Origin of the sequence: Ruania rhizosphaerae, from assembly GCF_009805705.1 — a bacterium.
GTDB classification, from domain to species: domain Bacteria; phylum Actinomycetota; class Actinomycetes; order Actinomycetales; family Beutenbergiaceae; genus Ruania; species Ruania rhizosphaerae.
Genome location: NZ_VSMB01000002.1, coordinates 57,672 through 288,357, shown reverse-complemented (window position 1 = coordinate 288,357; position 230,686 = coordinate 57,672). Strand labels below are relative to the sequence as shown.

Sequence of the window (230,686 nt, the reverse complement as noted above, 5' to 3'; positions counted from 1 at the left end):
TTCATCATGCAGAAGCTCGAGGGCGACGGCTGGGTGTTCGTCCACGGCGGCGGCACGATGGTCGAGCGGGAACTGGGTGCGGGCGAGCGCATCGATGTCGACACCGGCTGCGTCATGGCCTACCACGACACTGTGGACATGGACGTGCGTCCGGTCGGTGGCGTGAAGTCGATGTTCTTCGGCGGCGAGGGCGTGTTCCTGGCGACGCTGACCGGTCCGGGCAAGGTGTGGCTGCAGTCGCTGCCGTTCTCGCGCATGGCGGGCCGGATGCTCGCCGCCGCACCGCAGACCGGCGGCCGGGACCGCGGTGAGGGCTCCGTGCTCGGCGGCTTCGGCAACCTGCTGGGCGGGGACAACCGCTTCTAGCGCCTCGCCTGCTCGCCCCGTCCCAGAAATTGCTCGTCGATCTGGTCGACCAGATCGACGAGCAATTTCGTGGGGGGAGCCAGATCGACGAGCGATTCCTGCCGGGGGAGCCAGATCGACGAAGGAGCCAGATCGACGAGCAATTTCAGGTGGGGTCAGGTGAGGCCGAGACGCGGGCCCTCGATCGCGGGGCAGGTGTCCATGACCACGTCCAGCCCGGCCTCGCGCGCCCGGGCGGCGGCCTCCTCGTCGATGACGCCGAGTTGCATCCAGACCGCCTTCGCTCCGCGGGCGATCGCCTCGTCCACCACGGCACCGGCCAGGTCGGAGTTGACGAAGATGTCGACGACGTCGATCTCGCCCGGCACGTCGGCCAGCGTGGCGTAGCCGGTAGCCCCGTGCACGGTCTCCGCCTTCGGGTGCACGGGAACGATCTCGTGGCCCAGGCCCTGCACGTAGGAGGCGATGCTGTACGCCGTGCGCGTGCGGTTGGCGGACAGCCCGACGACGGCCCACCGGCCGGGCGTACGTAGGAGCCGTTCGATCGTGGCCGGCTCGTTGGCGTGCTGGGTGTGGATGCTCATAGGAGGGGAACGCTGACGTGCCTGGGTCTCATTCCGGCTACCGCGACGGGATTCAAACGCGAGGGTCGGCGCAGGGGATCGCCGGAGGGGATCGAGTGCGCCCGGGCTCAGTATTCCTGCAGATCGCCCTCGGTGACCGTGCCATCGGCGACCGCCTCGAAGAACGCCGGCGCGAGGTCCGGATCGAGCAGCACCGTGGACCCCACCCCACCGGGCCGGTAGTCGAGGTTCGCCACCGGCGGAGTGCCGCGAACGCCGTCGGGGCCGGTGGCATTGCGGAACGCGAGGGCCATCTGCCCCAGGTCGATGATGCCGGTTCCCTCCGAGACCTGCAGCGCCCCGAGCCCGGCGCCGATGAGCCGCACCTGCTCGCCGGGACGGAACACCAGGGAGGGATCGACTACGGCGTCGGAGACGGCGCTGATCACCTGCTGCTGGCGCTGCGTGCGGCCGATGTCGCCGAGCGGGTCGGCCTTGCGCATCCGCGCGAACGCCAGCGCGGTGTCACCGTCGGCCATGTGGCAGCCGGCCTCCCACACCAGGTCGGAATCGGGATCGTCGACGTCGTAGTCCAGGCAGAGCTCGACACCACCGACCGCGTCGACCACGTCGGCCACCCCGCCCATGCCGATCTCGACGTAGTGGTCCACCTCGATACCGGTCAGCGTCTGCACCGAGTCCACGAGCAGCCCGGGGCCGCCGTAGGCGTAGGCGGCGTTGATCTTGTTCGGCCCGTATCCGGGGATGTCCACGAAGGTGTCGCGGGGGATGGAGATCAGGGACGCCGTGCCGCTGGGTGGCGCGGTGAGCAGGATGATCGTGTCGGTGCGCTCACCCCCGGTGGTGTCACCGGTCAGACCGGAATCCTCTCGTGAGTCCGAGCCGGCGAGCAGGTAGGTCGTCCCGTCGGTGCTGAGGTCGTCGTTCGTGGCTGCCACGTGGTTGATCTGGGAGTTCGCCCACACGAGCAGCCCGATCGGCCATGCGAGTGCCAGCACCAGCAGTAGCGCTACGACGGTGAGGATGCGACGGCGGCGCACGCGACGCCGTCGGGAAGGTCCGGTCGGCCCACCGGAACCACCTGAGCCGCCAGGACCACCAGGCCCGCTGGGCGGGGGCGCGTGCCGTTCCGGCGTGACGGCCGGGGCATGACGCACCGGACGGGCAGGCGGCGCCTCACTCACGGGCATGGCCCGGGTGCGGTCGACGGGCGGCTGGGCTGCGCCGTCGGCGGGCTTGCCACCGGGCGAGAAGCTGGGCGGACGCGCGGAGGTGCGGCGCACCTGCCGCTGCGCTGGGGCTCCGGCGGGAGACGCAGGCTTGCGTGGCGGGGCCTGGCGGGGTTCGGACGACGTGCCCTGATCCCCGGAGATCGGGCGCGCCGAACCACCTTCCCGAGCCCGGCTCTTCCCGCCGCTGCGGGGGCGACGCCCGGGCGCGCGCCGCGGTTCGTCGGCGAACGGGTCGTCCGTCATGCTCGCTCAGCTCCTCGATCGTTCCCGTCCCGCGGCAGCACGAGGGTAGCGGGCTGGTCTGGGTATGGCGCCCAGGGCGCGCGGGTGGTCCCCATCCTGCCCACGACGGCGCCCCCTCGCTGTGTGGGAGAGTCACCCGTCCGTGGGGTTCGGTGCGGTGTGCACGGGCGGTGGTCGCCCTGCCGGCTCACGTGCCTGCGCCTGGCGTGGTCTCGGGCGGACTTCCGCTCTGCTCCGGCTCGGGTGGCAGGGCCATGGGTTCGTCGGCGCGGATTGAGTCCCAGAGGTCCTCTGAGAGGTCGTTGGGGTGGACGCGGGCGCCGGCCCAGTCGTAGGGCATGGTCACGAAGGTCACGTCGCCCTGGTCGATCTCGCGTAGCGAGTACGCGAGGCCGGCCATCGTGGTGAGATCGCCGATCCTGTCGCCGGTGATCAACGAGGATGTGGCGGCTCGCAGGAACTGGAACAGTTCACCGAAGTCGGTCATGACGTTGCGCTCGAGCACCTGCTCGACCATATTCGTCAGCAACTCCTGCTGGCGGTCGATGCGGCCGATGTCCGAACCATCCCCGAGGCCGGGGCCCTTCCTGGCCCGCGCGACGGCCAGGGCGGCTTCACCGTCGAGGGTGTGGCAGCCGGCGGTGACGTCGAGGTTGGCCTGCACGGAGGACATGTCGTTCTCGAAGCACATGTCCACCCCGCCGATGGTCGACCGTGTCCTTGAAGCCCATCATCGGTGATGACGATGTCGTAAATCGAGGTACCAGTCATAGTTTCGAAGGTTCGTACTGTGCAGGCGGTTGCTTATTCGAGATCGCCAGTCACCTCAAAAACTCGGATCAGGCTGGCTACCGTCTTCCGCCCGTGCGGTACTATCATCCTTCGAGTCGAATTCGGCTTCGGTCATCAACGTACGATTTGATCCCACGTCATATGTCGTCCACGAACCGGAGTCGTTGGTATTCGAATGGGCTGCATCACCTTTTGGAGAGGTCCTAGGGTCCGATCCCCCAGAAGTGCCGTAGCGCCAGCTGTATCGTGAAAGAATGGCAGTGTTGTGGAACGGACTCAATGTCGGCCCCTGTAGCGCATTCAGGCTTGATGAGAACGCACGCGCGTGTGTGCTCGTGCGTCTCAGTCATCCACAAGTGACAGTCGGTCAGTCTGACCCTGATAGCAGCAGTTGTGGTGCTCGCGAGAGCTGGCTGCGGAAGCGCGAGGTAGTGAGCCGCAACAGGCGCCAACATCCAGCCAACGGGCCGACGAGACCTGCGCACTACCGTCAGTCGAACGGTCTTCGAAAGGGTGGGTGGCGAGGCGGCATCCGGAGCTATGTACGTACCAGCCCATCATTTGCCGCCTCGCCGCCAGTCGCCTTCGATCAGCTGAGATCGAAGGCGGTCCCATAGTAGCAACTACCGTTGGTTGCGCGGTGTTTCGACCACTGCTGACTTTGTGGGCCATAGTATCCGTCTGCGATCAATCCCTCAGTCTGCTGCATCCGAATAACGGCTGCCCGAGTGAGCGACCCGAAATCGCCGTCAACCACGAGGTTCTCGCCGTAGCACTGGTTGAGTGTTCGTTGAATGTTCATTATTGCGCTGGCGTACGGAACGTAGGGCTGACCATAGTAGTTGTAACATTGCCACGTCTCGTCGTCAGCGAACACGGCAGTCTCCCAGCCGAAGTATCCTTTGATTGAACTGTTGGATAGCAAGGGTAAGCCGACCACTGTGTCACACCCGGGCAACGCGGCAGTAGTCGCCGCCTGCTCTTCCGCATCACTGGTTGCAGAGCCGGCCATTGCTCCCGTGGAGCTAATGCCAACCATCAAAACGCCCAGGAAGAATGCCCCCATCGCTCGGGCAAGAATAGCTCGTGAATTTGTCTTGCTGCTGGTCATTGGAGAACCTCAATTCGTCGCATCGCATCTCATGCAGAATAGTCGTCGTTCATGACAAAAGTGCGCACCAAATCTAGTGTAACTAGGTTCGATTCCTCACCCCCACCCCAGCAATTGGCTACGATGACGACGTTAGCACGGTGGGTGGCGATAACACCACAGTCTGAGTTGACTCATCTAAAGTGCGCGCGTAGAGGGGCTCGTTGACTCATCTGGGAGTGCGCGTAGAGCCCGCCTGCCGGGCCGGCACTTCGGTTACCGGTAGGCCCTGAGGATGGGACTGACGATGGGCCAGCGGCAGGCTGCGGGCGAAGACGATCGTGACGCGGTATGCGCGGGCGACTCGATCGGGTAAGGGCGTGATGCTGGATGAATTGTGCCTGGTCAAGGGCTGGCACCGTAGCCACGCCCGTAAGGCGCTCATGGGTGCGTTGCGGCCGCGGGTGGTGCGTGCGCGCGCGCCGCGGGCACCGCGTATGACGATGCGACGATCACCGCGCTGGTCGCAATGTCACCGGCGACGATGGACCGCCGCCTGGCCGCCGACCGCGCGAAACTGACGCTGCGGGGCCGTTCGCACTCCAAGCCCGGTCGCTGCTCAAGGACCAGATCGGCGAACCGTACCTGGGCGCAGTGGGACGACGCCGTGCCGGGATTCGTCGAGACCGACCTGGTCGGCCACGAGGGCGGCAACGTGGTCGGGGAGCACGCCTACACCGTCACCGTCACCGACATCGCCAGCGGGTGGACGCCAGAACCGATCAGTGCGCAACAAGGCCCGCAAATGGGTCATCACTGCACTGGAGGAGATCACGCTCGTCATGCCCTTCCCGGTCCTCGGGATCGACAGCGACAACGGCAGCGAGTTCATCAACCACCACCTGCTCGACTGGTGCCAGCGACGCGAGATCATCTTGACCCGGTCCCGGCCCGGCAACTCGGGAGTCGGGCCCTCACCACCCAACTGCTGGCCCGGACCACCAGCAATGCCGGTGCCGTCATCAAGCCTGTCCCACGCGCGCATCCGCTGATGAGTCAACGCCCCCAACTATGCGCGCATCTTGACATGAGTCACCAGATAGTCTTCGTCGACATGGGGAGGTGCGCCGCAAGGTACAGGCGCCCGCGACCCCCAGCCATACACGTCGGTGACGTACCGGTGCTTTCGCACGTGCTGGCTCGTTGGCCGAATCAGGGGCCGATGGTCATCCTACGTCCTCGCTGCCTTCAGCAACCTCAGTAGATGCACCAGTCGCCTCGTCGGTGGCGTCAGGGTCGGGCGGCAGCGCCATGGGCTCATCGGCCCGGATAGAGGCCCACAGCTCCTCGGAGAGGTAGTTGGGGCGCACGCGGTCGCCAGCCCAGTCGAAGGGCATGGTGGCGAAATTGACCTCGTCGCGCTGGATCCCGCGCAATGAGTACGCCAGTCCTGCCATGGTGGTGAGGTCGCCAATCTGATCGCTCGTGGTCAGTGAGGAGGTGGCTGCCCGGAGGAACTGGAACAGTTCCCCGGCGTCTGTCATCATGTTGCGATCGAGGACCTGCTCGACCATGTTGGTGAGCAGTTCTTGCTGGCGGTCGATGCGGCCGATGTCGGAGCCGTCCCCGAGGCCGACGCCTTTGCGCGCCCGGGCCACGGCCAGGGCCGTTTCGCCGTCGAGGGTATGGCAGCCGGCGGTGATGTCGAGGTTGGCCTGCTCGGAGTACATGTCCTGCTCGAAGCACATGTCTACCCCGCCGATTGCGTCGACCATGTCCCTGAATCCTGCCATGTCCACCACCACGAAGTCGTCGATTGCAATATCCGACATCGCCTCGACCGTGCGCCAAGTGCAGGCGGCTCGGTACTCCACGCCGACAGTCCTCCCGCCCATGGCGAAAGCAGCGTTAAACATCGCGTCGTACTGCTCGTAGGTGGAGCCGCCGTCCGGAAGGGGGCAACTCGGAATTGTCACTAGTAGATCGCGGGGGATGGAGACAACATCCACGCGGGAACGGTCCGCTGACACGTGAATCAGAAGCGTTGTGTCCGAGCGCATCCCTTGAACGTTCCCGCCGCCGACGGCTTGATTGTCCTCGCCTTCTCGCGAGTCGGTCCCCATCACCAAGATGTTGATGGCCTGTCCGTCGAGCGCGTCGTCGGGGTTCTGCGTCTCGGAGTCGCCGTCGCCGGAATCGGTCGAGGGCCGGTCGGTGCCCAGGATGTCGTCGATGTCGTGCCGCTCGACCCCTCCCTGCAGCGACTGGTAGGCGAGTGCGGCACCGGTGCCGGTGAACGTCACCATGAATAGAGCCGCCACCAGCACGACGCGCAGCGCCCGGTGCGTGCCGGGCGCCCGTCTGCTGTGCCGCGGCCCCCGGGCGGCTCGGGTCTCAGTAGTCGACATCCCCTCGATCGTAAGCACTCCCGGCTCCAGAAGGGCGAACGTGGAGCGAGCGAACTGGGGAGATTGTGTGCAGACGTGTGAACGTCAGCGGCTCCAGGCCGAATCCGGCGGGTGGTGCATCGGGTCTGAGCGGCGCGCGATCACTGGCGAACTCACGACGTCAGGTGACCTAGCGCGACCACATTGACGCCGTCGTCGCGTCTATGGCTGATCTGGCCCGCGGTGACCACGTTGAGCGAGGTGAGTTCGTGGCGCCGCTGGTCGGAGACCTTCGCGGCGAGCTGGAGGAGGTTCTTCGCTGCGGCGTCGATGTGCCGGCTACCTCCGAGCTTGACCTCGAACGCTGCCCAGGTGCCGTCCTGCCGCTCGGCAATCGCGTCGACCTCAAGCCCCGTCTCGTCTCGATAGTGGTAGACGGAAGCCCGGATCTGATCGGCGTAGACGCGCAGATCCCGGATAGCCATCGACTCGAACAACAGTCCCAGTGTGTTCGGATCGTTCAAGAGCCGGGCCGGACTCGCATTGAGCGCCGTCGCTGCCAGGGAAGGGTCGACGAAATGCCACTTCGGGTGGGTGCGGAGCCGGACTTTGGATCGTAGATGCGTGGCCCACGCGCGCTGTTCCTCGAGAACGAACACACGCGCAAGGGCATCCAGGTATCGGCGCGCCGTCGCATGGGACAGTCCAGCGGTCTCCTCACCGATCCCGGCCTCCCGAGCGAGTTTGGCGACGCTGGTCTCGGTGGCAACATTGCGTGCGATGGACCGGATCAGTGCGCTCATCCGTACGGGATCGGCGCGAACGTCCATCTGTGGAAGATCGACAAGCGCGATGTCCTCCAGGTAGGACGTGAGGTAGTCGTTCGCATCGGTAGCGGGTGGCCGCACAACGCGGGCCATCCGCCACGGACAATGAGTTCGGCGTACTCGGGCACGCTTGGTCCGTTGATCCCTGTCGGTGCCTCACCCTCCAGGAGTGCCGCCAGCGAGGCCGACTTGGTGCTCTCACCTGACTCGCTGAGCGTCATCGGTCGCATGGTGACCCGGCGAAAGCGTCCCGCTCCGCTATGGCGCGTGACGTCGTCTGGCGGCACAGCCGAGCCGGTGAGGATGAACTGCCCTGCAAACAACAACTCGATGACAACTTTGCGATTGACCCATTGACAACTTTGCGATCGCTCGAATGAGAAGTCTGCGATCGGCCCGCCCGCGATACCTCTCCACGGGCCCGACTTTTCGACCTATGAACCCAATCAAGGGTCGGCGACTCGTCCCCTGGAGAGGCTCAGCACCCCGGCAACTCCACGATCCGCGCCGTCCCGCCCTCGGCGATCACCTGCGAACCAGGCACCTCCACCTCGTCGAGCACCTCGTAGCGGTGAGCGACCTGGTACGGCTCGCTGTCTTGGTACAGGTACTCCACCCCGAGCCCGTCCAGCGCGTCGCACAGGCCTGAGTCCGCGGCGTCGCCCCACGCCCCGCCCTCGGCGATCTCGGCGAACCCGGCCAGCACGGCCTCCTGCTCGTCGGTCAGTACTTGCCCTGCCACCGGGAACACCACCTCCACCCCGTACATCGAGTACAGCAGCGGCGCCCCCGAGAATGGGTTCCCCAGCACCGCGCCGCCCCCGAGCCGGGCTCCTGCCTCCTCCTGCATCGTGAGTTCCTCGGCGGTCACGAACCGCGGATGGTCACCCGGCGTGAGGCCATACACATCGGCGGTGCGCCCGGCCGTGTGCACCGAGGAGGTCACCACCATCGTTCCCACCAACCCGACCGCTACCGTCGCAGCCGCGAGCCGCAACGCAAGGTGCCCGGGCCGGTCCACCAGCCGCCGCACCAACCCCGCCCCGGCGAGCAGCGCCACCACCCCGAGCGGCACGGTCACCATCGCCGCCACCACGCTCAGCCGCGCCGTGCTCGTGTACCAGAGCCCGGAGATCCCCACCGGCCCGCCGAGCGCCGCGTCCAGGTACAGCGCCCACACCACCAGCAGCATCCCGGCCACCCACGGCCGCCGCCGTAGCAGCCACGCACCCACGGGCGCCCCGATCATCAACGCCGCCGTGACCGGGTGCGCCCACAGGTCGTACCACCCCGTGACCACCTCGGCCAGCGCCACACCCGCCGGATCCGCCCCGAGCCCCTCATAGCCGGTCACCATCGCCGCCAGCGGGGAGTGACGCAGCCCCGCCACCAGCCCGGTGGTCACCACGGCGACACCCGCAGGAACCCCGACGGCGACCCCTCGCCGTCCCTGACCCCACCAGTGCCGTACGCCTCGCCCGAGCACCCACACCCCGGCGGGCAGCAGCAGCGCCGCCAGCGCGAGCGTCGCGTTCGGATGGGTCAGGCCCAGTCCGGCGGCCGCGATGAGCAGCACCACCACGGCGCCCGCGATCGCGTTCGTGGAGCGCGGACGGTCCCGCACCAGCCAGCGCAGCGCTAGAGCCAGTACGCCGGGCACCATCGCGAGGGCGGCTGCGTTCGGCACATGCCCCCACCCCACCCAGAGTGTCGTGGGGGAGGCCGTCACCAGCCCGGCGGCGACGGCGACCCCCGCCATCGCTGGCCGGCTCCCCGGGGCGAGTTCGCGCACCAGGGCGACCACGCCGACCACCCACGGCAGGGCGGAGGTGAGGGAGGCGCAGAGGGTGAGTACCGCCGTCGGGGCGGATGCGGGGATGAGCGCGGCGAAGGCGTGCCAGGCGGCCGGGTAGACGGCGGCCTCGCCGGACCCGTAGGAGAGGGCGCCGAGGGTCAGGGAGGAGGCAGACCCGGATTCCTCGATCAGGCGCAGTGCCCCCAGGTGAAAGACCGCGTCCCAACGTTGCAGCACGTGCTGCGGCGCCCCGGCGCCTACCCACACGGGGATCAGCGTGAGCAGCACCCCGGCCAGCATCGCCGCCCACACCTTCACCCCGATCCCGCCGGGTTGTGGCGTATCGGTGCGGGGTTGAATCGCGTTCAGCGCTCGCATGCCGAGCGCGGCCCCGATCGCGGCGATCGTGCCTCCGGCGGCGGCGAGTAACCCCCACCGCAGCCCGAGAGCGCTGGCCGCGATCGCCGCGACCCCGTAGATCGCGAATGTCACGGCGGGTGCGGCTGCGAACAGTGACAGTCCTCGTACCCCCACCAGCCGCAGCGTCAGCGTTCCGGGCACGTACAGCAGCAGCGCGCCGAAGGTGAATGCTGCCAGTGACCACAGCACGGTCAGCACGGTGATCACGGGCGGTCAGGTTCCTGATCGGGGCCTGGGGGCTGCGCCGGGTCGGGACGCTCGATCCCGCCGCCTACTTCGCCGTGGTCAGCCGCGCCCCTGGTCTGGCGGCCGCCCGTCGTGGCATCGTCAGCCGCACCGGCGTCGTCGGTGCCGGTGGAATGCCCTCCTTGGGAGGCCGACGTCGGCAGCCCAGCCTGCTCCTGACGCACCTGCGTCAGCGCGATGGTGCGGGTGAGCTCAGTGATGCGCCGGTCCTGCTGCTTCATCCGCCGATAGCTGGTGGCGATGAAGGAGAGGAACGCGATCACCAGGCCGTACAGCAGCAGGTCTGTGCCACGGCCGACTCCGACGAGCGCCGCCAGCTGCGACAACCACGTCGGGTACAGGATCGCGCTCGCGGTGACCACCACGAATGCCGCGAGCAGCACTCGGCGGATCGCCTGGTGCCGGGCGTCGGCGGTGGAGCGCGTGAGCAGCACCGTCACCACTGCCACGCCGATCAGCAGCAGCAGCTGGATCCAGATCTGGTCCGTCACTTGAACATCAGCTCCACCAGGATGTTCACCGAGTTCCACAAGGACTGGCCTTTGCCCTTGGAGTAGTCGGTGTAGAGCACGTGCACCGGGTGCTCGGCCCACGGTAGCCGGGTGCGGCCCAGCTGCAGCACGATCTCGGAGGCGTGTGCCATCCGATCCTGGCGCAGCTGCACGCCCTCGGCGGCGTCCCGGCGGATCACCCGCAGGCCGTTGTGCGCATCGGTCAGCCGCAGCCCGGTCGACTGATTGGTCACCCACACGGCCGTCTTGAGCACGATCCGCTTCAGCAGCCCGGCCTTGGTCCGGTTGTCGAGGAACCGGGAGCCGAACACCACTGCGAGGTCCTCCTCGCGGGCACGGCGCACCATGTCGGCGGCGTCGCTGACCTGATGCTGCCCGTCCGCGTCGAAGGTCACCAGGTACCGCGCGCCTGTCTGGGTGAGGACGAAGTCGATCCCCGTCTGCAGCGCCGCACCCTGCCCCAGGTTCGTGGCGTGCCGGATCACGGTGGCACCGGCGGCCTCGGCCACCGCGGCGGAGGAATCGGTCGAGCCGTCGTCGACGCAGACGATGTGACCGAACGTGGGCAGTGCCCCGGCGATCACCTCACCCACCACGCGGGCCTCGTTGTACAGCGGCACCACGAGCCAGGTGTCGTCGTGGGTGGGCATGGCGACATTCTGGCAGGTGCCGCCATCGGCATCGTGCACCCGTGTTCGCAGCCGCCACCTGGATCTGAGGCACGTTTCGTACTACATTTGTGTGGTACGAAACAAGTCGATGGGAGTGCTGGTGCGCGTACGAGTGCATCCGACGGTCACCACTCGACATCCCGAGGTGACGACCAAGGACGTGATCGCGGCGTTCGAGGGAACTCTGCGATCACGAGCGCGTGAGACGTATCCGGTGCAGTGGGTCGGTGTGGGGACTGATCCCAGCGGGCGGCTGTTGGAGCACATCGCAGTGGAACGTGAACCTGACGGCTGGCTGGTCTTTCACGCCATGCCCGCGACCAGGAAGGTTCTGATCGAGGTCGGATTGAGGAGGTAGAGCGATGAGTAAGTACACCGATGTGAACGGCGTCCCATTCACGGATGAGGACCTCGAGCGGTGGGCCGCGGAGGCTGAGTCGGAGCAGGGCTACACCGGCAAGCATCTGGGTCGTTCGGTGCCTGGACGGCCCATCAGCGTGGGTGCGCAGGCTCGCCCGTTCACTCTCCGCCTCGATGCCGCTCGTCGAGCGAAGTTGGACGAGGTAGCACAGAAGCGGCACACCACTCCCTCACAATTGATGCGCGACCTCATCGACGCACTGTGACAAGGGGCGACGCCTGCCCGCCCGTTGTGGAGTGGATCCGGTTCGCCCCCTTGCATCGGATCCACACCACAATCGTCCCGCCTCGTCGGTGCCGGCGCTGGATGAAGCTGCCCGCCCTCGTGATGTTGCCCGCGCATGCTGCCCTCAGGCTGGAAGGCACAGGTCGTGGGCGAGGAGCCCTCCACCAAGTAGTGTGCGAGGCATGATCGTCGACACCGCCGAGGTGGATCCCAGCGCCGAGGTCGGCGAGGGCACGAGCATCTGGCAGCTTGCGCAGGTGCGCGAGAACGCGGTGCTCGGACCGGGCTGCATCATCGGCCGCGGCGCCTACATCGGCACCGGTGTGCGCCTCGGCGCGAACTGCAAGGTGCAGAACCATGCGCTCGTGTACGAACCAGCGCACCTGGAGAACGGCGTCTTCATCGGCCCCGCAGCCGTGCTCACCAACGACGAATACCCCCGCGCCATCAACCCCGACGGCACCCGCAAGTCCGGTGCCGACTGGGAGCCCGTGGGCGTCACGCTCCGTGAGGGCTGCTCGATCGGCGCTCGCGCCGTGTGCATCGCCCCGGTCACCGTGGGCCGCTGGGCCACCGTCGCCGCCGGTGCCGTGGTGACCACCGACGTCCCCGACTTCGCCCTCGTGGCCGGGGTGCCGGCCCGCCGGATCCGCTGGGTCGGCCGCGCCGGGGTCCCGCTCATGGAGTCCGCTCCGGGCGTCTGGACGTGCCCGCGCACCGGCGCAGAGTATGAGGAGTACACCCACGACGGCGCAGCTCGCCTTCGTGAACGACGCTCACCAGCAAGCCACGACCATGCCGCCAGCCGAGGAGATTCTCAGTGACGGAGCCCATCCCCGCCGCCAAGCCGATCATCGGTGAGGCCGAACGCGCCGCCGTCGACCGGGTGCTCCGGTCGGGCATGCTCGCCCAGGGCCCGGAGGTGGCCACCTTCGAGCAGGAGTTCTCCGACGCCCTGCTCGGCGGCCGCGCCTGCGTGGCCGTGAACTCCGGCACCTCCGGTCTGCACCTGGGGCTCCTCGCCGCCGGCATCGGTCCGGGCGATGAGGTGATCGTGCCGTCCTTCACCTTCGCCGCCACCGGGAACTCCGTGGCCCTGGCCGGCGCCACGCCCGTCTTCGCCGACATCGATCTCGACACCTTCTGCCTCGACCCCGCCTCGGTCGCCGCCGCCGTCACCGAACGCACGACGGCGATCATGCCGGTGCACCTGTACGGTCACCCGGCCGATATGGCCGGCTTGCAGGCGGTCGCGGACTCCCACGGGCTGCGTGTGTTCGAGGACGCTGCCCAGGCGCACGGCGCGACGCTGCACGGGGACCCGGTGGGTACCTTCGGCGATTTCGCGATGTTCTCGCTCTACCCGACCAAGAACATGACCTCCGGTGAGGGCGGCATGGTCTCGGTGGCCACCGAGGAGATCGCCCGCACGCTGCGGCTGTTGCGCACCCAGGGGATGGATCGCCCGTACGAGAACGAGCTGGTCGGCTTCAACGCCCGGATGACCGATGTGCACGCCGCCATCGGGCGGGTCCAGCTGGCCCAGCTCGCCGACTGGACCGCCACCCGGCAGGCGAACGCCGCTGCCCTGACCGAGGGACTCGCCAGTATCCCCGGGGTGGTGACGCCCACCGTCAAGCCCGGCGCCACGCACGTCTACCACCAGTACACGATCCGGCTGGACGGTGCCTCCGCCGAGGCGAGGGACGGCGTCGTGAATCGCCTACGTGAGCAGGGCGTGGGGTGCGGGGTCTACTACCCGATCCCGAACCACCGGCTGCCGTCGCTGGCGCCGTACGAGCCGGATCTGGACCTGCCGGTCACCGAACGCGCGGCCCGCGAGGTGATCTCGCTGCCGGTGCATCCCAGCCTGACCGATGCGGATCTGGAGCGGATCGTCGCCGGCGTCACCAGCGCCGTCGGGGGTGGGGCATGACGAACCTGCGAGCGGGCCTGATCGGCCTGGGCATGATGGGGCGCCACCACGCGCGGGTGCTGCGTCAGTTGGACGGCGTGGACCTGGTGGCCGTGGCCGACCCGGGCGGCGACCCGCATGGGGTGGCCGGTGACCTGCCCGTCCTGCCGGATGTGCATGCCCTGATCGAGGCGGGTATCGATTACGCGATGGTGGCCGTGCCCACCCGCTTCCACACCGAGACCGGGCTGGCCCTGGCCGAGGCCGGTGTGCATGCGCTGATCGAGAAGCCGCTCGCTACCGACACCGCCGGGGCGCGCCGGCTGGCGGAGGCCTTCGAGTCCGCGGGGCTGGTGGGCGCGGTCGGGCACATCGAGCGGTACAACCCGGCGCTACAGTCACTGCGCGCGCGACTGGAGACTGGCGAGCTGGGGGACGTCTACCAGATCGCCACCCGCCGTCAGGGGCCGTTCCCCGCGCGGATCGCCGACGTCGGTGTGGTCAAGGATCTGGGCACGCACGATATCGACCTCACTGCCTGGGTCGCGCAGCAGGAGTACCGGTCCGTCTCCGCGCGCACGGCGTTCAAGTCCGGGCGTGAGCACGAGGATCTGGTGGCGGTGACCGGGATGCTCAGCGGCGGCCTGGTGACAAACCATCTGGTGAACTGGCTCTCGCCGATGAAGGAACGCGTCACCGTGGTGACGGGGGAGAAGGGTGCGTTCGTGGCGGACACGCTGCTCGCCGATCTCACCTTCCACGCGAACGGGCTGGTGGCGACCACCTGGGCCGATGTGGCGCAGTTCCGCGGCGTCTCCGAGGGGGACGTGATCCGGTACGCGATCGACAAGCCGGAACCGTTGCGCACCGAGCACGAGGCGTTCCGGGATGCGGTGCTCGGCAAGCCGGCCGATGTGGTGACGATGGCGCAGGGGCTGAACACGGTGGCCGTGGCCGAGGCGGTGCTCACCTCCGCCCGGACGGGGGAGACGGTGCAGCTGTGAGGGCGGTCCCTGGCGCTGGTGGTGCCGGCTGTGCTCGTGTGAGCCTGCGGTGACGGGCGTGGAGCGCCGGACGGGGCGTCGTCCGGGCAGGCCTCGCGTCACCCTGGTCTCGCGGATCTTCGCCCCCGAACCCTCCGCGGCCACGTTCCGCCTCGGTGCCCTGGTGCGCGCCCTCGCCGGTGCGGGTGCGCGGGTGGAGGTGGTCACCGCCGAGGCCCCCGACGGCGCAGGCTCGCTCGGTTTGGTACGTCCGGCGGAGGGTGGTGGTGCGCCGGGTGGGCGTGGTGGCACCGGAGCCGCCCCGGCGATCCCGGCCCGGGTGCGGCGGGCGCCGGTACTGCGCGATCCTTCGGGCTACGTGCGCGGGTATCTGCCGTACCTGAGCTTCGATGTGCCGCTGCTGTGGCGGCTGCTGCGCGGATCGCGGCCGGATGTGTACGTGGTGGAGCCGCCGCCGACCACCGGGGCGATGGTGCGGGTGATCGCGGGGCTGCAGGGGCGTTCGTATGTGTACTACGCGGCGGATGTGTGGTCCGATGCGTCCGCCTCGACCGGTGCGCCGGATGTGGTGGTGCGCCTGGTAAGGGCGCTGGAGTCGTGGGTGCTGCGCGGGGCGGCGGTGGTGCTGTCGGTGAACGAGGGGGTCACCGAACGGGTGCGCGAGCTGGGTGCCCGGCAGGTGGTGACGGTGGGCAATGGCGTGGATACGGACGTGTTCACGCCGGGGGAGGCGTCGCCTGCCGATGCCGGTCCGCCCGCCGACGCCACCCTCCCCACCGATGCCACCCTGCCCACCGACGCCAGTCCGCCCGCCGGTGCCACCCTGCCCACCGACGCCAGTCCGCCCGCCGGTGCCACCCCCTCCGCCGACGCAACCCTGTCCGCCCACCCCACGCATTCGAATCCCGTTGCGTCATCCGAATCCACTTCCGGCTACCCGGAGCGGGATTCCCATGGCGAAAGGGGATTCCAACGGGCATCCGAGATCCCCGGCAGCCCGTTCCTGCTCTACGCGGGGACGGCATCGGAGTGGCAGGGGGCGGACGTGTTCGCCGAAGCGATGCCCCGCGTGCTGGAGGAGTTCCCGGATGCGCAGGTGGTGTTCCTCGGGCAGGGCAGCTCGTGGGATCGGCTGAGCATGCTGGCCGCCGGGCTCCCCGACGGGGCCGTGACGCTGCACGACCCGGTCAGTGCCGCCGAGTCAGCGGAGTGGCAGCGGCGGGCGAATGCGGCGCTGGTGAGCCTGCGCCCGGGGATCGGGTACGACTTCGCGATGCCGACGAAGATGTTCGCGGCGCTCGCGTGCGGGACTCCGGTGGTCTTCGCCGGACCGGTCGAGAGCCCCGCGGCGCGGCTGGTGGAGGGTGAGCGCCTGGGGTGGGTCACCGATCACGATGCTCGCGAGGTGGCCGAGGCGATGATCGCTGCCCTGCGCGCCGCCGACGGTGCGGTCGCGGATGCCGCTCGAGACCCCGAACGTGCCCGCCTGGTGGCGTGGGTGCGGGAGCACAGATCGCTGGCAGCGGTGGGGGAGCGGGCGGCCGATGCCGTGTTGAGCACCGTGACCTCGAAGGGCTGACCGAGCCGACACGGATGCGTGGACTGCGGCAGCATCGTGCCGCAGTCCACGCATCCGTGTCGCCCCGGTCAGCGCGCCGCGCGGAACAGTGTGACCGGGAACGACTCAGCCCAGCTCAGTGATCCCCACCGAGGTGTCCGGCGAGTAACTCGTGCCGGCGCGCGCTGTCCTCGTTCATCCCGACGATCCGCACGTTCTTCCCGCGGGATTCGTACTTGGTGGTGATCGCATCGAGCGCAGCCACCGAGGAGGCGTCCCAGATGTGCGCATTGGACATGTCGATCACGATGTTCGTCGGATCGCCGGTGTAGTCGAACTGGTAGTACAGGTCGTTCGAGGAGGCGAAGAAGAGTTCACCGGTCACGGCGTAGACACGGGTGTCGTCCTCGTCGCTGGCGTCCAGGCGGGTCACGGTGGTGAAGTGTGCCACCCGGTGGGCCACGAGGATCACCGCGATCACCACACCGGCGAGCACGCCGTAGGCGAGGTTGTGGGTCCAGACCGTCACGATCACGGTGGCGACCATCACGGTGATCTCGGTCTTGGGCAGCCGCTTGAGGGTGTTCGGCTTGATGGAGTGCCAGTCGAAGGTGCCCACCGAGACGATGATCATCACGGCCACCAGCGCCGCCATCGGGATGATCGCCACGATGTCGCCGAGTGCCACCACCAGGATCAGCAGGAACACACCGGCGAGGAAGGTGGAGATGCGGGTGCGGGCCCCGGAGGCCTTCACGTTGATCATCGTCTGGCCGATCATGGCGCAACCACCCATCCCGCCGAAGAAGCCGGTGACGATGTTCGCCACACCCTGACCCCAGGTTTCACGGGTCTTGTTGGAGTGGGTGTCGGTGATGTCATCGACCAGCTTGGCCGTCATCAGCGACTCCAGGATGCCCACCAGCGCCATGGCGACGGCGTACGGGGCGATGATCTGCAGGGTCTCCAGGGTGAGCGGCACGTCAGGGAAGAACAGCTCGGGTAGGGACTCCGGCAGATCGCCCTGGTCGCCGACGGTCGGCACGTTGATCGCTGCGAGCACCACGGCCGCCGTAATCAGCACGATCGCGACCAGCGGCGCGGGCACCACCTTCGTCCAGCGCGGCAGCAGCACGATGATCGCCACCCCGACGGCGACCAGTGGGTAGACCGCCCACGGCACCCCGATTAGGTGCTCCAGCTGGGCCATGAAGATCAGGATCGCAAGGGCGTTGACGAAGCCGACCATCACCATCCGCGGGATGAACCGCATCAGCTTGGCTACGCCGAGCACCCCGAAGATCACCTGCAGGATGCCGGCGAGGATGACGGTGGCGATGAAGTAGTCGAGGCCGTAATCACGGGCGACGGGTGCGATCACCAGGGCGATGGCGCCGGTGGCGGCGCTGATCATCGCCGGGCGTCCGCCGACGAAGGCGATCGTGACGGCCATCGTGAAGGAGGCGAACAGGCCCACCCGCGGGTCGACCCCGGCGAGGATGGAAAAGGAGATGGCCTCGGGGATCAGCGCGAGTGCCACGACGATGCCGGCGAGCACCTCGGTGCGCAGGCGCCGCGGGGACTTCAGGGTGGCGAGGATCGAGTAGGACTCATCTGCCTCCGGTGGACCCGCGACGGGCCGCGGTTCCGGTGCGGGATCAGGGATGTGGGCTGGGGCTTCGTTCGACACGCAGCATTCCTTCAGGGGGTCGCGGGGCATGGCCCCGTGGCACCGGCGTGCGCCAGTACCTCGGACAGGTACGGTGCACGCGACGCTGCGTACGAAACTAGGTCTGGGCGGGGACTGGCGGGCAGAGGGCATCCGCTCGCGCCGCACCGCAGCATACCCTCACGTTGGGGGAGAGTTGCATCTCTGTCTCGGGTTCCGGACGGATTCGTGGCCCGACGGTGCTCGGGCCCGCTGCCATCAGGCCGGTCCGGTTGCGTCCAGCTCGGCCTGCAGCGTCTGCGCGAACGCCTCGGCATTGGTCAGCCGGCGGCGCATCGTCGCGCACCGCTGTTCCGCATCGGCCTGGAAGGAGGCGAGCCGTTCGCGGGCCGCCGCACGCTCGCCGTCGGCCAGGCTCTGATCCCCGACGGCGTCCCTGGCCTCCATCAGTTCGCGCATCTCCTCGAGGCTGAACCCGAGCGGCTTCATCCCCATCGCCACCCGGAGCCGGGCCACGTCGGCCTCGGTGTAGAGCCGGAAGCCGCCGCTGGTCCGGGCCGATGGAGTGACCAGTCCTACTTCTTCGTAGTACCGGATAGTGCGCAGGGACAATCCGGTGCGCTCAGCCACCGCGCCGATCTGCATGTGCTGCTTGTCCTGCTCGTGTCCCATGCCACCCTCCGTCCGGCCGTCAGCACATCGTAGACAGGCTGTGGCGCCGCGACGTACGGGGAACCGGAACGTGCCGGGATGTGCTCGCCGCCGGTTAGCGGAAGACGTCCTCAAGGGTGGCGGCGGTGAGGATGCGGTCGGTCCAGGTGTCAAGGTCGTCGGTGGTGGCGTGCTGGATGCGGTCCTGGTGGTGTTCGGGGAGGGGGCCGAACTTCTGGGTGAGCAGGCGGGTGAGCATTGCTCGGGTCCGTTCCTGAACTTCGGCCCGGCCTTGTTGGAGGCCTTCGCCCCGGCCTCGTTGGATGTACTGCTCGGCGGTGCTGGTCATGTAGGCCTCCCGTGCGGTGGGTCCGAGGCGGGTGAACAACGCTTCGTAGTCTTCTGGTGGTGCGTCCCCGACCAGGAGGACGTATCTCATGATAAGTCCGAACAGGCTCTCCTCGCCGGAATCATGGGGATCGCTGCGGTTGATGACGGCTGCCAGGTCGTCAGTGAACGCGGCCAGGTCCACGTCCGGGTGAAGGCTGCTGGTGATGGTCTTGAGTACCACCAGAGTCAGCCGGGCCTCCGCAGTCAACGGTTGCGCCCGCAGCTCGTTGATCGGCTGTGCCCGCAACTCGTTGATGTCGAGGCCGCCGTGCTCCAGGGGCCCGAAACTCCGGGTCAAACCCGAGAAGGGGTCGAAAGATCGGCCCGGGAACGGGCCGTCACCAGCACTGGGCACCGGAGATCGCCGTCCGGTGCTCGCCCGGCGGTGGATGCGGTACCTGCACGCCCCGAACCCGCCAACCCGATTAGGCTCGACCCCAGTCCGGCGAGAGGGAGGTGATCAGCGATGGGTGTGCTGTGGCGTACCGTGCGCGAGCTGCTCGCTGTGCTTCCCGCGGGCAGCACCCGCTTCATCATCGCCTTCGCGATCGCCTCCTCGGCCCTGGCGATCCTGGACGTCGCCGCGCTCGGTCTGCTCGCCCTCACCCTCACCCCGCTGCTCTCCGGTACCGATATCACCATCCCGGTGGTCGGCCTCACCCTCGCCAACGACCAGCTGCCGTGGCTGATCGGCGCGGTTGGGGTGCTGATCGTGACCAAGAGCGTGCTGGCGATCACTCTGCAGTGGCTGGCCACCCGCCGCTTCGCCCGGTTCGAGCAGGAGCTCGGTGCCCAGCTGCTCGACTCCTTCTTCGACGCCCCCTGGACCGACCGCCTCGGCCGCAACTCCACCGACCTCGTGCGCGCCACCGACGTCGGCGTGGCCACCACCGTGACCGGGGTGCTCATCCCGGCCGCGATGCTCTCCGGCGAGTTGGTCACCTTCGTCGCAGTGCTCGGCGTGCTCTTGGTCGCCCAGCCGGTGATGGCGCTGGTGGCGATCGCCTACTTCGGCCTCATCGGCGCGGTGCTGTACCTGTGGGTGTTGCGCAAGGCCGTCGCTGCGGGACGCCGCAACCGGGAGCACTCCACCCGCTCGGTGCGCCTGGTCAGTGAGATGGTGCACTCGCTGAAGGAGATCACCTTGCGTGGCAAGGGCCCGGAGGTGGCGGAGGTGGTGCGCGCCGAGCGCCTCATCTCCTCCCGCGCCCGCGCGAACATGTCCTTCCTCGGCGTCGTCCCCCGCTATGTCCTCGAGGCTGGCCTCATCGGTGGCCTCGCCCTGGGTGCCGGCGTGGGCTACCTGCAGAACGCCGACGGCGGAACTGACGCGGCCGTGCAAGGCGCCCTCAGTGCGGTGGCGCTGTTCGCCGTCGCCGGCTTCCGGATCGTGCCCTCCCTCACGAGGTTCCAGTCGATCATGGCCCAGACGGGCGCCTCGATGCCGTTCGCCCAGCAGGTGCTCACCGAGATCCGGGCGGCTGCCACTCGGCGCGAGGGCGCACCCCCGGCCGATGGCCGGAGGATTCCCGACGGCGCCCGCTCGCTCGCCGTCCGGGACGTCTCCTTCCGCTATCCCGGCAGTGACGTCGACGCCGTGCACGAGGTGTCCTTCGACCTGCCGTTCGGGCGTTCGCTCGCGCTGGTGGGCGCCTCCGGTTCGGGCAAGTCGACCCTGGTGGACCTGCTGCTGGGACTGCTGCAGCCGACGTCTGGCCGCCTGCTGGTGGGGGACGTGCCGATGACTGAGGTGCTCGCCGACTGGCGTTCCCGGGTGGGCTACGTGCCACAAGAGGTGTCCTTGTTCGACTCCACGGTGGCGCAGAACGTGGCGCTGACGTGGGATGCCGGCCAGGTGGATGAGGCCCGGGTGCGTCGTGCGCTGGAGCGGGCGCAGCTGCTGGACGTGATCGAGGCTCGTGAGGGCGGCATTCACGCCCGGGTGGGGGAGCGGGGCCTGGCCCTCTCGGGTGGGCAGCGCCAGCGGCTGGGGATCGCCCGGGCGCTGTACACCGACCCGCTGGTGCTGGTGATGGATGAGGCCACCTCCGCGCTGGACACCTCCACCGAGGCGGCCGTGACCACCGCGATCAACGACCTGGCCGGCGAGGTGACGATCGTGGTGGTGGCGCACCGCTTGGCCACGATCCGTCACAGCGACACGGTGTGCTTCATGCGTGATGGCGAGCTGGTGGCGCACGGCACCTTCCAGCAGGTCGTGGCCGCCGAACCCGACTTCGCCCAGCAGGCGGCCCTGGCCGGGCTCGTGGACGGGCCCAGTGACGAGCCCGGTGTTGACGAGCCGAGCGTCGATGAGCCCGGTGTCGATGAACCCAGTGATGATCAGCTCAGTGCCGACGAGTCCAGCAACGAGAACGGACCAGCGTGACCGATCCCGAGACCGTCCCGCCCGAGCAGATCCCCGACGGCGACTCCGACCCCGGCCAGATCGAAGGCGCTATCGATGAGGCCTTGCGAGAGGCACAGTTGCGGACCAAGGACGGGCACACCCCACGGGTGGCGATCCTCGTCTACAACGACGCCCATGCCGACACCCGGGTGCTGAAGACCGCCGCCACGCTGCGCGCAGCCGGCTGCGAGGTGCGGATCCTCGCCGTCGCGCGGGAGCGGGCCGGCTACTCCGAGGGCAGTGAGACGCTCCCGAACGGGGTGCAGATCGTGCGGCTGCCGGAGTTCCAGCTGGCGCGCTCGGCACCGTGGCTGGCTGACGCCTACCGGTGGGTGCTGGCCCGGCTGCGGCGGGTCGCGGGGGCCGAGGAACTGGCCACCTCCACATCAACGCACCCCACATCCCCTCCCACTGAACCGACCGGGACTCCGGCACCGGCCGTCGCCGCGAAGCCCGTCGGCGTGCTGTTGGATCTGTGGCTGCGCACCTACCGCACCGTCAGCCTGGCGATCTACTGGCGGGCCGCGATCTCGGACGGCGTCGCCTTCCACCCGGATGTCATCCACGCCAACGACGGCAACACCCTCGCCCCGGCCATGCGCATCGCCCGGCACACCGGCGCCGCGATCGTCTACGACGCCCACGAGCTGTGGCGCAGGCGCAACGTCCGCCCCCGGCCGGTGGCCCCGCACGTGGAACACCTGCTCGAACGCCTCGGCATCCGCCGGGCCGCTGCGGTGCTCACTGTCTCCCCGAGCATCGCCGGCTGGCTGCACCGCACCTACCGTCTACCCCGCCGCCCCCAGCTGGTCCGCAACATCCCGCCCGCGGCCCCCGTGCCCGACCCGGCGACCGGGGTGCTGCGCGAACGCGCCGGCCTGGCCGCCACCGACCAGGTGATCGCCTACGGCGGGCGTATCACGACCAGCCGCGGCATCGAGGAGACGATCGACGCCCTGGCGCACCTACCGGCCCACGTGCACCTGGTGCTGCTGGGCTATGGCGAGGAGGACTACCTGGCCGTGGTGCGCCGTCGGGCAGCGGATGCGGGCGTGAGCGACCGAGTGCACCTGGTGGGAGCGGTGGCCTCGCACGAGGTGGCCACAGCGCTCGCGGATGCGGACGTGTCGGTGGTGTACGTGCGCCCCACCTGCCTGAGCTATGAGTTCTCGCTGCCGAACAAGCTGTTCGAGTCCATCCACGCGGGGCTGCCGATCGTGGCCGCTGACCTGCCCGACACCAAGACTGTGGTGACGGAGTACGGGGTGGGGGCGGTGTTCAGCGTGACCGGGGGTGCCGAGGATCTGGCCGCGGCGATCGAGCGGGTGCTGGCCGATCCGGAGCCGTTCCGCGAGGCCGCGCAGGCGGCGGCGCGCGAGCTCACCTGGGAGGGTGAAGCACGCGTGCTGCTGGGCGAGTACGAGCGGGTGCTCGCTGGAGTCCGGACGTGAAGGTCTGGGTGCTCTCGTTCTCGACTATCACCGAGGATGCGCGCGTGCTCAAGCAGGTGCGGGTGCTGGCGGCCGAGCATGAGGTGACCACGGTCGGTTACGGGCCGGCCCCGGCCGAGGCGGTGGCTCACTATGAGATCCCCGCGGAGCTGGTGGCCTGGCACAAGGACCGCCTGAGCCTCATCCTGCGCCGGTACTCCCGCGTGCAGGCGAGGAACGCCGTCATCGCGCATCTGCGTGCGACGCTCCCGGTGGGTGAGGCGGACGTGGTGGTGGCCAACGACGCCGACACCGTGCCGCTGGCGTTCGGGCTCCAGCCGCGGCGCGGGGTGCACGCGGATCTGCACGAGTACGCTCCGCGGGAGAACGAGGAGTCGTGGCGGTGGCGGCTGTTCGTGGCGCCGTACTACCGGTGGATCGTACGCAGGTTCGTGGCGCGGGCGGCGTCGGTGACCACGGTGGGGCAGGGGCTGGCGGCGGAGTATCGGCGCGAGTTCGGTATCGAGGTGGATGTGGTGGAGAACGCCACGGCCTTCCATGACGCCGAGCCCGGTCCGGTGGGAGCGCCAATCCGGCTGGTGCACTCGGGCAACGCGCGGCGCAATCGCACGCTGGAGCTGATGATCGACGCGGTCGCGGCGACCAGCACGGACGTGACGCTGGATCTGTATCTGATGCCGAACGACCCGGCGTATCTGGCGGAATTGAAGGAGAGGGCGGATGGGGTGCGTGTACGGGTGCTGAATCCGGTGCTCTATGCCGAGCTGGTGCCGGCCCTGACGGCCTACGACATCGGCGTGTTCGTGCTGCCGCCGCTGACGTTCAACTACCGGTGGACGCTGCCGAACAAGTTCTTCGACTTCGTGCAGGCACGGCTCGGCATCATCGTGGGCCCCTCGCCGGAGATGGCCGCCCTGGTGCGCGAGCACGGCCTGGGGGAGGTCACCGAGGATTTCACGACGGCGTCCCTCGCCCGGGTGCTGGACGGTCTCGATCCGCAGCGGGTGGCCGAGTGGAAGGCGGCCTCGCACGCGCTGGCGCCGCAGGTGGCCGCGGAGCGCCGGTCGGGCGGATGGGTGGACGCGGTGCGGGCGCTGGAGCGGGGGACTGGCCCAGTCTGACCGCGCGGACGGACTGGCCCGTCCCTGCGCATTCCCGCCGGGCACCGAACCCGCCTCCAGGGGCCGATCTTTCGACCCGGGCTCGGGTTAGGCGGTTGCGGGTGGTCAAGTGGTGACCGTGGCCAACCGCGTAGACCCGCGCGGATGCCCGTATCAGCAGCCCGGCCCGGCTCTCGCGCACGTACGCGTCGCGCGGGGATATGTCGATGCACCCCCCCAGTACTCGTTCAGCGGCTGAAGGGTGCTGGTTCCTCCGGCGTGTGGATGCCCAATGATCACGCTGACCACCCTGAGCGGCCACTCGCGGAAGACCCTCGCGCCGACGGGCCCCTGATCGCACACCAGTCGAGCCCCGACCCGCTCATGGCGTTCCGGTTGATGGAGTACACGGTCCGGATCTGGCGTCGTCACCTTGACCAGCACCCCGATGCGACCCGGCTACCGGCAGTTCTCCCGGTGGTGGTTCATCACAACCCGGCCCACCCTGACCGGCCGTGGTCGGCGCCGACCAGCCTGACCGACATCCTCGACCTCGAACCAGGCACTGCCGCAGCGATGGCCCCGTATCTGCCCCGGTTGGAGTTCCTCCTCGAAGACCTCGCCGCGATTGACATCAACGAGTTGCGGGCGCAGCCGTTGACTGCGGAGGCCCGGCTGACGCTGGTGGTGCTCAAGACCATCACCAGCAGCCTTCACCCGGACGTGGACCTGGCCGTGTTCGCGGACGACCTGGCAGCCGTCATCAACCGCAGCGATCCCCATGATTCCGGCGAGGAGAGCCTGTTCGGACTTATCATGAGATACGTCCTCCTGGTCGGGGACGCACCACCAGAAGACTACGAAGCGTTGTTCACCCGCCTCGGACCCACCGCACGGGAGGCCTACATGACCAGCACCGCCGAGCAGTACATCCAACGAGGCCGGGGCGAAGGCCTCCAACAAGGCGTGCAACAAGGCCGACGCCAATCGCAAGCCGAGACACTCGCGCGCCTGCTCACCCAGAAGTTCGGCCCCCTACCCGAACACCACCAGGACCGCATCCAGCACGCCCCCACCGACGAGCTCGACACCTGGACCGACCGCATCCTCACCGCTACCACCCTCGAGGACATCTTCCATTGAAGCCCTAATCCCGGGGCCGACGACCGTTCCTGGCGCTGACTCAACGTGGACCGTAGGGTCGATACTTGGAGGTCATGTCGGCGTGAGCCGATCGGGCGGAACTACCTCGCGCTGTGCTTCAGGTCGTCATTGAGGATCGGTACCAGTGCGACACGTAAGCCGCCCTCCGTGGTCCGGAATCGGTGTGGTGTTCGGCCTCTGGCGCCGAGTTTCGAGGCGAGGTCGCGTCGCCAGGGATGAGTGACGTCACCTCCGGCGCAGGGAAGCGCGAGTTGCCGCGGCCGCGGCCGGTCGACGCCGACATCGTGCGGAGGGCAGTTGCTGAGGTGTACGCAGGGAGCCCCGAATCCGACTCACGCAGCGCCCTGACCAGCGCGAACTCCCATAGCCATCGCTACCCGTGGAAGTCAGGCGAGGTTATCACTTCGTTGCCAGCGCCTCCACTACCCGCTGAGCTGCACGCCCATCCCCATACGGCGCCGCGTTGGATTCCTCCGGCGGCGCCCGCGTCGCGGCCGCCGCGATCTCCCCGGGACCGACCAGCACATTCCACCCCGGCTCCACTGTCTTCACCCATTCGGTCTCCGTCCGCACCGTGGTGCACGGCACCCGCAGCTCGAAGACCTCTCTCTGTGGCCCCATCTCAGAGATGGCCGCCCTGGTGCGGCGAGCGCAGTCTTGAGAGGGGATCGAGGGTCTCAGGACGGCGTCCCTCACTGGGTGCCGGACGGCGTGTCCTACACGGCGTGACCCCGGAAGGCTGCCCCGCAAGCACTGGCGCGAAGGGTGCTTGGTGCCGGGGTTTGCGCTAGTCGTGGTCGTGGTCGTGGCGCTCTGGCCTCAGGAGATCATGCCGCGGCATGCGTCGCGGATGGTGGTGATGGGGATGACGTTGTCGTAGAGGCGGACTTCGTCGATGGTGCCGTTCCAGTGGTTGGAGTGGTTGCTTGCTGCCATGCCGCGGCCGAGTTGGGTTGGGCCGCCGGCGGTCCAGGTGAGGGGGGTGGTGATGGTCTCGGTGGCGGCGAGGATGGGTTCTGCTGTGCCGGTGGGGTCGCAGGTGTAGAGGCTGACGGTGTCGTTGGTGGTGTCAACGATGCCGGTCAGGTGTATCCAGTTGCCTTCCGCGGTTGAGGGTATGGGGGTTGTTGGGCGGGTGAGGTACGTGCTGCCGCCGTCGTCGATCGTGCGGATTTGCATGTGCCAGCACCCGTCGTTGACGCCGTCGCAGTGTGCGGGTGGGATGTAGCCGAGTTGGAATGCGCTGACGTCTTGCCCGTCTTGGCTAACTGCTGTTTGCGGGCTGCTTCCAAGGGAGTTCGGATTGACGTAGGCCATGACGGTGTAGCTCTGGCTGGTGTCGAGGACTGGCCCCGCGGTGTGCGCGGTGTCGCTGGTGGCGTCGAATCCGAGGGCGGTGTCGTTGGGGTCTCCGGCGAGGTCGGCGAAGGGGCCGGTTGTCCAGGTGGTGGAGGTGGAGATGGTGAGGTCGTTGGGGCCGATCTCGTCAGTGCCGGTGGTGCCGGTGGCGTCGTCAAGTTTCCAGTGGGCGGCGGTTCCGGGGAATTGGACGCTGAATCGGTAGGTGGTCACGGGGCCGGTGTTGCCGGCGTGGTCGACGGCTTGGACGAGGAGTCTGTGGGAGCCGGGTGTGGTGGGCGTGTAGTAGATGCTGGCTGCGGTGTCGGACCAGGCGTCAACGGTTTGGTTAAGTGCGTCGGAGTCGAAGGAATAGCGGAAGTAGTCGATGTCGTTGCCGGCGTTGTTGACGAGGAAACGGCCTTCGAGTCCAACTGCTCCGGACACGGTGTCTTCGGGGTAGGTGGCGGGCATGGTGGCCGTGTGTGGTGCCACCTCTGGTGCGGCGGGGTTGGTGGTGTCGATGGTGAATCGGCATCGGGTGGTGGGGCCGTAGCGTCCGGTGGTGACGTCGATGCCTCCGGCTCGCCATTCGTAGGTGTGGCCGTTGGCGAGGTTGCGGTGGGAGGGGACAGTGACGGTGAACTGGCTGCCGCTGGATTGGGTGGGCAGGCTCGGGTTCCAAACCCGCGTGTTGTCGCTGATGCGGTAGAGGTCCATGTTGCCGCGTACGTTGCCGCCGTCGGGGTCGGCCACTCGCCAGCGCAACGTGGGGGTGGTGTCGCGGATTGGTGCCGGGTTGGTCGTGGAGCAGGTGGTGGCAGGGCTGGTGGACATGGCGGTAGCGGCGGTGGGTGGGCGTGAGTACTCGACCGAGAACTTGGCGTCGTAGCGGTAGCGGTGCCAGGAGCTGGGCATGGAGGTCTCGTTGGAGGCGCGCAGGCCGAAGTTGACCGTGCTGTAGTTGTTCGCGGCGGTGTACTCGGCTGCTTCCGTGGCGTCCCATTCGATCCAGCGTTGGTTTCCGCAGGAGGATTTGTGAGCGAGGGCCATGGTCTGTTGACGTTCCCACCATCCGGGTTGATTGCTCCAACTCGTCGAGGAAGACAGTGGGCCTGTTCGCCACAGTTCGACATTGGTGGCGGTGCAGGACCAGGAATGCGTGCCATAGACACGGAATTCGGCGTCGATAATGTCCTCGGCGTCGAGGCTGCCGACGGTACTCATGCCGCGAAAGCGGTAGAGGATGCGGTGCTTGCTGCTGGAGGTGCATGAGGCCGCGTAGGCGGTGGAGCAGTAGCCGACGCCGGCGTCGCCGGTGAAGCCGTATTCGCCGGTGTGGGTGGGCCAGGCGGACATGACGACGGTTCGTTGTGGGCCGGTGGCGGAGATCGAGGGGTCGATGTGGATCGGCCAGATGGTGTCAGGATTGTTGACCATGTCCTGGTCCGGGGTGATCGTCACCGCCTCCGGTGTGAGCTCGCTGGCCATGGGAGCGACCGCATCACCTTCGCCGGGGGTGGTGGGGTCCTGCACGGCGGTGGCCCGGGCTGGCTCGTCGCCAGATCTCTCGCCGGTGTCGCTGGTGGCGGGCACGAGCGTGGTGGTGGATCCGGAGTCCCACATGATCGGGGCGGGGGAGGTGAAGATCTCCTCCCCTGCATCGTTGGTGGCGGTGAACCCGGCACCGATCGGGGCGCTGTCTTCGCCGTCGCTGCCGTCCTCGCTGGTGGGGGTGGTGGTCAGGCCTGGGGTGGTGGTGAGGGGAAAGTCGAGGGTCCGCAGTTGCGGGCTGCGCGCTGCTTCGGGCGTGTGCACGCGTAGAACTTCGGCGAATCCAGTGCCGTCGGGATGGACTGAGAGGATCAGGTCGACATCATCGAGGACGTCGGGGTAGGTGATGGTTCGTCCATCGATGCGGGGCCGGGTCAGGGGAAGTGGTGCGTCCATTTCGAGCGTGTGACCGGCTGAGGCGATCGATGCCAGGGGCTGGCCTGGTGTTCCGTCGGAGAAGACCATTTCGACCAGCGGCGCTTGAACGGTGATGCCGTCAGCGGTGTCGATGAGGGTGGGGTCGATCGGTTCCCAGTCGCCGCGCAGATTCGTGCGTACGGGCGAGTTGGAGTGTTCGGTGCGGAAGGTTCCTTGCGGGGTGGCGTAGGTGGTCGCGTACGCGGTGCGTTCGGTGAGGACCTCGATCTCCTCGCCACACGATGATGCCCGTGCCGTCGCGTCGCTGACGTTGTTGGTGGCTTCACAGGTGGGGTCCTGTGCGTCGTCAGCGCTGGCTGGTGCGGCGAGCGTCAGGCTGGTCAGGACCAGGGCCGTGGCAGCGGTGAGTGCAGTGGCTGAGCGTGCTGAGCGGTGCACGTGGTTCCCCCTTGTGGATTGTGGCGAGCCCCCTGTGACGGCCCTGTGGTGGGGTCGCCGTGCCGGGATGGTAGAGCCTGGCGTAGCTCGTCTCCGGTTGTGTCGTGGTGGAGATTCTGTTGGCAATTGGGGGTTCCGCGCAAGGGGTTCTTTGCGATAACTTGTGGCGCACTTGATGCCGAGCGGCCCGCCGCTGATGCAGGTGCCAAGGGGGTGGCGGGTGTATCTCGCCCTTCTGAGGGACTGGGGTGGTCGGTGTGAAGGGGGTAGCACACGACTAGGTAGGGGGCAGGGATGTCTATTCCGCGTTCAGGTCGGATTCTGGGTGTTGGCGTGCTGGTGGGGGCGCTGCTGGTCGTCGGGAATGTCACGCCCGCTGGAGCCCAGCCGGATGTTCCCTCGGATGAGGAGCGGGCGTCGTGGAGTGCGCAGGAACGCCGGGAGCACGGGCAGAGTCTGTGGCCCGATCGCGAGCGTGAGGACCTGATCGCGGCCGAACCTGTTGCAGTTGAGCAGCCGGTACCAGACTGGCCCCCGGCTGAACGCGCACGCCGTGTGGAGTTGCCTGAGCAGGCCCACGAACGCGCCAGGCTCGGTGCTGGGCGGGTCGAGGCGGGTCCAGTGACGGTGCAGGTTGACTCGGCTGCCGGTTCGCGTGGACCGGGTGCGCCGCAAGTGCAGGTCACCGTCGCAGACGCGAGTGCCGCTGCCGCGGCGGGTGTCGACGGGGTGCTGTTTGAGGTTGAGTCAGCCGCCGAGCTCGACGTGCCGGTCCAGGTAAGTGTCGACTACTCCGCGTACGCGGACGCCTTCGGTGGAGACTGGGCTAGCCGTTTGCAGTTGGTGCCGGTGCCCGGCTGTGATCTGGACGCCGACGGCGAGTGCGCCTCCCGAGGACCGGGACCGGCAACCGGGGCCAGGGATACAGGCACAGCGCCAGTGTCTTCGGTCAACGATCAGGAGCAGCAGGTCGTCTCGGCCACCTTCGATTCGGCCGAGGCGGGCACGTTCGCTCTGATGGCCGCTGAGAGCGGGCCGGGTGGTGACTGGTCAGCATCTCCGTTGGCTCCGTCGGCGACGTGGGACGTGTCAGCCAGGACGGGCAACTTCACTTGGTCCTACCCCTTCCGGACTCCGCCGGCCGGGTCCTATCCGGCACCGCAGCTGGGGCTGGGGTATTCGTCGGGTTCGGTCGACGGGCGGGTCGCTGATACCAACAACCAGGCCTCGTGGATCGGTGAGGGCTGGGGGATGTCCTCGGGGTTCATCGAACGCAGCTACGTGCCGTGCGTGGACGATACCGATGGGTCGGCGAACAACGCTTCCCTCACCACGGGTGATTTGTGCTGGGGGACGCAGAACGCCACCTTGCAGCTGGACGGTCAAGCCTATGAGCTGATCCTGGACGAGACCTCCGGTCAATGGCAGCCCCGGCATGACAACGGTATGCGAATCGAGCGCTTGACTGGTGCTTGGAACGATGGGCAGGACGGGGAGTACTGGCGAGTCACGGCGACCGATGGCACACAGTACTTCTTCGGGCGCGACCAACGTTCAGCCACCGATACCACGCCGTTGCGTTCTGCGTGGACGGTGCCGGTGTTCGGCAACCACCCGGGAGAGCCGTGCTACGACTCGGTGTTCGCTGACTCTTGGTGTGAGCAGGTGTGGCGGTGGAACCTCGACTACGTGGTCGATACCACCGGCAACTCGATGACGTATTTTTATCAGCGCGAGACCAACAGGTATGGGCTCAACTTGGATAGCGAAAGCGTCGCCTATGACCGTGGCGGCTACTTGTCCAGGATTGACTACGCGCAGCGTGAAGGGCAGGAGACCTCCACCGCTCCAGCGCGGGTCAGTTTCGATGTTGCAGAGCGGTGCCTCCCGTCGGGGTCGATCACCTGCGCGCCCTCGCAATTGACGTCAGCGAACGCTGAGCACTGGCCCGATGTGCCGTATGACTTGATCTGCACCTCGACCACCTCCTGCCCAGATGTGCTCTCGCCGGTGTTCTTCACACGCAAGCGCCTCGTCGAGGTCACGACGAGCGTGCTCGAGGGCGGTTCCTACCGCAGCGTTGACCAGTGGGAGCTGACGCACTCTTTCCCTGACCCGGGCGATGCCACCTCGAGGCATCTGTGGTTGGAACAGGTCCAGCACACCGGTCGCGCGGACTCACCGCAGGTGCAGATGCCGCCAGTCACCTTCGCCGGGGTGCAGATGCCCAACCGAGTTGACGAGTTGGGTGATAACGGCCCGCCGATGAACCGGTACCGGATCTCCTCGATCACCACCGAGACCGGAGCGACCACATCGGTCAACTACACGCCGATCGACTGCACCGCCGGTGACCTGCCCTCCAATGCGCACACGAACACACGCCGCTGCTTCCCGGTGACCTGGGACCCGGAAGGTTCGATCGGCCCGATCGAGGAGTACTTCCACAAGTACCTGGTCTCCAGCACGGTCGATCACCCGGGCGATGGCACTTCGCACGCGATCGTGACCAACTACGACTATCAAGGTGGTGCCGCGTGGCACTACACCGACAACGACCTGGTCGATCCGGAGTACCGCACGTGGCGGGACTTCCGCGGATACGCCGAGGTTGAGGTCTCCGTCGGTGACCCGTCACAAACCACCCCGATACGTACCGTGTATGAGTTCTTCCGCGGCATGCACGGCGACCGGTCCTCCCCATCCGGGGGAACCCGAACCGTCAGCGTAGACGGAGTCACCGATCACCCGCACTACGCCGGGATCGTGCGCACCGAGACCAGCTATGACGGGGCGGCGGCGATCACGGCCACCACCAACACGCCCTGGCAGTCCGCCCCCACCGCGACCGGGGCCGATGGTCGCACCGCCCGGTACGCCGCTATCGGGACTGTCGATGCCTGGGTGGATGCGCCCGCACTGCCCGGTGGTGAACGCACCAGCCGCACCATCACTACCTACGATGCCTACGGCATGCCCATCAAGGTCGATGACCGCGGCGATCTCGCTATCAGCGGCGACGAGCGGTGCACCCGCACCGAGTACGTGCGCAACACCAGCGCCCACATCGTGGCCACCCACAAGCGGCAGGAGACCGTCTCGGTGGCCTGCGCGCAGACCCCGTCCCGACCAGCGGATGTCCTCAGTGACACCCGCACCCTGTATGACGGCGGCAGCTACGGCACCGCGCCTACGCAGGGGCTGGTCACAGTCGAGGAGCGCCTGACTGGGTACTCCAGCGGGACCCCGACCTATGAGACGGTCACAGAGGCTGCCCATGACGCGACGGGGCGCCTGACCGCGGTCACCGACGCGCTCGGGAGGACCACCACCACCAGCTACACCCCCACCTCCGGTGGTCTGGCGACGCAGATGACGGTCACCAGCCCCGATCCCGACGGCGCCGGGCCGTTGACCGCGCACACCACCACCACCGCGCTCGACCCCGCTTGGGGCTCCCAGACGCAGGTCGTGGACCCGAATGGGAAGGTCACCACCGGCACCTACGACGCGATCGGTCGCCTGACCGACGTCTGGCGACCCGGCCGGGTCCAAGGCACCGATACCCCCCACGTGGAGTACGAGTACTCGGTCTCGGCCACGGGAACGAACACGGTCACCACGTCCCGGCTCATCCACGACGGCACCTACCTCGATACCATCACCCTCTACGACGGGTTGCTGCGTGAGCGGCAGACGCAGTCGCCCACAGCCGACCGGGACACCCCTGGGCGCATCGTGGCAGGGACCGTATATGACTCCCGCGGTCTGGTCTCCTACGCCAACGCCCCCTGGTATACGTCCGGTAGCCCGGCTACCACTGTGATCGAGCCTGTCGCAGCGGTGCCGCTGCGGACCAGCTACGCCTACGACGGCGCCGGCCGTCAGACCGCGGCGATTACCGAGATCGGTGAAGACGAACAATGGCGCACCAGCATCGCCTACGGCGGGGACCGGGCCACCACCACACCCCCAGACGGCGGTGTTCCCACCACCGAGATCTCCGATGTCTTCGGTCAGCTCATCGAGCTGCGCACCTACGAAGGCGCCACCCCGACCGGCTCCTATGACGCGGTCACCTACGACTACGACCCGGCCGGGCAACGCACCGCCATGACCGACGCCGACGGCAACACCTGGACCTGGGACTACGACCTACGTGGACGCCTGACCAGCCAGACAGACCCTGACACTGGTACCAGCACCCATACCTACGACGCTGCCGACCAACGCCTCACGACCACAGACGCCCGCGGGGAAACCCTGCACACCACGTACGACCACCTCGGACGGCGGACCGAGCTACGCGAGAACAACGCCACCGGAACGCTGCGCTCGACCTGGGACTGGGACACCCTCGACGCCGGACAACTCACCTCATCCACTCGCCATCACGATGGCGCCGACTACACCACCACCATCACCGGTTACGACGACGGCTACCGTCCCCTCGGCCACACCCTCACCCTCCCCACCGCCGAAGGTGCCCTCGCCGGGGACTACACCACCAGCTACACCTACACCCTCGACGGGCAACCCAAGACCACGACCTATCCCGCCGCCGGTGGGTTGCGCTCAGAGACGGTCACGACCTACTACGACAACCGCGGCATGCCCGAGTGGACTGCAGGCGGATTCGGATGGGGCGTCTACGTCTCCGGCACCGACTACTCCGTCTACGGCGAACCGCTGATCATGGACGTCGGAGCTTCCCACGCCAACCTCATCAACTACTCCTACCAGTACGGCACCCGCCGGCCCGACCAGAGCTGGTTGCAACGCGAGGGCGCCACCTCCTACGACCTGGACATCACCTACACCTACGACGACGCAGGAAACCTCCTCGGCATCGACGACGACGCCGCCGGCGATACCCAGTGCTTCACCTATAACCAGGCCCGCCTCCACCACGCCTGGACTCCCGATAACGGCGACTGTTCCGCCACGCGCACTGCCACCGGGCTCGGCGGACCGGCCCCCTACTGGCACACCTACACCCACGACGACGCCGGCAACCGCACCAGCCTCACCGACCACCGCGCCAGCGGCGACATCACCACCACATACGACCGCCCCACTGCGGGCACCAACCAAGCCCACACCCTCACCGAAACCACCACCACCGGCCCAAACACGACCACGACCAGTGAGTTCACCTACGACGACGCCGGAAACACTCTCACCCGTGATCTCCCCAGCCAGGCCCAGCAAACCCTGACCTGGGACCCGGAGGGGCGCCTGGAAACCCTGACCCAGGGCACCAGCACCGACGACTACATCTACACCCCCGAAGGGCAACGCCTGGTCCGTCACCAGGACGGCGAGACCACCGTCTACCTGCCCGGTGGGCAAGAACTTGCACTCGACGCCGGCACGATCACCGCGACCCGGTACTACTCCTTCAACGGTCAACAGGTAGCCGCGCGCACCAGTTCTTCAGCATTCAACGGTGACCTCGACACCACCATCGCCGATCACCACCACACCGCGACCATCACGATCGCCAATACCACCAACGACCTCACCCGCCGCTACTTCGACCCCTACGGCAACCCTCGTGGACCACAACCGGTCTGGGTCGACGACCACGGCTTCCTCAACAAGCCCACCGACACCACTGGCCTGACCCACATCGGAGCCCGCTACTACGACCCCACCATCGGTCAGTTCATCAGCCCCGACCCCATCATCGACACCACCAACCCCCACCAGTGGAACCCTTACACCTACGCCAACGCAAACCCCACAACACTCTCCGACCCCACAGGGCTCATTGCGACCGGTGGGAGGATGATTCCGGACTGGACAAACAATTCCTCGCGAATCAACAGTTCCGACGGTTTCCTTGAGGCCGGACCGAAGGCAGGAAAGGGAGCAAACCACAAGATCAAGCCGGGTGCCGACAAGAAGTATCCGGCCAAGCCCGGGGGGACAAGCTCGGGCGGTGGATCAACTCCTAGTACGACTCCAACTACATCCGGGGAGTCAAGCGGCGCTGGCTCCAGCAACCGGGCAGGCTCTGCCTCCACGGGTGGTAGCAGCAGCTCGCCTGCCATCGCCAGCGCCTTCACCCACGCAGGCGGGTGCCCGGGAATGACATGCCAGATCGGAGGTCCTGAAATATCTACCTGGGATATCGTCTCCGGCGTGCCGCAACTTTGGTGGGACCTTATGCAAGACACTGCGTACATGAGTCGACTATCTGGTATTGCGAACCACTACAATGGAACGACTCGGATGGGCTTGGAGTGGGCAGAGATTGGCGGCGCAGACTGCGAATTTGATTCCCGCTTTGGGCAGCATTATTGCTACAATGCCCCCATCCCAACAAACAATCCTGCGATGACTATAGGAAACGTCGTGTGGATTCGGAACAATGAACCCCTGACTGATCAGGTTGCGCGCCACGAGGCGCGACACAGTACCCAGTGGGCCGTCCATGGGCCAGGATTCGCGATCCTTTATGGTGTAGATTCTCTTATCGCGGCTGCTACCCGTGGAAATCCGGGTTGCGGCATCTATGAAGGGTTGGCCGACTATGCGGAGGGCGGATACCATGATTGCTATTGACTGCGCTCAGATCTTTAAGGCGACCGCGTCCATCTCCTTGGTCGCGATCGCAATTTCCGGATGTGAGCGAATTCCCTTCGGGTCTGACTTTCCCAACACTGGCAACATTGGAATCTATGTCGATGTCGACGGCTCCCCTTGGATCATGCACGAAAGTTGCTCCGATACTCGACCGGAAGAGATAACCTTCTATTCGGAGGGGGACGACAACTTTCAAACCGACCGGATAGTGCGGTACTCAATGGATGCCACCGAGGTTTCGGGGTGGTGGGAGGTGCCTCTATTTGACCTCGAGGAAGCGGGGTACGAACGCCGCGCCGGAGCGCATGAAATAACTGAAGGTGATCTTCCGTTTCGTGTGTTCGTAGCCGAGGAAGGTTGGGGTCCTGCATGGGGTTCTCTAGTCGTTGAAGAGCTTCCAGATCCGGGGTGGACTCTGTATGTAGATGAGAATTGGGAGACTGATGAGGTCGAGGGATATCGCCCTCCAGAACTGGAATGTCGAAGGCGTTGACGGCTCGCTGTCTGACAGCAAGTTCGAGGCATGGGATCTGCGCCGCGAACGGTTGACTTGAACCAGGGGATTGTGTGATTCGCACATGCAGTCGAGGTTCACCCACCGAGGTCAGCACCGTCGCCGACGCGGTCCAGAGTGCAGTTGCTGACGTGTACGCAGTTAGCCCCGAAACCGACTCACGTAAACCCCTGACCAGCACAAACCCTCCCACCGCCATCACTGCCCGTGGAAGTCAAGCCAGATTGGCATCGGCGTTGCCAGCACCCCCACCACCCTCTGAGCCGCATGCCCATCCCCATACGGCGCTGCATCGGTCTCCTCCGGCCGCGCCCGCGTCGCGGCCGTCGCAATCTCCCCGGGACCGACGAGCACATTCCACCCCAGCTCCACCGTTTCCACCCACTCGGTCTCCGTCCGCACCGTCGTGCACGGCACCCGCAACTCGAAGGCCTCCTTCTGCAGCCCACCGGAGTCGGTGATCACCCCGCGCGCCTGCGAGACGAGTGCCACCAGATCCGGGTAGCCGAGCGGGTCGAGCACCCGGACACCACCAGATCTCAGCGCCACCCCGTGCTCGTCAGCTTTCGCCCGCAACCGCGGATGCGCCAGCAGCAGCACGGGATGATCCACGGCAGCCAGCCCCTCCACGATCGCCGCCAACCGCCCAGCGTCGTCGGTGTTCTCAGCCCGGTGTAGCGTCGCCACGCTGAACTCGCCCGCGCTCACCCCGAGACGATCCAGCACATCCGAACCAGAGACCGCCCCGGCCACCTGATGCACCACATCCGTCATCACGTCCCCGACCACCACGGTCCGCTCGGCCAACCCCTCGCGCGCCAGATGTGAGGCGGCCACCTGTGTCGGCGCCAGCAGCAGATCGGCGGCATGGTCGGTCAGCACCCGGTTGTGCTCCTCGGGCATGCGGCGGTTGAACGAGCGCAGCCCAGCCTCTAGGTGCGCCACCGGCAGGTGCAGCTTCACCGCCGCCAGCGCCGCGGCGAGCGTCGAGTTCGTGTCCCCGTACACCAGCACCCAGTCCGGATCCTGCGCCCGCAGCACCGGCTCCAGGGCCGCGAGCATCGCCCCGGTCTGCCCCCCGTGGCTACCTGAGCCGATGCCCAGCTGCACGTCCGGTTCCGGGATGTGCAGCGCACTGAAGAACACGTCCGAGAGCAGCGCGTCGTAGTGCTGCCCCGTGTGCACGATCACGTGCTCCACCCCGGCCGCCCGGCACGCGGAAGCCACGGGGGCGAGCTTGACGAACTGGGGCCTGGCCCCGACCACACTCACGATGCGCACATGGCGAGTCTGGCACGCGAAGCCGTGTGGTCGCCGTCACCCCGGCCAGGTCGAACCGCAACGACGGGCTACGCCATACTCGACAGGTGCGCAGACAACAGGTGGCGATCGGCAGGGGAGAGCAGGCATGAAGGTTCTCGCCGTCACCCCCTGGTTCCCCACCGACGGCGCCCCCACCATGGGCACGTTCGTCGCCCGGGACGTGGCCGCCCTGGCCGCGCGTCCGGAGGTCGCCCGGGTCGAGGTGGTGCACCTCATCCCCGAGGCCCAGCACGACGGCGCAACTTCCGTCGAGCATGAGGGTATCCGTGTGCGTCGCATCCCCATGAACCCCCGCTCGCCGTTGTCGGTCCTGCAGGCGGGGCGGGCGCTGCGCTCCGCCGTCGCGGGTGCTGACGTCGTGCACACCATGGCTTTCCCGGCCCTGCTGCCGTTGGCGTGGTGGCGCCCGAAGGCACCGTGGGTGCACACCGAGCACTGGTCGGGCCTGACCACCCCGGGCACGCTGCCGCTGCTGTGGCGGGCTGCGTTGCCGCTGCTGTGGCCGCTGATCCGGCGCCCCGACGTCGTCACGGCCGTCTGCGACTACCTCGCCACCCCGATCCGGGCTCGCCGGGGCACCAAGTCCACCACGGTGGTGCCGTGCATCGTGCCCTCACCTGCCCACCTTGAGTCAAGGCCAATGCGACCGCGCACGCCCACCCGACTGGTCGCCGTCGGGGGCCTGGTGGAGCGCAAAGACCCGCTGCTCGCGGTGGACACCGTGGCCGAACTGCAGCGGCGCGGCCACCCGGCCCGCCTGACCTGGGTCGGCGACGGCCCGCTGCGCGAGAAGGTGGCCCGCCGGGCGAGCAAGCGCGGCGTCGAGCACCTGGTCCGGTTGCCTGGGTCTCAGGATTCCGACGGCGTCCGTTCAGCCCTCGCCGACGCCGACCTGTTCTTCCTGCCCACCCGGGCGGACAACTTCTGCGTCTCCGCGGCCGAGGCGCTGGTCGAGGGCCGGCCCGTCGTGGTCGGGGCCACCGGTGGGCAGGGGGAGTACATCGACGCGCGGGTCGGGTCGCTCGTGCACGAGCAGGACGCCGGCGCGTACGCTGACGCCGTGATCGACGTCGAGCACCGGACACTGCACCTGAACGCCAGCGACGTGGCTGCCACCGTGGCCGATCGGTTCTCCGCCGACCAGGTCACCGACGGTTACCTCGAGGCCTACCAGCGTGCCCTCCGCTGAGGAACCTCCGCCGCAACACGAACCGCCGGATCCGATCAAACCCGGCGTGGACGTCGTCATCGCGGTCCACTCCACGCAGCGCCCCATCGCCCGCGCCGTGCGCTCGGTACTCGACCACAACGGGGAGGGGACCCGGCTGACGGTCGTCTGCCACAACATCTCCGCCGGCGAGATCCGCCCGCTGCTGGACCAAGCGCATCGGGAGCAGGTGGTCTTCCTCGAGCACAAGGATGCTCACCGGAGCGCGTCCGGGCCGTTCAACGCGGGTATCGCCGCCGCGACCGGTGAGTTCGTCTCGATCATGGGCTCCGACGACGTCCTCTCCCCAGGAGCGGTCTCCTCCTGGTACTGGCTAGCCAAACGCACGGGTGCCGATGCCGTGATCACCCGGCTGGAGCGCGGCGACGACCGGCTGATCGTGCCGACACCGCCCACGAGACCGTTGCGGCGCAAGAACCTCGACGGCGTGGCGGACCGGCTCTGCTACCGCAGCGCGCCACTGGGGATCGTCTCGAAGGAGGCGATCGAACGCCTCGGGTTGCGGCTCGAGGAGGGAGCCCCGGTCGGGGGAGACGTGGGGTTCGTGACCCGGCTGTGGTTCCAGGGCACGATCGCCTACGACCGCTCCGGTCCGGCCTACGTGATCGGCGAGGACGCCCAAGACCGGGTGACGTACGCGCCGCGACCGATCGCCGTCGAGCTGCGGTTCCTGCGCACGATCGTCAAGGCGAGCTGGTTCGAGCGGCTGACCCTCGAGCAGCGCCGCTCCGCGGTGGTGAAATACCTGCGCATCCACCTCTTCGGAGCAGTGTGGAACCGGCAGGATCCCGACTTCTGGACCGCGAAGGAGCGGGCCTCGCTCGCGAAGGCCGCGACCAGGTTGCTGCGCGCAGCACCGGGCGCGGAGTCAGTGCTCTCGCTCGCCGATCGCGACCTGCTCGATGCCATCCTGGACGCAGACTCGGCAACCAACCGGATGCTGGCGCTGGCTGTTGCCAGGCGTAAGCACGGACGGCTCCGGACGGTGCTCACCCGTGACTTGGCGCAGGTGCTGGCGCGGGAGGCGCCGGTGCGGGTGATGGGGGCATCGCTGCTGGCGCGCTGACTCGTCGGCGAGCTACTGGCTACTATCGTGATCAACTCGGCGGGCCGACCCACTCGCCAGACAGCGCGTGCAAGGAGAGCTATGCAGATCACCGTCGTCGGCCTCGGAAAGATTGGCCTCCCGCTTGCTGTCCAGTTCGCAGCTGCTGGGCACGATGTGGTGGGTGTCGACATCTCCGAACGCGTGGTCGACCTTGTCAACGCGGGTACTGAACCGTTCCCAGGTGAGGCTGAGCTCGCTGAGCGGCTGGCCGAACTGGTCCCGGCGGGCAGGCTTCGTGCCACGAGCGATTACGGCGACGCGGTTCCCGGTAGCGATGCCGTGGTGGTGGTGGTTCCGTTGTTCGTCGATGACGCCACCTGGGAGCCGGACTTCGGTTGGATGGACTCGGCGACTCGGTCGCTGGCCGAGCACCTCACTCCGGGCACGCTGGTCTCCTACGAGACCACGCTGCCCGTGGGGACCACCCGCAGTCGCTGGAAGCCGATGATTGAGGAGATCTCCGGACTTCGAGAGGGGGAGGGTTTCCATCTGGTGTTCTCCCCGGAACGGGTGCTGACCGGTCGCGTGTTCGCTGACCTGCGCAAGTACCCCAAGCTCATCGGCGGGCTCTCCGAGGCGGGTGCGGCACGTGCCCGGGAGTTCTACGAGGCGGTACTCACCTTCGACGACCGCCCCGACCTCGAGCGCGCCAACGGCGTCTGGGACCTCGGTAGCGCCGAGGCGGCCGAGATGGCCAAGCTCGCCGAGACCACGTACCGCGATGTCAACATCGCCTTGGCGAACGAGTTCGGCCGTTTCGCTGCCGCGAACGGGATCGATGTGCACCAGGTGATCGATGCCTCGAACTCCCAGCCGTACTCCCACATCCACCGGCCGGGCATCGCGGTGGGCGGCCACTGCATCCCGGTCTACCCGCGCCTGTACCTGTGGACCGATCCCGAGGCCACGGTGGTGCGCACCGCACGGCAGGCGAATATGCAGATGCCCTCCTACACGGTCGGTCTCGCCGCCGGTGCCCTGGGTGGTCTCGAGGGGAAGCGGGTCGTCGTGCTCGGTGCGTCTTACCGGGGTGGGGTGAAGGAGACCGCGTTTTCCGGGGTGTTCCCCACAGTCGAAGCGCTGCGTGAGGCGGGTGCCGAGGTGCTCGTGCACGATCCGATGTACGCCGACGAAGAGCTGGCCGGGTACGGGTTCACGCCCTACCACCTGGGCGAGTCCGTTGATGCGGCGATCGTGCAGGCCGACCACCGCGACTACGCCAACCTGAGCCCGCAAGACCTTCCTGGTCTGCAGGTGATCGTGGACGGACGCCGCATCACCAGCAGTCACACCTGGTCTGGTGTCCAGCACCTCACCGTCGGAGTCGGCGCACCGAACTGACCTCCACTATCCAGAGCCGGACGTAGCCTGGGTTGATGACGAGCAACGCACCCTCTGTCCTCGCCATCACCGGCGGCCACGTCGTCCCGGTGACCGGCCCCGCCATCGACAACGGCACCGTGGTCGTCACCGACGGGGTGATCTCCGCCGTCGGTGGGTCCGAGACGCCGGTACCTGCCGGTGCGCGCGTGATCGACGCCACCGGCTCGTGGGTGCTGCCCGGATTCGTCGAGGCACACGCCCACCTCGGCGTGCACGAAGACGGCGAGGGGTGGTCGGGCAACGACACCAACGAGATGACTGACCCCAACGGCGGGCGGTTCCGCGCCATCGACGGCATCGACATCGAAGAGATCGGGTTCCGGGATGCCCTGCACGGAGGAGTGACCACGGCGGTGGTCAAGCCCGGCTCCGGCAATCCCATCGGCGGGCGTACGGTCGCCATCAAGACATGGGGCGGCCGCACGGTCGACGAGCAGGTGCTCGCCGCGGACGTGTCCGTAAAGTCAGCCCTCGGGGAGAACCCCAAGCGGGTCTACGGAGAGAAGAAGACCACACCCTCCACCCGGCTCGGCGTCGCCGCAGTGCTGCGGGAGGCGTTCGTGGCTGCCCGCAACTACGCCGCCGATCGAGACGCAGCAGCCGCGGATGGAAAGCCGTTCTCCCGGGACCTGACGAAGGAGACCCTCGCCGATGTGCTCGAGGGCACGCTCGCCTGGGACCAGCACTGCCACCGGCACGATGACATCACCACCGCCATTCGCATCGCGGAGGAGTTCGGCTACCGGCTCGTGATCAACCACGGCACCGAGGGGCACAAGATTGCCGACGTGCTCGCGGAGAAGCAGATCCCGGTGATCTACGGGCCGATGTTCACCTCCCGGGTCAAGGTGGAGGTGCGCGAGCGTGACATCGCCAACCTTGTGGCCCTCGACCGGGCCGGGGTGCAGGTGGCGATCACCACCGACCACCCCGTGGTCCCGATCAACTTCCTCGTGCACCAGGCCACCTTCGCTGTGAAGGAGGGCCTCCCACGGGAGACCGCACTGGCCGCGCTCACCCGCAACCCGGCCACCATCCTCGGCCTCGACGATCGAGTCGGAGCGCTCGAGGCCGGCCGCGACGGCGACGTCGTGCTCTGGTCAGGCGACCCGCTCGACCTCGACTCGCGCGTGGAGCAGGTCATCATCGGCGGCACCCCGGTGCTCGTGCCCGGAGAGGACGGGCCCCGAGTGGTGGAGCGGGCCGAGCGCTTCCGGGGCTAGCCCCGTCCGGACGCCGTCTCCGCAACTCCCGCGCTCACACGCGACGCTTCAGCGTCGACCGCACCGTCACCTGCCCCAGGGCCCACACCGACCGAGGCACCGACAGGCCCTCCACCTCGCGATAGAGCTGCCAGTTGTAGCGCACCAGCCGCAGGCGGCTCCCACCCGAGAGTGAGCCTGGGTGTGCCTCGCGGTAGAGCGCGAGCGGCTCGTCCAACCCGCGGGCGTGGTCACCATCGCGCAGGATCGACAGCCACAGGCCGTAGTCCTGGCGCTTGCGCAGATCCGGCATCCGCCGCAGACCCAGCTGCTGCACGTCGTACATCGCCGTCAGGCACCCGATGTGGTTCTGCTGCAGCATCGCCCGGTAGTCCACCTGCGCCGGTGCGTGCACCACCCGGTCGGTGGGGTCGAAGTCCCGGGCGGCACCGTCGAAGTCCGCCGCCACCTTGTAGTAGGCGGTGAACGTGAGCGGCGCATCGCTGCCGGCTGCGAAGGCGAGCTGCCGGTCCAGCTTGCCCGGTAGCCACTGGTCGTCGGCATCGAGGAAGGCCACGTAGGAGCCCTGCGCCCGGTCGATCGCCGCGTTCCGCGCCCGTGCGGCGCCACCGGAGACCTCCGCCCGCGCCGGCTTGATCCGCGCGTCCTCGGCCGCGAGCTGCTGCACCAACTCCCAGCTGCCATCGGTGGAGGCATCGTCGGTGATCAGCAACTCCCAGTCGGTGTGAGACTGGTCTTGTACGGACCGGATCGATGCCTCGACGGTTTCGATCGCGTCGTAGACCGGCATGATCACCGAGACCAGTGGCATCGGACCTCGTTCCTCGATCGACAGGGACTCGGCCCGCCCTCACCGGCGCGGGCCTGGTGCCACGGTAGCGTGACGACGATCGCCGGCGGGCACCAGCGGCGAACCAAGCAACACAGGCAGGCAGAAGGAGATACGGGTGGGGAACACGATCGGGCCGGGGTCACGGATCCTGGTCATCGGGAGTTCTGGCTTCGTCGGCTCCCACCTGGAGGACGCCTTCACCGGTCTCGGTGCCGAGCTCGTGCGATTCGACCTGCACCCAGATCCCGCCGGCCGGTACGAGACCATCTGCGGGGACGTGCGCGATGTGGACGCCCTCACCCGGGCGATGACCGGCTGCACCGCCGTCCTCAATCTCGCAGCCGCCCATCACGACTTCGGCATCGCCACCGCCACCTTCGAGTCCGTCAACGTCGGCGGCGCCAGGGCGGTGCGGGCGGCGATGGAGCACCACGGCATCACCAACCTGTGCTTCTACTCCTCGGTCGCCGTCTACGGTGAGCACCCGCAGCCGCCCGACGAAGCCACCCGCCCCACCCCGGTGAACGACTACGGCCGCACCAAGCTCGCCGCGGAGGCGGTCTACCGCGAGTGGGAGGCCAACGCACCCGCAGGCCAGGAGCGCCGCGCTCTGATCGTGCGTCCGGCCGTGGTGTTCGGCCCGCGCAACTTCGCCAACCTCTACAAGCTCATCCGGCAGATCGACACCCGCCGATTCCTGCCCGTCGGCCCCGGCACCAACCGCAAGAGCATGTGCTTCGTCGCCAACCTGGTGCAGGCGATCGCCTACCTGTGGAGCGCACCCTCCCGGCTCCCGGCCGGTAGCGACGAGGTCTACAACTACGCCGACAAACCCGATATGACCTCCCGGGAGACCGTCTCCGCGGTCTACCGGGCCCTCGACCGCACTGAACCGCGGCTGCGGCTCCCGCTGGCTCCCGTGCTTCTGGCTGCTCGTCCGTTCGACGTGGTAGGCCGGGTGACGGGCAAGGACCTGCCCATCACCTCCGCCCGGGTGCGCAAGCTCTCCGACGCCGAGACGTCCTTCTCCGCCGACCGCATCCGAGAGGTGGGGTTCGTGCCGTCGGTGAGCCTTCCAGAAGGTATCGAAGCGATGGTCGACTGGTACCGGCGGGAGGGCCACGACGCCACGCCGGTGGTGCACCTTCCCCCGGCTGAGGTGTCACGCTGACCGTGCATCCCCTCACCCCGGCATCCCGGGCCTACCCGTGGGGCTCGACCCGCGTGATCCCCGACTTCCTCGACAGTGCGCCCACCGGCGAACCGGTCGCCGAGCTCTGGTTCGGTGCCCACCCGAGCGCTCCCACCCCCCTTCCCGACGGCGGAGACCTGGCCACACTTCTGGCTTCCGACCCCGAACATCACCTCGGTGCCGATGTCATCGCCCGCTTCGGGCTGCGCCTGCCGTATCTGCTCAAGCTCATCGCCCCGCAGCGACCGCTCTCCCTTCAGGTGCACCCCAACCTGGAGCAGGCAAAGGCCGGTTACCAGCGTGAGCAGGACCTTGAGGTTCCGGCCGAACGTCGCAACTACCCCGACGCCAACCACAAGCCGGAGCTGGTCTACGCGCTGACGACGTTCGACGCCGTCTGCGGGTTCCGTGCGCCTCGGCGGGTGGCCGAGCTGTTGGACGGCCTCGACGCGCCGCTGGCACGCGAGCTGGCCACGCTGTTGCGTTCCACTCCGGGAGCACCGGGCGTGCACGCCGTCTTCGCGCGGGTTCTCAGCGGCACCTGCGGCAGTGAGGTCAGCGCCCTGGCTCGCGAGTGCCGGGTTCGTCTGGAGTCCGGCCGGTCGCCGTCACCGCGTGCCGATCGCCTCGTGGGGCTGCTCGACGAGCAGCACCCTGGCGATCCCGGCGCGGTGGCGGCGCTGCTCCTCAACCCGGTCACCCTGCAGCCAGGAGAGGCGATGTTCGTCCCCGCCGACTGCGTGCACTCCTATCTCCATGGTTTCGGTGTGGAGTTGATGGCGAACTCGGACAACGTGCTGCGCGCGGGTCTGACCGCCAAGCGTGTGGACGTGGACGAACTCCTCGCGACGGTCGACTGCGTGGCTGCCCCGCCCATCCGTATCGCCGCCGAGACGGACGGAGACGGCACGGGGGTGTTCTACGCCCCGGTCGACGATTTCGAGCTCTCGGTCGCCACCGTGGACCGGGAGAGCGGTCGCACGCTGCGTGGTCGCGGTCCCCGCATTCTGCTGGGCCTGGAGGGCTCGCTCACGGTGGAGACGCAGGCGGGTGCGCACACACTCACCCAAGGAGAGGCACTGTTCCTCAGTGCGGGCGAGACGCCGGTGCGCTTGACCGGCACAGGGCGGCTCGTGCAGGCGGGGGTGCCGTAGGCCTCGCGGCCGGCGCTCACGTGGTCGGTGCCGGACCGTCGGTCCCTTCCTGCTGAGCGATCCGCTCGAGGTCGCCGTCCGGATCGCCGACGAGCACCACCGAGCCACCCCCACTCCAGGCGTGCATCGCCCCGATGAGCATCTGCTCGACGGCGGCTCCGCGAGCATCGAGCATCACGCGCCCGCCGCCGGTGGGTACCAGGAGATCCCGCGTCCCCTCGCTGGTCAGGAGGGCCGCAGCCGGCCCGTCGGTGTGAGGAACAGGCTGGATGAGCACGTCCGGCTGGCTCATCAGCTCGGCAGCGCCGTCCAGTGCGCCGGGTGGGACGTCCTCGACGGACATCGCCAATGCCGGCAGGGCGATCACGATCGTGACGTCGGCTGTGCGATCACTCGATGTTTCCGTGGTCACCAGCACGTCCGCGCCACCGGCCTCAGTGCTGAGCGAGCCGGCAGGTGTGACGGAGGCGCCGCAGGCCCAAGCAGCCAGCGCCCAGACGGCGGTCCGCCAGTGGGCGGGCAGGTCGAGGGTGACACTTCCGCCAACCTCGAGGTCAGCCTCGTCGGTGAGCAGGTTGGCGGCCTTCGCCACCCAGTTCGCGAGCACCCTCCCGGTCAGCTCCACGCGTTCCCCGCCGGGTCCGTACCACGTCAGCCGAGGCCGGCCCGGTTCGCTGGTCCATCGGTCGAGAAGTGTTGCGATTCCTGGCACCGGGGCAGGATACGCGCCTGGGACGGATCTTGCTCGATATCACTTCTGGGCTTGACTTTCCACGGATGACACGCGTGTAATTTAGGGCAAGCAGTCAGTGCGGGATCAGCAGCCCCGCACACTGTAGGTCGGACGATTGGGGCAGCTGTGTGGAACATCCTAGGCGAGGGGCCGCTCACCTCCGGTGTGCCGCAGCCCGCGCCACGGCCTGAGCGTCCCTTCACACTCGGCGAGGTCTTCGAAGACGAAGGCGCGCTCTCGTGGCAGGAGCGTGCCTTGTGCGCGCAGACCGACCCGGAGGCGTTCTTCCCGGAGAAGGGTGGATCGACGCGTGAGGCGAAGCGTGTGTGCGTGTCCTGCGAGGTGCGCGCCGAGTGCTTGGAGTACGCCCTGGCCCATGACGAACGGTTCGGCATCTGGGGTGGACTCTCCGAGCGGGAGCGGCGCAAGCTGAAGCGCCGCGCCATCTGAACACACCAGAGCCCAGCGATGCCTTCATGACCACGAGCGAGACCCGCCTGCGCGCGGTCGTCGTCGCATCTGTGGCCTCTCGTCATCTTCCACACACCTTGGCGGCGCTCGCCGCCCAGACCCGGCCCGCCGACGACATCCTGATCGCCGCACTCGGTTCTGGGGCGGGCACATCCGCCGGCGATTGGGAAGACGTTGTCTCCGAGGCGGGCCTCGACCGGCGGAAGGTACGGGTCGTCCCCGTCCCGGGCGCTCTCACCTTCGGCGCAGCGGTGCGCCGTGCATTGAGCGCCGCCGAGCAGGCGACCGCTCAGGAGAATCGGGGACAGGACGGCCCGGCCGAGGAAGCTGAGCGGCATTCTTGGCTGTGGCTGCTGCACGACGACTCCGCCCCCGCTCCCGATGCGACCGCACAGCTCCTGCGCACCATCGAAGCGTCGAACGCGATCTCGGTGGTCGGCTGCAAGCAGGTCGACTGGGACCAGCCCGACCGGCTCATCTCGGTGGGCGTGCGAGCCACTCCTGGCGGGCTGAGGTTCACCGGTATCGAGGACCGCGAGATCGACCAGGGCCAGCACGATGGCAGGGAAGACGTGCTCGCCGTCGGCACGGCCGGCATGCTCATCCGCACGGAGGTGTGGCACCTCCTCGGCGGCCCGGACCCGGCGCTCGGACCGTTCGAGGACGGACGAGATCTCTGTCAGCGAGCCCGGCTCGCCGGGCATCGGGTGGTCGTCGCCCCGGCCGCAGTCGTCCGGCACGCCCGCTTGTCCTATCGGGGCCTGCGTGAGGATGGTCATCGACGGCCCGACCCACGCCGGTCCTTTCGTGCCCGCCGGGTGGCAGCCCTGCACCTCCGGCTGAGCAGCGCTCCGCCGATCCTCGTCCCACTGCTCGCGATCGTCGCCGTGCTCGCGGGGCTGGTGCGGGCGCTGTGGCGTGTCAGCACCAAGGAGCTGACGCTCACCGTCCACGAGCTCGTGGCGCCGCTGGTCGTGCTCGCGCGGCCCGCCGCGATCGCCCGGGCGCGTCGCCGTGCCCGGCGCAGCCGGCGACTGCCGCGGCGACGCCTGCGTCCGTTGCAAGCAAGCTGGCGGGACGTCTGGCGGCTGCGACGAGATCGCCGGCTCCTGCGTTCAGCCGCACGCCGTGCAGCCCGGACACCCAGCGAGCTGGAGATGGCCGAACGGGCCGCCGTCGCGCGACGGCGGCGTCTCACGCTGGGATTCGTGCTGCTGGTCAGCGGCGCCCTCGCGGCTGTGACCGTCGTTCCCGCGACCTTGGCCGGGCCCCTCGTCGGCGGGGCCCTGCTACCCGCCGATGCCGATCTGGCGGGCACCTGGCAGGCCGCCACCTCGGCCTGGATCGCCTCCGGTGACGGGCAGAGCGGACCACCGGACCCGTTGCTGATGGTGCTGACGGTCGTCTCCCTGCTGACCGGTGGTGCCTGGGGAGTCCCGCTGCACACAGGCGTCTCGATCGTGCTCGCGCTCGCGATCCCGCTGGCTGCTCTCGCCGCCTGGTTCGCGGCCGGTGCTGCGAGCCGCTCGGTGCTGATCAGGGCGTGGGTCGCGCTGACCTGGGCACTCGGACCGGCGCTGCTGCTCGGCATCGGTGCCGGCCGGGTCGGTGCCGTGCTGGCACACGTGATGCTCCCGCTGGTGCTGCTGGCCGTGGTCCGCTCGCTCGGACTCGACCGACGCGACGTCATCATCTCCGGCATGGTGGGAGCGCAGCGGCTGCCGCGCGCGCGGGCGGCCCGAGGGGTCAGTGCCCGGGAGGCGAAGCGGGCACGCCTGGCGGCACTGGCCGAGGTCGGCGATGACGAGACCGATGCCGATGAGGTGCGCCGGCCTGAGAAACGCCCGCGCACGGAGCCCTCGGAGGAGGTACCCAGCGCCACTGTCGTCTCCCGGGTCTCCCGGGCGGGTTCCCTGGGTGCCGCGGCCGCGGCCGGGCTCGGTTTCGCCGTGGTGGTCGCCGGTGCCCCCGTCCTGCTGGGTGCCGGTGTACTGGCAGTGATCGTGCTCGCGGTGGTGCTCGGGCGGCGCCGGCGGCTCCCTGTGGGCCGGGGACGGCTCGTCCTCGTTCTCCTCCCGGCCGTGACGTTGATGCTGCCGCTCGGCGTGCATGCCCTCGGGAACGAGCAGTCGTGGCGCGTGTTGCTCGCCGACCCCGGTGCGGGCCTGGCCAGCGACGCCGGTCCAGCATGGCTCCGGCTGCTTGCGTGGCCCCAGGAGCCGGCGTCGGCTCCGTTCCTGGCCAATGATGTAGCTGCCTACGTGCCGATGGCGACGACGGGCGTCCTGGCCGTCGTCGCCCTTCTGGCCCTGCTGCGCGGTGCGGGCCGGTCCCGCCCGGTGCGCCTGGGATGGCTGCTGGTGAGCGTGGGTGTGGTGACGGCGGAGGTCTCCGTACGAGTCGCCGTCGCGCTCGGCCGCAACACCTCGGGTGAGATTGCCGAGGTTCACGGTTGGGCGGGACCAGGAACCTCCCTGACCTTGGCGGGCCTGCTGATCGCCGCGGTGTGCGGTGTGGACGGTCTGCGTGGCGCTCTCTCGGGAGCCAGCTTCGGATGGCGGCAGGTGAGTGCCGCCGTCGGCACCGTCGTGATCACGCTCGCTCTGGTGACCACGGGCGTGACCCACAGCGCACGCGTTCTCGCCGAACGGGACGGCCAGATCGAGAACGAGACCATGCTCGTGCACGGCAGGGGAGCCGCACCGGTGCCGGCACTCGCTCAGGAACTGCAGGGCTCGACACAGCAGGCCCGCGTCCTCGCGCTGACCCCCACCGCCGACGGGGTCGATGCCCAGATCTGGCGCAGTAGCGGCCCCCAGCTCACCGAGAGCTCGACTGTGACGGACCTGCGACGGTGGCAGGCCGCACTCGAAGGCGAGAGCGACGCGGCCACGCACGAGGTAGCGACCGTAGTGGCTGAGTTGACGCAGGGCACCGCCACGGAAGCGGCCAGCACGCTGGCCGAGCATGCGATCGCCGTGATCGTGGTGCCGGCGACGTCGGACGTCACCCGCGCGCCACTCGACACGGCTGCCCGGGGCCGGCTCATTCCCCTGCTGGACTCCGTGGCCGGGCTGGACCGGGTGACCGAGAACACCTCCGGCGTGATCTGGCGGGTGCGTGCCTCGCAAGAGGCCACTGACGCCGACATCGCCCGTGCGCAAATCCTCGACGGGGACGGCACCCTGGTGGCCAACGTTCCCTCCATAGGTGGTTCGATCGGTGGGCCGATCAGCGCCGACGGCACCGACCGGGCAGTGGTCCTCGCCGAACGCGCCGATCCCTCCTGGCGCGCCTGGCTCGGCGGAACCCCGTTGCGATCCATCGAGTCCGACTGGCGGCAGGCCTTCGCGATACCGGATGGGGCTCGTGGAGAGCTGGTGGTCGCCTACCAGCCCACCTGGCACCTACCGTGGCAGATCCTGGCGCTCGCCGTCTTCGGACTCACGGCCCTGCTCGCCCTGCCGACCCGTCGCCGTCGAGGGGAGGACGGATGACCGGCTCACCAGTGTCCCGCCTGCGTCGCGTCCTCTCCGGGATCGGCCGGCTGATCACCGCCGTCTTCGTGCTGGCACTCGCCGCCGGCCTCGTCCTGGCTGCGAGTTGGCGCCCTCCGGCATCGCCGGGTGCCATCGAACCCATGCAGATCGATGTGGGTGCAGCACCCCTGACACTCGTCTGCCCGCCTGCCCCCGTGCTCCCCACCGGCGACGGCGGCGACCTCGACTACGACGACCAGTTCGACACCGCCGGTGAGACCACGCTCGCCGACCTTGGGGTGGTACTCGGCCGTGACGGCGCCGAACCCGAACCAGCGACGGGCGGGAGCATCGGCACCGGCGGCAGCGCCATCCCGGCGGTGGGTTCGCTTCGCCTCCTGACCACCGAGGACCCGGAGCCGCTACAGCTGCAGGCCGAGCCATCTGCCCAGGAGACAGCGTTTGCCGCTGGTGCATCCCTCTCCCGGACTGACACCGGTGACCTACGCGGGCTGACTGCGGCGCCATGCATCGTGCCGACATCCTCGGCCTGGCTGGTGGGAGGGCAGACCGAGCTCGGTTCCAGTGCGCGGCTGACGCTGACCAACCCGGGCGAGACCGCCGCGACCGTGACCGTGCAGGCGTGGGGGAGTGTCGGTCCGGTCGAGCCGGTGACGCTGGCCCTCGAACCCGGAGGTGTCAGCAGCGTGCTGCTGGAGGCCGTGACGCTGGAACCGCGCCTCGGAGTGCACGTCAGCAGCGAGGGCGGGCGATTCACCGCCTCGATCCAGGAGACCGTCCTCGACGGCCTGGTCTCGCAGGGAAGTGACGTGATCACGGCGGCTGCGGACCCGAGTACGGAGTTGCATGTGGGTCCGATCCCGGTGCTGGCGGACGCCGGGACGGCGGTGCTCCGGCTGTTGAACCCGGGGGAGGAACCGGCCGAGGTCTCGATCGACGTACTCGCCGAGGGGGTGAGCACTCTCTCCGGAACTGACGCTCTGGTGATCGAGCCCGGCACTGTGGCCGACATTGCACTCGACGGTATCGACGAGGGAACGGCCGCGCTGCGGATCACCAGCGACCAGCCGGTCACCGGTGGTGCGTTGATCGTGAGGCAAGGCGGTCCGAGCGAACTGGACCCTGATCAGAGCCTGGCCGAGCGAGCCTGGCTACCCGCCACCGACCCCGCCGGTCACGGGCTCCTTGCGCTCCCCGCCAACGGCGCGCTCGTCGATGAGGTGGCTCTCGCGCTGACCAACCCGGGCACGGAGGATCAGACGGTCGCCGTGCACACGGTCGACGCAGACGGGCAACGGTCAGGCCCCGTCGAGATCAGAATCCCCGCCGGCAGCACCACGGGTCTGGGCGATCTGGACGTGAACGGGGCGGTCGCCGTCGATATCTCCGGTACTCAGGTGCTCGCGACGGCCACCCTGAGCGCTACCACGGACCAGGGCACGATGGTGGGCTTGCTGCCGATGACGCCCGATGCGCATTCCGACCAGAGCGTCACGGTCCACGTCGGTACGAACTGAGGCCTCACGCCCGGTAGTCCGGGTCGATGTCCTCCGGACTGCGGCTGAGCATGTGGGCGATCTGCTCGACCAGCACATCCCGCACCAGGGAGGCGAGCTCGACCTCGTCTTCCACCCGGGCGACCACGGGACGCCGGTAGACGACGATCCGGTGCGGGAGGCCCGCGGCAGAGTCGGCCGGGAAGTACCGGCCGAGCGGAACTGCACCGACTTCCCACGGGGCCGGTGCACTCGGTGGGACCTCCTCGACCCCGACCTCCAGCCCGTCCAGCTCGTTGCCCAGATTGCGTTCGACATGCTCGAGCGTCATGAGCACGGACTCGTCGAAGCGCTGCGAACGGGTGCGCCAGCCGGGGAGTGCGGGCGGGATCAGCGGGCCCCGCATACCGCGCCCGTGCCGGTCCCGCCGCCGGGGAGGGCTCGCGTAGGCAGACCCGTGCGGAACCAGTGGGCGGAAGATGGAGGACACGACCCCAGCCTGCCAGATCCCGCTCGGCGTGGCCCGCTGCAGGCAGGCACCTACGGGAAGGTAACGTGGCACCCGTGAGACCGACCCGAGGGTGCAGCCGTTCTGCGTGCGCGGAGCCAGCCGTGGCCACGCTCACCTACGTGTACTCGGACTCCACCGCGGTGCTCGGCCCGCTGGCCACCCACGCCGAACCGCACACCTACGACCTGTGTGCCCACCACGCCGAACGGCTCACCGTGCCCCGCGGATGGGACGTGGTGCGCCTGGCCACCGAGTTCGAGCCCGCCCCGCCCAGCTCGGACGATCTGCTCGCGCTCGCCGATGCGGTGCGGGAGGCCTCCCGTACCCCTCCGCCGAGCAGTGTTCCGGCGGCGCGGGGGCCGGTGGTGCCGGCTCCGGTGACGCAGTCACGGCAGGCTCCCGATGCCGGGCGGCGAGGACATCTGCGGGTGATCCGGGGCGAGGAAGACTGACGGGCGCGCGATTCGGCCCCAGACAGTGCAGGCGATAGGCTCCTGGAGTGTCTGACCTGAGTGCGATCGTCAAAGCCTACGACGTGCGTGGCGTCGTCCCCGACGAGCTGGACGAGGAGTGCGCCCAAGCGCTGGGTGCCGCGTTCGCCGATGTGGCCGCAGCGCCCGACGGCGGCACCTTGGTAGCTGTCGGTTATGACATGCGTGATTCCTCACCCGGGTTGGCTGCGGCATTTGCCGAAGGTGCTGCGTGGCGCGGCGTGGACGTGGTGATGATCGGCTTGTGCTCGACCGACGGGCTCTACTACGTCTCCGGGTCGCGTGGCATCGCCGGGGCGATGTTCACCGCCAGCCACAACCCCGCCCAGTACAACGGCATCAAGATGTGTCACCCGGGTGCGCGGCCCGTCGGTCGTGGGGCGGGCCTGGAGCAGGTGCAGCATCTCGCCGAGCAGTACCTGGACGAGGGAATCCCCGCTGCCGAGCGGCAAGGTGAGATCCGCACCGAGGACACTCTCGCCGATTACGCCCAGCATCTGCGATCTCTCGTCGGGTTGGACGGGCAGCGTCCGTTGAAGGTGGTCATCGATGCAGGCAATGGGATGGCGGGCCTGACAGCCGGCGCAGTGCTCGGCACCGAGGCCGGGCTGCCCGATCTGGGTCTCGAGATCGTGCCGATGTACTTCGAGCTCGATGGGACCTTCCCGAACCACGAAGCGAACCCGCTCGATCCGGACAACCTCATCGACCTGCAGACGGCCGTGATCGGCGAACAGGCCGACATCGGTCTCGCCTTCGACGGGGATGCCGACCGGTGCTTCGTGATCGACGAGCGCGGTGTGGCCGTGAACCCGTCGGCCGTGACAGCTTTGGTCGGCCTGCGGGAGCTGGAGAAGGAGAAGGCGGCGGGACGTGAGGCCACCGTGATCCACAACCTCATCACCTCGCGAGCGGTACCTGAGCTGATCGAGGCGGCCGGTGGGAGAGCCGTCCGTACCAGGGTGGGGCACTCCTTCATCAAGGCGCAGATGGCCGAGGAACAGGCCGTGTTCGGTGGCGAGCACAGCGCCCACTACTACTTCCGCGACTTCTGGTTCGCCGACACCGGGATGCTGGCGGCGATGCATGTGCTGCAGGCGCTCGGCTCCAGCTCTGCGACACTCTCGGAGCTGTCGGAGATCTACACCCCGTACTACTCATCGGGCGAGATCAACTCCCGCGTGAGCGATCCAGAGGCCGCGCTCCAGCGTGTCCGGGACGCCTTCGCGGATGACATCGCCTCGGGGGTGGTGGCCGTGGAGGAGTTCGACGGCGTCACGTTCAGCCACTGGGATGCCGCGCCGCGCTGGTGGTTCAACCTGCGTTCCTCCAACACCGAACCGTTGCTGCGGTTGAATGTCGAGGCGCATGACGAGGACATTCTGGCGAAGATCACTGACGGGGTGCTCGCCGTGGTGCGGGAGGGGCAGGAGGATGACGATGAGTGACGAGGTACGCGAGGTTCTTCCGACCGAGCTGGTGGCGATTCTGCGGTGCCCGGTGACCGGGTCGGCGATTCGAGAGAGCACCGGTTCGGACGGTGCTCCGCTGCTCGTCAATGAGGACGCGAAGCGGCCACTTGCGTACCCGATCCGTGCGGGTGTGCCGCTGCTGTTGGCGCACGAGGCGACGCCAGTGTCTCCAGCGAACTGATGGTGGCTCTCGGGGTGACGGCTGGGTGGAACCTGGTCAGTGCGGGCGGGTGAACGCTAGGTTCCTGATTGTCTCCACGAACTCTGCGGCGTCGTGGTGCCAATTCACGTTGGCCTCAACGTAGCGGTAGCCGGACTCGGCGAGCGCGCGCCGCTGCTCCTCATCACGGGCCAGATCACGCAGGGCTGCCACCGTGGCCTCGACATCTCCGAAGCCAACGACGAACCCGCCACCTGAGGCTTGCACGAGTTCAGCCGAACTGTGGTTCGGTGTGGTGATCACCGGGACTCCGTGGGCCAGGTACTCGGCGATCTTCGTCGGCAGTGAGTGAGCGTAGTTTGGCTGGTCGTGCAGCAGCGCCAGGCCCGCAAGAGCGCCGTCGAGCATCTGTGTCGCCTCGTCGTTCGGCACGAATCCGAGCCAGGTGAGCACGCCCGATGCGTGCGCGGCCTCGAGTTCGGGTTCCATAGTCGCATCGGCGGGGCCAATAAGCGTGACCTGCAACTCGGGGGCAGCCCGGGCCACCTCGATCATCTCTCGGCCACCCCGCGGAGTGGTGATGCTACCCAGGTAGACCACACGTGTGTCGCCAGGCGGCTCGGGTGGGCTCTCAGGCACCCAGTTCGAGTTCGGGATCACCGGATGAGGGCGGCGAAACCGTTCAGCGTAGCTGTGCTCGGCGAGCAGGAGCGAGAAGCGCTTCTCCGCGAGATGCTCCGCCATCTGGATCAGCCAGCGGAGAGGACGGCGTAGTACGGGTGGTACCCACTCCCGCATGCCGATCGCGGCAGCCGTATCCTCGTGGACGTCCCAGACGATTCGACCGTCCTTGTTGCCGAGTCCAGCGGCGGCCACGAGCAGGTCGGGATCGTGCAGGATGATGATGTCGGCGCTCTTGCCGACGCGCCGGATCATGGACCGTGCGCGCAGGACGGCGCGGAGGCGGCGGCGTCCACGAGCCCGGGGAAGATCGATCCCGCGCACACCAGGTGGGGGAGTCCGACCGAACGCGCGGAACGGTGCCGCGTACGTGACGTACATTCCTGCGGCCGTCAGCGCGGGAATCTGCCGATGCCGGATGCGGGCGTCTTCCGGATCGTGCACCGTCGTGACGACGAGGATGCGGATAGGGCGTGATGGAGGAAGCAGCGTGGCTCACCTACGTTGCTTCAGCTCGTGGGCGTAGCGGTCCATGACCTCGTCGGTCGGGCCGTCGTCGATCACCTGGCCCTGGTCCATCCAGATCGCGCGGTCGCAGGTGTTGCGGATGGCGCGCATGGAGTGGCTGACCAGGAACACGGTGCCGGCGCGATCGCGGATCTGCTCGATGCGCTCCTGGCTGCGTGCGCGGAACGCCGCATCACCGGTGGCGAGGGCTTCGTCGATCATCAGCACGTCGGGGATCGCCGCCGTGGAGATCGCGAACCGCAGGCGCGCGGCCATGCCCGAGGAGTAGGCTTTCATCGGTAGGTGCACGAAGTCCTTGATGCCGGCGAACTCGACGATTTCGTCGAACTTCTCCTCGACCTGCGCCTTCGTGAGTCCGAGGGCGAGGCCACCGATCATGATGTTGCGCTCACCCGTGAGGGAACGGACCAGTGCGGCGTTCACACCGAGTAGGGCAGAGGTACCGGCGACGTAGACATCCCCGGAACTGACGGGCATGAGTCCTGCCACAGCGCGCAGCAGTGTGCTCTTGCCGGCGCCGTTCAAGCCGACGATCCCGATCGACTCACCGTGGTGCGCCGTGAACGAGACCCCGCGAACAGCATGGACCTCCGTGACGGCGCCGACGTGGCGCCGGCTCCGGTTGAACATCGCGCGGAAGCGCCCGTGTTCGGCGGTCGACTGGCGGCGGCCACCGAACACCCGGTACTTGACGTGGACGTCGTCCACGACGACCGAGGGTGTACCGATGAGGTGCGGGGCGGAGTGCTCGCCGGACTCGTCGAGCCCTTCATCCAGGTCGTGGTCGACCTCGTCGAAGTCGCGCTCATCGAAGTTCTGCGGGTCAGTCGCGGCCATACTCGTCCTCCGCGCTCCAGAACACGAGAATTCCGATGACGGCGAACAGGACTGCCCAGCCGACCGCGGCCCCCCACAACGGCACGGTCATCGGAATCTCCTCCATGAGACAGGACCGGACCAGAGTGAGGTACACCGCGAAGGGCTGGTACTCCAGGATCGTGCCGACGGTGCCGGAGACGTAGGCCTGGATCGAGAAGAACACTCCGGAGACGTAGCGCAGCAGCCGCGTGCCGACCGGGATCAGATTGCGCAGGTCGCGGGCTGCGACGACGATGCGGGCCACCATGAGGCAACCACCGGCTGTGAACACCAGGATCACGGCCAACGCCACGGGTAGCAGCAGCCATCGCCAGGTGAGCGGCTCACCACTGATCAGCACGATGGCCAGCATCACCCCGACTGCGGGAAGCAGCGTCAGCATTTCCGAGACGGCGACTGATATCGGCAGCACGGCCCGAGGGAAACTGATGGCCCGCACGAGATCGATGTTGTTGATGATCGACGTCGCACCAGAGTTGATCGCTGCTGACAGCGAAAGGAAGATGAAGATCCCGATGATGAGGAAGGCCGGGAAGTTGTCGAGTTCGCGTGTGGTGTCGAGGACGACGCCAAAGACCAGGTAGTAGACCGCAGCCAGTGTGAGTGGGCTCAGGATCACCCAGAGTTGGCCGAGGTAGTTGTTCTGGTTACGCGAGTAGGACCTCGCGTGCGACATCGTCCAGAGGAACGCCCGGCGTGACCAGAGCTGCCGCAGGTACTGGCCGAAGCCCGGGCGCTCGCCTACCTTGGTCAGCCCGTGCTCTCGTGCGAGGGCCGCCAGCTCGGAGACGTCGTCCCCGGATGCCTGGCGCGCCATTACGCCGCGGCTCCGGTTGATTCGGAACTGCACACCACTCGGAATCTCCTCAGGGCCGACAACTCAGCACAGCATACGACGCCTCGCTTCGACGGGGACGCAGCTGTTGTGACCTAGATGACCGCGAGTTCCCGAGTAGGTCCTTGCAGTACCCGGCGGGCGATCGCGGGGTACGGGTCGTACCCAGGCCCGTGCAGGGGCGAGTGGAAGAGGGCCAGCGGGGGCTCGCTGTGGTAGCGCCATAGCGCCCAGGTGGCGTTGGTTGCGTCACGCCGCCGTGGCACGAAGGCCACAGTGGCGACGCCGTCGCTGCCGATCGCCCCGACGAAGCGAGCGGCCAACTCGGCCAGGCCTGGCCAGGGCAGCGCGTTCAGGCCGACTGTTGCTGCGCCGTCGGAGAGCATCGGGGACCGCCCGATCTGCACCTGCTCACCCTCAGCGGGCACGGTACCGGGGTCCAGGTGCCGCGACGTGAGCAGTTCTGGCGTGTTCAGGCGGGTAGTGAGAGACGCCAGGGGAGCGTGGGCGCGGCGGGCGGCTACGTGGTGCTCCACCAGTTCGCCCAGCCCGGTGCGGCCATCTCCCACGATCGTCAGCGGCACCCGCAGCTGTGCGGCGAGGAGCGTGGTTGCGTCCATCAAGAGCACGCACGCCGGGTCGAACGGGGTCTCTACCATCGTGGCACGCGATTTCTCTACGGCGGCCCAGTGCTCTTCCAGCTGGTCGCCGGACTCGATCCGCACGGTTCGCGTGCTGCCGTCGGCGCGAGGGGTGTGCAGCAGCCAGTGCCGCCACGGTTTGCCCGCCAGTTCGAGAGCCCGCTCCTGCTGTCCGGAACGCAACCGGTGCCGCGCCATGACCCGGATCCCGGAGGCTCTCGCGTATCGGTGCATCACTGACGGGTTGCGCCCGACCTCGCCCGCGAGCACGGTGCGGTCGTAGCGCTCGGCGGCCTGCTCGTTCCCACCGTCGCGCCTGTGGATCAGCCCACCTTCGGGGATCGCGAACTCGGCATCGGTGTCGATCGAGCGAAAGGTCGCCAGCAGGTACTCGTTGTCCAGCGAGCGCAGCGTTGCCCCTAGGGCGTGGCCATCCGATGGCGACGGGGCTGGTGGTCGGTAGGAAGGCCGAGCCAGTTCGGTGACCTCGTCCATGTGGACAGTGACGGCGCCCGGTGCACTCTCCTCGCGCAAGGTGTGGGCGGGGATGGTCGATTCGACGCGCCAATGTGCGGCCAGTTCCAGCTCGTCCAATGGCACGGGCGTGCCGTACATCGGGTAGACGTGCATCGGCATCTCGTTGTTCAGGTTGACTTCGCACACGACGGCGCGCTGCTCATCGAGGGGTGCGTCCAGGCGCTCCAGCAGGATGTCGACCCCGGCGTGCAACGAGCTGGAGAAGAAGGAAGCTGCCCGTTCGGCCAGGGCCGTGATCTCCGGGTGCAGGAACGGGTGCACCTCGTAGCTGTCGCCACCGGCGGAGAGATTGGCGACGTGGTGGAGCAGCACCCGTTGACCCGCCGGGAGGATGCTGGCGGGCGTCAAGCCCTGGTGGGCGAGGAACCGATCCTTTTCTTCACTGAGAATGATGGGCTGGTGACGCAAGTAGTCGCTCTGGGACCTCAACTCGTTCTTGGCTGCCACGAGTTCAGCGATCGTCGAGCGACCGTCACCGACGACGTTGGCGGGCACCCGCAGCGTGGCCGCCACCGAACGTCCCTCCAGCACGCTGATCCGTAGGTCCACGCCGTGAACCATCTCCTCGACGAGTACGCCACGCCCCGCAGCGAGGACCGGCGCTGCCGCCGCGTGTGCCTGGTCGAGGGACGTGATGTCGGTGACCACACCGGTGCCTCCGCTCCCGGTCACGGGCTTGACGACGACCGGCGGGCCGATCGCTCGAAAGGCCTCGACGAGGCCATCGGCATCGCGGGCCTCGAGACCGCGTGCCAGGGGGATGTCGTGACGGGCGAGGATCCGGCGAGTCAGGTGCTTGCGGTTGGTGGTGGCGCGATCCAGGTACAGGACGCGGGAGGACATGTTCTTGAAGAAGCCCAGCGCACGGGACTCGTCCTGGAGAACCCGCACCAACGGATCCATCCGGATACTCTCGAGCCCTTGCCGCCGAGCCGCCTCTTCCAGGCGGACGACGTCGAGTTCGCGCTTGAGCACCTCGTGGTGAGGTTCGTAGACCTGGGGGCGCAATGATGCAAGCAGGCCGAGATTGGCCAGGACATGCGCTTCCACCGAGCCACGGACAGGGTTGCCCGTTCTCGCCGATGAATCGTCGGCACCATGGGTCACGGCGCACCTCCTGGCCGATAGCGTCGGTCCCAGACCCACCGCGGACCGCGGCGTAGACTGCGCGGACGTACCGCCGTAGTCAACCACAAGGAGCACGCCCTGGACTCCACGCGAGCCCTCGAGGGTGATCCCCAAAGCCCGGACGCCCCGCTGCTCATCGGTTCGATCGGGGGCGATCGGGGCCGCGTCCGTGCCATGGCGCGCACGTGGGGTGAGGTGCCGGTGGTGCTGGAATCGGCGACCACGGTGGTGCTGGCCAGGGGGGCAGTGCGCCGGCCCGGCGGTATCGAGTGGAGCCACGGGCCAGTTCTCAGCGGTCAGGCGGCAGGTCGAGCTGGTCGCGATGCCATCACGATCGAGGAGGGTGAGGAAGCGTCCGAGCTGCGGGCAGGCGCCTCCGGCGCCATCCCGCTGTACGTCGAGGACGATGGGGAGAGCATCGTCTTCTCCTCCCATCTCGACGCGCTGATTCGCACGCGCCCCACCGCGGCGAGCCCGGACTGGGACGCGGTGGCCCAGATGCTCGCGGCGAGCGGCCCGATCGGTGGTCGCACGATGGTGCGCGAGGTGAGGCGACTGCAACCGGGTGAGCGAGTGCGGCGCAGCGCCGCCGGTGAGGTGGTCAGTAGCCGGCACTGGTCATGGCCCGCCCTCGAGATGAGTGGAGCGACGGTCGATGATCTGCTGGCCGTGTTCCGATCCACTGTCGCGGACCTGGCCCGGTCCGGACCGCTCGTCTCGATGCTCAGCGGTGGGTGGGACTCACGGCTGCTGCTCGCCGCAGCCGTGCACGCCGGCGTGCGCCACGGCGTCCACGCCTACACCACGTCTTCGGACACCGGGACGGTCATGGAGGAACTGGTCGCGGCCCGGGTGGCCGAGCACCTCGGCGTCCCGCACGAGATCGTGATGCCACGGCGAGATGCGTTCGCGGCCGACCTGGCCCACTTCGGTTCGGCCGTGGACTACCAGACCGCCTTCCACGTCTGGCTCGTCCCGCTGGTGCGCCGGCTCGCGGCAGCGCGAACCGGAGCGCCAGACGCAGTTGCGCCAACGGTGCTCGACGGGCTGGGCGGCGGACTGTTCGTGGGCGGTGCTTTCGCCGATCCGGCTCCCGGCGAGCCCGTCGCCGCCCAGCGAATCGCGGGGGGGACGCGCTATCTGGCGGCCGCTTCCCACGTGCTCGCGCCCGGAGTCGTCGAGCGGTTGCGTGACCGGATCCAGGCCGATACCGAGCCGATCGTGCGCCGCTACCTCGACCACCCGTTCGGCCACACGTTCACCGCCTACCTCACCCGGACCCTTCCCGGTATCAGCCTCGCGCCGCACGGGCTGGTGGCAGCCGCAGGCCCAGTGGCGACGCCGTTCCTCACCGATGACCTGGTGTCCACCGCCTTGGCCATGTCGCCCGACGAGCACCGCGACGGTCGCCTGTACCCGCTCCTGACCAGCACCTTCGACCAGGAGCTCGGCGCGATGTCCACTGCCCAGGACCTGGTCCCGTGGCCACGCCCCCACCCGCGCCGGGCCACATCCCGCGAGGCGATCACGCATCTGCGAGATCTGCTGCGTGCCGAACCGGTACGGCCGCTGGTCTCCCGGCGCCTGGCGGAAGGGACGCCGTCGGACTGGCAGGCGGTGCTCTCCACCACCGGCGGCCAGCATCTGGTCCGGGGACTGGCCATGCTGAGCCTGTGGACCCGCCGGTACGAAGGAACCCTGACGAACATCGATCCGACGGAGCTGATGCGGTGATGATTGTGTCCTCCTGCCGCGTGCTGGTGCTCGATCCCGCCGCCAGCCTACCGGCGCCGACGCGGACCGTGCTGGTGCCTGGAGTCTCTGCGGAGGGCCCGCGACACCTTGCCGGGCCGTTGCTGGGTCTGCTCATCGACATCGAACGGCGCGGGCTGCATACGATGCTCGTGGCCGAGCAGCCGGCCGATCTGCACACCCCGGTGGCGGCGATCTGCCGCTTTGTGGTGGCCGCAGATGCCGAGACCTGCGCTGAAGCTCGGAGGATCTGGGGCGCCCACCACGTGCGCATGGTCTCCTCGACCTCGCGTGAGAACGTGCTGCGCGCCGCACGAGCGCTGCCCGTGCCCGCCGCCCGGACGGTCCCGCGGCGGGCGCAGGCGGCTGTGCAGCGGCTACGGAAGGCTGTGATGAACAGAGCGAGCCGGTTCCGCCATCCGCAGGAGGGGATGACAGGATTGCCCGATGACTGAGTCGCACGCCTTCGACGTGCTGATGGCGACCGACCTCCGGTTCCCCGGTGGCACCACCGCGAGCGTGGTGGAGGAGACGCTCGCACAGAACCGGGCCGGTTACCGCACGGGACTGCTCCATCTGCCCTCGCCGATCCAGCGGCCTGGGGATCCGTTCGCGCCCAGGATCCGGGCGCTGGTGGAGTCAGGGGCAGCCGAGCTCGTACTCGATGGGCCGGTCTCGGCGAAGGTACTGGTGATCCGGCATCCGAGCGTCCTGGCGTCGACGCCGCCGTGGTTGCCCCAGGTGAGGGCTGAACACGTGCTGATCGTGGCTAACCAGGTTCCGGTGGACCCGCGCGCGCACTCGCCCTACTACGACGTGTGGGCGACGCAGAGGGCAGCCCGGCCCTTCGGTGAGCGGGAGCCGGTGTGGGCTCCGATCGGTCCCACGGTGCGGGAGGCGCTGGCGCACCACGCCGGGGAGGTGCCGATGCTGGCGACGGATTGGACGAACATCGTCGACGTCGACTCCTGGCACGTCCCGCGTGAGGGCGTGGTGGACCGCCGACCGGTGATCGGCAGGCACAGCCGCGGGCATTGGAGCAAGTGGCCCGCCACCAAGGAGGAGATCTTGGCCGCCTACCCGGACGATCCGCGCTACTCGGTGCAGGTGCTGGGCGGCACCGAGGCGCCGCGTGACGTGCTGGGCCGGCTACCCGGGAACTGGGTCGACCTGCCGTTCAACTCGGTGACACCGGCCCAGTACCTCGCATCGATCGACTTTCTCGTGTACTACCACCACCCGGCGCTGGTCGAGGCATTCGGCCGGACCGTCCTCGAAGGTCTGGCCTCCGGGGCTGTGGCCGTGGTGGATGCCTCGTTCGAGCCGACCTTTGGAACCGCCTGCGTGTATGCCACTGCGGGTGAGGCACGCACCGCCGTCGACGAGTTGTCGGCGGACCCTGATGCCTATCAGCGTCAATCCGCACACGGGGTGGCCCTGGTACGCGAGCGCTTCAGCTACGAGGCACACGCACGGAGGCTGGCCGAACTCATCGGGCCCGCCGAATCCTCGGGGGAGACGTCCCAAACCAGCGAGCGATCAGCGGAGGTGGCGCCCGAGCCGCGAACCCTGGTGGTGCTGCCCCACCGCGGTGACTCGCCCGACTCCGTGCTCGCGGCGCTCGCGCTCCCCGAGGACGAGGTGCCGGTGGTGCTGCTGACCGCTGACGATGCTCCGACAGCTCTCGTGCGCCGAGCGCAGGTGGAGACTATCCCGGAGGTCGCTGCAGGCCTGGAGCCCGGTGACCGGCAGCGATACCTCGCTGCACGTGTCTCGGGCATCGTGGACACCTGCGCGATCGGGCGCGTGGTGCTAGCCGGCGATCCCGACCAGTTGCAGGCCGATCTCGACCCCACAGTCGAACTGGCGATGGCTAGGCGCGCTTCTGCCGTTGGGTCGCGACCCGAACGTGAGAGCTCGAGCGGGTGGGAGATTTCCGCCGTAAGGCGAGGGAACACGCCCGCTCAAGCCGGCCGCTCCCTGCACACCGTGGCCCGTCGTGGCGCCAACCTCCTCCGGCAGCGCGCCCCGCGCCCGGTGGTACGAATGGGCGTTCAGGCCAAACGCGCGCTGCGGTCCGCGAACGCCCGCGCACTGCATCACCTGGCACCGGCCGGTGCACTACGCATGCATCCTGCCCGGCTGCCCAGGCTGACCCCACCACCCTCTCCGATCACCGACGGTCGTCCCGCCGTCGTCTTCGTGGTCCTGGACCAGTCACTGGCTGCTGCCGAGACCACTCGCGCGATCATGCAGCGCGCCGTTCTGAGCAACGCCTTCCTTCCGGTGCTGCTCGCGCCCCCGTCATGGATCGGTGCGGCGCGAAAGGCCGGCGTGGCGATCGAGACGCTGGTGCCACAGGAGGAGTTCGCCGCGCCGTATACTTCTCGCTGGCCGGGATACTTCCGTCGCCGCCTCGCCGAAGTCGTGCAAGCGTTCCAGCCGGCTGCGGCCCTCACCCTCGCGACCGCACCACCCGGTGCGCGTTCGCCGGTGGACGAGGCGCTCGACGTGGCTGAGAGTCTGAGCGGGCAACGGAGTATCTGATGGAAGGGGATCGCGATCGTGGTTGTGGGTAGTGCAGTACGGGATGCCGTCAGACCGGTGCGCACGGTCCTGGGACGTGGGCGACGCAAGGTTCGCGCCGGACGTGTCCTGTTGCGGGAACTGCGCAAGCTCGCCCGCAAGGAACGCCAGTGGCGCGTACCGCTGCGCATGCGCCACCCGCGATTCTGGCTCAAGGGGTTCCTCTCCCGCAGCGCCGTGCTCTATGACCTGCAGAACACCGGCCATGGGAAGTACGTCTCCGACCTGCAGCGGCTGTTCCGCACCAAGTACATGGTCCATGCCCGCCTGCAGGACGTCATCAACAACAAGTTGACCACGCACCTGCTCCTGCGGGCCATGGACGTGCGCTCGCCCGAGTTGCTTGGGGTCTACTCCCGCGGCGCCGTGCACCCCTTCCCGCAGGAGGGCCGCATCCCCATCGTGGTGTACTTGGATCGGATGGCGCCCGGCGAGAAGGTGTTCTTCAAGGTGCTCGCCGGTGCCGAAGGCAAGAACATTGTCGCGGTCGAGAAGGTCGATGCCGCCACCGTCCTGGCGAACGGCGAAGCGATGGCCCCGGAGCAGATGAAGCAGTTGCTGGGAACGCACGACCGGCCGTTCATCGTCGAGCGTGGCCTGGCCCAGCACGACGTCGTCGGCGGGCTCTACCCGAACACGGTCAATACCGTGCGGGTGCTGACGATGCTAGACGTGACGAACGGGAACGAGCCGTTCATCGCCCTCGCCGTGCAGCGGATTGGCTGCAGGCGTGCGGAGCCGTCGGACAACTGGAGCCGGGGCGGGCTCAGTTCGCGGATTGATCTGGACACGGGCGAGCTGGGGTCGGCCACGCGACTGCCGGACAGCAACGTCAAGGAGTGGTTCGACGCGCACCCGGACACCGGTGCGCCGATCAACGGTGTGGTGCTGCCGTACTGGCAGGAGACCCGTGACCTGGTGATGCACGCCGCTCGCGTGCTGTCGTTCATGGAGTACGTCGGCTGGGACATCGTGATCGGTCCGGACGGCCCTCTGGTGCTGGAGGCCAACATCAACACTGGTGTCAACGTGCTCCAGTCGCACCAACCGTTGTTCGCCGACCCGCGTGTGCGTGCCTACTACGCTGAACGTGGAGTCCGCGCTGCGATGGACGCTGAGCCGCCTGCTGTCGTCGTTGACGAGCCGGTGTGAGCGGCATGCCTAGCCACGGCAGCGTGATGCCGGAGTCAGCGGGACCACTGCTCGGCGTTCTCGGAGGAATGGGCCCCGCTGCTACGGCGGATTTTCTGGCCAAGCTCGCTGTACGCACTTCTGCTCGGCGAGATCAGGATCACATCGCGACGCTGGTCTATTCCGACCCCACCACGCCGGATCGTTCTGACGCGATCCTCGGCACGGGCGCGGACCCGGCTCCAGCGCTGCGTCATGGAGTCCGGTTCCTCAGCGACGCCGGCGCCCGCGCGATTGCGGTGCCATGCAACTCCGCGCACTACTGGTTCGACGAGATGCAGGCCGAGTCCGACGTGCCGATCTTCCACATCGTCGATGCCGTGGCACAGCAGATTCAGCGCGATACCTCGGCTGTCACCCGGCTGGGGTTGATGTCGACCGACGGGACAGCCAGGTCCGGCGTCTACAACCGACTCGCCGACCATGGCTACGATCTGCTGGATCTGACGGATCTGGGTTCCGCCAGCGCGGTGATGCGGGGTATCCGGCTCGTCAAGGCCGGTGACCTTGAGGGTGCACGGGATGTACTGGTCGAGGCCGCCGCTCTCCTGGCCCAGCGCGGAGCTCAGGGCATCGTGTACGGCTGTACCGATATCTCCGCGGTGCTCGGGCCCTCCCCGTCGGGGGTGACGGTTCCCGTCTGGGATTCGGCGGATGCGCTGGCGCAGGCCTGCGTCGCGTACATTCAGGATTAGTGGCGTGAGTGCAGAACGGGCCGCATGGCGGCGAGATCAGGAGAGGTTGCCCATGGTGCAGTCTGAAACGACGTCGGCATCCACGACCGTGGTGACGATCGACCGCCTGCAAGCCTTGCGGTACCGGTCCGAAGCGGAGCGCCGTGGCAACACGCGCCAGCGCCACACCAACGTCATGCTGCTGATCGACGCGTCGGGGGCTGGTGGACAGGTCCTAGGCGTCGGCGAGGCGCAGTTCCGGGGCCGGGAGACCGGCGACCGAGACAGCCGTTCGTGGGACTTCCTGGAGCGCGCGCTCACTGTTCTCCACCAGCGCACGATCGCGTGTGACAGTCGGCAGGCGGCCCTGGGCTCCATTACCGAACTGATGACTGTCTTGACCGTGCTTGCCCGCGATCACGAGCGCCAGTTCGTTCCGGCGTGGGGGCTCAACCGTCAATCAGCTACACGGCTCGCGAAGGTGGCAGCCGAACGCGTGGGCTTGCTCGAGGGCACGACTCCCTATGCGGGCACGCTGTTCGGCGTCGAGACGGCATTGCTGGATGTGGCGGCGCGGGCTCTCGGGATCTCGGTGGCACAGCTCCTGTCCGAGGAGTCGGGCGCAGTCACGGTAGTGGCGCCGGTCGTCGCCGGGCGATCCGTGAGCACGACTGACCTGCTGGACCAGTTGCGCGAGGCCCGTGCGGATTCCGCGCCAGATCGTCCGGTGTGGTTGGACTTCGAGCGTTCGCTGAACTTCGAGGACTCACGGGAGCGCGTGCGCGCCTTGGTGCAGGCCGCAGCCCGCGAGGAGATTGACCCCAGGGTCGTCATCCGCCGCGCGCTCCGGCTCCGGGACTTCGCCCGTCGCGGCGCGTTCGTCCGTGAGGTGGAACGGATCGTCGCGGGAACCTCCGGTGCGGTTGAGTTCACGGTCGCCGCCGATCTCCTCGGAGCCGAGAAGCGGGTCTCCCGGCGATTCCGGTCTCGCCCGCAGGTGGTCGCCGGATTGCGCCCAGCCGTTGCCGGTGGGCTCCTACGCGCCAGGGAGGTCGCGTTGCGAAACGCCGAGCGCGGGCAGGGGCGCCTCTATCTGCTGGACATGGATGCTGGTGGGCCGGTCGCGCTGGCCGCCCTCAGGCAACTGGCCGCGACCCTGCCCGGCGTACACGGCGTGATCGCCAAGCCGCGGGACGGGCATGGCACGGACCTTGACCCCGCCGGTCTCGGGGTGCACACGCCGTGGGAAGAGATCGTGGAGGCGGTGACCGACCGCCTCACGGTCCCGGCTGAAGACGAGATCACCGCTGGACCACAGCCGAACATCTACCCAGAGGTTCCCTATCTACAACCTCTCGGTCCGAACGGGACCAAGGGGCACATGATGGAGCGGCAGGCGCTGGCGCTAGGGATGTCGACCGTGCGCTTCTCCAAGGGCGCCTTCTACGCCAATGATGGTGTGCACCCCCCGCTGCTGTTCAAGTGGAGCCGCTCACCGCTCTCGAGCGCATCGTCGCTGGCGCTGTGCACACACAAGGAGGCGACCCGCCTGCGACTGGGCCGCGCTGGTGTACCCGTGCCGAAGGGCCGGACGTTCCGCAACGGCGACTTCGACACCGCTCGTCAGTTCGCCGACCTCCTAGGTTACCCGGTGGTGGTGAAGCCGGCTATGGGCGTTCGCGGGATCGGCGTGGTGGCAGGGATCTCGGACCGCGTCGAGTTGGACGTAGCCTTCGACCAGTTGCGCGAGAGCAAGCTGGGCAGTCAGGACTTCATCGTCGAGAAGCACATTCCGGGCAAGGACTACCGCATCGTGGTGATCGGCGATCAGGTGATCGCGGCGATTCTCCGTGACCCGGCTTCGGTGGTGGGCGACGGCGTCCACAACGTCGCCGAACTCATGATCCGGAAGAACGCCACCCGTCGTCTCAATCCTCACCTGTGGGGGCGCCCGATCCTGTACGGCGCGGCCGCGAAATATCAGCTCTCCCGCGCCGGCCTGACGTTGGAGAGCGTGCCCGAGGCTGGTCAACGGGTGATCCTGTCCAATACATGCAGCCTCTCCCAAGGAGGCGACTCCGTTGACGTCCTGGATGAGCTGCATCCGAGCATCAAGGAAGCGTGCGTCGCCGCCGTCAAGGCCGTCCCGGGCCTGGCATTCTGCGGGGTTGACTTCCTGCTGGAGGATCATCACAAGCCCCTCAGCGAGCAGGAAGCGGGCATCTGTGAGCTCAATGCGCATGCCGCCATCGGCAACTGCGAGTACCCGACGTACGGCACGCCCCGTCAGGTGGCACGCACCTTCATGAACGAGGCTGTCAAACGCTTCGATCTGAACGTCGCACCCGAGTACGCAGAGCACCTGTCGTTGAGGCTGGTCGTCCGGGGGCGTGTCAACGGCGTCGGATACCGGCGGTGGATGCGGCGTCAGGCCGTCGAGTTCGGCCTGACCGGCTGGGTCCGCAACATCAGCCGAAGACGTGTCGAAGTAGTACTCGTCGGCGAGACCGTCGCCGTCAGCGCACTCGCCGCCGCTGCAGTCCTCGGACCGGCGCGGTCGCGCCCCACCTCGGTCACCACAGAACATGTTCAGCCGCCCGACGTCGACGACTTCAGGTCGCTACGACGCGCCCCACAGGAGCTGATGCCCAGTGTCCGCTGATACTCACGAACTGGCACCGATCGCCGCATCCGAACTCGACGGAGTACTCGCGCTTCGCGCCCTGCTGCGCGCGAACCTGCCGATTGAGGTCTACCCGCGGCAGGTCTGCTACGTGCGAAGTGATGACGGCGTGGAACTTTCCTTTGTTCACGGCGTGCCTGGCACCAGCGCGCTAGGCCCCATTACCTACGCCCAAGACAAGCGGATGCAGCGTGGGCTGCTTGAGCGCAATGGTGTGCCGGTTCCGCCGGGTGCGACCTTCACCATGGGTCGCGGAATCGAGGCAGCCAAGCGGACAGCGTCGAAGCTTGGGTACCCGGTCGTGGTGAAGCCCGCGGTAGGTGACAACGGCATCGAGACCTTTCGCGACATCCACGACGAAGCCGACCTCGATGCGGCGATCGACTATCTTCGGAATCCGACCAGCGAGCGTGAAGGGTTCAGCCGCTCTGCCTACGGGTTGACCGAACTAAGAGAGCCCGGTGAAGAGAACGGCCGCCTCGTCGTGCCGCCGGGCTACATGTTCGTGGTCGAGAAGCAGTTATCAGGTGAGTACTTGCGGGTCCTGGTCAGTGACGGTGAGGTCCGGTCCGTCATTCGATGCGAAGGTGTTCCCAGCGACGGAAGCATCGTCGGCGGTGAGGACGTTACCGAGATCGCACATTCGGACGTACGTGACCTCGCGCTTCGTGCCAGTGCGGCGCTGCCCGGACTAGGGCTCTGTTCGCTCGACCTGGTGGTTCCCGATGCAACCGCTGCGATCGATGACCGGCCCGTGGGAGTGGTGGAGTTCTCCGAGCGTGCGGGGCTGGCAGTGCAAGCAAAGGTTGCGCCGACGGATGCTGAGCGGCTGAGTGAGGGCATCATGCGCCGATACGCGAGATCCCTAGGGCTGCGGATCTCGGACCCGAATGAGGTGGTCACCTACGACTTCGAAGCACACTCCCTACCCGACCCCGAGCGGGGCAGCGGCGACATCGTGGCAGCAGCAAGCAGCGTGGGCATCAGAGGCGAAATTCGGGCTGTTGACACGGTCGGTGGACGGGTCGACGGAACATTCAGCGGCGACGCTGGTCGCATGGCTCACCTCGTAAATGAACTGATCGACGGCGCTGTGAAGGGTCACAGCATCATGCTTGTGGTGCTGCAAGTCGCGCCTCGTGCGGACCGAGGAGTTGCCGGTGAGTAGCGACACCATCCCGGACCCGGAAGAACAGGAGCTCACGGTCGGCTCGCACCTGTTTCTCGACGGAGTCCGCGCCATTCGCTACAGGATGCCGTTGAAAAAGGCATATGGAACAGCACGCGGGAAGACGACTGCGAGCACCAATTTCATCGTGATCGTAGAGGGTCGAGACGGCGAAAAGGCGTACGTTGGAATGGGTGAGAGCCAGCCGAGGCACGTGTTGACCGGAGACGGAGAGAAAGATCGTAGTTCCGCGTGGCGATTCCTCGTAGAGAGCGTGGAAACGCTACAAGGAATGAAGATCGATGTTAGGAATTCAGCCGACGCCATCCGGTCAGTGAAGTTCCTCATGCGAACCCTGAGAGATCGCGCAGGCATCGCCTCGACGGAAATTCATGGACCGAAACCGTTTCGTGGGACCCTGCTGGGAGTAGAGGTCGCACTCCTCGACCTTGTATCACGATACTTTGACGTCCGGTTATCAGAATTGCTTGGAGAGCAGAGACTGGATGTTCCAATTTCGATCTCCACGATCTCAACATCTGTCGCGGCGTCAGATGTCGTCGAGAAAGTGTCAAGACAAACGCGATTTCCGATCACTAGACTCAAAGGTAGAGCCGGGGTCAAATCAAACTTGGACCTACTCTCGGCTGCGGTACAGGGAAATCAGAGAATCGGAGAGCGAAAGCCGCTCTGGATTGATCTTAATGAAGCCATGACATTCGAGACAGCGTCTGATTTCGTTGCTGAGGTGGCTGGCCTGATGAAGTCTGGCGAATTGCCATCGACGACGATCATTGAGGGGCCCTTGCCCAAGCAGGACGGACTCAAGCACGCAGACTTGCAGCTGGTCGCCGATGACGCATTGCGGACACGCGGGCTACCGGCCGAGTACCGAATCGAAATCATGCCTGATGAGAGCATGTGGGATGCAGATGATCTGAGAGAGCTCGTGCAGGCGGGCGGATGCAAGGCGATAAACATCAAGGCCCCCAAGGCTGGAGGTCTACTTGAATCGCTGGAACTCGCTGAAGCGGCTGTAGCCGCGAACCCTGAAACCCGAATATGTATCGGTGGCATGCTCGGCACCAGCGAACTGACAGCCTGGGCTCTGCACAACCTTGCCCGCGCAATGCCGCGCTTGGACTATGTGACCACGGTCCCTCCGAGGAACGTCGAGACAATCGCCTTCCCTAGGTCCAACTATGCTGGCCCCGGCAGCAACGTCATTCGCCGGCAGGAAGGTCCTGGCTTGGGGACTGAGGTCGACCTGGAGCGCTTGGCCCCATATGTGGAGGAACAGTACGCCAAGGGGGTGAGGCGTCCGATACGTGACGAGACCGCAGCGGCGCGAACGACCGAAGCGCGCTCCGCAGCCGACGCTTCAGAGCGACCGAAGGCAAGGTCCTGGCGGATCACGATCAAGGGAGACGGCCTCGCAGCCCACGGTTACGTCGACTGGCTGTATGCCGCGGCTCTAGAACACGACATTCATGGATGGGTTTGTACTCGTGAAGACGGCGCTGTCGATGTCCTCATGCGGGGCACGGGTAAGCGAACGACGAAGATGATCAGTCGGCTCTGCGAAGGCCCGTCGGGGGTGAGTGTTTCAGACCTTGAAATTCGCACAAGTGAGACGGTGCCCAGAGCGGGCTTCCGCGTGCGAGAGGGGAGGGTGCGCGACCCGCGAGCGAAGAGCCTCCGGCATCGGCTGAAGTCACGGGTGATCCGCCTCGTGCGCCCAAGACCCAATGAAGTGATGGATGAGCACGGTCAGCGCGCGGAGGCCGAGAGACCCAAAGATGATCGTCCTACACGAGAAGTAGCGGTGACAGGCGATCCCGCACGGGCAAATGACGTAGAGTCGGCGCCATCAGAAGGATCGGTTCCGTCACTCGAGGTGCTCGGGCGATCCCTCAGCGGATCGTGGGCAAATCTGACCGAACCTGATGCTGTGCCGTCACGAATTACCTTTCTCCTGGACCAGGTAGTGCCGGGATCGGTGTTGGTGTTGATGGACGCTGCGACGTGGACGCAACGGTTGCGTCGATCGTCCCGTCAGTCTCGATACGGTCGTGACGAACTCTGCAAGCGCGCGGTTGCCGCGGGTGCGGTTGCGATCATGGGATCGCAGGAGCCGCCCGACCTGGAAGTGCCGTACTTGAAGGTTCGAGATAGTCGAGAAGCAACATGGAACGTTGCTCACCTCATGCGAAGGTGCTACTCAGGAAATGTGGTCGGAATTACCGGGACTGTCGGAAAGAGTACGACGGCGGCGATTCTCGCGCATATCCTCCAACGTTCAATGTCCGTCTCTTCCAGTTATGGAAACTGGAACACAGTTGATGGTGTTTCGAATACGCTTTCCGGATTAGACCATACCAGCGATGTCGCAGTTGTGGAAGCCGCGATTTCTGGATTCGTTCGGATTCCAGGTCACTCAACTGCGGATATGATCAATCCCGATGTTGCTATCATCACGGCGATCGGCCTCGCACATAGAGATATCGCACCTACCGTTGCCGATACTGCGAGAATAAAGGGCAGCTTGATCGACCGCATGGCGCCCGGTGGCGTGGCTATAATAAACGCTGACACGCCGCACTCCGAAGAGCTGAGGCAGCGGGCGGAGGTAGCTGGGGCGAGTTCGGTAAGGACATTCGGTCGATCAGTCGCCGCAGACTGCCGGTTGCTGAATTGGGACGTCGACATCAACGGTTCCAAGATCGAGGTCGAGCTATCCGGGACACGCCTCGAGTACCGGATGCAAACCGTTGGCGAAGGGGCCGTGCTGAACGGTCTCGGTGCGCTGCTTTGCGCACAGGCATTGGGAATGCGCGTGGACGACATTCGTGTCGGACTCGAAACGTACGCTCCTAAGGACAACGTCACGGCCTTGCATGAGATACCGGTACGTGGTGGGACCGCGCTGCTGATTGACGATTCGACGAATGCGACGGTTGACTCGATGAACTCATCATTTAAGCTTCTCTGGAAGTTTGGCGCGAATCGATCTGGGCGTCGTATTGCGGTGCTCGGACAGATCAACTTTCTAGGCGACGAGGCAGAGCGCATTCATGCGAGCCTGGCTGAGGGCCTGATTGAGAATGACGTTGATCTCGTATTCACCACAGGGAACGACATGGACCGTCTGCGATCTGCGCTGGGCGAGCGTTGCGGGCCACACGCGCATGAAGTGGACGAGTTGCCAGCGCTGGTGAGAGATCGACTGCAATCCGGTGACACTGTGCTGGTCAAGGGGTCGAGTGCGAACACGAGATTCGGGAGTGTAGCGAAGGGGCTGCGGTCAAAGGGTGATCACGATCTATGACTGAAATGCAGGCTTGGCGGATACGTGTCGAGGGGCGCGTCCAGGGCGTTGGCTATCGTCGCTGGTTAGCGCGCCAAGCCAGCAAGCGGTCAGTGTCGGGCTGGGTGAGGAACTGTGATGACGGTGCGGTGGAGGCGCTGTTATGCGGTGAACCTGGTGACGTCGGCTATGTGTTGGCACGTAGCAGGCAGGGGCCAGCGACGGGCCATGTCTCAGTCGTAACTGCCAGTCGATCTGCGGTTGAGCCGCGCGATGGGTTCGACGTCGTAGATGGCATCACCGGGTGAAGATTGTCGCCGAATTGGAGATCCATTGGATGTGGCAATGTTAAGCATTGAACGGGCACATGCCCTCGAGTACACGATGCCTCTTCGACGGCCCTATGGCACCGCTAGGGGAGTGACGCGAGCATCGACGAGCTTCCTCATCCGGCTCCACGGCACTCACGCGGGTCAGGAAGTGGTCGGAGTGGGGGAGTCCCATCCACGGCGGAAGTTGACCGGTGATCTGAACGCCGACGCTGCGTGGAGTTTCGCCACTGAGGCCGCCAAGGCGCTGGTCGGACAGACCGTAGACGTCGAGACTCGTGAAAGTGCAGTGGCGTCGGTCCGTGAAATAATGTCTGGCGTGCGGGAAGTTGCAGAAAAGCATAGTGAGGAAGCGAACGCACAAAGGCCGTTTCACGGCACTACTCTAGGCTTGGAAGTGGCACTGCTGGACCTCATCGCCCGCTGTCTCAACTGTACAATATCGGAACTCCTGGGCGAACAGCGTCGCAGTGTCCAGGTCTCGGTGCGAACGCTGTCGAACCAGAACAGTGAAGACGAGATCCGATCTAAAGTTTTGGAGCAAGCGCATAGATTTCCGATGATTCGGGTCAAGGGCTCCGGTGATATAGACGGTGACCTGAATATCCTCCGCGTAGTTCACGAGACAAATGTGCGTGCGGCGGCTGAAAAGCCGATTTGGATGGATCTCAACGAAGGTCTCGATTCCTCGGGAGCCGGCGTCTTTGTAGAGAGAGTGGCGCGCGATATTGGTGAGGGCAGATTGCCGCGAGAGGTGACTCTCGAACAACCTGTCCCGCATAGTTCTAGAGAACGTCTTCCCGCTCTTCAGCGTCAGGCAGACAAACTCTGCGAGGGTTATGGCAGCGGCACGATTCTCATCATGGCTGACGAGAGTTTGTGGGACACCACTGATCTGGAGTGGTTGCACAGGCACGGCGGCTGTCGTGCCATCAACATCAAGACAGCCAAAGCAGGCGGGCTTCTCGCGAGCCTTGATCTTGCCCGTCGTGCTGTCGAGCTCGACCCGGACATGCGGATCTGTGTCGGCGGGATGGTAGGGACTAGCGACATCACGACGTGGTCCCTCGTCAATCTAGCCAAGGCGATGCCGCGCCTCGACTACATCACGGCGGCCCCGCCAGGGGGCCCTGTGGCTCGGATCTCCGAGCCGCTAGTCGAGTTCGAGGCTGGCTCGAGCGTCCATACGAACAGCCCGCATCCCGGGTTGGGTGCGACGCTCGCGTACGACGCAATAATTCCGTTTACAAGACGTCATTTTTGGTTCCCGACGCTTCCCGACGTCAGCAGCGGACCTATCCCAATTAATAAGTATGAGTCGGCACATCTGCGCGAGTTCGGAAAGATACAGCTCGATAGCCACCTTTTGGAGCGAGAGTGCCTTGCGCTCGGCCTAGGTACGTTTAGGACGAGCCAGGTCGGCTTTGTCGCCAACGATGGCCCGGATCGCTCGATCGGATTCTGGTGGACAAAGTCGACCGCTTCGTCGCGAACAGCGACGGCCATCACGAGCGACAAGCATTCGACGCGTTTACTGCTTCAGCGTGCTGGTATACCGGTGCCTAACGGAGATCGGTTTGGCCCGAATGAAATCGAGCCAGCAATTGAATATGCGAAGCATATCGGATTTCCTGTAGTTCTCAAGCCGCTGCGCGGTACTGGTGGGCGAGGTGTGGTAACGGATATTCACGACGCAGCGGAAATGCGGTATGCGTTCGATTCGCTGAAGGGTACGGGGTACGAGAACAGAGATGTTATCGTAGAAGAGCAAATTGAAGGAACAAGCGGCAGAGTCTTTGTCGTAGGAGACGACGCTCTGTCGATGATCCAATGGCCCCATGGAGCAGTGATTGGCGACGGTCAACGGACCGTGGGGGAACTGCTACTTCTTAAGCATGAGATGCGAATGCGCAATCCGCACCTGATGAACAGGCCCATCAAGCTTGACGCCGGAACTCGCCATCAACTTGAGCGCCAGGGGGTCACGTATGACACAGTTCTCACGGATGGTCGCGAGGTGATATTTAGCTCCAATCCAAATCCGCAGCAGGGTGGAGAAACGCGGGATGCCATTGATGTTCTTCACCCGTCGTTCGTGGAGGCGTCTGTGCGGGCAGTCAAAGCGATCCCAGGTCTGTCATTCTCGGGGGTTGACTGGATTATTCCGGACCTTTCTAAGCCATTGTCGGAGCAGCGAGCAGCTATCTGCGAACTCAATGCTCACCCGTCGCAAAGCGGCAATGAGTTCCCGCTATATGGTCGCCCGAGCAAGGTCTCGCGAGCAATCGTCCGGCTGGTGGCGGGTAGGCGTGGTCTGACGATTACGGACGATGCGGCTCAAGAGCTGACGCTACGCATGACGACCCGAGGTAGACGTGCCGGCGAAGAGTATCGAGAGTGGTTTGCATCCCGTGCCCGAGCATTTGGCGTGTCCGGCTGGATCCAAGCTGAAGGTAGGGAAGCGTCCCGTGCACTCGTAGCTGGCCCGAGTGCTCCGGTTGCGGCGCTCGCCTCTCTTGCGTTCGCTGGGCCGCGGGGCTCTGGAATCGAGAGTGTGGAAACGGTTCACGCGGCCGTACCGGTGCCTGAGGAGTTCGAGGTTCGTTCATGAGGTTCTTTCGACGCCCGGCCAGCCCGCCCACAGGTCTAGTCCGATGGTCAGACGGTCTACCAGAGCGCCTGCGAGACAGTTGGCTTCTGCAAGCTGAGATGCTCGCGCATGGTGTGCCTTCGATACGACTTCCCAAGGATGCTCTACTTTCAGGCGACGACAACACGTCTGCACGCCTAGCGTTCATCGGTGGTGAGTCGACAGGCACGACGTTCGCAGGAGAGAGCTTCTGTGAGAACGCACCGTCGTGGCGAGCGCTCCTTGCGCGCGGTGGGCTCCCTGTCTCGGAGCATGTCCTACTGCGGTCGACGCACCGTAGGTCGGCGTCCAGGTTCGCGGACCGGGTTGGCTACCCAGTGGTCATCCGGGAGGCGCGTGGCGCACGAAGTCACCGTGTTTCCCCTGGCTTGAGTAGCGCAGCAGACTTAGACGCTCGAATGTCTGCGTTGGAGGCAGCCGACCGGCGAGGGACCTTCATCTTGGAGGCGATCCGCGGCGGCGTGACTTTGGACTGCCTCGTCGCTGGCGACGAGGTGCTCTCAGCTGTCTCCTCCTCGACAGAAGGTTCCGGGACGGCGACGCAGGGAGCCGTGCGTGAGGCACGAGGAAGCACCCATCCCGAGTTGCGCTCAATCGCTGTTGCTAGCCTGCAAGCCGTTCCGGGTATAGATCACGGGAGCGTGACGCTCCGTGTCGACAACGTGACGAGACCGGCCGGCAGGCAGACGGTCCAAGTTGCGGATCTTGACGCTTCGCCGCATCTCGGTCGAAGAGTGAACGCCGGTGGTTCGCCCGACATCGTCACCACGTTCCTGAAGCATGAATGTGAACTGGCCGGCATCATTCCGGGCCGGCGTCGGTCCATGATCTCGGCGACCGTTGAACCTGTCGGTTGGTCGGCCAGCGTCGCGATGACAGAACTGAGCATGTTTAAGGACCTGTCACTGCGAGTTGAAAGTGAGCACTCGCAGTCGGGTGGGAGGCCTCCCTGGTTTCGCGTCAGCGGATCGCCGGAAGCAGTGGCGTTGCTCACCGTGCGCATGATCCTTGGGGACGAGCAGACGGCGCCCGCACATATGGTGTCCACGGCGGCGAAGGAATAGACGCCATGGTGGAGAGCGATCCAGAGTGAGCACCTGTGCTCTTCGTAGGATTAAGCGATCATCTGATTCAAGATCGCGCCGCCAATTCGTTCCCGGTACGCCCTGAACTCGACTGTGGCACGCAGTTCAGCGCCCTCCAGGAGTTTTCCGTGCTGCTGCGAGATGTCGATCGTCTCGTCCAGCACAACGCGTCCAGGGCGTGGTGACATCACGAGTACCCGGTCGCCCAGGAAGATGGCCTCGTCAACGCTGTGCGTGATGAAGAAGATCGTCTTGCCGCCTTCGCGCGCTATACGGAGCAGGTCGTTCTGTAGCTGCTCGCGAGTGATTGCATCGAGCGCGCCGAACGGTTCGTCCATGAGGACGATATCGGGGTCGCTGGCCAGCACTCGTGCGATCTGAGCCCGCTGCTGCATGCCGCCGGACAGTTCGTAGGGACGCTGCTCGGCGAACTGCTCCAGGCCGACGAGTCCGAGTTGCGCGATGGCGCGGCTTCTCCGCGCTTCCGCGCGTACCCTTTGAAACTTCAGCCCGAGCTCGACGTTCTTGCGGACCGACAGCCACGGGTACAGGTTTGGCTGCTGGAAGACCACGCCACGTTCATGTGCGGGTGCGTTGATGGGCACCTCATCAAGCGTCGCCTGGCCACCCGTCGGCTGTACGAATCCTGCCAGGATCTTCAAGAGCGTGGTCTTGCCGCATCCTGACGGTCCCACGACACAAATGAACTGGCCCTTCGGGATGGTCAGGTTGGTCTCGGCGACGGCGTGGACAACCTCACCGCCGTCAGTCACGTAGCGATGTGAGACCCGATCGAGGGCGAGAGTCATTCGCCAACGCCGGCGATCGCGTCGGTGTAGACAGCGGAGGCGTAGTGTTCGGACGAGGCGATGTCGTCGATCTCCTGCTGACTGAGGAGGAACTCGGCTGTGAGATCGAGGGTCTCCGCCATCGCTCCGCCGAAGTAGTCTTCCCCAGCCTGCTCACTCGCCGGAAGGTAGACGTAGCCTTCCATGAGTTCTGTGGCTTCCTCCGGGCTCACGCCCAGCTGTGCACCGATAGCTTCGGCAGCGGCGTCGGGATCGTCCTGGATCGTCTGGACAGCGTGGTTCTGAAGAGCGGTCCAAGTCTCCATGAACTCCGGGTTGGCATCAATGAACTCAGTTGTGCCGGCGGCGAGATCGAAGGTAGCGGTGCCGGAGGCGGCGGTGTCCTCGCTGGACATCACCAGCGTCCCGTTCTCCAGCAGCTCCTCCAATGTCGGGTTCCACACCCAGGCTGCGTCGATCTCTTCGCGTTCCCAGGCGGCGAGCATTGCGTCGGGGGAGAGGTTGATGAGGTCGACGTCGTCAGTTCCGAGACTGGCTTCGTCCAAGGCATTGAGCAGGGAGAAGTGGGCGGTCGAGCCGTACGGGACCGCAATGGTGGCGCCTGCCAGTTCATCGATGCTCTCGACGGCATCGAGGGCCACCAGGGACTCGGCATCGCCGATCACGTCGTGGATCCAGATCACCTGCGCGTCGATGTTGAGCGGTGGAGAGATCAACTTCACGGCCGGGCTCGATCCCACCAGGCCGATATCGATCGTGCCCGATCCGAACGCTTGCACGACCTCCGCCCCGGACGCGAACTGGCTCCATTCGATAGTGGCGTTGGGTAGGCAGGTTTCGAGCCAGCCGTTGTCTCGGACCACCAGATCACCGTTCGGGATGAGTTGGTAGGCGATCTGGATCGAAGCCGTGACGTCTTCGTTCACGGCTACTGGGCATTCATCCGCACCCGCTGTCCCATCGGACTGGTCTTGTGCCTCCTCAGCGGTGGAGCACGCAGCCAGGGTCAGCGCAGCCGCCGCGACGAGCGCGGCACCGGAACTGCGAGACGCGCGGGCATGTCGGAGTGTGAACATCAGGAGGCCTTTCCGTGCCAGGGAACCAGTAGTTGTGCAAGGTACTTCAGCGCCGTGTCGAGTGCGACGGCGCACAGTCCGATCACCATGATGCAGGCGATCGTCAGTGCTGTCTGCAGCTGCGTACCGGAGACGTAAGCCAATCCGCCGATACCGGGGATGCCATTGTTGAGCTCGGCCGCTACCACGGTCGTCCACGCGAAGCCTGTGGCGATACGGATGCCGGACAGGATGTCGGGCAGTGTTGAGGGCAGGATGACGTGCGTGGTGATCTGCCAAGAGTTCGCGCCCATGGACTCCGCCGCCTGAATCCGGTCCGCGCGAATTCCGCGCATCCCGTTGATCGTGGAGATCGCGATGGGTGGGAACGCGGCGAGGAAGAGCAACCAGTACTTGGACAGGTCACCGATGCCGAACCAGACGATGAGGAGCCCGATGTATCCCAGCGGGGGCAGAGCCCGCAGGAAGTTCAGGTAGGGCTCGGTCAATGAGTTCACCCACCGGCTACGCCCCATCAAGAAGCCGACGAGTGGACCGAGCACGATCGCGCAGCCGACGCCGACACCGATGCGACGGAACGAGGCGAGCAGGTGTTCCCACATGAAGTAGCCCTGTTCGCCGCACAGGATTCGAGAGCTACTTTCACTCGCCGGGTAGCACGAGTTGGATCGCACGAGCGCGTCCAGGACCGATCCTGGCGAGGGTAGGTACAGTGGGTCTACCCAGTTCAGAGCGGTCACAGCCCACCACAGCGCTACTGCGGCCACGAGCGAGGCGAGCTGCAGTCCTAATCTGCGCCAGCGCCCGAGCCGTATCGACCGCCGGTGGCGTAGGCCAACCTGGCTGGTCTCCTCTTGCTCATGGTGGGTGGAGTTCACGGGTGGATGCTACCTGTCATGTCGCTTCGCGATGCGTTTCGATGCGTGTCCAGCGTCTGTCCGATCATCTCCGGCTGGACTAGAGGCGATTCACACCGGAGGACGTCGTGACCCCACGCGTATCGAAGAATGACTGTGCGCGTCCAGCCAGCGCTTCGACGTCATAGGCATCGTGGTTCTGCACCAGGATCACCAGGTCGGCGGATTTCACGGCATGGTCTAGGTTCGCGACTCGTTCCAGCGGCCCGTCGGGCAGGTTCCAGGTGGGTACGTTCGGGTCGTGATAGCTCACCTCAGCGCCCCACTCGCGCAGATACTCCGCCAGTGGTACGGCGGGGGACTCCCGCTGATCGGCGATGTTGCGCTTGTATGTCACGCCAAGCAGCAGGATGTGTGAGCCGCGCAGTGCCTTCGCGTCTTCGTTCAGAATGTCCTGGGCTCGGCGTGCCACGTATGCTGGCATGCTGGAGTTGACCTCCTGAGCCAGTTCGACGAACCGGAATGGATAGCCGAGCCGTGTGCGGACGGTGTAGCTCAGGTAATTCGGGTCGATCGGGATGCAATGACCACCCACGCCGGGGCCCGGGTAGAAGGCCTGGAAGCCGAAGGGCTTCGTTGCTGCCAGGTCGATTACGTTCCACAGATCGATCCCGAGTTCGTGGCAGAACCGGGCCATCTCGTTGACGAGAGCAATGTTGATGTGCCGGTACGTGTTCTCCAGCAGCTTGGCCGTCTCAGCTTCCCTGCTGCCCTTCGCCGGCACCACCGTGTCGATGAACCGCTGGTAGAACGCTGTGGCACGCTCGGTACACGCCGGCGTGACACCGCCGACCACCTTGGGTGTGTTCCGGACTCCGTAGGTCGCATTGCCTGGATCGATGCGCTCGGGTGAGAACGCGAGGAATACGTCAGTGCCGACGATCATCCCGCCTTCTTCGAGTACTGGCCGGACGATCTCCTCGGTGGTGCCCGGCCATGTGGTCGACTCCAGCACAACCAACATTCCTGACCGAAGATGCCGCGCGATCGTGCTCACGGCTCCGGTCACCGCGCCTAGGTCCGGCGCACCGTCACGGGCGAGTGGCGTGGGCACACAGACGATGGCCGTACTCGCTTCGGCGAGGACGGAATCGTCCGCGCTCGCTCGGAATCCAGCGCTGAGCATCGCCTGGATGTCGTCGTCGCTGAGATCGTCGATGTGGGAATGTCCCGCGTTCAGCCCTTCCACCACGCTCGGGTTGATGTCGAAGCCAACCACAGACAGCCCCTGCAGCGCGGCCTCCTGCGCCAGCGGCAGGCCGACGTAGCCCATTCCAACGATGACGACATCTGCGCTCACGTGTGCTCCTTCTCGCCTAGCGGGCGCCATCGGCGCGATGCCAGCATACGTCCGGTCGGTCCCACGAGTGATCTACTACCCGTGCTGCAGTCAGTCGCGACCGAACAGATCTCTCGTGTACACCTTGTGCGGAACATCATCGAGATCCTGGTGCAGTCGGTTGGACAGGATCAGGTCTGCCCGCGCCTTGAACTCGTCCAGGCTCCGCACCACCGGAGAGCGGAAGAAGTGCTCCTCCTCGAGGTTCGGCTCGTACACGATCATCTCGACCCCCTTGGCTTTGATCCGCTTCATGATCCCTTGGATCGCGGAGGTGCGGAAGTTGTCCGAGCCCGCCTTCATCACGAGCCGGTAGACGCCCACCACTTCGGGATCGCGGCGGAGTACATCGGCGGCGATGAAGTCCTTGCGGGTGGTGTTGGCGTCGACTACCGCGCGAATGAGGTTCTGCGGCACGTCCTGGTAGTTCGCCAGTAGCTGCCTGGTGTCCTTGGGTAGGCAGTAGCCGCCGTAACCGAAGGAGGGGTTGTTGTAGTGGGTGCCGATCCGGGGGTCCAGGCCGACTCCCTGGATGATCTGCTCCGGGTTCAGGCCGTGAGTGGAGGCGAAGGTGTCGAGCTCGTTGAAGTACGCCACCCGCAACGCGAGGAAGGTGTTGGCGAACAGCTTGATCGCCTCCGCCTCGGTCGGGTCCGTGAGTAGCACCGGGACGTCCTTGTCCAACGACCCCTCCAGCAGCAGGTCCGCGAATCTCCGGCCGGCCTCGCTCCGGTCGCCCACCACGATCCGGGTCGGGTGCAGGTTGTCAGCCAGTGCCCGCCCCTCCCGAAGGAACTCGGGAGAGAACAGGACATGTAGTCCCGCGTGGTCCTCCCGCAGCCGCTCGATGTAGCCCACTGGAATCGTCGACTTCACCACCACGACGGCCGCCGGGTTCACCCGCTCGACGCCCGCGATCACCGACTCCACCGTCGAGGTGTCGAAGGAGTTGGTCTCCTCGTCGTAGTTGGTCGGTGTGGCCACCACCACGAACTCTGCACCCTCATAGGCCTCGGCCTGATCGAGCGTCGCCCGAAGGGTCAAGCGGCCCGAGCCCAGGTACTCTTCCAACTCGGCATCCACGATGGGGGAACTACCCGCATTGACGAGGTCGACCCGAGCAGAGTCGATGTCGAGCGCCACCACCTCGTGATGCTGCGCCAGCAGCGCGCCGATGGACAGTCCCACATACCCAGTTCCGACAACGGCGATCTTCACTTCATGGCTCCTCGAGGCCGAAGGTCTGACAGCAGCAGCCTACGATGCCTCGCACCGTCGCGGCGCCATGCTAGGCGCCAGGCAGCGCCCGCCCCATCGCCGCGATCGTCTCCTCCATGATCGGCCGCGGCGTGGCGAAGTTGTAGCGCACGAATCCCTGGCCAGCGTCCCCGCACATGGCGCCATCGGTGGTGGCGACGTCGGCTCGGGAGGCGAGGAACGCCGTCGGGCTCGCGGCGCTCTCGGGCAACTCGACCTCCCGGAAGTCCAGCCAGGCCAGGTAGGTTCCCTCAGGTGGGGTGTACCGCACCCCAGGCAGGTGCTCGGCCACGAGCTCGGCCAGGCGCCGGCGATTGCCGTCAAGGTAGGTGAGCACCTCCTCCAGCCACTGCCCACCGGCCGAGTACGCCGCCGTGTTCGCGATCACGCCCAGGTTGGCTGCGCCGTGCTCGAGCATCATGCCCTTCGAGCGCCAGATCTCTCGATCGGCGTCACCGGAGAGCACCACCTGGGCACACTTCATTCCCGGCAGATTCCAGGCCTTCGATGCCGAGGTTGCGGTCAGCGTGTGGTTCGCGGCCGCCTCGTTCACCGAGGCGTAGGGCACATGGCGGTGCCCGGGGAAGACGAGTGGTGCGTGGATCTCGTCGGAGAACACCCGCCCACCGTGGCGCTCCACCACCTCGCTGATGGCCGCCATCTCCTCGGTCTCGAGCACCCGGCCGATCGGGTTGTGAGGATTGCACAGCACCAGCAACCCACCGCCGTCGGCGAACGCCGCATCGAGGGCGTCCAGGTCGTACACATACCGCTCACCCTCATGTGCCAGCGGCACCTGGATGATGCGCCGTCCGTGGGCCAGAGGCACGGACAGGAAGGGCATGTAGGCGGGTGTGGGGAGCACCACGGCCGAGCCGGGGGCGCTGAAGTGGTCGATCGCCGCTTCGAGCCCGGCGATCACATCGGCCACGGGGTGGACGTCTGCAGGGTCGACGGACCACTGGTAGCGGGTCTGCGCCCACTCGGCATACGCCTGGGACATTGCCGCCGCGGTCGCCGCCGGCAGGTACCCGAACGAACCGACGTCGACTGCGGCGTGCAGCGCCTGCGTGATCGGGGGAGCGATCCCGAAGTCCATCTCGGCCACGAAGGCCCCGATCTTGCCCTCGAAAGCGGTCCATTTCACCCCGCCCACCGCACGTAGCTGCTCCATGGTGACGTCGTCGAAGGTCTGAGTCATCGTTCGGATCCCTTCCGCCGCGACCCGTTGCTGCCGGGTTCGTCGGCGATCTCGTTGAGGTAGTTGTAGATCGTGAAGCGCGTCACCCCGAGGGAGGCGGCGATCATCTCGACGGCGTCCCGCAACAGGAACATCCCGCGCGCCTGGAGTGAGCGCACCACCGCCAGTTTGTGCTCCTTGCGCATGAGGTCCACCGGCACCTGCTGCTCGAGGATCGCCTGATGGATCAGGTGCGCGGCAAGCTCGTCCACGTCGCGGGCGAAGACCTCGGTTGGCCCATCTGCCGTCGCGTCCGGTGACTGGTCCGGTGGCTCGGTCTCGGCCCCCGGATCCAGCCCGATCATCTGTGCCGTGATGCGGTGCAGGGACTGCCAGACCGACAGATCCGAGTTCAGGCACAGGGCCGCCACCGGGGTGCCGGCGGAATCCTTGATGATCATCGTGGTCGAGCGCATGGAGCGCCCGTCCGGCAGTGTGGTCTGATACCCGACGGCGTGGTCCAGCTCTCCCGCCGTCATCCGTTGCAGGAGCAGATCGGTTGCAGGATCCCCGATACGCCGACCGGTGACATTGCCGTGCACCGCAACGATCGAGTCCGGCAACTGGGCCAGATCGTGCAGCACCACCTCGGTCGACTCGGGCAGCGCTTGCCCCAGCGGCTCCACCAGTGCCGTGAAGACGGCGAGCAACCGCTCGCGCTCGCTCGCCCTCACGGCAGTCCTCGTGGCGCCGGGAGCGACCTCGTCGACCACTGCGCTCTCGTCTCGATCAGCCATCTTGCGCCTTCCCTCGCGACAGGGGGCCACTGCCCCCGACTCTCACCCTGACTCCGGAATGTTTCGTCCATGTCAACATCCCGTTGCATTCTTCAACAAATCCTTGTGGGCATCAACTGGCATTTGTAGCGTCCCACACAAGGTCGAAGTGTCCGCCCGGGACGCGACCGGCCAGCCCCACTCCCAAGGAGACCCCATGACCAGTACAGCGATTCGTTCCCCGCACGCCGCGGCCGCGATCGGTGCGGGCCTCACGGCCCTGACGCTTGCCGCGTGCGGGGGAGGGGCGGACGCCGAGACGGACGCAGCCGTCGAGGCCAGCCCGACGTCGGGAGGTGCGGCCACCTTCGCCGTCGACTCCCCCTTCTATGGTTTCGATCCGAACGTCACCCCGGCCGCGCAGGATGCGCGCGTGCTGCGGCAGATGTTCGACTCCCTGCTCTATCTCGATGCCGACGGCGAGCTCCAGCCCTGGTTGGCCACCGAGTGGTCGGTCAGCGAGGACGGACTCACCTACGACTTCACGCTCCGGGAGGACGTCACCTTCTGGGACGACACCCCCTTCGACGCTGAGGCGCTGTGCTTCAACCTCGACCGCATCGTCGATCCTGACGTGGGCTCCATCTACGCGATCGGCCTGGTCGGGCCCTACGACTCGTGCTCCGTGGTCGAGGAGTTCACCGCCCAGGTACAGATGTCGGCACCCTTCGCACCGTTCCTGAACAACCTCACCTCGCCGTTCCTCGGGATGAACTCACCGACCGCCGCAGCCGAGGCAGACCCGGCCGACTACCTCATCGAGCCCACCGGGTCGGGACCGTTCGAGTTCGTCTCCTACACCCCGCAGGACCGGATCGAACTCGTCCGCAACGAGGACTATGCCTGGGCTCCCGGTAACGCCGACCATGAAGGACCTGCCCACCTCGAGGAACTCACGTTCCAGATCATCAGCGACGCGACCGTGCGGATGGGGTCGCTGCGCAGCGGGGACGTCCAGGGCATCGGCAACGTGCCGGAGACTGAAATCGCCGCCGTCGAGGCAGACACCAGCCTCGTCGTCACCGCGCAACAGCAGTCCGGTGCGCCCTACCAACTGCACCTCAACGCCGACGGCATCTTCGCCGACGTGGCCGTACGGCAGGCGGCACGTGCCGCACTCGACATCGACTCCGCCGTCGAGGCCCTCTACTTCGGTGCCTACGAGCGCGCCTGGGGGCCCCTGGCCCCCACCACCATCGGCTACGACCCCGCGGTCGAGAACGCGTTCAGTTTCGACGCCGACGAAGCCGCCAGTCTGCTCGAAAGCGCCGGCTGGGTCGAAGGGCCCGACGGGGTCCGTACCCGCGACGGTGAGGAGCTCACCATCCGCTACATCGAGGGCAGCCCGAACCGGGAGAAGCGCCAAGACCTGGCCACCTTCTTCGAGGCGAACCTCGAAGCCGTCGGCTTCGATGTCGAGGTGACCTTCGCGGCCACCGCCGAACTGCAGACGGTGCTGCAGGAAGGCGAGTACGACATCGCCGGCCTGTCACTGGTGGCTGTCGACCCGAACGTCCTCTACCAGATGTACGACCCCCGGTTCATCCCCGTGCCGGGTCAGACCGGCTTCAACATGAGCCACACCGACGAGCAGAGCGTCACCGACCTGGCCGCGCAGAGTCAGCAACTCACCTACGGGCCCGAACGTGACGCCGTCGTGGCCGAGCTTCAGGCGGACGTGGTCGAGAACGCCCGCTCGATCGCCATCTACGTGCCCACCTACACCCTGGCCACCAACGGACTGACCGGTCTGCGGTTCGACGCCGAGGGCTACCCGATCTTCTACGACGCCTACCTGACCGGGAACTGAGCCATGGTGCACGTCGTCCTCACCCGCCTGCTGGCAGCCGTCCCGACGCTGCTCGGTGTGATGGTGATCCTGTTCATCACCTTGCGCCTGCTGCCCGGCGACCCGACCGCGGCCATGCTCGGGGGAGCCGAGGCCACACCGGAGACCATCGCGGCGCTCGAGGCGCAGTTCGGCCTCGACCGCCCGGTGGGCGAGCAGTTCCTGATGTTCATGGGTGACGTCCTCACCCTCGACCTGGGAACCTCCTACGCCACCCGCCAGCCGGTGGGGGTGATGATCAGTCAGCAGATCGGTCACACCCTCCAACTGGCCGGTGCGGCCGCGGTGATCTCGGCCGTCGCCGGCATCGTGCTCGGCTCGCTCGCAGCGATCCGCCGGGACGGGTGGCTCGATGCCGGCATCCGGGTGCTGAGCCTGGTCAACACGGCGATGCCCTCGTTCTGGCTCGGCCTGCTGCTGATCATGGCCTTCGCCTTCGGCCTCGGCTGGTTCCCGGCCACCGGCACCGGCAGCCTCGCCCACCTGATCCTGCCGGCCGTGACGCTCGGCCTCTCCGCCGCCGGCACGGTCACCAGGATCGTGCGCAACAGCGTGCTCGAAGTGCTCGGCGAGAACTACGTCACGGCTCTGCACGCGAAAGGGCTGCGGGCTCGCACGGTCGTCGCCGTGCACGTCCTGCGCAACGCCGTCATCCCGACGGTGACGGTCGTCGGCATCCAGCTCGGCGCGCTCGTGGCCGGATCGGTGATCGTCGAGACCGTCTTCACCCGTCAGGGCATCGGCCAGACGCTCGTCCAGGCGATCAACGGTCAGGACTACCCCGTCATCCAGGGGGTCGTGCTCGTCATCGCCGTCATCTACGTCGCGATCAACATCGTCGTCGACATCTCCTACTCGGCCATCGACCCACGTGTGCGCGCCACCGTGGCTCGCTGAAGAGACTCGCTGAAGGGACACTGCCATGCCGCTGCTTACTGCCGGCCGGGTACTCGCCGGCCCCGCACTCGAACCCCTCGACGATGCCGCCCTGGTGATCGAGGGCACCATGATCGCCTGGGTCGGGCCCCGTACCCAGATCCCGCCCGAGTACCGCGAGCAGGAGACGGTCGATCTGGGCGCATCCACCGTGCTTCCCGGCCTCATCGACGCCCACGTCCATCTCGCCTTCGACGGCGGACCCCACCCCGTGGAGCGCATGCGCGCCGAGAACGACGCCGCGCAGGTGGCGCTGATGCTCCGCAGCGCCCGCGAGCTCCTCAGCGTCGGGGTGACCACCGCCCGCGATCTCGGCGCCCGGGACCTGCTCGCCGTCACCGTCCGCGATGCCATCGCCGACGGCACCGCCCGCGGCCCGCGCATGCTCGTGGCGGGACCGGCGCTGACCGTGACCGGCGGCCACTGCTGGTTCATGGGCGGCGAGGCCGACAGCGAGCAGGAGCTGCGGATGGCCGTGCGGCGCCTGCACAAAGCCGGCGTGGACTGCATCAAGATCATGTCCACCGGCGGCAACATGACGCCGGGGTCGGCGCCGTGGCATGCCCAGTTCACCGCCGAGGAACTCGCCGCCGTGGTCTCCGAGGCCCACCGGCTCGGGAAGAAGGTGGCCGCCCACGCACACGGAGTCGAGGGCATCCGGCGTGCGCTCGCGGCCGGCGTCGACACGCTCGAGCACTGCTCCTTCCAGACCGCCGACGGCACCGACGGCTTCGACCCGGCCCTCGCCGACGCGATCGCCGTCGCGCCGGTGGCGGTCTCACCCACCTGCTCGGCCCGGGTGCTCGAGTTCCAGCGGCTGCTGCCCCCGCGCACCTCTGCGCTCGCCGAGCTGTACCAGCGCGGCGCCACCATCGTGGCCTCCACCGACGCCGGGATCGACCACAACCCGCACTACGGCTTCGTTCACGCCCTGGAGGCGATGCACGAGCTGGGCATGTCCCGCCTGGACGTGCTCCGCGCAGCGACCGTCACCGCGGCAGACGTGCTCGGAGTGGGATCGAGCACCGGGTCGCTGGCCCCCGGGCTCGAAGCGGACCTCATCGCGGTCCCAGCCGACCCGACTGCCGACCTCGGCGCCCTGCACGAACTGGAGTACGTGATGACGCGGGGTGTGCCCTTCACCCCGGACCCGGTACCGGAGATCCTCCCGCTGGACGTCGACGACCTGCCGGACATGCTGCGGCGCATCATCGAGGCCCACGAATCCGCCACGGCTGGTGTGTGATGGCCACCGCGCTGGCCGCACCGGCCCGCTCACCGCTGCGGCTGCGGATGCCGCGGCTGTCCACCTCACGGGTGACGTTCGCCGTCGCCGTGGTCTGGTTGGCCATCGTGGCCGCTGCCGCCCTCATCCCTGGCCTGCTCGGCCCCGGAGATCCTGCGGCGCTGGACCCCTCCCAGGTGCTGACCGCGCCCGGTGAGCAGGCACTGCTCGGAACCGACCACTACGGCCGGTCGGTCCTGACGTTGCTGGTGCACGGGGCCCGCACAGCGCTGGTCATCGGGCTCGCGGCCACAGCGCTCGGGCTCGTGCTCGGCGGATGGTTCGGCCTGCTCGCCGGATACCTCGGCGGGTGGGTGGACATGCTCGTGGGCCGCGTCGTCGACATGCTCATGTGCTTCCCCGGCGTGCTCCTCGCCCTCGTGATCGCCAGCGGGCTCGGCGCCTCCACCACCAACCTGATCATCGCCGTCGGCATCTCGGCAGCACCCGGCTTCGCCCGCGTGATGCGCGGGCAGGTGCTCAGCGTCCGCTCGCGGCTCTACGTCGAAGCAGCCCGTTCGATGGGATTCGGCTCGGGGCGCATCATCGTGTGTCACGTCCTGCCCAATGCACTGGCGCCGAGCGCCGTCCTGGCCACCGTCACCGTCGGCACCTCCATCGTGGCCGCCGCCTCGCTCAGCTTCCTCGGGCTGGGCGTGCGTTCCGACGTGCCCGACTGGGGCCAGCTGCTCTCGATGGGCCAGCCCTACCTCGCCAGCGCGTGGTGGATCTCCACCTTCCCCGGCGTGGTCCTGACCCTCACCGTGATCGCCGTCAGCCTCGTCGGGGACTGGCTGCGCGATCGTATGGACTCGGACTGAAGGAGATGACGATGACCGACACCCTGCTGCGCCTGAACGGCGTCCGGGTCGAGCTCGATCGCGGCAGCACCACGATCCCGCTGGTGCGCGAGGCGACGCTGGAGGTGGGGCGCGGGGAGATCGTGTGCCTGGTCGGCGAATCCGGATCCGGCAAGTCCGTCACGGCCCGCACCATCATGGGACTGACCCAGCTCGATGCGGCAATGCGAGTCAGCGGCACCGCCTCCTTCGACGGCACGGACCTGTTCGCACTCCCGCCGGTGCAGATGCGGCGCCTGCGCGGGCGCGAGCTGGCGATGGTCTTCCAGGAACCGTTGAGCAGCCTCGATCCCGTCTTCGGGGTGGAGTTCCAACTGCGGGAGGCGCTGCGCCGGCGGGAACGCCTCTCCCGGACCGCTGAGCGCGCCCGGCTGCGCGAGTGCCTGGCCGAGGTGGGCATCCACGACGGCGATCGCGTGCTCCGCAGTCACCCGCACGAGCTCTCCGGCGGGATGTGCCAGCGGGTGATGATCGCCATGGCGCTGCTCGCCCGCCCCCGGTTGCTGATCGCCGACGAACCGACCACGGCGCTGGACGTCACGATCCAGGCACAGATCCTCGAGCTCATCGACCGGCTGCGCACTGAGGAGGGCATGGCGGTGCTGCTCGTCACCCACGACATGGGTGTCGCCGCCGAACTGGCCGACCGGATCGTGGTGATGTACTCCGGCCGCGTGGTCGAGACCGCACCGCCGCAGGAGGTGCTCGCCCACCCGGCCCACCCCTACACCGCCGGTCTGCTGGGGTCCATCCCCCCGATGCGCGGCCCGAGGCCGCAGATGCTGCCCACCATCGGTGGCTCGGTGCCCGACCCGAGCCGGGTTCCGGACGGGTGCGCATTCCACCCCCGCTGCCCTCGCGCGGCAGCGGAGTGCAGCGAGCAGAGCCCCGCGTTCGTTCCCTTGACCGGCGGTGCCGTGGCCTGTTGGCACCCACTCGTGGAGGAGTCCGTATGACGACGCCCATGGTGCCCGCTGGGCACGCGAAGTCCGCTGGACGCAAGGCGCCCAGCCGCCCGATGACCACGGCCGAGGACCCCATCGTGACCCTGCACGGGGTCACCAAGGAGTTCCGGGTGGCGCAGGCCCCCGGCCCGTTCGCGCCACGCAGCACCCTGCGGGCCGTCGACGACGTCGCCGTGAGCATGGCCCGTGGAGAGACTTTCGGCCTCGTTGGGGAGTCCGGCTCGGGGAAGTCGACGCTGGGACGGCTGGCGGTCGGCCTCACCGAACCCACCAGCGGCGAGGTGGAATTCGACGGGCGGATCCTCTCGCAGCTGCGCAGACCGGAGTTGCGGCGGGCTCGGCGGGACATGCAGGTCGTGTTCCAGGACCCGCTCGGTTCGCTGAACCCACGCATGCGCATCGGCGAGATCATCGCCGAGCCGCTGCGAGTGTTCGAGAATCTGAGTGGATCGTCGCTGCAGGATCGCGTCGACGAGCTCCTGCGGGCGGTCGGTCTCGACCCGTCACGGGCCCACGCCCGCCCACGCACTCTCTCGGGCGGGCAGCGCCAGCGAGTCGGCATCGCCCGCGCCATCGCCCTCAACCCCTCCTTGGTGCTGGCTGATGAGGCGGTCTCCGCCCTGGACGTCTCCGTGCAGGCACAGATCACCAACCTGCTCATGGACCTGCGGGAACGGCTCGGCCTGTCCTACCTGTTCATCGCCCACGGCCTGCCGATCGTGCGGCACGTGGCGCACCGCGTCGGCGTCATGTACCTGGGCAGGCTGGTCGAGGTGGCCCCCACCGAGACCCTGTTCGCCAACCCGCAGCACCCCTACACGCGTGCACTGCTGGCCGCCTCACCCGATCCTGACCCGGCCGCGCGCCGGGAACGGATCGTGCTGCAGGGCGAGCCGCCCTCACCGATGAACCTTCCCTCGGGATGCCGCTTCCGCACCCGATGCCCGATCGCACGCGAGGTGTGCGCCGCCGAGGCGCCGCCGCTGGTGCCGCTCGGTGGTGGGCACGAGGTGGAGTGCCATTTCCCCGGCGAGCGCGAGAAGATGGCCGCATGAGTGCACCACCGGCCCCCGCCAGCACCTCCCGCCGCGCGGTCGGCGTGCTCATCGCCAGCAACCTGCTCGGCGGCGTCGGCGTGGCCTCTGGGGTAGCCGTCGGCGGGCTGCTCGCCGAACGCCTCGGCGGGACGTCGGTGGCCGGCCTCGGCCAGGCCGCGAGCGTCCTCGGTGCGGCGATCGCGGCAGTTCCGCTGGCGCGCCTGGCAGCCCGGGCCGGCAGGCGGCGGTCCCTCGCCCTCGGGTACGCCCTCGCCACGGCGGGGGCCCTGACCATCCTGACGGCCGCCGTCGTGAATCAGTTGATCGTGCTCCTGGCAGGCCTGGGCCTGTTCGGGGTGGCGCAGGCGGTCAACCTGCAGTCCCGCTACGCCGCTGGCGAGAACGCCACCGCCGCCACCCGCGGGCGCACCATGGCGATCGTCATCTGGGCCACCACCATCGGCTCGGTCGCCGGACCGAACCTCACCGACCCGGGCAACGCCGCCGGGATCGCCGCCGGCCTGCCCTCCCTCGCGGGCCCGTACCTGTTCTCCCTGGTCGCCTTCGCGCTCGCCGGCACCGTGATCGCCCTGTTCTACCCGCGATTGCCGACGGCGCAGCCCGCCCCGGCTGCAGACCTCACCAGCGAGCCGGAACCCGCGAGCGAACCGGTCGGCACCCTGGCCTCCCTGCGCTGGGCAGGCCGGCATGCCGTGGCGCGCTACGCCGTCGTGCTCACGGCCTGCGCCCACTCGGTAATGGTGATGGTCATGGTGATGACCCCGGTGCACCTGGCTCACCACGGCATGTCCCTGACGGTGGTGGGCGTGGTGATCAGCCTGCACATCCTCGGCATGTTCGGGCTCAGCCCCGTGTTCGGATGGTGCGCCGACCGGTTCGGCGGGGTGCGCACCGGCGCCGGGGGCATGGCGGGCCTGGTGGTGGCGCTCGTGCTTGGGCTCGTGGCCGCGCAGGAATCAGCCGGGGGAGTGCTCACCGCCGTGGCCCTGACAGTGCTCGGGGTGGGGTGGTCGGCGTGCGTGATCGGAGCCTCGGCGCTGCTCGCCGCGACAGAAGGGCACGTGCGGTTGCCGCTGCAGGGCGCCACCGACGCCGGCATGAACGCCGCCGGGGCGCTCGCGGCCGCGCTCGCCGGGCCGATCCTCGCCTGGGGCGGGTTCACGGCGGTGAATGTCGCCGGTGCGGTGCTGCTGGTGCCGGCGGTGGTGGTGCTCGTGGCCGCGTTGCGGGCGGGGCGGGTGAAGGCGCTGGCTGTGGCCTAACGGGGTCGAGTGCGGCGTGGCCCCCGGCGGACGCAGTTTCCCGCTGTCGACCCGAGTTCCCGGCGCCGACCGAGAGTGGAAGGTGAGTCCACGCCTGGAAACCCGGTCCGAACAATCGGCGCACGGAGCCGAGTCGCGCATCCGAAATGTCACAATACCTGCACATCGGCGGCAATGTTACCGCTCTTGCACATAGCCGCAAAGTGAAGGTACGGTGACATTGTGGCTGGGATCCCGTTCAGTACGCCCACTCAGGTCGGGGCAGCGATACGCGGCGCCCGGATCCGGGCCGGCATCACCCAGGCTGAACTTGCTGAACGTGCCGGTGTCAGCCGACGGTGGCTGATAGCCGTCGAGGCCGGGGACGGGCAGCGGGCTGAGCTCGGGAAAGTCCTCGACACTCTGGATTCCCTGGATCTGGCGATCGTCGCCGAGCAGCGCGGCGATCACGATGGGCTTCTCGACCTGTTGGACGGGACATGATGGGCCAGCGGCTGGCCGTGATCCTCTACGGTGAGCACGTCGCCGATCGCGATCAGAACGCCGACGGTCAGCATGTCTTGCGCTATCGCGACACTTCCGAGACCACACCCTTGTCGCTGACCATGCCGCCTGTGACCTTGCTGCTACTCGTGGACGAACTCTGGCCGGGCGGATGGTGGTGGCATGCTCGGCTGCCGCCTGCGGGAGGCTTAGGTCCGATCCTCCACGGCGTTGTGTTCCGGCGACGGATCGATCTCGCGTGCCCAGCGTGAGAACCGGTCGATGAGCGCGGCACGGGCCCGCGCGTCGATGCCGTACAGGGCGAACTGGCGCGGGCCGTACTTCCCCCGCTCACTGGCATCGTGAGGCATTCGGAAGCGCTGGGCCAGCATACGGCGGTCCATCGGGGTGGCTTCCTGTTGGTCTCCCAGTGCAAGCACCTCCTCACGGGTGAACGTCCCAGACTCCAGTACCGAGTAAATGTCGATGAAGTCGCGAACTTCGCCGCGCGACCACAGCGCGCTCATCTTGCCCGCGACAGCGTCCCGCACGTCGAGCACCGGACCGATCTGGATCTGCGCTGGCGGGAACTCCCGGTAGTTCACGCCGAGTTGGATCGAGACTGTCTCGCCTGTCGCGGCGTCCCTGACATGCACGTCCGCGAAGGTTGGCCCGCGCAGATCGTCAGTGACGTCGAACCCGGCCCCGGTGAGCGCGTCGCATACTCGTGCGAGGGCTGAGCGGAAGGTCTCCGGGTCGAACCGGTTCGTGAATAGGTCAACGTCCTCGGAAGGTCGGTCCCCGATTCCATTGGCGGACAGCGCGTAACCACCTGCGAGCACGAACCCGAACTCTGCGGCAGCTGTAAGCGCGGGTCGCGCGATCCGCTCGTGGAACTCCTGCACCGCTCTACACGACCAGGGCGCGGACCGGCAGTACCCGCAACTCCGGGAAGGCAGAGGTCCACGCCTCGCGGCATCGTCGCGGCAGATTCAGGTCTGGCCACAGCCGCAGCAGGACCTCGCGGTTCAGGAAGGCGATGTGGTCCTCAGGGTGACCATCTCGCACGATCGCGCTGTAGGCGGCCCACAGGTCAGCGGCGTCGTCGAGGTCATAGGTGGCCTGGGGAGCCGTATTGATGTGGTGCGGTACGCGGATCACGCCCGATGTTGGACCGCGCAGAGACGTCAATGAGGGTGGCGTCGAGTACGGGACATGGTCGGAATAGCGCCAACCGCGCTGTACCAGATCCTCAGACATGAGCCGCCTCCTTCACACTCCAGCCTACCTGGCGGCCACGCACGGAACAGAGGTCCGCCCGCTGTGCGTGCTGAACATGCCGGCCCAGCCGACGGTGGTTCATCGCCGTCGGATGGGCCGGCATGGCCTGGGCGCCCGATTGACTCACTCAGCCGGTCAGCCGGTCAGCCGGTCAGCAGGCCAGCCGGCTGGACTCAGCCCGCGTTGGCCCGGCCCCTGACGACCCTGCTCACCACCAGGAACAGCGCGCCGGCGGCGAGCAGTCCCGCGATCGCGGTCAGCGGCAGGCTGGCGCCGGTCTGAGGCAGTTCCCCATCCGAACCTCCGGCAGCGCCGTCGGCGGCAGTATCGGTTGCGTCGGCGTCACCGGCCGCGTCATCCGCCCCGGCCGAGTCTCCCGCTCCGGGGTCCGTACCATCGCCGCTGCCGTCGCCACCGCTTCCTGCACCGGCGTCTGCATCAGCATCTGCACCATCAGCACCGGCATCGCTCGATCCGGAGTCCGGCGCCTCGACCAGCCCCTCGATCGCCGCGGCCAGTTCAGCGGCAGCATCGTCCACGCTGCCCTGCCCCGGCTGCGGTGCGCCGAGCACGAACGCCGCCCGCGCCAGCGCGGAATCCAGCGTGGCCACCGACTCCTCGGTGTAGTCGCCGCGGTCGATCCCCTCACCATCGGCCACGAGAGCCTCCAGTGCACCGGTGTCCACCTCGGCCTGTTCGGTCACCGCCATGAGCGAGAACGCATCGAGCGTCCCCCACGCACCGGCGGTGAGGGTCAGATCCGCGCGGACTGTCACCACGCCGTCGGCACCCACGTTCAGCACCTCGGTGCGGGGTTCCTGCCAGTTCTGATAGCCGTTGAGCGTGAAGTCGGCCGAGACGGTCGAGATCCCCGAGCTCGCGGCGATCTGCAGCGTGTCCTGCCCACCCGCGTCCCCGCCCTGGGCTCGGGCCGAGAGCACGTACTGCCCAGGTGGCACATCGGTCACCACCTGCTCGATCGCGAAGGCATAGTCCGAACCGGACCAGAAGTGCGTGGAGCGTTCACCTTCGTACGGGTCGTCGCCAGAGCTGATCGTGTAGCCGGAGCCCGTCCCGGTCCAGGGATCCACCCCGTCCTCGAAACCGGGGTTGATGAGCAGGTTCTGCCCCTGCCCCGGATCCGCCAGCACAGTGACGGTCGCCCCCGCCTCGTGCCCAGCCTCGGTGGTGCCCGCGAACGTGTACGTGCCCGGGTCGCTGATCCAGTCGGTGGACCCGGCCCAGGTCACCTCCTGCTGCTCACTGCTGCCGTCGGTGTAGGAGACCTGCACGGTGCCCGGCAGCTCGATCGGCTCACCGGCCAGCACGCTCAGCTGCGGGTTGGTCACGGCGTCCAGCTCGCGCGGCGCCACCGAACCGGTCACCGCGTACTCATACACCCGCAGCGACTCCAGTGGTGTGCCGTCGAAGGCGAACAGTGCCTGGTTGTCCCAGGAGGAGCCGCCGTACTCATCGGCCCACTCCTCACCCAGCGAACCGTCCGGGTCGTAGAACTCCTGCGAGTAGGTGGTGGCCCAGCCCGACCCGTGCTCCTGCCACAGGTCCCAGTTCGCGCCGCCGGCATCCTCCGGCGGACCCACCGGCAGCCACGCCGGCTCCCAGTAGAACGTGCCTAGCCCGCGGCCCTCGGAGACGTCCGCCACGGCTTGCATCACGTCCCGCACCGCCAGCGCCTGGCCCTGGACGGACGCCGAATACTGACTCGGCTCACTGTCGATGCTGTTCGGGTACCCGTCACCGTCCTCCAGGGTGTACGCCCAGGAGACCTCACCGACGGCGACCTCCTTGTCGTAGGTGGTGGCCACATGATCGAGCACCGAGGTGAGGTTCTCCAGCGACCCGTGCCAGAACGGGTAGTAGGAGGAGAGGAACACGTCGTAGTCCACACCGCGCGCGTCCAGCTCGGCCGCCACGGACGCGTACTGTCCCGAGCGCTCGGGATTGGTGAAGTGCACCGCCACCTTCACGTCCTCACCGAGCGTGGCCCGCACCGCCTCGGACCCGGCCTGGAACAGTTGCGCCGTATTGCCCCACCCGGATTCGCCGGCGATCTCGCCTCGGGAGGTCTCGTTCCCGATCTGCACCATCCCGACGGCGACCCCCGCCTCGCGCATCATCGTCAGCGTGTCCGCGGTGTAGTCGTGCAACGCCTGCGTGCGTGCGTCCAGGTCCAGATCGCGCCAGGCGCGGGGTGAGTACTGCTGGCCCGGGTGTGCCCAGAAGTCGGAGTAGTGGAAGTTCACCAGCACCTGCATCCCGGCATCGGTGGCCCGGCTGGCGATCTCGGTGGCCCGCTGGGCATCGACGTTCCCGGCGCCGTAGCCGAGTGAGGGGTCCTCGGAGGTGAAGGGCTCGTTCCACACGCGTACCCGCACCCAGTTCACGCCGGCCTCGGCGAGCACCTCGAACAGGTCCGCCTCGTTGCCCTCGAAGTCGCGGAAGGTGACCCCGCTCTCCTCCAGGGAAAGCACGGTGGAGACGTCCACCCCGTTGATCCAGTCTTCGCCCATGCCCTCGACCTGAGGCACGGTGATGCCGGCCGGCACCGGCTCGCTTTCGTCCGCCACCGCCGGGGTGACCATCATGCTCCCGAGCAGGGCCGCGGCGGCTCCGATCGCCACCGTAAGTGCACCTGCGCGCCGGCGCCTGCGCCGGTGTCGTTGTCCGTTCAGGGTCTGTCTCGACATGCTGATCCTCTCTGATTCTTGTTGTCGTTGATGCCGTTCCGGCTTCGATGCCAGATCCGCAGGCCGGGGCTGGCGACGTAGCGCAGACCGGCCGCAGGCAAACGGGCAGGGTGACCTCCGCCGTCGGGAACCTCAGCCCTTGACGGAACCGGAGGACAAGCCGCCCACGATGTAGCGCTGCAGCGACAGGAAGAGCGCCAGCACCGGTAGCGAGGCGATCATCGCCCCGGCCGCGAACAGGCCCCAGCGGGAGGTGAGCTGGTTGGAGACCCACTGGTACATCCCCACCGCCAGCGTCCAGTTCCCTTCTCCGGTGAGCACGATCTTGGCGAGGATGAAATCCCCGAAGGCGGCAATGAATGCCAGCAGCCCCACCACCGCCAGGATCGGCACCACCAGCGGCATGATGAGCTGCCAGTACGTCTGCGCGTGCGAGGCACCGTCGATCCTGGCCGCCTCGTCGATCTCGATCGGGATCGTGTTGAAGAAGCCGTACATCAGGAACGTGTTCGCCCCCAGGGCTCCGCCGAGGTAGACGCAGATCAGGGCGACCTTGGAGTTGATCCCGAGTAGGGGGACCGCCTCGCCGAGGGTGATCAGCAGCAGGAACACGGCCACGAAGGCCACCGTCTGCGGGAACATCTGGACGATCAGCAGCGTGGTCAAGGACGCACGCCGCCCCCGGAACCGGAACCGCGAGAACGCATAGGCGGCGGCCGCTCCCATCATCACCGCCCCGAACGCCGCGCTGCCGCCGACGAGCAAGGTGTTGCCCACCCACGTCCAGAACAGGGTGTCGCCGAGCGCGGCGTAGTTGTCGAGGCTGACGTTCCGGAACAGCGTGGTCGACCCCGAAAGGGACCCACTGCGATCCAGTGATGCCGAGAGGGCGTACACCAGCGGGAAGGCGGCGTAGAACACCACGATCAGTGCGACCGGGTACTTCCAGCCGACCTCGGAGAGCCAGCGCCGGCGGCGGCTCGCGGCCTGGGACTTCGTGAGAGTGGGGGTGGCGGTCATGGCTAGATCTCCTCGAGCTTGCGGGTCTGGCGGAACGCCAGTGCCGAGATGATTCCGATGACGATGAACACGATGATCGACAGGGCGCTGGCCAGGCCGTAGTCGGCTCGCCCGCCGGCGACGCCGGAGATCTGATAGATCGCCGAGATCAGGATGTCGGTGGCGCCCAGCGGCACCGAGGCGCCGGGGAATGCCGGGCCACCGCCGGTGAGCATGAAGATGATCGTGAAGTTGTTGAAGTTGAAGGCGAACGAGGCGATCGCCAGCGGTGCGGTGGAGACCATCAGCAGCGGCAGAGTGATCGAGGAGAACTGCCGCCACCGCCCGGCGCCATCAATGCGTGCGGCCTCGGTGACATCCGTGGGCAACGCCTGCAACGCCCCGGTGGTCACCAGGAACCAGTACGGGTAACTCAGCCACAGGTTGACCCACAGGATCGAGAACTTCGCCAGCCACGGATCACTGAGCCAGTCGAGACCGGCGCCGAAGAAGAACCACTCGTTGATCACGCCGAACTCGGAGTTCAGCATCCCGCGCCACAGCAGCGCCGACATGAACGCCGGGAATGCGTACGGCAGGATCAGCACGGTGCGCAGCACCTTCTGCCCGCGTACCCGCGAATCGTTGTAGATCATCGCCAGCAGCAGACCCACGCCGAAACTGGTGAGCACGGTGAGGATCCCGAACGCGAACGTCCACAGTGTCACCTGCAGCAGTGGCCCGGCGTAGGCGGTGTCGGTGAACGCCCGCACGAAGTTGTCGAAGCCCACCGGCACATACCAGCCGGCCGCCAGCCGGTCCCCGGAAGGGCTGACGAAACTGCCGCGGTCGTCGGGGGAGTAGACCGCACCGGTCTCGGTGTCGGTGAGGGTCTGCGCGGCCGGGTCCCACGTGAGGCTCGAGGTGTAGATCGCGCCGCTGGATCCCTCACGGGTGCGGATGGAACCGTCCGCGGCGTCGTCGGAGACCGGCACCCGCAGGTCGACCACCCGCTCCTGCAGGGCTGTGTCGGTGAACAACTCCGCCCGGGGCACCACCTCCCACCCGGGCACCTGCACGGGCGTGCCGGCATCATCGATCGCGGCGCCGGAGACCGGTTCGAGCGGGTCCTCGGCCGTGCCGACGCTCACCACGCCGTCATTGGTGATCGCGAAACCGAGCTCGCCATCCTCACGGACCACGGCGAGCGGGTAGGTGGGGGAGTCCTCCACCCGGCGCTCGGCCTGGATGAGGGCGGCATCGGCCGCCTGCTCCATCGACCCCAGGTGCCCGGTGCCGTAGTTGGTGAAGGCCACGTACCCGGTGTAGAGCAGGGTGAACATCTGGAACACGGCCAGGAACACCAGGCCCGGGTACAGGTACTTCAGCGGGAGTGCCCGGCGGGAGAAGTAGATCCAGTCCGCGGCCGCCAGCAGCACCACCAGCACCGCGAGGACAACCCAGGATCCGGCGTTGTAGGCGGAGAAGATGGCGAGCACGCCGATGGCGTTGATCACCATCATGATCACGAGTTTGGCGATGAACCCCCAGCCGGGGCCGCTCCAGGTACGGGCGTGGGACTCCGGCCGCGTACCGGCTTCATGCGTGACGGACATCTGGGACTCCTGTTGTCTCGATCCGTTCGACGGGCCTCATGAAGGCCCCGCCCTCGCCGGTGGGGTGGGCGCCCACCGGCGAGGGGCGTGGAGCTACTCGGCGATCGCGCCCTCGATGTTGCTGACCATCTCCGGCCAGACGGTGTCGGGGTCCTCACCATTGATCAGTGCGATCTGCACCGGGTTCCAGAACTCCCACACCGCGCCCATCTCCGGGATGTTCGGCATCGGCACGCCGTTCTGCGCCGAGGCGAGGAAGCCCGCCATGATCGGATCGTCAGCTGCGGACTCGGCCACCGCCGTCAGCGCCGGGATCCGCGGATCGGCCTCGTAGAGTGCCTGCTGCGCGTCGTCGGATGCCATGTAGCCGGTGAGGAACTCCGTGGCCAGCAGTGCGTTGGCGGACTGGGCCGAGAGGTAGAAGCCCTGCACACCCACGAACGGCGACGCGGTCTCGCCCCCGGCGGCGGGGATCGGGCCCACGGCCACGTCGATCCCGGCGTCGGTGTAGGTCGGGATCACCCACGGCCCCTGCACGATGAAGGGCGACTCGCCGGTGGCGAACAACTCGTTGCCGATGTCGTAGTCGATCGTGTCGGTGAAGTAGCCGGTGCCGGCCGATCCGTTGTCGTAGAGCCACTGGGCGTAGGCGAGGCCGTTCTCTCCGCCGAGGCCGATCTCGCTGGTGTAGGAGCCGGCATCATCCTGGGTGAAGACCGGCGCCCCGAATGAGGTCTGGAAGGCGTACGAGGTGTACATGTCACCCTCGGGCCCGTTGGTGTAGAGGATGAACGGGCGCTCCTCGAAACCGGCGTCCGTGGCCATCTGGATCATCTCGTCCCAGGTGGCCGGTGCCTCCTCGCCAACCAGCTCGGTGTTCTGGATGAGCGCGACCGACTCCTGCGCGTACGGCATCGCGTACAGCTGGCCCTCGTAGGTGAAGGCGTCCAGGGTCACCTGCTCGAACGCCCCGGCCCGGTCGCCGAGATCGACCGTGTCGACCACCCCGGACTCGACGAACTCGCCCAGCCAGTCGTGCGCGCCGACCGTGATGTCCGGTCCCTCACCCGTGGGCACCTGGGCGAGGAAGTCGGCCCGCAGGTCCTCGAAGTTCTTCTGCACCACCGTCACCGTGGCGCCGGTGTCCTCCTCGAACTGACCGGCGGCGCTCTCGATCGCCTCGGCCCGCTCGGCGTCGGACCACACGACCAACTCGGCGCCATCAGCGCCTCCGCCGGTGGTCTCGGCTGTGGTGGCCGTCTCGGCCGGATCGCTACCGCCGCCGCAGGCCGCGAGCAGTGCGACCGATGCGGCCAGGCTCACTCCGAGCCCGAATTGCTTGCGCATGAACTGTCCTTCCTGACATGGCACATCTGGTGCCGGGTGATCACTGCGTTGAGATCAGCTGAGGGTGGTCTGGGGTTGGTACGCGGAGGCTGGCCACGGTGCGCACGACGGCGACCCTTCCGGCGGAGAGTCTCAGCTCGCCTCCGAGGCGGTCACCGGTGAGGATGTTCGTGCCGTCCATGGCCACGGTGACCTCCTCGTCGCGGTGGTTCACAGCGATGACGTAGTCGTGGTTCTGCCCGTGGCGGGTCATCAGCTCCACACCCTCCGGGTGGTCGGCCGGCACGATCCCGGCGTCGGCGTAGACCGCCTCCAGCACCGGGGCGAGGGCGTCGAGGCCGAGCCGGGTGCTCACGTACCAGCCCGTGCCTTCGCCGGCCCGATGGCGGGTGATGGCGGGGGCACCTGCGGTGGCTCCGCCCTTGGCCGGGCTGCCATAGCGGCCGAGTACCTCGGCACCATCGAGCACGAGGTCCTCGGTCCACACATCGGCCTCGAGCGTGTGCTCGCCGAAAGCGACGGTGCAGGTGGACCCGGCGCGCAGCGGCCGGTACTCCTCCACCCGCACGCCGAGCGCGTCGGCGAGCGGGGCACCGAACCCACCGGCGTGCACCGCGTCGTGGGAGTCCACGGCCGCGGCGAAGCAGGAGACCAGCAGGGTGCCGCCGGTGCGGACGTAGGAGGTCAGGTTCGCGGCGTCCGCGGTGGTGAGCAGGTAGGAGGCGGGGGCGACCACGAGCCGGTAGCCGGAGAGGTCATCGCCCGGGTGGGCGAAGTCCACCGGCACACCGTCACGCCACAGCCGCTCGTAGAAGGTGCGCATCCGCTCCCGGAACTGCAGGTCGTCCGAGGGGCGCCACTGCAGGTCTTGCGCCCACAGCGACTCCCAGTCGTAGAGCACCGCCACCTCAGCCCGTACGCGTGAGTCCTGCAGCTCGCCCAGCTGCTTGAGTTGGGATCCGAGTTCGGTCACCTCCCGGAACACCCGGCTGGAGGGCCCGGCGTGGGGGAGCATCGCGGAGTGGAACTTCTCCGCACCCGACCGGGAGGCGCGCCACTGGAAGAACATGATCGCGTCCGCGCCGCGGCCCACATGGGTCAGCGCATTGCGCTGCATCTCGCCGGGCTCCTTGGCGATGTTGCGTCCCTGCCAGTTGACGGCGGAGGTCGAGTGCTCCATCAGGATCCATGGGCGGCCACCGGCCACCGAGCGGGTCAGATCCGCGGAGAGGGCGAGGGCCACGTGCGCCTCCGGGTCCGGTGACCACAGGTAGTGATCGTCGGAGACGATGTCGACCTCCTGGGCCCACTTCCACAGATCGGTGTTCCACGACTGATGCGCCATGAAGTTCGTGGTGATCGGCTGCGGTGCGTGGGCGCGGATCGCATCGCGCTCCAGCCGGAAGCACTCCCGGAGCTGGTCGTCGGTGAACCGGGCCCAGTCGAGCTTCATGGCGGGGTTGATCGTGGTGGGTGTGGTGGCCGGTGCCACCACGTGCTCCCAGTGGTGGTACCACTGCCCCCAGAAGGCGGTGCCCCAGGCCTCGTTCAGGGCCGCGAGTGTGCCGTAACGCTGCTGCAGCCACTGGCGCCAGGATCGGACCGACTGTTCGGAGAAGTCCTCACCGACCGGGACGCCGTACTCGTTGTGCACGTGCCAGAGCACCACGGCGGGGTGCTGCCCGTAGCGGCGGGCCAGCGCATCGGCCACCCGGACAATCGCCGCCCGATACTCCGGTGAGGCGTGCGAGGCCATACCGCGGGAGCCGAAACCCATCGTGACGCCGTCGGCGTTGCGCACCTGCGCCTGCGGGTAGGCGGCGAAGAACCAGGCGGGCGGGGAGACGCTCGGGGTGGCCAGATCGACGGCGATGCCGTTCGCGTGCAGCAGGTCCAGCAACTCGTCGAGCCACCCGAAGTCGAAGACCCCCTCCTCGGGTTCGAGGAGTGCCCAGGAGAAGATGCCGACGCTGACGAGGTTGACGCCCGCCTGACGCATCAGGGCGACATCGTCGTCCCACACCTCGCGTGGCCACTGCTCGGGGTTGTAATCGCCCCCGTAGGCAATGGCGTGAGGCAGGGGCCATGAGTCGTTCAACATCGCACTCCGTCGAGCAGCTGGGACAAGACCTCGGCCCCCATCGGTGGTGAGCCGGCACCCAAACTGTGAACGTGCACAGTCCTGTTTGTCAACCTTTCGCTGAGTTGGTGTTCCCCTGCCGTTCTGGCACGCTGTGATCGTGCACATCGATGGAGGCGACGAGCGAGGTGGCAGCGGCGGGGCTGAAGCCACGCGTCGTCGCCCCACGATCAAGGACGTCGCCGCCACCGCGGGGGTGTCCCGCGGGACGGTCTCGCGCTATCTCAACGGTGGGAAGTGGGTCTCACCCGATGCTCGCGACTCGGTGGAGCGGGCGATCCGGCGCACCGGGTACCGCACGAACCAGCACGCCCGCTCGTTGGTCACCGGACGTGCGAATGCGCTGGCGTTCCTGCTCGCCGAACCGCAGGACCGGTTGTTCGTCGACCCGACCTACGCACCGCTGCTGCGTGGCGCCGCCGAAGCGCTGGCCGGTCATCAGATGACGTTGAACCTGCTGGTGGCCGGATCACCCGAGGAGCGTCTGAACGCGGTGACCTACATGTCCGGCGGTCACGTGGACGGCGCGATGCTGATCTCCTCCCACGAGAACGATCCGTTGGTGGACCTGCTGCTCGAGCACGAGATCCCGGTCGTCTCGTGCGGGTTGCCGCTGGGACGCACCGACCGGGTCGCCTCCGTCTCGGTGGACGAAGTCGGTGGGGCGCGCGAGATGGTCGCGCACCTGCGCAGCCGGGGTTGCCGCCGGATCGCCATGATCACCGGCCCCGAGGATCAGCCCGGTGGCCGATACCGGCTGCAGGGCTACCGCGACGAGCTCGGCGCGGACTTCGACCAGGTCCTGGTGGCCAGCGGCGACTGGAGCTACGAATCCGGGACGGTGGCGATGACCGAGTTGCTGGGGCGCGTCGGCGACATCGACGCAGTCTTCGCCGCCTCCGACGCGATGGCGGCCGGGGCGATCGCCGCGCTACGCCGGGCCGGGCGCCGCATTCCCGAGGACGTCGCCGTCGGGGGCTTCGACGACTCGGCCCTGGCCACGAGTCTCGATCCGACGCTGACCACCATGCACCAGCCCTTCGACCAGATCAGCGCGCAGATGGTCGCCCTGCTGCTGGACATCATCGCCGGTGGGGCGATCAGGTCGGTGACCATGCCCGCGACCCTGGTGGTGCGGGGCAGTTCCTGAGGTGAGCGCTGCCTCGGCGTGGTGGTGGTGCCGGCGGGCGGGCACTCGGTCCGCGAGCATGGGTGACTCCGCCGCGGCCGGATCGCAGCGCGGACGAGGGGCCCGGACGGGCCGATACCCTGGCTCCATGACGTTCTCCGAGCTCCCCGGTCGCTACAAGGTGCGCGACCTCTCCCTCGCCGCCGCCGGCCGCCACCAGATCCGTCTCGCCGAGCACGAGATGCCCGGTCTGATGGCACTGCGGGAGGAGTACGGCGAGTCCCAGCCGCTGCGGGGAGCCCGGATCGCCGGCTCGCTGCACATGACCGTGCAGACCGCCGTCCTGATCGAAACCCTCACCGCTCTCGGCGCCCAGGTGCGCTGGGCCAGCTGCAATATCTTCTCCACCCAGGACGAGGCCGCCGCTGCCGTGGTGGTCGGCCCGCATGGGAGCCCGGAGGATCCGCAGGGCGTGCCCGTCTTCGCATGGAAGGGCGAGAGCCTGGCCGAGTACTGGGACTGCACCGAGCAGATCCTGCTGTGGCCCGAGGAGGGCCCCAACCTCATCCTCGACGACGGCGGCGACGCCACCATGCTCGTGCACGAGGGGCGCCGGTTCGAGCAGACCGGGGCAATCCCCGCCGACCCCGAACCCGGCGAGCAGGGGTACTCCGACGAACTGCTCGTCTTCCGAGGTGTCCTGCGCCGCTCCCTCGCCGCCGACCCCCAGCGGTGGACCCGCATCGCCGCCGGGATCCGCGGCGTCAGCGAGGAGACCACCACCGGCGTGCACCGGCTCTACCAGCTCGCCGCTGCCGGGGAGCTGCTGTTCCCGGCGATCAACGTCAACGACTCGGTCACCAAGTCCAAGTTCGACAACCGCTACGGCATCCGCCACTCCCTGCCTGACGGCATCAACCGTGCCACCGACATCCTCATCGGCGGCAAGGTTGCCGTGGTGTGTGGGTACGGCGACGTCGGCAAGGGAGCGGCTGAGGCGCTGCGCGGGCAGGGTGCCCGGGTGGTCGTCACCGAAGTCGACCCGATCTGCGCGCTGCAGGCCGCGATGGACGGTTACCAGGTGGCACGGCTGGAGTCCGTCCTCGACTCCGGTGACTTCTTCATCACCACCACCGGCAACGTCAACGTCATCACGCACCGTCACCTGGTCGGGATGAAGGACAAGGCCGTGGTCGGCAATATCGGCCACTTCGACAACGAGATCGACATCGCGGGCCTGGCCCGGGTGCCCGGGGTGCGGCGTGAGGAGATCAAGCCGCAGGTGCACGAGTGGGTCATTCCGGCCGATGAGGGCCAGGAGGAGAAGTCGATCATCGTGCTCTCCGAGGGCCGGTTGCTGAACCTCGGCAACGCCACCGGCCACCCGTCCTTCGTGATGAGCAACTCCTTCGCCAACCAGGTGATCGCCCAGATCGAGCTGCACGATCCGAATGCCGAGTACGACCTGGACGTGCACCGCCTGCCGAAGGTGCTCGATGAGAAGGTCGCCCGCCTCCACCTGGACGCCCTCGGTGTGGAGCTGACCGAGCTGACCAAGGAGCAGGCCGAGTACATCGACGTCGACGTCGCCGGCCCCTACAAGTCCGAGCACTACCGGTACTGACAGCGACGACGGCCAGCGGGCGAGCCGGGGAGACGGATGTGAACGACAAGCACGACTCACCCCTGGTTGAACCGCTCTTCGGCCGGCTCTCCGCCGGCGGCCTGCGGAACATGGCCGACACCCTCCGCGGTGAGTCGATGGGAGGGGTGCTCCTCGTCGTCGGGGCCGTGCTCGCCCTGATCTGGGCCAACTCACCCTGGCAGGACTCCTACACCACCATCCGCGACACCCCGCTCGCGATCGAGGCACTGCACCTGGATCTCACCGTGGGGGAGTGGGCGGCGGACGGCCTGCTGGCCGTGTTCTTCTTCGTGGTCGGGGTGGAGCTCAAGCGGGAGATCGTCACCGGTGAGTTGCGCAGATTCTCGACGGCGATCGTCCCCGTGGCAGCAGCCGTGGGCGGGATGGCCGTGCCCGCCCTGATCTACCTGGCGATCAACCTCCCGGCCGCCGACGGCGCCCCGCACGGCTGGGCGATTCCCACGGCCACCGACATCGCCTTCGCCGTGGCCGTGCTGGCGCTGGTGGGCAAGTGGTTGCCCGCCTCACTGCGTGCGTTCCTGCTCACTCTGGCCGTGGTGGACGACCTGCTGGCGATCATCGTGATCGCCATCGCCTACAGCGACGGCCTCACCCTCGCCTGGTTGCTCGCCGCCGCGGCCTGCGTGACCGCGTTCGCGCTGCTGGTGCGGCGAGGAATCACCGCCTGGTACCTGCTCATCCCGCTCGCGATCCTCGCCTGGCTGACGATGCACGCCTCCGGCATCCACGCCACGATCGCAGGCGTCGCGCTCGGGATGGTCGCCCCGGCTGTGCCGCTGCGGGGGAAGGTCGCGGACCGGCTGCCGCGTCAGCTCTCCCGGGACGCCTCCGTGGCCGAGTACTTCGAACACCTGTGGCGCCCGATCTCCTCCGGCGTGGTGGTGCCAGTCTTCGCGCTCTTCACTGCCGGGGTGTCGGTGGACCCGAGCGTCCTGAGCGAAGCGATCGCCGATCCGGTCGCTGCCGGGGTGGCGCTCGGGCTCGTGCTCGGCAAACCGGTCGGGATTGTCGCGGCCACCTGGCTGATCTCGCGCACCCGGCACGCCAACCTTGCCCCCGGGTTGGGATGGACCGACGTACTCGGCGTCGGGGCCCTGGCCGGGATCGGGTTCACCGTCTCCCTGCTGGTGGCCGAGCTCGCGTTCGGCGTCGGGCATCCGCGGGACGAGCACGCCAAGCTCGCGGTGCTCTCGGCCTCGATCCTCGCGGCGCTCGTGGGCTGCGCCATTCTCGCGTGGCGGGGCCGGGTTCACCGGCTGCGGGGGAGTCATGGTTTCGTCGACGAGGACGAGAACTCCGAGTAAGAGGTTCCGCCCCAGGGCAGGGTACGGCTGGCGAGGGTGCGCACGCTCGAATCGACCGTGACATGGCGCGTGGACACCATGAAGCGGCCCGCCAGATCGACGAGGGATTTCTGGGTGGGCTAGCGGCCGAAGCCGGTCGGCGGATCGGCGCGTTCGTGATCTCAATCACTCTCGGCCGCGAATGAGGTAAGGCTTCCCTTTGCTAGGTTAGGCTCGGCTAACAACGAGGTGGGATCGGCCCTCATGGGCCCTGGGGCGCGTCGCTGCGGCAGATGCTCGGCCCACACCTCGAGCGCTCGGATACGAGTGCGTCCGAACCCCAGCTGAGGAGAATCACCATGTCTGTGAAGCGCCCTGTGGCCCTCGTCTCGATCGCGGCGGCAACCTCGCTCGCCGTGGCCGCGTGCGGCGGTCCCGATACCGCCTCCGGATCCGAGGGCGAGGAATCGACCGAGACCGTCACCTTCACCTGGGACCGGAACACTGCCGGCGAGGACGAGGATCCGCAGTACGAGGAGACCAGCGTCGAGGCGCCAGTGAACCCGGAGACGATCGTCGCCTTCGACATCGCGAGCCTCGACACCGTGGGTGCACTCGGCGGCGAGATCGCCGGCGCGCCGCTGGACAACGTGCCCGACTACCTCAGCGGCTACCTGGCCGAGGACGCCTTCAACGCCGGCACCCTGTTCGAGGCGGACCTGGTGGAGATCGAGGCCCAGCAGCCCGACCTCATCCTCGTCTCCGGCCGCTCCTCCGCCCTGTGGGAGGACCTCAACGAGATCGCCCCGACAGTGGACCTGAGCCCGGCCGGCACCTACCTCGAGACCCTGGAGCGCAACACCGAGTTCCTCGGCCAGGTGCTCGGTGCTGAGGACCAGGCTGACGAGGCTGTCGAGAGCCTCAACTCCCAGATCGAGGACGTGCGCGCTCAGACTGCCGAGCTCGGCACCGGCCTGGGGCTGATGGTCTCCGGGGGCAGCCTCAGCGCGCTCGCCGCCAGTGGTGGCACCGAAGGTGGCTTCACCTACCGCAGTGGAATCATGTATGACGTCTTCGGCGTGCAGCCCGTGATCGAGGACATCCAGGGTGCTACCCACGGTGAGCCTGTCTCCTTCGAGTTCGTGCTCGAGCAGAACCCCGACCACCTGTTCGTGATCGATCGCGACCAGGCCATCGGTACCGAGGACGCGCAGGCCGCTGCGGAGGTGCTCGACAACGACATCATCAACGAGACCGTGGCTGCGCAGAACGAGCAGATCCACTACCTCAACCCCGTCGCCTGGTACATCGTCTACGGCGGCCTGGACACCACGCAGGTGATGATCGACGACATCTCCGCCGCTCTGTAGTTCCCCGATGACACCGGACCAGTTTCGGCAGGGCCAGCGATGACCGCCGTGACCAACCACGCGCCCACCCCGGCCCGCACCTCGCGGACCGGGGTGGGCGTCGTCGTCGGGATAGCGCTGCTGGTGCTCACGGTGACGAGCGTGTTCATCGGCGTCTCCGATGTCACACCCGCTTCCCTGGTGCGTGCGGACGCTGACTCCCATGCGGCATTCCTACTGCTGGTCAGCCGCATCCCGCGCACGGTGGCGGTGCTGCTGGTCGGTGCCTCGCTCGGGATCGCCGGCCTGATCATGCAGATGATGGTGCGCAACAGGTTCGTCGAACCCAGCACCACCGGGGTCACCGAGTTCGCGACGCTCGGCATGCTCGGCTGCATCGTGCTCGCCCCCGCGTTGCCGGTGGTGGGCAAGGCAGCCGTGGCCGCGGTGTTCGGGCTGGCCGGCACCTGGGTGTTCCTGCAGGTGATCAAGGCCGTCCCTGTGCGACAGCTGGTGTTGGTGCCGCTCGTGGGCATCATGCTCGGGGGAGTGGTGGGCGCCTTCACCACCTTCATCGCGTACCGGATGGACCTGCTGCAGTCCCTGGGCCAGTGGTCCCAGGGCAGTTTCGCCTCGGTGATGGCCGGGCGCTACGAGCTGCTCTGGCTCGCCGGAGCCATGGTCATCGTGGCCTGGGTGGCGGCCGACCGGTTCTCCGTGATCGGGCTCGGTGAGGACTTCGCCACCAACCTCGGGCTGAACTGCCGGCGCGTCATGGCCATCGGAATGGTCATCATCGCGGTCATCACCGCCACAGTGCTGGCCACCGCCGGGATTGTGCCGTTCCTGGGCCTGGTCGTACCGAATGTCGTCAGCCTCATCATCGGCGACAACGTGCGCCGGGCGATCCCGTGGGTGGCCGGCCTGGGTGCGGTCTTCATCCTCGCCTGCGACATCCTGGCCCGGGTGGTGCGATTCCCGTACGAGATCCCGCTCTCGGTGATCGTCGGCATCGTCGGCGCCGGGATCTTCCTCTGGCTGCTGCTACGGAAGGGGTCTCGTGCTCACTGATCCGACGACGGCTCGCAGCACTGGTCCTGGCAGCGGTGCCAGGAGCACCGAGGCTATGAGAGCCCGCGATCGTACCCAGCCTCTGGTGTCTGTGCCCCCCGATGCTGCTCACTCCACGCAGAACGGGACCGAGCTCGCCCCGGAACCACATGGACTCCGGCGGCTGTGGCACAGCCCTGGTGCCCGGCTGACGGTCCTGGGCTGCGCCGTCGTGATCCTGGTGGCCTGCTACCTGCTGACCGACGTGCCCGGATCGCTCGCCTTCGCCGTCACGATCCGTGGGATGACCGTGCTGGCCATGCTCGTGGTGTCGACCGCGGTGGGAATCTCGACGGTCGTGTTCCACACGATCACAGCCAACCGCATCCTCACGCCCTCCATCATGGGATTCGACGCGTTCTACGGGCTCGTGGCCACCGCGATGGTGTTCTTCGGTGGCTCCGCGGCCTTCCTCAACGCCGACACGCTCACGCTGTGGTTCGTGCAACTGGTGGTGATGGTGGCCTTCAGCGTGCTGCTGTTCACGTGGCTGTTCGGCGGGAAACGGCGCTCGCTGCACCTGATGCTCCTGGTGGGCATCGTGCTCGGCACCTTCCTGCGGGCGCTCGCGGAGTGGATGCAACGGATGCTCGACCCGCTCGACTTCCAGGTGGTCACCGATGCGATGTTCGCCTCACTGAGCCGCCCCGACGAGACGCTGCTGATGCTCACCGGCGGGCTGGTGGTGGCCGGGGTGGTCGCGCTGATTCCGCTGCTGCGGATCCTGGACGTACTCACGCTCGGTGAGTCGATGGCAGTGGGATTGGGCGTGGACCATCGGCGCGTGGTGATGGGGCTGTTCGCCATCGTCTCGGTGATGGTGGCTGCCTCCACGTCCATGGTCGGCCCGATCCTGTTCTTCGGGCTGATCGTGTCCAACCTCGCCTACTCCTATGTGGGCTCGTTCCGGCACCGCTTCACGCTGCCGGCCGCCGTCGGGCTCGGCATGGTGTGCCTCGTGGGCGGGCAGCTGGTGCTGGAGCGGGTGTTCGGCTTCGGGGGTGCGCTGGCGATGATCATCGAGTTCACCGGCGGCCTGTTCTTCCTCTACCTCGTGCTGCGAAAGGGGGCACGATGATCGTGCTCGACGGCGCCACCAAGCGCTATGGCTCCACGACCGTGCTCGATCAGGTCTCGTTGAGCTTCGGTGAGGAGGGCGTGACGGCGCTCATCGGCCCCAACGGTGCCGGCAAGTCCACGCTGTTCTCGGTGATCGGGCGGCTACTCCAGCCCGAGGAGGGGCGCGTGCTCGTCGACGACCTCGACGTCGCCACGGCACCCTCGCGCACGCTGGCCACCCGGCTGGCGGTGCTGCGCCAGGACAACCACATCGCCGCCCGGCTCACCGTGGCGGACCTGGTGGAGTTCGGCCGCTTCCCCCACTCGCGCGGGCGAATGACCACCGAAGACCGTGAGCACGTGGAGCAGGCCCTGGACTACCTGGACCTGCAGCCCTACCGTGCCCGCTACCTCGACCAGCTCTCCGGTGGCCAGCGGCAGCGCGCGTTCGTGGCCATGGTGCTCGCCCAGGACACCCGCTACGTGCTGCTGGACGAGCCGCTGAACAACCTCGACCTTCGCCATGCGGTGGAGATCATGCGGCTGCTGCGGCGCATGGCCGACGAGCTCGGCAAGCGGATCGTGGTGGTGCTGCACGACATCAATGTCGCTGCCCGGTACTGCGACCGGATCGTGGCGATGCGCGACGGGCGCGTGGTCTGTGACGGGCCGGCCGCTGAGGTGATGGATCCGGAGGTGCTGGAGTCCGTCTACGACCTGCCGGTGGATGTCCGCGAGATCGACGGTCGGCTGGTGGCGCTCACGGCGGGGTAGGGCGTGTGCTGACCGGATCGACACAGATGCGTGGGGCGGGGCACACCAGTGCGCCGCCCCACGCATCAGTGTCGACCCCGCGGACGGTGACGCAGGGCCCGTGGCAGCCGTAGGTGCCTGCGCGAGGCGAGGATGTCTGCCAGGTCATCCTGCGTCTGCGCCCACCATTGCCAGACCTGGTCATAGCTGAGGCGCGTCACCTCGTATCCCAGGAGGCGGGCCCTCATGTCCCGGCGCCGGTCGTTCTCGTAGTCCTTGGGTGAGGTGTGGTGCGCCTGGCTGTCGACCTCGATGATCCAGCGGCCACCCACCAGGATGTCCACGGTGCCGATGCCCCGGATTGACACCTGTTGCCGGATGCGTACTCCCCGGCCCCGCAACCACCGCGCCACCCTCGTCTCCGAGCCGGACTGGCTCAGCGGCGTGACGGTGCCGATCGCGGACGAGATCCGCAGGGGCAGTGCTGCGAGGGCCAGGCTCGACTCGGTGGTGGTGAGCTTTGCCCGAGTGAGTGCCGACTCGAACAGGATCGCGGCGCTTTCCGGGCTCAGGCATCGCGCGGCATGGTCCAGACACAACGGCAGACTGGCGACCGGATTGGGCTCGGGCCAGGCATCCAGTCGCGGCCCGTGCGGTACCCAACCAGCCGGGACGTCCCCACGCCGGGCGTAGACGTGCTCGCCAGACCGTTCCGGCAGCCATAGGCCGTGGAGCCTGGCCGCCGCGAGGCACGTCAGGCGGGTACCCGAGCGGAGCGCAGCGACTGCTGCTGTGTCGGCGTCCGGCCGGGCGTACCAGCCCCGGGCGATGTGCAGCAGCCGCCCGTGATCGAGGAGGTGCCTGAGCCGTCGCCGGTCGATGCCGCGCTCGCGCAACTGTTCCCGGGAGTAGATGCCGACATCCACTGAGTGTGAGGTGGTCATGCGGGTCAGCCTGGCGAGCAGGAGGATCGAGCGTCGGTGGGTCAGGAGGGGGCTGTGGATAGTCGGACCGACACAGGCGCGTGGCGTGCGGAATGATTCTGCCGCAGACCGACGCAGCCGTGTCGATCCGGTCAGCGGCTCTCTCAGGTGCGGTCCGGTGCACGGTCGCCAGGCAGGGCGAAGAGCCACCGAGCGCCGAGCTTCTGACTGAGGTCGTACAGGGCCGTCGAGGCCACCACCAGCATCGCGGTGACCACCGGGAACAGTAGGGCATCGACCGCCGGGCTGGCCAGTGGGAGCACGGTCGTGCCGTCGTCCCGGCGGAGCAGCAGGATCAGACCACTGAGCAGGACCGGGTGGAGTACATAGATCGCCAGAGTGCGGCCCGCGAGGTAGCGGCTCACTCGCTGGACGGCTCCCGACTTGGCGGTGAGGAAAGCCAGCTGACACGCGGTGACCAGGCCGAGCACGTTCATCGCCAGGATCAGCAGCGGCGTGATGCTGTCCGCGATACCGCCGACGTCGATCGCCCAGGCGAAGCCGACGTAGATCCCGCCGGCCGCGGCGGCGGTCAGCCAGGTGGCGCCGGTCGCGATCCGCTCGACCGCCGGCCGACCGAAGCACCCGACGAAGTACCACACCGCGAAGTAGCACACGCGTGAGATGTTCGACGCCAGTGCTTGGGGAGTGTCCAAGGCGTTGACCAGGAACGACGAGACCAGCGGCGCGATCGCCACCAGAGCCACACCGACCAGCAGCAGGACGTAACGGAACCGCCGCAGCAGCCGGGCCGTGAGGAAGAAGACCACCAGCACCGAGAGGAACCAGTAGGCAGTACCACCGAAACCGATCGCCTCCAGGTTCGAGCGCATGTACCGCCCCGGATCCTCGGGGTCGTATCGCGGGGCGCAGAGGACGGCGAACAGCACGCTCCACAACAGGAACGGCCAGAGCAGATTCCCGACCCGGGGTCGCCACAGCCGCCGCCACGGGCGCTCGATCGCGTTGCTCGCCAGGAGTCCCGAGGCAAGGAAGAACAGCGGCATCCGTACGGGGATGAGGGCCCTGCTGACATCGCTCCACCACGAGACCAGGCTGCTGGAAGACCCGGGGAGCAACTGACCGGCACCGGCCACGCTCACGTGGTAGTGCACGACGAGGATGATCGCGACTGCCTTGGCGACATCGACCCAGGTGAGCCGGGGCGGCGAGGCAGCTGTGGCGATCGGGCTCATCGGTCCTGTCTCCTGCGATCTCCTGCGTGGAGGACTCAGTCTTCCCGACGAGCCCTGCGACGTCCCGCAGCCTCACTTTCACCGGGCCGTGCTGGGAATGCGAGGGCCCATCGCCACGGGAATGTGTTGCAGATCACATCCCAGTGTGCGTGATGCGTTTCCGGCGGCGCGGCTCATACAGGTGACAAACGCCACATTGGCTGCATGTGTGAGGACATGAACGAGGAGGGAGGGACATGTCGGCTGGTCGCACCGAGAGTGATAATACATTCGCCCGCGCCTTCGGTGCCGCGGTTGACAACAGTGGTCTCACCCTCACGTCCTTGGTCACCAGCATGACCGAACGAGGGATCCCGATGGCGCTCGCGACACTGAGCTCGTGGCGATCGGGAGCGCGCAGGCCCTCTGGTCCGCGGTCCGTCGAGGCCGTCACCGAGATTGAGGATCTGCTCGGTCTCCGGGCGGGGCAACTCACCTCGTTGGTGAGGCCGCCCACCCGTCTCGGCGCCGTGTCGCCCGCCCGGGTCCCCGTGTGGGAGCAGGACGGGCGTGTGCAGATCGAGGAGACGTTGGCGGCATTGGGAGGCGGGTTCGGGGATGCGAGGCAGCTTTCCGCGAACGTGGTCAACGATGTCGGAACTGATGGATGCGTCGTCCGTCGTTCATCCCGGTGGCTGTACCAGGCAGTCGCGCCAGCCGTGAGCAGACTCCCGGGGCTGCTGCTCTCGGTCGAACCGGCGACGCAGGCACCAGCGGTTGACATCGTCGCCGGCGGATCCCTCGGGCGGCAGTGCCTCCATCCCAGCGGAATGGTCTACGGCGTGGTGATCGAGCTTGAGCGCCCGCTCAACGCGGGGGAGACCACCATGGTCGAACTCGACGTTGACGTTCCCGCTGGCTTCCCGACGGGGCAGACAGTCGACTACCACCTCACCAGGTCCGTGCGGGACCTGGTGATCTGGACCCGGTTCAGCCCGGAGTCTCTTCCCGTATGGATCGGTGAGTACGAGGAACACGAGGGCCGGAGCTCGGTGGCCGACAAGCAATTGCCTCTTGGTACAACCTCGGTGCATCAGGCACGCCGCGACTTCGGTCCGGGCGTACTGGGACTGCGCTGGGAGATGGGAGACGAGGACGACCTGTGCATTCCGCACTAGCGGGCCGCCAGGGCACATCTTCACGCTCGATCTGACGGTGTGAAGGCGAGCAACCGTAATCTCGCCGTCGCTCGACGGGATGACTGTGGCGCACGGCCCCGGCGAGGCTGCCGGGCAAGCAGAGGCGCACCCGAAGACCACCACACAGCACGACCACCAGGGCAGTTCGAAGGAGAGGCAAACATGAGTAGGCAAACCAGGCGCGAGGAGTGGAGCCCGCCGTGGCGGTCTCTGAGAAGGTTGGCAGCAGCGATCGTGGCATCGGGTGTCGTTCTGGTGCTGGGCGTGGTCGGCGTGCCGGCCGCATATGCCGCCCCCGGTGACTACACCGTCTCGATCGACGGCCCCACCGATGTCGCGGTCACGGATCCGTACGAGTACGCCGTGACGATGAATCTGCCGGAGGCGAGCCCCGGTACACCTGCCACCGATATCACGATGGAGATCCAGCTGCCCGAGGGCATCGGTGTCGACGTCATTCCCACGGGTGCTGGTTCGCCGGTGGAGTCGTACAGTTTCGACCCCGCCACCGGCATCGTCTCCCTGGTGATGAAGGACATCGAGGATTCCGTGACGTCCTTTACAGTTGCGGTCACCCAGGACGACATCTCCACCTACACACCCGACACCGTCCTCGAAGCGACGGTCACGGGTAGTTCGACGCCTTCTGGCGACACGCCGACCGACTCTGTGCGGACGTCGGTGACGGGAACATTCGACTTTTACCCCACGAAGAGTGCGGACACCACGCCTGCGACGAATGGTCGTCAGGTGACGTACAGCTTCCAGGTGAGGGGTGCCGACTCGAACTTCGTCGGATCGGACCCGGTGTTGACCGATGAGCTCCCGGTCGGTGCGGAGATCGTCGCTTCCGACGGGGGCGTTGGAACGTGGACGTTCGCGGGCGACGCGGCCACCGGCATCACCGCCACCTGGACCGATGAACGCAACATCCGACGCGGCGGCACCAACGCCGGCTACCTGGTCGTGTCCTACCCCGAAGCCGCATTCCCGGCGCAGGATCCGCCGGAGACGCCGCCGACCAATACGGTCGAGCTCGCCGTCGCCGACGCCGACGGTACCGCCCACGACGACTTCCCGGACGCCAGCGCGACCGGTGACCCGATCACCGACTTCGGGCCGGGCACGTCGTTCGGGATCTCCAAGAGCCCCGCGGATCGGACGGTCAGCAACGGCGAAATCGAGAACAACAGGGGCATCTACAACGTGTCCGCGAACTTCGAGTCGGCGGATCCGTTGGAGTTCTGGACCATCGAGGACTCGTCCGCGACGGGTGACAATGCGGCCTGGTACGAAGCCAACCGCATCTACAGGCTCCGCGTCATCCTCGACACCGCGATGCAGATCCAAGATGTGCCATTCGTACTCGAGTACACGACGTCCGCTGACCCGGGCACGTGGATCGAGTCCGGCGCCGGCGAGCAGAACACCAGCAGTGTGGGCACCACGGCCGACTACCAATTCAGCACCACGAGCTCGAACGCGGTGCCCGAGGGTGAGTATGTGACCGGATGGCGGTTGCAACTCTCTCCGGATGCAGGGAACCCGATCAGCAGCGGCAGCCTGCGGGTACAGATGCGTGGTGTGCCGACGTACACCGGTGATCTGGGTGATGGCCCGCTCACGTTCACGAACACGGCCATCCAGAGTGCCGAGTTCGAGGACGGCGAGCCGCTCTCGGACGAGTCGACCGCGACCCAGACGATCCTTGAGGCCGTGCCGGTCAACGTCTCGGTGGACGCTCCGAACTCCGTGGCGATCGGGGGAGCGGCGACCTACCAGGTGTGCATCTGGAACCTGGATTCGGTGCGGGACTACCCGAACGCGACGCTGGAGGCGGTGCTCCCGGTGGGCGTCACCTACGACGCCGACACCGGCGTGAGCGCGGCGAACGCGACGGCGTCGCCGATCGGAGATGGTGCGACCGTGACGACGTCCACAGTCACCGACGACGGAAACCTGCGCGAGGTGGTCACCATCACCCTCGATCAGCTCGACTCCCTGGACATCTATGACGCGGACCGCGAGCATTCCTGCTACGACATCCCTGTCGAGGTAACCCTGGCCGCCTACGGTGAGGGTCTGGACGTGGAGGCCTGGGGTCACGTCGATCACCCGGACTACGAGAATCTCCCGATGGGCGACGCGGGACTCGCGGACGATGTGTTCGAGTTCTCCCCGCTGGACGAGATCGTGTTCGCTGAGGACATCTCGGCTGCGGTGACGGCGGGTGCGCTGGCGACCGGTAAGGAAGCCAGTGCCGATGGCGAGGCCTTTGGTGTGCGCAGCGAACTCGCTGCGGACGGTACGGGAGCGTACCGGGTGACGATGACGAACTTCCTGCCGGAGACGGTGACGGATCTGGTCATCTTCGACCTGCTCCCGGCGGTCGATGGTGTCGCAGCGGTGCTCGACGGCGAAGTGTTCGGAGCGCCGGCAGGTTCGGTCGCGGAGTACTCCACGGACGCGACCAGCGCCGCCGATGGTACGTGGTCGACCGACTTCACTGATGCGACGGCGTTCCGTGTGTCGGTCGATCAACTTGCCTCTGGTGACTCGGTGGAGTTGGTGGTGCCGATTCAGCTCGATGGCGAGGCCGTCGCGCTCGACGAGTGGGTCAACGCCGCGACGTTCAGCGCCACCTACGCAGGTAGCACAGTGACGGGCACATCGAACGATGCGACGCTGTTCGCTCCGGCCGACCCATCGGCGGAGGTGGTGAAGACCACCAACGGCACCGAGTATGACGCCGCCCCTGGTGCACTGGTCGAGACGGGTGCGGACGTGGTGTGGGAGTACGAGGTGACCAACACAGGGAACACCTACCTGGATGTGTCGAACATCGCCGATGCCTACACCGCAGGTGATGGCTCCACCGGCACGCTGGTCCCGACCTCGGCTGACTCGGATCCGCTGGCTCCGGGAGATTCGCGCACGTTCACGGCGTCTGATGTCGCTGTGGCGGGTCAGTACGAGAACACCGTCACCGTGTCTCCAGTCGTCGTGGACGAAGCCGACGAGCCGCTGGCGAACGCCCCCGCGGTAGACCCGGTCTCGGACGACTCCTGGTATTTGGCAGATCAGACGGGCCTCACGGTTGTGAAGACGACGAATGGTGAGGACGTCGACGAAGCGCCGGGCGTCTTCGCACTTTCCGGTGACGATGTGACCTGGACGTACACGGTGACCAACACCAGCGAGACCCTCGCCCTGACGGATGTGTCCGTGGTTGACGTGGACGCCGACGGTGCTGAGGTCTACTTCGACACGATCGCCACCTTGGCTGCGGGCGAGTCCGTTGAGCTCACGGCCAGCGGTGTCGCGGTGGAGGGGCAGTACGAGAACACGGTGACTGCCACGGCTACCGATCCGCTCGGTGGTGAGGACCTCACTGCGACCGACACCTCCTGGTACTTCGGTGGCGCACCGGCTGCCGAGGTGGTGAAGACGACCAACGGAATGATGTACGGGGCTGCACCGGGTGCTCTCGTGGCTACCGGTTCGGACGTTGTCTGGACCTACGAGGTGACGAACACCGGCAACACCTATCTCGACGTCGACGACATCGAGGACGCTTTCGTCGCCGGTGACGGCACCGAGGGCACCTTGACCCCGTCCTCGACCGCGTCCGGCCCCTTGGCTCCAGATGAGTCGCGCACGTTCACGGCGACGGATGTCGCGGTGGCGGGTCAGTACGAGAACACCGTGACAGCAACGATGGTGGTCGTCGACGAGTCCGGAGAGATCCTGGACGACGCCAGGTATACGGCCAGCGATTCATCCTGGTACCTGGCCGGTGACAACGGGCTGACCGTCGTCAAGACGACCAACGGTGAGGATGTCGAGCAGGCCCCCGGTGTCCGGGTGGTTCCGGGCAGCGAGGTCACCTGGACCTACACGGTGACCAACACCAGCGACTCGTTCGAGCTGGAGGATGTGAGTGTCTCCGACGTGGACGGCTCGGGTGCGGAGGTGTTCAGCGAGACGATCCCGGTGCTTGCACCGGGTGAGTCGGTCGAACTGACGGCTACCGGTACCGCCGAGGCGGGCCAGTACGAGAACACCGTCAGGGTGGCCGCGACCAGTGCGCTCGGCGAGGAGCTGACCGGCACCGACTCCTCGTGGTACTACGGCGTCGAGCCGGGCCTCGATGTGGTCAAGCAGGTGTCGGCTACCGAGGACGGTCCTTGGGCCGAGGGTGTCACCCTCGTCTCCGGGGAGTCGGCCTACTGGCAGATCACTGTCACCAACACCGGCAACAGTGACCTCACAGGAGTGCAGGTCACCGATGAGGCTCTCGACCTCACCTACGAGATCGATGCCCTCGGCGCCGGTGAGAGCGACACCCGTGTCATCACGCAGGAGAACGTGACCGAAGGATACGAGAACGTCGCAGTCGCGACGGTCGCTCACCCTGTCGATCCCGACATGCCCGCCATCGCCGCGGAGGACGAGGCGAGTGTGGACGTCACGGTGCCGGACGCTCCGAGCGGCCCGGCCGAGCCTGACGATGGGGACGCGCTGCCCAATACCGGTGCTGCACCGGTGTTGCCCTTGGCACTGACCGGGTTGCTGCTGCTCATCGGTACTGCGCTGATGATCAGGGCGCGGGCCCGCGAATAGCCTCTGCGGCTAGCCAGGGTTGAATGACGGCCCGTCCTCCCCGCACCGGAAGAGTGCGGGGAGGACGGGCGTCCGTCTCGCGCGTACTGGCCGGCATTCGGGTGTGGTGTTCCACCACTCGTGTGCGGATCCCGCCGCGGAGTCCAGATCCTCCGAAACTGTCCAAGAACGCACCCACGTGACTCCGGTCGGTGGCTTAGTCAGCCACCCCGAACGGCAGGTGGCGCATCTGTTCGGCCGCCTCGTGCTCGGCAGCCTGCCTGCGCATGGCGGTGGCGTACTCCCGGTCTCGCCGAGCCACCAGAACGGCCGCGAGGAACCGTTCGGGGTGGGTACCCCACGGGGGCGGCGGTGCGACATAGGGCTCGATGGCGGCTGCTAGAGCGTGTGCTGCCTGTTGCCGAGCCTGGGGTCGCATCGCGTTGGTGCGGGAGAGGAAGATCCGGGCGTGCAGGGCCGGTCCGGGTGGCAGGCGGCGGATGTCGGCGCGCTCCGCCCAGGCGGCCAGATCCGGCGGCATGAGCAGCGGGGCGCGCATGCCGGTGCCAGCGCGGCTGCGCACGGCGTAGGTCCCGGCAAGGAGATCCCCGAGGCGCTTCCCGCGCGAGTTCACCAGCGAAGTGATGATCGCGAGCGACCCGACCGAGACCCAGATCTCGATCGCCCCGGTCAGCGCTCGCACGAACGCCTGCCGGAAGCGCACGGGACCGCCGTCGTCACGCACGATCCTGATCCCGGTGGCCACCTTGCCAGCCGACAGCCCGCGTGTGATGGTCTCCACCGCCGTCGGGATGGCCACCATGGCCGTGACAAGGGCGAGGATCGATGCGACGGCGAACTGGGCATCGTTGGAGGCCAACGAGAACCCGATGATGAGCACCAGTACGCCGCCGAGTCCCTGCACAGCCAGGTCGATCAACCCTGACCCGACCCGGCTCAGCAACATCGCCGGGCGTGCCTCGAGCGCCACAGCCTCCCCGGTGACGATCAGATCCGTCGGCAGTCCCACCGGACGAAATGGGTCCGAGGGAGCATTGGTGCCATCAGCAGCGTGAGAGCTGCGGACAGAGCCGCCCCGGGTCGTGGCCCCGTGCGCGCCAGGGCCAGCAGCACCGGACCTGGCAGCGGAGGTTCCCGGCGGTGCGCTTCGCGAGGCCGACGTGGCGTACGGGTTCGCCGCCGTAGCCACTACGTCAGGCGCCGGGGGAGCGGGTGGCGTCACCGAAGGGTTCATCTATGGCAGATTAGCTGGTGTGGACCTGGATGCGTTCGTCGCGGTCAATGCCGCGCGGTGGGATCGGCTTGACCAGCTGACGCGCGCGCGTCAGCGCACCGGTGCCGAGGCCGACGAGCTGATCCAGCTGTACCGGCTCACGGCCACCCACCTCTCCCAGGTGCGCACCAGCGCGCCCGATCCGGAGATCATCGCGCGCTTGAGCGGGCTGCTGGCCCGTGCGCGTGGCGTCGTCGCCGGGGCCCACGAGCCAGCCTGGAGCGACATCACCCGGTTCGTCGTCATCTCCCTGCCGGCTGCGTTCTACCGGGCACGATGGCTGACGGTGGCCGCGATGGTGTTCTTCTGCGCGATCGCCATCGTCGCCGGTATGCGGGCCACAGCCGACCCTGAGCTGCTCGCGCAGATGGGAACTCCCAGCCAGCGCGAGCAGTATGCAGAGCAGGCGTTCGCGGCCTACTACTCCAACTACCCCGCTCCGGACTTCGCCGCCCAGGTGTGGACCAACAATGCCTGGATCGCCGCTCAGTGCATCGCCGGCGGCATCACGGGCGTCTTCCCGGTGTTCGTCCTGGTGCAGAACGCGGTCGGGGTCGGGATGGCGGGAGCTGTCATGGCTGAGCACGGCTACCTCGATGTGTTCTTCGGGCTGATCCTGCCGCACGGGCTGATGGAGCTCTCGGCGATCTTCATCGCCGCCGGCGCCGGTCTGAGGCTGTTCGGCGCCTGGGCCTTCGCGGGACCACGCACCCGATCGCGCGCGCTCGCGGAAGAGGGCCGGTCTGTCTTCACTGTGGCCATCGGCCTGGTGGTCGTGCTCGGGGTGAGTGGGCTCGTCGAAGGATTCGTGACGCCGTCGAGCCTGCCCACCGGGGTGAAGATCACCATCGGAGCCCTGGTGCTGGCTGCCTACTGGCTCTACACGATCGTCCTCGGCCGTCGCGCCGTGCGGGACGGCGAGACCGGTGATGTGCGGGCCGAGCATGCCGAAGACACCGTCGCGATGGCCGACTGATCACCTCGAAAACTCGTCGGCACAACTGCGTCATCGTCGACGGTCCCACCGCCTCTTACAGGTGATCGTTCGGCCGGGTGTGCCCGGTCGGTGACAGCCTGACCGCCGTGCTTCGCCGCGATGACAAGAGACGGACCGACCAGTGAACCAAACACGCAACCCGCTGCCGACCAAGCACCGCCTCGTCACGGTCGCCATCGACGCCTTCGGCCGCGAGGGATTCGATGTGGGCATCCGGACCATCACCTCACGAGCTACGGCGGCGGCCGGCATCGTGCAATACCACTTCGGCGGCAAGGAGGGTCTGCGCGAGGCCTGTGATCGGCGTGTCTTGGCCATCGTCGACCGCGTGCTGCCGATCTTCTTCCCGGCTGAAGGGGTGGTTCGGCCGCAACTGGCTGATGACGATGACTTTGAGTCCGTCCTGTACTACTGCATGCGCAGCCTGGGAGAAGGAGCACCGCTGGCGCGTCCGCTGGTCTCGCGCCTGACCTCCCATGTGTATGGCTTGCTCGGATCGAACCGGGGGGAGTCGCCAGACGAGCTTCGCGAGCGAGCGCGCCGCATCGTCCGGTTCGGACTCGGTGCGACCATGCTCGACTTCGCGGTGGGACGGCCCGACGGTCTGGACCCGGCGGTCGCGTTCGTGATGACCGCCTGGGAGACAGAGTTTCTGCCACTCATCGCGCGGATCGAGGAGAATCCGGACATGCTTGTTGAGACCAACGCTGACTAGCTCAGCAATTCATTACGTTGGGCAGGAATAAGGTGGAGAATGGGCTCCATCAAGCCGTGAAGATCATTCATTGACCGCTCACGGAGAATCGCCCAGGTCGTCCAGAAGCGCGGACTCTCGCAGCAGATCGATGACGCCGCGGTGATCACGGTTGATGCGCGGCCGGGCCCCGATCACCATTCCTGGAATCAGTCTGTGGTGCTGGCGATGTCGTTCCCGTGCTCGTGGCACGTCATTGAACGATAGTTCAGTTATTGTGCGACGCGCGTCACTCTCAGTCGGCTGCCCTGCTGCTTTGGGAGACGATCCTGTTAGATTCGAAGGATGAGTTCCGGCCCGCGTGTATCCCTAGGCGAGTGCCAGGGAGTACATCGTGGATGAGGCGCCCGATGTCGGGACTGTAGCGCCCAACGATGATGCCGAGGCGCTCGACCGAGTGCGCGGCGGCGATCTTGAGGCATTCGCGGAGATCTACCAGCGACACCGACCGGCCGCCGTCGCAGCGGCACGGCGCGTTCTCGACGAGTCGGCGGCCGATGACGCCGTGCAGGTCGGGTTCATGCAGGTGCTGCAAGCAGTACGTTCTGGCGGTGGGCCGAACCAGCATGTGCGCGCCTACATCACGACCTCTGTGCGGCGTGCCGCCCTGCGCATCGGCTCCCGCGGTCCGGAGATGCCGCTCGAGTCTCACGACGTGCTTGATGACAGATCATCAACCCGCGAAGGGGCAGTCCTCGATCAGATGCTGCTGACGAAGGCGTTCCGGACGCTGCCGGACCGGTGGCGCCAGGTGCTCTGGCTCGTGGACGTCGAAGGTCGGCCCCTCGAGGATGTTGGCGTGCAGTTCGGGCTCAGCGCCAGCAGTGCGGCAGCCTTGGCCTATCGCGCTCGCGAGCGGCTGCGAACCGCCTGGCTCGATGCGCATGTCAATGGCGACGGCGCACCTCAGGAGTGCCGCAGGGTGGTCAAGCATCTGGCGGCATGGCAGCGCGGCAAGGTGAGTTCTCGGCGTTCGCGGACGATCGAGGACCACGTGGAGGATTGCGAACATTGCCAGGCTGTGCTGCTGGACCTCTCGCATGCCTCGGCGCGCCTGAACGAGGCGGGTATGCTCCTGCTGCTCGCCGGGCTGGTCCCGCACCTGGGCCATGCTGCCGCCGGCTCCTGGTTGGCCACGAAGTCACGAGGTCAGGTGGCCGGCGCTGTGGTGGTTGTGGCCGCAGCGGTTGCCATCCCAGTGCTGGCGTTCGCCTGGAACGCGCCCGGCGACCCGTCCGCTGCACCCCCGACACCCTCGGCCTCCGCATCCCCGGCACCTGCGCCGAGCACGGCTCCGCCGGCGCCACCCACCGACGATGACCGTGACAACGATGACGCTCAGCAGGAACCCGCTGAGGATCCGACCACGTCGCCAACCGGCTCCGTGACCGTGGCACCTCCCGAACAAGAGCCGCCGCAGGTACCCATCCTTCCCCCCAGTGATCCGGCGGATGAGCCCGCCGACACCCCTGGCGCGGGAGTGACCGACGAGCCGACTGAAGACCCCGCCGAGGAACCGACTGAGGAACCGACGGAAGAGCCGACCGAGGAGCCCACCGAAGAGCCGGCGCCTGAACCACCGGCCATCGACCCGTTCCCTGCGACGACGTACCGCGTGATGCCGGAGATCACCGGTACCGGTGTTCCGGACGCAACGGTGGAAATCCTGGGTGCGCTCGACCAGGTCATTGCGACCACGGCAGTCACGGCGAACGGCACCTGGTCGGTGGTCCCGGAGAGTATTCCGGTTGCCGAGGGCGCCACGTTCGATGCGCGGCAGATCGTCGATGGGGAGGCATCCGAGCTCAGTACGAGTGACCCGGTGGATCTGCTGGCGCCACAGATCACCAACATCAGCGAAGGTGACGACGTCCCGCTCGAGACCTGGGACGTGAACGGCAACGGTGACCTGGACGACATCCTGATCACCGCCGTCGGGGACTCTGGTTGGGGGATGCAGTTCCGGCGCAACGGCGAGATTTCGTCCTTGGTTCACGAGGCCAATGGTTCGCCGATGACCTTCGTCAGCAGCCCTCAGGTGATCGGTGAGTCGACGATGGCGGTCCGCTACGTAGATATGGGATCAGGGGCTGAAGGCGCCTGGTACTCAGTCACATTCCAGGTGGTCCAGCCATAGCGTTGCACGTGCTGGTAGGCGTGTACCGCACAGCCGTTGGTGATCGTCTCAGCGGGCCCGGTAGACCGCGATCGTGTCTCTGCCGATATTGCGCCACGAGGTGAGCATGGCTTGGAGTTCCTCGGCGGTAGTGGGAGCGGTCAGGGCATGGTCGAGCATCGCTACGCCCAGAGTCCGCCGGATCACGTCCCTCGCGGCTGTGTCGACGCACCCTGGGTCCGGATGTTCCGCCTGGAAGTGTGCGAGCACCTCGGTACGAGTGGCGTCCACGAGGATCTCGATGAACGGCTCCACCAGTGCGGTCGACTCAGCGAGACTGCGCATCAGGTATCGGAGAAGGTGCAGGTGGGTCCGGTCGTTGCCACGAAGCTGCACCTCACGCTCGCCTGAGGCCATCACGGCTGGTAGATAGATCCGAGCGCCGTCGAGAACCTGACGGTCGCAGGCGGCGAGGAAGCCCGTCTTTCCTCCGAAGTGGTAGGTCACGGAGCCGGCTGTCACGCCCGCCTCGGCGGCGATCTCACGCAGTCCCAGGCCGAAGCCGTGCTGGCCGAACATGCGGATCCCCGTAGCAACGAGATCGGCCCGCGCGCTCGATCCGCTATCGGCCCGGCCACCTGCCATTGCGTGATCCCCCAGTCGCCCTCGTGGTGCTCTGGAGATTCTACCGGGACGCTTGTTCACTCTGGCCATGCGGTGCTGCGCATTCTGTGTTATGCGGCGTCCTGGTGCGATATGTGACAGGTATCGCAATTTCGGATCCCCTGTTATACAGTCGGCTCATCGCTCGCTGGCGAGCGATGAGCGCCCCGGGTCTTCAGGCGAGGCAGGGGTGCTGGTGAATTGTCCAGTCCAGAGAGCACGAAGTATCGCAGAGCCCTCCACATGGGCGAAGCGCAGCACATCTGAGGGAGGGACTGCTCGTGAGTGCAATTCGTCATGCAGGTTCGTCACGCGTCACCGAGGGGCCGTGGTCGCGTGCGACGGGGGTCGGGCGATGGGTTGCCACGCTGGCTCTGGCGCTGGTGGGAACCCTGATCGCAAGCATGATCGTCGCTGCGCCGGCGCAGGCGGCGACGGTCTACGAGCTTGAGGGGGAGTGGGACGACGACACTCCCGACACCGTTCAGACCGGTGACTCGATCGCAGCCACGTGGTGGGCCAACGTCAACGATGACGCGGCGGCACCCGGGAACGAGCCCGTCGACAACGTCACGATCACCATGACCGTCGAGGGTGCGGTGTTCGAGGAGATCCCGCCCGCGTGTTTGACCCACGATGACGACCCCGAGCTCGACCCGGAGTCGGAGATCCTCGACGACGGCGCGACCCTGGTGTGTAACGGCGGGACATTTGATGAGGGCACCGCCCTGCGGCTGAACGCGTCGGTGACCGTCACTGCCGAAGACGGTGAGTTCGTGTCGATGTCTGGCGAGATCGCCGATCAGGAGGCTGATCTCGACGAGCTCGGCGTGCAGAACGAATTCTTCATGGACATGCGCTGGGACGAGAACGCGGGGAAGACCGAGAGCAACCCGGATTCCAGGGACATGTCGTTCAACTGGACACTCGTCCACGGAGCGTTCAGCCCCGACGGTCCAGACAGCGTGACGTACACCCTCACGATGGACAACACCGTGGGCGCGACGATGGAGCTCGGTCCCGACGGATGTACGGCGTTCACGTCGGGGGCTGCGACGGGGCACCCGTATTCGGGAGGGGACAACCCCGAGGAGCAAATCGCGCCGTTCGTCAATGACTGCACGCTCACAGGCTCGGGCTCGACGTATCAGTTGACCTTGACTGGCATCGACTACAGCCACACGCAGGTACCGACTGAGGATTCGACTGGTGGGTCGCTGCCGGTTGCTGAGGTGGCGGTGGCCTCTGGTGAGGTGCAGATCCGGGTCATCACCGATGAGAACAGTGGCCAGCTCAATCTACAGGCGGATGCGCCGACGTATGTCTCTGCTGGTGGTGCCACGATCGAGGACGACACGGAGAACAACGCCTCCGCCAACAACTGGCTCTCCGGCTTCGGTGTCGCCAACTGGCGTGCCGACTATACGGGGTCGAGTGCTCGTGCGTGGACGGATCAGTACCGCGTCACGCCGGGGACCGAAGTGCAGTCGAATGTCGCGGTGAACTACGCCAACGCCACTGATAATCCGACCCAGGGTGGCTTGTGCACCATTCTGGACTCCGACTACGTCACGTACACGGGCGAGACCGTCACAGACGCCAACGAAGGGCATCAAACGCTCGGCACAACGGTCGAGTACCTGGTGAATCCCGACCCCTACAATGATCCCAACGGCATGGAGCCGTGTGGCAACGAGAGCCTGAACTGGACGACCACCCTTCCTGGCGATCTGTCGACCGTCCGTGCGGTGCGCACGACATTCGACATTGGCCCCGGCGAAGAGGTCACGCTAGCTTCGCGGCCGGCGCTGCGGGTGACCCAGACGATTGATACTGATGCCGGTCTCGAGGCGGAAGACGATGTCTGGACGTTCTCAGGCTTCTTCCGTCAGAACGAGGCTGGTTGGGCCTACCAGAACCGGAGCACCGATCTGGCCGATATCCCCACCGCGGGGACGGAGACGGACAATGCGCGCTACCCGTTCGCGGCGTCGGGGCGGGACATCTTGCGGATCTCGACGGTGACGCCGGTGGTGGACAAGCAGGTCAATCCCTCGACGGTGGATCCGGGTGGTTCGGCGACGTTCGATCTGTTGTACACGGCTCAGGGAACGGGAAGCATCGCAGAGACGGTGGACGGCTACGTGTTGGAAGACACGATGCCGGTCGGCGCGACCTATGTGCCTGGTTCGGCGCCGCAGGAGCCGGATGAGATCGGGACCGGCCCTGAGGGTCAGCAGATCCTGACGTGGGTCATTGATGATGTGCCGACGAATACGACGAACACCTGGTCTTACGACGTCGATATTTCTGAGGATGTTGATGGTGGTGACCGGTTGGTGAACTCGGTCACTGGTGAGATCGGCGGCGTTCCGAGTGATCCAGCGACGGCGGCGGTGACGATCAATACCGCTGGGGCCACGTCGATTGTGAAGACGGCCGATCAGGAACTCATCCCGAACGTGAACGGTGATGGTGTGGGTGAGGGCTCCTGGACTGTGGACCTCGTCTCCGAGGATCCGTCGCCGCAGGTGTTCACGGACACGATCGACATTCTTCCGTATAACGGTGATGGTCGTGGGACCGATATGTCCGGCACGTACCAGCTCAGTGGCCCGGTCCAGGTGAGCATGGACGAGGAGACCGTGTACTACACGACGGCACCTCCGGAGACGCTCTCCGACGACCCGGCTGATCCGATGAATGGTGCGGCGGGGGACACGACCGGTAACACGGTGGGGTGGACCACGGATTTCACCGCGGATGCGACGGCCGTGCGCGTCATCACCGGCGAGCTGGAGCCGCGGGGCGCGTTCAACTTCACCGTCCCGATCCTCACCGACGGCATGGAAGGTGAAGATGTACTGGTGAACCGGGCGCAGGGTCGGGCCGAGGACACGCGCCTGGTCATGCGGACCTCGGCGGAGACCTCGATCGCCACCTATTACTCCGCGGATCTGAAGAAGTACGTCCTGGATCCGGATGTGGCGTTGGAGGATGCCACCGATGAGGATTGGATCGATGCGAACGAGGCGGAGACCTACCCCGAGTACCACGTCGGTGACACGGTGCCGTACCGGATCGTAGTGACTAACACCGGTCAGGGCACGCTGACCAACATCGTCGTCGATGACGACATTTATGACAGTGGCTCGTTCACCATTGATGAGCTGGCGCCTGGTGAGTCGGCATCCCACGAGTTCGAGATCGTGCTGGAAGAACCTGACAATGAAGATGACATCGTCAACACGGCCTGCGCCGGTGCAGATACCCCACCGGATTCGGTGGACGAGAACGGTGACCCGTTGGCCCCGGACATCAACTGTGATCCGGCCGGTATCACCGTCCTGGGCGATACGACGCACAGCAAGGACCTGGTATCGGCTACTCCGATCGGTGACGGGCAGTGGGAGATCGTCTACGAGATCGTGGTGGAGAGCATCGAGGTCCCGGCGGCCGAGTACGCGCTGGCCGATGAGTTGCACTTCACCGATCAGGCCACGATCACCTCGGCCGAGGTCACAGAATCGCCTGATGATGTGACGCTGTCCGATCCGGCATGGGATGGGCAGGAGAACCTGCCGATCACCGACTTTGCCGAGATCGAGGGCATGGACAACCCGGACTATGAGCCGCACGTGTACGAGATAACGGTCATCGCTGATGTGCCGTTGCAGCTCGAGGGCGCGGGATCGGGTGAGGACGACCCGACCGCATGCGGCGCGGAGGGTGAAACGACCGATCGGGCGTTCACGAACACCTCCGAGCTGACCAAGTCCACGGGTGAGACCGAGGACGACTGGGCGTGCGCCGAGTTGCCCTCGATCGGGGTCGAGAAGTCGATCACGGATGGTCCCGTGCCGAACGGTGACGGTACCTGGACGGTCTCCTACGACGTCGTCGCCACGAACGACGGCGCAGCCGATGGCGACTACGACGTGACCGACCGGATGACCGCCGGTGGCGACCTTGACGTCGTCTCATCGGACATCGTGGGAAGCAGCCCCGCTGGTCTCCCCACGAACGGGAGTTGGACGGGTCTGGGTGCTGAGGGCGCTGCAGAGAACGTGATCGCTGAGGGTGTGAGCCTGCCTGGTGGTGGAGTGCACACCTATCAGGTGGAGGTCGTGCTCGGGATGGCCGAGGGGATCGAAGGTCCTCCGGATGTCGGGGCGTGCCCCGCCGAACCCGGTGCTGACGGTGGCGGTCTGGCTAACACGGCCGAGGTCGAGCACAACGACCTCACCGACGCTGATGAGGAGTGCACCTCCGTGGCGGCCATCGTCGTCGACAAGTCGATCTCGGACGGTCCGGTGCCGAACGGTGACGGGACGTTCACGATCACCTACGACTTGGTGGCCGAGAACATTGGCGGCGCGGCCGGGGAGTACGACATCTCCGACCAGTTGCAGTATGGCGAGGGCATCGAGATCACCAGTGCCGGGATCATCACCGCACCTGAGGGTGTCGAGACCAACGCCGGCTGGACGGGCCTGGGTGACGAGGGCGCGGCGGAGAACGTCGTCGCCGACGGCATCATGCTCGCGATGGATGCCTCGCACACCTACCAGATCGAGGTGATCGTCCAGCTGGACGAAGAGACCATCGATCCATCGGTGCTCGAATGCCCGGAGCCCGGATCGGGTGAGAGCGGCGGGCTCGCGAACTCCACCGAGCTCGACCACAACGGGATCGTTGACGAGGACGACGTCTGTGCCTCGCTGCCGCTCATCGACATTGCCAAGACGATCAGCGAGGGACCGGTGCCCAACGGCGACGGGACGTGGACGATCAGTTACGAGCTGGTCGCTACGAATACCGGTGGTGCCGCAGGTGACTACGACCTCACTGATCAGCTGCTGTATGGCGAGGGCATCATCATCGAGTCCGCTGGTGTGACCACCGCACCTGAGGGTGTGGAAACCAACCCGGGCTGGACCGGTCTCGGCGATGAAGGTGCGGCGGAGAACGTGATCTCCTCCGACGTCACGCTGCCCGAGGAGAGCGAGCACACGTACCAGGTGGACGTGACGGTTTCCCTCGACCTCGAGACGGTCACCCCGGACGCGTTGGAGTGCCCGGAGCCCGGATCGGGTGAAAGCGGCGGTCTGGCGAACTCGACCGAACTCACCCACAACGGTGAGGACCGCGGCGAGGACGTGTGTGCCCCGCTTCCGCTGATCGACCTCATCAAGTCCCTCGCGGGACCGGTGGAGCCGGTCGAGGACCAGGACGGTGTCTATGACGTCACCTACGAGTTGCTCGTGACCAACTCCGGTGACGGTGAGGGCACCTATGACCTCACCGACGAGCTCGCGGCTGGTGAGGGTATCGAGGTGATCGGTGTCCAGGACGTCACCACTGATGCCCCGGGTGCTGTGATCAACGACGGCTTCGATGGCATCGATGACACGGTCATCGTGACCGACCAGGCCATCGCCGGTGCGGTCGAGGGACCGGTCGAGCACATGTATCAAGTGACCGTGCGGTATGCGGCTGATGTGTTCGACGTCGAGGTACCCACGGACGGAGTGTGCACCACTGCCGATGGTGGCCCAGCCCCCGGTGCGTTGGACAACCAGGCCACGGTGGACTGGAACGGCATTGAGGAGGAGGACGAGGAGTGCATCCTTCCCGGCAAGCCCACCCTCGACAAGGAACTGGTCACTGCGACCCCCGTCGGTGGCGGGCAGTGGGAGGTCGTCTACGACATCACTGTCGGTAACGTCGGTGGTCAGGCCACGACCTACGACCTCGACGATGAGTTCCTCTTCGCTGCCGAGGTCACCGTCGATGGTGTGCAGTTGGCCGGACCGGAGGGTGTGATGCTCAATGCGGGCTTCGACGGCGCCAGTGATACCCGGATCGCGACGGATGTGATGCTCGCGGGGCTCGACTCCGAGGACTACGCACCGCACGTCTACACGGTGACTGTGCTCGCCAACGTCCCGATGCAGTTCGACGAACCCGATGCCGATGGCACCGGATCACCGGCCTGCACCGAACCAGGAGGGTCGAACACCCTCGAACAGGGGCTGAACAACGCAGCCACCCTGACCGACGAGAACGGTAACGAGGCCACCGATACCGACTGCGCACCATTGCCGTCGATCGAGATCGTCAAGCAGGTCACCGGCGACCCGGTCGTGGACGCGGACGGCGAGTGGACCGTGACCTACGAGATCACCGCGACGAACGACGGGGCTGTCGAGGGTATCTACACCCTCACCGACCAGCTGCGCTTCGGCACCGGGATCGAGGTCACCTCCGCGACCATCGTCTCCACACCCGAGGGGGTCATCGCGGCCTCGTCCTGGAGCGGTCAGGGATCGGAGGGTTCCGAGGCCAACGTCGTCGCGACAGACGTCTCCCTGGAAGCCGATGGGACCCACACCTACCAGGTGCAGGTCACCGCCACGATCGGTGAACAGACTGACGCGACCACGTTCAGCTGCGGCGAGCCCGGATCCGGCGAACCAGCCGGCTTCCGCAACGTCGCCGGCATCGACCACAACGGTCTCTCGCAGGATGCGCAGGACTGCGTCCCGCCGGAGGAGCCGCCGGAGCTGCCGGTCACCGGTGCCTCAATCGGCTGGGCGCCGATGGCGGCGATCCTGTTGCTGCTGCTCGGCACGGGCACATTGCTCGTGGTGCGCCACCGGCGCCAGCCCGAGTAGGCCAGCGACTCCCAGCCGGGTGATCTAGCCACCTGGCTGCACACACCGGCTGCACACAGAACGTGCCGCCCACCGCTGTGGTGGGCGGCACGTTCGTGCCTCTGATGGGTTGCGTCCCTCGCCCCTGCCAGGAGTAGGTGCCACTCGGCGTCGGAGATCAGCTGGCGTAGCGACGGTCGATGGCACCGAGCGCGCGCACATGCACCGCAAGGTGCCACTCGTTGTCGCTATTCCGGCGCCAGGGCGACAACGGATGGCACCCAGCGGCGGGTGACGCCTCCCAGGCTCCGCATCTGGGTGGACTCAGAGCCGCCCGGCCGCCTTCAGCGCCAGGTAGGTGTCGGCGATCGCCGGCGGCAGTACCTCCGGTACCCGCTCGACCACCTCGCTGCTGCCGCGTTGCATCCGGGTGGCGAGCGCCTCGCGCTCCAGGTCGGTCCGCTCGGCAGCTGCGGCGTCGAAGACGTCCGCCGAGGTGTCCCGCGCGCTGCGTAGCTCCTCCGCAGCGGGGTCGGTCGCCGAGCCGACGATCACCTGATGGTCCCGTGCGATGGTGGCCACCGCGGGCAGCATGCCGGTCTCGGTCGCCCCCGCTTCCACACCGGTCAGCAGCACCACCAGCGCCCGCTGGGAGAGGGTGTCGCGCACTTCCTGGGTGATCCGTGCCCAGTCCGGCTCCACCAACGACGGCGTCACCTGCGAGAGCGCATCGGCCATGGCGGCCATCACGGCCGGCCCGTGCGTGCCGCGCACTCGTGCCTGCACACTCGAATCGACGGCGAGCAGGTCCACCCTGTCTCCGGCCTTGATCGCCAGGGCGGTCAGCAGCAGTGCCGCCTCGATCGAGGCGTCCAGCCGCGGCGCGTCCCCGAGGCGGGCGGCGGACAGGCGCGAGGAGTCCAGCACGATCAGCACCCGGCGATCCCGCTCCGGGCGCCACGTACGCACCACCACCTCCGAGCGGCGAGCTGTGGCCCGCCAGTCGATGGCCCGCACATCGTCACCGACGACGTACTCGCGCAGGGAGTCGAACTCGGTTCCCTGCCCACGCACGTTCACCGCGGTGCGCCCGTCCATCTCGCGCAGGCGCGCCAGCCGGGAGGGCAGATGACGCCGCGAGGCGAACTCCGGCAGCACCCGCACGATCCCAGGCACCTCCCGCGATGACTGGCGGGCCGCGAGGCCCAGCGGTCCGTAGCTGCGCACCGTCACCCGGTCCGCGCGCACGTCCCCGCGGCGGGTCGGCCGCAGCGGGGTGCGCACGCGCTGCGCCTCCTCGGGCCGGATCCGCAGCCGGTGCCGGTTCCCCGTGGCGCCCGCCGTTGGCTGCCAGGCGTCGCGTACCAGCCCTCGTAGGGTCCGTCTCCCGAGGTTGGTGACGGTCAGCACCGATTCCACCTGCTCGCCCCGGCGGACCGCCCCGGCGGTGCGCCGCTCCACCTCCAGCGCCCCCGTGGCCGCAGCCAGCAGCGTGTCGAGGGCGACGAGCACGACCACAGCCGCCCCCCACACCGCGACCGTGGTGACCTGCGGAACCAGCAGCACCGGCACCGCTCCGAGCAGCACCAGCAGGACGGTCCGACCGGTGATCGCCATCAGCGGGGGACCGGGACCGACCCGAGGATCCCGTCCAGCACAGACTCGGCCGTGATGCCCTCGAGCTCGGCCTCCGCACGTAGTTGCACGCGGTGCCGCAACGTGGGGTGCGCGAGCGCCTTCACGTCGTCCGGGGTCACATAGCGGCGCCCGGACATCCACGCCCACGCGCGGGATGTGGCCAGCAGTGCGGTCGCACCACGCGGGGAGACACCGAGTGAGAGTGACGGGGAGGTGCGGGTGGCGCGGCAGATGTCGACGATGTAGGCGAGTACCTGCGGGCCGACCTCGACCTGCGCGACGTCCGCCCGGGCAGCGTCCAGATCGGCCGCACCGGCCACACGGGCGACACCGGCCCCGGCCAGGTCCCGGGGATCGAACGCGTGCGCGTGCCGGTTCAGCACCTCGATCTCGTCCGTGCGCTCTGGCAGCGGCAGCAGCAGCTTGAGCAGGAACCGGTCCAGCTGCGCCTCCGGCAACGGGTAGGTTCCCTCGTACTCCACCGGGTTCTGAGTGGCGATCACCATGAATGGGGTCGGCAGCGGCCGCGGTTCGCCGTCCACACTCACCTGCCGTTCCTCCATCGCCTCCAGCAGCGAGGCCTGGGTCTTCGGGGGAGTGCGGTTGATCTCGTCGGCGAGCATCAGGTTCGTGAACACCGGGCCCTCCCGGAAGGAGAACTCCGCGGTGCGGGCGTCGTAGACCAGCGAACCGGTCACATCTCCGGGCATGAGGTCCGGGGTGAACTGCACCCGCTTCATCTCCAGGTCGAGGGACGCCCCCAGCGTGCGCGTGAGCAGCGTCTTCGCGACGCCCGGGACGCCTTCGAGGAGAACGTGGCCGCGGCACAGCAGCGCGATGACCAGTCCGGTGACGGCGGCGTCCTGGCCCACGACGGCCTTCGCCACCTCCGTGCGCACCTGGGCCAGCGCCGAGCGGATGCGGCGTTGTTCGTCCGACTCCGGTTCGGGCTCGGGTTGCGGGGCAGACGCCGCGGGAGATTCCCCGACGCCCTGGTGGGGGTACCCAGCGGGCTGGGTGCCGTAGGCGGGGGAGGCCGCGTAGGGCTGCCCGCCGTATCCCTGCGGCGCCCCGTGTTGCGGCTGCACCCCGTGCTCGGGTTGGGCCCCGTATCCCGGCGCGCCCCCCGGTGCCGAGGGAGCCCCGTAGCCCGGTGCTGCGCCGGCGCCCTGCTGTCCGTACGCACCCTGCTGGCCGTAGCCACCCTGCTGTCCATACCCGGGGTGATAGGCCTCCTGCGGCTGCGGGAGCTCGTGCGGCTGCTGTGGTTGGTGTTGCTGTTCAGCCTGCCCACGCTGCGGTGGCTGCGCTGCAGACTCCGGGCGGGGAGCCTCGGGGTGGTCCGGTGTTGCCGGTGGAACGGTCATGAGCGGTGAACCTCACCTTCCAGGGTGTCCAGGGCGTGCGTGAGCGTGAGCAGGGTGGAATCGTCGGTGGGCGGTGGTCCGTACAGCAGCGAGTCGATCTCCTCCGGACGGCGGCCGCTCGCCCGGGCGAGCGCGTCCACCACCTCGTAGGGCTGGGCCGTGCGAGGCAGGCCCGTGCGCTGGGCGAGTCGCCGCACCGTGCCGGCCCGGAGTGCGGCGCCGGCGTGCCCGAATGCTCGCGCGCGCCGGTACAGCCGCCCGCGGCCCCGGATCGTCTCGGTCGCCCGCACCACGACCGGCAACGGCTCGACGACCACCCGGCCCAGGTGCCGGCCGCGCCAGAGCACCACGGCCAGCGCCAGCAGCGCTCCGAACCACCACACGGCCGGAGGAATCACCGGGGGCGGACCGGCCTCGGAGTCGATCCCGAACTGGTCGGCAGGATCGGGCACGTACCAGGTGAGCCGATCGTGCTGACCGAGGATCCGCAGCACCAGGGCAGCATTCCCCGCCTGGGGGAGGCCCTCGTTGGTGAGCGGGAAGCCGTTGGGCATGGCGTACCAGCGCTGGTCGCCGACGGTCCACGTGGCGAAGGCGTACGAGGTGCCGGCGTCGTCGTCGCCGATGGGGAAGCATCCCTCGGCGTCCTCGCCCACCAGCACCCCGGGCCCCGAGGTCACGATCTCGCCCGCGGCCGCGGCGTGCTCGTCGGTGCATTCGGCCGCGTAGGTCCCCACGGCGCCCCCGCCCGTGGCGGTGATCTCGTCGGTGAGGTCCTCGAGCGATCCGAAGTCGAGATTGGTCAGTACGATGTCGGACGGCACGTCCCGCAGCGCCTCCTGCTGCGCTTCCCGCAACGCCCCGGGATCGGTGATCAGCAGCGTGCCACCAGGCCCGGCAGCATCCAGCACCGCTTGGGTGGTGGTGACCTCCTGCACGCTCACACCGTGTTCGCCGAGGATCTGTGCGGCTGCTCTGCCGCCGTCAGGGTCGGGGTTGGATGAGGAGTACGGTTCGTTGTTCTGCGGCGGCGCCAGGAGGTTCAGCACGATGGTCCCGGCGAGCAGCAGGACCACCGCGCAGGCCACGATGATCAGGCCGCGCCGGTTCGATCGGCGCTCGGAGGCGCTATCGGTCCTCGAGCCGAGACGGCTGCCGCGTGCGGTGATCGTGCTCACGAGGAGACCGCCGCCTTCGCGCCGGCACGTGCTCGACGTTCCGGCCGGGTGCGGCTGACCTGCCCGTCCACCGACCGCAGCCACAGGTACTGCTCACCCGTGGGTTCGACGTCGCCGTAGGCGACGTCGTCGAACAGGTGGGAGGCCGCGACCAGGTCGTCGGCTACCGACGGCAGGCGAGCTCCGCCGTCGACGGCTGCCTCGTGCGCGGTACGGCCGGCGCGGTCGGTGAGGATGGCGCGTTCGTCGAGCGAGCGCACGATCGCGCGGTACCGCTCCAGCACGGCGAGCGCCTCTCGGCCCGCCTCGTGCGCTGCCTCGGCCGCGGTGCGCAGATCGGCAGAGGTGCGGTCGTCGCCATCCAGTACGGCTGCGCTGGTGCCGCCGGTGGTGCGGGACCGCCGCCTGCGGACCGGCCCACCCAGCAACAGCGCCACCAGGACGACCACGCCCACGGCCACCAGGACCAGCACCGGCACCAGCACCGGACCGAGAGTCCCTTCCAGCCCGGTGATCTGCTCCCACAGGCCCCGCAGCCACTCCAGCACGCGTTCGAGCAAGGTCGGGTCATCGTTGTAGATGCCCTTGCGCAGCTCCTCCTCGGCCCACGCCCGTGCCTCGTCCGCCGAGGGCGTGAGCGGGACGTCACGGGCGCCCAGTGCTGTCGGTGCGGTCGGTGGGTGCATCGCCTCAGGCGCCCTGCGCGGCCCGTGCGAGCTCGACGTCCAGCGCCTCGGTGCGGATCCGCACGTCGATGTACAACAGCGCGGTCACCGCCGCCACGAACGGGGTGGTGACGATGAGGGTGACAGCTGCCCCGATGAGACTGGCGATGTTGATCGCTGTCAGGCTGCCGAACAGGCCACCGACTGCCCCGATCGGATAACTGACTGCGGAGGCCACCACGAACACCAGCACCTGAGTGAGCAGGTAGATCCCCAGGATGCGCCAGAACGCCCGCCGCGTCAGCGTGAAGGATCGGCGCAACGCCGTCAGGATGCCCGCCCGTTCCAGCACTAGGGCCGGGGTGGCGAGCAGTGTGAACGTGAGCAGCACCAGCATCCCGACCACGGCGAGCAGCAGCGACAGCAGGCCCACGATCGCGATCAGCGCGACCTCCTGGGTGAGCGCTGCCAACGCCACCAGGCCGATCGCCGCGCCGAGCACCACGGTGAGCATCAGCCCGATGAGCAGGCTCAGGCCGAGCAGCCGCAGGATCTGGCCACGTACGGCCGCCCAGACCTCCCCGAGGCTCATCTTCCGACCGATCACCGACTGACTGACCGAGTGGATCAACAGCCCAGTCAGGATCGTGGTGACGAGGAACGAGACCGCCGACGAGATGAGTGAGCCGAGCACGCCGCTCTGCATTGTGGAGTAGAGGCTGCTCATGTCGCCGGACATCAGTGCCGAGTCATCGGGGTTGAGCATGAGCGAGTTGAGATCCTCGTAGAACCCCCAGGTGGCCACCCCCTGGATCGCCACGGAGATCGAGACCAGCACCGCCGTGAGCGCGAACATCACCGCCGGATTGGCGCGGATGGAGCGGATGGCTCCGTCGTAGAGCTCACCGAGCGTGAGCGGCCGGAGCGGGATCACCCCAGGTTGCGGGGCGAACCCGCTGTGGGGATCGAAACCCCCCTGACCCGCGGGCCCGAACTGCCCGTAGCCGCCCGGATTCCCAGAACCCGGGGTTCCCGACGGCGGCCCTCCCGGTGGCATGGGAGGCTGGCCCGCTCCTGGCTGCTGTCCGTACTGCGGTGGCTGGCCCTCGCCCTGCTGGCCATGCTGAGGCGGCTGCTGCTGATACCCGCCTGGGTTGGGTGCTCCCCAGCCCGAACCGGCGTCCGGCGCGCCCCATCCGCCACCCTGGGGTGGCGGCGATCCCGGATACGACATCGCGTTCCTCTCACTGCTTCAGGTCCCTCCTGCCATCTTCGCACGTGCGCCGGTCCGGGCATCCGCGAACAGGAAGTGTCACGATAGGGGCATGAACGCACGCGTCTTGGTGGTCGACGACGATGCCGCGCTCGCGGAGATGATCGGCATCGTCCTGCAGTCGGAGGGGTTCGAGACCGAGTTCTGCTCGAACGGTTCCAAGGCATTGGAGGCCTTTCACTCCGCCCAACCGGATCTCGTCCTGCTCGATCTGATGCTCCCGGGCATGGACGGCATCGAGATCTGCCGCCGCATCCGCATCGAGTCCGGGGTCCCGATCATCATGCTGACCGCCAAGGGGGAGACCACCGACGTCGTCGAGGGGCTCGAGGCGGGAGCCGATGACTACATCACCAAACCCGCCAAACCCACCGAGCTCGTGGCCCGCGTGCGAGCGCGGCTGCGCAACCGGGAGACCGACGGCGCCGAGCGGTTGCTGATCGGCGACCTCGTGGTCGACGTGCCCGGCCACCGGGTCAGCCGCGGTGAGGAGACCATCGGCCTGACGCCGCTGGAGTTCGACCTGCTGGTGGCCCTCGCACGCAAACCCTGGCAGGTCTTCTCCCGGGAGGTGCTGCTGGAGCAGGTGTGGGGATACCGGCATCAGGCCGACACCCGGCTGGTGAACGTGCACGTGCAGCGGCTGCGGGCCAAGGTCGAACGCGACCCGGAGAACCCGCACGTGGTTGTAACCGTCCGAGGCGTCGGGTACCGGGCGGGCACCCCGGTCCAGTGACCGGTCCGCCACCCGTCGCCCGCGGCGAACCGGCCCCGGTGGCACGGCGGCTGCGTCATGCCGGTGCGCGGGCCATGGCCTACACCCGGTTCGGCCGGCGGGCCTGGAGCAGATCGCTGCGCCTGCGGGTGGCCTTCTTCACCGTGGTGGTGGGCACCGTGGCGCTCGCACTGCTGGCCACAGTGCTCTCGGATCAGGTGCGCGACGGCCTGTTCGAGCAGCGCCGGGACCAGGTGCTCGTCGACGCCGCCAACCGGGCCGAACAGGCGCAGCGTCGCTTCGACGGCGCCACGGTGAGCACCGCGCAGGACGCCCAACTGCTCGCCAACGACATGGTGGAGTCCATCCAGGCCACGGCTGCCGACTCGGAAGGAGCACTGCTGCTGCCTGCCCCGGGGTCCACGACCGGAGCGGCTATCCTCCCGCCGGCCACCGACCAGTCACTGCGGAGCGTGATCGAGGAGGAGCTGCAGGCCGAGATCGCCGACCAGAACTTCCAGCAGTGGCAGTCGATCGCGCTGCCAGGGCCCGCCGCCGAGGAGGTGCCCGGCATCGTCGTCGGATCTCCGGTGACGATCCCAGTGGCGGGGAACTACCAGCTGTTCATGGTCTACTCCCTCTCCGCCCAGCAGGCCCAGCTCGACCTGCTGCAGCGTGTGCTCGCCGTCGGTGCCGTGACCCTCGCCGTGCTGCTGGTGGTGATGACGTGGTACATCACCCGCCGCGTTCTCGACCCGGTGCAGCAGGCGGCCCGGACCGCGGAGCTGCTCGCCGACGGCAACCTGACCGAACGCATGCAGGTGCGCGGCCACGATGAGCTCGCGCGGCTGGGACGTTCCTTCAATGAGATGGCCACCAGCCTGCAGGACCAGATCGAACGGCTCGCGGCACTCTCCCGGATGCAGCAGCGGTTCGTCTCGGACGTCTCCCACGAGCTGCGCACCCCGCTGAGCACCGTGCGCATGGCAGCTGAGGTGCTCTATCGCGCCCGCGCCGACCTGCCACCGGTCCAGGCGCGTTCCGCCGAGCTGCTGCAGACCCAGCTGGACCGGTTCGAGAGCTTGCTGGTGGACCTGCTGGAGATCTCCCGCTTCGACGCCGGCGCTGCCGTGCTGGACGTGGAGGAGGCCGACTTGCGGACGGTCGTCGAGCGGGTGGTCGGCATCACCGAGCCCCTCGCCGTCGAACGCGGTTCGCACATCGTGCTGCACATGCCCGACGAGGCATGCACGGCGGATATGGACACCCGGCGGGTCGAGCGGGTGCTGCGCAACCTGCTCGTCAATGCCGTCGAGCACGGTGAGGGTGAACCGATCGAGGTGCGCGTAGGCGTGCACGCCACAGCGGTCGCCGCGGTCGTGCGCGACCACGGGATCGGGATGACCGCACCGGAGGCCGAACGCGTCTTCGACCGCTTCTGGCGGGCCGACCCCGCCCGGACGCGCACCCTCGGTGGAACCGGGCTCGGGCTGGCGATCGCTCTGGAAGACGCACGGCTGCACGGTGGCACCTTGGAAGCCTGGGGCAGGCCCGGTGACGGTGCGGCCTTCCGTCTCACCGTGCCACGCCGCGCTGGTCAGGAGGTGGGCACGCCGCCGCTGCCGCTGGGGCCCGACCCCGCGGAGGAGGCGCCGGTGCGTGAGGCAGATCCCTCGGGGCCGGCGGCGCTCCCACCGCTGATGACACCAGCACGAGGGGAGATGCTCGGCCCGTGGGAGGGCAGCGAGATGCCGGGGCAGTCAGTGGAGGAGGACCGATGAGGCACGCGCGTGGCACGGGGGAGTACTGGCCGGTCCGTGCCGTGGTTGCCGCGGCGATCACGGCCCTGCTGGTGGTCTCCGGATGTGCACGCGTGCCGACCTCCGGACCGGTTGAAGAAGGGGTGGAGGCCGGTATCGACGAGGGGGTCGGGTACGTGGCCGGTGAGGCCCCGAACCCGGGTGACCCACCGGCCAGCATCGTGCGTGGCTTCCACTCGGCTGCCGTGGCCGGCAGCTCCGACGACTACGTGCAGGCGCGCGAGTACCTGACCGATGCCGCGAAAGGGCCGTGGGCACCGGCCGCGCAGGTGCTCATCTACGACGGTTCGGCGCCGCTGCGGTTCGCAGAGCCCGAGGAGGGCGTGATCGAGGTGACCGCCACAGTGGCAGCCACCGTGGACGCCGTCGGGGTGTACACGCCGGCCAGCCCCGGCGCCACCAGCACGCTCACCTACGAGCTGGAACAGGACGAGGACGGGGAGTGGCGGATCGACACGCTGCCCGACGGGATCCTGATCTCCGAGGTCAACTTCAGCACGCTCTACCGCCAGAGTGCGCTCTACTTCGTCTCCTCCGACCAGACGGCGCTGGTGCCGGACGTGCGCTGGTTCCCGCAGCGCAACGCCGCCACGTACGTGATGCGCAGCCTGCTCGCCGGCGCCTCCGAGTGGCTCAGCCCCGCCGTCGTCTCCGCGATCCCGGCCGGTACCGCCCTGTCCATCGACTCGGTCACCGTCTCCGGAGGGGTGGCGACAGTACCGCTGACCCCCGAAGTGCGCTCGGCCGGAACCGATGACCGCGGCCTGCTGCTGGCCCAGATCAGCCGGACCCTCACCGCGCTGCCGCAGGTTCAATCGGCCACGGTGACGGTCGACGGCGTCGCGTTGGACGGCCAGGAGCGCACCGACCTCGTGGTGAACCGGCCCACCGGGCGGGCGCCCCTCGTGCTCACCGACGAGGACCTGCTCGCCACGTTCAACGGCTCAGAGCTGGTGCCTGTGTCCGACGCCGTCGACCTCGGGCAGCTGGCACTGTCCGATCCGGCTGTCCCCTACGACGACGGCCCCACAGTGGCGCTGGCCAGCGGCTCGGTCCTGCTCACCGTGCCTTCGGCCGGCCAGGGCGCGGACCAGCTCTACACCGGACGGGAGCTGCTCGCCCCCTCCTACGGACCCGGCGGATGGATCTGGACCGGGGAGCAGGACAACTCGGGTGAACTCGTCGTGGTCCAGCCCGGGGGAGGGGCCCTGACGGTGACTGCCGCCACGCTCGAGGACCAGCAGGTGCGCGCATTGCGCGTCAGCCGTGACGGCGCCCGGCTCGCCGTCGTGGTCGAGGACGACGGGGCGAGCCAGCTCCTCGTGTTCTCCGTGGTGCGCTCGGCCGACGGCGTCCCCGAGGCGCTCGGTGCCTCCCTGGCCCCCGCCCGCGGCATCGAGGAGATCACCGACGTCGTCTGGGTCGATCCGGTCACCGTGGCGGTGCTCGGCACGAGCCGTGAGACCGAGACGGTGCACCTGGTCACCCTCGGCGGTCCCCTCACCCGATTGCCCAGCGTGGCGGGCACGGTCCGGATCGCCGCCGGTAGCGGTGAACGCGATCTGTTCCTCACCACCGAGGACGGGGTGCTGTACGGCCGGTCGGGGAACGGGTGGGCCCAGGTGGCCTCCGGGGCGCACGACCCCACCTTCGCCGGCTGACCGGATCGACCGGGATACGCCGGCCCGGGGCGCTTGGTGCCCCAGGCCGACGCCTACCGGTCGATCGCGTCAGGGCCCCCGCCGGCCTGCTCGGTGCACCTGTATCCACAGTGAGCGGGTGGACCAGGGCGAGCTGCGCCGTCGTGGGCCACGCTGACCCCATGACGGCGACCGCAACCGTGGCATGGCTCCTCGCCCCCGTGCACGACCTGCTCGCGCTCGTGCTGCCGCGCAGCTGTCCCGGCTGTGACGCACCCGACGTCACCCTGTGCCGGCGCTGCAGGCGGCTGCTGAGCGGGCCGCCGCGACGGTGCGAGGAGGGCACGGTGTTCCTCGGAGTCGACGACCAACTGCCGGCGCTCGGGCTGCCGGTGTGGACTCTGGCCGACTACACCGGACCGGTGCGGCGGGTGGTGCTCGCATGGAAGTCCGGCGGGCGAGCCGATCTGGACCGGCCGGTCGCGGCACTGATGGCCGGCGCCGTGGCCGGTCTCGCCGGGGATCTGCTTGCGGACCCAGTGCCTGATCGGGGTGATCCGGCACTGGTGGTGGTGCCCGCGCCGTCGGGCTGGCGGAGACGATGGCGGCGACGGCTCGTAGCCCTGACCCTCGCCCGTGCGGTGGCGCAGTCGCTGGCGCAGGAGTCCGGGCGGTCGGTGTGGGTGGCTGACCTGTTGCGGCGGCGGGGTGGGTCGGGGCATGCCCTGGGTGCCCGCGCACGCCGGCGCAGCACCGGTGCTGCCGTGCGGTGCCTGGGGCCCGTCCCGGAGGGTACGGCGTGCCTGCTGGTCGACGACGTCGTCACCACCGGTGCCACCCTCGACGCCGCACGGGTCAGCCTGCAGCGGGCGGGTGCGAACGTGCTCGGGGCGGTGGTGCTCGCGGCCACTGCGGCGCCCGGTGAGAACGCGTCGGCGCTTCGACTGTCGCATCGGCCCGGTGTGGACTAGCGTCATGTCATGGAGCTCCACCCCGCAACCGAGATCGGCACTTCTTGCCGCCGGAGCCGGGGAAGGGGAGGTGATGCCGTCTAGCACGACGCCGCGTCACCAGCACGCGGCGACTCTTTCGTCCCGAGGCTCAGGTGCCTCCGGGAACGCCCCAGATAGACCTGTGGAGGTTCGTCATGGAGATCGTCGTGGTCAGCCGTCACACCGAGGTGCCGGAACGCTTCCGGCGCCACGTCGAGGAGAAGCTGGCCAAGGTGCCGCAGCTGTCTCCCTACGCCCAGCGCGTCGACGTCGAGGTGTCCCACGAGAACAACCCGCGACTGGCGGAGCGGGCCGAACGTGTGGAGCTCACCGTCCGGGCCAAGGGTCCGGTGGTGCGGGCGGAGGCGGCAGCGTCGGATAGGTACGGCGCACTCGATCTGGCCACCGCGAAACTGCTCGAGCGATTGCGACGCGCTCGGGATCGGCGCAAGTCCCACCACGGACGGCGCCCAGAACCTATGCCTGCGCCGGACCTGGAGGCGCTGACTGACCTGAAGGCGCCGACTCAGGAGTCGACCAATCACGTTCCCGAGGACGAGGATGCCTTCACCCCGCATGCTCCGACCGAGCCAGGCGTGGCGGTCGAGGCCCAGTTGGGCGACTCACCCGTGGTGATCCGGCAGAAGGTGCACGAGACCGCGCCGATGACCGTTGACCAGGCGCTCGCGGAGATGGAACTCGTGGGGCACCCGTTCTACCTGTTCGTCGACTCCGAGACGATGCAGCCGTGCGTGGTCTACAACCGGCGTGGATGGACCTATGGAGTGATCCGGCTCAACTATGAGGCCACCGAGTTGGCGCACGTGGAGGCCACAGCCTGACGTTCCACTCTGACGTGTCCGGCGGCGCCGGTCGATCCGCGAGGGTCGGCCGGCGTCGCTGTGTGTCACCGGGAGCATCCTCACCGGCAGCATCCTCACCGGGGGTGAGGTTGACGTCGGTCCTGGCCCGATCATCGACGGTGCACTCACCCCGGGTGAGGTTGGTGTCGGTGCGATCTCCTACTCTGGCGCTCATGCCCCGCACCCTCACCCTCGGCCAGGCCCGCCGCATCGCCGTGGCCGCGCAGCTGCTCGACCGATCCACGCTGCGGCCGCCGCGGCCGACCATGGCGCACCTGCAGCGCACCATCGACCGGCTGGGAGTGCTGCAGATCGACTCGGTGAACGTGCTGGCGCGTGCCCATCTGCTGCCGCTGCAGGCGCGTCTGGGCAACTATGACCCCGCCCTGCTGGACCGGGCGACGCGGGGGACACCCGCCCGACCCCGGCGGCTCGTCGAGTACTGGGCACACGAGGCCTCCTACGTCTCGCCGAGCACGTACCAGGCGCTGCGGTGGCGGATGGATTCGCCGCGGATGCGACGTCTGGACGAGCAGCTGTGGCGAGAGCACCCCGAGACCATGGTGGTGGTGCTCGACATCGTCGGTTCCGACGGCCCGCTCACAGCCGCGCAGGTGCACGAACGGCTCGGCCACCAGAGCGGTCGGCGTGAGCATTGGGGGTGGAACTGGACCGTCGCGAAGCAGGCACTGGAGGCCCACTTCGCGCGGGGCCGGGTGATGGCGGCCCACCGCACCACACAGTTCGAACGGGCCTACGACCTACCGGAGCGGGTGCTGCCGCCGGCTGTGCTCGCCGCACCTGTTCCGGATCGGCCGACGGCGGTGCGCACCCTGGTCGAGATCGCGGCACGTGCGCACGGGATCGGGACCGCGCGCTGCCTGGCGGACTACTTCCGGGTGCCGGTGGCCGATACGCAGCGGGCGATCTCCGAACTCGTGGCTGACGGCGTGCTGGAGGAGGTGAGCGTGCGTGGATGGGAGCGCTCGCTGGTGCTGCACCGTGAGGCCCGGGTTCCCCGCCGCACCCGCGGCCGGGCACTGCTCGCCCCGTTCGACCCACTGGTGTTCGAACGCCGCCGGTTGCTGGAACTGTTCGGGATGCACTACCGCATCGGCATCTACACTCCGGCCGCGGAGCGCACTCATGGCTACTACGTGCTGCCGTTCCTACTGGGAGACCGGCTCGTGGCCCGGGTGGATCTGAAGGCCGACCGCGAGCATGGCGCGCTGCTGGTGCGAACCGCGTTCGCCGAGCCGGAGGCCCCGGGCGAGACGGCCGAGGAGCTCGTGGCCGAGCTGCGGGAGATGGCCGCGTGGCTCGGGCTGGATCAGGTGCTGCCGGAGGAGGACATCCGCGGGGATCTCGCGGTGCCGGTGGGGCGGGCGCTCGCGGCAGCGTGAGGGTTCAGTGGTTCCGCGAGGGGGGGCTTGGGCTAGGCGGTTGATCGCAGTCGTCCCATGACAACAGGCCACCGCACAAGCTGCCGCGTCTGAGCTGAGAACCACCGCCGACGTCGGTACGGTGAACGGTGGACTGTGGTGGCGCATTGCCGCGGTGCGGCGACCTGGAATACTCGAGCAGGTGATCGAACCGGCTCCGCTGACACCGACCGCCTGTCTGGCCGCGGTGCTGACGCCGACGGCGTCCGACGGTTCGATCGATCCTGAGGTGGCACGGGAGTACTTCGCCAGTGTGGTCGAAGACGGGGTCGACGGACTGGCAGTGGCCGTGCACACCGGCCGCGGCGATCGCCTGGGCGTCGAGGCACGCTCTGAGCTCATCTCGTGTGCTCGCGATGTCAGCGGCCAGGTGGTCACAGCGGTGTGGCCGGGTGACGACCCGGCGTGGCCCGAGGAAGCTGCGCGTGCCGGTGCGACCGCGCTCCTGGTCGCGCCCGAGCACACGCTCGACCCCGGGAACGAGGTGCGGCGGCTCGACGAGATCGCGCAGTCGAGTCGGTTGCCGCTGATCGGCTTCGACCTCTACCTGCATCCTTACGACGATTCGACGCGCGAGGCCGTGCTCGCACATCCGGCTGTGCGTGCGTTCAAGCCGGCCCGGATGCATGACGCGATCGCCTGCCAGAGTGGGATCCGCGCGGCGCAGCGACTGGGGGTGCCGGTGTTGACCGGTGAGGACAGGATGTTCGTGCCGTCCCTGCTCTGGGGTGCCACCGGCGCGCTCGTCGGCCTGGGCGCTGCGGCGACGAGTGTCACCGTGCGCGCACTGCGGGCGTTCCGCACGGGGGAGGGGCTCGTTGGCGCCTCCCGCGCACTCGATGCCCTTGCCGAGGTGACCTTCTGTGACCCGTTCGACGGGTACGTCCAGCGCATGGCGTGGATCGCCGTTGCCGAAGGTCGCATCCCGGCTGAGTTCGCGCACGATCCTGCGCGTCCCGGTGGGCTCAGCGAGAGTGAGCGGGACCGGGTGGTGCACGTCGCCGCGTGTGCGGTGCGCGGGGTCTGACCCTGCGCTGACGCTCCACTGACACCGACCTGTCGTTGACACGGCTCCGCAGAATCCGCTAATTTCGGTCCGGACCGTTAAGTAGGACTCGGCTTGATGCAGTCGCACCGCAGTCGATGACGACGAAGGAGTGCAGTATGAGAATCCGCCCATCCACCACGATCGCGTTGGTGGCCTCGGCCGCCATGCTGATCGGGGCTGCCGCGCCGGCAACGGCGAACTCCGGGCCACCGCCTGCGGTGAGCACCGAGGTCGCGGCCAGCGATCCGGTCACTGACCTCGGGGAGGCCGTCCGCAAGACCCAGGTGCTCGCCTCAGCCACCGATATGGGTCCCGACGGCGTCCCTTACGGCTACTACGTCGTCTCCGGAAACCAGAACGTCACGGCGGAGTTCGCCGTCGTCGATCTGCGTACGGAAGAAACCGTGATGCGCACCCGCCTGCCCTACGGTGCGAGCAGCCAGCGTGCCCTGGACGTCTCGCCCGTGGACGGCACCGTGTACTTCGGCACTTCCGACGTCGGCCACGTCTACCGCTACGTGCCGGGCGCCGACGATGTCGAGCACGTGGCCGCACTTCCCACCGGGGTCCGGGCGTGGGGGCTGGCGGTCGACGAGGACGGCGTGCCGTGGATCGGCGGGTACCCGACGGGTGCCCTGTACTCGGTGGATCCAGATTCGGGGACTCTCACCAACCACGGTCAGGCGATCGCGGGTGAGCAGTACATCAACTCGATCGCCCCGGTCGGTGACACCATCTACGTCGGCACGAACGCCAACGCCAAGCTTGCCGAGTTCGACCGCACGACCGGCACGTTCACCGAGATCGCCATGCCGGCCGGACACGACGGCACGAATCTGACCGCACTCGACGTGCGCGGCGATCTGATGTTCGTCAGCACCACCAGCATGTACGTGCGCAACCTGGTCACCGGTGAGTGGGTCGATGAGATCGCTGATGCCAACGCCCGCGTCTCACCGGTCTCGCCGACCGATCCGAACGCCGTCTACCTCCGCCAAGGGCGCGAGGTGAAGCGCTACGACCTCACGACTGGGGAGATCACGGGTACTGGCAAGGCGCCGAACGCCACACCGGAATCCTGGGGCTGGATGGAGGTCGACGGATCCGGGCCTTACCTGACCCTGACCTACTGGAACCAGGGCCGCACGTACGGCTGGAACCTGGAGACCGGCGGAAGCTTCTACCTCGTCCCCGAGGTCGAAGGAGCCGGGGCGCCGCTGATCAGCCTCGGTGCCGGGCCCCTCGGCAACATCTACGCCGGAGCCTTCCTCAGCCCGCCCGGATCGGGCAAGTACGACCCCGACGGTGAGGGCATCGCATTGCTGAACGGCACCAGCCAGGTCGAGGGTTGGGGCACGTTCGATGGCAACGTCATCTTCGGCCGCTACCCGCAGGGCTCGGTCTACCTGTACGACCCGGAGCAGCCCTGGAACTACGGCAGCAACCCCGACACCCCGCCGCTGGAGCTCGGCAACGGAGTGAGCCGCCCGCAGTCCCTCATCGAGCTGACAGCAGTACCGGACACCGTGGCCGTGGCTTCCGTGCCAAAGCCCGGGGAGCACGGCGGGGCGATCACCCTGTGGCAGCCCTACGACGGAACGCACACCGTGTACCGGGACGTGGTGCCCGACCAGACCCCGGTCGGCTTCGTCCAGCACGAGGGAATCCTCATCGGCGGCACCTCCATCGAAGGCGGCTACGGCATCGACCCGGTCACCGATGAGGCGGTCGTGTTCGCCTGGGACCCGGTGAGCACGGAGACGATGTGGACTGCTGCACCGATCCCGGGGGCCGAAACCCTCGCTGGCTTCGCCATCGATGACGACGGCCACCTGTGGGGCGTGGCGGACAGCCGTACGGTCTTCGAGTTCGATCTGCAGACCCAGTCGTTGCTGCGCACGGTCACGATCGATGCCGACGCCCCGATCGACCGGTTCGGTGACAACGACCGGCTGCTCTTCGACAACGGGCGGTTGTTCGGATCGGTGGCCGACCGGCTGTTCGTCCTCGACCAGGTCACCGGCGAGGTCACCAGCCTCTACGGCGCCGAGAGCGGCCGCAGCGACGGCGTCACGCAGGTGCACGAGCTGGCCCAGGATCGCTACGGCGACCTGTATGTGGTCAGTCAGGGCACCCGCCTCGCCCGCTATGACCTGCCCGAGGATGTGACGGCACCCGAGGTGACGGTCGACGCGCGTGGAGCGGCGGTCTGGCTGTCCGCCACCGACGACCAGGACGATGCGCCTCGTATCGACTACCGGGTCGATGACGGTGACTGGCAGTCCTACGAGGGCGATGCTCCGATCGTGGTTGGTCCCGGTGCGGAGCTGGAGTACCGGGCCATCGACGACGCGTGGAACTCCTCCGACGTGGGGTACCACTCGTTCTGGTGAGGATTGTGCTCGCGGTGCCCGGCAGGGCGACGGAACTCGTCGCCCTGCCGGGCACCGCTGTCCGGGCCCGCAGTCGGCGAGGTAACGGGGGCGACGGTGGCGGGTATGGCACGATGAACGGCACCTGCACCAGTCGCAGAACGGGGGACACATGACACCGGTCGTGGGCGTCGTCGGCCCGGTCGATCTCGCACCAGGCGTGGCCGAGTCGGTCAGTGAGATGGCCGGACTCGAGGCCGTCACGCTCCCGTACTCCCACGAGTCCGAGACGTCCGATATCGTGCGGCAGAACGCCTCGTCGGTCGATGCCTGGCTGTTCACCGGCATTGTTCCCTACACACTCGCCAAGGGATCCACGAGCCGGCCGGCCGCGTTCGTCGACTACACCCGGGAGACGGTGCTGCGGTCGTGGGTGCGCCTGGCTCGGGAAGGGCGCGACATCGCCCGTACCTCCATCGATACGGTGGGCATTCCAGAGCTGCGAGAGATCGCGGATGCGGTGGACCTACCTCCGGACCGGCCGCGATCGCTCCCGCACCGGGTGGACCAGCGGGTCTCGCAGCTGGTCGATTTCCACCGCTCCAACCCGGATGACTCCTGGACGGCCATCACCTGTGTCTCCAGCGTCTACGAGGCACTCCGTGAGGAGATCTCCATCATTCGGCTGGTGCCGTCGGAGAACGCGATCCGGACGGCGATCAGCCGGTTGACGCTGACGATCAACAGCCAGGTCAGTGAGGACTCGCAGGTGGCGGTGGGCCTGCTGGCCGCTGACGACATGACCCGAGCGGCCCCGTTTCTCAAGGCGCAGGCCACGGCGCTCGCGGGCACGGTGGCCCTGGCTGAGACGGGGGAGATGCTCCTGGTCACCACACGGGGCGCCCTGGCGATCGCCTCCTACCAGTTTTCCCAGCCGCCGCTGCTTCGGCGGCTATCGGAGGCCGGCATCAGTGCCAACGCCGGGTTCGGAGTGGGACGCACGGCGCTGGAGGCCGAACAGCTGGCGCGCCGGGCGCTCAACCGCGCCCGAACGCATCCGGGACCGACGGCGGTGGTCTCGTTCCGCAACGATGTGGACCTCGCCCTCGGTGCCGGTGGCAAGAACAGTGAGGTGCCCGGGGAGCAGGAGGCCCCGGCGCTGGGCACCATCGCGACCCGGGTGGGTGTGGCACTGCAGACCTTGACGCGTCTGCGCGATCTGGCTCACCTCCATCCGGACGAGCCGCTGACCTCCCGGGTGGTGGCCGAGGCGCTCGACGTCCAGCTGCGGACCGCGCGGCGGATGTTGCAGCGGCTGGAGCGCGGTGGGTATGCCGAACGGGTGGGAAACGAGGCACGAGAGTCGAGCGGCAGGCCACTCACGCAGTACCTGCTGCATCTGTAGGCCAGGGGCGGAGAACAAGAGTCCGGGGTGCAACCCGGTGAATCGACGACGAGCGGAGATGCGATGAAGCGCGCCATCATGCTGATGTTCGACAGCCTGAACCGGCATATGCTGCCGCCCTACGATCCACAGACGTGGGTGCAGGCTCCGAACTTCGCGCGGCTGGCCCGGCGTGCTACCCGGTTCGAGAAGTTCTACGCGGGATCGCTGCCCTGTATCCCCGCACGGCGTGAGCTGCACACCGGCCGGTACAACTTCCTGCATCGCAGCTGGGGGCCGCTGGAACCGTTCGACGAGTCGATGCCGCAGATCCTCCGGGACGCGGGCGTGCACAGCCACCTCGTCTCCGATCACCCCCACTACTGGGAGGACGGCGGAGCGACCTATCACACGCGCTACACCACCTGGGACTTCCATCGGGGCCAGGAGGGTGACCCGTGGAAGGCAGTCGTGCAGTCCGGACCGCGCGGCGCTGGCGGGCATGACAGGGCCAGGGTGCAGGACCGGATCAACCGCACCTACATGCCCACCGAGGCCGAGCACGTGCAGACCAGGACGGTCGATGCGGGGCTGGAGTTCCTCGAGACCAATCACGCGGCGGACGAGTGGCTGCTGCAGCTGGAGCTCTTCGATCCGCACGAACCCTTCTTCACCCACCGGCCATACAAGGACCTGTACTCAGCGGACCGTGACGGCTCGGCGCCGTCGGAGGAGGGGACCGACTGGCCGGACTACCGCAAGGTCACCGAGTCTCCGGACCAGCTCGAGCACGTCCGCCGCGAGTATGCCGCGCTGGTCTCGATGTGCGACCGCTCGCTGGGCCGGGTCCTCGACGCGATGGATGAGTATGACCTCTGGGAGGACACGATGCTCATCGTCAACACCGACCACGGGTTCCTGCTCGGTGAGCACGGCTGGTGGGCCAAGACCGTGATGCCCTGGTTCGAGGAACTCGTCCACCTCCCGTTCTTCTTGTGGGACCCGCGCTCGCCTGAGGGGTCGCAGCACCCGACGGCGGTGGCTCAGACCATCGACATCGCCCCCACGTTGCTGCGCTACTTCGGGCTGACTCCGCCTGAGAGCATGCAGGGGAAGGATCTGGGACTGACCAGTGCGGTGGGCGAGACGGGTGCAGTGGGCGCGGCTGGTGCGGATGGCGGTGCCGTCCCAGCCGCTGACGCGGGTGCCGGCACCCTCGCCGAACGCGAGGGTGGCCTGTTCGGCATCCACGGCGGTCACGTGAACGTCACCGATGGCAGGTTCGTGTACATGCGCTCGGCAGCGACGCCGTCGAACGCCCCGCTGGAGCAGTACACCCTGATGCCCACGCACATGCGTGAACGATTCCCCGTCAGTGAGCTGGCCGCCTGGGAACCCGCGGAGCCGTTCTCGTTCACCCAGGGGCTGCGGACGATGCGCATGGAGACGCCGAACCGGTGGATGAACCCGTGGCCGCATGGGACGTTGCTCTTCGACGTGGAGCGCGATCCGCAGCAGCGTGAGCCGCTCCTCGATGATGAGGTGGAGCTGCGGATGCTGGATCTGCTGGTGCGGCTGATGCGCGAGAACGATGCGCCGGCCAGCCAGTTCACCCGGTTGGGGTTGCCCGTCGAAGGGCCCGTGGGAGTCGAGCACCTCATGGCCGGCCGCGACGCCGAACGCGCCGCTGCCACTGCGCAACCACTGCCCGATCTGAACGGGCATCCGGCCCGGACCGACCTGGATCGACCGGTGGGGGAGCTCCTGGGCGAGCCACGCACGCGCGACACGCTCGCCGCACATGCACCCGACCTGGCACAGACCGAGCTGCTGACGGTCTCACCGGTCACGACGCTGATCGACCTGGCAGCCTCCGGCGTTCTCCCAGCAGCAGCCCTGACCGCGATCGCCGACGACCTGGCCGCGATAGCCACGCAGCCGTGAGCGACGCACCAGGACGGAACGCCGTGACCGAACGTCCCAACGTCTGGTTCGTGATGACCGACCAGCAGCGGTGGGACTCGATGGGCTACGCCGGCAACACCGTCATCGAGACCCCCAATCTCGACCAGCTCGCCTCCGAAGGGAGCTGGTTCGAGCATGCCTACAGTGCGACACCCTCGTGTATCCCGGCACGAGCAAGCCTGATGACCGGACAGGACCCCTGGCACACGGGGATCCTCGGCATGGGGGAGGGGCAGGGGCCCGCGCAGTGCCTCGAGAACACGTTGCCCGAGTCGTTGGCACGGGCCGGATATCACACGCAGGCGGTGGGGAAGCTGCACGTGCACCCGCAGCGCGACCTCATCGGCTTCCACCACACCGTGCTGGACGAGTGCGGGCGGCGCGAGCACCCGGACACCCTCTCGGACTACGACCGGTGGCTGCAGCGCGAGGTGCCTGACGCCAGTGCGGACTCTCACGGCGTCGGCTGGAACTCGTTGCACAGCCGGGCGTGGCACCTGGCCGAGCGTCAGCATCCGACGTACTGGACGGCGACCGAATCGATCGATTTCCTGCGGCGGCGGGACCCGACGAAGCCGTTCTTCCTGATGACGTCTTTTGCCCGGCCGCATTCACCGTACGACCCGCCGGAGCCGCTGCTGAACCAGTACCTGGATGCTGACCTGCCCGAGCCCTGGATCGGGGACTGGGCAGCACCCCATGCCGTCACCAGCTGGGCACCGGACGCATGGCGGGGTGTGCGCAGCGTCGAGCAGGTGCGCCGCACCCGCGCCGGGTACTACGCGACGATTACCCACATCGACCAGCAGATCGGGCGGATCCGCTTCAATCTCGCCCGGCAGGGACTGCTGGAGAACACGATCATCGTGTTCACCTCCGACCACGGCGATATGCAGGGCGATCACCACCTGTGGCGCAAGACCTACGGCTATGAGGGATCGGCCCACATCCCGTTGTTCGTTGTGCTGCCGCAGGCGATCCGGGAGCGGTATGGCATCGATCCCGGCACCCGGAGTGAGGCTCCCGTCTGCCTCCAGGACGTCATGCCGACCATCCTCGACGCGTGCGGGATCGAGATCCCGGAGAGTGTCGATGGCCGTAGCGTGCTGCCCGTGCTTGCTGATCCTGGTGCCCCGTGGCGGGAGGCGGTCCACGGCGAGCACTCCACGTGTTACGACCCCAGCCAGGAGATGCAGTACCTCACCGACGGCAAGCAGAAGTACATCTGGTTCGCCCAGGACGGCGCCGAGCGGCTGTTCGACCTGGTCGCTGACCCGCACGAGGAGAGGGATCTGGCTGCAGACCCGGCCTATGCCGACAGTCTCGAGCACTGGCGCAGCCGGCTCGTCGAGATCGTCGCCGCACGCGACTGCGGCTGGACCGAGAACGGACGAATGATCCCGCGCGGGGACGGCCCGCCACTGGTCTCACCCCACTACGCCCAGCGCCTCGCCCGGCACGGGGTCTGACTCGGCGACTGGGAGCCAGTGGTCTTCTCCCAGCCTTGTCGGCCACGAGCCACGGCCCGCTCACCACGGAGCAGGCGGCCCGCATCCAAGGGGCGTCGATCGATCAGCTCGAGACCTGGACCGACCGGATCCTGACCGCGGACACCATCGAAGCCGTCCTGCGCGGAAGGAACCATCCGCCGACTACGCGGTCAGGCTTCGCGCCTCGAAGTTCGCGTACTCGGCGATCATCGGGGACATCTGTCGGAAGCCGAACCGCCCCCTCCCCAGAGCGGGCCCGCCGGTCGATCCGTCGTCGTACCAGTCGAGCACCAGCAGATCGTCCACGAACATCGAGACCCGAGCTCCGGCGTGCCGTATCCGGATGCGGTACGGCGCCACAGCCGTGGCCACGGGCGGGATCGGATCGGGCGCCGTGGCGACCAGATGAAAGCCGTGACTCTTCCGCAGGTTGCACGTGTGCAGACGAGGGTCGATCCGCCGTCGGAAATAGGAGAGGTGATAGGCGTCGATGTCTCCGGAGTGGTACTGCGGATAATCGCCATCACGCGGGGTGAGCGAGGCGTCGAACAGATCGACATCTCCTCGCCCTCGTGCGGCGAAGAACACGATGCACAGCCCGGGCTCCCGGATCGGCCAGAAGTCCCAGGAGTACTCCACGTCCGGCCCGAACTCCTCCGGGCACCACAGCACGAAGTTGCCCTGGGTGGAGTCCTCGCTGAGCACGGTGCTCTCCACCCGCATCCGGCCCTGCGGGAAGCTGAGCGTGACCGGCCCTTCGGCGCGGAAGCCGGCGACGTCCGACTCGCATGCGAGCGGGTTGCGATAGAGCGTCTCGATACTCTCCGCCGTCACCGCGGCCCCGTGGTCGCGTCCGGCTTCGCCTCGATACCGGGCCTCGTCACCCCTTGATCCCGCTCGCTGCCACGCTGTTGACGATGTAGCGCTGCAGCACCGCGAACACCACCAGGCAGGGGATCACGGTGATTGCCGCAGCCGCCATCAGCCGGGCCTGGGAGACCGCCTCCTGGTTGAGGCTGGCCAGACCCACGGTCAGCGTCCGCATCTCGTCGGTCTGGGCGATGATCAGTGGCCACAGGAAGTCGTTCCAGTGCCAGAGGAAGACGAAGATCCCGAGCGTGGCCAGGATCGGCGTTGTCAGCGGGAGCACGATCCGCCAGAAGATGCTCCACTCCCGGGCACCGTCGATCTTGGCGGCTTCGAAGAGCTCGTCGGGCAGACCCATGATGAACTGCCGCATCAGGAACACCGCCTGGGAGTTCGCCAGGGTCGGAACGATCAGCCCCCAGAACGTGTCGATGCCCTCCAGCCTGGCGACCAGCACGAACAGCGGGATGATGGTGGCCTGGGTGGGCACCATGAGGGTCGCCAGGAACGACCAGAACATGATCTCCCGGCCCGGGAAGCGCTTCTTCGCGAAGGCGTATCCGGCCATGGCTGCCGTGATCAGCACCAGCACCACCGACACGATCGAGTAGATCGTGGTGTTGAGCGTCCAACGCAGGAAGTTGCGTGCGGTCAGGACGGCGATCAGGTTGTCGAACGTCCACTCGTCCGGCAGCTGGAAGGGGATCGTGCGGGCGCCCTCGGGACTCAGGGCGAGGATGAAGACAGCGAGGAACGGCACGATGGTGCCGAACGCGAGCAGCGAGGCCACCAGGATCGTTCCCGGCCTGATGCGGTTGCGGCGTCTGCGGCGCGCTGTAGCGGGTGCCCCGTTGGTCTCGGTCCCGGGCCGCGTGAGCGTGGCGGTCATGTGTTGCTCCGATCGAGGAAGCGACGCTGGATCAGCGAGATGACGAAGACGAGTAGGAAGATCGCGACACCGATCGCGGCGGCGTAGCCGAAGTCGAAGAACTTGAATCCCTGGTCGTAGAGGGCGTACACCAGCGAGTAGGACGCACGGGAAGGCCCGCCGCCGGTCATGACGTAGATGGTGTCGAAGACCTGGAACGCGGCGATCGTCTCGATCACCAGCACGAAGAACACCACCGGTCGCAGCAACGGCAGGACGATCCGGAAGAACCGCTGAGTCGCGTTCGCGCCGTCGAGGGTGGCCGATTCGAGCAGATCCTCCGGGATGTTCTTCAACCCCGCGAGCAGGATCAGCATCGAGTACCCGAACCCTCGCCACGCCGAGACGACGGCGAGCGAGGTGAGCACCTGTGCCTGGTTGCCCGTCAGGAAGGGATAGGGATCGACTCCCGCTTCGGTGAGCAGCCCGTTCACCAGCCCGTCGCTGGCGAAGATCCACAGCCAGATCACAGCCGCGAGCACGAACGAGGTCACGTACGGAAGGAACAGTGCACCGCGGAAGAACCCGGTGCCCCACACCAGCCGGTTGAGCACCAGGGCGGTCACCATGGAGACCACGACGACGAGCGGCACGTAGATCGCGGCGTAGACCAGGGTCGTGGTCAGGGCGCCGAGGAACACATCGTCGGCGAGCATCCGCGTGTAGTTGTCGAACCAGACGACGGAGTAGTCGCCGCTGAGCTTGTAGTCGGTCAGGCTCATGCCGATCGCCCCGAGACTGGGGACGAACCGGAAGATGACGAACAGCACCAGCATGGGGAGCACGAACAGGATGCCCGCCCACATGCCGCTGCGTGCGGCGGTGGTCGAGCCGCGTCGCTTCTGCCTGCCCAGTGCTGAGACGGGGGTGGTGGAAGTCATGGTCTCACTGTCGATTCGATGGAGGTAGGCGATCGAGTGCTGTGGGGCGCACCGTGGTGCGCCCCACAGCGGGAGCCGTTACAGACGGGAGATGGCGTCCCGCGCCTCTGCTGCGGCGTCGGCGATGGCCTCTTCGGCGGTCGCCTGACCCTGCAGGGCGGACTGGATGTGCGTGGCGAGGATGGACATCACCTGCCGTGCTCCGGGTGCGGCCTCTCCCGGGTTGGAGACGGCGAGGGAGTCGAACAGCGCCTGGGTGGCGTCGTCGTCGATCGTGATCTCGGCATCCTCACGGGAGGGGAACCAGCCGGCCGCTTCGAACATCGCGGACTGCGCTTCCGGCGCCGCCAGGGCTCGGGCTACCTCGAGAGCTGCTTCTTCATCCTCGTTGATCGTGGTCAGGCCGATGATGCCCGGTGTGCCGAAGGAGGCCTGGACCGCACCGGTGAGTGGAGCGCCGACGGTGACGTTCTCCTCGCCGACGGCCGCCTCGAGCTGGTCGATCGTGGCGCCGGACATCCCGTACGACATCGCTGCCGTTCCCAGGCCGAGCGGACCACCTTCCACGGCGGTCGTCTTGGTCGCAGCATCGGCCGGGAGTCCGCCTGCTTCCTGCAGGTCGAGCAGGAACTGCAGTGCCTCGACGCCTTCGGGGCCGTCGAAGGCGATGTCGCTGCCGTCCTCGGTGAACACCGATCCGCCCGCCTGCCACAGCAGCGGGTAGAAGGAGATGTTGAGCGTGGTCTCGGCCGAGCCGGAGTAGTCGAGCACGGAGACGCCGTTCTCGGCGAGGGCGGGCGCGGCGTCCAGGATCTCGTCCCACGTCTGTGGGAGCTCGGTGATGCCGGCATCTTCGAAGAGTGCTGTGTTGTAGGCCGTGGCGTTGGCCGTCTGGTAGATCGGCAGGCCGTAGATCTCACCGTCGAACGTGCCGCCGGCGAGGGCACCCTCGAAGTAGACGCCCGGGTCGTCGATGGCGCCGTCGATGGGCTTGAGACCGCCGGTGTCGTAGAAGTTCCTCGCCAGGTCGGGGACCAGGAGCACCAGGTCGGGGCCGGTACCGGCGGCGATCGCCGTGCCGATCTTCTCCTCGCGATCGGCCCAAGGGAGGAGCTCGATCGACAGGTCGATGTCGGAGTGCTCGGCCTCGAAGTCTGTCTCGAAGGCCTCCCAGTAGTCGCGGCTGGCGTCCTCGTCGGCGATCACGGGGTACATCCAGAGCGTGATCTCACTGGATCCGCCCTCGGCTGAGTCGTCGCCCGAGGAGCAGGCGGTCAGCGCGAGTGCTGCCGCCGCGCCGACGGCGATCGTGGCTGTGGTTCGGGTTCTCATGAATCCTCCTGGGGTGGGGTGATGCGTCCTCGCATCCGGGTGGTCATCGCAGCCACTCGCTGAGACGATCCGCGATGAAGTCCTTGTCCGAGGTCCACGGGTAGCGAGCCAGCGTTCCGCGGATCCGGTCTTCCTGTCCCGGCGAGAGCACCTCGCCGGGATTCAGGCAACGCATGCTTGGCAGCAGGCCCTGCCACCAGAGCACGGCGTTGACTCCCGCGATGCAGCCGCGGAAGTCGTTCTCTGCGTCGAAGACGGCGGCGTTGAGCTCCGTGAGCTCTGGGGCGCGGGCGGTCAGCTCACGTACCGCCTCATCGTCACCCGCGCGCGCCGCGTGCACCCTGCTCATCAGGCCGGCAGCCGCGTGGGTGCCCACCGCCCACTGACCCAGCAGGCCGCCGTCGATCCAGCGGCCGCCGGTGAACGGCGTGATCAGATCGCCGATGATGTTGTCGTCGTTGCCTGTGTAGAGAGCAATCTGGTCCGCACGGGAGGAACTCAGCACCGCCGAGACCACGTCCAGGGTCCGGTACCGGTCGAACGGAGCGATCTTCACGGCCACGACGTTCTCGATCTCGGCGAACTCCCGCCAGAACGCCGCCGACAGCCGAGGCCCGCCGATCGCCTCCTGCAGGTAGAAGCCGATCACCGGGATCACGTCAGCTACGGAGCGGGCCCGGGTGAGCATCTTCGTCTCGTCCGCGGCGCCATTGCGCGGCGGGATCAGCAAGACGGCGTCATAGCCGAAGCGGGCGGCGAGCTCGGCCTCGGCCACCGCGGTCTCCTCATCTCCGGCGACGCCGGCGATCTTCAGCAGGGAGGTCTCCTGCAGTACCTCGGCGGTGAGCTCGAGGACCGGCTCCAGCAGCCGGGTGCCCGGGTTGCGGATCTCGAACTGCGTGGTGTGCACGGCCGCCGCCACACCACCGGCACCCGCCGCTGCGTAGTAGCGCACGACGGCGGCCTGGTGCCTTTCGTCGAATACGCCGTCCTCCCGTAGGGCCAAGGGGAGGGCAGGAATGACCAGACCGTCGCGTAGCCGGGCGGTGATCTGCTTGCGTGTGCGGCGCGGAGTGGTGGCGTCCATCGTCAGAACTGACCGTCGCGTCGCTGGAACTTCGTCGGCTTGTCCCACAGCTGGCCTCCCTTCTCGATCCAGTCGGCCTGCCAGCCGATCAGTGTGCGAGCGGGGACGTCCGGGTAGCCGAACAGCTCGTGGCAGCGGGTCGCGTCGGCCAGCAGGGCACTGTCGGATTCCTGGCCGTCGAATGTCACCTCGGTGCCGAGTGCTGCGGCGAGCGTCTCGGCCGCGGTGCGCACCGAGAGTGTCTCGGGGCCGGTGAGGTTGATCCGGAACGGCTCCGGCGCGCTGGCGTGCAGGAGTGAGCGCAGCACCACCTCGTTGGCGTAGCGCTGCCAGACGACGTTGACGAAGCCGGTCGTCAGGTCCACCGGCCGGCCGTCGAGGATCGTGCGCGCCAGGTCGGCAAAGACCCCATAGCGCGGTTCGACGGCGTAGTTGAGACGCACCAGGGCCAGGCGGGTGCCGCGGGTGGCAGCGGCGGCCTCGAAGACGCGCTCGCGGCCCAGGCAGCTCATCGCATATTCACCCACCGGCCCGGTCGGTGAGGTCTCATCCGGTGCGGGCGAGCGCAGATCGGTCAGCGGGTAGACGTTGCCGGTCGAGAGGGCGGAGATCCGGGCCTGCGGGTAGCGCTGGGTCACCGTGTGCGGGAGAGCGGCGTTGGTCAGCCACGCCCGGTACTCCTGGCCGGTGACCCCGAATTTGGCGCCGACCATGAAAACCACATGTCCGCCGTCGGGAAGCTGGGACTCGACCTCGGGAGAGGCGAGATCGGCGACCACGGTGGATACTCCTGCGGACTCGAGCCGCTCGCGCACCTCGGTATCGCTCCACCGCGAGACGGCGTGCACGGCCACGTCACGGCGTCCCGCCTCGTCCAGGGCGCGGCGGGCCATCATCGCCAGCGTCGGACCCATCTTGCCGCCCGCGCCGAGGATGACCAGGTCACTGTCGATACGCGCGGCGTCCTGGACGAGCGCGGGGGAGGGGGAGGAGAGTCGGTGCTCCAGGGCCTCTTCGTCACTGGGGGCACCGGGTTCGGTCGTCATCGCTGAAGTTCCTCCGCTGGGGCGTCGTCGGCAGTTGTTTCATATTTACGGTCCGGACCGTTATTGTCAATCCATCACGGATGACGATCACGTAACGGAAGGACGCAGATGCGGATCCTGCTCATCGGAGGAGGCGGCGTCGTCGGGACCGCCCTGGCCACACGCATGCGGGCCCGCCACAAGGTGACCGTTCTCGACGTCCGGCCCGTCACCATTCCCGGGGTGCGCAGCGTCGTCGCGGACGCCAACGAGTACGCGAGCCTCGAGGCGCACGTGCCGGCGGCCGATGCCGTGGTGCACCTGGCAGCGATCGTGCCGCGCGGCCCTGAGCAGGCTCGCCAGATCGACGCGGCGGTGCGTCTGAACGTGGGCAGCGTGGTCGGAGCCCTCACGATAAGTGTGCAGGAGCGCCTGCGCTCGTTCGTGCACATCAGTTCGCTGTCGGTCTTCCAGGAGTTCGGCCGTCACCCGATCCGCGCCGGTGCGCTGCCGGATTCCACGGCCCCGTACGGGCTCAGCAAGCGGCTGGCTGAGCAGGCCTGCGCCGTGCTGGCCGCCGACCCGACCACGGTGACCTCGCTGCGGCTGGCCTTTCCTGCGCAGGAACAGGACTGGCCCCGGTGGCGCTCGCCGTCCAATCCCGACGCCGAAGGGGCCCGTGCGTTGCGGCTCGAGGACGGCACCTCCTACCCGGCGCTCCACCCCGACGACCTCACGGACGCGGTCGAGCGAACCCTGACCCGGCGAGGGGAGTACGCGGCCATCGCACTGGCCGCCGACCCGCGAACCATTGACGACGACAGCGCGCAGCGGCTGCTGGGATGGTCGCCGCTCGCCAAGGACGCTTGGCTCGGGGCGGTGGGCCGGAAGCGCTGACCGCGGATCTCCTCGTCAGTGCAACTGGCGCCGCAGGTGGCTCAGACCCTGGGGCTCGTACTCAGTGCGATCGCCTCGGCCAGCAGATCCACCACCGTCCGGGTCTGCTCCCACGGCACCGGTGACGGCGCAGCGTCGTCGACCATGGCCACGAACCGTTGCGTCGTGGCCCGGTAGCCGAGCGGGTCGTCACCGCTGGTAGGCAGGCGGACCTGCCGGGGGCCGTCGACCGTCTCGACATCGATCTCGTATCCCTCGTGCTCGGTGGCCCCGACGATCGAGATCGTCCCGAGGATCCCCTCCTCCCAGCGGATCGTCACTGCTCCCGTGTCCCCGCTGATCAGGCCCTGGTGCCACCGGGTGCTCACATCGCTCGAAACCACTGACGCCTGTGTGCCGAGCAGCGACACCAGCAACTCGACCCCGTGCAGCCCCATCGTCCCGATGAGCCCGCCGCCGATGGCCGGGTCGTCCTGCCAGGGCGTCGAGCCTCGCGTCCACCGGCCGACGTCATGGCGGACTCTCACGTGCGCCGAGAGCACGCGTGTGCGATCGAGGTCCGCCCGCAGAGTCTCCACCTCCTGCGCGAACCGGACCACGGAGGTGGTGAACAGCCGGGCGTCTTGCCGCAACCAGTGAGGTTCCAGCGCGTCGCGCTGAGCCCTGGTGACGGCGACCGGCTTGTTCACGAAGGCAGGCACCTGACGCTGGGTCACCTGGGCGACCACGCCCCCAACGTCCTGCGGACGGACGCTGACGATGGCGCCCGCTGCCTCAGCGAGCGCGTCCTCGATCCGGGAGTGGATTCGATGGCCGGGAAAGCGTTCGGTGAACATCGCTCGCCGATCGGCGTCGGGCTCCCAGACGTCGAAGACCGTGCCCGGTCGCAGGTCGAGCAGCGTGGCCGCATCGGAGAAGGGATGGCTCGTGGCCAGCCCGAGGAGTGCGATGGGGGCTGGAGGCATGGTCGTGAGTGTGGCACATCGCCTGGTGGGTGCCTGGTTGCGTGGCGCGCTGGTGTGGCCGTCCCGCGCCCATGGCCTGGCGCCCGCCTGTGGCCTGGCACCCGCCTGTGGCCTGGCACCCGCCCATGGCCTGGCACCCGCCCATGGCCTGGCACCCGCCTATGGCCCGGTGCCCGCCCGTGGGCCTGAAAGTCAGGGTCGGACCCGCGAAAGGGTCGAAAGTTCGGCCCGTGGAGGGGGTCGCTGGTCGCCGGTCCTGCCTTGTGGGCCCGAAAGTCAGGGTGAAACCCGAGAAGGGGTCTATCTTTCGGCCCGTGGGGAGGGGCGGCGCGTCGCTGGAAGGGTGGATCGGCGCGTGGCGGGGACGGTCCTGTTCCGCTGCCAGCGATCAGGCGTGCGGGCAGGTCAGCAGGCTCGCATACGATGGAGGGTGCATCGGTGCCGCTTGGCGCCGATCGGACCGACCCGGGAGTGTGCGTGCCTTCGATCCTCGACAAGATCCTGCGCATGGGTGAGGGCAAGATCCTCAAGCAGTTGCACGGACTGACGGCTCAGGTCAACGCCCTCGAAGCGGTGACCAGCGACCTCTCCGACGACGAGCTCCGCGCCGAGACCGACGCGTTCAAGGAGCGCATCGCCGATGGCGAATCCCTGGACGCTCTGCTGCCGGAGGCGTTCGCGGTGGTGCGCGAGGCGGCGGTGCGCACCCTCGGCCAGCGGCATTTCGATGTCCAGATCATGGGTGGCGCCGCCCTGCACCTCGGCAACATCGCCGAGATGAAGACCGGTGAGGGCAAGACTCTCGTCGCCACGCTGCCGGCCTACCTGAACGCCCTCTCGGGCAAGGGCGTGCACATCGTGACCGTCAACGACTACCTGGCCCGCTACCAGAGCGAGCTGATGGGTCGCGTGTTCCGCTTCCTCGGCCTGACCACCGGCGTGATCCTCTCCGGGCAGAAGCCGGACGAACGGCGCGAGATGTATGCCGCGGACATCACCTACGGCACCAACAACGAATTCGGCTTCGATTTCCTGCGCGACAACATGGCGTGGTCGACCGCCGAGCTGGTCCAGCGCGGGCACAACATGGCCATCGTGGACGAGGTGGACTCGATCCTCATCGACGAGGCCCGCACACCGCTGATCATCTCCGGCCCCACCTCCGGGGACGTCAACAAGTGGTACACCGAGTTCGCGCGGATCGTGCGCACGATGACGGTCGACGAAGACTACGAGGTGGATGAGAAGAAGCGCACTGTCGGCATCCTCGAGCCCGGTATCGAGAAGGTCGAGGACCATCTCGGCATCGACAATCTCTACGAGTCCCTCAACACCCCGCTGATCGGGTTCCTCAACAACGCGGTGAAGGCGAAGGAGCTGTTCACCCGCGACAAGGACTACGTGGTGATGAAGGGCGAGCTCCTCATCGTCGATCAGCACACCGGACGCATCCTGCCCGGGCGCCGTTACAACGAGGGCATGCACCAGGCGCTGGAGGCGAAGGAAGGGGTGACGATCAAGGCCGAGAACCAGACACTGGCCACGATCACCCTGCAGAACTACTTCCGCCGCTACGACAAGCTCTCCGGGATGACCGGTACCGCCATGACGGAGGCGGGCGAGTTCCAGGGTACGTATTCCATCGGTGTGGTCCCGGTGCCGCCGAACCGGCCGCTGGCCCGTATCGACGCCTCCGATCTGGTCTACAAGACCGAGCTGGGCAAGTTCGAGGCTGTCGTCGAGGACATCGTCGAACGTCACGCTGCCGGCCAGCCGGTGCTGGTGGGCACCACCAGTGTGGAGAAGTCCGAGCTGCTGTCGAAGATGCTCAAGAAGAAGCGCGTTCCGCACGAGGTGCTCAACGCCAAGCAGCACGACCGCGAGGCCTCCATCGTGGCGATGGCCGGTCGCAAGGGCGCAGTGACGGTCGCGACGAACATGGCCGGTCGTGGTACAGACATCATGCTCGGTGGCAACGCCGAGCACATCGCGATCGACGCCCTCGCTGAGCGGGGCCTGAACCCCCACGACACCCCGGATGAATACGAGGAGGCGTGGCCGAAGGCGCTGGAAGAGGCGCAGGAGTCGGTCGCCGCCGAGCACGACGAGGTCTCCGAGGCGGGCGGTCTGTACGTGCTGGGTACCGAGCGGCACGAGTCGCGCCGGATCGACAACCAGTTGCGCGGCCGGTCGGGGCGTCAGGGAGACCCGGGGGAGTCCCGGTTCTACCTCTCCCTCGAAGACGATCTCATGCGGTTGTTCAACTCCGGGCTGGCCGAGCGGTTCATGAGCTCGACATTCCCGGAGGATGTGCCGCTGGAGTCGAAGATGGTCAGCCGCGGCATCGAGAGCGCCCAGGGGCAGGTGGAGCGGCGCAACCAGGAGATCCGCAAGAACGTCCTCAAGTACGACGACGTGCTCTCGCGTCAGCGCGAGGCCGTCTACAGCAAGCGCCGCGAGCTTCTCGAGGGTGGAGACCTGGAGGAGCAGACGGCCTCCTTCATCGAGGACGTCATCACCGGCGTGGTCACCGAGGCCACGACGAACCCGCACCCGGAGCAGTGGGACCTCGAGCAGCTGTGGACCGACCTGGGCACCATCTACCCGGTCTCGATCACCGCTGAGGAGCTGATCGAGGAGGCCGGTACGGTCACCCGGCTGACCACCGAGCAGCTGGTGGCCGAGCTGGTCTCGGACGCCAAGGTGGCCTACGCCGCCCGCGAGGAGGAACTCGGCAGCGAGATCATGCGCCAGCTGGAGCGCCGGGTGGTGCTCTCGGTGCTCGACCGCAAGTGGCGTGAGCACCTCTACGAGATGGACTATCTCAAGGAGGGCATCGGCCTGCGCGCGATGGCTCAGCGCGATCCGCTCGTGGAGTACCAGCGTGAGGGGTACCAGCTCTTCCAGGCCATGAATGAGGCCATCAAGGAAGAGGTGGTCGGCTACCTGTTCAACCTTGAGGTCAAGCGCAAGGAGGCAGAGGGCGACGGCGCAGCCTCCGAGTCCGAGTCCGACGGCGCTCAGGTGGTCACCTCGAGCAGCGCCGCGGCGACCGCCGCGCAGGCGGGTGTCGGTTCTTCGAGCGCTGGGGCTGGCGCGAGTGCGGGATCGGGCGGTGGAGCCGCTCGGGCGGCGAGCGGCCGGCGCGCCGGGCCCAAGTCCGCCCCTGCTGCCAGTGCGCCCACGGCGACTGTCGACGATCCGCTGGGTCTCGGTGCGCCGGAGCGGGCGCAGGCCCTGCAGTACTCGGCTCCCAGCGAGGACGGCAGTACGGTCGTGCGCGGCCCGGGTGGTTCGGCGCGGCCCTCGCCCTCGACTGGTGGCGAGCAGTCGTCCGGTAGTGGCAACCGGGAGCAGCGGCGTCGGGCAGCGAAGGCGGCGAAGAAGCGCCGCTGAGGCTTCCTCACCCGATGCGCAATGCGGTCGCGCGCCAGCGGCCGCGGTGATCCTCGAGCCGTACAGCGACTCCGCGCACGCGGGTGCCGTCGTCGAGGATCACCGAACCTTCCCACACGGCCTCGGTGACGGCGCCGCCGATCACCCGGCGTACCGTCATCGGCCGGGGGAGGCGTGGCCTGCCACGCAGATCCATCGCCAGCGCGCTGCGCCGGCTCAGAGCGCTCCAGACGGCCGGGTCGAGCCAGCGGCTGAGCTGAGCGGCGGGACGTACGCCGAGCAGTGCCTCGGCGCAGGCGCGTACCAGGACCCCGGCCCACTGCTGCGGATCGGTGCGCTCAGGGGCACGTCCTCGCGACCAGACCAGACGGGGCGAGGCAACCGGGACGGGTCCGCTCTCGGCAGCAGTGCCCGCCGAGGTGCCCGACTCTGAGGTTCGTGGTTCGGCGGCCGCGTCGAAACGCAGGCGATCCCACCGGGTGGACGGAGGGCCGGGCGTGTGCGCCGGGCGCAGGGGGGGCGAGTGCGGGGGCGATGCTCATCGGGTGCTCTCCTCGGTCGGTAGGGACAACTGGTCGCCTGGGTGGATGAGGTCGGGATCGGGGCCGATGACGTCACGGTTGACCGCATACCACTCGGGCCAGGCCGTTCCGATGTCGGCGGCAGTGGCCTCGGGTCCGAGCGCGTCGGCGGCGATCGACCACAGCGAGTCGCCGGGCTGGACCTCGTAGTTCTCCGGCGAGGTACCGGGGGAGGAAGTCTCGCTCGCGGTGGCCGGCCCGTCACCGTCCGGCTCCTGGCCCGGTGGAGTCTCATCGGGTGCCGGGCCGCCTGACGGCGTCTCGGCGGCAGCGGCGGACGGCTCCTCCGGTGCAGTGGATGGCTCCGGGGCCGGATCCGGAGTCGGCGACTCCTGATCGGCAGCCTGATTCCTGTCGGGTGCTTCACGTGGTGCGCCACCGTCTCCCGCGGGTGCGGTTCCGGCGCCGGTCAGCGGGGTCTCGTCGTGGAGCGGTCGCGGCGTCTCCTCCGCGGTCTCGCTGATCGAGGCGCCCCAGGTGAGGTCGTCCGGTACCTCATCGACCGACGCATGTGCCGGACCTGCCACGAGCGCCGCGGTGAGCACGGCTCCCGTCCCAGCGCCCAGCAGCCGGGCGACCCCGGGGGCGCCGTGGCGCTGCACCGCCCGCTCTCCTGCGGCCCAGACTCCGCCCAGACCGCGCAGTAGCAGGCAGGCGGTCCCGGCCGCCGCGCTGATCGCGTACCAGAGCGCGACCAGCGCCCCGGCGGACGTGAGTACCGCGGCGGTGAGGTCGTCCACGCCCAGGGGTGCGCTCGTCTGCAGCGTGGTCATCGCCTGGTGCGCGAGCGCCACCCCGGCGGCAGTGGCGAGCACCGCTGTCAGCAGGCCGACGGCGAGGCGCCGCAGGGGCCTGGTCACCATCTTCATGTACATCTCATTGCATGTCAGTTCGTGTCGGTACGTGACATTGCGTGGAACTACATGTACATGGGTTGCCCGAGGATGTCGAGTTCACCGGATGCGATGTGGACAAGTCCGTACCCTGGTCCGATGCACTGGGACGACGTTTTCGCCGAGCTGCAGGCGCAGTTCGACGCCGCACTGCAGGCCGACTCCGACGCCGAGCTGGCCGAGCTGGTTCAGGCCGAGGTGGCAGGGATCGAGTGGATCGACCGGTGTCGGGCGCGTCGCGGTGAGCACGTGAATGTGCGCCTGGCCGACGGGTCCGGCCGATCTGGCACCGTGCTGGAGGCCACCCGGGCCTGGGTGAGGCTCGCACTGGGTGAGCGACGGTGCCTGATCCCAGCCCACGCCGTCGTGGCTGCCTGGCCGCTCGGGCCTCGTGCACCCGAGCCGGGCCCGATCGAGGCGCGCCTCGGTCTCGGGCACGCGCTACGGGCGCTCGCCGCCGATGGGGCGGAGGTGATGGTGTGCAGTCTCGCCGGCGACCATCGCGGCCGGTTGACCCGGGTGGGGGCCGATCATCTGGACCTGCTGACAGCGCATGCCACGGTGACCTTGATGTGGTCGGGGCTGCTCAGCGTCGAGTCGACCTGACGCCTCAGTCGATGCTGGAGTCCCCGGAGCGCAGCCGATCCGCGGTCTGGGCGTACATGCGCTCGATGTAGGCCTCCAGCTCGGAGTTCTCCACCCGCCAGACCCCCTTGCCTCCGATCTGGATGGCGCGGAGTTCGCCGCTGCGCACGAGAGCGCGCGCCTGCGACATCGTGATCTGCAGGATCTCGGTGACGTCGGCGAGAGAGAGGAACCGCTGGTCCATGGTCTCTAGTGTTCCATCTGAGCGAGGTCGTGCGGGACGCCATCTTTCCTCCCTGTGGACAACTCGGGGGTTGCCCACACGGAGGGGGCGCTCTTTGGCACCATGGTGGCCGTTGACCGACGTGAGGGGGAGAGATGACCACGACGACGAGCACAGGCCTGCGGCGACCGAGCTGGCGTGATCCACGACTGGGTCTGGGGGTGCTGCTCGTGGCCGGGTCGGTTGCGCTGGGTTCCTGGATCATCGGCGAGGCGAACCGGACGGTCGAGGTGTATGCCGCACCCGAGGTGCTGACGCCGGGTGAGGCGCTGGCGGTCGAGGACCTGGCCGTCGTCCAGGTCGGGCTCGCAGGCGCACAGGACCTCTATCTCCTCCCCGGCCAGCTACCCGAGGAGGAGCTCGTCATCACCCGCACTGTCCACGCCGGTGAGATCGTGCCCGTGTCCGCGGTCGGGCCGGCCGCAGGCGTGGACGTGCGCACGGTCGCCGTCCCGATCACCACGGCCCTGGCCGAGACGATCGCTCCGGGTTCTCAGGTCGATCTGTGGGTGACCATGCCCGACGACGACGCCTCCGCCGGCGCTGCCGCGGCAGGTGAGCCCGAGCTGCTGGTCGAGGCCGTCGAGGTGGCGGCCATCGCCGAGGACACCTCCTTGTTCGCCGGACCGGGAACCATGCAGGCCCACCTCCTGGTCGACGTCGCGGATCTACCGGGCGTGCTCGCTGCGACCAGTGCCGACGCGCCGATCGCGGTGGTGCCGCTGCCCGGGAGCGGCGCGGCGTGAGCACGGGTGTGCTGCTGGCGCTCTCCGGTGCCGTCGAAGCGGATCTGCTCGGACGTATCGAGCGGCGCAGCGACCTGACCGTGGTGCGCCGCTGCGCTGACCTCACCGAGCTCGTGGCTGCCGCCGTGGCGGGACTGGGCGCGGTGGCCGTGCTCGATGCTGACGATCCGGTGGACCGCCGGATCGTGGCACGGCTTCGATCGGCCGGTACCTCCGCCGTCGTGCTCTGCGACGAGAGCGAGCGCACCACCTACGCTGATCTCGGGGCGATGCCGGTCGTGCGCGGGGCGGATCCGCTACCGGCGATCGAGGCGCTCGCCGCCGGGGTTCCGGCCCGGGTGCCCGACCCGGCGGTCGGCAGTGTGGACACCATGGCCCCCGACACGGTGCCGGAGACGCTGGCGGACGATCCGACTGGCCCGGGGGAACTCGTGCCCGAGCCATCAGCGGAAGGCAGCGAACCGGCGCCGCATGGTGAGCGCGAGCCCGCTCGGATGGTGGTCGTGACCGGTGCACCGGGATCCCCCGGGCGCACCACACTCGCTGTCGCCCTGGCCGACGAGCTCGCCGCCGCCCGCAACGAGGTGGTACTCGTCGACGCCGACCTCTGGGGTGGGGCGATCGCCCAGACCCTCGGATTGGTCGCCGATACCGCTGGCTTGTCCGCCGCGGTCAGGTCCGCCGACCGTGGCAGCCTCGACCGAGCCGCTCTGGAGCGCCTGCTCGTTCCGGTCGGTGACCGGCTGCGCGTGCTCACCGGACTGGCCCGGGCTGCACGATGGCGCGAGATCGGGCCCGAGAGCCTGGAGGTCGTGCTGGCCGAGCTGCGCTCGCGCGTCGACTGGGTCGTGGTGGAAGCGCCAGTGCTCGTGCCCGATGACGAGGCTGGGTTCGACTTCGGTCCCGGTCGCAACGCGGTGGCCCACGCCTTGTACGCCGGTGCGGACGAACTGCTGGTGGTCGGTGCGGCCGAGCCGATCGGACTGGAACGGTTGGTGCAGGCACTGCTGGATCTCGACGACATCCCCGGCCTCCACGACCGTCGTACCGTGGTCAACCGGTTGCGGCTGTCCGCCGCCGGACCGCATCCGGAGCTGTCGGTGGCCGAGGCGCTGCACCGCTTCGCCGGGGTCGCCGAGCCTGTGCTGGTGCCCGACGATCGGGCCCTGGCCGACCGGGCGTTGCTGACAGCCAGCACGTGGCGCAACGCCGGTCCGATGTCCCCGGCCCGGGTGGCGGTGCGCGATCTTGCCCGCCGGCTCACGGACGAGGCGGGCCGTGCTGCCCCACTGATGGGACGCCGTCGGGAGCGGCGGGAGAACCGTGGCCGGCTCTGGCGACGCCGTAGGGCAGACTGAACCCATGCGCGTCTACCTCGGTGCCACCCTCGACGACCTCGACAGCTCTGACGGGCTCACCGCACGTCCGGCCCGAGCGGTGACCGACTCCCTGCGTCAGGCGCTGGGCGCCGACGCCGACGAGGAGATGGCCGAGTACGCCGCCCTGGTCCTCGCTGCTGAGGACTCGCTCCGGCTGCTCGCTGACGGGGCGCCGTTGCGGCGGGTCGTGGCAGCAGCCGATGTTCCCGACACTGCGGCCACGCCCGGTGAGGAGCTCGCCCGGGTGCACGTGCCCGATCTCGCGTGGACCGACGTCGTGAGCTTTCACGTCGACTCCGGCGAGGCGGACGTACGGCACCTGCTCGAGCGCGCGGTGGCCGGCGAGGCGCAGGCGATCGGCGCCGTCGGGGAGGAAGACCTGCTCTGGTACGACGTGACCGAACGCGGGACGTTGCTCGGCGAGCGGTGAGGTCAGTGCCGGGTGAGCTGTGTGAGGGCTTCCTCGTGCAGCAGCCCGTTGGTCGCCAGGGCGTTGCCGCCGAAGGGGCCGTCGGCTCCCTCGAGTGAGGTGAACCGGCCGCCCGCCTCGGTGACGATCGGCACCAGCGCAGCCATGTCGTACAGCTCCAGCTCCGGTTCGCAGGCGATGTCCACGGCTCCCTCGGCCACGAGCATGTAGGACCAGAAATCGCCGTAGGCGCGGCTGCGCCAGCAGCTGGCCTCCAGCATCAGGAACTGGTCCATCAGGTTGAGCTGCTCCCAGCCGCCCAGGCTGGAGTAGGACAGCGAGGCATCAGTGATCTCCCGCACCCCGGAGACCTGCAGACGCGATGCCTTCGACAGTGACCGGCCCGTCCAGGCCCCGGAGCCGAGGGCTGCCCACCACCGGCGGTTCAGCGCCGGTGCGCTCACGACGCCCAGGACCGGGTGACCGTCGTCGATCAGCGAGATCAGCGTGGCCCAGACCGGCACCCCGCGGACGAAGTTCTTCGTGCCGTCGATCGGGTCGATCACCCACTGGCGCGGCCCGTGGCCGGTGCTGCCGAACTCCTCACCCAGGACGGCGTCGCGCGGGCGTGCGCGTGCCAGCTGTGAGCGCACGATCTCCTCGCCGGAGCGGTCCGCATCGGTGACCGGGGTGGTATCGGGCTTGCTCTCCACGGTCAGGTCGAGTGCCTTGAAGCGGGACATCGTCTGCGCGTCCACCTGGTCGGCGATCACGTGCGCCAGCCGGAGATCGTCGTCGTAGCGGGGGGCATCGTTCGTGGAGGCCATGGCGGCAACGTATCGCGGGGGAAGGCGGGGGGCGGGCAGGCGCACGGGCCCCGCCTGCAGTCACGGGCCGAATCCCCTTTCCGCCACGGAACCACCGCGGCGCCGGTTCGACCCTGGTTCGCCGGCGGACAGGGGATTCGGTGGGGGAGTGCGGGTGGGGACTTGTCACGCGAGTGATCAAGTGATGTGATGACTTAGTCATTTTCTGATATTCCATCTGGCAAAGGAGCCATCTTCATGCGATATGCCCGAGCCTTCGGTGCTGCGGCGGTCGGCGCGACCGCCCTGGTCGCCGCCATCGCGGCACCCGCCTCTGCGGACAATGACCGCCCCTCCACCCGCTGCGATCTGGTGGATGCTGACATCACCACCAGTGCCACGGTGCATGCTGACCTGGAGGCGGACTTCGCCGACTACGGCGATTCCGGTGCAGGCTGGACCGGCGGGGACTCCACCTACTCCATCCCGCTCGCGGACGGCCGCACGGTATGGGTCTTCTCCGACACCTTCCTCGGTCCGGTACACGAAGGCGGAACGCGGCCGCTGGAGACGCCCTTCCTGAACAACAGTTTCGTCGTCTCCGATGGCGGGACTCTGACCACTGTCACTGGGGGCACGGACGAGAACCCGGCCTCGCTCATCGAACCGCCCGAGGACGGCGGGTGGTACTGGGTCGGCGACGGGCTGCAGGCCGACGACGGCACGATCCAGCTCACGGCTCTGCAGTTCTGGTATGGCGGAGGGGGTGCTTTCGACTTCGGGTGGGAGAGCAACCACCTGGCCCGGTTCGATCCGGACACCTTCGAATTGCTGGATCTGACCGATCTGCCGTCGGAGTCCGGGGTGCAGTGGGCGAGCTGGATCGAGCCGGCGGGCCGGTATACCTATATCTACGGCGTCGAGGACCTGGGGGCGGAGAAGTACCTGCACGTGGCGCGGGTGCGGGGGACCGACCTGACCCAGCCCTGGCGGTTCTGGGCCGGGAACCGGTGGAGCTGGGATGAGTCCCGCACCACCCGGCTGATGGACGGCGTGGCCAACGAGTACAGCGTGGCCGCCCTCGCGGACGGGTACCTTCTCCTCACCCAGGACACGCACGAGATCTTCAGCCGGAACATCGTCGGCTACGTCGGATGCTCACCGACCGGCCCGTTCGAGCCGATCGGCACGGTCTACGAGATGCCGGAGGTTGGTGCAGGCGGCAGCTACGGGAACCCGAACATCTTCGCCTACAACGCTCACGAGCACCCCGAGCTGCGGACCGCCGACGACGATTCCTTCACCACGGTGCTGACGTACAACGTCAACAGCTTCGATTCCTCCGAGCTGTACGAGGACGTCACGATCTACCGGCCGCGGTTCGTGGAGCTGTCCCTCGACCTCGAGTAGTACGCGTCACCGATCGTCGTTCACAGTCGCGCTGAGCGACGATCGGTGGCACCTTGCCAACTCCGTCCTCAAGTGATTAGATGACTTTATGACTTCGGTTCATTCCCTTCGGCGCACGCTCTCCAGCGACCTGGCGCAGGCGGTCGTCGCCCTCGTGGAGAGCGAAGGACTGCGCACGGGCGATCCGCTGGAGTCGGTGAAGGCGCTCGCCGCCCGGTTCGACGTCGCCGTTCCGACGATGCGAGAAGCCCTGCGCCGCCTGGAAGGTCTCGGTATGGTCGACTTCCGGCACGGGTCCGGCATCTACGTCGGACCGAACGCCGGACGGCGAGTCCTCGCCAACCCGCTGCAGTCGCGCCCCGACGCCGATCAGCTGGTCGAGCTGCTGGAGGCGCGCCGGCAGATCGAACCTTCACTGGCGATGCTCGCTGCCGAGGTTCGTGACCCGGCGGGGATTGCGCTCATGGACGAGACGCTCGCCCAGGCGCAGGCCCAGATCGCCTCCGGGGACGACCGCCTGTGGCTGACCAACCTCGACTTCCACCGGGCCGTGGCCGCAGCCGGCGGGAACAGCGTGCTCGTGGAGGTGCTGGACTCCATCGTGCTGATCCACGCCGAGGACCAGCGCGAGATCCTTCGTCTGCACGGCGACGCCGACGATGACCACGCCGAACATGCCCACCTCGCCGACTGCGTGCGGCGCGGCGAACCCGAGGCGGCCCGTGACGCCGCCTACTCCCACCTCGACCACGTCGTCGAGGTGATCCGAGCCCGGCGTCGCTGAGCTCGCGACCACACCACATCCACACCACTGCCGGGGCCGGACGCCACGGCGGTAGTCCAGCGAACCCATCCACGTCCGCTCACACGAAGAGGTGTCAGACACATGAGAAGCAGAACCACGACCGGCCTCGCCCTGCTCACCGGGGCAGCCCTCGCCCTGTCCGCATGCTCCGGCGGCGATGACCCCGAGCCGGGCGATGGCGGAAGCGGAGGCGGAAACGGTGACGACGGCAGCAGCGCCGAGGTCACCCTGGACTTCTTCACCGACAAGGCTGCCTGGGAACCCTCCTTCGAGGACATGAACACCGCCTCGGATGGCCTCGCCCCGCAGCTGTCGTTCACCGGCTACTCCGACCCGACCGCCTACGACGCGTTCATCAAACAGTCCTTCCGCACCGATGAGCGACCCGATCTGTTCACCTGGCACACCGGGGATCGACTCGGCGAACTGGTCGAGCAGGGCCTGGTGGCTGAGACCACCGACATCTGGGACCAGGCGATCGCCGACGGCTATGTGAGTGAGGATCTGGCCGCGAACTACACCTACGACGGCAAGCAGTACTGCGTGCCGCTCAACGTCGTCTACTGGGTCATCTACTACAACCAGGCCGTCTTCGACGAGCACGGACTGGACGTGCCCAGCACGTGGGAGGAGTTCACCGCGGTCGCCGACACGCTCGTCGATGCCGGGGTGGTTCCCCTGCACCAGATGAACATCATCTTCGAGTTCGTCTGGTTCCAGGCGATCCTTGCCGGGATGGACCCCGAGGCGTACGACGGCCTGTCCGATGGGTCGGTCTCCTACACCGACCCGACAGTGGTCGAGGCCATGGAGACCTGGCATCAGATGCAGTCTGATGGCTACTTCATCGACCCGGGCGTGACGACCGACCCGCAGACGCTGCTGCAGACCGGTGAGACCGCGATGGCCTACTTCGGCACATTCTTCACCGGTCAGCTCACCGACCTGGGGATGGTCTCCGGCGAGGACTACGGGATGTTCGTCCTGCCCAGCGTCGACCCCGGCCTGGCTGACACCCCCGTCGTCGTCGAGACCGGACCGCTGTGCGTGGGCACCGACAGCGAGAACGAACAGGCTGCCCTCGACTACAGCGCCTGGTGGATGGGAACGGACGCACAGTCCGCCTGGAGCGACTCTCGCGGCGACGTCTCGTTCAACCCGAACGCGACCGTGACGGACGAGGCGCTCGCAGAGATCACCGCCCAGGTCACCGGGGACGGCTATCAGCAGCTGCGCCGCTACCTGGAAGCGACCCCGACGCCGATCTACACGGTGGCGGCGGAGGAGTTCGGCGCGTTCGTCACCAACAATGACGACCCGATGGGGCACCTGGAAGCCATCCAGGCCGAGGCCGACGCGCACTGGGCCGACCAGGGCTGACGGTCCAGACCAGCTGCGGTGCCGGGCCGGACCATCCGGCCCGGCACCCGGACACTCCCTGCCCCGGCCGCTCTCAAGGAGGAGACCCCGCCGTGACCATGCCCACCCCCCGGCAGGCCGAGCTGCAGGCTGCCAGCCGGCCGAAGAACGCCTACCGGCTCTCGAGTATCGGCTTCGTAGCGCCGTCAGTGCTGCTCGTGGCCGTGGTGCTGTACCTACCGTTCATCTGGACCACCTACATCAGCTTCACCGAGTACAACGGTCTCGGTGATCCGACCTGGGTCGGGCTCGAGAACTACCGGGAGATGTTCGCCGATCCGGAGTTCCTCACCTCGATCCGCAACACGCTGTTCTGGGTGGTCGGCACGATCGCCCTCCCCGTCGGCCTGGGTCTGCTCATCGCCACGCTCACTCACGGCATGCCGAGAGCCACCTGGTTCCGGCTGCCGTTCCTGATCCCGTACGCCGTCTCCGGGGTCGCCGTCGGAGTGATCTGGTCCTTCGTGCTCCAGACGAACGGCGCGCTCAGTCAGGCTCTGGAGTTTCTGCACCTGCCGGGTTCGGAGCTGCGATGGCTGCTGGACGGACCGCTCAACACCTTCGTGATGATCGGCGCCTCCACCTGGCAGGGCGCCGGCGTCAACGCGCTGCTCTTCGGCATCGGCCTGCAGTCCATCCCGAAGGAGCCGATCGAGGCGGCCCGGGTGGACGGCGCCAGCGGATTCACGCTCTTTCGCACCATGACCTGGCCGATGCTCGCCCCGCTGACCACGGTCGTGGTGGGGTTGGCGATCGTCGGCAGCCTCAAGACGTTCGACGTCATCTGGGGCATGACCAAGGGCGGTCCGGGACGGGTCTCGGAGACCCTCGCGCTGACCATGTTCAAGGAGACGTTCGTGAACAACTCCTACGGGCTCGGCGCCGCCGTGGCCCTGTTCCTGACCGTGGTGACGGTGCTGGCCTCCATCCTGTACCTGCGCCGTCAGCTCGCCGACTCCCGGGGGGCATGAGATGGCATTGCGACGACTCATTCTCGGGATCCTCGGCGTCCTCTGGCTCGTGCCGGTGTACCTGCTGCTCGCCAACGCCTCCAAGTTGCCGGCCGAGTTCGGCGACTACGGGCTGTGGGAACCGGGCACGCTCGCAGGACTGTGGGCCAACTTCGCCGAGGCTTTCGAACGCGGCAAGCTCTCCGGCGGCCTGCTCTCCACCGCCACCTACGCGATCGTCTCCCCACTGATCGCGGTCATCGTCGGCGCTGCGGCCGGATTCTCGATCGTCGCGCTGCGGCTGCGGCACGGCTTCGCCTGGTTCGTGGTGATCTTCGCGTCCTCGATCTTCCCGCTGCAGATGATCCTGATGCCGCTCTTCGTCGGCTACGCCGAGACGGGCCTGTTCAACACCCGCATCGGAATGATCCTCGTGTACACGGTGATCGCGGTTCCGTTCTCGGCGTTCGTGATGCGCAACTTCTTCACCGGGATCGCCCACCAGGTCTTCGAGGCCGCCGTGGTGGACGGCGCCTCCACGCTGCGGATCTTCGTCGCCATCTACCTGCCGATGGCCCTGCCGGCGCTGATCGCCGTGTTCATCCTGCAGGCCACGTTCATCTGGAACGACCTGCTCCTCGGCCTCACACTCACCCAATCGGCTGAGGTACGCCCCATCATCACCGCGCTCTCGGCCCTGCAGTCCACCTACGGCGGGTCTGCCATGTCGACCGTGCTGGCCGGTGGTCTGCTGGTCTCATTGCCCACCGTGGTGCTCTTCCTCGCGACCCAGCGTGTATTCACCCGCGGCCTCTCCCTCGGCCAGTTCTAGGAGGTTCTCGTGACAGACACCCACACCGGATCGGTGATCGTGACCGGCGCAGGTGCCGGGATCGGCGCAGGCGTGGTCGGCCGGCTCACCGATGAGGGCCGCCGCGTCTACGCCCTCGACCGTGACGTCGGTGGTGTGACGGCGCTGTCCGCCGGCACACCTGAGCAGGTCGTGCCCGTGGTGGCGGACGTCACCGAGGCGGCATCGATGCGCCGGGCTTTCGCCACGATCGCCGACGACGCAGCTCACCGTGGCGAGCCCGTCCAGGGCCTGGTCTGTGCGGCCGGTATCCAGACGTATGGCACGGTCGCGGACGAGGACGCGATGGCCACTTTCGACCGGGTGATGGCAGTCAACGTCCGTGGCGCCTTTCTGGCGGCGCATCTGGCCGTGCCACTGATCCGCGATGGTGGCGGCGGAGCGGTCGTACTGGTGTCCTCTGTTCAGGCCTACGTCGCCCAGCAGCAGGTCGCCGCCTATTCCGCCACCAAGGGTGCGCTGCTCTCGCTGACCCGGGCGATGGCCATCGACCATGCCGCCGACGGGATCCGGGTGAACGCCGTCTGCCCAGGGTCGGTCGATACGCCGATGCTGCGGTGGGCGGCTGGACTGCAGGTCGCGGGCGAGGGTGCGGCAGATCCTGCAGCCGTCGACGCGATCGTGGCCGACTGGGGCCGTGCGCACCCCCTCGGCCGGGTCGCACGCCCCGAGGAGGTGGGTGACGTCGTCGCCTACCTGCTCAGCGACAGGTCGTCGTTCGTGACCGGTGCGGACGTGAAGGTGGACGGCGGGCTCACGGCGGGCAATGCCGTCGCGCTCGGCAAGGAGGACTCATGAAGATCGCCGCCATCCGGGCCACGACCGTGACTGTCCCGCTGGAGGCACCGTTGCGTCACTCCAACGGTGCCCACTGGGGTCGGTTCGTACGCACCATCGTGGAGGTGGAGGCCGACAACGGCCTGATCGGCCTCGGTGAGCTCGGCGGCGGCGGACAGAGTGCCGAGGCCGCGGTCACGGGCTTGACCGACTACCTGGTGGGGCACGATCCCGCCGACACCGAGGCGTTGCGGTTCATGATCGCCAACCCGACAGCGAGCCTGTACAACAACCGCACCCAACTGCTCGCCGCGATCGAGTTCGCCTGCCTCGATCTCGTGGGCCAGCAGGCGGGCCTGCCCGTGCACGCCCTGCTCGGCGGGAAGGTGCGCGAGGAGGTGGAGTTCGCCTCCTACCTCTTCTACCGCTATCCGGGCCCGGACGGCACCGGTGAGGTACGAACGAACGAGCAGCTCGTCGCCGAGGCGCAACGCCTGCGGGAGGATCACGGATTCCGGGTGCACAAGCTCAAGGGTGGCGTCTTCGACACCGACCACGAACTGGCGGGCTACCAGGCGCTCGCCGAGGCGATGGGACCGGCGGACAAGCTGCGCTACGACCCGAACGGGGCCCTGAGCGTGGGGGAGTCGATCCGGTTCGCGAAGGCGATCGAGGATCTGCCCAACGACTACCTCGAGGATCCGGTCTACTCGCTGCCGGGAATGCGGCAGGTACGCGAGAACACCCACATCCTGCTCGCCACCAACACCGTGGTCGTCAATACCGAGCAGCTGGCCACCACCATCCTCAACCCGGCCGTCGACGTCGTCCTGCTCGACACCACCTTCTGGGGAGGGATCCGGCCCTGCCTGAAGGCCGCCGCCATCTGCGAGGCCTTCTCCCTCGGGGTGGCTGTGCATTCCTCCGGCGAGCTCGGCATCCAGCTTGCCACCATGCTGCACCTGGGTGCTGCAGTACCGAACCTGACCTACGCGGCCGACGCGCACTACCACCACCTGCTCGACGACGTCGTGCAGGGCGGCAAACGCCCGTACGTGAACGGGAAGATGACAGTCCCCACCGAACCCGGGCTCGGAGTGAAGCTCGACCGGGACAAGGTGGCCGAGTACGCCGAGCTGTACCGCGAGCTCGGTGACTACCCCTATGACCGCGACCCCGGCCGCCCGGGCTGGTACCCGCTGCTTCCGAACACCTCCTTCGCCGACCCGCGCGAGGACCGCCTGCCGGAGGCGCTCGCGGCCGAGTACGCGAGGCGCTGATGGCCCTGTTCGACCTGCCGCTCGACCAGCTGCACACCTACCGGAACCCGCGCCCAGCACCAGCGGGCCTGGAGGATTTCTGGGACCGCACTCTCAGTGAGGCTCGCTCGGCCGGCGCAGAGGTGGAGTGCCTGCCCACGTCCTCGGGTTTGATGACCGTTGACGCCTACGACGTCACCTTTCCCGGCTTCGCGGGCGAGCCGGTGAAGGCATGGTGGCTGCTTCCGCGAGGTGTGCCGGGGCCGCGCCCGGCCGTGATCGAGATGCTCGGCTACGGCGGCGGCCGCGGACTCGTGCATGAGCGGCTGCACTGGGTCAGCCATGGGTTTGCGCAGCTGGTCATGGACACGCGAGGGCAGGGCAGTACCTGGAACACCGGTGCGACAGCCGACCCGCACGGGTCCGGCCCGGCCGCTCCTGGGATGCTCACCCGCGGGGTGGACCACCCCGGCCACCTGTACTTCCGCCGGCTGATCGCCGATGCGGTCCGTGCCGTGGACGCCGTCCGGCACCTGCCCGGAGCAGACCCGGACCGGATCGCGACGGTCGGGCACAGTCAGGGCGGCGCGCTCGCCCTGGCCGCGGCCGCTCTGCACCCGCAGGTGGCTGCCACTGCGGCCCGGGCACCGTTCCTGTGCGGAATCGCTCGTGCCGCCTCGCTCACCGATCTGCCGCCCTACGGTGAGCTCGCCGGGTACCTGTCGGTCCACCGCGGCATGGCTGAGCAGGTGCTGTCCGTACTCGAACACATCGACATCTCCCACCTGGCGCCCCGGATCGCCTGCCCGGCCTGGGTCTCGGTGGGGCTGATGGATGCCACCTGCCCGCCGTCGGGAATCTTCGGGGCGATCAACGCCCTGCCCACCGCCCCCGAGCTGCGGGTGTGGCCGTGGAACGGCCACGAGGCGGGAGGTGCCGACGACGACGCGCACCTGGCCGCCTGGCTCACCGACCTGCTCACGTGATTGCGAGACCCATGAACCCGCTCATCCCCACCTGCGCCGACCTCGCATCCGAGGAGGTGCTCGACGCCTTCGACGACATGGTCAATCCGCCCGGGCTGACCAACCACTGGGCCACCGCCCAGGTCGACCACGACGTGCTCGCTGTCCGCAGCCTCAACGTGCCACCCGTGGCTCAGGGGGACACGATCACCGGGCAGCTCTACCTCGGGGGGCGGCTGGCCCGGTCCTACGGGCAACCGGTCCACACCCGGTGGCGCCCGGACCGGGTGGACCGCCGCACCACGATCGAGGGCTGGGAGCTGCGCACCGCGACCGTGTGCCCCGCCGGGCAACCAGGAGTGCACGTGCGGCTCGAGGTCACCAACACGGCCGCACAGGAGCGGCAGTTGCGCCTCGGCGTGTGGCTGGCCTCCGCCGTCACGCAGGCCGCGCCGTGGCGCCAGGCCGAGCCACCGCAGGCACCCAACCGGGTGCAGCGTACGGGAACCCGGGTCACCGGCACCGATGGCAGCGCCTGGGCCGTGCAGGAGCTGGTGGTTCCCCACGGTGCCGAGGTGATCCCCGGGGGAGCGCGCGTGGTGGAGGCGACGGTGATGGTCGGTGCCGGCCAGAGCCTCACCTGGGACTACGTGCACGCGATCTCGGCACAGGAGGAGCACGCCCGGGCCGCGGCCGATGCGATGGTGGCCGGCGCCTCGCAGGCCCTGGCGCAGAGCGAGGCGTCCTGGAACTCCTCGCTCGCTGCGCTCTTCGATCCGACGAATCCTGAGTTCTCCGGCGCACTTCCGGTCCTGGACACCAGCGACGCGGACCTGCGCAGGCTCTACTGGTGGGGCGCCGTCGGGGTGCTCTGGTTCCGCCGGGACAACCCGGCCTCGGTGCTCGGGCGCACCTACGACACCCTGATGCCCCGGTACTGGCAGACCACGACGTTCATCTGGGACTACTCCCTCTCCTCGCATGTGCACGCCCAACTCGACCCGGCCGTGATGCGCCGTCAGATCGCGCACTGGGTGGGCCTGGACATCGAGCAGCACTTCGGCACCGAGTGGCTCACCGGCGGCCCGGTCGGCTACTGGTACTCGGTCAACCACTACGCCATGACCCGACTGGTTCGGGACTACCTCGCCTTCACCGGCGACCGGGCTTTCCTGGATGAAGAGCTCACCACCCCCGACGGCGTCACGCGCCCCTTGCGTGAGCACGTGCGTTCCTGGGCCCGCCATTGGCACACCCTCCGCTCGGCCAGCGGCCTGGCCGACTACGGCGAGATCGACAACCTGCTCGAGTGCGTCAGCTCCTACGTGCACGAGGTCGCCAGCCTGAACGCTGCCAATGTGTGGTGCTTGCGGACGGCGGCCGAGATCGCCGATCTGGACGGTGAGACGGCCGAAGCCGCGCGGCTGCGGGCCGAAGCCGAAGAGCTGGTGACGCTCGTGCGCGAGCTCTACATCCCCGGGGCGGGCCACTTCCACGCCCGGCAACCGGACGGCACTCTGGTGCCCACCAAGCACTGCTACGACTTCGCCACCGTCGGCACGACCATCGCAGCGGATCTGCCGGAGCAGGTGCGCGAGGAGATGGTGCGCTTCTTCGACACCGAGCTGCGGACACCGTCGTGGATGCGGGCGCTCGCACCCTCGGACCCGGATGCGGGCTATTCGCTGCGGGCCGACCACCAGTGGAACGGTGCCTACCCCGCCTGGCCGCCGGACTCGGCCCGGGCGGCGATCGCGCTCGGGCACCCGGAGGTCGTGGCGGACTGGCTGCCGGGCCTGGCGCGCACCGCCAATCAGGGCCCGCCCGGGCAGGCGCACTTCGTGGAGGAGGCAGCGCCGCCGGTCAACGGTGGAGCGCGTAAGACGCCGCCTCAGTTCCCGTATCTGATCGACTGGTCGTGCTCCTCGGCCGGGTCGTTCGTGGAGCTGGTGATCGGCGGGATCTTCGGCGTGCACGTCGGCCTGGACGGGAGCGTGTCCGCCGACGGCTGGGTGGACCGGCTCGATCCGCAGGCGGCGCTGCGCGGCCTGCACGTGGCCGGCACGAGCTACGACATCGTCGGCGGCCGGACGGTCGCGCACACCGACGACCGGAAGGAATCCTGATGACCGCACAGGTGAGCGAGGTGGACCTCGGAGCTGGATGGACCGGGCTGCGCCTCAGCAGCGACGATCTCGAGGTGACGCTGCTGCCCCAGCAGGGCTGCGACGTGCACGCCCTGGTCGACCGCCGCACGGGCGTGGACGTGCTCTGGAAGACCCCGTGGGCAATGCCCCCCTACGGTTCCGGACGCTGGAACGCCGAGGACGAGGCCGAGTGGCTGGAGCGCTACTGCGGTGGCTGGCAGTTGCTGTGCCCCAACGGTGGCGACGCGAGCGAGGCTCCCGGCGGGTTGACCTGGGGATGGCACGGGGAGGCCTCACGGATCCCATGGCAGCTCCTCGACTCGGGGGTCGATGACGCGGGCAGTACCTACGCCGTCCTGCGTACCCGACTCACCAGGGCGCCCTTGCAGATCGAGCGCAGGGTCGCCGTCAGTGGGCCCGTGCTCAGCATCGATGAGACGGTGACGAACACGAGCCCCGACCCGATCGAGATCATGTGGTCCCACCACCCGGCGTTCGGCGCCCCGTTGATCGGGCCGGCCACCCGGATCTACACCAGCGCTACCACGATCACCGCCGACGCCTCCGATGCCGGCGCCGATCTGCAACCCTCGGCGAGAGGCGACTGGCCGCATCCGGTGCCACCGGCGGGCCGGGAGCCGGCCGACTTCTCCCGCATCCCCACCGCGCCGCGGGCCACTCTCGCCTATCTGGGCGACTTCGCCGGCGCCGGCTGGTACGCGATGGTGAACCCGGAGATCGAGCTCGGGGTGGGGCTGCGGTGGGATGCGGAGCTGTTCCCGCACGCCTGGTACTGGCAGGAGCTGCGTGCGAGCGGCGGGGCGCCGTGGTGGGGCGAGGTGTACGTCACGGCGATCGAGCCGGCGTCGACGATCCCCGGCCATGGCATCGCCCACGCGAAGTCCGTGGGTGCGAACCTGGTGCAGCTGGCCGGGGGAGAGGCCCGGTCCACGCGGGTCGAGGCCACGACGTTCGTTCCCCACGGCCGGGTGCGGCTGGTCGGTCCCGGCGGCACCGTCGACCAGGACTGAGGCATGGCGAGCGCGAGGGTCTTTCACGACGGCACACTCACCGAGCCGCGGCTGGACCACCCGGAGGGGGTGGCGGTGCACCCGGACGGCAGCATCTGGTGTGGTGGGGAGCGGGGGCAGCTCTTCCGGATCTCCCCGGATGGGAGCCGGCGTGAGCAGGTCGCCAGTACGGGCGGATTCGTACTCGGGATCGACATCGACGCCACGGGTGCTGTGTATCTGTGCGATCTGGCCCACCGGGCGCTCTATCGATACTCCTCCGGGCTGGATCAGCTCACGCGAGGGGGAGCGCGACCGTTCGTGACTCCCAATATGGTGCGCGTGACGCCGTCAGGCTCGGTCTACGTGACCGACTCGCATGTGCAGGGGAAGCCGGGCCCAGGGGTGTACCGGTTCGATCTCGAGGGCACCGGTGGGCTCTGGTACGACCGTCCGCTGGACTTCGCCAATGGCCTGGCCGTCCCGGATGATGAGAGCTGCGTCTACGTGGTCGAGACGTTCGCCTCCCGGCTGGTGCGGATCCCGATCCTTCCCGACGGCGGCCCCGGCCCTGCCGAGACCGTGGCCGTCATGCCCGGGGTCCTTCCGGACGGCGTCACGATCGGCCCGGACCGAATGCTGTATGTCGGGTGCTACGAGCCCAGCCAGGTACTGCGAGTGGATCCCGCGAGCGGGACTGTCACCACGCTCGTGGCGGACGAGACTGCGCACGTGCTGTGCCATCCGACGAACCTCGCCTTCCGGGGAACGGACCTGTTCACTGCCAACCTCGGGCGCTGGCACGTGAGCGTGATCGAGAGCGTTGTGGATCTGGGCTGACGGGGTTTTTGTGACGAGAATCGTTCATATCTCGGTGTTGTCTCGGTGTGCCCGTGGCGGTGCGTGAGTGCGCGAAGTACCCTCCAGAGGCGTTAGGTTAGGGGCCGTGGCAACGCGAACGGTGACTTCGTCCTCCCGAACCCCGGTGTGGCGATCGACCGTCGTCCTGAAGGTCGCGATGGCGATCAGCGGACTCGTGCTCGTGGGCTATCTGGTCGCTCACATGTACGGGAACCTGAAGGTCTTCGCAGGTCAGGAGGCGTTCGACGAATACGCACATCATCTGCGCGAGCTCGGTGAGCCCATGCTCCCTTACGAGGGTGCACTGTGGCTGATCCGGATCGTCTTGCTCGCGGCGATCGGGGTGCACATCTTCTCCGCCGTCACGCTCTGGCGACGCTCCCGGGCGGCCACCGGCGGCAAGGGCAGCCAGCGCTACGCCAGCTCGAAGGCGCCGCGCGGTAGCCAGCGCAGCTATGCCTCATTCACGATGAGGTGGGGCGGCGTGGTGATCATCCTGTTCGTGATCTACCACCTCATGCACTTCACGTGGAACACCATCGCTCCTGGTGGCGCCTCCGACAGCCCGTACGAACGCGTGGTGAACGGTTTCGAGATCTGGTGGGTCGTGCTCAGCTACACGATCGCGCTGCTCGCAGTCGGGTTCCACCTGCGGCACGGCGTCTGGGCCGCACTGGCGAGTCTCGGTGCGAACACCAGCCAGCGTCGTCGGCGCAACCTCAACATCCTGGCGACCCTCGTCGCCCTCGTCATCATGGTGGGCTTCCTGCTCCCGCCGTTCGGCATCTTCTTCGGATTGGTCGGCTAAGTGAGCGTCACTCCCGAGCACGTAGACAACTCTGGGTCCTTCTACGTCGACGGCGACCCGATCGCCGACGCCAAGGCCCCTGACGTCCCGCTGAGCCAGACGTGGGATCAGCGCCGCTTCGACGCCAAGCTCGTCAACCCGGCGAACCGGCGCAAGCGGTCGGTGATCATCGTCGGTACTGGTCTGGCCGGTGGGGCCGCCGCCGCCACGCTCGGCGAAGCCGGCTACCACGTGAAGAACTTCTGCTACCAGGATTCCCCGCGCCGGGCACACTCCATCGCAGCGCAGGGCGGGATCAACGCCGCGAAGAACTACCGCAACGACGGCGACAGCATTCACCGCCTCTTCTACGACACGGTCAAGGGCGGCGACTACCGCTCCCGCGAGTCCAACGTCTACCGCCTCGCACAGACCAGTGTGGAGATCATCGACCAGTGCGTCGCTCAGGGTGTGCCGTTCGCGCGTGAATACGGTGGCCTGCTCGACAACCGTTCCTTCGGTGGCGTTCAGGTTTCGCGAACCTTCTACGCCCGCGGCCAGACCGGTCAGCAGCTCTTGCTGGGCGCCTATCAGGCCCTCGAACGTCAGATCGCCGCCGGCACCGTGGAGATGTACACCCGCCACGAGATGCTCGACGTGATCATCGTGGACGGTCGTGCCCGCGGCATCGTCGTACGGGACATGGTCTCCGGTGAGATCGAGACGCACATGGCCGACGCCGTCGTGCTCGGAACCGGTGGGTACGGCAACGTCTTCTTCCTCTCGACCAATGCGATGGGCTGCAACGTCACCGCCTCGTGGCGGGCGCACCGCAAGGGCGCCTACTTCGGCAATCCGTGCTACACGCAGATCCACCCCACCTGCATCCCCGTCTCCGGCGACCACCAGTCCAAGCTGACGCTGATGAGTGAGTCGCTGCGCAACGACGGCCGCATCTGGGTGCCCAAGGACGGTGACGACAAGCGCGATCCGCGTCAGATCCCCGAGGACGAGCGCGATTACTACCTGGAGCGTCGCTACCCGGCGTTCGGGAACCTCGTTCCTCGTGACGTCGCCTCCCGCGCTGCGAAGCAGGTGTGCGACGAGGGTCGTGGCGTGGGTCCCGGCGGATTCGGCGTCTACCTCGACTTCGCTGACGCGATCAAGCGGCTCGGTCGCAAGGCTGTGGAGGCCAAGTACGGCAACCTGTTCGACATGTACGCCCAGATCACCGGCGAGAACCCGTACGAGGTTCCGATGCGGATCTACCCGGCCGTGCACTACACGATGGGTGGCCTCTGGGTCGACTACGACCTGCAGTCCAGCATCCCGGGGCTGTTCGTGATCGGAGAGGCGAACTTCTCCGACCACGGCGCCAACCGGCTCGGTGCCTCGGCGCTCATGCAGGGCCTGGCCGACGGCTACTTCGTGCTCCCGCCGATGATCAGTAACTATCTCGCTGACGCCCCCTTCGAAGCGGCCGACGAGAACCACCCCGAGGCGGTCGCCGTCTCACAGCAGGTGCAGGAGCGTGTCTCCACGCTGCTGTCCATCAACGGTTCCCGCACGGTTGACTCCTTCCACCGCGAACTCGGCCACATCATGTGGGAGTACTGCGGTATGGAGCGCACCAAGGAGGGGCTGACGAAGGCGATCGGGCTCATCCGCGAGCTGCGTGAAGAGTTCTGGCGCGACGTCAAGGTCACCGGCGTCAACGAAGAGCTCAACCAGACCCTCGAGAAGGCCGGCCGGGTGGCCGACTTCATCGAGCTCGGCGAGCTCATGTGCATCGATGCCCTGCATCGCGAAGAATCCTGCGGTGGCCACTTCCGGGCCGAGCACCAGACCGAGGACGGTGAGGCGTTGCGCGACGACGAGAATTTCGCCTACGTCGCCGCCTGGGAGTTCGGCGGAGATGGTGGCCAGCCGATCCTGCACAAGGAAGACCTCGTGTACACCGAGATCGAGATGAAGCAGCGGAGCTACAAGTGAACATCACCCTGCGCGTCTGGCGTCAGCAGAACGCCGATACCCCCGGTGCCATGCAGACCTATCAGGTGGCCGACGTGTCACCGGACATGTCGTTCCTGGAGATGTTGGACGTCCTCAACGAACAGCTCACGCTGGCCGGGGACGATCCGATCGCCTTCGACAGCGACTGTCGTGAGGGGATCTGCGGGATGTGCGGTCTCGTGATCAACGGCCTCGCACACGGACCGAACGAGCTCGTCACCACCTGTCAGCTGCACATGCGTAGCTTCAGCGACGGTGACGTGATCGACGTGGAGCCGTGGCGTGCCCAGCCGTTCTCGGTCATCAAGGACCTGGTGGTCGACCGGTCCTCCTTCGACCGGATCATCCAGGCCGGCGGGTTCATCAGCGCTCCCACCGGGACCGCCCCGGACGCCCACGCGGCGCCGGTGCCGAAGGCCGACGCTGATGCTGCCTTCGACGCTGCCACCTGCATCGGCTGCGGCGCCTGCGTGGCGGCCTGCCCGAACGGGTCGGCGTCGCTGTTCGTGGCTGCGAAGATCACCCATCTGGGTCTGCTTCCGCAGGGTCAGCCCGAGCGCGACTCCCGCGCCCTGGACATGCTCGCCCAGCACGACGAAGAGGGCTTCGGTGGCTGCACCCAGATCGGTGAGTGCACGGCCGCGTGCCCGAAGGGGATCCAGCTCGACCTGATCTCCCGGATGCAGCGCGACGTGCTCGGGGCCCTGTCCCACCGTCGCTGAGGGGCGAGCCGCTTCCAGGGGCCGAACCGCTCCAGGGGCCGAATAATTGACCCCTTCTCGGGTTTCACCCTGAGTTTCGGGCCCTTGCACGCCGCTGCCGCTCGCGGGCCCGCTTCCCGGGCCGAATAATCGACCCCTGAAGGGGATTGACCCCGATTTTCGGGCCCAACAGTGGTGCGTCATCGCTGGTGCCAGGAAGCGTCGACGTCGACGGCACAGCCGAGTGCATCAGCGAGTGTGACCAGGAACTTGTGTCGCTTGGCCTTCTTGTAGTGCGTAGCCGCGACGATCTCGATGTAGGTCCAGCCGCTCGCAGCGGCGTTGTCGCGCCGGTCGATGTCGGCTGGTCCGCGTTCCGGCGTGAAGTGATCCTTGCCCTGGTACTCGACAACGACCCGCTTCTTCCTCCACACCATGTCGCCCTCGCCGATCCAGCCGCCGATTTCGTCGTCGAGCGTGACGTTGAGTTCGGGTTCGGGGAGACCAGCCCACACGATGGCCAGGCGTACACGCGACTCCATGTGAGAGGCCGAGCCCAGGCGCACCCAGCGGGCAGCTCGGCGTAGTCGGTCAGCGTCGCGGACCCTACGCCGGGCCAGGGACTCGTACAGTTGGTCCACCGATCCGAGCCGGTTGGCGATCGAATCACCCATGACCACGAGGTCTTCGATGCTCATCTCGGCGGCGAGATCGCACCATGTGTCGACGAGGTCAGTCACTCTGATGCCGTCCACCTCGGTGCTCTCGCGGAGCTCGAGGCCCTTGTGATGTGTGCATCCCCGGCGGCGGATTCGCGCCCGGTTCGTCTCTCGCATCACGTCGAGATCGTCGTCGGTCGTGGGGCGTTCTGGAAGTCTCAGCCTGTGAATCTCCGCGGCTGTGCGCCCGGAGAACACGACGTCGTCGGGAAGGCCCGTCGCTGTGGCCTCCGCCAACTCACTGACCGTGGACGGTTCAGTCGTTGTGCGGACCCCGTGGGTGGGGCGGCTCAGGTGGTCGTCGTAGAGCCTGCTCTGCCCAACTCCGAGCTGCTTCGCCTCACTCACCGTGAACGCGCGCTGTTCGAGTTCGGCCGGTAGGGGTGTACGTTTCATGCGGTCCAGAATCGCCGAGACCGTCGGTCGCGCGCAGCGGCTATCCACAGGTGTGCTGAGGGGCCTGAAACTCAGGGTAGAACCGGCTCGGGGGTCGATTGTTCGGCCCGGGAAGCGGGTCCGCGAGTGGCAGCGGCGTGCAAGGGCCCGAAACTCAGGGTGAAACCCGAGAAGGGGTCAATTATTCGGCCCCTGAAGGGGCCGGGCGACGGGCGGCGACACCACAGGACGGGCGACACAGGACGGGCGACACAGGATGGGCGGCGACACCCCGGCCCCGGCAACACCTGACCCAGCTATGCCTCAACTCCCTGCCGGCTCGCGAGTAGCCGGCGGAAGGAGTCGAGCCTGGCCCGGTCGGTGGCTGTCCCGGACTCGGCCCATGGATCCAGGGCACAGTCGGGTGCGTCCTCGGTGTGCGTGCACCCGCGCGGGCACTGGGCTGCCACGTGGGCCAGATCCTCGAATGCGGTGACGAAGTCACCCGGATCGACGTGCGCGAGCCCGAAGGACCGCACGCCCGGGGTATCGATGATCCACCCGCCGGCTGGTAGCGGTAGCGCCACCGCGGAGGAACTGGTGTGCCGGCCGCGGCCGGTCACCTCGTTCACGTCTCCGGTGGCACGGTCGGCGTCCGGCACCAGGGCATTCACCAGTGTGGACTTCCCGACGCCGGAGTGACCGACGAGCACGGAGACGCGCCCGTCCAGGTGCTCGGCGACCGTATCGACCCAGGCGGAGCTGCTGTGATCGCGCCGGGTGGCCACGGCCTGCACATCGAGAGCACCGTAGCGGTCCACGAAGTCAGCGACGAACGCCTCGCTCACCAGATCGGCCTTGGTGAGCACCAGCAGGGCGTCCATCCCGGCGTCGAAGGCGGCCACGAGGAATCTGTCCACCATCCGCGGCCGCGGCTCCGGGTCCGCCAGCGCGGTCACGATCACCAGCTGGTCAGCGTTCGCGACGATCCCTCGCTCGGTGGGGTCGGTGTCGTCGGCACTGCGGCGCAGTAGCGTGTGCCGGTCCTGTACCCGCACCACTCGTGCGAGCGTGCCCTCGGCACCGGAGACGTCGCCCACCAGGTCCACCCGGTCTCCGACCACCACGGCACCACGGCCCAGCTCGCGTGCCTTCACCGCCACCACCGGCACACCGACATCGGTCAGTACTTGATAGCGCCCGCGATCGACCGCCGTGACCAGCCCGGGTACGGCATCGGCGTGGTCGGGACGTTGTTTGCTGCGCGGCCGTGAGCCCTTCCGGTTCGGGCGGACGCGTACGTCGGCCTCGGTGTAGGAGCGCCGACTCGCCATCAGTCCTCGCCGAGCATGCGCTGCCACATCGACGGGAAGTCGGGGAGCGTCTTCGCCGTCGTTCCCACATTCTCGATCCCGACCCCTGGGACGGCGAGCCCCACGATCGCGGCGAAGGTCGCCATCCGATGGTCGTGATAGGTCGCCACCTCGCCACCGCGCAGGGCGCCCCCGCGGATCAGGAGGCCGTCGGGAAGCTCTTCGGCGTGACCACCCAGACGGGTGATCTCGGTGACCAGTGCCGCTAGCCGGTCGGTCTCGTGCCCACGCAGGTGCGCGATCCCCGTGAGCCGCGACTCCCCGGGAGCCAGGGCCAGCAGCGCGGCGATGGTCGGGGCCAGTTCCCCGGCTGCGGTCAGGTCCAGGTCTGCCGGCTGCACCCGGCCCGATCCCGTCACGGTCAGCGTGCCGTCCGCGAGCGTGACCGACCCGCCGAGCCGGGTCAGGAACTCCGGCAGGAGTGCTCCCGGCTGCGTGGTCGAGCTGGGCCAGTGCGGCACGCTCACCCGCCCGCCTGCCGCCAGTGCCGCTGCGAGGAACGGTCCCGCATTCGACAGGTCCGGCTCGATCACCACCTCACCGCCGCTGATCTCACCCGGCTCCACCCGCCACTTTCCGGGTGCGACATCGTCGACGTCCACACCCCGGTCGCGCAGCACGGCGATCGTCATATCGATGTGCGGTTGGCTCGGCAGCACCTCACCCACGTGGTGCAGCGTGAGTCCCGCCTCGAACCGTGGTGCGGCCAGCAGCAGGCCTGAGACGAACTGGGAGGACGTGGACGCGTCCACCTCGATCTCCCCGCCGCGCACGCGCCCGGCACCATGGACGACCACCGGGAGGAATCCGGGGACGTCCCCGGAACCGTCGGCCCTGCCGGCGCCGTCGTCCGGCCCGGCCACCGGCACCCCGAGTGCGGCGATCGCCCGCAGCACCGGTCCCATCGGCCGCAGGCGCGCCCCTGGGTCCCCGTCGAGCAGCACCGGCCCGTCCGCCAGGGCAGCCAGCGGCGGGACGAACCGCATCACGGTGCCGGCCAGTCCACAGTCGATGGGCGCGCCTGCCCGCAACGGCTGGGGCGTCACCCGCACGGTCGTGCCGTCGTCGGAGACCTCCACACCCGCCCCGAGGCTGCGCAGCGCGCCGATCATCAGTTCCGCATCCCGGGAGTGCAGGGCACCCTGGATCGTGGTCGGAGCACTCGCCAGTGCTGCCAGCGGCAGCGCCCGGTTGGTCAACGACTTCGAGCCGGGAACAGCGACGACGGCCTCGAGCGGTCGGGTCGCGACAGGAGCAGGCCACAGGTCAGGAGTGTTCACCACCCCTCCAGCCTACTGGCGCCCCGCGTGGGGGAGGCTGCGCCGTCGGGAGATGCGTAGAGTACCGACGGCGAAAGGACAGGTGCGTGGCCAAGCTCTACTTCCGGTACGGGGCGATGAACTCCGGCAAGTCCACGGGACTGCTGCAGGCGGCGTTCAATTACGAAGAACGCGGCCAGCGGGTCCTGCTCGCCAAACCTGCCGTCGACACCAAGGGTGATGCCGACATCATCTCCCGGCTCGGCATGACCCGTCGTGTCGACTTTCTCATCGGCCCCGGCGAGAGCGTGCGCGACCTGTTCGCAGCCCACGCCGCCGGGCAGGAGCCGGGCTCTCTCGCGGCGATGGAGCTGCCGCCGGTGGCATGCCTGCTGGTGGACGAGGCGCAGTTCCTCACCGGTGAGCAGGTGGAGGATCTGTTCCGGATCGCCGTCAGTGACGGTGTGCCCGTGCTCGCCTACGGGATCCGTACCGACTTCCGCACGCGGGCGTTCGCAGGCTCGGCCCGGCTGTTGGAGCTTGCGCACACGCTGGAGGAACTCAAGACCATCTGCCGGTGCGGGCGCAAGGCAGTACTGACCACGCGCACCGTCGGGGGAGAGGTGGTGCTGGACGGAACCCAGGTCGCCATCGACGGTCAGCAGGTGGCCTACGAATCTCGCTGCGGGCGCTGCTATCTCGAGGCCTCGGAAGGCCGGTTCGGGTAGCGGTGGCCGCGCACCGCCGTCAGGAGATCTTCGCCTGCACCCCGCGCAGTCCCGACTTCAGCTCGGCCTTGCCGGCCTTGATCTCAGCCTTGGCGATCCGCAACTGATCCTCGAGGTCGGACTTGACGTCGGACAGGTCGCTGCGGTGCTCGCGCCAGTTCTCCAGCTGCCACGCCAGCGACGGCTTGCCGCGGCGGTCGTTGGCGGCGAACACCAGCCCGGCCACGAGTGCCGCATTGCGCATGAATCCGGTCAGCTTCTCCCGCCTGTCAGCGCCCTTCGCGCTCCAGAACGGGTACCGCACGACCGTCTGCTTCAGCGCGATCACGGCCAGCACGCCTGCGGCGAGCCGGGGCGCCTTGCCCGAGGCGAGCAGGACTCCGGCTGCCACGCTGGTGCCGCCCATGATCCGCACCAGGGTCGTCCGCTTCTGCGGCACAGCCGGAACCTTCTCCGAGACCTTGTCGAGCAGAGGCTCCCACGGCTCGAGCAGCGCGGCGTGCTCGTCAGCATGGCGGATGGCGTCGATACCGTCCACGACGAAGACGGACGCGAGCAGGGGACGGGCAAGAGCGCGCACGGGATCCATGAGTCATTGCTACCGCAGATTCGGCCCAGGTGCGAACCGTTCGGAGCGCATGTCGGGACTCGCCGTGCGGCGCGCCCCGTCTACAGGCCCGGAATGCTGACGCCCAGTCCGGTGTTGTGCCGGACGTGACTGCAGCAACTGTGACCGTCGACGCCGCGCGGCGCGCCCGCCGCTCCGGGAGCGCTCGCGGAGACGTTTCGGTGCGTCCGCCTCGGCGCTCGGTCTCCCGAACGCCGATCCGCGGACTAGGCTCAGGGGTGATGAGTGACGACAACGAGCGGGCACCCGAGACTGAGACTGCGGCCGAGCGAGACCGCAGGTTCGAGTCTGAGGCGATGCCCTATCTTGACCAGCTCTACGGTGCAGCCCTGCGGATGACCCGCAACCCGGCCGACGCCGAGGATCTGGTGCAGGAGACGTTCGCGAAGGCCTACGCAGCCTTCGCGCAGTACAAGCCGGGGACCAACCTCAAGGCCTGGCTGTACCGGATCCTGACGAACACCTTCATCAACACCTATCGCAAGAAGCAGCGCACCCCGCAGCAGTCGGACGCTGATCAGATCGAGGACTGGCAGATCCACCGGGCCGCCTCGCACACCTCGACCGGGTTGCGCTCGGCCGAGACCGAGGCCCTCGACTCCCTCGGCAGCTCCGAGGTGAAGGACGCCTTGGCAGCGCTGCCGGAGGACTTCCGCCTGGCCGTGTACCTCGCCGACGTCGAAGGCTTCGCGTACAAGGAGATCGCCGAGATCATGGACACCCCGATCGGGACGGTGATGTCCCGCTTGCACCGCGGTCGAGCCCAGCTCCGGCAGATGCTCACCGACCATGCGCGGTCCCTCGGCATGAAAGTGGGAGAGAAATCGTGACGTCGCCCAGTGAGAACAACGGTGCGTGCCATTGCGAGGAAGCGCTCGAGCACCTGTATGAGTACATCGACCGGGAGATGTCCCACGGCGACCTGGAACGGCTCAAGGCGCACATCGCCGAGTGCGAGACCTGCCTGGACGCCGTCAGCCGGGAGCAGGAGGTGCGGGTGATCCTGCGCAAGTCCTGCGTCGAGGTTGCTCCGGACGAGCTCCGGATGCGGGTGCGTACGCAGTTGACGTTGCTGCGTCAGAGCCGTTCCTGACACGCCGGCACCCGGCACAGCAGAAGGCCCAGGTCCCGCTCGGGGCCTGGGCCTTCCGCTCGTCCTGAACGAATCAGGAGTTGGGGCGCTTGCCGTGGTTGGCGGCGCCGTGACGGCGTGCCTTGCGCTTGCGTCCGCGCTTGCTCATCGCAGCTCCTCGGGTCTCGGGGGTCAGGGCCAGGAGACATGATCCCACATCCGCGCCCTGGCCCCCTTCCCGATGTGTGGGGGCGGGCGTAACGTGGTCGGATGCGAGCCGTCTACGCCGCCCGCCAGGACCCAGGCTCACCGCTGACGGGGCTCGAGGTGGGGGACTTGTCCGACCTGCCCGATGCGCCGGCGGACTGGGTACCGGTCGAGGTGCGGGCTGCAGCACTCAACCATCACGACCTGTGGAGCCTGCGCGGAGTGGGCCTACGAGGCGAGCAGCTGCCGATGATCTTGGGGACGGACGCCGTCGGCCTGGACCCGGACGGGCGAACCGTCCTGGTGCACGCCGTGATCTCGTCTCCGGACTGGGTGGGGGACGAGACGCTCGACCCGCGTCGCAGCCTGTTCTCCGAGAAGTTCCCGGGCACCTTGGCCGAGCGGGTCTGGGTGCCGTCGCGCAACCTGGTGCCCGCGCCGGCATCGCTCACGCTCGCCGAGGCAGCATGCCTGCCGACGGCGTATCTCACCGCCTACCGAATCCTCACGACGGCAGCGGGTGTGCGTCCCGGTCAGCGGGTGCTGATCCAGGGCGCCGGAGGCGGGGTGGCGACGGCGTCCCTGCTGCTGGCTCGAGCGGCCGGCGCTCATGTGGTGGTCACCTCACGTTCAGAGGCCAAGCTCGAGCGAGCGAGGGCCATCGGTGCACAGGAGACGGTGCACACCGGTACACGGGTGGCGCCGGTGGACGTGGTGATCGAGACCGTGGGTCAGGCCACCTGGGAGCACTCGTTGCGATCGCTGCGCCCGGGGGGTGTGGTGGTGGTCGCGGGCGCGACCAGTGGCGCCGCACCATCGGCCGAGTTGAACCGGGTCTTCTTCCGCAGCCTGCGGGTGATCGGCTCGACGATGGGCACTGCCGCGGAACTTGCTGAGCTCGTGGCCATGGTCGCCACGTGTGGCGTCAGGCCTGTGATCGACGGCGAGTACGCGTTCGACGACGAGGCCGCCGTCCACGCGGCGTTTCGTCGGCTGAACTCGGGTGAGGTGTTCGGGAAGGTCGTCCTCGTGAGGTGAGTGGACGTTCCGGATGCCGGATCGGCGCGCCGGGAGTAGCGTGTGCGTGATCTCACACCAGCAGCGTTGCCAGGGTGTGTGGGGTGAACGTCTCGTCTCAGTGCGAAGAAGGACTCCGGATGAGCGAACGACAGCAATTCACAGGGCGGCGAGCTTTCATCTTCGCCGCGATCGGGTCCGCCGTCGGGCTCGGCAACATTTGGCGCTTCCCGTATGTCGCCTATGAAGGCGGGGGAGGTGCTTTCATCGTCCCTTACCTGGTGGCGCTGATGACGGCGGGCATCCCGCTGTTGTTCATGTACTACGCCATCGGGCACAGGTTCCGCGGATCAGCGCCCTTGAGCTGGCGACGGCTCGGTGGTGGTGCCGAGTCGATCGGCTGGTGGCAGGTCGGGATCTCGTTCGTGATCGCGGTCTACTACGCCGTGATCATCGCGTGGGCGGTGCGCTACATCGGCTTCTCAGCGACCGAGGCGTGGGGTGAGGAGCCTGGCGCCTTCCTGATCGGGCAGTTCCTGCAGCAGGCAGAGGGGGACGCCGGTTTCGACGTGGGGCTCAGTCTGGTTCCCGGAGTGGCGATCCCGCTGGCGCTGATCTGGGTGTTCGCGCTGCTCGTGCACTGGCGAGGGATCCAGGGTGGGATCGCGAGGATCTCGATGATCTTCATTCCGTTGCTGGTGGCGATCTTCCTGGTGCTGGTTGTCCGGGCACTCACTCTGCCCGGTGCGATCGACGGGTTGGACGCACTGTTCACCCCCGACTGGTCCGCCCTGACCGATGCCGATGTGTGGGTGGCGGCCTACGGCCAGATCTTCTTCTCCCTCTCCATCGGCTTCGGCATCATGATCACCTACTCGGCGCACCTGAAGCGGAAGACGAATCTCACCGGGTCAGGACTGACGGTCGCGTTCTCCAACTCCGGGTTCGAGCTGCTCGCCGGGATCGGTGTGTTCGCCACGCTCGGATTCATGGCGCAGGCGTCGGGTGTCGCGGTCGGTGACGTGGCAGACGCCGGGATCGGGCTGGCGTTCGTCGCCTTCCCCACGATCATCTCCACGATGCCTGGTGGCGCCTTCTTCGGTGTGCTGTTCTTCACGGCCCTCGTGCTGGCGGGGATCACCTCGCTGGTCAGCATCGTGGAGGTGGTCCTCACGGCGATCGAGGACAAGTTCGGCCTGAGCCGGAACGCGTCGGTGTTCGGGGTCGGCGGTGCGATGGCGATCGTCTCGCTGCTGTTGTTCCCCACCACCACGGGCCTGAACCTGCTGGACGTGCTGGATGCGTTCGCCAACAACTTCGGCATCGTCGGTGCCGGCCTCGCCTCGGTGATCACCCTGGCATGGGGGCTGCGTCGCCTCGGTGTGCTGGGCGATCATCTCAACGAGGTGTCCTCGTTCAAGGTGGGACTGCTCTGGAAGCTGATGGTGGGACTGGTCACCCCGCTCATCCTCGGGTTCATGTTCGTCTCCCAGGTGATCAGCCGGATCCAGGACGGCTATGGCGAGATGCCATCCGGCTACGTCGCCCTCTACGGCTGGGGTTCGGCCATCGGCTTGCTGGTGATTGCAGTGATCCTGACGTTGATCCCCTGGCGCAAGGGTGTGGTGGCCGCCCATGACACAGGGCAGGGGAGCACTCCGCAGCCCGGAAAGGAGGCATGATGGGCATCTCAGCCGTGATCATGATGATCGTTGCACTGGTGCTGGTCTGGGGTGGTCTGGTGGCAGCGGTCGTGCACCTGAGCCACCATCCAGAAGAGGTGGAGGCCTACGACATCGACGATGACGGCAGGCCGGACGCGCCGCCGTCGACCTGACCTGGCCCAACCTGCCGAACGCCGAGAAACTCAGCGTTCGAGCACGCAGTGGCGTCGTCAGCCGTCCTGGGGCAGGCCCAGCCACTCGTGCCAGCCGTTGTGCAGCACGAGCCAGGCGAGCAGACCGTATCCGGCCTGCTCCGGGTGCCGCCCACCGGTGGAGGCCAGGTCTGCGAGCCATTGTTCGTGGTCCTGCAGCGGCTGGTACGTCTCCACGTACGGCACCCGGCGGCGGGCGCACACATCAGCGAACGCCGTCGAGAGCTCGGCGAGCTGGCGAGGATCGACGTCATTGCGCGGTGGCGGGCCCATCACGAAGGCGCGGATGTTCCGGTTCGAGGCGTCATCGAGTACGTTCGCGAGGTTGAGCCGGCTGCGGGCCAAGGACACGCCTTGGCGCAGGTCCGCAGATCCCGGCGCCACGACGAGACGATTCTCCCCGTTGCCGAAACGGCGGTTGCACTCACTCTCCCAGCGACCCGAGAGCGCCGTACTGGTCTCGTCGGGCACCGGGAGGCAGAAGAGCTCGATCGGGTCCTCGCTGCGGGTGCGGGCGGCGACTCGCCCGGTCCACCCCATCCCGCGCGCATCACCGATCCCGGCGACGAGTTCGTCGCCGACCACGCAGATCCGCCACCGGTCGCGTGCTTCCGGGGCGCGGCTGCTCACTGGGCGAACGCCTCCTCGAGCAGGGTCGCCTGCTCAGCCTGGTGCTTCTTCGCCGTGCCCGCGGACGGCGCTGCCGAGGCCGGACGGGAGATGACCCGCACGCCGCGCTCGGCCACGACCGGCGCGTAAGCGGGCATCCGGGTGATCAGGTAGGTCCAGGCGCCCTGGTTGCGCGGCTCGTCCTGCACCCACACGAACTCGGCGTTCGGGTAGCGCTCCAACTCAGCCTGGATGGCCTCGGCGTCGAGCGGGTAGAGCTGCTCGATCCGCACCAGGGCGACGGACTCGTCCTCGCGCTTGGTGCGCTCGGCGAGCAGGTCGTAATACACGCGCCCGCTGCACAGCAGCACCCGGCGCACGTTGCCCGGATCCACGGCGGTGTCGCCGATGATCGGCTGGAAGGTGCCGGTGGTGAAGTCTTCCAGGGAGGAGGTGGCCGCCTTGAGCCGCAGGAGCTGCTTCGGGGTGAACACCACCAGCGGACGGCGTGGTCGCTGGTAGGCCTGCCGGCGCAGCAGGTGGAAGTGGTTGGCCGGGGTGGAGGGCTCCGCCACGATCATGTTGTCCTCGGCGGAGAGCTGCAGGAAGCGTTCCTTGCGTGCCGAGGAGTGGTCCGGGCCCTGCCCCTCGTACCCGTGCGGCAGCAGCAGCACGACCGAGGAGGTCTGCCCCCACTTCTGCTCGGCAGAGGAGATGAACTCGTCGATCACGATCTGGGCGCCGTTGACGAAGTCGCCGAACTGCGCCTCCCAGAGGACCAGCGCGTCGGGGCGCTCCACCGAGTAGCCGTACTCGAACGCCAGGCAGGCGTACTCGCTCAGCGAGGAGTCGTAGGTCCAGAACTTCGCCTGGTCCGGGGTCAAGTACATCAGCGGCGTCCACTCGGCGCCGTTGAGACGGTCGTGCAGGACGGCATGACGCTGCACGAACGTGCCACGGCGCGAGTCCTGGCCGGCGAGCCGCACCGGAGTGCCCTCGATGAGGAGGCTGCCGAACGCGAGGATCTCCCCGAATGCCCAGTCCACGGCACCCTGCGTGGACATGCCACCACGCTTGTCCAGCAGCTGGTTCAGCTTGGGGTGGACGTTGAAGCCCTCGGGCGGCCGGGTGTGCGCGGAGCCGATGTGCTCGATCACCTTCGCCGGAACGGCAGTCTGCCAGCCGATGATCACGCCGGCGTCCTCGAGCTGGGACTCCGGTGGCTCCAGACCGGCCACCTGTGTGCCCGAGGAGCGCTGGGTACCGTCGCGCGCCTCAGTGAAGACTCGTTCCAACTCACCCTTGTAGTGCTGCAGGAACTCCTCCGCCTCATCGGCGGTGATGTCTCCGCGGCCGACCAATGCCTCGGTGTACAGCTTGCGGACGCTGCGCTTCTTCTCGATGAGGGAGGTCATCACCGGCTGCGTCATCGACGGGTCGTCGCCCTCGTTGTGACCACGGCGGCGGTAGCACACCATGTCGATGATGACGTCCTTGTTGAACTGCTGCCGGTAGTCGAATGCCAGCTCGGCCACGTGCGCGACGGCCTCGGGGTCGTCCCCGTTGACGTGGAAGATGGGGATCTGCAGCCCCTTGGCCACGTCGGTGGCGTAGAGAGTCGATCGTGAGGCGGAGGCTCCGGTGGTGAACCCCACCTGGTTGTTGATGAGGATGTGCACCGTGCCGCCGGTGCGGTAGCCGCGCAGCTGAGACAGTTGCAGGGTCTCGGTGACCACGCCTTGCCCGGCGAACGCTGCATCGCCGTGGATGAGGATCGGCAGCACCGAGAATCCGGCGCCGCCGAGGTCGATGCGGTCCTGCTTGGCGCGGACCACGCCCTCGAGTACGCCGTTCACGGCTTCCAGGTGGGAGGGGTTCGCGGCGAGGTACACCTTGGTGGTCGCTCCGGAGGAGGCGGTGAACGTCCCCTCGGTGCCCAGGTGGTACTTCACGTCTCCGGAGCCCTGCACGGTGCGCGGATCCTGGTTGCCCTCGAACTCGGCGAAGATCTGCGCGTAGGACTTGCCGGCGATGTTCGCCAGGACGTTGAGCCGCCCGCGGTGCGGCATCCCGATGCCGACCTCGTCCAGGGACTCCTCGGCTGCGCGCTCCAATATCCGGTCCAGCAGCGGGATCAGTGACTCGCCGCCCTCGAGGCTGAACCGCTTCTGGCCGACGAACTTCGTCTGCAGGAAGGTCTCGAAGGCTTCGGAGGCGTTGAGCGTGCGCAGGATGCGCCGCTGCTCTTCGACCTCGGGCTTGGCCCAGCCGGACTCGAGTCGCTGTTGGAACCAGCGCCGCTGCGTACCGTCGTGCAGGTGCATGTACTCGGCGCCGATCGTGCGGCAGTAGGAATTGCGCAACAACCCGAGGATGTCCCGCAACAGCATCCGCGGCTTCCCGCCGAACCCGCCGGTCGGGAAGGTGCGGTCGAGGTCCCACAGCGTGAGCTGGTGGTTCTGCACGTCCAGGTCGGGGTGCTTGCGCTGGCGGTAGGCGAGCGGATCGGTGTCAGCGAGCAGATGACCGCGGGAGCGATAGGCGTGGATGAGCTCAGCGACCCGCGCCGGCTTGCCGAGGTCATCCGGGGAGTCGGCCGAGACATCGGTGGTCCACTGCACGGGCTCGTAGGGCACGCGCAGCGACGCGAAGACGCGGTCGTAGAAGCCGTCCTCACCGATCAGCTTGCTGTGCACGATCCGCAGGAAGTCACCTGACTGGGCGCCTTGGATGATCCGGTGGTCGTAGGTGGAGGTGATCGTGAGGATCTTCGAGATGCCCAGTTTGGCGATCGTCTCGGGGGAGGCGCCCTGGTACTCGGCCGGGTAGTTCATGGCGCCGACACCGACGATCGTGCCCTGGCCCTCCATCAGGCGGGGCACCGAGTGGACGGTGCCGATGGTGCCGGGGTTGGTCAGGGTGATGGTGGTGCCGGCGAAGTCCTCGACGGTGAGTTTGTTGTTGCGCGCCTTGGCGACGACGTCCTCGTAGGCGCGCCAGAACGCCGCGAAGTCCATCGACTCCGCCCCCTTGATCGAGGGGACCAGCAGTTGGCGAGTACCGTCCGGCCTGGCCAGGTCGATCGCGAGCCCGAAGTTCACGTGAGCGGGGCGCACTTGCCCGGGCTTGCCGTCGACGGTCCGGTAGCCGGCGTTCATCTCGGGCATGTCGCCCAGTGCCTCGACCACCGCGAAGCCGATGAGGTGGGTGAAGGACACCTTCCCGCCCCGGCCGCGGCGCAGGTGGTTGTTGAGCACGATCCGGTTGTCCACGAGGAGCTTGGCCGGAACGGTGCGCACACTGGTCGCCGTGGGGACGGCGAGGCTGGACTCCATGTTGGTGACGACGCGAGCTGCCGGCCCGCGCAGCCTGGAGACCTCGTCGTCGCCTCCGGCATCGCGGGGTCCGCCGCCGGTCATCGAGCGCGTGTAGGCGGCCGTGGGCGCCTCCGCCGTTGCCAGCGGGGGTTCGGGCGGAACGTCGCCCTGCACGGTCAGGGTCGGTGCCGTGGTGTCGTTCGCCTCCGCCGTGCTGGTCGGGGCGGGTTCGACCGGGTGGGCCGGGACCACCGCAGGGGTGCTCGGCGCCGGGGTGGCGGGCGCCTTCGGCGGGGCCGGGGTGTCGGCGGGCCGGGCACTGCGTCGTGCCTCGGTCTGGCCTGCTCCCTCATCCTCCCCATAGGAGGCCGGACTCACCTCGCGGGGTGAGTAGGACTCGAAGAAGTCCCACCAGGCCGGATCCACCTGCGATTTGTCCTCGCGGTATTGGGCATACATCTCTTCGATGAGCCACTCGTTACCGCCGAAGGCCGCAGATGCTGACGTGTCGTCGTGGGGTGCCTGCTGGGACACTCGGGGATCGCCCTCTTTCACGCTGGAATCGCGATGTGGATGTGTTGGCCACCAGCCTAGGTGAACGAGGGCGGTGGGGGCGGCCATTCCCGGCGCGATTGCACGATCAGTCCCGGATACTGACATCGATCCGGGCAGTGGTGCCAACCGTTCGTCAACAGTCGGTCACGGGCTCCCTGGGCGATGACCAGGTCCGGGACCGGTGGTCGGCCGGGAAGGTCCTGCTGCTGGCAGCGTCACCCGGATCATCGCTCCCGAACCGCGGGGCGGGTCGACGACGGCGATCGTCCCGCCGTGCAGGGTCACCGCCCAGCGCGCGATGGCCAGTCCCAGTCCCGTACCGCCGGTGCTCTGGCCGCCACGCTGCGCTGGCGCGTTGCCGCGTTCGAACCGTTCGAACACTTTCTGCCGGTCCGCGACCGGTATCCCTTGCCCTTCGTCCAGCACCTCGATCACGACGACGGCCCTCGCCTTGTCCGCGCGTGCGGACAGCCAGATGGTTCCGCCCGGCGGAGAGTGCCGTGAGGCGTTCTGCAGCAGATTGAAGATCACCTGCCGTAGTCGTTCGGCATCCGCGCGCAGCCGGAGGTTCGCCGGTTCGACGCTGACGTGCCAGTGCAGACCGGTCTCAGCGGCCGGGCGGGCCTGGGCGGCGGCGTCCTCGAGGAACGGCTGCACCTCGAGATCGCTCAGGTCGAGATCCGCGGCGCCGGCCTCCAGCCGGGAGAGGTCGAGCAGGTAGGTGATCAGCCGGGAGAGCCGCTCGACCTGAGTCAGCGCCGACTCGAGGGCCTCGGGCTCGGGCGCCACCACGCCGTCGGCAAGATTCTCCAGTTGTGCGCGCAGCGCGGCCACAGGGGTGCGCAACTCGTGCGAGACATTGGCCACCATCTCCCGCCGTTGCGCATCGAGGGTGTCCAGATCCTGGGCCATGGAGTTGAACGCGGCGGCGAGCTGTCCGACCTCGTCCTGGCTGTCGGTGTGCACGCGCTGGCTGTAGTCCCCGCGGGCCATGGCGCCGGCCGCGCTGGTCATCTCCCGTAGCGGCCGGGTCATCCCGCGGGCGAGAATCTGGGTGAGTACCAGCGAGCACACCAGGGCCACCGGAAACGTGCGCAGCACCCCGAACTCGAAGCGGTCCCCGATCCAGGTCACCACCGTGAACAGTGCCACGGTGGCGCCGATGATCACGATGAGCTTCATCTTGATCGAGCGCACCGGGTCGAGTGGGCGCAGATCCCCGTAGATGCCGTCCAGGCGGTCGCGCCAGCCGACGGCGCCGCGTGCGTGCCGCAGTCGCCCTGCCCGACTCATGTGGCCGGGCTCATGTGGTCGGTTCGAGCGCGTACCCCACCCCGTGCACCGTCCGGATCAGGTCCGAACCGAGCTTGCGGCGTAGCGCCTTCACGTGCGAGTCGACGGTGCGCGTACCCGAGGCGTCCACCCAGTCCCAGACTTCGGCGAGCAGTCGTTCGCGGGAGAGCACCGTGCGCGGGCTCTGGGCGAGGCAAGCGAGCAGGTCGAACTCGGTGGGGGTCAGATGAGCTTCGTTCCCGTTCCGGGTGACTCGTCGTGCTGCCCGGTCGATCACCAGGTCGCCGAGTGTGAGGGGAGCGTCGGCCACTCTGTGTTCTCCGCTGGCCGGTACCTGCCGCGCGCGATCGACCCGTCGGAGGAGGACCTTCAGCCGGGCGAGCAGCTCGCGCATCGAGAACGGCTTGGTCAGGTAGTCGTCGGCCCCCACGCCCAGTCCGATGATCATGTCGGTCTCATCGTCGCGTGCGGTCAGCATGAGGATCGGGGGAGCGGTGGTGCCGGCGCCGGAGTGACTGGCCTGGATCCGGCGGCAGACCTCCAGGCCGTCGATACCGGGAAGCATGACGTCCAGCACGATGAGATCGGGTCCGAGTTGCTCGGCGGCCCGGACGCCGTCGGGTCCGGTTCCCGCGATGTGCGGGCGCCATCCCTCGGCCTCGAGACGGCGGGCGATCTGGTTCGCGATCTCCGGCTCGTCCTCGACGATGAGCACGGCGGTCGCGAGAGTCCCTGCGGCTGCGGCAGTCATGGTGAAACTCTCGCACAGGTCTCGTGTGAGACGACTCGCACACGCGGCGCGGATGTGGACTCCTGACGGCGCTCTCCGTTATGCTTTCGTGATCTGGTTTGCTTGCTGTTCACCACAGGTGGGCGCGACGTAGACTGGCAGCCTTCCCCTAAGCATGAGCGTGGGTGCCGTGTGCGCCCGAACCACTGTCCACCCCCTGTCCGACCCCCGTCCGGAGGCCGTGTGAGTTCTCAGCGTGTGTCTTCCGCTGACGCGCTCCCGACCCGGCGACAGTTGCGCCTCGCCGCGCAGCGTGAGCAGAGCGGCTTCGCCGCTGCCGGGTCACGACGGGAGCGGCCGCTGACCCGCCGGGAGATCCGGGCGCGGGAGCGTGCTGAGGCCGCCGAGCGCGCTGAGGCTGCCGAGGACGTGGTGACAGAGGGTGACGATCGAGTCGATCGCACGCAGGTGCAGGGCACCGGCGCTCAGCCGATTTCGGATCAGCAGGCGGAGTCCGGCGCGGAGCCTGTCCCCGCCGCGCTGGTCGCGCTGGCGCACGAGGACCACGACCAGGTCCAGGACCGTGACCCGGTGGCCGCTGTGCCCGGCAGCGTCGCAGACGAGCGCGTCGCGATGGATGTGCCTGCCCCAGGTGCTGCTGCAGCGGAGAAGCCATCTACGCCCACCTCCGCTCCGGCTTTCGGCGATGTGGTCCGTGGTCATGGCGCGAGCAACCGTGAACAGCGCCGTGCTGAGCGCCGCCGCGCTGCTTCGCAGCGCAGCGGGACGACGTACCGATGGCTGCCGCGCCTGGCCGTCCTCGGCGCGCTCGGCGCGTTGACCACGGTGGTGCCCCTGAGCGGTGCGGCCACACCCGCAACCTCCACGGACCTGGCGACGGGCAACCCGGTGGCCGCGAACAGCGCGTACGACGTCCTCACCTCCGGTGGCACCCCGGTCTTCTCCGACGCCTCCACGGCACTGGCCGCAGATCCGCTGGCTTCGCTGCGCTCACTCGTCTCGGCGAGCCGGAGTGGGGCAGAGCGGATCCCCAGTTCGTGTGTCACGACTCCGGTGCAGGCCAACGGTGTGCTCGCCTCCGAGGTTGAAGCGACCGCACCACCCATCGTGCAACCGCTGGTCGAAGGCAACTACCAGCTCACTTCACGCTATGGCAACCGGGTTCACCCGATCTGGGGGTCCTACGGTCAGCACACCGGTCTGGACATGTCAGCGGCTGCGGGAACACCGATCCACGCTGTGGCCGATGGCACGGTCACCTACGCCGGGGTCGGGCGCGACGGCCGGTCGAGCATGTTGGTGATCATCGAACACGAGGTCGACGGGGAGAAGTTCTGGACCTGGTACGTGCACATGTACCCCAACGGGGTCTATGTCCAGGCCGGCCAGCAGGTCTCCGTCGGCGAGACCATCGGCGCGGTCGGGTCGTACGGCAACTCGACCGGACCGCACCTGCACCTCGAAGTGCACCTGGACGAGTCACTCACCACGGTCGACCCGGAGGCTTGGCTCGCCGAGCACGCGGTGCCCCTGACATCCGAGACCCTGCAGTGCACGGAGAACTGACGGCGCACGCCTGATTGTTCGTCCGCTCCGTGAGGTGCCGGCAGCTACAGCAGCGTGATGCCCCAGGTGACGCTGTGGCTGGAACCCGGAGCGAGTCGCACGAGGTCGGCACCGGTGCGGAAGGCGTCGGCGACGCAGCTCATCGGCTCGGCTGCGAGCCCCGTGCGCTGGGCGGAGACTGCGGCGACGTGGTCCCCAGTGCACATCTGCCAGCAGCCCATCGACCGGTCCATCCACACCGCTGCGGTGCGACCGTCTGAACCGCGCAGACGTAGCCATGACAGGCCGTCGGCATCGTAGGTGGCACCGACGAACGCATCGTCGAGCTCAGTCCGCGCCAGCCGGCGCGGCTGACGGAAGTCCAGCTCGGCCGGCAGGTCCGCCACCCCGGTCGGGAGGAGGCGGTCGTCGGTCGGTACCCACTGGGTGGCATCGAGCTGCAGCTCGGCGTCGTCGAGCGATCCGGGCCCGGGAGAGAGCCACGGATGGAAGCCCACGCCGTAGGGGGCGTCGGCACTTCCGGTGTTCGTTGCCGTGGTGGTGATGCGCAGACCATCGGCTCCGAGTGCGTAGCGGACCGCGACGGTCAGCGGGAAGGGGTATCCGGGCGTCGGAGGGAGGTCGAGCTTCAGCACGACGACGTCGGCTGTGTGCTCGTCCACGGTCCAACGCTGCCAGCTGGCCAGTCCATGCAGGGCCGTGCCCCGCGCCGGCTCGGTGATCGGTACCTGGTACTCGATCCCGTCCCACGTGTACCGGCCGTCCCGGAGCCTGTTCGGCCAGGGCGCCAGCACCGCTCCGTGGGAGGCAGGAGGCAGTTCTTCTGCCGAGAACGGGACGACGACGTCGCGTCCTCCGACTCGGAACTCGCGCAGGTGGGCGCCGACCTCGGTCACGGTCGCGACCGCCTCGCCGCTGGCGATCTGAAGCTGCTGTCCGGTGGGTGAAGTGGGTTGCACGGCCTCACCCTACTGCGCTCACTCCGGCGTGTGGCAGGAGGACCAGATGACGGGTCCTCGCGCAGAGGTGCCGACACCAGGCATACTGGACGCACGATCAACGGCTGACCATCGGGGGAACGATGCGCACGACCACGCCGCTCGAGGGCGCCACGCCGCAGTCCGGCGAGACTGCAGAGCGCATCGAGGACGCCCTGACGGGTCTGGGCCGGCAGTCCCATCAACTCATTGCGCGGATGTGCCAGGACGGTCAGTCGCTCGAGGATGTCGCGGCAGAGCTCGATCTGGATGTCACCACCGTGGCCGCCCGTGCGGTCCATGCGGACCGTCAGTTCCGGCGCGCTTACATCGCCCCCGCCATCGACGCCGCCGACAACGTGGTGTGCGACCGGTACCGCAAGAGGCTGGTCGCCGCGGCAGTCAGCGCCCACGAGTTGCCGACCTCACGGCACGGCCGGACGTGCAGCGGCTGCCGGGCACAGACAAGTGCGGTGGCCGCGGCCGCATCTCAGGCGGACGCATTCCTCACTCCACTGGCCTCCACCATGTTCCTCGCTCCGGGTGCGGTGGTGTTCGCCGAAGGCGGCGACGAGCCCGAGGAGCGACGGCGCAGGGTGCCGTGGCGGATTCCGGTCGGGGTGGCCTTCCTACTCCTAGGACTCCTGGTCCTCGTGCTGCCGTCGGCTTTGAGTCCGCTCGAGGCTCCGGCGCAGCAGGCCGGTCAGCAGATCGGCGCCGGGAGCGACGGTCCGGTCGATCAGGCCGGCGAGGGTGGCAGCGGCCTCGCACACGAAGCCGGCGGACTGAACGAGTCCGATGACTCCACCACCGAGCCCACGAAGGAACCCAGCGAGGACCCGACCGACTCGCAGGATGCTCCGGAGGGCGACCCTCCCACCACTACTCCGGGCTCCACCGATCCGTCGGCGACGGGCAGCACCGGATCTGGGACCACGACGACGGGCGGCAACTCCGAACCCTCGTCCTCGCCGTCGGCGGGTGGGACGACGCCGCCCAGTGAGCCATCACCTTCACAACCGGCTCCCAGCCAGCCGTCGCAGCCCTCTCCCTCGCAGCCTGCGCCGTCCGAGCCGGAACCGACGCAACCGAGCCCGACCCCCGCTCCTAGCCCGACCCCTGCACCCACGACGCCAGCACCCACGACGCCTGCCCCCAGCCCGGACCCGGAGCCCGAACCCGAGCCGGAGCCCGAACCTGAGCCGGAGCCCGACGACGAAGAGGAGTCCGGCGGCCTGGTGGGCGATTTGGTGGGAATCGTCGACGACCTGCTGGGCGGCCTGCTCGGGACTCCCTGAGCAGCCGGGGCTGAGTGGGACTGACTCGACGGGTCGGGTCCGGCGCAGCGTCGCGCCAGATCACGTGGCCAGATCACCTGCTCCCGGCGGGAGCCGTCGCTACGCTCCTCGGCGAATCCCTCGGGAGCACAACGGCGCAAGCGCCTCGGTGCCCCCGGCGGGATTCGAACCCACGACCTTCTGCTCCGGAGGCAGACGCTCTATCCACTGAGCTACAGGGGCGGACGCCCACTGAAGACCAGGGGCTGACACCGCAGTGGAGACTACCAGGGCACCGGTGCAGGAAAGAAATCGGCTCGGCCGTCGCGCGGCCTTGCCTACCGCACGCTCACGGTACCCGGCACGTATCGCTTCCTGTGATGAAACAATGGTGGATACCCCACCGAGAGGATCCGTCGTGACCACCGATCCCAGCATCCGACAGCCGTCGGACGCGCCGCCCCCGCCAGGTTCGCCCCCGCGCGGGGGACGTGGTGCGCTCGGGGTGATCCTCGCCGTCGTCGGGGGTGTGGTGGTGCTCGCCGGCCTGATCGTCGGAGCGATCCTGCTCATCGATGCCGACGACGAGCCGATCCCCGCGACCACGACCGCCACGACCTCGCCGGAGACCGCAGAGCCCACCCCGACCCCGTCGACCGCGGAGACGAGCGATAGCGGAGAGCTGCTGGAGCTGCTGACTGCCGAGGCCGACGTGGTCGTGACGACCGACGGGACCGCCTGGCTGCTCGAGGACGGCTGGATCGATGCCGGCGAGCTCAGCGATCAGGCGCAGGAGGCGTACTCCGGCACCTTCACCTCCGAGGCGGGCACCGTGACGCTGACCGCACTCTCCTTCGATGGCGAGGATGCGGCGGCCGACTACCTGGCCGGCGTACGGTCCGACCGGGGTGATCCCGACAACGAGGGCTCGGTCTGGGAGGACGGTTCCGGTACCCGGATCGACTATGCGGGGGCCGAGGACTACGACATCTTCTGGTACGACGAGGCTGCGATCGTCTTCCAGGCCACGGGACCTGAGGGTCCGGTGGAGGACTTCTATAGTTCGCTGCCGTTCTGAGGTGCTGAACTGAACACGCCCGCTCACATCGTCTGGCCCGAGGACCTCGCGCGGACCATCGTGGCCGCGCTGGACCTGCGCGGCGCGAAAGTCCCCCTGCGAGCAGCCACCCGGGGCAGTGCCGACTGGCACACCGACGTTGCCCGCACGCTGCCAGGGGACCCCGCAGCGAGTGCCGAGCAGCTCGCCGCTGCCCTGCGCCGTCATCCCGATGTGCGCGAGTGCGATGCGCGTGGCCCCACTGTCAGTATCGGGCTGACGATGGAGAGTCTGGTCCGTATCGTGCCGGAGCTTCTGCTCGGAGGCCTGCCAGCCCCCGTCGATGGCACCCCGCGCGCCGCCGGACCGGAGCAGGCGCAGCGGTTGCATCCGGTGCGCTTCGCTCATGCCCGGGCACGCTCGGTCTCGCGCTCGGCCCGTCAGCACGGCGTGCGACCCGACACGGCGGAGGGCAGCCTCGACGAGGCGACCGCCGCCGACCGGAGGCTCCTGACCACCCTCGCCGGAACTCCGGCCGTCCTACGCAGTGGACGGGACAAGACGATCCAGGCGCACGCCCGCGGACTTTCGTCCGCCTTCCAGACCTGGTTCGCGGCCACCCGGACCGCTCCGCGCGGCCGGGAGGAGATAACCTCGACCCACCGCACCCGCCTGGCCATCAACGACGCGGTCGCGCTCGCGCTCGCCGCCGAGCTGACTGCCATCGGCCTCGACGCCCCGGAGCACCTGTGACTCATCCGACCAGCCCTCACCTGTGGCCGGAGAACACCGACGTCCACGACGGCGTCCTGCACGTGAACGAGATCCCGGTGACCGAGCTCGCCGCGACCTTCGGTACGCCTGCCTACCTGCTCGACGTGCCCGGCCTGCGTTCCCGGGCCGCACGCTACCGGCGGGCCTTCGAGGAGGCCTTCGCCCCGGCGCAGGTGTCGGTCTACTACGCCGGCAAAGCCTTCCTGAGCCGCGCCGTTGCCCGCTGGGTGCGCGAGGAAGGCCTGCGGATCGACACGGCGTCGGCGGGGGAGCTCGCCACGGCGCTCGCGGCCGGTATCGACGGTGCGGAGATCGGTCTGCACGGGAACAACAAGTCCGTCGAGGAGATCGATCTCGCGCTCGAGAACGGGATCGGCCGCCTCGTCATCGACTCCCTGCCGGAGATCGACCTGGTGGCCGCACGCGCCGCGGCACGTGGCCAGCGCGCCCCTGTCATGGTTCGCGTGACCACCGGGGTCCACGCCGGCGGGCACGACTTCATCGCCACCGCGCACGAGGACCAGAAGTTCGGACTCTCCCTCGCGAGCGGGGCAGCACTGGAGGCACTGGAGCAGATCGTGGCCAACGAGCACCTGGAGCTTCTCGGCCTCCACTCCCACATCGGATCCCAGATCCTCGACCCCGACGGGTTCGCGGCCGCGGCCGCTGCCCTGCTCGGCCTGCGTGCCACTCTCGCCGAGCGCACCGGTCACCTTGCCGCCGAGCTCGACCTCGGGGGTGGCTATGGCATCGCGTACACCCCGCAGGAGCAGGCGGTCGATATCGAAGCGCTCGCCGCGTCCCTAGCTCAGGCGTGCCGGCGCGAGTGCGAGCGGCTCGGAACTGCGCAACCGGACTACTCCTTCGAACCCGGGCGGGCGATCGTGGGCCCGAGCATGGTCACCCTCTACCGTGTCGGCACGGTCAAGCCGGTCGAGCTCGACGACGGCCGCTCCCGCTTGTACGTCTCCGTGGACGGGGGAATGAGCGACAACATCCGCCCTGCCCTGTACGGCGCGGACTATCACGCCGAGCTCGCCGGTCGCGCCTCCACAGCCGATCTGGTCCCTGCCCGGGTGGTCGGCAAGCATTGCGAGAGCGGGGACATCGTCGTCCGGGACGTCAGCCTGCCGAGGGACGTCGCCGCCGGTGATCTGCTCGCCGTACCCGCGACCGGGGCCTACGGACGCTCCATGGCCTCCCAGTACAACCTCGTGCCGAGACCGCCCGTGGTGGCACTCGGGGACGGTGCGCCCCGGGAGATCATGCGGCGGGAGACCGTGGCTGATCTGCTCGCGCTCGACCTCGGCTGAGCATCGAGAGCGCCCGGGACGTGGGACGCCGCACAGGCACAGGCACCAAGACCTCTATTGTTGAGATGCCTGCGAGCGGGCGGAGGTCCGACGAACCTGCGCTCCACCGGAAGATGTCACGAAGGAGACCATGAACGACGGCGCCCCCGCCACCCTCCGGGTGGCCGTGCTCGGATGCGGAGTGGTCGGGACCGAGGTGGTCCGCCGCCTCCTGACGAACGCGTCCGAGCTGCATGCACGGACCGGTACTGGCCTCGAACTCGTCGGGATCGGGGTCCGGTCCACGGCCACGCCGCGTGATCCCGTCGTGCCGACCGAGCTGCTCACCGAGGATCTGCACGGGTTGGCCACCAGCGCCGACATCGTGATCGAGCTGATGGGCGGGATCGAACCGGCCCGCGCTCTGGTGACCGGCGCCTTGGCTGCCGGTGCCAGTGTCATCACGGCCAACAAGGCTCTCCTCGCCCAGCACGGCCCGGAGCTCTACGAGGCGGCGGACGCTGCCCGGGTCGACCTGTTCTACGAGGCCGCGGTCGCCGGCGCGGTTCCCGTGGTGCGTGGTGTGCGCGAATCTCTCGCCGGGGACAAGATCACCCGCGTGCTCGGCATCGTCAACGGCACCACCAACTACATCCTCGACGAGATGACCTCCGGTGGTCTCGACTTCGAGAAGGCGCTCGCCCAGGCTCAGGAGCTGGGCTACGCCGAGGCCGACCCGACGGCCGACGTCGAGGGCCTGGACGCCGCCGCGAAGGCGGCCATCCTTGCTTCGCTCGCGTTTCACTCGCGCACCTCCCTCGACGACGTCCCCGTGCAGGGCATCACCTCGATCAGCCCCGAGGACATCGCCTCAGCCGCGCAGACCGGGCATGTGATCAAGCTGCTCGCTATCGCCGAGCAGGGCACCTACGACGGCGTCGGTGGCCTGGCGGTGCGCGTGCACCCGGCCCTGGTGCCGGTCGAGCATCCGCTGGCGAGTGTGCGGGGTCCGTTCAATGCCGTCTTCGTCGAGGCCGAGGCGGCGGGAACGTTGATGTTCTACGGTGCCGGAGCCGGGGGAGAGGCGACCTCCAGCGCGGTGCTGGGGGACGTCGTCGCCGCGGCCAGGCACCGCGTGAACGGAGGCAAGGCACCCTCGGAGTCCGCGCACGCGGCGCTGCCGCCGATGCCCGCCCAGGCGGTGCACACCCGCTACCAGATGCGCTTGGACGTGCTCGACGTACCCGGCGTACTCGCCGAGATCGCCGCAGTGGTCGCCGCGCACGGCGTCTCCATCGAGACTGTCCGTCAGGGGATGCGCGACCCGGACGAGGGTGCGGCGCTGGTCATCGTGACCCACTCGGCCAGCGAATCGGCCCTGGCGGCCACGGTGGCCGATCTCGATACCCTTGAGGTGGTCGAACGGATCACCTCGATCCTGCGTGTGGAAGGAACCTGATGGCCAAGCCGTGGCGCGGCGTGATCGCCGAGTACGCCGACCGACTCCCGATCGAGGACGGTGACCCCGTCGTGACGCTGGGAGAGGGCGGCACCCCGCTGGTGCCGGCCCCCTCGCTCTCGGCCGCGACCGGCGCGCAGGTGTATCTCAAGGTGGAGGGCGCCAACCCCACCGGCTCCTTCAAGGACCGTGGCATGACGATGGCCATGAGCAAGGTGGCCGGAACGGGTACCGAGGTGGTCGTGTGCGCCTCGACCGGGAACACCTCGGCCTCCGCTGCGGCCTACGCCGTCCGGGCCGGGCTCGGATGCGCCGTGGTGCTGCCGCACGGGAAGATCGCCGCCGGAAAGATCGCCCAGGCGATCGTGCACGGTGCCACCCTGCTGGCCGTGGACGGCAACTTCGACGATTGCCTGCGGATCGTGCGCGAGTTGGCCGAGGCCTATCCGGTGGCCCTGGTGAACTCGGTGAACCCCTACCGGCTGCAGGGGCAGAAGACCGCTGCATTCGAGGTGGTGGACGCACTCGGTGAGGCGCCTGCCATCCACGTGCTGCCGGTGGGCAACGCCGGCAACATCTCCGCCTACTGGATGGGCTACCGCGAGTACGCTGCCGATGGACTCGCCTCCCGCACTCCGCAGATGTGGGGTGTCCAGGCCGACGGCGCGGCACCCCTGGTCAAGGGAGAGCCGGTGGAGTTCCCGGAGACGGTCGCCACCGCCATCCGGATCGGCAATCCTGCCTCGTGGCAGCTCGCCGTGGCGGCTCGGGACGACTCGGGCGGCCGGATCGACGCCGTCAGCGACGTGCAGATCCTCGATGCTCAAGCGCTGATCGCCTCCGAGGTGGGGGTCTTCGTCGAGCCGGCTTCCGCGGCCAGTGTGGCCGGGCTGCTCGCTCGCGCTGAGGCGGGGGATGTGCCCGAGGGCGCCACCGTCGTGTGCACGGTGACGGGCAACGGGCTCAAGGACACGGCCACCGCGCTCGGCGAACGCCCGGTGGATCCGCAGGTGATCGGGACAGACGTCGCAGACGCGGCGCGAGCCCTCGGCCTGGGCTGACATGCGGCTGGTTCACGACGAGGTGCGGGTGCAGGTGCCCGCCACCAGTGCCAACCTGGGGCCAGGTTTCGACTCCTTCGGTCTGGCCCACACGATCCATGACCGGGTGCGTGTGCGCGCCACCACCGGACGTACCGAGGTGCGGGTTTTCGGAGAAGGCGCGGGGGAGGTGCCCGACGGCGACGATCACCTGGTCGTGCGTGCGCTGCGCGGGGGATTGGACCATGTTGGCGCTCCGCAGGCCGGCTTCTCCCTCGACTGTGAGAACGCCATCCCGCATGGCCGCGGTCTCGGTTCCAGTGCTGCTGCCGTGATCGCGGGGTTGGTCGCGGCTCGTGGGCTCATCAGTGAACCGGAGGCGCTGGCCGATGACGTGCTGCTGCAGCTCGCGACCGAGTTCGAAGGGCATCCCGACAATGCCGCCCCGGCACTCCTGGGTGGTGCGACCGTGGCGTGGATGGACGGACGTCAGGCTCACGCCGCGCGAATCGAGGTCGATCCGCGGATCGAGCTCACGGTGCTGGTTCCCACTGAGCGACTGCCGACGAGCCGGGCGCGTGCCGCGCTCCCGGCCACGGTCTCCCATGCCGATGCGGCGTTCAATGCCGGTCGTGCCGGTCTGCTCACCCTGGCGCTGACCTCGCGCCCGGACCTACTCCTGCCCGCCACCGCGGACCGGCTGCACCAGGCGCAACGGGCCGATGCCATGATGGCGAGCATCGCTCTGGTGCGTCGGCTGCGCTCGGAGGGACACCCAGCAGTCATCTCGGGAGCGGGACCGACCGTGCTCGTGCTGTCCGCCCTGGACGGTGACACCGTGGCCGGCCTCGGGCCGGAGTGGAGCGTGCGCCGTCCGGCGATCGACACCGACGGCGTCCGGCCGCTCACCGCCGACACGGGCATCGAGAACTCACGCTAGGAGTCCTCACCGGTCCTCTGGCCCTGTCCCGTTCGTCGTCCCTCGGTGCTAGGCTTATCGGGCATACCATCGTGGGGCTCAGGCTCCGGTGGTCGTGCCCGTCCACGTGCGGCGATGCCGCGGGCGTGGCCCCATCCACTCCGGCCCGTCGTGGCCGATGACATCTGCCGCACCGGACATAGCTGATCGGGTGCGTGTCGAGAGAAGGAACCTCGTGCCAGAATCCACCTCCACGTCCGCTACCGGTCGCAGCGGGGCCCTGTCCTCACTTCGCCTTGCCGAGCTTCAGGCGATCGCCTCTGAGATGGGCCTCAAGGGCACCGGCCGGATGCGCAAGAGTGACCTCGTTGCGGCGATCCGTGAGGCGCGTGGCGGCTCCGGCCGGGCCACGAGCAACGGTGAGCGCTCGGCGCCGGCCGCCCCGCCGGCCGCGGCTGAGAAGCAGGACAAGCCCGCGAAGGCCGACAAGCCCGCGAAGGCCGACAAGCCCGCGAAGGTGGACAAGCCCGCCTCGACCCATGTGACCCCTGAGCGGGCTGACACGACTGAGCCTGCTGGCGGCGCCGATGGTCGCACCCGGAACCAGGACCGGAGCCAGCGGGCCAGGACGAAGCCAGCCCAGCAGGACCAGGGCGAGCAGGACCAGCCACAGAAGGACCAGCAGGCGCGCGGCCAGCACGGTCAGAGTCGGCAGCGCCAGGGGGCACCCGCGGAGTCTCGCGGTACCCGTGATGGAGGCGGAAACGGCCCGGACCAGGACGGTGGGCCGCGCCGCAACCGCCGTGCACGCTCCACCGGGCGTCAGCCGCAGCTCGATCTGCCCGGCTCCGGCAAGCAGGAGGATGGCGAGGCTGCGCGCAAGCCGTCGTTGGAGGACATCCGCCTCCCCGAGGGGCGCCGACCGGACGAGCAGCAGGAGGAGGAATCCGGCGGGCAGAAGCAGCACTCCGGCCGTGACTCGAGCCCGCAGCGAGGCGACTCCGAAGACGAACGGTCCGGGCGCCGTCGGCGGGGCCGTGACCGCTACCGTGACCGCAAGCGCCGTGGGCGCGGCCCGGAGCCGGTCGAGGAGGAGATCGAGATCACCGAAGAGGACGTGCTGCTCCCGGTCGGTGGGATCCTCGACATCCTCGACAACTATGCCTTCGTGCGCACGAGCGGTTACCTGCCTGGTCCGAACGACGTCTACGTCTCTCTCGGACAGGTCAAGAAATACGGTCTGCGCCGCGGCGATGCGATCCTCGGCGCCGTCCGCCAGCCACGGGAGGGCGAGAACAACCAGCGGCAGAAGTACAACGCGCTGGTGCGCCTCGATCAGGTCAACGGCGTGCCCGTCGACGAGGCCGGTCCACGCCCCGAGTTCTCCAAGCTGACCCCGCTGTACCCGCAGGACCGGCTTCGCCTGGAGAACGGCGGCAAGGACCTCACCCCCCGGATCGTGGACCTCGTGGCCCCGATCGGGAAGGGACAGCGCGGTCTGATCGTGGCCCCGCCCAAGGCGGGCAAGACGATCGTGATGCAGCAGATCGCCAACGCGATCACGGCCAACAACCCCGAGGTGCACCTGATGGTGGTGCTCGTGGACGAACGGCCGGAAGAGGTCACGGACATGGAGCGCACGGTCTCCGGTGAGGTGATCTCCTCCACCTTCGACCGGCCGGCTTCCGACCACACCATCGTGGCGGAGCTGGCGATCGAACGCGCCAAGCGATTGGTCGAGCTCGGGCAGGACGTGGTGGTGCTGCTGGACTCCCTCACCCGCCTCTCGCGCGCCTACAACCTCGCGGCGCCGGCCTCGGGAAGGATCCTGTCCGGCGGTGTGGATGCCTCCGCGCTGTACCCGCCGAAGAAGTTCTTCGGTGCGGCACGCAACATCGAGCACGGCGGGTCGTTGACGATCCTCGCCTCGGCCCTGGTCGAGACCGGGTCGAAGATGGACGAGGTGATTTTCGAGGAGTTCAAGGGCACCGGCAACATGGAGCTGCGCCTGTCCCGCCACCTGGCGGACAAGCGCATCTTCCCGGCGGTCGACGTCAACGTCTCCGGCACCCGCCGCGAGGAGCTGCTCGTCTCCTCCGAAGAGCTCGCCATCGTGTGGAAGCTGCGGCGTCTGCTGGGATCGCTGGACCAGCAGCAGGCGATCGAGCTGGTGCACTCCAAGATGCGCAGCACCTCCTCCAACGCGGAGTTCCTCCTCACCGTGAACAAGACCACGCCCGCGCACGGTTCCGACTAGCGCGTGAGTGCCCGGCTCCGACCGACGAGGGCGGAGCCGGGCACGTCGCGTCCAGGCAACCGGCGTCGAGGGAAGGGCACAGATGAGCGAGGAGTTCATCGCGGTGGATCCGCTGCTGGCGGAGTACGCGGAGATCGAGGCTGCGTTGGCCGATCTGCAGGTGCACGCCGATCAGGCGCGCGCTCGTACCCTCGGCCGCCGGTATGCCGAGCTCGGCCGGGTCGTGGCGGCCTACCGGGCCTGGCGCAGTGCGAGCGAGGATGCCGGGGCAGCCGCCGAGTTGGCCGCTGACGATCCCACTTTCGCCGACGAGGTCGAGCCGTTGCAGACAGCGGCCGCCGAGGCCGCCGAGGTGCTGCGGCGGGTGCTGGTCCCACGTGACCCCGACGACGGACGCGATGTCATCCTGCAGGTGAAGGCGGGTGAGGGCGGTGAGGAATCCGCACTGTTCGCCGCCGATCTGCTGCGGATGTACCAGCGTTTCGCCGAACGCCAGGGGTGGACGACGCAGATCCTCGACGAGACCCACTCCGACCTCGGCGGCTACAAGGACGTCTCGATGGCGATCAAATCGAGGTCGACCGACCCGGCCGAGGGAGTGTGGGCCTTCCTGAAGTACGAAGGTGGCGTGCATCGCGTGCAACGGGTGCCGGTGACCGAATCGCAAGGGCGGATCCATACTTCTGCTGCCGGTGTGCTGGTGTTCCCCGAGGTGGAGGACGCGGGCGAGGTGGAGATCGACCCGAACGACCTGCGTATCGACGTCTTCCGTTCGTCCGGTCCCGGAGGGCAGAGCGTCAACACCACTGACTCGGCCGTGCGCATCACCCACGTGCCCACGGGCATCGTGGTGTCGATGCAGAACGAGAAGTCCCAGTTGCAGAACCGTGAGCAGGCGATGCGGGTGCTGAGAGCGCGGCTGCTGGCGGCCCGCCAGGAGGCCGCCGATGCCGAGGCCGCCGAGATGCGCCGCTCCCAGATCCGGACCGTGGACCGGTCCGAGCGGATCCGTACGTACAACTTTCCCGAGAACCGGATCGCCGACCACCGCACGGGGTACAAGGCCTACAACCTGGACCAGGTGCTCGCCGGTGATCTGGGCCCTGTGGTCGGCTCCGCGATCGAGATGGATGAGGCCGAGCGGCTCGCCGGCGCCGCAGACGCGTGAACGAGCACACCCCCCGGCCTGAGCCGACGTCCTCGCCGTCCTTGCGGCAGCTCATCAGCGGGGCGACGGCGGTGCTCACCCAGGCTGGAGTCGCCTCACCTCAGCAGGACGCGCTGGCGCTGGCCGAGTTCGTCCTCGACGTGGACCGCCTCGTCCTTGCCCTCCCTCCGGAGTTGCCGGCGGACTTCGGGGTGCGGTACGCCGCGGTCGTCGATCGGCGGCGGCGACGGGTGCCGTTGCAGCACATCACCGGGATTGCCCACTTCCGCTATCTCGAACTGCAGGTGGGGCCGGGGGTGTTCGTTCCCCGGCCGGAGACCGAGATCGTGGCGGGAGTGGCGATCAAGGCCGCTGCCGCACATGCGGCCGGGGGTGCTCCCCTCGTGGTCGACCTGTGCAGCGGCAGCGGTGCGATTGCGCTGAGCGTGGCCCACGAGGTGCCGTCGGCGCGGGTCGTCGCCGTGGAGCTGGGCGAGGAAGCAAGCGCAGCGATCGCAGCGAACGCCCGGCGACTTGGCCTCGAGGTGCGTGTGCTGCGCGCCGACGCCACCGCCCCGCAGACGTTGGCGGATCTGGATGGTGCGGTCGACGTGGTCGTGTCGAATCCGCCCTACATCCCGCCCGATGCTGTGCCGGTCGACGCGGAGGTGCGTGACCACGACCCGGACCTGGCGCTGTACGGGGGCGGCCACGATGGGCTCGACGTGCCACGCGGGGTGCTACGGCGCGCCCTCACCCTGCTGCGACCTGGTGGCACGTTCGTGATGGAGCACGCCGAGGTCCAAGCCGCGGCCGTGCGTGAACTCGCGCGCGAGACGGGCGAACTGGAGGAGATCAGCACCGGTGCCGACCTCACCGGCCGGGACCGGATGGTGCTGGCGCAACGCCGGTAGGCACGCAGAACTCGCGCGGTCAGCGGCGGAGCCGGTGCCGCGTGATCATGGAGGCGATGTACCAGCCCAGCGCGATGCCGGCGATGTCGGCCACGACGTCGGCCAGGTCCCCGCTCCGGTTCGGGAGCAGCAGGTGCTGGACCAGTTCGCTGACACCGGCGTGCACGAGCAGCACAGCCGCGAGCGGTACCCCGGGCAGGGGTAGCAGCCGTCCGGTCAGCATCACCACGGCGAAGACGAGCACATGGACCGCCTTGTCGGCCCCGGGAGTGCTGGGCGCACCATCGGGCGTTGCCGGCAGGTACAGCACCACTAGCTGGACCAGGATCGCCCCCGCGAAGGCGAGACGCACGAACCAGGTGCGCACTGGAGTGCCGCTCACAGGGCTGCGGGAGTCACCTGGCGGGGTGGTGGCGGAGTCGGGCACGGGCTCAGCCTGCCACGTCTGGGAGGGTGGGCTCCGCCGTCGGCGGATGACCGGGGGATGACCGGAGCACGGGCAGATGGACCGGTGGGCGCCGAGACGTGACAGACTCAGACCTCGTGAGCGAGGTACTTCTGAGGGACTGTTCCGATGCTGGGGCCCGAGCGGGTCACCTGGACGAAGCCGTCAAGACGTTGGCGAGCGGGCAGCTCGTCGTGCTCCCGACCGACACGGTCTACGGGATCGCGGCCGACGCCTTCACACCGAAGGCGGTCTCCGCGCTGCTTCGCGCGAAGGGACGCGGCCGGCAGATGCCGCCGCCGGTGCTGATCGGCGACGTGCGAACCCTGGACGGGCTCGCCACGGAGATCCCGCAGGCCGTGCGGGATCTGGTGGCCGAGTTCTGGCCGGGGCCGCTGACGGTGATCCTCACCGCACAACCCAGCCTGCACTGGGACCTGGGGGAGACCCACGGCACGGTCGCATTGCGGATGCCCGACGACGAGGTGGCGCTGGCGCTGCTGCGGCGCACGGGGCCGCTGGCTGTCTCCAGTGCGAACAAGACGGGGCAGGATTCGGCCACCACGTGCGCCGACGCTGCCGAGCAGCTGGGCCGGGCCGTGAAGGTGTACCTCGACGGCGGAGCGACCCCTGGTCCGGTGCCGTCCACCATCGTGGACGCGACCGGGGCGCAGCTGCGCATCGTGCGCGAGGGGGCGCTCACCGCCGAGGAGCTCGGTTCGATCGCACCAGAGTTGCTGCCGGAGAACCAGCCGGTCGAGGTTGACGAGGAGCCTGACCAGCCTGACGAGGCTGACGGCGACGAGGGCGACAGGGACAGTCACGGCGCACCGGGCGAGCCCGAGGCTGACGAGCCCAGCACTGACGAGCCCAGCACCGACGAGCCCAGCACTGACGAGCCCAGCACCGAGGACACTGACACCACCGGTGGTGCCACCCAGCCGTGAGGGTCTACCTGCTCGTGCTGGCCGTCGCGGCGGCCGTCACCTACCTGACCACTCCGCTGGCACGTCGCCTGGCCCAGCGAGTCGGAGCGGTGACGGCGGTCCGTGCGCGGGACGTGCACACGGTTCCGACGCCGCGGCTCGGGGGAGTGGCGATGGTGGCCGGACTCGGCTGCGCGCTGTTGTTCGCCTCTCGCACGGAGTTCCTGGGTGTGGTCTTCGACGACACACTGCCGTGGGCGATCCTCGTGTGCGCCACAGCCCTGTGCCTGCTCGGTGTGGCCGACGACATCTGGGACCTGGACTGGGTGACCAAACTGATCGGCCAGATCCTCGTGGCCGGTGTGCTGGCCTGGCAAGGAGTGGCGTTGGTCACGCTGCCGATCTTCGGCCTGACCATCGGTTCGGACCGGCTGATCCTGTTCGCGACGGTGCTCGTGGTGGTGATCGCGATCAACGCCGTCAACTGGGTGGACGGGCTGGACGGCCTGGCGGCCGGGGTGATAGCCATCGGCGGCTCAGCGTTCTTCGTGTACACCTACCTGCTCACCCGCAACAACAACCCGACCGATTACTCCGATCTCGCCACGGTCGTTGTCGCAGCGCTCGTGGGGGCATGCCTGGGCTTCCTGCCGCACAACTTCCATCCGGCGAGGATCTTCATGGGCGACTCCGGTGCGATGCCGCTGGGCATGACGATCGCCGCGGCAGCGATCGTGGTCACCGGTCAGATCGACCCCGCGGTGCTGGAGTCCCGGCAGGCGCTGCCCGCGTTCGTCCCGATCGTCCTGCCGGTGGCGGTGCTGCTGCTGCCGTTGCTGGACGTCGCCATCACCAGCCTGCGCCGGTTGCTGAAGGGGAAGTCCCCCTTTCATGCCGACCGGACTCACCTGCATCACAAACTGCTCGACCGCGGCCACTCCCATCGGCGGGCCGTGGCGATCATGTACCTGTGGACCACGGTGGTCTCTTTCAGCGCCGCGGCGCTGGTGATCTTCCCGGTTCCGCAGGTGCTCACGGGTGCCGCGATTGGTGCGGTGCTGGCGACCGTGCTTACCGTGGTGCCCATCCCCACACCATCGTTCCTCAAGCAGCGCACCGCCGGCCAACGTCCGAGCTGAGGACCTGATCTGAAGGACACACCCGTGCCCGAGCCCGCCTTCCTCAACGACCGGTACATCCGCACCGACGCGGTACTGGCCCTGATCCGTACGGTACTGCGCCGGCTGCTGCTGGCCTCGGCAGGCATCGCGGCGGTGTCGGTGCTGGTGGGGGCGCTCGTGGCCGGGCTGGCGGGAGTGTGGGCGGGTCTGCTGGCTGCCGGGATCTCGCTCGTGTTCACGGCGACGACGGTGCTCGCCCTCTACCTGGTGGCCGGGCGTGGCCCGGAGCTGCTGCAGATCGTGCTCCTGGGCGGCTGGCTGGTGAAGATGGCCCTGCTGGCCGTGGCTCTGCTCTGGCTGCGGGACCAGGACTTCTACCACCGGGGTGTGTTCCTCGGCACGCTGTTCGTGGCCGTGATCGCCGCCGTGCTGGTCGAGTTGATCACGGTGGCGTCATCGAAGGTTCCCTATGTCACCCCGCAGTCTGCGGTGGCCTCGCAGGATGGTTCGCAGGCCGATGTGGGTCCTGGTGATGACCGGGCGGATGCACCGGCAGGAGAGTCGGCCGATCCGCACCCGGATGCGACGGACGAACCTTCACAGGAGCGTCACAATCCACGTGCATGATCAGGTAGGCTGACCTCAGTCACTTCCAGCCCACCTGAGTTCGGTCCCTGCGATGCTGCCCGGAGCAGCTCGGCATGGATACGAGCCCGATGTTCCTGGGGAGTTCACCCTGTCCACCGCAGCGATCGCCGTGCCAATTCTTGCCGAGGGCGAAGACGATGGCGGCTTCCACGCCCCCGGGATCGAAGAGTTCTTTCCGGACGCCATCTTCGGCAGCACCGAGCTGGGCTCCTTCTTCGGCTTCGACCGGATCATGCTGGTCCGTCTCGTCGTCGTCGCGGTCCTGCTCCTGCTGCTGTGGCTGGCCACCCGGCGCGCCTCCCTGATCCCCAGCCGCGGCCAGAGCATCGTCGAGCTCGGAGTCGGCTTCGTGCGCGACCAGATCGCCGAGCAGATCCTGGGCAAGGAGCGCGCTCGCCCCTACCTGGCGATGCTGACCACGATCTTCTTCACGGTGCTGGCGATGAATCTCGCCGGGATCGTGCCCTTCCTCAATATCGCCGGAACGTCCCGGATCGGGCTGCCGCTGGTGCTGGCCCTGTGGGTGTTCATCGTCTACCTCTCGGCGGGTGTGCGTAAGCACGGTCTCGGGAAGTACCTCAAGGCCCAGCTCTTCCCGCCCGGGGTCCCGTGGCCCGCCTACGTGCTGATCACTCCGATCGAGGCACTGCAGGTGTTCGTGCTCCGGCCCGCCACGCTGACGATCCGGCTCGTGGCGAACATGATGGCTGGGCACCTGATGCTGGTGCTGTGCTTCGCGGCCACCCACTTCCTGCTGCTCGAGGGCGGCGGGCTCATCAAGCTCACCGGTCTGCTGGCCTTCGCCGGCGGGCTGTTCATCACCCTGTTCGAGGTGTTCATCGCCTTGCTGCAGGCCTACATCTTCACCCTCCTGTCCGCGATCTACGTCAACTTCGCCCTCGAAGAGGAACACTGATCCTCACTCGTGGGCGTGGTCGCGGACCACGTACTCACCCGTAGCACCCACACCCGACGCTCACCCGAGCGCCACAGGAAGGAAATGCAGTGGAAGGCAACCTCGCAACCATCGGTTACGGTCTCGCCACGATCGGCCCCGGTATCGGTCTCGGTGTCATGATCGGCCAGACCCAGGCCGCCACGGCCCGCCAGCCGGAAGTCTCCGGACGGCTCTTCACCAACATGATGATCGGTGCAGCCCTCATCGAGGTGCTCGGTCTGCTCGGCCTCGTCGCCGGGCTCATGTTCTCCTGATCGACCCCTGACACCTGGCGTTGGGAGCCATCATGATTACCGCAAGCGAGACGCCGAACCCGCTGCTGCCGGCCGGCTACGACATCATCTGGTCGCTCGTCGTCACGGTCATCATCGCGTTCTTCTTCTTCCGGTACCTGCTGCCGAAGCTGAACGCGATCCTGGACGAGCGTGCGGCGAAGATCGAGGGTGGACTGCAGCTGGCCGAGCAGGCCAAGGCTGAGGCGGCCGAGTCCAAGGCCGAGGTCGAGCGTGAGCTCGTCGCGGCCCGGAAGGAAGCGGCCGGCATCCGTGAGGAGGCCACGGCCGACGGTGGACAGATCGTCGCCGAGGCCAAGCGCAAGGCCCAGGCGGAAGCGACCCGCATCGCGGAGAGTGCTCAGCGTCAGATCGAGGCCGAGCGTCAGTCGGCGGTCGTCTCGCTGCGTTCGGAGGTGGGAGAGCTGGCCACCGAGCTCGCCTCCCGCATCGTCGGTGAGTCCCTCGCTGACGACGCTCGCCAGTCCCGCGTGATCGACCGTTTCCTGGCCGAGCTCGACAGTACGGTCGACAGCCCCGTGGGTGCTGGCGCCCAGTCCTCGGCGAGCTCGACGGCATCGTCGCAGTCGGAGGCGTGATGCGGGCGAACAGTCAGGCCACGACCGACGCCGCACGGGAGCGTTTCGAGCCCGTGCTGCGTACGGCCGGTGCCGGCGCCGACCAGTACGGCAGTGAGCTGTTCGCCGTCGTGGATGTGCTGGACGCCTCAGCCGGTCTCCGCCGGGCGCTCACGGACCCTTCACGTGAGGGGTCCGACAAGGCCACGGTGATGACCTCGGTCTTCGGGGGCAAGGTCAGTGAGCAGGTCGTGGATCTGCTCGCCGGTCTGGCACGCGGGCGATGGTCGGCGGATGTCGACATCGCCGACGCCGCCGAGACCCTCGGCACCGACGCTGTCCTCGCGAGTGCGGAGGCGGCTGGAACGCTGCTCGAGGTCGAGACGCAGCTGTTCTCCGTGATCCGGCTGCTGGCCGGCAACCGCGACCTCCGGCTGGCACTGTCGGACAAGAGCCGTACGGTCGCCGAGCGGATCCAGCTGCTGGAGACGCTCGTGCAGGACAAGGTCGAGCCGCAGACAGCCACACTGCTCTCGCGGGCGCTCGGCAACCGCCGCTCCACGACGCTGACGGCCGGTCTGGTCCGGCTCAACGAAGCGGCCGCGGCTCGGCGACAGCAGCTCGTGGCCACGGTCACCGCTGCCGTCCCGCTCACTGCCGCCCAGCGGGAGAAGCTGAGTGGCATCCTCCAGCGCGCCTACGGGCGTGCCGTCCAGCTGAACGTGGCCGTGGAACCGAACGTCGTGGGCGGCGTCCGGATCCAGATCGGCGACGAGGTCGTGGACGCGACCACGCTCACCCGACTCGACGAGGCTCGCCGACGACTTGTCGGCTGACCCGCCCCCATCGCTGAAGAACGAACCGATCGCCACCGCCCGGCGGTCTAAGGAGAAGGACGCACAAGATGGCTGAACTGACGATCAAGCCCGAGGAGATCCGGGCTGCGCTGGACAGCTTCGTGAACTCCTACGAGCCGTCCGCGAGCGCGGCCGAGGAGGTCGGCACCGTCACCCTGGCGGCCGACGGTATCGCGGAGGTCGAAGGTCTGCCCGGCGTGATGGCGAATGAGCTGCTCACCTTCGAGGACGGCACACTGGGCCTGGCCCTGAACCTCGACGTGCGCTCCATCGGTGTGGTGGTGCTGGGTGAGTTCAGCGGCATCGAGCAGGGCCAGAGCGTGCGCCGTACCGGCGAAGTGCTCTCGGTCCCGGTCGGTGACGGCTACCTGGGCCGTGTGGTTGACCCGCTGGGTAACCCGATCGACGGCCTCGGTGAGGTTGCCACCGAGGGGCGTCGCGCACTCGAGCTCCAGGCCGCCGGCGTGATGGAGCGCAAGAGCGTGCACGAGCCGCTCCAGACCGGCCTGAAGAGCATCGACGCGATGATCCCGGTCGGGCGTGGACAGCGTCAGCTGATCATCGGTGACCGTCAGACGGGTAAGACCGCGATCGCTCTCGACACGATCATCAACCAGAAGGCGAACTGGGAGAGCGGCGACCCGGAGAAGCAGGTCCGCTGCATCTACGTCGCTGTCGGTCAGAAGGGTTCGACCATCGCCTCCGTGCGAGGTGCGCTGGAAGACGCGGGTGCGCTGGAGTACACCACCATCGTGGCCGCTCCGGCGTCGGACGCCGCGGGCTTCAAGTACATCGCCCCCTATACCGGCTCGGCCATCGGTCAGCACTGGATGTACCAGGGCAAGCACGTCCTGGTCGTCTTCGACGATCTGTCCAAGCAGGCCGAGGCCTACCGTGCGGTCTCGCTGCTGCTGCGACGCCCGCCGGGGCGTGAGGCCTACCCCGGTGACGTCTTCTACCTGCACTCCCGTCTGCTCGAGCGTTGCGCGAAGCTCTCGGACGACCTCGGCGCCGGCTCGATGACGGGTCTGCCGATCATCGAGACGAAGGCGAACGACGTCTCCGCGTACATCCCGACGAACGTCATCTCCATCACCGACGGGCAGATCTTCCTCCAGTCGGATCTGTTCAACGCCGGTCAGCGGCCGGCCGTGGATGTGGGTATCTCCGTCTCGCGTGTGGGTGGTGACGCTCAGATCAAGGCCATGAAGAAGGTGGCCGGAACGCTGAAGATCGACCTCGCGCAGTACCGCTCGCTCGAGGCGTTCGCGATGTTCGCCTCGGACCTGGACCCGGCGTCACGTCGCCAGCTCACCCGCGGTGCCCGGCTGATGGAGCTGCTCAAGCAGCCGCAGTACACCCCGATGGATGCCGAGGACCAGGTGGTCTCGATCTGGGCCGGCACCAACGGCTACTTCGACGACGTCGACCTCAAGGACGTCCGCCGCTTCGAGGGCGAGTTGCTCGACCATGTGCGTCGCCACACCGGCGTGCTCGAGGCGATCCGTACCACCGGCAAGTTCGAGGACGAGACGGCCGACGAGTTGCGTTCCGCTGTCGAGAAGTTCCGCGACACCTTCCTCGGTTCCGAACCCTCCGCCCCGGTGGGCGACGAGGTGGACGACTCCGAGGACGTGGACGTCGACCAGGAGCAGATCGTCCGGCAGAAGCGGGGCTGAGCATGGGCGCCCAACAGCGGATCTACAAGCAGAGGATCAGGTCCACCCAGACCCTCAAGAAGATGTTCCGCGCCATGGAGCTCATTGCCGCCTCCCGTATCGGCAAGGCCCGGGACCGGGCTGTCAAGGCGAGCCCCTACGCGCGGGCCATCACCCGAGCGGTCTCTGCCGTGGCCACCCACACCGACGTCCAGCACCCGCTCACTACGGAGCGGACCGACACCACGCGCGCCGCTGTGCTGATCGTGACGGCTGACCGTGGACAGGCCGGTGCCTACTCCGCCTCCGTGCTTCGCGAGGCCGAGCGGCTGCGACTGCAGCTGGAGGACGAGGGCAAGGAGGTCGCGCTCTACGTGACCGGTCGCCGCGGCGTGAGCTTCTACCAGTTCCGGCGCCGCGAGATCGTGCAGAGCTGGACCGGTAACTCGGACAGCCCGGCGCTGGAGACGGCCCAGGAGATCGGCAACACCTTGCTCGACGCCTTCCAGGCTCCGGCCGAGGACGGTGGCGTCGCCGAGCTGCATGTGGTCTTCACGCAGTTCAAGTCGATGGTTTCCCAGGAGCCGCAGGTGATTCGCCTGCTGCCGCTGGAGGTCGTGGACGGCGTTGCCCCGGTCGGCGAGAAGCCGTTGCCGCTGTACGAGTTCGAGCCCTCGCCCGAAGCCGTGCTGGACGCCCTGCTGCCGCGGTATATCCGCAGCCGGCTCTTCAACGCGTTGCTGCAGGCGGCCGCCTCCGAGCTGGCCGCACGGCAGCGCGCGATGAACACGGCGACCAAGAACGCCGAGGACATCATCCGTAAGTACACCCGGCTTGCCAACCAGGCGCGGCAGGCCGAGATCACCCAGGAGATCAGCGAGATCGTCTCGGGTTCCGACGCCCTGGCCGCCAGCTGAGCACCCACCCACACGAAGGAACGCACTGCAATGACTGCTACCGCATCCGAGGCACCGGCCAGCGGCGCTGGCGAGCCGGGCGTGGGCCGGATCGCCCGCGTCATCGGCCCTGTGCTCGACATCGAGTTCCCGCCGGACGCCATCCCGGAGATGTACAACGCCCTGACCACCCGGGTGGACCTGCCCGGTCAGGACGCCTACGACATGACGCTCGAGGTTGCCCAGCACCTGGGTGACAATATGGTGCGCGCCATCGCGCTCAAGCCCACGGACGGACTCGTCCGGGGCGGTGAGGTGCAGGACACCGGTGCGCCGATCTCGGTGCCGGTCGGTGACGTCACCAAGGGCAAGGTCTTCAATGTCACCGGTGACGCCCTGAACCTGCCCGAGGGTGAGACCCTCGAGGTGACGGAGCGCTGGCCGATCCACCGCCAGCCGCCGGCCTTCGACCAGCTCGAGTCCAAGACCCAGATGTTCGAGACGGGCATCAAGTCGATCGACCTGCTCACCCCCTACGTGCAGGGTGGAAAGATCGGTCTCTTCGGTGGTGCGGGTGTCGGTAAGACGGTGCTCATCCAGGAGATGATCTACCGCGTGGCCGCCGACCACGGTGGTGTGTCCGTCTTCGCCGGTGTCGGTGAGCGCACTCGTGAGGGCGGCGACCTGATCGACGAGATGGACGAGGCGGGAGTCTTCGACAAGACCGCTCTCGTCTTCGGCCAGATGGACGAGCCGCCGGGCACGCGTCTGCGGGTCGCACTGTCCGCGCTGACGATGGCGGAGTACTTCCGCGACGTGCAGAAGCAGGACGTGCTGCTGTTCATCGACAACATCTTCCGCTTCACCCAGGCGGGTCAGGAAGTCTCCACGCTGCTGGGCCGTATGCCCTCAGCCGTGGGTTACCAGCCGACGCTGGCTGACGAGATGGGTCTGCTGCAGGAGCGCATCACCTCCACCCGCGGTCACTCCATCACGTCACTGCAGGCGATCTACGTGCCCGCCGACGACTACACCGACCCGGCGCCGGCGACGACCTTCGCGCACCTGGACGCGACCACTGAGCTCTCCCGCGAGATCGCTTCCCGTGGTCTGTACCCGGCGATCGACCCGCTCGCTTCGACTTCGCGCATCCTCGACCCGCAGTACGTCGGCGAGGAGCACTACCGGGTGGCGAACCAGGTCAAGGCCATCCTGCAGAAGAACAAGGAACTGCAGGACATCATCGCTATCCTCGGTATCGACGAACTGTCCGAAGAGGACAAGGTCACGGTCAACCGCGCTCGGCGCATCGAGCAGTTCCTGTCCCAGAACACCTACATGGCCGAGAAGTTCACGGGTGTGAAGGGCTCGACAGTCCCGCTGTCGGAGACCATCGAGGCGTTCAACAAGATCGCCGGTGGCGAGTTCGACCACGTGCCCGAGCAGGCGTTCTTCAACATCGGTGGTCTCGAGGACCTCGAGCGCAACGCAGCCAAGCTCAGCGACGAGGACTGAGAAACGAGACGACGAACGAAGGAGGCGGCGTGCCGCTGAAGGTGGAGATGGTCTCGGCCGACCGCACCTGGTGGTCGGGCGAGGCGCAGAGTGTCGGCGCCCCCGCGGCCGACGGTGACCTGGGTATTCTTCCCGGGCACCAGCCGGTGCTGGCGGTGCTGCGTCCCGGCACTGTGAGGGTGCGCCCGTCCGGCGGCGAGCCGGTCACCATGGACATCAGCGGTGGCTTCCTCTCGGTGGACTCCGATGACGTGACGATCGTCGTCGACCCCACCACGTCGGAGGACCCTGCCGGCACCGTCGAGAACTGAGCGGGCATGAGGTTGGTGATCGTCGCCGTCGTCACGGTCATGATCGCTGCCCTCGTCCTCGCTGCCCTGTTCTTCTGGCGCCTGCACGCGTTGCACCGCCGCGTCGGCTCCTTCGAGTGCTCCGTGCACGCGGGAACGCGTTGGATCTCCGGGATCGCCGACTACACACGAGACCACCTCGACTTCTACGAGGTGGTCTCGTTGTCGTTGCGGCCATCGCGTCGATGGCGCCGCCGCGAGCTGGACATCGTGGCGCGCCGGCTCCGACACCTCCAGGACCACCCCGAACCGATCAGTGAGGCACGCTGCTCCTACCGTGGCGAAGAGTTCGTCCTCACGGCCGCAGACGGCGCACTCGACGGCCTGCGCTCCTGGCTGGAGGCCGCACCCCCGGACCCCAGTACGTCCCGTATCGTGTGACGAGCCATCGTCGGGTCAGCGGAAACGGAGTCGTAGCAGGTGAGGATCGTGGTCGCGGCATGCTCGGTGGACTACTCGGGAAGGCTGACGGCGCATCTGCCGTTGGCACCGCGGGTGCTGATGCGCAAGGCGGATGGGTCGGTGCTGGTGCACTCCGACGGCGGGTCGTACAAGCCGTTGAACTGGATGACGCCGCCCTGCACCGTGACGGAGTCCGAGCCCACTGACGACCAGCGAGAGCAGGGCGTGAATGAGGTGTGGACGGTCCAGAACACGAAGTCCGACGACCGCCTGATCATCTCCTTGCACGAGATTCAGGCCGACCACAGCTTCGAGCTCGGGGTCGACCCGGGGTTGGTGAAGGACGGCGTGGAGGCGCACCTGCAGACGTTGCTCGCCGAGCAGATCGGTCTGCTCGGGGAGGGTCACGCACTCGTGCGCCGCGAGTACCCGACGGCCATCGGACCGGTCGACATCCTCGCCCGAGGGGACGGCGGCCACGTCGCGGTGGAGATCAAGCGCCGGGGCGACATCGACGGTGTCGAGCAGCTCACACGCTACCTGGACCTGTTGAACCGGGACCCGTTGCTGGCACCCGTGGAAGGCGTGTTCGCCGCGCAGGAGATCAAACCGCAGGCACGGGTGCTGGCGACCGACCGAGGCATCCGGTGCCTGGTGCTGGACTACGACGCGATGCGCGGGATCGACGACGTCGACTCCCGCCTGTTCTGAGAGGAAGCCCAGCCATGGTGCAGGCAGTACGCGGGCGTATCGTCACGCCCGAGCAGGAGATCCCCGACGGTGTCGTCTGCTGGGAGGGTGACCGCCTCAGTTGGGTGGGGTCAGCCGACCAGGCACCCACGCAGATCGCCGAAGAGCTGGCGCAGCTGCCGGAGGGTCCACAGGGATACGTCATACCGGGCTTGGTGGACGTCCATAACCACGGCGGCGGGGGAGCGAGCATCCCCGCGGTGACCGATACGGCTGAGGTGATGCGAGCCGTGACAGAGCACCGCCGCTACGGCACGACCCGCATGCTCGCGTCCCTGGTCACCGCCTCCCCGGAAGTCCTGCTCGCCCGGGTGGCGGTGCTCGCCGAGCTCGCTGACGCCGGGGAGATCGAAGGCATCCACTCCGAGGGCCCCTTCCTCGCGGCGTCCCGGTGCGGCGCCCAGGACCCTGCGTACCTCATCGACGGTGATCCCACGCTCGTGGAGCGGATGGCTGAGGCAGCCCGCGGTCACCTCGCGACCATGACCGTCGCGCCCGAGGTCACGGGCGCGAACGAGGCGATCGATGCCCTGCTCGTCGCCGGCGCACTGCCGTCCGTGGGCCACACCGATGCCTCGGCACCGGACACCCGCGCCGCCGTCGAGCGTCTCGTCGACAGGCTCGACGGCACCGGCCGGCGCGCGACCGTGACCCATCTCTTCAACGGGATGCGGCCCCTGCACCACCGCGAACCCGGTCCCATCCCCGTGGTGCTCGCCGCTGCCCGCCGCGGCGAGATCGTGCTGGAGTTGATCGGGGACGGCGCCCACCTCGATCCCGAGCTCGTGCGTGACATCATCGCCACCGTCGGCCCGGAGAATGTCGCCCTGGTCACCGATGCCATGGCCGCGGCCGGAATGGCGGACGGTGAGTATGTGCTCGGCAGTCTCGATGTGCAGGTCTCCGACGGCGTCGCGCGGCTCGTCAACGGCGGGTCGATCGCCGGGGGAACGGCCCATCTGATCGATGTCGTCCGGACCACCATCGCCGGTGGCGTGCCCCTGGTGGACGCCGTCCGCTCGGCCTCACTCACCCCGGCTGAGGTGTTGCGCTCCCGCGGCCAGCAGGGGAGTGCCCCCTACGGCGCGCTGCGGGCCGGCTACCGCGCCGACGTCGTGGTCACCGATCCCGATCTGCAGGTGCAGCGCGTGATCCGCGACGGCCAGGACGTCTCCTAGCCCAGGGTGAGGGCCGCAGCCACCCGCTCGCCGTGCTGCTCCGCCAGATCGTCCCGCCCCACCTCGTGCAGCCAGGCTGCGTGGCGCTGCCAGAGGCGACGGACGTCCTCGGGTCGTTCGGCAAGCAGGTCGCGCTGCTCCGCGAGGTCGGCAGTCAGGTCGAACAGCTGCACCCCGTCCCCGACGTCGACATGCTCGACCGTCAGCACACCGCGGGCATCCTGGTGGTCGCCATGGGTGATCCGCAGCTTCAGGTCACCGACCCGCACAGCGGACTGGAACCCGGTCTCCCAGTGCAGGGACTCGTGCCCGGCCACCGTCTCACCGCGCCACAACGCCCCCTGATCGGTGCCGTCGACATCGAGCCCTGACACGACGTAGCCTGCGGCGGCCAGGAGCGTAGGGTAGAGGTCCATCGAACTGACGAGTCCGGACTGGATGCGTCCACCATCCCAGCCGCCACCGGGCCAGCGGACGAGGTAGGGCACCCGCACTCCGCCCTCGGCGAGGGTGTACTTGGTGCCGCTGAGCGGGGTGTTGTCGCCGTAGTTGCAGGTGGAACCGCCGTTGTCGGTCAGGTAGACCACGACGGTGTTATCGTCCAACCCCTGGTCGCGCAGAGTGTCGAGGAAGAGGCCGATCTCGGCGTCCATGAGCTCCAGCTGGGCGAGGTAGTACTCGCGCCCGTGCTCGAGGTTCGGCGCGATCGCGCCGTCGTACCAGTCCTGGTAGCTGATGTCGTCCGCGTCGTGCCAGTCCGGCTTGGCGGGCAGCCCTCGACGCTCGAGCTCCTCGGCCGGCAGCTGCCAGCAGAAGTTGTGCACGGCGTTGAAGGCGACCATGGCGAAGAACGGCTCCTCGGCGGATGTCATGAAGTCCCGGGTACGCCGGCCGATCTCGGCGGTGAGGAATCCGTCCAACTCGTCCGG

General features: G+C 68.0%; 186 protein-coding genes and 1 tRNA gene (2 of these 187 only partly in view). 118 read left to right on the top strand and 69 right to left on the bottom strand.

What is annotated here, in order from left to right:
- Positions 1 to 366 carry the 3' end of a TIGR00266 family protein gene (locus FV560_RS04650; RefSeq protein ID WP_159619888.1) on the top strand. The gene continues 654 nt to the left of window position 1, outside the view, so 366 of the gene's 1,020 nt are visible here — the last part of the coding sequence; its start codon lies off the left edge, out of view; the stop codon is at positions 364 to 366.
- A gap of 155 nt (positions 367 to 521) precedes the next feature.
- Here the strand turns inward: FV560_RS04650 and FV560_RS04645 are convergent, their stop codons facing one another.
- From FV560_RS04645 to FV560_RS20065, 4 genes are all read right to left on the bottom strand, one after another.
- Positions 522 to 950: a CoA-binding protein gene (locus tag FV560_RS04645; protein WP_159619886.1), complete on the bottom strand. Its 429-nt coding sequence runs from the start codon at positions 948 to 950 to the stop codon at positions 522 to 524.
- Positions 951 to 1,057: 107 nt separating this feature from the next.
- Complete coding sequence (locus tag FV560_RS04640; RefSeq protein WP_235019929.1) at positions 1,058 to 2,425, bottom strand: LCP family protein; 1,368 nt, start codon at positions 2,423 to 2,425, stop codon at positions 1,058 to 1,060.
- 187 nt (positions 2,426 to 2,612) lie between these two features.
- Complete coding sequence (locus FV560_RS04635; RefSeq protein ID WP_159619884.1) at positions 2,613 to 3,122, bottom strand: LCP family protein; 510 nt, start codon at positions 3,120 to 3,122, stop codon at positions 2,613 to 2,615.
- Between the two features lie 684 nt (positions 3,123 to 3,806).
- On the bottom strand, positions 3,807 to 4,328 hold the full coding sequence (locus FV560_RS20065; RefSeq protein WP_200837530.1) for a peptidoglycan-binding domain-containing protein: 522 nt from the start codon (positions 4,326 to 4,328) through the stop codon (positions 3,807 to 3,809).
- A gap of 764 nt (positions 4,329 to 5,092) precedes the next feature.
- Between FV560_RS20065 and FV560_RS04625 the strand changes: the two genes are divergently transcribed.
- On the top strand, positions 5,093 to 5,359 hold the full coding sequence (locus FV560_RS04625) for a hypothetical protein (RefSeq protein ID WP_159619882.1): 267 nt from the start codon (positions 5,093 to 5,095) through the stop codon (positions 5,357 to 5,359).
- 174 nt (positions 5,360 to 5,533) lie between these two features.
- On the opposite strand, the gene FV560_RS04620 is transcribed toward FV560_RS04625, so the two are convergent.
- The 5 genes from FV560_RS04620 to FV560_RS04600 all read right to left on the bottom strand — a co-directional run bounded on the left by FV560_RS04620 (position 5,534) and on the right by FV560_RS04600 (position 11,144).
- Positions 5,534 to 6,715, bottom strand: coding sequence for an LCP family protein (locus tag FV560_RS04620; RefSeq protein WP_159619880.1), 1,182 nt, complete (start codon positions 6,713 to 6,715; stop codon positions 5,534 to 5,536).
- Positions 6,716 to 6,867: 152 nt separating this feature from the next.
- Positions 6,868 to 7,614, bottom strand: a complete 747-nt coding sequence (locus FV560_RS04615; RefSeq protein ID WP_159619878.1) for an ATP-binding protein — start codon at positions 7,612 to 7,614, stop codon at positions 6,868 to 6,870.
- 385 nt (positions 7,615 to 7,999) lie between these two features.
- On the bottom strand, positions 8,000 to 9,943 hold the full coding sequence (locus FV560_RS04610) for a DUF6541 family protein (RefSeq protein WP_159619876.1): 1,944 nt from the start codon (positions 9,941 to 9,943) through the stop codon (positions 8,000 to 8,002).
- Positions 9,940 to 10,473 carry a DUF2304 domain-containing protein gene (locus FV560_RS04605; protein ID WP_235019928.1) on the bottom strand — a complete coding sequence of 178 codons (534 nt, stop codon included), beginning with the start codon at positions 10,471 to 10,473 and terminating at the stop codon, positions 9,940 to 9,942. Before FV560_RS04605 ends, FV560_RS04610 begins: the two co-directional genes overlap by 4 nt.
- Positions 10,470 to 11,144 carry a glycosyltransferase family 2 protein gene (locus tag FV560_RS04600; RefSeq protein ID WP_159619874.1) on the bottom strand — a complete coding sequence of 225 codons (675 nt, stop codon included), beginning with the start codon at positions 11,142 to 11,144 and terminating at the stop codon, positions 10,470 to 10,472. The genes FV560_RS04605 and FV560_RS04600 overlap by 4 nt, the downstream gene beginning before the upstream one ends.
- A gap of 383 nt (positions 11,145 to 11,527) precedes the next feature.
- Between FV560_RS04600 and FV560_RS04595 the strand changes: the two genes are divergently transcribed.
- The 5 genes from FV560_RS04595 (at position 11,528) to FV560_RS20285 (ending at position 16,309) form a co-directional block, all read left to right on the top strand.
- Positions 11,528 to 11,791, top strand: a complete 264-nt coding sequence (locus FV560_RS04595) for a CopG family transcriptional regulator (protein ID WP_159619872.1) — start codon at positions 11,528 to 11,530, stop codon at positions 11,789 to 11,791.
- Positions 11,792 to 11,993: 202 nt separating this feature from the next.
- Positions 11,994 to 12,635 (top strand): acyltransferase, encoded by a 642-nt coding sequence (locus FV560_RS04590; RefSeq protein WP_159619870.1) that lies wholly within the window; start codon positions 11,994 to 11,996, stop codon positions 12,633 to 12,635.
- A complete protein-coding gene (locus FV560_RS04585) occupies positions 12,632 to 13,747 on the top strand; it encodes a DegT/DnrJ/EryC1/StrS family aminotransferase (RefSeq protein ID WP_159619868.1) in 1,116 nt (371 codons plus the stop codon). The genes FV560_RS04590 and FV560_RS04585 overlap by 4 nt, the downstream gene beginning before the upstream one ends.
- Positions 13,744 to 14,730, top strand: coding sequence for a Gfo/Idh/MocA family protein (locus tag FV560_RS04580; RefSeq protein ID WP_159619866.1), 987 nt, complete (start codon positions 13,744 to 13,746; stop codon positions 14,728 to 14,730). Before FV560_RS04585 ends, FV560_RS04580 begins: the two co-directional genes overlap by 4 nt.
- A gap of 58 nt (positions 14,731 to 14,788) precedes the next feature.
- Positions 14,789 to 16,309 carry a glycosyltransferase gene (locus FV560_RS20285; RefSeq protein ID WP_235019927.1) on the top strand — a complete coding sequence of 507 codons (1,521 nt, stop codon included), beginning with the start codon at positions 14,789 to 14,791 and terminating at the stop codon, positions 16,307 to 16,309.
- Positions 16,310 to 16,424: 115 nt separating this feature from the next.
- Here the strand turns inward: FV560_RS20285 and FV560_RS04565 are convergent, their stop codons facing one another.
- The 3 genes from FV560_RS04565 to FV560_RS04555 all read right to left on the bottom strand — a co-directional run bounded on the left by FV560_RS04565 (position 16,425) and on the right by FV560_RS04555 (position 19,353).
- Positions 16,425 to 18,008 carry a SulP family inorganic anion transporter gene (locus FV560_RS04565; RefSeq protein ID WP_159619864.1) on the bottom strand — a complete coding sequence of 528 codons (1,584 nt, stop codon included), beginning with the start codon at positions 18,006 to 18,008 and terminating at the stop codon, positions 16,425 to 16,427.
- Between the two features lie 207 nt (positions 18,009 to 18,215).
- Positions 18,216 to 18,629 carry a MerR family transcriptional regulator gene (locus FV560_RS04560; RefSeq protein ID WP_159619862.1) on the bottom strand — a complete coding sequence of 138 codons (414 nt, stop codon included), beginning with the start codon at positions 18,627 to 18,629 and terminating at the stop codon, positions 18,216 to 18,218.
- Between the two features lie 94 nt (positions 18,630 to 18,723).
- Complete coding sequence (locus FV560_RS04555) at positions 18,724 to 19,353, bottom strand: DUF4351 domain-containing protein (protein WP_159619860.1); 630 nt, start codon at positions 19,351 to 19,353, stop codon at positions 18,724 to 18,726.
- A gap of 111 nt (positions 19,354 to 19,464) precedes the next feature.
- Between FV560_RS04555 and FV560_RS04550 the strand changes: the two genes are divergently transcribed.
- The 4 genes from FV560_RS04550 to FV560_RS04535 all read left to right on the top strand — a co-directional run bounded on the left by FV560_RS04550 (position 19,465) and on the right by FV560_RS04535 (position 25,102).
- Positions 19,465 to 21,387 carry an ABC transporter ATP-binding protein gene (locus tag FV560_RS04550; RefSeq protein WP_159619858.1) on the top strand — a complete coding sequence of 641 codons (1,923 nt, stop codon included), beginning with the start codon at positions 19,465 to 19,467 and terminating at the stop codon, positions 21,385 to 21,387.
- Positions 21,384 to 22,859, top strand: coding sequence for a glycosyltransferase (locus tag FV560_RS04545; RefSeq protein ID WP_159619856.1), 1,476 nt, complete (start codon positions 21,384 to 21,386; stop codon positions 22,857 to 22,859). Before FV560_RS04550 ends, FV560_RS04545 begins: the two co-directional genes overlap by 4 nt.
- Positions 22,856 to 23,980: a glycosyltransferase family protein gene (locus tag FV560_RS04540; protein WP_159619854.1), complete on the top strand. Its 1,125-nt coding sequence runs from the start codon at positions 22,856 to 22,858 to the stop codon at positions 23,978 to 23,980. The genes FV560_RS04545 and FV560_RS04540 overlap by 4 nt, the downstream gene beginning before the upstream one ends.
- A gap of 264 nt (positions 23,981 to 24,244) precedes the next feature.
- Positions 24,245 to 25,102 carry an Rpn family recombination-promoting nuclease/putative transposase gene (locus FV560_RS04535; RefSeq protein WP_159619852.1) on the top strand — a complete coding sequence of 286 codons (858 nt, stop codon included), beginning with the start codon at positions 24,245 to 24,247 and terminating at the stop codon, positions 25,100 to 25,102.
- Between the two features lie 420 nt (positions 25,103 to 25,522).
- On the opposite strand, the gene FV560_RS04530 is transcribed toward FV560_RS04535, so the two are convergent.
- Together FV560_RS04530 and FV560_RS20500 are read right to left on the bottom strand one after the other, a co-directional pair.
- Positions 25,523 to 25,744 (bottom strand): UDP-N-acetylglucosamine 2-epimerase, encoded by a 222-nt coding sequence (locus FV560_RS04530; protein WP_159619850.1) that lies wholly within the window; start codon positions 25,742 to 25,744, stop codon positions 25,523 to 25,525.
- 198 nt (positions 25,745 to 25,942) lie between these two features.
- The gene (locus tag FV560_RS20500; RefSeq protein ID WP_159619848.1) at positions 25,943 to 28,831 is read right to left on the bottom strand and encodes a LamG domain-containing protein; all 2,889 of its coding nucleotides are present in this window, start codon (positions 28,829 to 28,831) and stop codon (positions 25,943 to 25,945) included.
- A 294-nt stretch (positions 28,832 to 29,125) separates the two neighbouring features.
- Here FV560_RS20500 and FV560_RS04520 point away from each other — a divergent pair, with 294 nt between their 5' ends.
- Positions 29,126 to 35,401 (top strand): RHS repeat-associated core domain-containing protein, encoded by a 6,276-nt coding sequence (locus FV560_RS04520; RefSeq protein ID WP_159619846.1) that lies wholly within the window; start codon positions 29,126 to 29,128, stop codon positions 35,399 to 35,401.
- A gap of 733 nt (positions 35,402 to 36,134) precedes the next feature.
- Here the strand turns inward: FV560_RS04520 and wecB are convergent.
- Positions 36,135 to 37,217, bottom strand: coding sequence for a non-hydrolyzing UDP-N-acetylglucosamine 2-epimerase (wecB, locus tag FV560_RS04515; protein ID WP_159619844.1), 1,083 nt, complete (start codon positions 37,215 to 37,217; stop codon positions 36,135 to 36,137).
- Positions 37,218 to 37,344: 127 nt separating this feature from the next.
- Here wecB and FV560_RS04510 point away from each other — a divergent pair, with 127 nt between their 5' ends.
- The 4 genes from FV560_RS04510 (at position 37,345) to FV560_RS04495 (ending at position 42,201) form a co-directional block, all read left to right on the top strand.
- Entirely contained in the window at positions 37,345 to 38,448 is a 1,104-nt protein-coding gene (locus FV560_RS04510; protein ID WP_159619842.1) for a glycosyltransferase, read from the top strand.
- A 46-nt stretch (positions 38,449 to 38,494) separates the two neighbouring features.
- Positions 38,495 to 39,553: a glycosyltransferase family 2 protein gene (locus FV560_RS04505; RefSeq protein ID WP_159619840.1), complete on the top strand. Its 1,059-nt coding sequence runs from the start codon at positions 38,495 to 38,497 to the stop codon at positions 39,551 to 39,553.
- An 81-nt stretch (positions 39,554 to 39,634) separates the two neighbouring features.
- The gene (locus FV560_RS04500; RefSeq protein ID WP_159619838.1) at positions 39,635 to 40,936 is read left to right on the top strand and encodes a nucleotide sugar dehydrogenase; all 1,302 of its coding nucleotides are present in this window, start codon (positions 39,635 to 39,637) and stop codon (positions 40,934 to 40,936) included.
- A 35-nt stretch (positions 40,937 to 40,971) separates the two neighbouring features.
- Positions 40,972 to 42,201: an amidohydrolase gene (locus FV560_RS04495; protein ID WP_159619823.1), complete on the top strand. Its 1,230-nt coding sequence runs from the start codon at positions 40,972 to 40,974 to the stop codon at positions 42,199 to 42,201.
- Between the two features lie 34 nt (positions 42,202 to 42,235).
- Here FV560_RS04495 and FV560_RS04490 read toward each other — a convergent pair whose 3' ends face one another.
- A complete protein-coding gene (locus tag FV560_RS04490; protein ID WP_159619821.1) occupies positions 42,236 to 43,012 on the bottom strand; it encodes a glycosyltransferase family 2 protein in 777 nt (258 codons plus the stop codon).
- A 136-nt stretch (positions 43,013 to 43,148) separates the two neighbouring features.
- Here FV560_RS04490 and FV560_RS04485 point away from each other — a divergent pair, with 136 nt between their 5' ends.
- Together FV560_RS04485 and manA are read left to right on the top strand one after the other, a co-directional pair.
- On the top strand, positions 43,149 to 44,204 hold the full coding sequence (locus tag FV560_RS04485; RefSeq protein ID WP_159619819.1) for an NAD-dependent epimerase/dehydratase family protein: 1,056 nt from the start codon (positions 43,149 to 43,151) through the stop codon (positions 44,202 to 44,204).
- Between the two features lie 2 nt (positions 44,205 to 44,206).
- On the top strand, positions 44,207 to 45,379 hold the full coding sequence (gene manA / locus FV560_RS04480) for a mannose-6-phosphate isomerase, class I (protein WP_159619817.1): 1,173 nt from the start codon (positions 44,207 to 44,209) through the stop codon (positions 45,377 to 45,379).
- A 16-nt stretch (positions 45,380 to 45,395) separates the two neighbouring features.
- Here manA and FV560_RS04475 read toward each other — a convergent pair whose 3' ends face one another.
- Positions 45,396 to 46,091 carry a TIGR03089 family protein gene (locus tag FV560_RS04475; protein ID WP_159619815.1) on the bottom strand — a complete coding sequence of 232 codons (696 nt, stop codon included), beginning with the start codon at positions 46,089 to 46,091 and terminating at the stop codon, positions 45,396 to 45,398.
- 186 nt (positions 46,092 to 46,277) lie between these two features.
- Here FV560_RS04475 and FV560_RS04470 point away from each other — a divergent pair, with 186 nt between their 5' ends.
- From FV560_RS04470 to FV560_RS04460, 3 genes are read left to right on the top strand one after another with little or no spacing between them, the layout of a single operon-like run.
- The gene (locus FV560_RS04470) at positions 46,278 to 46,562 is read left to right on the top strand and encodes a WhiB family transcriptional regulator (RefSeq protein WP_159620243.1); all 285 of its coding nucleotides are present in this window, start codon (positions 46,278 to 46,280) and stop codon (positions 46,560 to 46,562) included.
- 26 nt (positions 46,563 to 46,588) lie between these two features.
- The gene (locus FV560_RS04465; RefSeq protein WP_159619813.1) at positions 46,589 to 50,080 is read left to right on the top strand and encodes a glycosyltransferase; all 3,492 of its coding nucleotides are present in this window, start codon (positions 46,589 to 46,591) and stop codon (positions 50,078 to 50,080) included.
- Positions 50,077 to 51,600: a DUF5719 family protein gene (locus tag FV560_RS04460; protein ID WP_159619811.1), complete on the top strand. Its 1,524-nt coding sequence runs from the start codon at positions 50,077 to 50,079 to the stop codon at positions 51,598 to 51,600. Before FV560_RS04465 ends, FV560_RS04460 begins: the two co-directional genes overlap by 4 nt.
- Positions 51,601 to 51,604: 4 nt before the next feature.
- Here FV560_RS04460 and FV560_RS04455 read toward each other — a convergent pair whose 3' ends face one another.
- Entirely contained in the window at positions 51,605 to 52,069 is a 465-nt protein-coding gene (locus FV560_RS04455) for a metallopeptidase family protein (protein ID WP_235019925.1), read from the bottom strand.
- A gap of 74 nt (positions 52,070 to 52,143) precedes the next feature.
- Between FV560_RS04455 and FV560_RS04450 the strand changes: the two genes are divergently transcribed.
- The 3 genes from FV560_RS04450 to FV560_RS04440 are packed head-to-tail and all read left to right on the top strand — an operon-like array spanning position 52,144 to position 54,234.
- Positions 52,144 to 52,542 (top strand): DUF3499 domain-containing protein, encoded by a 399-nt coding sequence (locus FV560_RS04450; protein WP_159619809.1) that lies wholly within the window; start codon positions 52,144 to 52,146, stop codon positions 52,540 to 52,542.
- 47 nt (positions 52,543 to 52,589) lie between these two features.
- Positions 52,590 to 54,029, top strand: coding sequence for a phosphomannomutase/phosphoglucomutase (locus tag FV560_RS04445; protein ID WP_159619807.1), 1,440 nt, complete (start codon positions 52,590 to 52,592; stop codon positions 54,027 to 54,029).
- Complete coding sequence (locus FV560_RS04440) at positions 54,022 to 54,234, top strand: Trm112 family protein (protein WP_200837529.1); 213 nt, start codon at positions 54,022 to 54,024, stop codon at positions 54,232 to 54,234. The genes FV560_RS04445 and FV560_RS04440 overlap by 8 nt, the downstream gene beginning before the upstream one ends.
- A 36-nt stretch (positions 54,235 to 54,270) precedes the next feature.
- On the opposite strand, the gene FV560_RS04435 is transcribed toward FV560_RS04440, so the two are convergent.
- The 4 genes from FV560_RS04435 to FV560_RS04420 form a co-directional block, all read right to left on the bottom strand.
- A complete protein-coding gene (locus FV560_RS04435) occupies positions 54,271 to 55,338 on the bottom strand; it encodes a glycosyltransferase family protein (protein ID WP_159619803.1) in 1,068 nt (355 codons plus the stop codon).
- Between the two features lie 51 nt (positions 55,339 to 55,389).
- Positions 55,390 to 56,259 carry an ABC transporter ATP-binding protein gene (locus tag FV560_RS04430; RefSeq protein WP_159619801.1) on the bottom strand — a complete coding sequence of 290 codons (870 nt, stop codon included), beginning with the start codon at positions 56,257 to 56,259 and terminating at the stop codon, positions 55,390 to 55,392.
- Entirely contained in the window at positions 56,246 to 57,118 is an 873-nt protein-coding gene (locus tag FV560_RS04425; RefSeq protein WP_159619799.1) for an ABC transporter permease, read from the bottom strand. The genes FV560_RS04430 and FV560_RS04425 overlap by 14 nt, the downstream gene beginning before the upstream one ends.
- A gap of 113 nt (positions 57,119 to 57,231) precedes the next feature.
- The gene (locus tag FV560_RS04420) at positions 57,232 to 59,421 is read right to left on the bottom strand and encodes a hypothetical protein (protein ID WP_159619797.1); all 2,190 of its coding nucleotides are present in this window, start codon (positions 59,419 to 59,421) and stop codon (positions 57,232 to 57,234) included.
- Positions 59,422 to 59,616: 195 nt separating this feature from the next.
- Here FV560_RS04420 and FV560_RS04415 point away from each other — a divergent pair, with 195 nt between their 5' ends.
- From FV560_RS04415 to FV560_RS04365, 11 genes are all read left to right on the top strand, one after another.
- Positions 59,617 to 61,176 (top strand): asparagine synthase-related protein, encoded by a 1,560-nt coding sequence (locus FV560_RS04415; RefSeq protein ID WP_159619795.1) that lies wholly within the window; start codon positions 59,617 to 59,619, stop codon positions 61,174 to 61,176.
- Positions 61,173 to 61,649, top strand: coding sequence for a hypothetical protein (locus FV560_RS04410; protein ID WP_159619793.1), 477 nt, complete (start codon positions 61,173 to 61,175; stop codon positions 61,647 to 61,649). Before FV560_RS04415 ends, FV560_RS04410 begins: the two co-directional genes overlap by 4 nt.
- A complete protein-coding gene (locus FV560_RS04405) occupies positions 61,642 to 63,741 on the top strand; it encodes a glycosyltransferase (protein ID WP_159619791.1) in 2,100 nt (699 codons plus the stop codon). Before FV560_RS04410 ends, FV560_RS04405 begins: the two co-directional genes overlap by 8 nt.
- 57 nt (positions 63,742 to 63,798) lie before the next feature.
- Positions 63,799 to 64,932: a sugar-transfer associated ATP-grasp domain-containing protein gene (locus FV560_RS04400; protein WP_159619789.1), complete on the top strand. Its 1,134-nt coding sequence runs from the start codon at positions 63,799 to 63,801 to the stop codon at positions 64,930 to 64,932.
- 5 nt (positions 64,933 to 64,937) lie between these two features.
- Positions 64,938 to 65,666, top strand: a complete 729-nt coding sequence (gene cuyB / locus FV560_RS04395; RefSeq protein ID WP_235019944.1) for a cysteate racemase — start codon at positions 64,938 to 64,940, stop codon at positions 65,664 to 65,666.
- A 52-nt stretch (positions 65,667 to 65,718) separates the two neighbouring features.
- Entirely contained in the window at positions 65,719 to 68,307 is a 2,589-nt protein-coding gene (locus FV560_RS04390) for an acylphosphatase (protein WP_159619787.1), read from the top strand.
- 112 nt (positions 68,308 to 68,419) lie between these two features.
- Entirely contained in the window at positions 68,420 to 69,496 is a 1,077-nt protein-coding gene (locus FV560_RS04385; RefSeq protein ID WP_159619785.1) for an ATP-binding protein, read from the top strand.
- Positions 69,489 to 72,824: a Mur ligase family protein gene (locus tag FV560_RS04380; RefSeq protein WP_159619783.1), complete on the top strand. Its 3,336-nt coding sequence runs from the start codon at positions 69,489 to 69,491 to the stop codon at positions 72,822 to 72,824. Before FV560_RS04385 ends, FV560_RS04380 begins: the two co-directional genes overlap by 8 nt.
- Positions 72,821 to 73,111: an acylphosphatase gene (locus tag FV560_RS04375; RefSeq protein ID WP_159619781.1), complete on the top strand. Its 291-nt coding sequence runs from the start codon at positions 72,821 to 72,823 to the stop codon at positions 73,109 to 73,111. Before FV560_RS04380 ends, FV560_RS04375 begins: the two co-directional genes overlap by 4 nt.
- A 208-nt stretch (positions 73,112 to 73,319) precedes the next feature.
- Entirely contained in the window at positions 73,320 to 75,743 is a 2,424-nt protein-coding gene (locus tag FV560_RS04370) for an enolase C-terminal domain-like protein (RefSeq protein ID WP_235019924.1), read from the top strand.
- Positions 75,744 to 76,189: 446 nt separating this feature from the next.
- Positions 76,190 to 76,846: a hypothetical protein gene (locus tag FV560_RS04365; RefSeq protein WP_159619777.1), complete on the top strand. Its 657-nt coding sequence runs from the start codon at positions 76,190 to 76,192 to the stop codon at positions 76,844 to 76,846.
- 50 nt (positions 76,847 to 76,896) lie between these two features.
- Here the strand turns inward: FV560_RS04365 and FV560_RS04360 are convergent, their stop codons facing one another.
- The 7 genes from FV560_RS04360 to FV560_RS04330 all read right to left on the bottom strand — a co-directional run bounded on the left by FV560_RS04360 (position 76,897) and on the right by FV560_RS04330 (position 84,242).
- A complete protein-coding gene (locus tag FV560_RS04360) occupies positions 76,897 to 77,640 on the bottom strand; it encodes an ABC transporter ATP-binding protein (RefSeq protein ID WP_235019923.1) in 744 nt (247 codons plus the stop codon).
- Between the two features lie 32 nt (positions 77,641 to 77,672).
- Positions 77,673 to 78,752 (bottom strand): taurine ABC transporter substrate-binding protein, encoded by a 1,080-nt coding sequence (locus FV560_RS04355; RefSeq protein WP_159619773.1) that lies wholly within the window; start codon positions 78,750 to 78,752, stop codon positions 77,673 to 77,675.
- Positions 78,752 to 79,630 (bottom strand): ABC transporter permease, encoded by an 879-nt coding sequence (locus FV560_RS04350; RefSeq protein WP_200837527.1) that lies wholly within the window; start codon positions 79,628 to 79,630, stop codon positions 78,752 to 78,754. Before FV560_RS04350 ends, FV560_RS04355 begins: the two co-directional genes overlap by 1 nt.
- A 79-nt stretch (positions 79,631 to 79,709) precedes the next feature.
- On the bottom strand, positions 79,710 to 80,969 hold the full coding sequence (locus FV560_RS04345; protein WP_159619771.1) for a nucleotide sugar dehydrogenase: 1,260 nt from the start codon (positions 80,967 to 80,969) through the stop codon (positions 79,710 to 79,712).
- Positions 80,970 to 81,059: 90 nt separating this feature from the next.
- Complete coding sequence (locus tag FV560_RS04340; protein WP_159619760.1) at positions 81,060 to 82,226, bottom strand: nucleotide sugar dehydrogenase; 1,167 nt, start codon at positions 82,224 to 82,226, stop codon at positions 81,060 to 81,062.
- 70 nt (positions 82,227 to 82,296) lie between these two features.
- Complete coding sequence (locus FV560_RS04335) at positions 82,297 to 83,466, bottom strand: MalY/PatB family protein (protein ID WP_159619749.1); 1,170 nt, start codon at positions 83,464 to 83,466, stop codon at positions 82,297 to 82,299.
- Positions 83,463 to 84,242 (bottom strand): helix-turn-helix transcriptional regulator, encoded by a 780-nt coding sequence (locus FV560_RS04330; protein ID WP_159619747.1) that lies wholly within the window; start codon positions 84,240 to 84,242, stop codon positions 83,463 to 83,465. Before FV560_RS04330 ends, FV560_RS04335 begins: the two co-directional genes overlap by 4 nt.
- A 196-nt stretch (positions 84,243 to 84,438) precedes the next feature.
- On the opposite strand from FV560_RS04330, the gene FV560_RS04325 reads away from it, so the two are divergent.
- From FV560_RS04325 to FV560_RS04290, 8 genes are all read left to right on the top strand, one after another.
- The gene (locus FV560_RS04325) at positions 84,439 to 86,091 is read left to right on the top strand and encodes an ABC transporter substrate-binding protein (RefSeq protein WP_159619745.1); all 1,653 of its coding nucleotides are present in this window, start codon (positions 84,439 to 84,441) and stop codon (positions 86,089 to 86,091) included.
- A gap of 3 nt (positions 86,092 to 86,094) precedes the next feature.
- Positions 86,095 to 87,027: an ABC transporter permease gene (locus FV560_RS04320; RefSeq protein ID WP_159619743.1), complete on the top strand. Its 933-nt coding sequence runs from the start codon at positions 86,095 to 86,097 to the stop codon at positions 87,025 to 87,027.
- Positions 87,028 to 87,052: 25 nt separating this feature from the next.
- Positions 87,053 to 88,312 carry an amidohydrolase family protein gene (locus FV560_RS04315; RefSeq protein WP_159619741.1) on the top strand — a complete coding sequence of 420 codons (1,260 nt, stop codon included), beginning with the start codon at positions 87,053 to 87,055 and terminating at the stop codon, positions 88,310 to 88,312.
- On the top strand, positions 88,312 to 89,172 hold the full coding sequence (locus FV560_RS04310; RefSeq protein ID WP_159619739.1) for an ABC transporter permease: 861 nt from the start codon (positions 88,312 to 88,314) through the stop codon (positions 89,170 to 89,172). Before FV560_RS04315 ends, FV560_RS04310 begins: the two co-directional genes overlap by 1 nt.
- Positions 89,173 to 89,183: 11 nt before the next feature.
- Positions 89,184 to 90,167 carry an ABC transporter ATP-binding protein gene (locus FV560_RS04305; RefSeq protein ID WP_159619737.1) on the top strand — a complete coding sequence of 328 codons (984 nt, stop codon included), beginning with the start codon at positions 89,184 to 89,186 and terminating at the stop codon, positions 90,165 to 90,167.
- Positions 90,164 to 91,231, top strand: a complete 1,068-nt coding sequence (locus FV560_RS04300) for an ABC transporter ATP-binding protein (protein WP_235019922.1) — start codon at positions 90,164 to 90,166, stop codon at positions 91,229 to 91,231. Before FV560_RS04305 ends, FV560_RS04300 begins: the two co-directional genes overlap by 4 nt.
- Positions 91,228 to 92,496, top strand: a complete 1,269-nt coding sequence (locus FV560_RS04295; protein ID WP_159619735.1) for an MFS transporter — start codon at positions 91,228 to 91,230, stop codon at positions 92,494 to 92,496. The genes FV560_RS04300 and FV560_RS04295 overlap by 4 nt, the downstream gene beginning before the upstream one ends.
- 222 nt (positions 92,497 to 92,718) lie before the next feature.
- Complete coding sequence (locus FV560_RS04290) at positions 92,719 to 92,979, top strand: helix-turn-helix domain-containing protein (RefSeq protein ID WP_235019921.1); 261 nt, start codon at positions 92,719 to 92,721, stop codon at positions 92,977 to 92,979.
- Positions 92,980 to 93,188: 209 nt separating this feature from the next.
- Here FV560_RS04290 and FV560_RS04285 read toward each other — a convergent pair whose 3' ends face one another.
- From FV560_RS04285 to FV560_RS04255, 7 genes are all read right to left on the bottom strand, one after another.
- Entirely contained in the window at positions 93,189 to 93,884 is a 696-nt protein-coding gene (locus tag FV560_RS04285) for a nucleotidyl transferase AbiEii/AbiGii toxin family protein (RefSeq protein WP_159619733.1), read from the bottom strand.
- 4 nt (positions 93,885 to 93,888) lie between these two features.
- Positions 93,889 to 94,239, bottom strand: coding sequence for a hypothetical protein (locus FV560_RS04280; protein WP_159619731.1), 351 nt, complete (start codon positions 94,237 to 94,239; stop codon positions 93,889 to 93,891).
- 194 nt (positions 94,240 to 94,433) lie between these two features.
- On the bottom strand, positions 94,434 to 96,902 hold the full coding sequence (locus FV560_RS04275) for a glycosyl hydrolase 53 family protein (RefSeq protein ID WP_159619729.1): 2,469 nt from the start codon (positions 96,900 to 96,902) through the stop codon (positions 94,434 to 94,436).
- 198 nt (positions 96,903 to 97,100) lie between these two features.
- A complete protein-coding gene (locus FV560_RS04270; protein ID WP_159619727.1) occupies positions 97,101 to 97,988 on the bottom strand; it encodes a sugar ABC transporter permease in 888 nt (295 codons plus the stop codon).
- 2 nt (positions 97,989 to 97,990) lie between these two features.
- The gene (locus tag FV560_RS04265; RefSeq protein ID WP_159619725.1) at positions 97,991 to 99,583 is read right to left on the bottom strand and encodes an ABC transporter permease subunit; all 1,593 of its coding nucleotides are present in this window, start codon (positions 99,581 to 99,583) and stop codon (positions 97,991 to 97,993) included.
- Positions 99,584 to 99,676: 93 nt separating this feature from the next.
- On the bottom strand, positions 99,677 to 100,930 hold the full coding sequence (locus FV560_RS04260) for a sugar ABC transporter substrate-binding protein (protein WP_159619723.1): 1,254 nt from the start codon (positions 100,928 to 100,930) through the stop codon (positions 99,677 to 99,679).
- 40 nt (positions 100,931 to 100,970) lie between these two features.
- On the bottom strand, positions 100,971 to 103,031 hold the full coding sequence (locus FV560_RS04255; RefSeq protein ID WP_159619721.1) for a beta-galactosidase: 2,061 nt from the start codon (positions 103,029 to 103,031) through the stop codon (positions 100,971 to 100,973).
- A gap of 139 nt (positions 103,032 to 103,170) precedes the next feature.
- Here FV560_RS04255 and FV560_RS04250 point away from each other — a divergent pair, with 139 nt between their 5' ends.
- From FV560_RS04250 to FV560_RS04220, 7 genes are all read left to right on the top strand, one after another.
- On the top strand, positions 103,171 to 104,220 hold the full coding sequence (locus FV560_RS04250) for a LacI family DNA-binding transcriptional regulator (RefSeq protein ID WP_235019920.1): 1,050 nt from the start codon (positions 103,171 to 103,173) through the stop codon (positions 104,218 to 104,220).
- A 127-nt stretch (positions 104,221 to 104,347) separates the two neighbouring features.
- Entirely contained in the window at positions 104,348 to 105,823 is a 1,476-nt protein-coding gene (gene ahcY, locus FV560_RS04245; protein WP_159619719.1) for an adenosylhomocysteinase, read from the top strand.
- Positions 105,824 to 105,861: 38 nt separating this feature from the next.
- The gene (gene nhaA / locus FV560_RS04240; protein WP_235019919.1) at positions 105,862 to 107,169 is read left to right on the top strand and encodes a Na+/H+ antiporter NhaA; all 1,308 of its coding nucleotides are present in this window, start codon (positions 105,862 to 105,864) and stop codon (positions 107,167 to 107,169) included.
- Positions 107,170 to 107,507: 338 nt separating this feature from the next.
- Positions 107,508 to 108,518: a siderophore ABC transporter substrate-binding protein gene (locus FV560_RS04235; protein WP_159619717.1), complete on the top strand. Its 1,011-nt coding sequence runs from the start codon at positions 107,508 to 107,510 to the stop codon at positions 108,516 to 108,518.
- 39 nt (positions 108,519 to 108,557) lie between these two features.
- Positions 108,558 to 109,568: an ABC transporter permease gene (locus FV560_RS04230; RefSeq protein ID WP_159619715.1), complete on the top strand. Its 1,011-nt coding sequence runs from the start codon at positions 108,558 to 108,560 to the stop codon at positions 109,566 to 109,568.
- A gap of 85 nt (positions 109,569 to 109,653) precedes the next feature.
- The gene (locus tag FV560_RS04225) at positions 109,654 to 110,685 is read left to right on the top strand and encodes an iron chelate uptake ABC transporter family permease subunit (protein WP_235019918.1); all 1,032 of its coding nucleotides are present in this window, start codon (positions 109,654 to 109,656) and stop codon (positions 110,683 to 110,685) included.
- Entirely contained in the window at positions 110,682 to 111,440 is a 759-nt protein-coding gene (locus tag FV560_RS04220; protein ID WP_159619711.1) for an iron ABC transporter ATP-binding protein, read from the top strand. Before FV560_RS04225 ends, FV560_RS04220 begins: the two co-directional genes overlap by 4 nt.
- A gap of 65 nt (positions 111,441 to 111,505) precedes the next feature.
- Here the strand turns inward: FV560_RS04220 and FV560_RS04215 are convergent, their stop codons facing one another.
- A complete protein-coding gene (locus tag FV560_RS04215; RefSeq protein WP_159619709.1) occupies positions 111,506 to 112,363 on the bottom strand; it encodes a type IV toxin-antitoxin system AbiEi family antitoxin domain-containing protein in 858 nt (285 codons plus the stop codon).
- Between the two features lie 143 nt (positions 112,364 to 112,506).
- Complete coding sequence (locus FV560_RS04210; RefSeq protein ID WP_159619707.1) at positions 112,507 to 113,598, bottom strand: acyltransferase family protein; 1,092 nt, start codon at positions 113,596 to 113,598, stop codon at positions 112,507 to 112,509.
- A gap of 236 nt (positions 113,599 to 113,834) precedes the next feature.
- On the opposite strand from FV560_RS04210, the gene FV560_RS04205 reads away from it, so the two are divergent.
- Both FV560_RS04205 and FV560_RS04200 read left to right on the top strand, forming a co-directional pair.
- Positions 113,835 to 114,755: a hypothetical protein gene (locus FV560_RS04205; RefSeq protein ID WP_159619705.1), complete on the top strand. Its 921-nt coding sequence runs from the start codon at positions 113,835 to 113,837 to the stop codon at positions 114,753 to 114,755.
- A 183-nt stretch (positions 114,756 to 114,938) separates the two neighbouring features.
- Positions 114,939 to 119,399, top strand: a complete 4,461-nt coding sequence (locus FV560_RS04200; protein ID WP_159619703.1) for a DUF7507 domain-containing protein — start codon at positions 114,939 to 114,941, stop codon at positions 119,397 to 119,399.
- A gap of 196 nt (positions 119,400 to 119,595) precedes the next feature.
- Here FV560_RS04200 and FV560_RS04195 read toward each other — a convergent pair whose 3' ends face one another.
- Positions 119,596 to 120,408 (bottom strand): RDD family protein, encoded by an 813-nt coding sequence (locus tag FV560_RS04195; protein WP_235019917.1) that lies wholly within the window; start codon positions 120,406 to 120,408, stop codon positions 119,596 to 119,598.
- A 151-nt stretch (positions 120,409 to 120,559) separates the two neighbouring features.
- Here FV560_RS04195 and FV560_RS04190 point away from each other — a divergent pair, with 151 nt between their 5' ends.
- The 3 genes from FV560_RS04190 to FV560_RS04180 all read left to right on the top strand — a co-directional run bounded on the left by FV560_RS04190 (position 120,560) and on the right by FV560_RS04180 (position 124,560).
- Positions 120,560 to 121,648 carry a stage II sporulation protein M gene (locus tag FV560_RS04190; RefSeq protein WP_338049690.1) on the top strand — a complete coding sequence of 363 codons (1,089 nt, stop codon included), beginning with the start codon at positions 120,560 to 120,562 and terminating at the stop codon, positions 121,646 to 121,648.
- A 142-nt stretch (positions 121,649 to 121,790) separates the two neighbouring features.
- On the top strand, positions 121,791 to 122,384 hold the full coding sequence (locus FV560_RS04185) for a TetR/AcrR family transcriptional regulator (RefSeq protein ID WP_159619701.1): 594 nt from the start codon (positions 121,791 to 121,793) through the stop codon (positions 122,382 to 122,384).
- A gap of 373 nt (positions 122,385 to 122,757) precedes the next feature.
- A complete protein-coding gene (locus FV560_RS04180) occupies positions 122,758 to 124,560 on the top strand; it encodes a sigma-70 family RNA polymerase sigma factor (RefSeq protein WP_159619699.1) in 1,803 nt (600 codons plus the stop codon).
- 48 nt (positions 124,561 to 124,608) lie between these two features.
- On the opposite strand, the gene FV560_RS20495 is transcribed toward FV560_RS04180, so the two are convergent.
- Positions 124,609 to 125,184: a TetR/AcrR family transcriptional regulator gene (locus tag FV560_RS20495; RefSeq protein ID WP_159619697.1), complete on the bottom strand. Its 576-nt coding sequence runs from the start codon at positions 125,182 to 125,184 to the stop codon at positions 124,609 to 124,611.
- 299 nt (positions 125,185 to 125,483) lie between these two features.
- On the opposite strand from FV560_RS20495, the gene FV560_RS04170 reads away from it, so the two are divergent.
- Positions 125,484 to 131,879, top strand: a complete 6,396-nt coding sequence (locus FV560_RS04170; protein ID WP_159619695.1) for a DUF7507 domain-containing protein — start codon at positions 125,484 to 125,486, stop codon at positions 131,877 to 131,879.
- Positions 131,880 to 132,182: 303 nt separating this feature from the next.
- On the opposite strand, the gene FV560_RS04165 is transcribed toward FV560_RS04170, so the two are convergent.
- The 5 genes from FV560_RS04165 to FV560_RS04145 form a co-directional block, all read right to left on the bottom strand.
- The gene (locus FV560_RS04165; RefSeq protein ID WP_159619693.1) at positions 132,183 to 133,475 is read right to left on the bottom strand and encodes a DUF58 domain-containing protein; all 1,293 of its coding nucleotides are present in this window, start codon (positions 133,473 to 133,475) and stop codon (positions 132,183 to 132,185) included.
- Positions 133,475 to 134,584, bottom strand: coding sequence for an AAA family ATPase (locus FV560_RS04160; RefSeq protein ID WP_200837543.1), 1,110 nt, complete (start codon positions 134,582 to 134,584; stop codon positions 133,475 to 133,477). The genes FV560_RS04165 and FV560_RS04160 overlap by 1 nt, the downstream gene beginning before the upstream one ends.
- Before the next feature lie 275 nt (positions 134,585 to 134,859).
- Positions 134,860 to 136,041 (bottom strand): DUF4350 domain-containing protein, encoded by a 1,182-nt coding sequence (locus FV560_RS04155; protein ID WP_159619691.1) that lies wholly within the window; start codon positions 136,039 to 136,041, stop codon positions 134,860 to 134,862.
- A complete protein-coding gene (locus FV560_RS04150) occupies positions 136,038 to 136,727 on the bottom strand; it encodes a DUF4129 domain-containing protein (protein WP_159619689.1) in 690 nt (229 codons plus the stop codon). The genes FV560_RS04155 and FV560_RS04150 overlap by 4 nt, the downstream gene beginning before the upstream one ends.
- A 4-nt stretch (positions 136,728 to 136,731) precedes the next feature.
- Complete coding sequence (locus FV560_RS04145) at positions 136,732 to 137,940, bottom strand: DUF7847 domain-containing protein (RefSeq protein WP_159619687.1); 1,209 nt, start codon at positions 137,938 to 137,940, stop codon at positions 136,732 to 136,734.
- Between the two features lie 91 nt (positions 137,941 to 138,031).
- Between FV560_RS04145 and mtrA the strand changes: the two genes are divergently transcribed.
- The 11 genes from mtrA to FV560_RS04090 all read left to right on the top strand — a co-directional run bounded on the left by mtrA (position 138,032) and on the right by FV560_RS04090 (position 153,689).
- The gene (gene mtrA / locus FV560_RS04140) at positions 138,032 to 138,715 is read left to right on the top strand and encodes an MtrAB system response regulator MtrA (protein WP_159619685.1); all 684 of its coding nucleotides are present in this window, start codon (positions 138,032 to 138,034) and stop codon (positions 138,713 to 138,715) included.
- Positions 138,712 to 140,475, top strand: coding sequence for an MtrAB system histidine kinase MtrB (gene mtrB / locus FV560_RS04135; RefSeq protein ID WP_235019916.1), 1,764 nt, complete (start codon positions 138,712 to 138,714; stop codon positions 140,473 to 140,475). The genes mtrA and mtrB overlap by 4 nt, the downstream gene beginning before the upstream one ends.
- Entirely contained in the window at positions 140,472 to 142,175 is a 1,704-nt protein-coding gene (locus FV560_RS04130) for an LpqB family beta-propeller domain-containing protein (RefSeq protein ID WP_159619683.1), read from the top strand. Before mtrB ends, FV560_RS04130 begins: the two co-directional genes overlap by 4 nt.
- A gap of 161 nt (positions 142,176 to 142,336) precedes the next feature.
- Entirely contained in the window at positions 142,337 to 143,125 is a 789-nt protein-coding gene (locus tag FV560_RS04125; RefSeq protein ID WP_159619681.1) for a ComF family protein, read from the top strand.
- A 176-nt stretch (positions 143,126 to 143,301) separates the two neighbouring features.
- Positions 143,302 to 143,988 (top strand): ribosome hibernation-promoting factor, HPF/YfiA family, encoded by a 687-nt coding sequence (gene hpf, locus FV560_RS04120; RefSeq protein ID WP_159619679.1) that lies wholly within the window; start codon positions 143,302 to 143,304, stop codon positions 143,986 to 143,988.
- 194 nt (positions 143,989 to 144,182) lie between these two features.
- The gene (locus FV560_RS04115; RefSeq protein ID WP_159619677.1) at positions 144,183 to 145,412 is read left to right on the top strand and encodes a winged helix-turn-helix domain-containing protein; all 1,230 of its coding nucleotides are present in this window, start codon (positions 144,183 to 144,185) and stop codon (positions 145,410 to 145,412) included.
- 181 nt (positions 145,413 to 145,593) lie between these two features.
- On the top strand, positions 145,594 to 146,478 hold the full coding sequence (locus FV560_RS04110) for a dihydrodipicolinate synthase family protein (RefSeq protein ID WP_159619675.1): 885 nt from the start codon (positions 145,594 to 145,596) through the stop codon (positions 146,476 to 146,478).
- Positions 146,479 to 146,615: 137 nt separating this feature from the next.
- A complete protein-coding gene (locus FV560_RS04105; RefSeq protein ID WP_159619673.1) occupies positions 146,616 to 148,892 on the top strand; it encodes an NHL repeat-containing protein in 2,277 nt (758 codons plus the stop codon).
- A gap of 151 nt (positions 148,893 to 149,043) precedes the next feature.
- Complete coding sequence (locus FV560_RS04100; RefSeq protein ID WP_159619671.1) at positions 149,044 to 150,276, top strand: helix-turn-helix domain-containing protein; 1,233 nt, start codon at positions 149,044 to 149,046, stop codon at positions 150,274 to 150,276.
- Positions 150,277 to 150,339: 63 nt separating this feature from the next.
- Positions 150,340 to 152,199 carry a sulfatase gene (locus tag FV560_RS04095; protein WP_159619669.1) on the top strand — a complete coding sequence of 620 codons (1,860 nt, stop codon included), beginning with the start codon at positions 150,340 to 150,342 and terminating at the stop codon, positions 152,197 to 152,199.
- Positions 152,196 to 153,689, top strand: a complete 1,494-nt coding sequence (locus FV560_RS04090) for an arylsulfatase (protein WP_235019915.1) — start codon at positions 152,196 to 152,198, stop codon at positions 153,687 to 153,689. Before FV560_RS04095 ends, FV560_RS04090 begins: the two co-directional genes overlap by 4 nt.
- A gap of 183 nt (positions 153,690 to 153,872) precedes the next feature.
- On the opposite strand, the gene FV560_RS04085 is transcribed toward FV560_RS04090, so the two are convergent.
- The 6 genes from FV560_RS04085 to FV560_RS04060 all read right to left on the bottom strand — a co-directional run bounded on the left by FV560_RS04085 (position 153,873) and on the right by FV560_RS04060 (position 159,851).
- Positions 153,873 to 154,544, bottom strand: coding sequence for a DUF1961 family protein (locus FV560_RS04085; protein WP_159619667.1), 672 nt, complete (start codon positions 154,542 to 154,544; stop codon positions 153,873 to 153,875).
- Positions 154,545 to 154,590: 46 nt separating this feature from the next.
- Positions 154,591 to 155,466 carry a carbohydrate ABC transporter permease gene (locus FV560_RS04080; RefSeq protein WP_159619665.1) on the bottom strand — a complete coding sequence of 292 codons (876 nt, stop codon included), beginning with the start codon at positions 155,464 to 155,466 and terminating at the stop codon, positions 154,591 to 154,593.
- On the bottom strand, positions 155,463 to 156,386 hold the full coding sequence (locus FV560_RS04075; protein WP_159619663.1) for a carbohydrate ABC transporter permease: 924 nt from the start codon (positions 156,384 to 156,386) through the stop codon (positions 155,463 to 155,465). Before FV560_RS04075 ends, FV560_RS04080 begins: the two co-directional genes overlap by 4 nt.
- Before the next feature lie 78 nt (positions 156,387 to 156,464).
- A complete protein-coding gene (locus FV560_RS04070) occupies positions 156,465 to 157,718 on the bottom strand; it encodes an ABC transporter substrate-binding protein (RefSeq protein ID WP_159619661.1) in 1,254 nt (417 codons plus the stop codon).
- 43 nt (positions 157,719 to 157,761) lie between these two features.
- On the bottom strand, positions 157,762 to 158,805 hold the full coding sequence (locus FV560_RS04065; RefSeq protein WP_159619659.1) for a dihydrodipicolinate synthase family protein: 1,044 nt from the start codon (positions 158,803 to 158,805) through the stop codon (positions 157,762 to 157,764).
- A gap of 2 nt (positions 158,806 to 158,807) precedes the next feature.
- Positions 158,808 to 159,851, bottom strand: a complete 1,044-nt coding sequence (locus tag FV560_RS04060) for an NAD-dependent epimerase/dehydratase family protein (protein ID WP_159619656.1) — start codon at positions 159,849 to 159,851, stop codon at positions 158,808 to 158,810.
- Between the two features lie 108 nt (positions 159,852 to 159,959).
- Between FV560_RS04060 and FV560_RS04055 the strand changes: the two genes are divergently transcribed.
- Complete coding sequence (locus FV560_RS04055) at positions 159,960 to 160,727, top strand: NAD-dependent epimerase/dehydratase family protein (protein ID WP_159619654.1); 768 nt, start codon at positions 159,960 to 159,962, stop codon at positions 160,725 to 160,727.
- A 41-nt stretch (positions 160,728 to 160,768) separates the two neighbouring features.
- Here FV560_RS04055 and FV560_RS04050 read toward each other — a convergent pair whose 3' ends face one another.
- Positions 160,769 to 161,692: a Gfo/Idh/MocA family protein gene (locus tag FV560_RS04050; protein ID WP_159619652.1), complete on the bottom strand. Its 924-nt coding sequence runs from the start codon at positions 161,690 to 161,692 to the stop codon at positions 160,769 to 160,771.
- A 477-nt stretch (positions 161,693 to 162,169) separates the two neighbouring features.
- On the opposite strand from FV560_RS04050, the gene secA reads away from it, so the two are divergent.
- On the top strand, positions 162,170 to 165,088 hold the full coding sequence (gene secA / locus FV560_RS04045) for a preprotein translocase subunit SecA (RefSeq protein ID WP_159619650.1): 2,919 nt from the start codon (positions 162,170 to 162,172) through the stop codon (positions 165,086 to 165,088).
- Between the two features lie 7 nt (positions 165,089 to 165,095).
- On the opposite strand, the gene FV560_RS20265 is transcribed toward secA, so the two are convergent.
- Positions 165,096 to 165,455: an Rv3235 family protein gene (locus FV560_RS20265; protein WP_275401887.1), complete on the bottom strand. Its 360-nt coding sequence runs from the start codon at positions 165,453 to 165,455 to the stop codon at positions 165,096 to 165,098.
- 171 nt (positions 165,456 to 165,626) lie between these two features.
- On the bottom strand, positions 165,627 to 166,538 hold the full coding sequence (locus tag FV560_RS04035) for a LysM peptidoglycan-binding domain-containing protein (RefSeq protein ID WP_159619637.1): 912 nt from the start codon (positions 166,536 to 166,538) through the stop codon (positions 165,627 to 165,629).
- 123 nt (positions 166,539 to 166,661) lie between these two features.
- Between FV560_RS04035 and FV560_RS04030 the strand changes: the two genes are divergently transcribed.
- A complete protein-coding gene (locus tag FV560_RS04030; RefSeq protein WP_159619635.1) occupies positions 166,662 to 167,168 on the top strand; it encodes a hypothetical protein in 507 nt (168 codons plus the stop codon).
- A 4-nt stretch (positions 167,169 to 167,172) separates the two neighbouring features.
- On the opposite strand, the gene FV560_RS04025 is transcribed toward FV560_RS04030, so the two are convergent.
- A complete protein-coding gene (locus FV560_RS04025; protein WP_159619633.1) occupies positions 167,173 to 167,391 on the bottom strand; it encodes a helix-turn-helix domain-containing protein in 219 nt (72 codons plus the stop codon).
- A 134-nt stretch (positions 167,392 to 167,525) separates the two neighbouring features.
- On the opposite strand from FV560_RS04025, the gene FV560_RS04020 reads away from it, so the two are divergent.
- The 3 genes from FV560_RS04020 to FV560_RS04010 are packed head-to-tail and all read left to right on the top strand — an operon-like array spanning position 167,526 to position 169,985.
- Complete coding sequence (locus FV560_RS04020) at positions 167,526 to 168,176, top strand: hypothetical protein (RefSeq protein ID WP_159619631.1); 651 nt, start codon at positions 167,526 to 167,528, stop codon at positions 168,174 to 168,176.
- A complete protein-coding gene (locus FV560_RS04015) occupies positions 168,173 to 169,534 on the top strand; it encodes a CpaE/TadZ family protein (RefSeq protein WP_159619629.1) in 1,362 nt (453 codons plus the stop codon). The genes FV560_RS04020 and FV560_RS04015 overlap by 4 nt, the downstream gene beginning before the upstream one ends.
- A gap of 4 nt (positions 169,535 to 169,538) precedes the next feature.
- A complete protein-coding gene (locus FV560_RS04010) occupies positions 169,539 to 169,985 on the top strand; it encodes a DUF6912 family protein (RefSeq protein WP_159619627.1) in 447 nt (148 codons plus the stop codon).
- A gap of 2 nt (positions 169,986 to 169,987) precedes the next feature.
- On the opposite strand, the gene hisN is transcribed toward FV560_RS04010, so the two are convergent.
- The gene (hisN, locus tag FV560_RS04005; RefSeq protein ID WP_159619625.1) at positions 169,988 to 170,791 is read right to left on the bottom strand and encodes a histidinol-phosphatase; all 804 of its coding nucleotides are present in this window, start codon (positions 170,789 to 170,791) and stop codon (positions 169,988 to 169,990) included.
- A gap of 237 nt (positions 170,792 to 171,028) precedes the next feature.
- On the opposite strand from hisN, the gene FV560_RS04000 reads away from it, so the two are divergent.
- The 14 genes from FV560_RS04000 to FV560_RS03935 all read left to right on the top strand — a co-directional run bounded on the left by FV560_RS04000 (position 171,029) and on the right by FV560_RS03935 (position 186,766).
- Entirely contained in the window at positions 171,029 to 172,180 is a 1,152-nt protein-coding gene (locus FV560_RS04000) for a DUF4185 domain-containing protein (RefSeq protein ID WP_159619623.1), read from the top strand.
- An 88-nt stretch (positions 172,181 to 172,268) separates the two neighbouring features.
- Positions 172,269 to 172,964 (top strand): FadR/GntR family transcriptional regulator, encoded by a 696-nt coding sequence (locus FV560_RS03995; RefSeq protein ID WP_159619621.1) that lies wholly within the window; start codon positions 172,269 to 172,271, stop codon positions 172,962 to 172,964.
- Positions 172,965 to 173,066: 102 nt separating this feature from the next.
- Positions 173,067 to 174,365 (top strand): ABC transporter substrate-binding protein, encoded by a 1,299-nt coding sequence (locus FV560_RS03990; protein ID WP_159619619.1) that lies wholly within the window; start codon positions 173,067 to 173,069, stop codon positions 174,363 to 174,365.
- A 98-nt stretch (positions 174,366 to 174,463) separates the two neighbouring features.
- A complete protein-coding gene (locus FV560_RS03985) occupies positions 174,464 to 175,375 on the top strand; it encodes a carbohydrate ABC transporter permease (RefSeq protein ID WP_159620217.1) in 912 nt (303 codons plus the stop codon).
- 1 nt (position 175,376) lies between these two features.
- A complete protein-coding gene (locus FV560_RS03980; RefSeq protein ID WP_159619617.1) occupies positions 175,377 to 176,186 on the top strand; it encodes a carbohydrate ABC transporter permease in 810 nt (269 codons plus the stop codon).
- A gap of 9 nt (positions 176,187 to 176,195) precedes the next feature.
- A complete protein-coding gene (locus FV560_RS03975; protein ID WP_159619615.1) occupies positions 176,196 to 177,023 on the top strand; it encodes an SDR family oxidoreductase in 828 nt (275 codons plus the stop codon).
- Positions 177,020 to 178,282, top strand: coding sequence for an enolase C-terminal domain-like protein (locus tag FV560_RS03970; protein WP_159619613.1), 1,263 nt, complete (start codon positions 177,020 to 177,022; stop codon positions 178,280 to 178,282). The genes FV560_RS03975 and FV560_RS03970 overlap by 4 nt, the downstream gene beginning before the upstream one ends.
- Positions 178,282 to 179,247 (top strand): acetylxylan esterase, encoded by a 966-nt coding sequence (locus FV560_RS03965; RefSeq protein ID WP_159619611.1) that lies wholly within the window; start codon positions 178,282 to 178,284, stop codon positions 179,245 to 179,247. Before FV560_RS03970 ends, FV560_RS03965 begins: the two co-directional genes overlap by 1 nt.
- Before the next feature lie 11 nt (positions 179,248 to 179,258).
- Positions 179,259 to 181,352: a glucosidase family protein gene (locus FV560_RS03960; protein ID WP_159619609.1), complete on the top strand. Its 2,094-nt coding sequence runs from the start codon at positions 179,259 to 179,261 to the stop codon at positions 181,350 to 181,352.
- Positions 181,352 to 182,404: an aldose 1-epimerase gene (locus tag FV560_RS03955; RefSeq protein WP_159619607.1), complete on the top strand. Its 1,053-nt coding sequence runs from the start codon at positions 181,352 to 181,354 to the stop codon at positions 182,402 to 182,404. The genes FV560_RS03960 and FV560_RS03955 overlap by 1 nt, the downstream gene beginning before the upstream one ends.
- Positions 182,405 to 182,407: 3 nt before the next feature.
- Entirely contained in the window at positions 182,408 to 183,223 is an 816-nt protein-coding gene (locus FV560_RS03950) for an SMP-30/gluconolactonase/LRE family protein (protein ID WP_159619605.1), read from the top strand.
- 106 nt (positions 183,224 to 183,329) lie between these two features.
- On the top strand, positions 183,330 to 184,052 hold the full coding sequence (locus FV560_RS03945; RefSeq protein WP_159619603.1) for a succinate dehydrogenase cytochrome b subunit: 723 nt from the start codon (positions 183,330 to 183,332) through the stop codon (positions 184,050 to 184,052).
- A complete protein-coding gene (locus FV560_RS03940) occupies positions 184,053 to 186,023 on the top strand; it encodes a fumarate reductase/succinate dehydrogenase flavoprotein subunit (RefSeq protein ID WP_159619601.1) in 1,971 nt (656 codons plus the stop codon).
- Positions 186,020 to 186,766, top strand: a complete 747-nt coding sequence (locus FV560_RS03935; RefSeq protein ID WP_159619599.1) for a succinate dehydrogenase/fumarate reductase iron-sulfur subunit — start codon at positions 186,020 to 186,022, stop codon at positions 186,764 to 186,766. Before FV560_RS03940 ends, FV560_RS03935 begins: the two co-directional genes overlap by 4 nt.
- A 179-nt stretch (positions 186,767 to 186,945) precedes the next feature.
- On the opposite strand, the gene FV560_RS03930 is transcribed toward FV560_RS03935, so the two are convergent.
- From FV560_RS03930 to aroA, 3 genes are all read right to left on the bottom strand, one after another.
- Positions 186,946 to 187,860: a hypothetical protein gene (locus FV560_RS03930; RefSeq protein ID WP_159619597.1), complete on the bottom strand. Its 915-nt coding sequence runs from the start codon at positions 187,858 to 187,860 to the stop codon at positions 186,946 to 186,948.
- Between the two features lie 296 nt (positions 187,861 to 188,156).
- Positions 188,157 to 189,173 carry a ribosome small subunit-dependent GTPase A gene (rsgA, locus tag FV560_RS03925; RefSeq protein ID WP_159619595.1) on the bottom strand — a complete coding sequence of 339 codons (1,017 nt, stop codon included), beginning with the start codon at positions 189,171 to 189,173 and terminating at the stop codon, positions 188,157 to 188,159.
- Positions 189,173 to 190,492, bottom strand: a complete 1,320-nt coding sequence (gene aroA / locus FV560_RS03920; protein WP_159619593.1) for a 3-phosphoshikimate 1-carboxyvinyltransferase — start codon at positions 190,490 to 190,492, stop codon at positions 189,173 to 189,175. The genes rsgA and aroA overlap by 1 nt, the downstream gene beginning before the upstream one ends.
- A gap of 86 nt (positions 190,493 to 190,578) precedes the next feature.
- Here aroA and FV560_RS03915 point away from each other — a divergent pair, with 86 nt between their 5' ends.
- The gene (locus FV560_RS03915; protein WP_159619591.1) at positions 190,579 to 191,199 is read left to right on the top strand and encodes a thymidine kinase; all 621 of its coding nucleotides are present in this window, start codon (positions 190,579 to 190,581) and stop codon (positions 191,197 to 191,199) included.
- 19 nt (positions 191,200 to 191,218) lie between these two features.
- Here FV560_RS03915 and FV560_RS03910 read toward each other — a convergent pair whose 3' ends face one another.
- On the bottom strand, positions 191,219 to 191,788 hold the full coding sequence (locus tag FV560_RS03910; protein ID WP_159619589.1) for a DoxX family protein: 570 nt from the start codon (positions 191,786 to 191,788) through the stop codon (positions 191,219 to 191,221).
- Between the two features lie 200 nt (positions 191,789 to 191,988).
- Between FV560_RS03910 and FV560_RS03905 the strand changes: the two genes are divergently transcribed.
- The gene (locus FV560_RS03905; RefSeq protein ID WP_275401886.1) at positions 191,989 to 192,657 is read left to right on the top strand and encodes a sigma-70 family RNA polymerase sigma factor; all 669 of its coding nucleotides are present in this window, start codon (positions 191,989 to 191,991) and stop codon (positions 192,655 to 192,657) included.
- On the top strand, positions 192,654 to 192,920 hold the full coding sequence (gene rsrA, locus FV560_RS03900; protein WP_159619585.1) for a mycothiol system anti-sigma-R factor: 267 nt from the start codon (positions 192,654 to 192,656) through the stop codon (positions 192,918 to 192,920). The genes FV560_RS03905 and rsrA overlap by 4 nt, the downstream gene beginning before the upstream one ends.
- Positions 192,921 to 192,993: 73 nt before the next feature.
- Here rsrA and FV560_RS20650 read toward each other — a convergent pair whose 3' ends face one another.
- Complete coding sequence (locus FV560_RS20650; RefSeq protein ID WP_420853348.1) at positions 192,994 to 193,068, bottom strand: 50S ribosomal protein bL37; 75 nt, start codon at positions 193,066 to 193,068, stop codon at positions 192,994 to 192,996.
- 101 nt (positions 193,069 to 193,169) lie between these two features.
- Here FV560_RS20650 and FV560_RS03895 point away from each other — a divergent pair, with 101 nt between their 5' ends.
- The 3 genes from FV560_RS03895 to FV560_RS03885 all read left to right on the top strand — a co-directional run bounded on the left by FV560_RS03895 (position 193,170) and on the right by FV560_RS03885 (position 195,960).
- Positions 193,170 to 194,144 (top strand): zinc-binding dehydrogenase, encoded by a 975-nt coding sequence (locus FV560_RS03895; RefSeq protein WP_159619583.1) that lies wholly within the window; start codon positions 193,170 to 193,172, stop codon positions 194,142 to 194,144.
- Positions 194,145 to 194,263: 119 nt separating this feature from the next.
- Positions 194,264 to 195,805 carry a sodium-dependent transporter gene (locus FV560_RS03890; protein ID WP_159619581.1) on the top strand — a complete coding sequence of 514 codons (1,542 nt, stop codon included), beginning with the start codon at positions 194,264 to 194,266 and terminating at the stop codon, positions 195,803 to 195,805.
- On the top strand, positions 195,805 to 195,960 hold the full coding sequence (locus FV560_RS03885) for a methionine/alanine import family NSS transporter small subunit (protein ID WP_159619579.1): 156 nt from the start codon (positions 195,805 to 195,807) through the stop codon (positions 195,958 to 195,960). Before FV560_RS03890 ends, FV560_RS03885 begins: the two co-directional genes overlap by 1 nt.
- Positions 195,961 to 196,017: 57 nt before the next feature.
- Here FV560_RS03885 and FV560_RS03880 read toward each other — a convergent pair whose 3' ends face one another.
- The 4 genes from FV560_RS03880 to FV560_RS03865 form a co-directional block, all read right to left on the bottom strand.
- Positions 196,018 to 196,629 carry a GDSL-type esterase/lipase family protein gene (locus tag FV560_RS03880; protein WP_275401883.1) on the bottom strand — a complete coding sequence of 204 codons (612 nt, stop codon included), beginning with the start codon at positions 196,627 to 196,629 and terminating at the stop codon, positions 196,018 to 196,020.
- Positions 196,626 to 200,459 (bottom strand): multifunctional oxoglutarate decarboxylase/oxoglutarate dehydrogenase thiamine pyrophosphate-binding subunit/dihydrolipoyllysine-residue succinyltransferase subunit, encoded by a 3,834-nt coding sequence (locus FV560_RS03875; protein WP_235019914.1) that lies wholly within the window; start codon positions 200,457 to 200,459, stop codon positions 196,626 to 196,628. Before FV560_RS03875 ends, FV560_RS03880 begins: the two co-directional genes overlap by 4 nt.
- Positions 200,460 to 200,624: 165 nt before the next feature.
- Positions 200,625 to 201,773, bottom strand: coding sequence for a sensor histidine kinase (locus tag FV560_RS03870; RefSeq protein ID WP_159619575.1), 1,149 nt, complete (start codon positions 201,771 to 201,773; stop codon positions 200,625 to 200,627).
- Positions 201,774 to 201,783: 10 nt separating this feature from the next.
- Positions 201,784 to 202,524 (bottom strand): response regulator transcription factor, encoded by a 741-nt coding sequence (locus tag FV560_RS03865; RefSeq protein ID WP_159619573.1) that lies wholly within the window; start codon positions 202,522 to 202,524, stop codon positions 201,784 to 201,786.
- Positions 202,525 to 202,746: 222 nt separating this feature from the next.
- Here FV560_RS03865 and FV560_RS03860 point away from each other — a divergent pair, with 222 nt between their 5' ends.
- The gene (locus FV560_RS03860) at positions 202,747 to 204,090 is read left to right on the top strand and encodes a M23 family metallopeptidase (protein WP_159619571.1); all 1,344 of its coding nucleotides are present in this window, start codon (positions 202,747 to 202,749) and stop codon (positions 204,088 to 204,090) included.
- Between the two features lie 44 nt (positions 204,091 to 204,134).
- Here the strand turns inward: FV560_RS03860 and FV560_RS03855 are convergent, their stop codons facing one another.
- A complete protein-coding gene (locus FV560_RS03855; protein ID WP_159619569.1) occupies positions 204,135 to 205,049 on the bottom strand; it encodes an aldose 1-epimerase family protein in 915 nt (304 codons plus the stop codon).
- A 122-nt stretch (positions 205,050 to 205,171) separates the two neighbouring features.
- Here FV560_RS03855 and FV560_RS20060 point away from each other — a divergent pair, with 122 nt between their 5' ends.
- Positions 205,172 to 206,365, top strand: coding sequence for a hypothetical protein (locus tag FV560_RS20060; protein WP_200837526.1), 1,194 nt, complete (start codon positions 205,172 to 205,174; stop codon positions 206,363 to 206,365).
- A gap of 149 nt (positions 206,366 to 206,514) precedes the next feature.
- Here FV560_RS20060 and FV560_RS03845 read toward each other — a convergent pair.
- A tRNA-Arg gene (locus FV560_RS03845) sits at positions 206,515 to 206,587 on the bottom strand.
- A 175-nt stretch (positions 206,588 to 206,762) separates the two neighbouring features.
- Here FV560_RS03845 and FV560_RS03840 point away from each other — a divergent pair.
- The 9 genes from FV560_RS03840 (at position 206,763) to prmC (ending at position 217,203) form a co-directional block, all read left to right on the top strand.
- The gene (locus tag FV560_RS03840; RefSeq protein ID WP_159619567.1) at positions 206,763 to 207,422 is read left to right on the top strand and encodes a hypothetical protein; all 660 of its coding nucleotides are present in this window, start codon (positions 206,763 to 206,765) and stop codon (positions 207,420 to 207,422) included.
- 60 nt (positions 207,423 to 207,482) lie between these two features.
- On the top strand, positions 207,483 to 208,154 hold the full coding sequence (locus FV560_RS03835; RefSeq protein WP_159619565.1) for a DALR anticodon-binding domain-containing protein: 672 nt from the start codon (positions 207,483 to 207,485) through the stop codon (positions 208,152 to 208,154).
- Entirely contained in the window at positions 208,151 to 209,488 is a 1,338-nt protein-coding gene (gene lysA, locus FV560_RS03830) for a diaminopimelate decarboxylase (RefSeq protein ID WP_159619563.1), read from the top strand. The genes FV560_RS03835 and lysA overlap by 4 nt, the downstream gene beginning before the upstream one ends.
- A 130-nt stretch (positions 209,489 to 209,618) precedes the next feature.
- Positions 209,619 to 210,926 (top strand): homoserine dehydrogenase, encoded by a 1,308-nt coding sequence (locus FV560_RS03825; RefSeq protein ID WP_159619561.1) that lies wholly within the window; start codon positions 209,619 to 209,621, stop codon positions 210,924 to 210,926.
- On the top strand, positions 210,926 to 211,987 hold the full coding sequence (thrC, locus tag FV560_RS03820; protein WP_159619559.1) for a threonine synthase: 1,062 nt from the start codon (positions 210,926 to 210,928) through the stop codon (positions 211,985 to 211,987). Before FV560_RS03825 ends, thrC begins: the two co-directional genes overlap by 1 nt.
- 1 nt (position 211,988) lies before the next feature.
- Entirely contained in the window at positions 211,989 to 212,906 is a 918-nt protein-coding gene (thrB, locus tag FV560_RS03815; protein ID WP_159619557.1) for a homoserine kinase, read from the top strand.
- A 304-nt stretch (positions 212,907 to 213,210) separates the two neighbouring features.
- Positions 213,211 to 215,142 carry a transcription termination factor Rho gene (gene rho / locus FV560_RS03810; protein WP_420853347.1) on the top strand — a complete coding sequence of 644 codons (1,932 nt, stop codon included), beginning with the start codon at positions 213,211 to 213,213 and terminating at the stop codon, positions 215,140 to 215,142.
- 82 nt (positions 215,143 to 215,224) lie between these two features.
- A complete protein-coding gene (gene prfA / locus FV560_RS03805) occupies positions 215,225 to 216,310 on the top strand; it encodes a peptide chain release factor 1 (RefSeq protein WP_159619553.1) in 1,086 nt (361 codons plus the stop codon).
- Positions 216,307 to 217,203, top strand: a complete 897-nt coding sequence (gene prmC / locus FV560_RS03800) for a peptide chain release factor N(5)-glutamine methyltransferase (RefSeq protein ID WP_200837525.1) — start codon at positions 216,307 to 216,309, stop codon at positions 217,201 to 217,203. The genes prfA and prmC overlap by 4 nt, the downstream gene beginning before the upstream one ends.
- Before the next feature lie 19 nt (positions 217,204 to 217,222).
- On the opposite strand, the gene FV560_RS03795 is transcribed toward prmC, so the two are convergent.
- A complete protein-coding gene (locus FV560_RS03795; protein WP_159619551.1) occupies positions 217,223 to 217,630 on the bottom strand; it encodes a VanZ family protein in 408 nt (135 codons plus the stop codon).
- 116 nt (positions 217,631 to 217,746) lie between these two features.
- On the opposite strand from FV560_RS03795, the gene FV560_RS03790 reads away from it, so the two are divergent.
- The 14 genes from FV560_RS03790 (at position 217,747) to FV560_RS03725 (ending at position 229,757) form a co-directional block, all read left to right on the top strand.
- Positions 217,747 to 218,595 carry an L-threonylcarbamoyladenylate synthase gene (locus FV560_RS03790; protein WP_235019912.1) on the top strand — a complete coding sequence of 283 codons (849 nt, stop codon included), beginning with the start codon at positions 217,747 to 217,749 and terminating at the stop codon, positions 218,593 to 218,595.
- A complete protein-coding gene (locus tag FV560_RS03785; RefSeq protein ID WP_159619549.1) occupies positions 218,592 to 219,713 on the top strand; it encodes a glycosyltransferase family 4 protein in 1,122 nt (373 codons plus the stop codon). The genes FV560_RS03790 and FV560_RS03785 overlap by 4 nt, the downstream gene beginning before the upstream one ends.
- A 24-nt stretch (positions 219,714 to 219,737) precedes the next feature.
- Entirely contained in the window at positions 219,738 to 220,322 is a 585-nt protein-coding gene (locus FV560_RS03780) for a Cg1360 family ATP-synthase-associated protein (protein WP_159619547.1), read from the top strand.
- A gap of 52 nt (positions 220,323 to 220,374) precedes the next feature.
- Positions 220,375 to 221,259, top strand: coding sequence for a F0F1 ATP synthase subunit A (gene atpB / locus FV560_RS03775; protein ID WP_159619545.1), 885 nt, complete (start codon positions 220,375 to 220,377; stop codon positions 221,257 to 221,259).
- Between the two features lie 89 nt (positions 221,260 to 221,348).
- Positions 221,349 to 221,555 carry an ATP synthase F0 subunit C gene (gene atpE, locus FV560_RS03770; RefSeq protein WP_159619543.1) on the top strand — a complete coding sequence of 69 codons (207 nt, stop codon included), beginning with the start codon at positions 221,349 to 221,351 and terminating at the stop codon, positions 221,553 to 221,555.
- Positions 221,556 to 221,587: 32 nt separating this feature from the next.
- A complete protein-coding gene (locus FV560_RS03765) occupies positions 221,588 to 222,172 on the top strand; it encodes a F0F1 ATP synthase subunit B (protein ID WP_159619541.1) in 585 nt (194 codons plus the stop codon).
- The gene (locus FV560_RS03760) at positions 222,172 to 222,987 is read left to right on the top strand and encodes a F0F1 ATP synthase subunit delta (RefSeq protein WP_159619539.1); all 816 of its coding nucleotides are present in this window, start codon (positions 222,172 to 222,174) and stop codon (positions 222,985 to 222,987) included. The genes FV560_RS03765 and FV560_RS03760 overlap by 1 nt, the downstream gene beginning before the upstream one ends.
- A gap of 68 nt (positions 222,988 to 223,055) precedes the next feature.
- The gene (gene atpA / locus FV560_RS03755) at positions 223,056 to 224,687 is read left to right on the top strand and encodes a F0F1 ATP synthase subunit alpha (RefSeq protein ID WP_159619537.1); all 1,632 of its coding nucleotides are present in this window, start codon (positions 223,056 to 223,058) and stop codon (positions 224,685 to 224,687) included.
- A gap of 2 nt (positions 224,688 to 224,689) precedes the next feature.
- The gene (locus FV560_RS03750) at positions 224,690 to 225,583 is read left to right on the top strand and encodes a F0F1 ATP synthase subunit gamma (RefSeq protein ID WP_159619535.1); all 894 of its coding nucleotides are present in this window, start codon (positions 224,690 to 224,692) and stop codon (positions 225,581 to 225,583) included.
- A 30-nt stretch (positions 225,584 to 225,613) separates the two neighbouring features.
- Positions 225,614 to 227,077: a F0F1 ATP synthase subunit beta gene (gene atpD, locus FV560_RS03745; RefSeq protein WP_159619533.1), complete on the top strand. Its 1,464-nt coding sequence runs from the start codon at positions 225,614 to 225,616 to the stop codon at positions 227,075 to 227,077.
- A 29-nt stretch (positions 227,078 to 227,106) separates the two neighbouring features.
- Positions 227,107 to 227,388, top strand: a complete 282-nt coding sequence (locus tag FV560_RS03740) for a F0F1 ATP synthase subunit epsilon (RefSeq protein WP_235019911.1) — start codon at positions 227,107 to 227,109, stop codon at positions 227,386 to 227,388.
- A gap of 6 nt (positions 227,389 to 227,394) precedes the next feature.
- On the top strand, positions 227,395 to 227,808 hold the full coding sequence (locus FV560_RS03735; RefSeq protein WP_159619531.1) for a DUF2550 family protein: 414 nt from the start codon (positions 227,395 to 227,397) through the stop codon (positions 227,806 to 227,808).
- A 39-nt stretch (positions 227,809 to 227,847) separates the two neighbouring features.
- Positions 227,848 to 228,540: an endonuclease NucS gene (gene nucS / locus FV560_RS03730; RefSeq protein WP_159619529.1), complete on the top strand. Its 693-nt coding sequence runs from the start codon at positions 227,848 to 227,850 to the stop codon at positions 228,538 to 228,540.
- 14 nt (positions 228,541 to 228,554) lie between these two features.
- Complete coding sequence (locus tag FV560_RS03725; protein WP_159619527.1) at positions 228,555 to 229,757, top strand: N-acetylglucosamine-6-phosphate deacetylase; 1,203 nt, start codon at positions 228,555 to 228,557, stop codon at positions 229,755 to 229,757.
- Here FV560_RS03725 and FV560_RS03720 read toward each other — a convergent pair.
- Positions 229,754 to 230,686: the 3' portion of a sulfatase family protein gene (locus FV560_RS03720; RefSeq protein ID WP_159619517.1), read on the bottom strand. The gene runs 516 nt beyond the window's last position; only the last 933 of its 1,449 coding nucleotides appear in the window; the start codon falls outside the window, past its right edge; its stop codon occupies positions 229,754 to 229,756. The two genes, FV560_RS03725 and FV560_RS03720, sit on opposite strands and share 4 nt — an antisense overlap.

Coding starts and splice junctions, on each gene's coding strand:
- FV560_RS04645 (WP_159619886.1), bottom strand. CDS start 950: ATGAGCATCCACACCCAGCACGCCAACGAGCCGGCCACGATCGAACGG.
- FV560_RS04640 (WP_235019929.1), bottom strand. CDS start 2,425: ATGACGGACGACCCGTTCGCCGACGAACCGCGGCGCGCGCCCGGGCGT.
- FV560_RS20065 (WP_200837530.1), bottom strand. CDS start 4,328: ATGACCAGCAGCAAGACAAATTCACGAGCTATTCTTGCCCGAGCGATG.
- FV560_RS04620 (WP_159619880.1), bottom strand. CDS start 6,715: ATGTCGACTACTGAGACCCGAGCCGCCCGGGGGCCGCGGCACAGCAGA.
- FV560_RS04615 (WP_159619878.1), bottom strand. CDS start 7,614: ATGGCCCGCGTTGTGCGGCCACCCGCTACCGATGCGAACGACTACCTC.
- FV560_RS04600 (WP_159619874.1), bottom strand. CDS start 11,144: ATGCCCACCCACGACGACACCTGGCTCGTGGTGCCGCTGTACAACGAG.
- FV560_RS04595 (WP_159619872.1), top strand. CDS start 11,528: ATGAGTAAGTACACCGATGTGAACGGCGTCCCATTCACGGATGAGGAC.
- FV560_RS04590 (WP_159619870.1), top strand. CDS start 11,994: ATGATCGTCGACACCGCCGAGGTGGATCCCAGCGCCGAGGTCGGCGAG.
- FV560_RS04580 (WP_159619866.1), top strand. CDS start 13,744: ATGACGAACCTGCGAGCGGGCCTGATCGGCCTGGGCATGATGGGGCGC.
- FV560_RS04565 (WP_159619864.1), bottom strand. CDS start 18,008: ATGCCCCGCGACCCCCTGAAGGAATGCTGCGTGTCGAACGAAGCCCCA.
- FV560_RS04560 (WP_159619862.1), bottom strand. CDS start 18,629: ATGGGACACGAGCAGGACAAGCAGCACATGCAGATCGGCGCGGTGGCT.
- FV560_RS04550 (WP_159619858.1), top strand. CDS start 19,465: ATGGGTGTGCTGTGGCGTACCGTGCGCGAGCTGCTCGCTGTGCTTCCC.
- FV560_RS04535 (WP_159619852.1), top strand. CDS start 24,245: ATGCCCAATGATCACGCTGACCACCCTGAGCGGCCACTCGCGGAAGAC.
- FV560_RS04530 (WP_159619850.1), bottom strand. CDS start 25,744: ATGGGGCCACAGAGAGAGGTCTTCGAGCTGCGGGTGCCGTGCACCACG.
- FV560_RS04520 (WP_159619846.1), top strand. CDS start 29,126: ATGTCTATTCCGCGTTCAGGTCGGATTCTGGGTGTTGGCGTGCTGGTG.
- FV560_RS04510 (WP_159619842.1), top strand. CDS start 37,345: ATGAAGGTTCTCGCCGTCACCCCCTGGTTCCCCACCGACGGCGCCCCC.
- FV560_RS04500 (WP_159619838.1), top strand. CDS start 39,635: ATGCAGATCACCGTCGTCGGCCTCGGAAAGATTGGCCTCCCGCTTGCT.
- FV560_RS04495 (WP_159619823.1), top strand. CDS start 40,972: ATGACGAGCAACGCACCCTCTGTCCTCGCCATCACCGGCGGCCACGTC.
- FV560_RS04490 (WP_159619821.1), bottom strand. CDS start 43,012: ATGCCACTGGTCTCGGTGATCATGCCGGTCTACGACGCGATCGAAACC.
- FV560_RS04465 (WP_159619813.1), top strand. CDS start 46,589: ATGACCACGAGCGAGACCCGCCTGCGCGCGGTCGTCGTCGCATCTGTG.
- FV560_RS04460 (WP_159619811.1), top strand. CDS start 50,077: ATGACCGGCTCACCAGTGTCCCGCCTGCGTCGCGTCCTCTCCGGGATC.
- FV560_RS04440 (WP_200837529.1), top strand. CDS start 54,022: ATGAGTGACGAGGTACGCGAGGTTCTTCCGACCGAGCTGGTGGCGATT.
- FV560_RS04430 (WP_159619801.1), bottom strand. CDS start 56,259: ATGGCCGCGACTGACCCGCAGAACTTCGATGAGCGCGACTTCGACGAG.
- FV560_RS04425 (WP_159619799.1), bottom strand. CDS start 57,118: ATGGCGCGCCAGGCATCCGGGGACGACGTCTCCGAGCTGGCGGCCCTC.
- FV560_RS04415 (WP_159619795.1), top strand. CDS start 59,617: ATGGCGCGCACGTGGGGTGAGGTGCCGGTGGTGCTGGAATCGGCGACC.
- FV560_RS04405 (WP_159619791.1), top strand. CDS start 61,642: ATGACTGAGTCGCACGCCTTCGACGTGCTGATGGCGACCGACCTCCGG.
- cuyB (WP_235019944.1), top strand. CDS start 64,938: ATGCCTAGCCACGGCAGCGTGATGCCGGAGTCAGCGGGACCACTGCTC.
- FV560_RS04390 (WP_159619787.1), top strand. CDS start 65,719: ATGGTGCAGTCTGAAACGACGTCGGCATCCACGACCGTGGTGACGATC.
- FV560_RS04375 (WP_159619781.1), top strand. CDS start 72,821: ATGACTGAAATGCAGGCTTGGCGGATACGTGTCGAGGGGCGCGTCCAG.
- FV560_RS04355 (WP_159619773.1), bottom strand. CDS start 78,752: ATGTTCACACTCCGACATGCCCGCGCGTCTCGCAGTTCCGGTGCCGCG.
- FV560_RS04335 (WP_159619749.1), bottom strand. CDS start 83,466: ATGACTCAGACCTTCGACGACGTCACCATGGAGCAGCTACGTGCGGTG.
- FV560_RS04330 (WP_159619747.1), bottom strand. CDS start 84,242: ATGGCTGATCGAGACGAGAGCGCAGTGGTCGACGAGGTCGCTCCCGGC.
- FV560_RS04325 (WP_159619745.1), top strand. CDS start 84,439: ATGACCAGTACAGCGATTCGTTCCCCGCACGCCGCGGCCGCGATCGGT.
- FV560_RS04320 (WP_159619743.1), top strand. CDS start 86,095: ATGGTGCACGTCGTCCTCACCCGCCTGCTGGCAGCCGTCCCGACGCTG.
- FV560_RS04315 (WP_159619741.1), top strand. CDS start 87,053: ATGCCGCTGCTTACTGCCGGCCGGGTACTCGCCGGCCCCGCACTCGAA.
- FV560_RS04310 (WP_159619739.1), top strand. CDS start 88,312: ATGGCCACCGCGCTGGCCGCACCGGCCCGCTCACCGCTGCGGCTGCGG.
- FV560_RS04305 (WP_159619737.1), top strand. CDS start 89,184: ATGACCGACACCCTGCTGCGCCTGAACGGCGTCCGGGTCGAGCTCGAT.
- FV560_RS04300 (WP_235019922.1), top strand. CDS start 90,164: ATGACGACGCCCATGGTGCCCGCTGGGCACGCGAAGTCCGCTGGACGC.
- FV560_RS04295 (WP_159619735.1), top strand. CDS start 91,228: ATGAGTGCACCACCGGCCCCCGCCAGCACCTCCCGCCGCGCGGTCGGC.
- FV560_RS04280 (WP_159619731.1), bottom strand. CDS start 94,239: ATGTCTGAGGATCTGGTACAGCGCGGTTGGCGCTATTCCGACCATGTC.
- FV560_RS04270 (WP_159619727.1), bottom strand. CDS start 97,988: ATGACCGCCACCCCCACTCTCACGAAGTCCCAGGCCGCGAGCCGCCGC.
- FV560_RS04265 (WP_159619725.1), bottom strand. CDS start 99,583: ATGTCCGTCACGCATGAAGCCGGTACGCGGCCGGAGTCCCACGCCCGT.
- FV560_RS04260 (WP_159619723.1), bottom strand. CDS start 100,930: ATGCGCAAGCAATTCGGGCTCGGAGTGAGCCTGGCCGCATCGGTCGCA.
- FV560_RS04255 (WP_159619721.1), bottom strand. CDS start 103,031: ATGTTGAACGACTCATGGCCCCTGCCTCACGCCATTGCCTACGGGGGC.
- ahcY (WP_159619719.1), top strand. CDS start 104,348: ATGACGTTCTCCGAGCTCCCCGGTCGCTACAAGGTGCGCGACCTCTCC.
- FV560_RS04235 (WP_159619717.1), top strand. CDS start 107,508: ATGTCTGTGAAGCGCCCTGTGGCCCTCGTCTCGATCGCGGCGGCAACC.
- FV560_RS04230 (WP_159619715.1), top strand. CDS start 108,558: ATGACCGCCGTGACCAACCACGCGCCCACCCCGGCCCGCACCTCGCGG.
- FV560_RS04220 (WP_159619711.1), top strand. CDS start 110,682: ATGATCGTGCTCGACGGCGCCACCAAGCGCTATGGCTCCACGACCGTG.
- FV560_RS04215 (WP_159619709.1), bottom strand. CDS start 112,363: ATGACCACCTCACACTCAGTGGATGTCGGCATCTACTCCCGGGAACAG.
- FV560_RS04210 (WP_159619707.1), bottom strand. CDS start 113,598: ATGAGCCCGATCGCCACAGCTGCCTCGCCGCCCCGGCTCACCTGGGTC.
- FV560_RS04205 (WP_159619705.1), top strand. CDS start 113,835: ATGTCGGCTGGTCGCACCGAGAGTGATAATACATTCGCCCGCGCCTTC.
- FV560_RS04200 (WP_159619703.1), top strand. CDS start 114,939: ATGAGTAGGCAAACCAGGCGCGAGGAGTGGAGCCCGCCGTGGCGGTCT.
- FV560_RS20495 (WP_159619697.1), bottom strand. CDS start 125,184: ATGGCAGGTGGCCGGGCCGATAGCGGATCGAGCGCGCGGGCCGATCTC.
- FV560_RS04165 (WP_159619693.1), bottom strand. CDS start 133,475: ATGGCGATCACCGGTCGGACCGTCCTGCTGGTGCTGCTCGGAGCGGTG.
- FV560_RS04150 (WP_159619689.1), bottom strand. CDS start 136,727: ATGCACCCACCGACCGCACCGACAGCACTGGGCGCCCGTGACGTCCCG.
- FV560_RS04145 (WP_159619687.1), bottom strand. CDS start 137,940: ATGTCGTATCCGGGATCGCCGCCACCCCAGGGTGGCGGATGGGGCGCG.
- mtrA (WP_159619685.1), top strand. CDS start 138,032: ATGAACGCACGCGTCTTGGTGGTCGACGACGATGCCGCGCTCGCGGAG.
- FV560_RS04130 (WP_159619683.1), top strand. CDS start 140,472: ATGAGGCACGCGCGTGGCACGGGGGAGTACTGGCCGGTCCGTGCCGTG.
- FV560_RS04125 (WP_159619681.1), top strand. CDS start 142,337: ATGACGGCGACCGCAACCGTGGCATGGCTCCTCGCCCCCGTGCACGAC.
- hpf (WP_159619679.1), top strand. CDS start 143,302: ATGGAGATCGTCGTGGTCAGCCGTCACACCGAGGTGCCGGAACGCTTC.
- FV560_RS04115 (WP_159619677.1), top strand. CDS start 144,183: ATGCCCCGCACCCTCACCCTCGGCCAGGCCCGCCGCATCGCCGTGGCC.
- FV560_RS04105 (WP_159619673.1), top strand. CDS start 146,616: ATGAGAATCCGCCCATCCACCACGATCGCGTTGGTGGCCTCGGCCGCC.
- FV560_RS04100 (WP_159619671.1), top strand. CDS start 149,044: ATGACACCGGTCGTGGGCGTCGTCGGCCCGGTCGATCTCGCACCAGGC.
- FV560_RS04095 (WP_159619669.1), top strand. CDS start 150,340: ATGAAGCGCGCCATCATGCTGATGTTCGACAGCCTGAACCGGCATATG.
- FV560_RS04080 (WP_159619665.1), bottom strand. CDS start 155,466: ATGACCGCCACGCTCACGCGGCCCGGGACCGAGACCAACGGGGCACCC.
- FV560_RS04075 (WP_159619663.1), bottom strand. CDS start 156,386: ATGACTTCCACCACCCCCGTCTCAGCACTGGGCAGGCAGAAGCGACGC.
- FV560_RS04070 (WP_159619661.1), bottom strand. CDS start 157,718: ATGAGAACCCGAACCACAGCCACGATCGCCGTCGGCGCGGCGGCAGCA.
- FV560_RS04065 (WP_159619659.1), bottom strand. CDS start 158,805: ATGGACGCCACCACTCCGCGCCGCACACGCAAGCAGATCACCGCCCGG.
- FV560_RS04060 (WP_159619656.1), bottom strand. CDS start 159,851: ATGACGACCGAACCCGGTGCCCCCAGTGACGAAGAGGCCCTGGAGCAC.
- FV560_RS04055 (WP_159619654.1), top strand. CDS start 159,960: ATGCGGATCCTGCTCATCGGAGGAGGCGGCGTCGTCGGGACCGCCCTG.
- FV560_RS04050 (WP_159619652.1), bottom strand. CDS start 161,692: ATGCCTCCAGCCCCCATCGCACTCCTCGGGCTGGCCACGAGCCATCCC.
- FV560_RS04035 (WP_159619637.1), bottom strand. CDS start 166,538: ATGAAGATGGTGACCAGGCCCCTGCGGCGCCTCGCCGTCGGCCTGCTG.
- FV560_RS04030 (WP_159619635.1), top strand. CDS start 166,662: ATGCACTGGGACGACGTTTTCGCCGAGCTGCAGGCGCAGTTCGACGCC.
- FV560_RS04025 (WP_159619633.1), bottom strand. CDS start 167,391: ATGGACCAGCGGTTCCTCTCTCTCGCCGACGTCACCGAGATCCTGCAG.
- FV560_RS04020 (WP_159619631.1), top strand. CDS start 167,526: ATGACCACGACGACGAGCACAGGCCTGCGGCGACCGAGCTGGCGTGAT.
- FV560_RS04010 (WP_159619627.1), top strand. CDS start 169,539: ATGCGCGTCTACCTCGGTGCCACCCTCGACGACCTCGACAGCTCTGAC.
- hisN (WP_159619625.1), bottom strand. CDS start 170,791: ATGGCCTCCACGAACGATGCCCCCCGCTACGACGACGATCTCCGGCTG.
- FV560_RS04000 (WP_159619623.1), top strand. CDS start 171,029: ATGCGATATGCCCGAGCCTTCGGTGCTGCGGCGGTCGGCGCGACCGCC.
- FV560_RS03995 (WP_159619621.1), top strand. CDS start 172,269: ATGACTTCGGTTCATTCCCTTCGGCGCACGCTCTCCAGCGACCTGGCG.
- FV560_RS03990 (WP_159619619.1), top strand. CDS start 173,067: ATGAGAAGCAGAACCACGACCGGCCTCGCCCTGCTCACCGGGGCAGCC.
- FV560_RS03985 (WP_159620217.1), top strand. CDS start 174,464: ATGCCCACCCCCCGGCAGGCCGAGCTGCAGGCTGCCAGCCGGCCGAAG.
- FV560_RS03980 (WP_159619617.1), top strand. CDS start 175,377: ATGGCATTGCGACGACTCATTCTCGGGATCCTCGGCGTCCTCTGGCTC.
- FV560_RS03970 (WP_159619613.1), top strand. CDS start 177,020: ATGAAGATCGCCGCCATCCGGGCCACGACCGTGACTGTCCCGCTGGAG.
- FV560_RS03965 (WP_159619611.1), top strand. CDS start 178,282: ATGGCCCTGTTCGACCTGCCGCTCGACCAGCTGCACACCTACCGGAAC.
- FV560_RS03960 (WP_159619609.1), top strand. CDS start 179,259: ATGAACCCGCTCATCCCCACCTGCGCCGACCTCGCATCCGAGGAGGTG.
- FV560_RS03955 (WP_159619607.1), top strand. CDS start 181,352: ATGACCGCACAGGTGAGCGAGGTGGACCTCGGAGCTGGATGGACCGGG.
- FV560_RS03950 (WP_159619605.1), top strand. CDS start 182,408: ATGGCGAGCGCGAGGGTCTTTCACGACGGCACACTCACCGAGCCGCGG.
- FV560_RS03930 (WP_159619597.1), bottom strand. CDS start 187,860: ATGAAACGTACACCCCTACCGGCCGAACTCGAACAGCGCGCGTTCACG.
- rsgA (WP_159619595.1), bottom strand. CDS start 189,173: ATGGCGAGTCGGCGCTCCTACACCGAGGCCGACGTACGCGTCCGCCCG.
- FV560_RS03910 (WP_159619589.1), bottom strand. CDS start 191,788: ATGGATCCCGTGCGCGCTCTTGCCCGTCCCCTGCTCGCGTCCGTCTTC.
- FV560_RS03895 (WP_159619583.1), top strand. CDS start 193,170: ATGCGAGCCGTCTACGCCGCCCGCCAGGACCCAGGCTCACCGCTGACG.
- FV560_RS03890 (WP_159619581.1), top strand. CDS start 194,264: ATGAGCGAACGACAGCAATTCACAGGGCGGCGAGCTTTCATCTTCGCC.
- FV560_RS03885 (WP_159619579.1), top strand. CDS start 195,805: ATGGGCATCTCAGCCGTGATCATGATGATCGTTGCACTGGTGCTGGTC.
- FV560_RS03870 (WP_159619575.1), bottom strand. CDS start 201,773: ATGAGTCGGGCAGGGCGACTGCGGCACGCACGCGGCGCCGTCGGCTGG.
- FV560_RS03865 (WP_159619573.1), bottom strand. CDS start 202,524: ATGACTGCCGCAGCCGCAGGGACTCTCGCGACCGCCGTGCTCATCGTC.
- FV560_RS20060 (WP_200837526.1), top strand. CDS start 205,172: ATGCGCACGACCACGCCGCTCGAGGGCGCCACGCCGCAGTCCGGCGAG.
- FV560_RS03825 (WP_159619561.1), top strand. CDS start 209,619: ATGAACGACGGCGCCCCCGCCACCCTCCGGGTGGCCGTGCTCGGATGC.
- thrC (WP_159619559.1), top strand. CDS start 210,926: ATGGCCAAGCCGTGGCGCGGCGTGATCGCCGAGTACGCCGACCGACTC.
- thrB (WP_159619557.1), top strand. CDS start 211,989: ATGCGGCTGGTTCACGACGAGGTGCGGGTGCAGGTGCCCGCCACCAGT.
- rho (WP_420853347.1), top strand. CDS start 213,211: ATGGGCCTCAAGGGCACCGGCCGGATGCGCAAGAGTGACCTCGTTGCG.
- prfA (WP_159619553.1), top strand. CDS start 215,225: ATGAGCGAGGAGTTCATCGCGGTGGATCCGCTGCTGGCGGAGTACGCG.
- atpB (WP_159619545.1), top strand. CDS start 220,375: ATGCTGCCCGGAGCAGCTCGGCATGGATACGAGCCCGATGTTCCTGGG.
- FV560_RS03765 (WP_159619541.1), top strand. CDS start 221,588: ATGATTACCGCAAGCGAGACGCCGAACCCGCTGCTGCCGGCCGGCTAC.
- FV560_RS03760 (WP_159619539.1), top strand. CDS start 222,172: ATGCGGGCGAACAGTCAGGCCACGACCGACGCCGCACGGGAGCGTTTC.
- atpA (WP_159619537.1), top strand. CDS start 223,056: ATGGCTGAACTGACGATCAAGCCCGAGGAGATCCGGGCTGCGCTGGAC.
- FV560_RS03750 (WP_159619535.1), top strand. CDS start 224,690: ATGGGCGCCCAACAGCGGATCTACAAGCAGAGGATCAGGTCCACCCAG.
- atpD (WP_159619533.1), top strand. CDS start 225,614: ATGACTGCTACCGCATCCGAGGCACCGGCCAGCGGCGCTGGCGAGCCG.
- FV560_RS03735 (WP_159619531.1), top strand. CDS start 227,395: ATGAGGTTGGTGATCGTCGCCGTCGTCACGGTCATGATCGCTGCCCTC.
- FV560_RS03725 (WP_159619527.1), top strand. CDS start 228,555: ATGGTGCAGGCAGTACGCGGGCGTATCGTCACGCCCGAGCAGGAGATC.